We start from the raw sequence: 230,686 nt of genomic DNA, 5'->3' as shown, positions 1-230,686 counted from the left end.
CGTGTGGGGCGACGGACACGTTCGAGACTGACACCCCTCGCAGTACCGGCCAGACCCGATCATCAGGAGCTGTGACATGGACCGTGCCCTACCGACGACACCCCCGCTGTTCGCCAGCGTGGACGACGTCCAGAGGCGACTGGCCGAGACGGGCTATCTGGCCGACAAGGCCACCGCCACCTCGGTGTTTCTCGCCGATCGCCTCGGCAAGCCGCTGCTGATCGAAGGTCCGGCCGGAGTCGGCAAGACCGAACTGGCCCGTGCCGTCGCGCAGACGACCGGGGCCGAACTGGTGCGGCTGCAGTGCTACGAGGGTGTCGACGAGGCCCGCGCGCTGTACGAGTGGAACCACGCCAAGCAGATCCTGCGCATCCAGTCCGGTACCGCTGCCGATTGGGACTCGACCAAGCTGGATGTCTTCTCCGAGGAGTTCCTGCTGGCGCGGCCGCTTCTGCAGGCGATTCGCCGTACCGATCCCACGGTTCTGCTCATCGACGAGACCGACAAGGCCGACGTCGAGATCGAAGGACTGCTGCTCGAGGTACTCAGCGACTTCGCGATCACCATTCCCGAGCTCGGCACGATCGTGGCCGAGCGGACGCCGTTCGTGGTGCTCACCTCCAACGCCACTCGTGAACTGTCCGAGGCCCTGAAGCGTCGCTGCTTGTTCCTGCATCTCGATTTTCCCGATGCCGACCTCGAGCGTCGGATTCTCGCCAGCAGGGTTCCCGAACTGCCCGAGGCCATCGCCGAGCAGATGATCAAGACCGTGCGGGTACTGCGCGCGATGCAGCTCAAGAAGTTGCCCTCGGTGGCCGAGACCATCGACTGGGGACGCACTCTGTTGGCGCTCGGTATGGACACCCTCGACGACGATGCGGTTCGCTCCACTCTCGGTGTGGTGCTCAAGCATCAGTCGGACCAGGTCCGCGCGGCAGCCGAACTGCGGCTCAACTGACATGCAGGCCCCACACGGAATTCCCGGTCACCTCGTCGGTTTCGTCGACGCGTTGCGTCGGCGTGGAATTTCGGTCGGGCCGTCGGAGACGGTCGATGCCGGACGCGTCCTGTCGGTTCTCGACCTGCTCGATCGGGAGGCCGTGCGCGAGGGACTGGCCTGTGCACTGCTGCGTCGCCCGACGCATCGCGGAGTGTTCGACGCCCTGTTCGACCTGTGGTTTCCGGTGGCATCGGGCACCAGGGACTCGGGGCAGATCGATACCGCGTTGCCTCGAACCGATGCCGGCGACGTCGACATCGATGCCCTCCGCGAGCTGCTGGTGGATCTGCTCTCGGACGATTCGGCCGAGGCCGCGGAGTTGACCCAGATGCTGGCGGCGCAGATGGTCGAGGAACTCGGACAGTACAAGTCCTCCAATGGGCCCTCGTTCTCGGCGTATCAAGCCCTGCGCGACGTTGCGCCGGAAACTTTGCTCCGCAAGATCCTCGACGGTCTGCTCGGGCGCAGCGAAAACGCACCCGATCGGCCCACCGACGACTACGAGTCCGAGGTGGCCAAACGCACTGCAGCGCAACGTATCGCAGACCTACGCAAGATGGTCGAGAGTGAGACGAGGCGTCGGTCGGCAGAAAAGCTCGGCCGTGAGCGGGTAGCGAGCTACGGGGTGCCCAAGCTCGCGGAGGAAGTCGATTTCCTGCGGGCCTCGGACACCGAGATGGCGGCGCTGCGACGCAACGTCACCCCTCTTGCCCGGTTGTTGGCGTCGCGACTTGCTGTGCGGCGCAGTCGAAGCAGGCACGGCTCCATCGATCTGCGTCGCACGTTGCGCAAGTCGATGTCCACCGGCGGCATCCCGATCGATCTGGTCGAGCGCAAGCCCCGGCGAGCACGCCCCGAACTGGTTGTGCTGTGCGATGTCTCGGGATCGGTGGCAGGATTCAGCAATTTCACTCTGCTGTTGGTGCATGCATTGCGAGAGCAGTTCTCGCGCGTGCGCATCTTTGCGTTCATCGACTCCACCGACGAGGTGACGCAATTCTTCGATTCCGGTTCCGATCTCGGAGCCGCGATGAGCCGCATCATCCGCGAATCCGATCTCGTGACGTACGACGGACACTCGGACTACGGCCAGGCACTGACGACGTTCGACGAGAAGTACGCGCACGCGGTCACCAGTCGCAGTTCGGTGCTGATTCTCGGTGACGCTCGTACCAACTACCGCGAGCCGAAGCTACCGGCGTTGGCGCACATCGTGTCGGTGGCCAAGCATGCGTACTGGCTCAATCCCGAACCGAAATCGCAGTGGGGTTCCGGCGATTCGGCGGCCAAGGTGTACTCCGACGTGATCGCGATGCACGAGTGTCGATCGGCCCAGCAGCTCGCCACCGTTGTCTCGCGTCTGCTGCCGGTGTGAGGCGTGTGACGCCCAGCGGCACGCCGGACGTAGAATCGACGGTTGTGCAGCGCGAATCCGATCCCGGCGAGAACACCGGTGGACAGTCCGTCCGCCGTTTGGGCGTGATGGGCGGCACCTTCGACCCGATTCATCACGGGCACCTCGTCGCAGCCAGCGAAGTGGCGAACAAATTCGCTCTCGACGAGGTCATCTTCGTCCCCACCGGGAACCCGTGGCAGAAGGAAGGCAAGTCGGTCAGCCCGGCAGAGGATCGCTACCTGATGACCGTCATCGCGACGGCGTCCAATCCGCGATTCTCGGTCAGCCGGGTTGACGTCGATCGGGAGAAGTCGACCTACACCGTCGACACCCTGCGCGATCTGCGATCGCAGCATCCCAATGCCGAGCTGTTCTTCATCACCGGCGCGGACGCGCTCGAGTCGATCCTCACGTGGCAGAACTGGGAGGAGCTGTTCGAGCTCGCCAAGTTCGTCGGTGTCTCGCGTCCCGGGTTCGAGCTCGGCGTCGAACATCTCGCCAACCACCTTCGATCGTTGCCCGCGGACACTCTCACATTGATGGAAATCCCTGCACTCGCGATATCGTCGACGGACTGTCGACTTCGAGCCGGTGAGAATCGGCCGGTCTGGTACCTCGTACCGGACGGCGTCGTGCAATACATCTCGAAGAGGAATCTCTACAGACCACGAGGCGCCCAGCGTCTCGACGGATCCGTCACCATGTCGGAACCAGCGCCCCAGAAGAAGCAACCGGCAGGGTCGGTCACCAGCGCAATGACCGAGAACCCGAGCCATACGAGTGGGAGTACACCGAAGTGACTGCAACAGCCGAAGCCGCCGAGATGGCGCGGATCGCCGCGCTCGCAGCCGACGACAAACTGGCCGGCGACGTGGTGATTCTCGACGTCTCCGATCAGCTCTACATCACCGATTGCTTCGTCATCGCCTCCGCACCCAACGAGCGTCAGGTCAACGCGATCGTCGAGAACATCGAGGATCAGCTGCGTGAGGCCGGACACAAGCCGGTTCGCCGCGAGGGCACCAGAGAAGGCCGTTGGGCGCTGCTGGACTACTCCGACATCGTGGTGCACGTCCAGCACAACGAAGAGCGCAACTTCTACGCACTCGAGCGGTTGTGGAAGGACTGCCCGACCATCGAGGTTCCCGGTCTCGGCCGGCATCCGGCTCCGGAATCGGAGCAATGATCAGACGGCTCATCCTGCTTCGGCACGGTCAGACGGAATACAACGCCACCGACCGCATGCAGGGTCAGCTCGACACCGATCTCTCCGAGCTCGGCCGCAGCCAGGCGAAGACGGCCGCCGCCGAGCTGGCGATACGTGAGCCGATCAAGATCGTCTCCTCGGATCTGCGGCGCGCGCTGGACACCGCGAACGCGCTCGGAGACGCAGCCGGTGTGGCGGTGTCGGTGGACGAGCGTCTGCGCGAGACCCATCTCGGTCAGTGGCAGGGACTCACCCACACCGAGGTCGACGACATCGCCCCCGGTGCACGACCGGCCTGGCGCGCCGACGCCACCATCGCTCCACCCGGTGGCGAGAGCCGCATCGACGTCGCCCGACGCAGCGTGCCGCTGGTTCGTGAACTCGCGGCAGGTGTTCCCGAATGGGGTGCCGACGGCAGCGAGCGACCGCTCGTCCTCGTCGCACACGGCGGTCTGATCGCGGCGCTGACCGCCGCGCTGCTCGATCTGCCGACCGATCGCTGGCCGGTGCTCGGAGGCCTTGCGAACACCAGCTGGGTTCAGCTCGGTGCGCACGGACCGGGCGAGAACCCGTCCTGGCGACTGGACGTGTGGAACGCCTCGGCGAAGGTGGCCGGTGACGTCCTCTGAGCCGGCGGCGCGGCCCGCGCTGCTCGTGCTCGCGGACTCGTTGAGCTACTACGGACCCGAGGGTGGACTGCCCGTCGACGACCCGCGCCTGTGGCCCAATCTCGTTGCAGCGGAACTGGGTTGGACGGTGGAGTTGGTTGCGCGCATCGGCTGGACGAGTCGGGACGCGTGGTGGGCTCTGACCCAGGATCCGCGAGTGTGGGCAGCGATTCCCCGTGCCGGTGCCGTCGTGTTCGGAATCGGCGGCATGGATTCACTTCCGTCACCGTTGCCGACTGCGCTCCGGGAGCAGATCAGATACGTCCGACCGCCAGCCCTTCGGCGCGTGGTCCGCGCGGGATATCAAGCGGTGCAACCTGTTCTGTCGCATCTCGGGTGGCCCGTGGCGCTGCCGCCGCGGCTCAGCGTCGAGTATCTGGAACAGGCCCGCGCGGCACTGGCGTACGTACGTCCCGAACTTCCCGTCATCGGTACCTATCCGTCGGTGCACCGCTGCGATGCCTACGGCAAGGTGCACTCGGGTCGTGAACCGGCCGTACGCGCGCTGCGTGCGTGGAGTGCGGACAGGAACGTCCCCATGGTCGACCTCGCCGACGCCGTACGACCGAACATCGAGTCCGAGAACGCGAACCCCGACGGCATCCACTGGGGATGGGACGCCCACATCGCGGTTGCCGAGGCGATGCTCGAGGTGCTGCGACCCGTCGCCGCCCGATCGGTGACCGAATCGCCGTGACCGTAGCCGTCGTCACCGACTCCTCGTCCTGCCTGCCGGCCGCACTCGCCGCCGAGCGAGGCATCGCTCTGGTACCACTGCACGTGCTGGTCGACGGAATCGACCACCGCGAGGGCATCGACGACATTCCCGAGCAGTCCACCTCGGGCAAGCCGGTGACCACCGCGGGGGCCTCACCGGGTGAGCTGACCGAGGTCTATGCCGCGGCGCTCGAACGCAGTCGAGGTGCCGGTGTGGTGGCACTGCACATCTCGCGGGGACTGTCGAGCACATGGGAAGCCGCGCGACAGGCCGCGGATCACGTGGGGTCGGCCATCCGAGTCGTCGATTCCGCCTCGGCCGGAATGGGGTTGGGATTCGCGGTGCTGGCTGCGGCCGCCACGGCAGCGGGGGGAGCGGAACTGGACGAGGTGTATCACGCCGCCGTCGCTGCGTCGACGACCTCGAGATGCTTCATCGTCGTCGATCGACTCGACCACCTGCGACGTGGCGGCCGAATCGGTGCCGCCGCTGCCCTGCTCGGCACCGCGCTGGCCATGAAGCCGGTACTGCACATCAGCGACGGCAAGCTCGTGTTGCGGGAGAAGGCTCGGACCTCGTCCAAGGCGCTGAACAAGCTGTTCGATGCCGCCGTCGCTGCCGCGGCCGAGATCGGTGACGAATCGGGGGTTGCGCTCGCAGTGCACCACATGCAGTGCCCGGAGCGAGCCGAGGACGTAGCCGCGATGCTGACATCCCGAATTCCGCACTCGACCAGCATCGATGTGTACCCCTTCGGTGCCGTCCTCGGTGCCCACGTCGGCCCCGGCGCGGTCGGTGTCGTCGTGGCTCCTGGACGCCGATAGGCGGGTGGGCCCCCGGTTCATCCACAGCCTCAGGGTTTCTGCACAGGGCAATTCGTGGCCTGCGGCTTTCGACGATCGAGCCCGATAGCGCCCACTAGCGTCCTCCCGTATGGGCGGCAACGACGATCGGGCGCACACGGTGGCGCGATTGAACTCCGTGCGCAGACAACACGATTCCGCCCGCGATCGCGTCGTGCCCGAGGACCCGCGACCCGACACCGGGTCCATCGAACCGGATTGGCTGCTGCCGCAGGCACAACGAGCAGACACCCCGTGGTCGGCCCTGCTGCCGTCACGGTGGCGATCTGCCCGCGTGAACCCAGGGAAACAGGGGGCGCTGGCCATGGCGGCGGCCGGGGTTTTCGTGGTGCTGGTCGCGGGATTCGCCGTGGTTCGAGACGCACCGACGCCCGCACCGGCACCACCGCTCGCTGTGGTCGCGACCGACACGGTGGATACCGATGGCACGGTGGATGCCGGTGACGCGGTCGATCCTGTGCCGAGCGGCGAGGCCGAACTCGTGGTGAGTGTCGTCGGGCTCGTGACGCGGCCCGGATTGGTTCGGCTGCAACCGGGTTCGCGAGTCGCCGACGCGCTGGCCGCGGCAGGCGGCGCAGTCGACGGTGCCGACCTGCTGGCGCTCAACATGGCCGCGCGAGTCGCCGACGGTGATCAGATCGTCGTCGGAGTCGTGCCGCCCGAGGCAGCTCCACCGGTCAGCAGTACGACATCCGAGATCGGCGCATCGACAGACGGTAGCGGCGTACCGGCCGGGGTCGGAGGTTCCACGCCCGGCGGGACTGTGGACCTCAACGCCGCGACCGTCGCAGAACTGGACGCATTACCCGGGGTCGGGCCGGTCACCGCGACCTCGATCGTGAGTTGGCGAGAGACCAACGGCCGCTTCGCAACCGTGGATCAGTTGGCCGAGGTGGACGGGATCGGGCCCGGCAGACTGGCAAAGATCCGCGACCTGGTGCACGTCGGATGACCACCGGTGCCGCGTCCACCGACGCGCCGCAGACCGAGGATCGCCTGCCGTTCGATGTGCGCCTGGTTCCGGCCGCCGCGGTGTGTTGGTCGATCACCGCGGTCGGCATTCTCGGAGGCCCCGGTGCTGCCCTGGCCGCTACCGCGTCGGCGGTTTCGATGGTGCTGCTCGTCGCAGTGGCACTGCACGGGTTGTCGATCCGGCGCGCCTGGCCGGGTCCGAGTTGGTCGGGTGCGGCCGCGGTGATCGTGCTGGCGCTGTGTTTCGGTGGAGCCATCTGGCTCCAGATGCGCTCGCTGGCCGATCATCCCGTGGCTGCGGCGGCCGAGAACCGAGCCTGGATCACCGCGTCGGTGCAGCTGGAGGAAGACCCACGACGGCTGACGGCTCCCGGACCCGCGACGGTGATGGTGAAGGCAGAGATGACGAGAGTCGACGTGGGCGGCGAGGCATTGCACGTCGGTGGACGGGTGTCGATCATCGCACCGGAGTCGAGTTGGTCGGCATTGCTGCCGGGCCAGGTGGTCACCGTGCGGGGCAGGCTCGGTGAGCCGATTCGGCCGGACATGACCGCGGCCGTGATCCGTACGTCGGGTCCGCCCGTCACCGTGAACGAGCCAGGGACGATCTCTGCGGCAGCCGGCACCTTCCGGTCGAACTTGGCTGCGGTGGCGCAGAATTCGATGCCACCGGATCGTGCGGGTCTGCTACCCGGTCTGGTGGTCGGCGATGTGTCGCGGCTGGACGAGACGGTATCGGACAATTTTCGGGCTGCCGGCCTCACGCACTTGACGGCCGTGTCCGGAGCGAACTTCTCGATTCTGATCGGTGCTGTTCTGTTGGTGTTGCGAGGTATCGGAATCGGGCCCCGTGCAACGGTGGCGGTGGCGTTCGTCGTACTCGTGGCGTTCGTGATCGTGGCCCGGCCGTCGCCGAGTGTGCTGCGCGCGGCAGTGATGGGGTCGATCGGCTTGGTGGCGTTGGTCACCGGCCGACGGAGGCAGGCGGTACCGGCGCTGTGCGGCGCGGTGTTGGGGCTGCTCGGGTGGTGGCCGAGGCTGGCGGTGGACGTCGGATTCGTGCTGTCGGTGTTCGCCACCGCCGGGCTGGTACTCGTCGCTCCGATCTGGGTCGACTGGCTTCGGGCTCGCGGCTGGCCCAGGGCGGCAGCGGAAGTGGTGGCGGTCGCCGCGGCTGCGCACGCGGTGACGGCACCGGTGGTCGCGGCCATGGCGGGAACGGTCAGCGTGGTGGGAGTGGCAGCGAACGTGTTGGTGGCACCGGTCGTCGCTCCGATCACCGTGGTGGGCTTTCTGACGGCAGTGACCGCCACCGTCAGCACCTCGCTCGCGGAGCTGATCGCGCAGTTGGTGTCGGCGCCGCTGTGGTGGCTGATCGCGGTGGCAGAGAAGGCTGCGTCGGTGCCGGTTGCGGGCGTCGTGGTCCCCGACGGCGTCGTGGGCGCAGCACTGGCAGCGTTCTCGACGGCCGCGCTGCTGACGGCGTTGCGTTTCACCGTGTTTCGGTGGCTGGCCGCGGCGGTGGCGATGGCTGCACTCGCGATGTGGACGGCGCACGTTCTGTGGTGACCGCTCGGACCCCGAGCGGATGCTCGCAGTGTCGGTCGCACATGGCACGATCATGGTCGTGACTTCGAGTGTGGCTCCACTGCATCTGGTCCTCGGCGACGAGGAACTTCTGATGGATCGCGCGGTAGCCGCGATCGTGGCCCAGGTGCGTGCGAATGCTGCGATTCCGGGAGAGGACCTGCCGGTCACACGGTTGCGCACCGGTGATGCCAGTGCCCCGGAACTCGCCGAACTGCTGAGCCCGTCGCTGTTCGCCGAGGACCGTGTTCTCGTGCTCGAGGCCGCGGCCGAGGCAGGCAAGGACGCTGCTGCGCTGGTACTCGACGCCGCCACCGATCCGCCCGAGGGCGCTGTGGTCGTGGTCATGCACTCCGGCGGCGGCCGGGCCAAGGCGATGGTCGGCGCGCTGCAGAAATGCGGCGCACAGGTGCACGAGTGCGCCAAGCTCACCAAGCCTGCCGAACGCATCGACTTCGTGCGCGGAGAGTTCCGTACCGCCGACGTCCGGGTGAGCGGCGACGTGATCGAAGCGGTTGTCGAGTCCGTGGGCAACGAACTGCGCGAATTGGCATCGGCCTGTTCGCAGTTGGTCTCCGATACCGGGGGCAAGGTCGACCTCGCCGCGGTGCGTCGGTACTACTCCGGCAAGGCCGAGGTCTCCGGATTCGACGTCGCGGACAAAGCGGTGATCGGAGACCGAGCCGGCGCGCTCGAGGCTCTGCGCTGGGCGATGCACCGGGGCGTGGCGCACGTGTTGCTCGCCGATGCGTTGGCCGATGCCGTCCGGACCATTGCGCTGGTGGGTTCGGCCGGCCGCGGCGACCCGTTCCGCATGGCAGGGGAGTTGGGTATGCCGCCGTGGAAGATCAAGAAGGCGCAGGGCCAGGCGCGTGGGTGGAACGGCCGATCCATCGCCCAGGCGCTGCGCGTGGTGGCGCAACTGAACGCCGACGTCAAAGGTCAAGCAGCGGACGCGGACTACGCGGTGGAGAAGGTGGTGGCCGAGGTCGCCTCACTGGGCAGATAGCGTCGACAGCTCGCAGAGCGCACCGAAACACCCAACGCACGACAAGCCGAGCGCACGAAAAAGCCCGCCGCATCCTGGTCGGATGCAGCGGGCTCGATCGAGCTCAGTGTTGTATCAGAGCTTGTTGACTGCGAGAGCCAGTGCCGACTTCTTGTTGGCTGCCTGGTTCTTGTGGATGACGCCCTTGCTGGCGGCCTTGTCGAGCTTGCGGCCTGCATCGAGAAGAATCTCGGAAGCCTTGTCCTTGTCGCCCGCAGCCTGTGCCTCGCGGAACGAGCGGATGACGGTACGAAGGGAGGACTTCACCGACTGGTTGCGCAGGCGTGCACGCTCGTTGGTGAGAATCCGCTTCTTCTGGGACTTGATATTGGCCACGCGTAAAATCCTTGTCGTCTTCGTCGGTATTCCGGTCAGGGCGATCCATGCTGGAATGCCCGAAGTCTGCTGCTGAGCGTTGGAGCCCTGCGCCGAAGATCGAGAATACCAGTACGGTCGGCCAGAACCCAATCCGGACCGGGGTGACGATGCGTTTCAAGAAATTAACGCTTCTACCGCGCCTAACTCCTGTCTCTGTAGCAACATGGCCAGAATGAGTCCGCGATCGGCAACGCATGCCACCACCAAGGCCAAAGCGACCAAAACCAAGTCAGCGGATCGTGACGAACCCGAAGCCGACGGAGTGTTCGGCGGGTATTCCGACGTCGGAAAGTACAGTCTCGCGTTCGACGAGATGTTCGACGCCGACGGGCGCACCCGAACTCCGTACAAAGGCATCCACACCGCACTCGCCCCGGCGAACGCGGTGGACCTGGACGCGAGATCCGACGCGTTGGGACGAGCCTTCATCGACCAGGGCATCACGTTCTCGCTGTCCGGCCAGGAACGTCCCTTCCCGCTCGATCAGGTGCCCCGCGTCATCGCCGCAGGGGAGTGGTCCCGTCTCGAGCGCGGCATCAAGCAGCGCGTCAAAGCGCTCGAGATGTTTCTCGCCGACATCTACGGCGACCAGGAGATCCTGCGCGACGGAGTGGTACCCAAGCGGCTGGTGACCTCCTGCGAGCACTTCCACCGGGAGGCGGTCGGCATAACGCCGCCCAACGGTGTGCGTATCCACGTCGCGGGCATCGACCTCATTCGTGACGCGCAGGGCACGTTCCGCGTCCTCGAGGACAATCTGCGGTCACCGTCGGGCGTGTCCTACGTCATGGAGAACCGTCGCACCATGGCCCGGGTGTTCCCCGACCTGTTCGCCAGCCACCGCGTCCGCGCCGTCGGCGATTACGCCTCGCATCTGCTGCGGGCACTGCGCGCATCGGCTGCCCTCAACGAGGCCGACCCGACCGTGGTGGTTCTCACTCCGGGCGTCGCCAACTCGGCGTACTTCGAGCACTCGTTGCTCGCCCGGCTCATGGGCGTCGAGCTCGTCGAAGGACGCGACCTGTTCTGCCGAGACAACATCGTCTACATGCGCACCACCGAGGGCGAGCGTCAGGTCGACGTCATCTATCGACGTATCGACGACGACTACCTCGACCCCATGCAGTTCCGTCCCGACTCCGTGCTCGGAGTGGCAGGACTGGTCAATGCCGCTCGCGCAGGCAACGTCGTGATCTCGAGTGCCGTCGGAAACGGCGTCGGCGACGACAAGCTCGTCTACACCTACGTACCGACGATCATCGATTACTACATGGGTGAGAAACCTCTGTTGGCCAACGTCGACACGTTCCGGTGCTGGCTCGACGACGAGTGCGAGGAAGTCCTCGACCGCATCGACGAACTGGTCATCAAGCCGGTGGAAGGCTCGGGCGGCTACGGCATCGTCTTCGGGCCCGACGCCTCGCCGAAGGAACTCGCGACCATCAGCAAGAAGGTCCGCGCAGATCCGCGCGGTTGGATCGCCCAGCCCGTCGTGCAGCTCTCGACGGTGCCGACCAAGATCGGCGATCGATTGGTACCCCGCCACGTCGACCTGCGGCCGTTCGCCGTCAACGACGGCGACGACGTCTGGGTGCTGCCCGGCGGCCTGACCCGAGTCGCGTTGCCGGAGGGATCTCTGGTGGTCAACTCGAGCCAGGGCGGCGGCAGCAAGGACACCTGGGTGCTCGCCACCCGAACCTCTCAGGAGGAGCAGGAGCTTGCCGGCGAGGAGATCGTCAGCGTGCCCCCGGAGTCGCCGATGGCCGAACAGGGCCCGGAGCTGACGATGGACCAGCAGATGAATCAGCAACAGCAGCAACAACAGCAGCAGGCAACGAACTCGGACTCGAACGGCGGTGGACAGTAAATGCTCGCGCGCAACGCAGAGTCGCTCTACTGGATCGGACGGTACGTCGAGAGAGCGGACGACACGGCCCGCATTCTCGACGTCACCGTCCACCAGCTTCTCGAGGACGCCACGGTCGATCCCGACCACACTTCGCGAGTGTTGTTGCGAGTGCTCGGGTTCAAGCACGAGCCGGACGTCTCGCTCGACGTGTGGTCGCTCACCGAGGTCGTCGCCTTCAGCCGCGACGGATTGGGTTCGATCGTGGACTCGCTGTCGAGCGCGCGTGAGAACGCCCGTGGTGCACGAGAAGTCACGTCCAGCGAGATGTGGGAGTGCCTCAACACCACGTACAACGGGCTCAACGAGCGCATCAGGGCGTCCAAGCGCACCGGCCCGGCCGAGTTCTTCAGCTACATCGAGGAGCGCGCAGCGATGTTCGCCGGTCTCGCGGACTCCACCCTCAGTCACGACGACGGCTATCGCTTCCTCCTGCTCGGTCGCTCGGTCGAGCGCATCGACATGATCGTTCGGTTGTTGCTCTCGCGAGCCGGTGACCGGCCGTCGTCGCCGGCTTGGGTCACCGTGCTGCGCTCCGCCGGTGCTCACGACACCTACTTGCGCACGTACCGCGGCGCGCTCGACGCCCAGCGAGTTCTCGAATTCATGTTGCTGGACAGGCTCTTTCCGCGATCGGTGTTCTACGCACTCAACGAGGCGGAACGTTCGCTCGATCAGCTCGACCATCAACCCAACAGTCGAGTCGGTGCGCGCGCCGAAGCGCAGCGCCTCCTCGGCCGCGCTCGCAGCGAACTCGAATTCCTCCGTCCCGGTGAGATTCTCGACGATCTGCAGGAGCGCCTGCTCTCGCTGCAGGAAACGTGCCGTGAACTCGGTGACGCAATTTCCAAGCAGTATTTCCACGCTGCTCCGTGGGTTGCGTGGACGGACGCCGGCTCGGGAACATTCGAAGATCAATTGGAAGGTGAACTGTGAGCTGGCGTATGCGTGTCGTGCACACCACGGGCTATCAGTACGACGCACCGGTGACGTCGTCGTACAACGAGGCTCGGTTGACGCCGCGAAGTGACAACCGGCAGAACGTGATTCTGAACCGAGTCGAGACCAACCCGGTGACGCGTTCCTACCGCTACACCGACTACTGGGGCACCGCGGTGACCGCGTTCGACCTGCACGCACCGCACACCGAGCTCGAGGTCACCGGATCGTCGGTGGTCGAGACCGACCCCTTCGTCTACCCGGACGAGAACGCCTCATGGGAGGAACTCGCGAGCGACCAGGTGATCGACCGCTTCAACGAGGTCCTCGACAACACCGAGTACGTGCCGAAGAACAGGCAACTGGCGTCGGTGGCGAAGAAGCTGTCCAAGGGGCTACCGCCGCAGGAATCGGTCGTGGAGATCTCCAACTGGGTCAACCAGGAGATGTCCTACGTGCCGGGAACCACCGGCGTGCACACCTCGGCCGTCGAAGCGTGGTCGGAGAAGAAGGGCGTCTGCCAGGACTACGCCCACCTGACGTTGCTGATGCTGCGCAGCGTCGGCATCCCGAGCCGGTACGTCTCGGGGTACCTGCACCCGAAGAAGCAGGCTGCGATCGGTGCGACGGTGGAGGGCCAGAGCCACGCGTGGATCGAGGCCTGGACCGGTGCGTGGTGGGGCTACGACCCGACCAACGCCATCGCCGTCAACGAGCAGCACGTCTCGGTCGGACTCGGCCGCGACTACGCCGACGTGCCACCGCTCAAGGGCATCTTCTCGGGCGGCGGTTCGACGGCTCTCGACGTGGTCGTGGAAATCACCCGGTTGGCGTGATCCCGGTGCGTTGTGCGTTCCTCCGCGGGGCGCACAACGCACACATCAGTTCCAGCCGAAGTCACGTCGCAATCTGTTTGCGACGGAATCGAATTGGGGCTTGCTCAGAATCGCACCCTCGCGTCGAATACCGTCCTCGGGCACGTCGAGCACTCGATCCAGACGAATCCAGCTCGGTCGGCCCTCGGCGTCCCAGGACCCGGACCCGATCGACTGCCAATCACGGTCTCCGTCGCGGCTGCTCTGGCTCGACAACATCAGGCCGAGCAGATCGTTGCCCTCGCGTCCGATGACCAACACCGGGCGGTCCTTGCCCTGGCTCGCGTCTTCCTCGTAGGTGACCCAGGTCCAGACGATCTCACCGGGGTCGGCCTTGCCGTCCAGGTCGGGGGAGTACTCGATGGTGCGGGCGCGTTGCGCCGTTGGCCTGGTCTGCGATGCCACCGGACGCCCCGGACGAGGTGCAGGCGCGGACGTGCGCGTGGCCGTTCCGCTGATCGCGTCCTTGCCCTTCTGCAGGGCACCGGACTTCTGCAGTTGACGCAGCAGCCGAGGGCCCTCGCGCATCGCGATCTTGCTCAGTTCCCTGCCGAATCTGCTCCAGTTGCCAGCCATGCGGCGAGTGTAGCGATGCAGACTCTGCTGCTCATCGCCCGAACCGCGGGGACGTGAACACCCGAGTCGGACAGCCGGGGACGGCGCACCGTTCTCGGCGTGGGACGATAGGGAAACCCGTTCGCTCATTTCGAACACGCCAGCCGAAGGATACGAGTGCCCAGCTTCGCCGACACGACGTTCACCGATCCGTCCAGGATCAGGAACTTCTGCATCATCGCCCACATCGACCACGGCAAGTCGACGCTGGCCGACCGGATGTTGCAGCTGACGGGCGTCGTCGACGACCGGTCGATGCGCGCGCAGTACCTGGACCGGATGGACATCGAGCGCGAGCGCGGCATCACCATCAAGGCGCAGAACGTCCGGCTGCCCTGGGTCGTCGACGGCGAAGAATTCGTCCTGCACCTCATCGACACGCCCGGCCACGTCGACTTCACCTACGAGGTGTCGCGCGCGCTCGAGGCCTGTGAGGGAGCGGTGCTGCTCGTCGACGCGGCGCAGGGCATCGAGGCGCAGACGCTCGCGAACCTGTACCTCGCTCTCGACAAAGAGCTCACCATCATTCCGGTCCTCAACAAGATCGACCTGCCCGCGGCCGACCCGGACCGCTATGCCGCCGAGATCGCCCACATCATCGGGTGCGAGGCGGACGACGTGCTGCGCGTGTCGGGCAAGACGGGCGTCGGTGTCGAGGAGTTGCTCAACGAGGTCGTCAAGCTGGTTCCGGCCCCGGTCGGCAACCCGGACGGGCCTGCCCGCGCGATGATCTTCGACTCGGTCTACGACACCTACCGCGGCGTCGTCACCTACGTCCGCGTCGTCGACGGTGCACTCAATCCGCGCGAGAAGGTCACGATGATGTCAACCGGCTCGACACACGAGTTGCTCGAGGTCGGCATCGTCTCACCCGATCCGAAGGCGACCAAGGGCCTCGGCGTCGGCGAAGTGGGCTACCTCATCACCGGCGTGAAGGACGTCCGCCAGTCCAAGGTCGGCGATACCGTCACGACCTTCCGCAAGGGTGCGACCGAGCCGCTGACCGGCTACCGCGAACCCCGTCCGATGGTGTACTCGGGCCTCTACCCGCTCGACGGCTCGGACTACCCCGACCTGCGTGACGCTCTCGAGAAGCTGCAACTCAACGACGCGGCCCTGACCTACGAGCCGGAAACTTCGGTTGCTCTCGGCTTCGGCTTCCGCTGCGGCTTCCTCGGTCTGCTGCACATGGAGATCACCCGCGAACGGCTCGAGCGAGAGTTCAACCTGGACCTGATCTCGACTTCGCCGAACGTGGTCTACCGCGTCGAGATGGAAGACGGTGCCGAGCACATCGTCACCAACCCGTCGTACTGGCCCGAGGGCAAGGCGCGGGAAGTGTTCGAGCCGATGGTCAAGTGCACCATCATCTCGCCCAGCGAGTTCATCGGTTCCATCATGGAACTGTGCCAGGGACGACGTGGAGAACTCGGCGGCATGGACTACCTGTCCGAGACCCGAGTCGAGCTGCGCTACACCATCCCGATGGCCGAGATCATCTTCGACTTCTTCGACATCCTGAAGTCCCGAACGCGTGGATACGCCAGCCTCGACTACGAGGAGATCGGCGAACAGAGCGGTGCGCTGGTCAAGGTCGACATCCTGTTGCAGGGGGAGGCCGTCGACGCGTTCTCGGCGATCGTGCACAAGGACGCTGCCGCGGCCTACGGCAACAAGATGACGACCAAGCTCAAGGAACTCATTCCGCGGCAGCAGTTCGAGGTGCCGATTCAGGCCGCCATCGGCTCTCGCATCATCGCCCGCGAGAACATCCGCGCGATCCGCAAGGACGTGCTGGCCAAGTGCTACGGCGGCGACATCAGCCGTAAGCGCAAGCTGCTCGAGAAGCAGAAAGAAGGCAAGAAGCGGATGAAGACGATCGGTCGCGTCGAGGTGCCGCAGGAAGCCTTCGTCGCCGCACTGTCCTCGGAATCTTCCTCGGACAAGCCGAAGAAGTAGGCAGCTCCTGGTTGCCGGCAGCAACCTCACACCCTTTCTGCCGACTGCGCGCCCCCGCTCGTATCGAAGCAGGGGTGCGCAGTTGTCAGTAGGGGCGCGCGGTCCCCACCGAACTCCGGCGTGAAGTGCGGGCGAGTACATTTCGAACCTGTGACGACGCCGATTCTGAAGCAGTTGCGTGTTCCCGTTGTCGGTGCGCCGATGGCCGGCGGCCCGAGTACTCCCGAACTCGCGCGCGCCGTATCGGAGGCGGGTGGGCTCGGCATGATCGCCGGTGCGTTGCTGACGCCCGAAGCCTTTGCGGCGCAGATCGATTCGGTGCGCGGTCTGCTGTTCGGTGTCAATCTCTTCCTGCCCGAGGAGCCATCGGGTGCGGATGTGGAGTCCTATGCCGAGCATCTGGCGTCCTGGTTCGAGCGTTTCGACGCGGAGCCGGGAGAGCTGGTCCGACGCGACGACTTCTACTCCGAGAAGTTCGCGTGGCTGCTCGCGCACCCGGTACCCCTGGTGTCGAGTACGTTCGCGACGTTCGACGCGGACGAGGTCGCCCAGTTGCACGCCGTCGGGACCGAGGTGTGGGCCACCGTCGCCACCGCGTCGGACGCTTCGGTGGCCACCGCCAATGGCGTCGATGCGCTGGTGGTGCAGGGACCCGAAGCGGGCGGGCATCGAGGCACATTCGACGGCTCGGCCCCCGACGAGCCGCTGACCGAACTGCTGACCGCGGTGCGGGAGATCTCCGATCTACCGCGAATCGCTGCGGGCGGACTGATGGATGGCAACGACATTGCGCCACTGCTCGATTCGGGTGCCGCGCATGCCGCTCAGCTCGGAACCGCGTTTCTGAACACACCCGAGGCGGGCACCAAGCCGGTGCACCGAGAGCAACTGACGGTCGCTCCCGACACCGCGGTGACCAAGGCGTTCTCCGGCCGCCCCGCGCGGGGGCTGGTGAACGAGTTCATGCGCGAGAATTCCGAGGCGGCACCACTGGCGTATCCCGATCTGCACTATCTGACCGCGCCGATGCGTGCGAAGGCCGCGGCGGCGGGCGATCCGTCGGGACTGTCGATGTGGGCAGGCACCGGTTTTCGCCGTGCGAAGGCGAAGCCCGCGGCCGAGCTGATCGCCGAATGGGCGAGGCAACTCGGCCGCTGAGCCCTCCCGCTCAGGGGTTGGAGTGGGCGGGCTGGAAGTGCCCTGCCACCTGAGCTTCCTCGGCGCGGATGACGTGCACCACCGCATTGATCAGTGCGAGGTGGGTGAACGCCTGCGGGAAGTTGCCGAGATGACGGCCGGTGCGATGGTCGATCTCCTCCGCGTAGAGCTTGAGTGGGCTCGCGTACCCCAGCAGACGCTCGCAGAGGTGTTTGGCGCGAGGGAGCTCGCCGATCTCGACGAGCGCGGATACGAGCCAGAAGGAGCAGATCGTGAACGTCCCCTCCTCGCCCGCCAGACCGTCGTCGGTGGTGTCGGTTCGGTAGCGCAGAACCAGGCCGTCCTCGGTCAACTCGTCGGCGATGGCGAGCACCGTCGCACGGATGCGTTCGTCCTCGGCGGGCAGGAACCGAAGCAGCGGTGCCAGCAGCAGTGACGCATCCAGCGACGGGTCACCGTAGCGCTGAGTGAGGACACCACGAGAATCGGTGCCGTTCTCGAGAATGTCCGCCTTGATCTCGTCGGCGATCTCGTTCCACTTGGCCGAGTACTCCGTCTCGCCGTGGATGTCGGCGAGCTTGGCCCCTCGGTCGAGCGCAACCCAGCACATGAGCTTCGACGAGGTGAAGTGCTGCGGTTCACCGCGCACCTCCCAGATGCCACGATCGGGCTTGCGCCAGTTGGCGATCGCCTCCTCCACCTGGCGCTTGAGCAGGGGCCACAGGAATTCGGGGACGTGCTCGCGCGACTTGACATGCAGGTACACCGAATCGAGCATCGTGCCCCAGATGTCGTGCTGCTCTTGGTCGTAGGCTCCGTTGCCGATACGTACCGGACGTGCGCCGTCGTATCCGGACAGGTGCGGCAGCTCGCTCTCGTCGAGCGTCTTCTCGCCGCCGATGCCGTACATGACCTGGAGGGGATTGACTTCGCCGTCCGCCGTTGTCGCCACATCCGACATGAAGGCGAAGAAGTCGTTGGCCTCACGGTCGAGTCCGAGTGTGTACAGGCCCCACAGCGCGAACGTCGAATCACGTACCCACGTGTAGCGGTAGTCCCAGTTACGTTCTCCACCGGGGGTTTCCGGAAGCGATGTGGTCGACGCAGCCAGCAGGGCACCGGTGGGGGCGTAGGTCAGACCCTTGAGTGTCAGGGCGCTGCGCTGCAGGTAGCCCCGCCACGGGTGATCGGGGAATCGGCCGATCGTGATCCACTGCCGCCAGCATTCGGACGTGCGCCACATCTTGTCCGCGGCTTCCTCGAACGTCTGCGGCGCAGGCAGATCGGACCACGACAGAGCAACGAAGACGTTGTCGCCCTCCGTCATTCGGGTGCGGGCGCGGGCCTCGCGTCCTTCGATGCCGATGCGGAGATTGGTGGTCAGCTTCAACGTGGGCTGATCACCGCCCGCACTGGCCTCGCAGGTGGCGGTGGTCTCCTCGTACACCTTGCCGGTGTACTCCCACTTCGCCGGCGCGCGGTGGTAGTCGAAGGCCGGCTCGCAGCTCATCTCGAGTTCGACCGTTCCGCTGACGCACTTGATGGTGCGCAGCAGGATGTGTTCGGCGTCCCAGTCGCTCGGTGCGCGCTTGTGAGTACGAGAGCGTTGATCGGTGTTGTGCCACGGTCCCATGACGAGTGCATCGCGCACCACGAGCCAACCGGTTTCGGTCTGCCACGTCGTCTCGACGATCAGGCCACCCGGCAGGTATCGCCGCGCTGCGGGCACCGATTGACCGTACGGCCCGACCCGGAAGTGGCCCGCGCTGCGATCGAGGACCGCGCCGAAGATACTGGGGGAGTCAGGGCGAGGCACGCACATCCACTCGACCGATCCGTTGCGAGCGATCAGGCAGGTCGTCTCGCAGTCCGAGAGGAACGCGTAGTCGTCGATCGGCGGAAAGGCACTTCGATAGGACGTCAGGGTGGACACCGGTGCGTCGGTGCTGCCCAACGCTCCCTGAACCTCGACCCCGCCCAGACCTGGATGCCCCGACCCCATGGCGGGCTCGTCGGCCACCGGGGGCACTGGCGAAACATCTTCGTATGCCGTCATGGCGTAATCATCGACCGATCCACGGCATGCGTCCACTGCTGGTCGTCGGTCGGCGTGGCGTGGGAGCGGAACGAGCTGGTTTAAGCTGCGAGGGTGGAATCGATCGCACGCTGGTGGGACGGCGTCGAACTGTGGGTGACGGGTTTGCCGTTCGTGCCACAGTCGGTAGTCGTGCTGCTGGTCATCGTGCCTACCGCGTTCCTGCTGGCGCGTGTGTTCGATCGCGTGCTCGCGGTGGTTCTGCACCTGCTCGGGCGTGATGCACGGGCTGCTCGCGACGCGGAGCTGACGGGTGCGGCCACCACTACGACGAAGGATGGACAGTAATGCCTCGGTCTCGGGTCACGTTGGCGCTCATCGCGCTCTTGGTGCTGGTTGTCATCGCCTGGTTGCTGACTCGATAGCCGATTAGAGTCGGTCCGGAACCTCTGCTAGATTTCTGACCGTGTCGTCTGCCGCCGAGTACCGCGTCCGCCATCAGTTGGCGTTGATTGCTGTCGGCATGCTGGCAGTCGCCGATATCGACTGTTGTTGATTCTTCCCTTCGTCGAATCGGTTCCGTCGATCCGTTGCCCACTCGCGTACCTGTCGCGGTCGGGCGGTTCACGACGTACTTTCTGCCGTCCACGGTGATCCCGCGCTGACACTCCGCTGCGGTGTGCTCCGGTTCGATTTGGGGAATATCGACTCCTGCCCAGCTCGTACTCACTGCACACCATCATGAAAGGCCTTCTCTCGATGAGGCACAGCTCTCGCTACCTACTGACCACGTTCGCGGCCGTGGGAACCCTTCTCCTCACTGCATGCGGCGGTGGATCGAGTGACGTCGTCGGCGGTGAGCCGGACACCGCCAGCGGTCCCGCATTGACTCTCGTAGGTTACGCCGTCCCCAAGAACGGTTGGGACGCAATCGGTCCGGCGTTCGCAGCCACCGAAGACGGCGAGGGCACGGCGATCAATGCCGATTACGGCGCATCGGGTAATCAGTCGCGCAAGGTGGCCGACGGCGCACCAGCCGATATCGTCAACTTCTCGGTAGAACCCGACATCACCCGTCTGGTGCAGGCGGGCAAGGTCGACGAAGACTGGAACCAGAATGCTTACGGCGGAGTGCCGTTCGGCTCCGTGGTGACCATCGTCGTGCGCGAGGGCAACCCGAAGAACATCCGTACCTGGGACGATCTGATCAAGCCGGACGTTCAGGTGATCAGCCCCAGCCCGCTCAGCTCGGGCTCGGCCAAGTGGAACCTGCTCGCCCCGTACGCGGCGAAGAGCAACGGCGGCCAGGACAGGCAGGCCGGACTCGATTTCGTTCGCACCCTCGTCGCCGATCACTTCCCGGTTCAGCCCGAATCCGGCCGCGCCGCAACCGAAGCCTTCCTGCAGGGCCAGGGTGATGCGTTGCTCAGCTACGAAAACGAGGCGCTGCTGATCGAGGAGCAGGGGCAGAACGTGGAGCACGTGGACGTTCCCGTCACGTTCCGCATCGACAACCCCGTTGCCGTGATCAACGACAGCGCCAATCTCGATCGCGCCAATGCTCTGAACGACTTCGTCTACACCGACGAGGGCCAGAAGATCTGGGCGGAGGCCGGCTTCCGCCCGACGAACCCGGACATCGCGTCGGAGTACTCGGAGAAGTTCTTCACCCCCGAAAAGCTGTACACGATCGGTGATCTCGGTGGCTGGACCCAGGTGGACGCAGACCTGTTCGGAGACAACGGTGCCATCGCCACGATCTACCAAGACAGCACTCGGTAGAGATGTCCGTATCGAACAGTGACCGAGCGCCGTCGGAATCGGGTGCCCCGCCCCGCACGACACCTCGATTTCGTGCTGGGCGGGAAGGTCGGAAATTCCGTGGCCCGGGATCGGTCGGTCCGCTCGGCCTCGGCGTCGCGGTGTTGTGGCTCAGCGTCATCGTGCTGCTTCCCTTGGCGGCGTTGACGGTTCAGTCCTTCGACGACGGTCTCACCGGCTTCTGGAACGCGGTCACCGAGCAACGCGCCCTGGCCACCTTCAAGGTGACGCTGCAGGTGTCGGTGGCCGCGGCCGTGGTCAATCTGTTTCTCGGCACCCTCATCGCGTGGGTGCTGGTGCGGGACGAGTTCCCCGGCAAGCGATTCGTCAACGCACTGATCGATCTGCCGTTCGCGTTGCCCACCATCGTGGCCAGCCTGGTTCTGCTGTCGCTGTACGGGCCGGCGAGTCCGATCGGGTTGGTGTTCAACGCCACCAAGCCCGCGGTGATCGTCGCGCTGCTGTTCGTCACGTTGCCGTTCGTGGTGCGAGCGGTGCAACCGGTGCTGATCGAACTCGACAAGGATGTCGAGGAGGCGGCAGCGTCGCTCGGCGCGAACAATTGGACCATCTTCCGCCGCATCGTCCTGCCGGTACTGCTGCCGGCGATCCTCAGCGGCGGAGGCCTCGCATTCGCGCGCGCCATCGGCGAATTCGGGTCGGTGGTGCTCATCGGAGGCAACATTCCCAACGACACGCAGGTGGCGTCGCAGTACATCCGTGAGCTCATCGAGTACGACCGCCCCACCGACGCGGCGGCGATCTCCGTGGTGCTGCTGGCCATCGCGTTCGCAGTGTTGTTCGTGCTTCGCGTGGTGGGCAATCGCCTGGCCCGACGTGAGGAGCAGATCTCGTGAAAATCGGTCTGCCGATCAAGCTGACGCTGCGCACCGTAGCTCTGCTGTACCTCGCCGTTCTGGTGCTCTTTCCGCTCGGCACCATCCTGTTTCGCACGTTCGAGGACGGCGTCGTCACGTTCTGGGAGCAGATCACCACCCCGGCCGCGCAGTCGGCACTGCAGCTGTCGTTGTTGATCGTCGCCATAGTGGTTCCGATCAATATCGTGTTCGGTGTGGTCACCGCTCTGGCTCTCGTGCGGGGACGGTTCCGAGGCAAGGGCGTCCTGGAAGCGATCGTCGATCTGCCGTTCGCGGTGTCGCCCATCATCACCGGCGTCGCGCTGATCCTGCTGTGGGGTGCCAACGGATGGTTCGGCGGAATCGAAAGCCTCGGCTTCAAGGTCATCTTCGCGCTTCCCGGCATGGTCATCGCGACGATCTTCGTCACCCTTCCGTTCGTCGTGCGCGAGGTCGAACCCGTGCTCTACGAAATCGGTGAGGAGCAGGAGGAGGCCGCCTCGACGCTCGGAGCATCGTCGTGGCAGACGTTCTGGCGCATCACTCTTCCGGCGATCCGGTGGGGCCTGACGTACGGCGTCGTACTCACCGTCGCACGTTCGCTCGGCGAGTTCGGTGCGGTGATCATGGTCTCGACCAATCTGCCCGGCATCTCCCAAACACTCACGCTGCTGGTCAATTCCCGGTACGAGGACTTCAACCAACAGGGCGCGTACGCCGCGTCCACACTGCTCATGGCGATTGCCGTCGTCGTGCTGCTGTTGATGACGGCCCTCGACAAGAAGAGGACGAAACAATGACCGAGACATCCCCCGAGATCGAGATCTCCGTCGTCGGCGCCAACAAGCACTACGGCGACTTCGCAGCGCTCGACGATGTCAGCATCGACATTCCCAAGGGATCGCTGACGGCGCTGCTCGGGCCCAGTGGATCGGGCAAGTCCACGCTGCTGCGCTCCATCGCCGGGCTCGAACAACTCGATTCCGGCCGGGTGGTTCTCGCCGGCGAGGATGTGACGTGGGTGAGTCCGCAGCGCCGTGAAATCGGATTCGTCTTCCAGCACTACGCCGCGTTCAAGCACCTCACGGTGCGAGACAACGTCGCCTTCGGCCTGCAGATTCGCAAGCGGCCCAAGGCCGAGATCGCCAAGAAGGTCGACGAGTTGCTCGAGATCGTCGGTCTCGCCGGGTTCCAGAGTCGCTACCCGGCGCAGCTGTCCGGTGGCCAGCGACAGCGCATGGCGTTGGCCCGCGCACTCGCGGTCGACCCGCAGGTGCTGCTGCTCGACGAGCCATTCGGCGCGCTCGACGCCAAGGTGCGTGCCGATCTGCGGACGTGGCTGCGTCGACTGCACGACGAGGTCCACGTCACCACCGTGCTGGTGACCCACGATCAGGAGGAGGCGCTCGACGTCGCCGACCGGATCGCGGTGCTCAACAAGGGCCGCATCGAACAGGTCGGCAGCCCGGAGGATCTCTACGATCGCCCGGCCAACAACTTCGTGATGTCGTTCCTGGGTCAGGTCGCCAAGCTGAACGGCCTTCTGGTGCGGCCGCACGACATTCGCGTCGGGCGCGATCCGTCGTTGGCGCAGGCCCAGGCCAGCGGGACGGCCGAATCGGCCGGTGTGACGCGTGCCGTCGTCGAGCGGGTGGTGCACCTCGGCTTCGAGGTGAAGGTCGAGCTGAAGAGTGCGGCCACCGGGGAACTGTTCGCCGCGCAGATCACTCGCGGCGACAGTGAGGCACTCGGACTGCGCGAGGGTGAGACCGTCTACGTACGAGCGACCCGCGTGCCCACGATCGCCGACGCCACCGAGTCGCGTGCGACGGTGGAGTCGTAGCGCCGCGAGGCCAGTTCGGCCACGGCCGGGTGCGCGCCGATGACCTCGGCGTGCACCACGTTCGGTAGGCCTGCCACCGACGCTTCGATCCTGTCGGTGAGCAGTCCCGGGGCCAGGAACCAGGGTGCAACGACGATGCGGTCGGCTCCCAGTGCGCGCAGCTGTTCGATCGCGTCGGTGGCGGACGGGGAGACCGATGTGGCGAAGCAGGTCACGGCTCCGGCCCAGTGCGTTCCGGCGAGCAGCTTCTGCGCGATCAAACGGGTGCGTTGATTCGCCGGTGCCACCGAGGAACCGACGGCTGCCAGGGCGATGCCGACCGTCGAATCGGAGACTGTGACACCGGTATCGGCGATCCGATCACGGACTGCCTCGACGAGGAGTCGGTCGTCTCCCAGAACGTCGGCCTGCCTGATCGATACGAGCGGGTGTCGCGTCCTCGCTGCGTCCAACAGCTCGGGCAGATCGACTTTCGCGTGGAACGCTCTGCCCAGCAACATCGGAACGGCGACGATGGTTTCGTGTCCGGCAGTGGCCAGGTCGTCGACCACCTGATCGACGCGGGGTTCGGAAAGATCGAGAAACGCGACGCGCACGTCCAGGTCCGGTCGCCGCCGACGCAGGACGTCGACGGCGCGGTGGACCGCTGCGCTCGAGCGCGGGTCACGGCTGCCGTGGGCAACCGCGATCAGTGCGCTCACGCCGGAACTGCCGACCCCAGCTCGACGGCAGCCAGAGCATTGCCCACGAGCCCGGCAGCCAACGTGTTGCCACCGGCCGGATCGATCAGCAGGAAGCTGCCCGTGTGCCGGTTGACGGCGTAGTCGTCGGCCACGATGGGCTCGGCGACGCGCACGGAGATTCGGCCGATCTCGTTGAGTTCCAACGACTCCGGGCCTTCCTGTGCGGTGAGCTCCTGCTCGTCGAACCGCTCGATCAGTGTCCCGACGATGGCCTGGGTGGTGCGAGTGCCGTGCTTGAGCAACAGGCGAGCACCCGGGCGAAGCGGCTTCTCGGCGAGCCAGCACACAGTGGCCTCGAAGTCACCGATCGGCTCGGGTGCGTCCTGCGGTGATGCGATGGTGTCGCCGCGGGAGACGTCGACGTCGTCGGCGAGGACGAGGGTGACGCTGCGTCCGGCATGAGCGGTACGCAATTCGCCGTCGGCGGTGTCGATGCGCTCGACGGTCGTTCGGGTGCCGGAGGGCAGGATGACGACCTCGTCGCCGACGTCGACGGAGCCCGCCGCGACCTGGCCGGCATATCCTCGATAGTCCGGGAATTCCGCTGTGCGAGGCCGGATCACGTACTGCACGGGGAACCGCAGACCGACCCGGTGCGGTTCGGCGTCGACCGGAACCGACTCGAGGTGCTCGATGAGGGTGGGTCCGTCGTAGTACGGGGTCTTGTCGGACTTCACTGCGACGTTGTCACCGTGCAGTGCGGACACCGGGATCTCGATGACGTCCTCGCTCGACCACCCGAGGGAGGAGGTCAGCGAGTTGAACTCGGCGGAGATCTCGGCGAACACCGTTGCCGGGTCCTCGACCAGATCGATCTTGTTGACCGCGAGTACCAGGCGCGGAACGCCGAGCAGAGCGAGAACCGCTGCGTGCCTGCGAGTCTGAGTGATGACACCCTTGCGTGCATCGACCAGCAGGATGACGAGCTGAGCCGTCGACGCGCCGGAGACGGTGTTGCGGGTGTACTGCACGTGGCCGGGGGTATCGGCCAGTACGAACGAGCGGTGCGGCGTCGCGAAGTAGCGGTATGCGACGTCGATGGTGATGCCCTGTTCACGCTCGGCGCGCAGGCCGTCGACCAGTAGCGACAGGTCCGGTGTGGCCAGTCCCTTGTCCACCGAAGCCCGAGTGACGGCATCGATCTGGTCTGCCAGAACCGATTTTGTGTCGTACAACAGCCGTCCGACGAGGGTCGACTTGCCGTCGTCGACGCTACCTGCGGTGGCGAGGCGAAGAAGTTGCGTTCCTGTGCTGCTCATCAGAAGTATCCTTCTCGTTTGCGATCTTCCATGGCAGCCTCGGAGACGCGGTCGTCGCCGCGGGTGGCTCCGCGTTCGGTCAGTCGTGACGCTGCGACCTCGGCGAGGATCGCCTGGTTGTCGGCGGCCTCGGACAACACGGCACCGGTGGTGGATCCGTCGCCGACGGTGCGGTAGCGCACCGAGAGAGTCTGCAGCTCTTCGTTCTCGGCCGGCCCGCCCCACACTCCGGGCGTCATCCACATGCCGTCGCGCTGGTAGACAGGGCGCTGGTGGGCGTAGTAGATGCTGGCCAGTTCCACGTCGTCACGGGCGATGTAGCGCCAGATGTCGAGTTCGGTGAAGTTGCTGAGCGGGAACACTCGCACCTGCTCGCCGGGAGAGTGCTTGCCGTTGTACAGGTTCCACAGTTCGGGGCGCTGCTTCTTGGGCTCCCACTGCCCGAATGCGTTGCGCAGCGAGAAGATTCGTTCCTTGGCGCGGGCGCGTTCCTCGTCGCGTCGGGCACCGCCGAACACGGCATCGAACCGGTTCTCGGAGATCGCGTCGAGGAGGGGCACGGTCTGCAGCGGGTTGCGGATGCCGTCGGGGCGCTCGGTGAGACGACCGTCGGCGAGGTACTCCTCGACGCTGGCCACGTGCAGGCGCAGGTTGTACTTGGCGACCACGTGATCGCGGAAGTCCAGCACCTCCTGCAGGTTGTGGCCGGTGTCGACGTGGAGCAGTGCGAACGGCAGGGGAGCGGGCCAGAACGCCTTGATCGCCAGGTGCAGCAGGACGGTCGAGTCTTTGCCGCCGGAGAACAGGATGACGGGGCGCTCGAACTCGCCCGCCACCTCGCGGAAGATGTGGATGGCCTCGGATTCGAGTGCGTCGAGAGTGTCGAACCGATCTGCGTCGAGATGGGTTCGACCGACGGTGGCCGAGGTGAGGTCGAGTGTCATGAGGCGTGCAACCCACATTCGGTCTTGGCCTTGCCGGCCCAACGACCGCTACGCGGGTCGGCTCCGGGGGCAGGTTTGACGGTGCACGGTGCGCACCCGATGGACGGATAGCCCTCGTCGACGAGGGGATTGACCAGAATCGAATGTTCGTCGATGTAGGCCTGCATCTGCTCGTCCGACCACGGTGCGATCGGGTTGATCTTGACCAGGCCGAAGGCGTCGTCGAACGAGATCAGCGGGGCGTTGGCACGGGTGGGTGCTTCGACTCGCCGGATGCCGGTGACCCAGGCGCTGTAGTTCGCCAGTTCCTTCTTCAAGGGTGCGACCTTGCGCATCGCGCAGCACCGGTTGGGCTCGCGGGCGAACAGGTCCTTGCCCTCGATCGAATCCTGTTCGGCAACGGTCTTCTCGGCGCGGGCGTTGACCACGTGCACGCCGTAGACGGCCTCGACGGCGTCGCGCGTTCCGATGGTCTCGGCGAAGTGGTAGCCGGTGTCGAGGAACAGCACGTCCACACCGGGATGGACCTGTGCAGCGAGGTGCACGAGAACCCCGTCCTGCATGTTGGAGGCAACGATGAAGTCGTTACCGAAGTTGTCCTCGGCCCACTGCAACAGCTCCAGTGGGCTCGCCCCGTCGAGTTCGCGGGCACCGCGCTCGGCGATGTCCTTCAATTGCTCCACCGTCAAATTCAGCCTGGTACTCATCGCAAATCCGCCTCGTCTGCTCGCACGGCCCACTGAGCGAACCGTTCGCCGTCCTCGCGGTGCTTGTCGAAATTGCGCACCACTCTGTCGATGTAATCTCCCAGCTCGGAGCTGTTGACCTTGTGCTGGCGCAACTTTCGGCCGAACGCACTGTCCAGACCGAGGCTGCCTCCGAGATGAACCTGGAAACCTTCGATCTGATTCCCGTCTCCGTCGTCGACCAACTGACCCTTGAAACCGATGTCAGCGATCTGCGACCGCGCGCACGAGTTGGGGCAGCCGTTGATGTTGATCGTGATCGGAACGTCGAGTCGACTGTTGATGTCGGACAGGCGCTCTTCGAGCTCCGGTACGAGAACCTGTGAACGCTTGCGGGTTTCGGCGAACGAGAGCTTGCAGAACTCGATGCCGCTGCACGCCATCAGGTTCTTGCGCCAGTGCGAGGGTCGGGCGGGTAGGCCCAGCGCATCGAGATCGGAGATCAGCTGTTCGAGCGTCTCGTCCGGAACGTCGAGGACGATCAGCTTCTGGTACGGCGTGAATCGCACACGATCCGACCCGGCCTTCTCGGCGGCGTCGGCGACGGCGGCGAGGACGGTGCCCGAGACGCGGCCCGCGATGGGTGCCACGCCGACGGCGTTGAGGCCGTTCTTGAGTTTCTGGATCCCGACGTGATCACGGGGCCGAGCGGGCTTCTCGGGAGCCGGGCCGTCGATGAGCTTGCGGTGCAGGTACTCGTCCTCGAGGACCTGGCGGAACTTCTCGATACCCCAGTCCTTGATGAGGAACTTCAGGCGCGCCTTGGTGCGAAGCCGGCGGTAGCCGTAGTCGCGGAAGATCGAGACGACACCTTCCCAGACGTCGGGAACGTCCTCGAGCGGAACCCAGACGCCGACGCGCTGCGCGAGCATGGGGTTGGTGGACAGCCCGCCGCCGACCCACAGATCCAGTCCGGGGCCGTGCTCGGGATGGTTCACCCCGACGAAGGCGCAGTCGTTGATCTCGTGCACCACGTCCTGCAGGCCCGAGATCGCCGTCTTGAACTTGCGCGGCAGGTTCGAGTACTCGGGCTTGCCGATGTAGCGCTCGACGATCTCGTCGATGGCGGAGGTGGGGTCGAGGATCTCGTCGACGGCCTCGCCTGCGAGCGGGGAACCGAGCACCACGCGGGGGCAATCGCCGCACGCTTCGGTGGTCTTCAGGCCAACTGCTTCGATCCGACGCCAGATCTCCGGGACGTTCTCCACCTCGATCCAGTGGAACTGCACGTTCTCCCGATCGGAGAGGTCGGCGGTGTCGCGGCCGAAGTCCTGGGAGATCTGCGCCAGAGTGCGTAGCTGCTCGAGATTCAACGCTCCCGCGTCGCAGCGGATGCGCATCATGAAGTACTTGGCCTCGAGCAGATCGATGTTGTCGTCACCGGTGAAGGTGCCGTCGTAGCCCTGCTCGCGCTGGGTGTAAAGGCCCCACCAGCGGAAACGGCCACGAAGATCGCCCTTGTCGATGCTGTCGAAACCCTGCTTGGAGTAGATGTTCTCGATGCGGGCTCGTACGTTGAGCGGGTTGTCGTCCTTCTTGGACTGCTCGTTGGCGTTCAGTGGCTCCCGGTACCCCAGTGCCCACTGCCCCTCGGCTCGGCGCTTGGTCGGCCGCGGCGTGCGCTCCCGTGGTGCAACGGGGGCAGCGTCGGTGGTCGCGTCGCTGGTCGACGACATGCATTGCTCCTGCATCTTTGTGCTGGCCGGAACCCGGAAGTCGCGCAGACATTCACGCTGTCTACGACAGTGGGAAACCGGTGGATCGAATGGACGTGCTCGAAGGAGGGCTGGTCAGCAGCCGGTCGTGTGTCGACACGACGCGCTGCAGACACGGCCGAGATCGACATGGCGGCGCGCCACGAGTCGAATTCCTGAGTCGGTCACGGGAGCCATTGTGCCACGTCATCGCGGCGACGGACGACCGCGGCGGCTATTTACCCCGATTTCGAGGTAAATAGGCTGGCAGGACGAGTGGGATCGGGTGGGCCTGAACTCTGGGAGACTGGAGGGCGTGAATACCGTCGTACCCGTCCCGTCCACCTTCGAGCTGCCGGTCGAGGCATTCGACGGGGTGGGGGACCGCGCGTTCGGCATCTACGTGCACGTGCCGTTCTGCGCCACGCGGTGCGGGTACTGCGACTTCAACACCTACACGGCGGGAGAACTGGGCACATCGGCATCGCCGCAGTCCTGGTTGGAGGGCCTGCGACGGGAGTTGGACACCGCTGCAGGGCTGATTCAGGCGGGCACGGGTCGCGTTCCGACGGCAGACACCGTCTTCGTCGGCGGTGGCACGCCGTCATTGCTCGGGGGCGACGGTTTGGCCGACGTCCTGGATGCGGTCCGGTCCAGTTTCGGTCTGACCGACGGTGGCGAGGTGACCACGGAGTCCAACCCGGAATCGACGTCGCCGGAGTTCTTCGACCGGCTCCGCGGCTCGGGTTTCACTCGAATCTCGCTCGGAATGCAGTCCGCCGCACCACATGTGCTCGCCGTGCTCGATCGCACGCACACGCCGGGTCGTGCGGTCGCCGCGGCCAAGGAAGCACGTGCGGCGGGATTCGAGCACGTCAATCTGGATCTCATCTACGGCACCCCGGGTGAGCGTGACGGTGACCTGGATCAGTCTCTCGCCGCGGTGCTCGACGCCGGTGTCGACCACGTCTCGGCGTACGCACTGATCGTCGAGGACGGCACCGCGATGGCCCGTAAGGTTCGCCGAGGTGAGCTGCCTGCCCCCGACGACGACGTACTGGCGAGCCGCTACGAGCGCATCGACACGGCGTTGAACGCTGCGGGCCTGTCCTGGTACGAGGTGTCCAACTGGGCCACCGACGCCGCAGCGCAGTGCCGCCACAACATCGGCTACTGGGACGGCGGCGACTGGTGGGGCGCGGGACCGGGTGCACACAGTCACATCGGAGGTACGCGGTTCTGGAACGTCAAGCACCCGGCCGCGTATGCCGATCGCCTCGCCGCAGGTCACCTACCGGTGCTGGGCAGCGAACTGCTCAGCGCCGAGGACCGACACCTGGAGGAGCTGATGTTGACCGTGCGGCTCCGCTCGGGAGTGCCGAAAACTCTGCTGGGGCCTGCCGAGCGCGCCGCTGCCGAGCAAACCGTCGCGGACGGGTTGATGGTGGCCCGGGGTGACCGTCTCGTGCTGACCGACCGAGGCAGACTGCTGGCCGACGCGGTGGTGCGCACCATCGCAGCCGCCTGAGAAACCTGGCTCAGGCTCCGAGGGCGTCGTAGTCGAACACCCTGGCGTGCAACACAGTTCGATTTCTCAGTGCCGCACGCACAGCGCGGTGCAAGCCGTCCTCGAGATAGATGACGCCGCGGAACTGCACCGCGTGGGGAAACAGATCGCCGTAGAAGGTGGAGTCCTCGGACAACAACCTGTCCAACTCGAGCACCTTGGTGGTGGTGACGATCTCGTCCAGGCGGAGCTGGCGCGGCGGGATCCTCGACCAGTCTCGGATGGACAGACCGTGCTCGGGGTACGGCTTTCCGTCACGAACACCTTTGAAGATCATCGCTAGCCTCGAGCCGCTGGACCGAATCGAAAGAACGTTTCCACTCGGACCACAGTAAGGCCTTGCACGAGCATGCGTTCGCCGGCTACTAGACTCGAGCGACGATTGGAAACGAGAACGGAGGTGGGCACCGATGTCGAGCACCGACGACAGACGGTTCGAGGTTCTACGAGCGATCGTGGCGGACTACGTGTCCACCCAGGAACCCGTCGGTTCACGTGCCCTGGTCGAGCGCCACAACCTGGGAGTGTCCAGTGCAACGGTGCGCAACGACATGGCCGTGCTCGAGGCCGAGGGCTACATCGCCCAGCCGCACACCAGTTCCGGCCGGGTGCCTACCGACAAGGGCTACCGGCAGTTCGTCGACCGGATAGCCGACGTCAAGCCGCTGTCGGCGGCCGAACGTCGCGCCATCCTGGAGTTCCTCGAGAACGGCGTCGACCTGGACGACGTGTTGCGACGCGGTGTCCGGTTGTTGGCTCAGCTGACCCGTCAGGTAGCCGTGGTGCAGTACCCCACGCTGTCGGCGTCCTCGGTTCGTCACCTTGAAGTGGTGGCGCTCACTCCGGCCCGGCTGCTGCTGGTGCTCATCACCGACTCCGGGCGGGTCGATCAGCGCATCGTCGAACTCGGTGACGTGATCGACGACGAGAATCTGGCTCAGCTTCGGCGTCTTCTCGGTGGTGCGCTGGAGGGCAAGCGGCTGGCGGCGGCGTCGGCTGCGGTGGCCGAACTGGCCGAGAACGCTCCACCCGCGCTGCGCGACGCGATGATTCGTTCGGCAACGGTGCTGGTGGAATCACTCGTCGAGCATCCCGAGGAACGCCTGGTACTCGGCGGGACGGCGAACCTGACGCGCAACGCCGCGGATTTCGCAGGCGACGCAGGGTTTCCCGGATCGCTCAGGGCGGTACTCGAGGCGCTGGAAGAGCAAGTGGTCGTCCTCAAGCTCCTCGCCGTGACGCAGGACACTCGCACCGTCACGGTGCGGATCGGCGAGGAGACGCAGGTCGAGGAGATGCGCGGAACATCGGTGATTTCCACCGGGTACGGGTCGGCTGGCATGGTCCTCGGAGGAATGGGTGTTCTCGGGCCGACCCGAATGGACTACCCAGGAACAATTGCGTCGGTCGCCGCGGTTGCCAGGTACATCGGCGAGGTCCTGGCCGAGCGCTGAGACGAGCGAGAACCGATCGAACGCCGGCAGCGGGGGCACGGGCGGCCGGCACACAGCTTCATCGAACGAGATTCATCTTCTAGGACGAAAGAGACGACGTGGCACGGGATTATTACGGGACTTTGGGCGTCGGCCAGCAGGCGACGGACCAGGAGATCAAGCGCGCCTACCGCAAGCTGGCGCGAGAACTGCACCCGGACGTCAACCCGGACGAGGCTGCGCAGGCTCGGTTCAAGGACATCTCCACCGCATACGAGGTGCTCTCCGATCCGGAGAAGCGTCGCATCGTCGACCTCGGCGGCGACCCGCTGCAGCAGGGCGGCGGAGGCGGCGGTGGCGGATTCGGTGGAGCCGGATTCGGCGGTGGCCTGGGAGATGTGTTCGAGGCGTTCTTCGGCGGCGGCGCGGGCGGATCCCAGCGCGGGCCCAAGGGCCGCGTGCAGCCGGGAGCGGACTCGCTGCTGCGGACCAAGCTCACCCTCGACGAGTGCGCCACGGGCGTGACCAAGCACATCACCGTCGACACGGCGATCCTCTGCGACCTGTGCACGGGCTCGGGCACCAACGGTGACTCGAAGCCGGTCCGCTGCGACACCTGCGGCGGTGCCGGTGAAGTGCAGTCGGTACAGCGCTCGTTCCTCGGCCAGGTCATGACCAGCCGCCCGTGCCCCACCTGCCGCGGCGCAGGCGAGACCATCCCCGACCCCTGCCGCAAGTGCGGCGGTGACGGTCGCGTCCGGTCGCGTCGCGACATCTCGGTCAAGGTGCCGGTCGGCGTGAGCAACGGCATGCGGATCCGACTGGCCTCTCAGGGTGAGGTCGGTCCGGGCGGCGGACCCGCGGGAGACCTGTACGTGGAGATCGTCGAACAGCAGCACGAGGTGTTCGTACGCGACGGTGACGACCTGCACTGCACCGTCCGTGTCCCGATGGTCGACGCGGCACTCGGCACCTCGGTCAACATCGACGCGATCATCGACGGACCAACCGAGATCTCCATCGAGCAAGGCACACAACCGAATTCGACGACGGTGCTACGCGGTCACGGCATGCCCAAGCTGCGGTCCGGCATTCGCGGCGACCTGCACGCCCACCTCGAGGTCATCGTGCCGACCAAGCTCGACAGCAAGCAGACCCACCTGCTCGAACAGCTCAGGTCGATGCGCGACCGCGACTCGGCGGAGGTCGTCACCACCGGTTCGGCGCACAGCGGCGGCCTGTTCTCGCGGTTGCGGGAAGCCTTCAGCGGTCGCTGATCGATGGCCCCCACGGTCTTCTACCTCTCGCCCCTGCCGAACGTCGGGGAGCTCGCCGTGCTGGACGGCAAGGAAGGGCACCATGCCGCGACGGTACGACGCATCCGCGTCGGCGAGCGGGTGCTGCTCGGTGACGGAGCCGGCGGCCTGGCCGACACGGTCGTCGCCGCAGCCGAGAAGAACCGACTGGAACTGACCGTGCAAGCGCGCAGCGAGATGCCGCGTCCCACCCCGATGGTGACGCTGGTGCAGGCATTGCCGAAGGCGGATCGATCGGAACTCGCCGTCGAGCTGGCCACCGAAGCGGGCGTCGATGCCGTCGTGCCGTGGCAGTCCGCGCGATGCGTCGCACGGTGGGAGGGCCCGAAGGCATCCAAGGGTGTCGCGAAGTGGCGGAGCACCGCGGCCGAAGCCGCCAAGCAGTCGCGTCGGGCATACATCCCCGAGGTCTCCGAGTTGCACGATTCGCGCGAGGTGAACGCCTTCGTGCGCGGTGTCGTGGAGCGCGGTGGAATCGTCGCCGTGCTGCACGAGGCAGCCACCTCGGCGTTCCGGGACCTGCCGTTCGACGCGGTGCCCGAGGTCGCGATCGTCGTCGGACCCGAGGGAGGGCTCGACGACCGAGAGGTGACCGCGCTGACCGAAGCAGGCGCAACCCCGGTCGTGCTGGGCCCGACGGTGCTGCGGACCTCGACGGCAGGAGCGGTGGCCCTCGGCGCACTGGGGGTTCTGACCTCACGGTGGGCACAGTTGCCGCCCGACTTCCAGAACGCATGAGCGCTCGGATCAAGATCGCCTACGGCGATCACCCGGAGCAGTTCGGCCACCTCTACCTGCCGGCCGAACCCGTCGACGACACGACCCCGGTGGTCGTGGTGGTGCACGGCGGATTCTGGAGCGGACAGTACGGATCCAATCTGGGCACCCAGTTCGCCCGCGCAGTCGCCGGAGCCGGAGCGGTGGCGTGGAACATCGAGTACCGCCGCGTCGGCGCAGGCGGCCATTGGCCGGAGATGCAGTCCGACGTGACCGCGGCACTCGACGTGGTCGCCGGGGAACTGCAGCAGCACGCCCCGGTGGGAATCGACGACGTACGTGTCATCGGGCACTCCGCAGGCGGGCACCTGGCCGTGTGGCTCGGCGGCGAGACCGGCACCGAGGTCCGCCCGTCGCGCATCGTCTCGCAGGCCGGCGTTCTCGATCTCGAACCTCGAGGTGCGTCGGGCCGCACCAACCCGGCGGTCGAGGCGCTGTTGCAAGCCCGGTACGAGGACGATCCCGACCTGTACCGCTCGGCCTCACCGGCTGCACGTGTACCCATCGGCATCCCGACGATCGCCCTGCACGGATCAGAGGACGTCCAGGTCCCCGCGGCGCAGAGCGAGAGGTACGTCGCGCTGGCGCGCGCTGCCGGAGACGACGCGCGGCTGACGATCGTGCCGGGGGAAGACCACTTCGCTTTCCTGAATCCCGATTCCCGGTGCTGGGCGCTCTCACTCGACGCGGTGCTCGGTGCCACCAGCGAGTAATGGGAATGCGCATCGTTGCTGCGGCGTTAAACTCGATCCATACCAAGTGCACGTCCGAGAAGCCGACACCAGAGAGCAGGCCATAGCCACCACGTGAGTGAACACAGCGAATTTCCCGCCGAGCGTGACGTTCGGTCCACCCTGGAACTCGCCCCCGAAGCGGTGATGCCACTGCTGGGACAGTCCGACGAGAACCTGCGGGCGCTCGAGCAGATGCTGACGGCAGACATCCACGTACGAGGAAACGCCGTGACGCTCACCGGAAAAGTGGCCGATGTGGCCCTCGCCGAACGGGTGATCTCCGAGTTGGCCGCGCTGGCCAAGCGCGCTCAGCCACTGACTCCCGATGCGGTGCGCCGATCGATCGCCATGCTCACGGAGGGCGTCGCCGATTCGCCGGCCGAGGTGCTGAGCCTGGACATCCTCTCGCGCCGCGGCAAGACGATCCGGCCCAAGACGCTGAACCAGAAGCGGTACGTGGATGCGATCGACGCCAACACCATCGTGTTCGGCATCGGCCCCGCCGGTACCGGCAAGACGTACCTGGCGATGGCGAAGGCCGTGCAGGCACTGCAGACCAAGCAGGTCAGCCGCATCATCCTGACGCGTCCGGCAGTGGAGGCGGGGGAGCGGCTGGGATTCCTCCCCGGAACCCTGCACGAGAAGATCGACCCGTACCTGCGGCCGTTGCACGATGCGTTGCACGACATGATGGACGACGAAGCGATTCCCAAGCTGATGCAGGCCGGGGTCATCGAAGTCGCCCCGCTCGCCTACATGCGTGGCCGCACGCTCAACGATGCATTCATCATTCTCGACGAGGCACAGAACACCACCGCCGAGCAGATGAAGATGTTCCTGACGCGACTCGGATTCGGATCGAAGATCGTCGTCACAGGCGACGTCACCCAGGTCGACCTTCCCGGAGGCGCGCGATCCGGATTGCGTGCGGCGTCGGAGATCCTCACCGACGTCGACGACATACACTTCGCGCAGCTCACCAGCAGCGACGTGGTGCGACACCGATTGGTCTCGGAGATCGTCGACGCGTACGAGCGGTTCGAGTCGACATCGGAAGGCGTCATTCCCAATCGGGCGCAACGCCGAACCGGTGGACCGCGTTCGGCGAGAAGATGATTCAGGCGTACGGACCGACAGATGCAGGCAACGAGAGCGTGGGTAGTGGCTAGATGAGTATCGAAGTGTCCAACGAGTCGGGGATGGACATCTCCGAACCCGAGCTGGTCTCGGTCGCACGGTTCGCGATCGCCGGCATGGACGTGCATCCCGCCGCGGAACTGTCGATGGTGCTGGTGGATTCGGCCACGATGGCAGATCTGCACATGCGGTGGATGGATCTGCCCGGCCCCACCGACGTGATGTCGTTTCCGATGGACGAGCTGGAGCCGGGCGGTCGTCCCGATGCGCCCGAGCCCGGACCGGCGATGCTCGGCGACATCGTGCTGTGCCCGTCGTTCGCCGCGGATCAGGCTGCCGCAGCGGGGCATTCGCTCGAACACGAGCTGGCGTTGCTGACCGTGCACGGTGTACTGCACCTGCTCGGCTACGACCACGCCGAGCCGGACGAAGAGAAGGAAATGTTCGAGCTGCAGAACCGGCTGCTGGCCGAGTGGTACGAGGACGCCAGGCGCGCGGAACAGGCTGCCGAACAGGCCGCTCGCGATGCCCGGCTCCTCGGCAAGGCCGGTTTCGTCGACGGACTCGATCGATGATCTGCGTCGTCGAACAGGTGGAAGTGTGGGGTCGTAGCGCGTGAGCAGTGCTGCTGCGCTCATCGTGTTCGCTGTCCTTCTCGTGCCTCTCGGAGGCCTGTTCGCCGCCGTCGACTCCGCGCTGAACACGGTGTCACGGGCGCGAATCGACGACATGGTCAAGGACGAGCGCCCCGGTGCCGCAGGCCTCGTCGTGGTGGTCGGCGACCGCCCGCGGTACGTCAATCTGATGGTGCTGCTGCGCATCCTGTGCGAAATCGGCGGCACCGTGTTGCTCGCGGGTGGCCTGACGCAGCTGATCGACTCCACCACGGCACTGGTCATCAGCGCGGTGGCCATGGTGTTGGTCAGTTACGTCGTGATCGGTGTCGGTCCGAGAACCCTCGGTCGGCAGAACGCGTATTCGATCGCGTTGGCGGCTGCGTTGCCGTTGCGTGCACTCGGGTGGCTCCTCGGACCGATCAGCCGCCTGCTCATCCTCATCGGTAACGCCATCACCCCCGGTAAAGGATTTCGCAACGGCCCCTTCGCTTCCGAGATCGAACTCCGAGAACTGGTGGACATGGCCCGCGAGCGCGGCGTCGTGGCCGACGACGAACGGCGGATGATCCAATCGGTGTTCGAGCTGGGGGACACCTCCGCTCGTGAGGTCATGGTCCCGCGCCCCGAGATGGTGTGGATCGAGTCCGACAAATCGGCAGGACAGGCCACCTCGTTGGCCGTGCGCAGCGGCCACTCCCGCATCCCGGTGATCGGCGAGAACGTGGACGACGTGGTGGGCGTCGTGTACCTCAAAGACCTTGTGCAGCAGACGTATTACTCCACCGACGGTGGCCGGGGAGTGCAGGTGTCCGAACTGATGCGTCCGGCCGTCTTCGTTCCCGATTCCAAGGCACTCGACAGTCTGCTCGCCGAGATGCAGCGCGATCGCAACCACATGGCCCTGCTCGTCGACGAGTACGGAGGCATCGCAGGGCTGGTGACCATCGAGGACGTGATCGAGGAGATCGTCGGCGAGATCGCCGACGAATACGACTCCGACGAGGTTGCGCCCATCGAGGAACTCGAGGACGGACGGTATCGGCTGTCCTCGCGGCTGCCGCTCGAGGACCTCGGCGAGATCTTCGGCATCGACATCGAATCCGAGGAAGTCGACACCGTCGGCGGACTCCTCGGCTACGAACTGGGCCGAGTACCGTTGCCCGGTTCGCAGGTGATCACCCACGGGCTCCTGCTGCGCGGAGAAGGTGGAGCCGACCCCAAGGGGCGCGTCCGGATTGCCACGGTCCTGGTCGAGAAGCTCGAGCCGGACGAAGAAACCACCGAGGACGACGACTCGTCGGACGTCACTCGCCAACACTGAAATCTGGAGGTGCTCTTGTGTCCGAGCAGAACAACGGTGAGTTCCGATCCGGATTCGTCTGTTTCGTGGGCCGACCCAACACCGGCAAATCCACGCTGACCAATGCGTTGGTGGGATCGAAGATCGCCATCACGTCCTCGCGTCCCCAGACGACGCGGCATACCATTCGCGGCATCGTGCACCGGGAGCACGCCCAGCTGATCCTGGTCGACACCCCGGGACTGCACCGACCGAGAACGCTGCTGGGTCAACGTCTCAACGACCTGGTGCAGGACACCTACTCCGAGGTCGACGTCATCGGACTCTGCATCCCCGCGGACGAGAAGATCGGGCCCGGCGACCGGTGGATTCTCGAACAGGTGCGGCACATCGCGCCCAAGACGACGCTCATCGGCATCGTGACCAAAATCGACAAGGTCAAGAAGGAACGCGTCGTACAGCAGCTGATGTCGCTGTCGAAGCTGCTCGGTGAGAATTCGCACGTCATCCCGGTGTCGGCCGAATCGGGCGAGCAGATCGAGAAGCTCGTCGACCTGTTGGCCTCCGAACTGCCGCAGGGCCCGGCGTTCTACCCCGACGGAGAACTCACCGACGAGCCCGAGGAAATCCTGATGGCCGAACTCATCCGTGAGGCCGCGCTCGAAGGCGTCCGCGACGAGCTGCCACACTCGCTGGCCGTCGTCATCGACGAGGTCACCCCCCGCGAGGGTCACGACAACATGCTCGACGTGCACGCCATCATGTACGTGGAGCGATCGAGCCAGAAGGCGATCATCATCGGCAAGGGTGGTTCGCGACTCAAAGAGGTCGGCACGGCGTCGCGACTGCAGATCGAGAAGCTGCTCGGCACCAGGATCTACCTGGACCTGCACGTCAAAATCGCGAAGGACTGGCAGACCGACCCGAAGCAGATGGGCAAGCTCGGATTCTGACCGAAGCGGCTTCGCCGCACGTGCGCGGCTGGACCCACCGGTCGTTCCGCAGGCTGCACTCCTGTCTCGTAGTGGGCTACGAAGTTTCGCTCACCTGGGTCCACCAGGGATCGGGGCGCTTGCGGTGCCACTGCAGCACGTTCTCGAGTTGAGCGGCGACCGAAACCAGTAGCGGCTCGGAGGATTCGTGGCCCATCAGTTGCAGGCCTATGGGCAGACCGGCGGCGGTGAATCCTGCGGGCACGTTGACGCTCGGCCAGCCCAGTACGTTCCACGGCCAGGTGTAGGGACAGTGCTCGGTGATGACCCGATCGGTGTCGGCGTTGGAGATGCCGTCGATGGCCTCGATTCGAGGCGGCGGGGTGGCCGTCGTGGGGGCGAGCACGATGTCGTACTCGTCGAAGAACCGGCCGATACGACGCCCGATGCGCGGCTCGGCAGCGCGTGCTGCGCGCAGCGGCGCTCCGGCGAGAGCCCGGCCGCTCTTGGCATTGGCTCGGGTCCTCGGGTCGGCGAGAGACGGATCCGGCAGACGGTCCACCCAGGCCGCCACACCGGCCAGTGAGCGGGGTAAGAAGTTGAGCCCCAACAGCATTCCGTAGGCGGGGTCATCGACGACCACTCGATGTCCGAGCAGTCGCAGCACCGCGGCCATCTCGTACGCGGCAGCCGCGATCTGGGGGTCCAGTGGGGCGGGCGTCGGGATGAAGGGCTTACGCAGGCTGAGCGCGATGCGCAGCGAGCCGGGGTTGCGTCCGACGGCATCGGAGACGGTCAGCGGTATCGGACGATGCAGATCCCCGTCGTGACTACCCGAGACCACGTCGAGGAGCAGTGCCGCGTCGGCCACGGTGCGCGCGAGCGGGCCGATGACGGTGATGCCGTTGAACGCCTCGGGCTCCGGCCACGACGATATGCGTCCGCGCTGCGGCTTGATCCCCACGAGATTCGTCCACGAGGCCGGAATTCGCACCGAGCCGGCACCGTCGGAACCCAAAGCGGCAGAGATCAATTCGGCGGCCACCGCGGCAGAGCTGCCACCCGAGGAGCCGCCGGGAGTGCGTTCGCGGTCCCATGGATTGCGGGTGTGTCCGAAGGTGCCGCCGGTGAACGGCCACTGGCCGAGTTCCGGGCTGTTGGTCTTTCCGACGATGACCGCTCCGGCCGCACGCAGTCTGCGCACCACCTCCGAATCCGCGGTGGCAGGCGGAAAGTCGCCCGCGCAACCGAAGGCGGTCGGTTCCCCGGTGACGTCCACGTCGTCCTTGACGGCAATCGGAACGCCGAGCAGGGGAGCGGTGGTGCCCGCGGCGCGCAGCCGATCCGCTTCGGCTGCCTCGGCGAGGGCGGCATCGCGGCGCACGAGGCGGAACGCATTGAGCGTGGGTTGGCTCTTGTCGATCCGATCGAGTGATTCGGTGACCGCCTGTACCGAGGTGATGCGACCCGACGCGAGAGCGGCGGCCTGGGCAACGAGAGTCGACCGATGAAAATCCACGCCTGCACAGTATCGACTTCTCGTCAGCGCGGGAACGGTCACCGCCGCTGCGCGCGTGGGACACTGGAACACGTGAGGCCATACCGTGACAACGCAGTCGTCCTGCGCCAGCACAAGCTGGGTGAGGCCGATCGCATCGTCACGTTGTTGACCAGGGAGAACGGGATCGTACGGGCCGTCGCCAAAGGGGTTCGCCGCACCAAATCCAAATTCGGTGCGCGGCTCGAGCCGTTTGCGCACATCGACGTCCTGCTCTATCCGGGACGCAATCTCGACATCGTCACCCAGGTGCACACGGTCGACGCGTTCGGCGGAGACATCGTTGCCGACTACGGTCGCTACACCACCGGTTGTGCGGTTCTCGAAACTGCCGAACGGCTGGCAGGTGAGGAGCATGCGCCCGCGCAGCGGCTGCATCAGTTGACCGTCGGTGCATTGCGCGCCCTCGCGCAGCACGTCCGGCCTCCCGAGCTGGTGCTCGACGCGTATCTGCTGCGCGCGATGGGTTTCGCCGGATGGGCTCCCGCACTGACCGACTGCGCGCGGTGCGCAGCTGTAGGGCCACATCGAGCTTTCCACGTCGCTGCCGGTGGAGCCGTGTGTGTGCATTGCCGACCGCCGGGCTCGGCGACGCCGTCGACCGGGGTTCTCGATCTCATGGTTGCGCTCGAGCGGGGGGAGTGGGACTACACCGTCACCACCTCCGATACCGTCCGCAAGCAGGCCAGTGGACTGGTGGCGGCGCATCTGCAATGGCATCTGGAACGACAGTTGCGCACTCTTCCGCTCATCGAGCGCTCGCACCCGCACCAGGTGCCGCTGGCCCAACCTGACTCCGTGTTCGCCGACACCGTCGGGCAGGATGGGGACCGTGATTCGACGACGCGAGCCGCAACCCCGGCCTGACGAACGGCCGCCGGTGCGCCCGCCGGACCCGCATCCCTCGGGCGCGCGGCCTCCGATCCTCCAGCCGGAACTGATTCCTCGTCACGTCGCTCTGGTCATGGACGGCAACGGCCGATGGGCACAGGATCGTGGTCTGCCGCGCACTGCGGGGCACGAGCAGGGCGAAGCGGTGCTGATGGATGCCGTGTGCGGCTGCATCGAGATCGGTGTGCAGTGGTTGTCCGCGTACGCATTCTCGACGGAGAACTGGAAGCGCAGTCCCGACGAGGTCAAGTTCCTGATGGGCTTCAATCGCGACGTCATTCGTCGTCGACGCGACGAGATGAACGAGATGGGCGTCCGGGTTCGCTGGGCCGGCCGTCGACCGAGGTTGTGGGGCAGTGTCATCAAGGAACTCGAAGTTGCCGAGGAGTTGACGAAACGCAATACCGTGATGACGTTGACGATGTGCGTCAACTACGGTGGCCGAGCCGAGATTGCCGATGCCACAAGGGAAATCGCTCGACAGGTGGCCGCGGGCAAGCTGAACCCCGAGAAGATCACCGAGGCGACCGTCGCGAAATACCTCGACGAAGCGGACATGCCCGACGTGGATCTGTTTCTGCGTCCCTCGGGGGAGCAGCGGACGTCGAACTTCCTGCTGTGGCAGTCCGCCTATGCGGAGTTCGTGTTCCAGAAGAAGCTCTTCCCGGATTTCGACCGCCGGGATCTGTGGGAGGCGTGTATCGAATACGCCTCGCGCGACCGACGATTCGGTGGGGTCAAGTATGAGTGACACTGCGAACGGCACGCCGGACGAGGGGCTTTCGTTGCAAGCCCGTGCCCAGCTCGCGCTCTCGCAGTTCGCGACGGTGACACTCGGCGACGAGGGCTCGCTCGGTTTCGACTATGCGGGCGCTCTGTGCTCGCTTCGTGCCGTTCGACTCTCGCCCGAGCTCGAGGTGCTCTCGCTCACCGCGGTGCTGGCGTGGGACCGGCCGCTGAAGCCCGCTCTGCACAAGAAAGTTGCCGACCGCAATGCGGATTCGCAGTTCGGCGCGATCTCGGTCAACACCCACGACAAGCTCGCGGATGTACTGCTGCGCTACACCTTTCCCGCGAACGGCCTGGACGACGAGGCGATGTTGACGATGCTCATTCTGGTGCTCGCCGGAGTGGAAAAGGCGCGTGAGGGCCTACTGCCCTGATCAGTCAGTTAAGGTTTGCCTGTACTTACTTCTAGTAGAGGCGGATGCGATGACTGTGCGGTTGACCCGAATGCTCACGGCGGTGGCGGCGGTGATCGCTCTCGGTGTGGCTGTGACGGCCTGTTCGACTGCCGACACCGGCGACACGGCGACGCAGTCGTCGGACGGTGCATTCCCGGTCGTCATCGATCACATCTACGGCAGCACGACCATCGCCGAGAAGCCCACCCGCATCGTCACGCTCGGGGTGTCCGACGCCGATGCCGTCATCGCGCTGGGCACCGTTCCCGTCGGGAACACCGGGTACACGTTCTACGAGACCGGACTGGGTCCCTGGACCGACGAATTGGTGGGTGACGCGCCGCTGACGCTGCTGGGCTCGGAGTCCGAGCCGAACTTCGAGCTGATCGCTTCTCTGGCACCGGATCTCATCACCGGACTCAATGCGGGTTTCGACGAGGCGACCTACGACAGGCTCAGCGGCATCGCGCCGACGGTCGCCCGACCTGCAGGATCGGCTGCCTATGCCGTCGATCGTGAGGTGGCCACCGACACCATCGCTCGCGCGATGGGTGAGCGCGACCGCGGTGAGGAGTTGAACGCGCAGACCGACGACGCGCTCGAGCAGGCTCGAAACGAACACCCCGAGTTCGCAGGCAAGACGGCAGCAGTGGTGCTTCCGTACGACGGCCAGTTCGGCGCATACCTGCCCGGTGATGCCCGCGGCACATTCGTCACCTCGCTGGGCTTCGAGGTCCCGGAAGCGATCCGCGCCGAGGACGACGGCACCAACTTCTTCGTTCCGGTCTCGGCCGAGAACATATCCATGCTCGACGCGGACCTGGTGCTCTATCTCGGTACGAGTGCCGACATCGACGTGGTGGCGGAGAACCCGATCTTCGGAACGCTCGATGCCGCACGGCGCGATGCGATCGTTCCGCTGTCCACCGATCAGCGTGGAGCGATCACGTACAACTCGGTGCTGTCGATTCCGTTCGCCATCGACGCGTTGGTACCTCGGGTGGCCGAGGCCGTCGCCTGAGCGGGCTCAGCGACCGGCAGCGCTGCATTGACTGCAGGTGCCGAAGATCTCGATCGTGTGGCTCACGTCGCTGAAGCCGTTGGATTCGGCGACACTCTGCGACCACTTCTCGACGGTGGGGCCTTCCACCTCGACGGTGAAACCGCACGAGCGGCACACCAGGTGATGGTGATGTCCGGAGGAGCACCGCCGGTAGACCGACTCGCCGTTGTCGGTGCGCAGTACGTCGACCGTCCCGGCGTCGGCCAAGGTCTGCAAGGTGCGATACACCGTGGTGAGGCCGATGCCCTCACCGCGCTTGCGCAATTCGTCGTGCAGATCCTGTGCGGACTTGAACTCCTCGATGGTGTCGAGCAGATCCGAGATCGCACTGCGCTGCTTGGTGGCCCGCACGCCGACGACGACGGGTCGTCTGGGTGCGGCGGTATCGGTGGACTTTTCGGTCACAGGTTCCGGCCTTCCTCGGCGTGGGCCACGGCGTCGACGACGATGTGGGAGAGGTGATCGTCGACCAACCGGTACAGGACCTCGCGTCCGTTGCGTTCTCCGCGCACCACACCCGCTGCCTTGAGTACCCGAAGGTGCTGGCTGATCAGCGGTTGCGTGACACCGAGGGCGACGACGAGTTCGTGGACGCACCGCTCGGACTCGCGCAGCTGCAGCACGATGGCGATGCGCACCGGAGCCGCCAGTGCCCGCAGGATGTCACCCGCCGCGGTCAGAGTCTCCTTCGGCGGGATGTGAGCCGGGGGAGCGGCGGTGAACGGATCGCCGGAGTGCAACGGGTGCTCCGGGTCCTGCCTGTGGGTCGAGCTTGCTTCCACTGTCGAGTCCGTGGACACGGTTGCGGCTCCTTCGATTGCCGGGTCGTTGCCGGCGGACTCTCCCTGCACGAGCGACGTCATGGCACCAGGTTAGTGCAGTAGTTGTTATTGCAAATCGTATTCATTGTGATATGCACAGGTGTGCATGTCAACTTCCGCACTCGACCGCTGTTCGGTTTCGCCCGCCGAGCCAGATAGTCTGATCAGGGCGAAAACCGCCCACGTCACCTCTTACACGATGTAACCGAAGATGGAGAGCTCCGCCAGTGGCACCCAAGTCCAAAGTCGAAACCGTCGCCAACCTCGCCAAGCGCAGAGGCCTCGTCTACCCGTGCGGCGAGATCTACGGCGGTACCAAGTCGGCCTGGGACTACGGCCCGCTGGGCGTCGAGCTCAAGGAGAACATCAAGAAGCAGTGGTGGCGCAACATGATCACCAGCCGCGACGACACCGTCGGGCTGGACTCCTCGGTGATCCTGCCCCGGCAGGTATGGGAGGCGTCGGGCCACGTCGAGACGTTCTCCGACCCGCTGGTGGAATCGCTGCACACGCACAAGCGGTACCGCGCCGATCACCTCATCGAGGCCTACGAGGAGAAGCACGGCCACCCGCCGGAGAACGGCCTGGCCGACATCCGCGACCCCGAAACCGGCGAACCCGGCTCCTGGACCGAACCGCGTGCATTCTCGGGCCTGCTCAAGACCTTCCTCGGCCCGGTCGACAACGAAGAGGGCCTGCACTACCTGCGGCCCGAGACCGCACAGGGCATCTTCGTCAACTTCGCCAACGTGCTGACCACCTCACGCAAGAAGCCGCCGTTCGGCATCGGCCAGATCGGCAAGAGCTTCCGCAACGAGATCACTCCCGGAAACTTCATCTTCCGCACCCGTGAGTTCGAGCAGATGGAGATGGAATTCTTCGTCAAGCCGGGCGAGGACGACGAGTGGCATCAGTATTGGATCGACTACCGCATGAAGTGGTACACCGATCTCGGTATCGATCCGGAGAACCTGCGGCTCTACGAGCACGCCAAGGAAAAGCTGTCGCACTACTCCAAGCGGACCGTCGACATCGAGTACAAGTTCGGTTTCCAGGGCAGTGCGTGGGGCGAGCTCGAGGGCGTGGCAAACCGCACCGATTACGACCTCTCGGTGCACTCGAAGGCGTCCGGCCAGGACCTGAGCTACTACGAGCAGGCGACCGACACCCGCTACACCCCGTACGTCATCGAGCCGGCCGCAGGTCTGACGCGCTCGCTGATGGCATTCCTCGTCGACGCGTACACCGAGGACGAGGCCCCCAACGCCAAGGGCGGCGTCGACAAGCGCGTCGTGCTCAAGCTCGACCGTCGTCTGGCCCCGGTGAAGGTCGCGGTGCTCCCGCTCTCGCGCAACGCGGACCTGACGCCCAAGGCCAAAGATCTTGCGCAGCAACTGCGCCAGTACTGGAACGTCGAGTTCGACGATGCCGGAGCCATCGGTCGTCGTTACCGTCGTCAGGACGAGATCGGTACGCCGTTCTGCATCACCGTCGACTTCGACACGCTCGACGATCATGCCGTCACCATCCGTGAACGCGACACGATGGCGCAGGAGCGGGTGGCGCTCGATCAGGTCGAGGGCTACATCGCCTCCCGTTTGATCGGCGCGTAAGAACCTCACTCACCCGACAGGGCCCGATCTCGCAATGAGATCGGGCCCTGTCGGCTGTCGAGGGGTGGGTCAGAAGCGGCCGCCACCGCCACCGAATCCGCCGCCACCGCCGCCACCGCCGCCTCCGCCGAAGCCCCCGCCGCCACCGAATCCGCCACCGAAGCCTCCGCCACCCCCGCCGCCGCGGAGCACACTGTTGATCAGGATGCCGCCGAGCACCGCGCCGGCGATGTTGCCTCCGCTGCTACCGCCGCGAGGGCCGTGACGATTCTCCCAGTTCTGTACATCGGCCTGGGCGATCTGCGATGCGCGCGAGGCCAATTGGCTGGCGGCGTGAGCATGCTTGAGGGCTTCGTCGGGGTTCTCCTGGCCCAGCTGCCGCGCCGCGCCGAGGTGGCGTTCGGCCTCGGACAGGCGCGTTCTGGCGTCGGCACCCACTCCGCCGCGACGGGTCGAGATGTAGTCCGCGGCTGCGGTGATCTGCGCCTGAGCGGCCGCGATATCGCGATCCAGACGGGCTCGCAGTTGGTCCTCGGCAGCCTTCTCCGCCGACGCCTCGTCGACGATCTTCTCGAGTTCGGCATCGGCTTCGGCGAGGGCGGTGTAGCTGCCGAGTGGATCAGAGGATTGGGCGGTCTCGGCGTTCTGCAACGCCGTCTGCGCGGCAGTCATGGCCGACTGCAGTTCGGCTCCACCGTGTTCGGCCAAACCACGTGCCTGCTCGATGTCGCGGCGAACGTCCGCGATGGCGTCGGGCAGGGTGGCGATGGCATGCCTGATGTCGTCCCGGGCATGGTCGACGCCGTCGAGGAGGGTCTTGGCCTGGTCGACGGCCCGTTCGGCGGTTCGAATCGCGGTGACCGCAGGCCCCTGCTTTCCGGGCGGGAGTGCTGCAGCCTTGCGGCCGGCTTCGATGTTGTCCTCGGCCAGGGCCATCCGGTCCTTGGCCATCGTGACGTTGTCCGCGATGGACCTCAGTGCCGTCTCGGAGAATTCCGAATGCAGTCGATCGAGCAGACTTTCGGATTGCGGAATCCTCACCGTCAACCCGATGATCGCCTGGGTCAGTTCGTCGAGGTGTGACCCGGCATTCATCACCAGATCGCGGAAGCCGTCGAATTCCTCCACCCGCGAATCGAGTTCGCGATCGGCCTGACCACAGGAGGAGATGATCTCGACGAGCATCGCGCGCCGCTGATCGGGAGTTTCCGGAATGGCGTCGTCGAGTCGTTGACGGATCTCGAAGGCGGACGCGAGAGCCTTCTTGGCGTTGTCGTGGGCGGCGATGAACGGTGCGGCCGCAGAATCTCCGAACTCTCCACGTGCGAGGTTCAATTCCTCTTCGCTGGCGCGTACGGCATTGTCGGTCTCGACGAGAATTTCCTTGGCCCGGGTGTCGAGGACGTCGATGGGGAAGGCAGCCAGTGCGGCCGGGTCGCTCGGGTCGATCTTCGCCACGGCCTCGACCTCGGCGGCGACGCGGGCCTTCTTGCGCCGTGAGGAGTAGACGACGGCTCCGCCGCCGGCCACGGCCAGTGCGCCGACGCCGATCAGCAGTGGTGCCGACGAGCCGCCGCTGCCGCTCGAGGCGTACGCGTCGCCGAGTGCACCGGCTGCCGCAATGGCCGCCCCGGACCAATCTTCTTCGCGCAGTGCAGGTTCGACGTCGTCGACACGGATCGAATCTTGCTCGGAGGTGGTGATCTGAGACAGCCCGGTGTTCACAGCGAGGTAGTACGAACGGTCCACGGTCGCCACGGCGAGCAGAACGTCGCGCTCACCGAGGTCACTTCTGGCGTACGTCTGCTCGGCCCAGTTCGCCGCCGACAGGTTGTCGAAGTCCGCGACGTAGGTGACCCACAATCGAAGCTGGCTGCTGCCGTAGAGGTCGTCGATCGAGGTCTGCACCTCGGCGAGTGCATCGGGGTCGAGTGCCTGGACGTTGTCGGTGATCTGCGTGGCCAGCCGCGAGGGAGCCTCGGCGGATGCAACCCCTGGCGCGAGCAGGACCGCGGCGAACAGGGTCAGGGCACCCACGGCGGCGAGACGACGAAATCGATGGACCGAGCTTCGGACGGCTGACTTTCGAACGACTGTGGCGCTGCTGTGCCGCCGGTGCTGGACTGCCATGCGCTGAAATCTACCGGCTGGGCGGCGAGGAGATCGAGCAGGTCGACGTGGATGCATGACAGTTGTCACCTCGCAATCGTGACGCTCGAACGAGGTTCACGCTGTGCGATCGCAGCAGAGTGATTCCCATGACCACAACGAAGGCAGTCGAACTGCGAAACGTCACCAAGACCTACGGCTCGGTCCGGGCGGTCGACGGGCTCAGCCTGTCCATCGAACCGGGCGAAGTCGTCGCATTTCTCGGACCGAACGGAGCGGGAAAGACGACCACCATCGACATGATGCTCGGCCTGGCCACACCCACCACCGGGTCGGTGTCGGTGTTCGGGGGAACACCCGCCGACGCGATCGCCCAGGGCCGCATCTCGGCCGTCATGCAGACCGGTGGTCTGCTTCGCGATCTGACCGTCCGCGAAACCGTCGAGCTGACGTCCGCACTGTTCGCCCGCACACGGTCGGTCGAGGAAGTTCTCACCCGGGCAGGCATCGCCGACATCGGAGATCGCCGAGTGGCCAAATGCTCGGGCGGGCAGCAGCAGCGACTGCGATTCGCGCTCGCACTGCTGCCCGACCCGGATCTGCTGGTCCTGGACGAGCCGACCACCGGAATGGACGTCGAGGGTCGTCGTGACTTCTGGAACGCCATTCGGCAGGACGCCAGCACCGGCCGAACAGTGCTGTTCGCAACGCACTACCTCGACGAGGCCGATGCCTACGCCGACAGAATCGTCCTGGTGCGGCACGGCAAGATCGTCGCCGACGGCAGCGCCGCCGAGGTCAAGAATCTCGCGGCGGGACGCACGGTCACCGCCACTCTGCCCGGTGTCGACCGGTCCACGTTGCTCGCTCTTCCCGGAGTCGACCGGGTCGAGACGCGGGGGGACCGGGTGATCGTGCACGGACGTGACTCCGACGCCGTGGCCCGATACCTGCTCAACGATGCGCACGCGACCGATCTGGAAATCGTCTCGCGCAACCTCGAGGACGCATTCCTCGCCCTGACCACCGATTCAGACAACGACACAGCCGAAAACGACCTCGCCGGGAGCATCCGATGACCACGACCACGCCGTCCACGACCACCCGCACACCTACCAGAGCTGTTGCCTGGGGCGGATTCTCGCCCACCTTCCTCCGACTCGAGATCCGCAGGCTCTTCCGGAACAAGCGAACTCTGATCTTCACCTTGGTGATGCCGCCGGTGTTCTTCGTCATCTTCGGCACGCAGTCCGACTACAGGACCAACTACCCTTTCGCGCACGGAAACGTCACCGGCTACATCGCCATCAGCATGGCCGTCTACGGCGCGATGCTCGCCACCACCAGTGGGGGAGCGATGGTCTCGGTCGAACGAGCTCAGGGGTGGAGCCGACAGTTGCGGTTGACCCCGCTCGCGCCGGTCGCCTACATCGTCACCAAGGTCCTCGTGGCCATGACGATGGGTGCAGCCTCGATCGTCGTGGTGTTCGTCGTCGCGAAGTTCCTCGGGGCGGACATGCCGATCTGGGTGTGGATCGTCAGCGGTCTGATCGGCTGGATCGGCTCGGCGGTGTTCGCCGCATTCGGACTGTTCATGGGCTACCTGCTGCCGTCGGAGAACGTGATGCAGATCCTCGGACCCGTGCTCGCGTTCCTGGCGTTGGCGGGTGGACTCTTCGTTCCCCTCGGTGACAGCGGCTGGTTCCCGATGCTGGCCCAGTTCACCCCGCTCTACGGGCTGGCCACCGTATCCCGGGCCGCGTTCGCCGGGACCGAAACCGGAACGTTGCTGGTCGCCGTGATCAATCTGGTGGTCTGGGCGACGATCTTCATCGCAGGCGCGGCGATGCTGTTCCGGAGAGACACCAAGCGTGCGTGAGACCGAAACCGCTGATCGTGTCGCCCACAGGGATACCGTGGGCGACATGACCACGTTCACCGCCGACCTGCCGGAGGGGCGGGTCTGGCGATACGGCTGGATGTTCGGAGCCATCTGGCTGATCTACCTGATCTATCCGTTGAACGAGATTCTCGCTCTGCCTTCGGTGGCGGAACGGGTCGCCGGGATCGTTGCGATCGTCGCTTTCGGCGTGGTGTTCACGACCACGTTCTGGCGGTTCCGCAACGGCCACCGCCGAGGGCATCCACTGCCCACGTCGCAGGCATGGATCGCGCTCGGGGTGATGGTGGCGTTGACGTTCGCGATGAGTGCGCTGATCGACACCACCGGTTTCGGCGCGACCGTGTACATCGCGGTCCTGGCGATGATGACGTTGCCGGTCCGGCAGGCGTGGGCGTTGGTGGCTGTGATGGTGCTGATCGTCGAACTGGCACCGCGCCTGATCTCGTCCTGGGAGCCCGACACCTTCTTCGCATTCCAGCTGCTGATCAGCGCGGCCGCGGCATGGGGAATCACTCAGGTCTTCCAGCGCAATCACGAATTGGCCGTGGCCAGGCAACAATTGGCAGACCTGGCGATCGTGGCCGAGCGCGAGCGTATGAGCCGCGACGTGCACGACATCCTCGGCCATTCGCTGACCGTCATCACCGTCAAGAGCGAACTGGCCGGCAGGCTCATCGAGATCGACCCCGCCCGAGCGGCCGTCGAGATCGCCGAGCTGGAAACCCTTGCCCGGCAAGCGCTTGCCGATGTGCGCAGTACCGTCGGAGGCATGCGCCAGGTCGACATCGGATCCGAGTTGGCCAGTGCACAAACGGCATTGACGGCAGCGGGGATCGATGCAGACCTTCCCGGCGACGCCGACGTGGTGCCACTGCGACACCGTGAACTGTTCGGTTGGGTGATCCGGGAAGCGGTGACCAATGTGGTCCGACACTCGCGCGCACGACAGTGCCGAGTGACGCTGACGGCGTCGAGCATCTCCGTCGTCGACGACGGAGTGGGACCGGCTGAAAATCAGTCCGGCGGCAACGGTCTGCGTGGTCTGGGCGAACGAGTGGCTGCCGCGGGTGGTGCACTGACCATCGCCCGGGTGCCGACCGGTGGGTTCAGGGTGGAGGTACACGGTGAATAGGACGCAGGCGCAATGACCATCACACTGTTGCTGGCCGACGATCAGGCTCTGGTGCGGGGTGCACTGGCAGCTCTGCTGGGGCTCGAGCACGATCTCGACGTCGTCGCCGAGGTGGGACGCGGGGACGAGGTCGCCGCTGCCGTTCTCGAACATCGACCCGACGTCGTCCTGCTCGACGTGGAGATGCCCGGCAAGAACGGGATCGAGGTCACCGCCGAACTGGCGCTGGTCGCCCCGCAGTCGAGAGTGCTGATCGTCACCACGTTCGGGCGACCCGGTTACCTGCGACGCGCCATCGATGCGGGTGCGTCGGGTTTCGTGGTCAAGGACACCCCCGCCAAGCAGCTGGCCGACGCCGTTCGGCGCGTGCACATGGGGCTTCGCGTGGTGGATCCGACGCTGGCGACCGAAACCCTCACCGACGGCGTCTCTCCACTGACGGCCCGCGAGCAGGAGGTTCTCCGCGCGGCTGCCAGGGGTGGGACGGCAGGGTCCATCGCTGCTCAGGTCCATCTCTCGGAGGGAACGGTACGCAACCATCTGTCGTCGGCGATCGGGAAGACCGGCACCAGCACCCGGGCAGAGGCGGTCCGGGTGGCCGAGGATCGAGGGTGGCTGTAGGTCGTTCGGGGCGCGCCGTGACCATGCCGACGAGCAGGCCTGGCAAACTCGAGGGGTGAATTCAACTCTCGACCGAGATTCGTACGGCGACCCGTACGACGATCGGTATGCCCCGGACCCCGGTCCCGAGCGCCTGGGCTTCTTCGGAACGCTCGGACGCTGGACCGGTCGGCTGGTCGCGGGAGTGGTGCTGATGTCGTTGGTGCTGGTCGCGGGAACAGCAGTGCGGGTATGGCAGGTGGCGCGCATCGACGACTATTCCAAGGCGGACGCCATCGTGGTGCTCGGTGCTGCGCAGTACAGCGGCACACCCTCGACGGTGTTCGAGGCGCGACTGTCCCAGGCCGCGTCGCTGTACGAACAGGGAATCGCCCCCGAGATCGTCACCGTCGGCGGCAAGCAGGAGGGCGACCTGTTCACCGAGGCCGCGTCGGGCCGCAACTATCTGATCGATCAGGGAGTTCCCGCCGATGCCATCGTTGCCGTGGAGACCGGCTCGGACACCCTCGAGAGCATCGAGGCCGTGAGCAACACGCTCCGTGACGAGGGCAAGTCGTCGGTGGTGCTGGTCAGCGATCCGTGGCATTCACTACGCACCCGAACCATGGCGCGCGACGCAGGACTCGACGCCTGGACCTCGCCGACGCGTACCGGTCCCGCCGTCTACACCAGAGAATCCCAGGCGCACGGGATCGCCAGGGAGACAGGCGCTCTGCTGTGGTATCAGCTGACTCACTTCACCGCGGACTTCTCCTACACGGCAGGCCAGTAGATGACCGGCACATACTCCGCTCACGACGTCGAACGATTCGTCAGCGAACCTCCCAAGACCGCAGGACTGCGGGCCGGGGCGGACAACGCCTCGCATCGAAGCGCCTTCGCGCGCGATCGAGCCCGCGTGTTGCACTGCGCCGCACTGCGCAGACTCGCGGACAAGACCCAGGTCACCGGACCGCGAGACGGAGACACCCCGCGCACGCGGTTGACGCACTCGCTCGAAGTTGCGCAGATCGGCCGCAGCATCGCCGAGGGTCTCGGCAGCGATCCCGATCTGGTGGACCTCGCCGGGCTGGCGCACGACATCGGCCATCCGCCGTACGGACACAACGGTGAACGCGCACTCGACGAAGTGGCCCAGGACTGCGGCGGTTTCGAGGGCAACGCGCAGAACCTGCGCATTCTCACCGGACTCGAGCCGAAGATCCTCGACGCCGACGGCCGCAGCGCAGGACTCAACCTGACCCGAGCCTCGCTCGATGCCGCCACGAAATACCCGTGGATCCGGCCGGCCCCCGGCGCGAAATTCGGTGCCTACGACGACGACTCCGCCATTCTCGGCTGGGTGCGTGACGGCGCTCCGGACAAGCACAAGTGCCTCGAAGCGCAGAGCATGGACTGGTCGGACGACGTGGCGTACTCGGTGCACGACGTCGAGGACGGCGTGATCGACGCTCGAATCGACCTACGGGCGCTGTCCGATCCGATCGAGCGACGCGCCCTCGCCGAACTCGGCGTCTCGGAATTTCGCGGACTCGATGTCGACGAACTGATCGAGGCCGCGGATCGCCTGTCGAGGATGCCCGTCGTGGTCGCGGTCGGACGCTACGACGGAACTCTCGCCGCATCGGTGGCGCTCAAGCACATGACCAGTGAACTCGTCGGCCGCTTCGCCACCGCCGCCATCGAGGGCACACACGAGAAGTACGGCACCGCGCCGTTGAGTCGCTACGATGCCGATCTGGTGGTGCCGTCGATCGTCGGCTCGGAGGTTGCGCTGCTCAAGACCATGGCCCTGCGGTACGTGATGTCCGACGCAGGCCACAAGGTCAGGCAGGAGCGTCAGCGCGACCGCATCCACCGCGTCGCCGAGTGGTTGATGCGCTCGGCTCCGGGCGAGCTGGACCCCATCCTGGTGCCCGCCTGGCAGCGGGCCGACAGCGATGCCGAACGGACCCGAGTGGTGGTCGACCAGATCGCGTCGTACACCGAAAGTCGACTCGAACTGATCGACAAGCGTTCGCTCGGAGCTCAGGCCAGCTGGGGCTGACCGTTCCGCGACCGAATGTGGGTAGGTCGGGATCGGGACTAGACTGCCCTTCGTGGCCGGCCGAATTCCTGAACGCGACATCGCCGCCATTCGCGAACGCACACGGATCGAAGACATAGTCGGCGACTACGTCTCTCTCAAGCGCGCGGGCGGCGACTCCATGAAGGGGTTGTGTCCCTTCCACGACGAGAAGTCTCCGTCGTTCCACGTCCGACCCAACCACGGTCACTATCACTGCTTCGGCTGCGGCGAAGGAGGTGACGCCTACTCCTTCCTCCAGAAGATCGAGCACATCTCCTTCGTCGAGGCCGTCGAGCAATTGGCCGATCGGTTGAACTACTCGATCTCCTACGAGGGCGGAGGGCCGTCGGTTCAACGTGACCGCGGCACCCGAGCACGCCTGATCGCCGCGAACGCTGCTGCGCAGGAGTTCTACGCGGGCAGGCTCAGTGGTCCCGACGCCCAGACCGCGCGGGACTACCTCACCGAACGCAACTTCGACGGGCACGCCGCCCTGGCTTACGGCTGCGGATACGCGCCCGACGGCTGGGACACCCTCACCAAGCACCTGCTCGGCAAGGGCTTCGAGGCCAAGGAAATAGTCGACGCAGGGTTGGCGACACCCGGCAAGCGAGGGACGCCGATCGACCGCTTCCGGCGACGGCTGGTGTGGCCCATTCGCAGTCAGAGCGGCGACGTGATCGGCTTCGGAGCGCGCAAACTGTTCGACGACGACACGATGCCGGGCAAGTACATCAACACCCCGGAAACCATGCTGTACAAGAAGTCTCAGGTGTTGTTCGGCCTCGATCTGGCGCGCAAGGAGATCGCGAAGTCGCATCAGGCCGTCATCGTCGAGGGCTACACCGACGTCATGGCGATGCACCTGGCAGGCGTCAAGACTGCGGTGGCATCCTGCGGAACCGCTTTCGGTGAGGATCACCTGGCGATGCTGCGGCGACTGATGATGGACGACAGCTACTTTCGCGGCGAAGTGATCTACACCTTCGACGGAGACGAGGCCGGCCAGGCCGCCGCGATGAAGGCATTCGAGGGTGATCAGAAGATCGCCGGTCAGACGTTCGTCGCCGTCGCGCCGGACGGAATGGACCCGTGCGACCTTCGTTTGAAGTCCGGCGACAACGCCGTGCGCGATCTCGTGGCCAGGCGCACCCCGATGTTCGCCTTCGTGGTCAAATCGCTGCTACGAGAACATGATCTGGACACGCCCGAGGGTCGCGTCGAAGCATTGAAGCGAACCGTCCCCGTGGTCGCCCGCATCAAGGACGCGTCGCTCCGGGACGAGTATGCGCGGCAGTTGGCCGGCTGGACCGGCTGGGACGACACCGCGATGGTGCTCGCCCGCGTGCGCGACGAGGCGAAGAAGGGTGCCCGAGGCGACACCAACGGCAAGCGCGTCCCGTTCGAGAAGCGTCAGGCAGCTCCCGTGGAGGCCCCCACCGGACCTCCGCGTCCCAATCCCACGGATCCTTCTCTGTGGCCGCAACGGGAAGCCCTCAAGGCGGTACTGCAGATGCCTGCGATGGCAGGCACGGTGTTCGATTCGCTCCCGCCGGAGAGCTTCCATCACCCGGCGTACTCGGCCGTGCGCGACGCAGTGGCCGCTGCCGGCGGCACCGCTGCAGGCTTGGGCGGAGGGGAGTGGGTCGACGCCGTGGCCAAACAGGCCAAGGACGCCGTTGTCGTGTCGTTGGTCACCGAGCTGGCCGTCGATCCGATGCGCGTGGCCGACGACGCTCTCACCCGCTACATCTCGGGCGTACTCGCACGGCTCCAGGAAGTGTGGGTCGGCCAACAGGTGGCCGAACTCAAATCGAAACTGCAGCGCATGTCACCGGTGGAGAAGCCCGACGACTACAACGCGTTGTTCGGCGACCTCATCGCCCTCGAGCAGTACCGCCGCAGTCTGCTCGAGCTCGCCGTCGGAAGTGTGGCCGAGGTCGGTTAGCGCCGCAGCTGATCGCGGGGAACGAAGACCTGGGTCTCGTCGTCGATCGGCTTCATCGGTTCCAGTCGCGGCTGGGTGTTCAGGGAATCGGACAGCTTCTGGCGGCCGACCTCGATCGCCTTCTTGGTGGCCGGGCTCGACGCGACGGCGCTCGCAGTCTTGCGAATCTGCTCGTACCGGCCACGTCCTGCCTTGGCACCGAGTACATACGCAGCTCCAGCCGCCAGTACCAAACGAATCATCAGTAGGTCCTTCCATAGAGCGTGCGGCTGTTCTTCCATCTTGCCCGACGAACCTCGAGCAGGGCGATTTGGTACTCGGCAGGGGGTGTGCGCTATTGTTTCCAACGGCTCGCACGAGAGTGTGACGCCGCGAGGTAATCCCCCATAGCTCAATTGGCAGAGCATTCGACTGTTAATCGAAGGGTTCCTGGTTCGAGTCCAGGTGGGGGAGCGCAGTCCCCGTCCGGTTCTCCGGGCGGGGATTTTTGCTGTCGTGGGTGGGCCATCTGGGCCTCCTGCTCGGCCCGTGAACGTACCGGACATGTGGTACCGAGAGTTCGAGTTAGTTAACAGATCGTGACCGTTATTTCTGTATATCGAATGAATGAATCCCGTCGACCGATGTCAGTTTTGTCGGTCGTCCGCGACATACTGAACGAGCGATCCCGGTGGCTCAACAGTGCTATAAAAAGCCGGGTCGGTCGGTTTTAAGGGGCTTCATGAGTTTGAGTTACGCAGCAACCGTTCCACGTCACCTGGTGCATCGGCGGTCACCGGGCGACGTTCTGTTGACCGATTACGAGACCGTCGACGGCACCCATCGGGCGGCGGTTCAGTTCCCCACATCGCATCGCATGTTCGCGCCGGTCCGCCGAACCCACGACTCGTTGATGGTGGCGGAGGCTCTGCGCCAAGCGATCAGCCTCTTCTGTCACGTCAACCACGGCGTGCCACTCGACCACGTGGTGTTCATCGAGCACTCTCGTTTCGAGATCCTGGACCCGCTGTCGGTCGACGACATCGACGATTCGCTTGTCGCAGAGTCGATCACGACCGACGTGAAGTTCGAGAACGAGTCGCTGGACAACATGAAGCTCTCGGCCCGACTCCTGAACGGCACTCACCTCGTCGCGTCGGGGACAGCGTCCGTCCGGACCATCGGACCCGAGGTGTATTCGCAGTTTCGGAAGTCGACCATTGCCGACCCCCACTTCCGTTTTCTGCCGGCCGGAACCGAGGTGGTCCAGCCGTCCTCCGTCGGACGTCTCGATCCGTCCGACGTGGTGCTGGCGCGGCACACATCCGACGGGACCATCGTCGTCGCGCCGGATCCGCGCAACCTGGCGATGTTCGACCATTCGGTCGAGTACCTACCGGGCGTCACGATGCTCGAGGCGGCTCGTCAGGCGCTGCGCTTGGCCACCGGAACACCGGCATTGGATTTCACCTCGTGCGAAGTGAGGTTCATGGGATTCGCCGAGTGGACCAACCCGTGCTCGGTGATCGTAGACACGGACTCCACCGACGGCGTCTTCCGCATTCAGTTCGAGCACGACGGCGTGGTGCTGTCGGCGATGTCCGTCACGGCGACATCCGAACCGTGGTTGGCTCCTACCGATCGCTCCAGTCGATAAGGGCGTCCTCGGCAACTGCCATCACCCGCGGGAGGCGTCGGCGGGGCACCACCGCGGGCAGCAACATCTGCCACATCTCGGTCAGCCTCTGCTGTAGATCGGCGCGTCCGGTCAGCATCTCCGACACCGTCTGCACGCCGGTGAACGAAGCAACGATGTAGCGGCCGAGCGTGAGCGCGTCCATACCGTCGACGATGTCGCCCTCGGCCTGAGCGCGTGCGGCCAGATCGCCCATCTTGCCGACCCATTCCTCGAACGCCTGCGCATTGGGGCTGCCCACGATGGCCGACTCCAGCGTCAACCGCATACCTCCGCGGGCAATCGACTCGGTCTGCAGTTGGCGTCCCAACTCCTTGCTCACCAGGATCAAGGCGTCCAACGCTTTCGGCGTTTGCTCGATTATGAGGGTGCTCGCACTCGCCGCCATGGCCAGTTGCGCGTCGATCACGGCCTGCGCCAGATCTTCCTTGGACGAAAAATGGAAATACATCGCGCCTTTGCTGACCCCGGCATGGGCGATGATGGTGCTCAAACTTGCTGTGCCGTAACCGAACTTCTCGAAACTGGCGGCGGCCCCTTGGAGTACGGCCTGCCTGGTGGACGCTGCACGCTCCTGCATCGGTAGACAATAACTGTTACCTGGGTTCGTGGCACGGCGTGCAGCAACAATGACGATTCACTTGTAGTCGGTATCGGAACCCGCAGGGCGAACGTCGCGGGTTTGATCGAGGCGGCCTTGGAGGTAGGTCTCGATCCATTCGAAGGACTTCGAGCCCAGCGGAAGCCGCAGCGGGGGAGTGTCCGAAGAAATCGCGGCAATGACGGCATCGACACCGCGGCGTGGGTCGCCGGGCTGATGGCCGTGGGTGGCTTCGAAGGCGGTTCGAGCCGGTCCGATCAGGGCTGCGTAATCGTCGAGAGGGGTTCCCCATCGCATCGACCGTCCACTTGCGTCGGTGCGGAACGGGCCAGGTTCGACGATGGTGACACCGATACCGAGATGACGCACCTCCGCGGCGAGAGCCTCCGAGAAGCCTTCGAGCGCGAATTTGCCACCCGCATATGCGGTCCCGCCCGGACCGGGTACCACGCCGACGACCGAGGACATCTGCACGATGTGGCCGCTGCGGCGCGCCCGCATCGAAGGCAACACCGCCCGGGTGACGGCCAGTGGGCCGAAGAAGTTGACCTCCAGGTTATGGCGAAAGTCGGGTTCGTCGATCTCCTCGAACGCTCCGAGCAGGCCGAAACCGGCATTGTTGACCAGGATATCGATGCGCCCGAATCGGTCGAGCGCACAGGCCACGGTGGAGTCGATCGACTCCTGATCGGTCACGTCGAGCCGTGCGTGAAGTAAACGATCGCTTTCGGGCCCCTCGAGATCGGCGACGCTACGGGCCGTGGACATCACCCGATCGCCCGCCTCGAGAGCGCCACGAACGAATTCGCGACCGAATCCCGAGCTGGCCCCGGTGATCAACCAGACCCTGTCCGATCCTGCCGTGTCCATGTCGCCTACTTCCCGTAGATGTGTGGTCGTGAGCCGCGATAACGGTAGTGACGACAAATGACGGAGGGCAACCGAATTGATGGCACGCTGAGGCCATGGTCAATACGAGTGCAGGGATCCTGTTGTATCGCGTCGGTGTCGACGGTCCGGATGTCCTGATCGCTCACCCCGGCGGACCGTTCTGGGCTCGCAAGGACGAGGGAGCCTGGTCGATCGTCAAAGGCCTGATCACCGACGGTGAAGACCCCTGGACGGCGGCGCAGCGGGAATTTCGTGAGGAAGTCGGGTTCGACGTCCCTGCTGGGGAACCGGTCGAACTCGGCACCGTCACACAGCGCGGCGGAAAGATCGTCACCGCGTTCGGCGTCGAGGCCGATCTGGATGTCTCGAATGCGGTGAGCAACACATTCGAGATGGAATGGCCCCCGAAATCCGGCCTCATGAAGTCGTTTCCCGAGGTCGACCGCATCGAGTGGTTTCCGCTGGCCCAGGCGAGAACCAAGCTGCTCGCCTCGCAGCACCCCTTTCTGGACGCGCTGGAGGCTGTACTCGCGACACCGTAGTTTCGGCGTGGGTTCCCAGGGTATCCACCGGCCGGAAATGACGAGGGTCGCGGATGCAGGGTGGGAAATTGATGATGACGCCTACGGGTACGGCAGGCGCGGCTGCTCACGCGGAGACTGCTCTCGTGGAGACCGTGTGGGGCAGCCGAATAGTGGCGTCGGCGTTCGTGGTCTTGGCCACAGGACTGTCGTGGGTCTTCGTCGCAACGGCAATGATCGGACAGTGACCGAGGATCGGTCGGACGATACTGCTCGGCGACAACGACGAAGGACGACACAGTGACCGACGGAATTGCCTCTGCAACTCCACCAGCGACAGAGGTGCCAGCACGCGCCTGGAAAGCGCTCGTGGTTCTGCTGCTCGGCATGTTCATGGCTTTGCTGGACACCACCATCGTCAACGTGGCACTACCGACGATCAGCACCACGTTGGACGCGTCGGAATCGGTTCTGTCGTGGATCATCTCGGGGTACGCACTCGCCTTCGGATTGGCTCTCATCCCGGCAGGCAAGGTGGGCGACCGGATCGGCCACAAATGGGTCTTCTTCACCGGGCTCGCCCTCTTCACTCTCGCGAGTTTCGCGTGTGGGCTGGCTCAGGACGATCTGCAATTGGTCGTCGCGCGAGTCGTTCAGGGCTTGGCGGGCGGCATGTTCGTTCCGGCAGTCACCGCGTTCATTCAGCTGTTGTTCCCAGGACCGGTGCGGGGCAAGGCATTCGCCATCATGGGTGCGGTCATCGGAGTGTCGACTGCGCTCGGACCGATCGTCGGCGGCCTGATCATCCAGGCTTTCGGCGACGAGAACGGCTGGCGACTCGTCTTCTGGGTCAACCTGCCGATCGGAATCGTCGGTCTCGTCGCGGCGGCGGTGCTGCTCCCGAACAAGACCGATTCCGAGCCGACGGCCCGCCCCGGAATCGACTGGCTCGGGCTGGTCCTCATCTCGGCTGGTCTGATCGCACTGCTCGTTCCGCTGATCGAGGGCCAGGAATTGGGCTGGCCCATGTGGACCTACCTGACGATCGCCGCAGGCCTCGGGCTCATCGCGCTGTTCGGCTGGTGGGAAGTGATTCGGAGCGGCCGCGGACAGAATCCGTTGGTGCCACCTCGGTTGTTCACCCGTCCGGCGTTCACCGGAGGTGTGATCCTCGCGCTCGTCTACTTCGCCGCCTTCACGAGCATTTTCTTCACCATCTCGCTGCTGTGGCAGACCGGACTGGGCAACACGGCTCTGGCATCGGGACTGGTGTCCATACCGTTCGCGATCGGCAGCATCATTGCCGCCTCGCAGAGCAACAGGCTGACGATCCGTCTCGGTCGCACCGTTCTGATACTCGGGGCCTCGCTCGTCTCGATCGGGCTGATCTGGCTGTGGATCATCCTTGCGACCAGCTCTGCCGACACGATCTCGCACTGGACTCTGTTGGTGCCTCTGTTCATCGCGGGTCTGGGCAACGGCGCGTTCATCGCACCCAACGCGCAGTTCATCGTCGCAACCGTCGATCGAGACGACGCGGGAGCCGCGAGCGGGGTCATCTCCACCATGCAGCGCGTCGGCTCGGCGATCGGTATCGCCGTGATCGGCAGTGTGCTGTTCGGATCTCTGACCATCACCGGCCCCGATACCGTCGGCTCCGGTTTTCTGCACGGCGCGGCCATGGCGATGGCCGTGAGTGCCGCGTTCAGTCTCGTGGCACTGGCGTTGGTGTTCGCGCTCCCCAAGAAGGTCCAGAGTGCGCACTGAGCGCACCGCTCAGGACTTCAAGCCCTTGCTGTGCCGATCGACCACGGTTGCTGCGAGGTCGGCGATCTTGACGTTCAGGTCCTGAGAAGACTTACGCAACAGGGCGAACGCCTCGTCGCCGGACACATCGTGCAGAGCCATGATCAGGCCGATAGCCTTGCCGATCTCACGGTTGCTCTCGAGTCCGTCACGCAGAGTCGACGCCTCCTGACCGTTCATGACCGCAGCGACGGCGACGGCCGTGAACGCCGTCAGAATGATCGCCTTGCTCGCGCTGTCGGCGTCGAACACACCCGGCTCGTCGGTGAACAGGTTGAGCGCGCCCACCTTCTGATCGTCCACCTTCAGGCGAAATCCCATGGCCCCTCGTACCGGCGTGCGGTTCAACACACCGCGGGCCATCGCGGGCCACTGCGTCGGTGTTCGGAAGTCGGCCTCGAGCTGCGCCGCCTCGCTGGTGATCGCGTCCAGACACGGGCCTTCGCCGGTGGCGCGCTCGATATCGTCGATGACACGAGCGATGTCGTCGGAGGCCGCGACGGTAACGGGCTTTCCGTGGCGCATCAGCATCAGGCTGGCGTGATCGCAGTGGGGAACGATCAGCACGGCAGCGTTGCAGATCGCGGTATAGATCTCCTCTGCGCTGCTGCCTCGGTAAACGATGTCGGCCAATGCCGCGAACACGGTGGCCGGGTCGGTCGCCGGGCCGTCAGTGGAGCCTGCAGGAACGGCTGGAGGTCCGCTCAGCTGCGAATCGTCGTTCATTGTTTACTTCCGTCCAGTGTGTGAGCATCGAGTGACCGGGACTCGAGGTGCATCAACCGTACCGTCACCGGATGGGGTGCCCGATAGGACGGGTCCCGGCAGTAACCTCGACTCGTGAGCAATGCACAAGACTCCACCGGTTTCGAGTACGGCCACGACGGTCCGAAGTCGATCGTGGTCGGGGTCGACGGTTCCGACTCTTCCTGGCGCGCCGCCGCCTATGCGGCAGGACTGGCTCGTAGACAGCGGTCGCTGCTGGTATTGGTGTACGTCCAACCCATTGCGACGTCGTCGTGGGGCCAGGCCGGCATCTCACTCGTCGAAACCGGTCAGCAGATCGCCGACGAGCTACTCGACTACGTCCGAACCTCTGCTGCACGATTCGGGGATCGGGAGCACGTGCGATGGGAATTCCGCACCGCGCAGGGTGACCCGTACAACGGGCTGATAGCCGTGGCAGAACAATTGCGCACCGACGCGGTCGTAGTGGGGGCGTCCGAGACTGCGGGCCACCGCATCGCCGGTTCGGTGGCGGTGCGGTTGGTCAAAGCAGGCCGCTGGCCGGTGACCGTGGTGCCCTGAACGATCCGAAATCGAGCCTGTCTGCCGTCGGCCCTGTAAAAATAGGCAGTCACCTCGTCGGATGCGAGGCGCACGTGGTGCCGTTCTCGAGGATCCGAGGAGTTCCATGGCCGGGCTGTCGCGTCGACAATTCATCGCTCGAGTAGGGGCGCTCGCCGCAGCCTGGGGAATTGCACCCCACGTGCTGGGTCAGGCACTCGTTGCGCACGCCCAGCCTGTGGAAGCGGGAGGGACCGGAACGCTCGCGCAGACGATCCTGCGGACCTCGACCGGGCCGGGGCAGTACCGCGTGCTAGCTGCCGGTCCGGGGGAGCCCTACGTTGCTCGGCTGGACGTTCTCGGGCGTGCGCCGAGTCCGTCGAGAGTGCAGGCGCGCCGGTCGCTGCTCTACCTCGGACACCTCTCGGACATGCACGTCATCGACGCGCAGTCGCCCGGACGCATCGAGCCGATGATCGTCTCCGACCACGCCGCATGGGGCTCTGCGTTCCATCCGCAGGATCCGCTGACCGTGCACGTCACCGCGGCGATGGTGAAGGCGTTCGCGGACGCGCGGATCAGCCCGGTCACCGGCGCACCGATGGGGGCGGCCGTGGTCACCGGGGACAGCGCCGATATGCATTCTCATCTCGAACTGCGCTGGTACATAGACGTTCTCGACGGTGTTCCGGTTCGGCCGACGAGCGGGGCCGCGAACGTCTTCGAGGGTGTTCAGGCCTGGCCGGAGGCGCAGTGGGCCTATCGGCCCGGTGATCCGTCGGGAGGGTCGTTCGGCGACTACGGATTCCCGACGCTTCCCGACCTCCTCGACCAGGCGATGTCGGGCACCGTCGAATCGGTGGGGCTACCGGTTCCGTGGTACTCGGTGTACGGCAACCACGACACCCTGTTGCTCGGGACATTCGATCTGTCCTCGCAACTGCATGCGCTCGCCGTCGGGGGTCGTAAGGCGTACACGCTCGAGGCGACGGCCACCTCGGCACTCGCCGGCTACGCGTCGACGTCCAGTCCGCTACAGCGAATGGTCGACGCACTCGGCGTCGGATCCGGTGCGCGACCGGGGTTCCGCGCGGTGTCCGCCGACCCGGCTCGATACCTGTTCGAGCAACGCGAGTTCATGGCGGAGCACTTCGAGACCACCCCGACGCCGGGTCCGATCGGTCACGGCTTCACCCAACACAACCTCGACTCCGGCGAAACGTGGTGGACGGCAGACCCCACCCCGAATATTCGAACGTTCGGTCTCGACACCTGCAACGCCGTCGCCGGTCCCGACGGTGCGGTGCCCGAGAATCAATTCAATTGGCTCACACAGCAATTGGAGCGGGCGCAGGCCGAGAACAAGCTCGTGCTGATCTACACGCACCACAACAGCCTCACACTGGAGAACCGAGCACAGCGTCCGGGGCAATCGGTGAAGCTCTACGGCGCAGACGAATTCGTCGATCTGCTGCTCAAGTATCCGGTGGTGATCGGTTGGCTCAACGGCCACACCCACCAGAACCAGATTTTGGCGCACTCACGAGACGGACGCGGATTCTGGGAGATCACCACCGCGTCGTGCATCGATTTCCCGCAGCAGCAACAAGTGGTCGAGATCGTCGACAACCGGGACGGAACCCTGTCCCTGTTCACCACAGTTCTCGATCACGCATCTCCGGTCACGCCCGGAAACAGCGGAAGCTACCTGGATCTGGCGTCCCGTAGCCGAGAGTTGGCGGCCAACGACTGGGCCGAGAATCCGCTGATGCGAAGGGGTTCGCGTCTGGACCGCAACACCGAACTGCTCCTTCCGGCTCCGTTCGACCTGGGCACCATCACCGACGCCGCGCTCGAGCAGCAACACCTGGACGAACACGCACGACTGATCGCCTACGAGACGAGGCAAGGCCGATGAACGGATTTCGTAGGAAGATCATTGCCGTGTCCGCGGTGGTGGCCTGCGCGGGATGTTCGCAGACCGCTGCGCTCGCCCCGGTCGGCGGTGCCGAGCTCGGTGACCTCCGCTACGCAGTGAACGACGTCTTGTTCGAGAAGAGAATAGAGATCCTGGTCGCACCGGTGTGCTCGGGCACCGGAGCCGACATCGAATGTGCCGGGGAGACAACCGACAACGAGGCGATCACCGGTTCGGCCACCTCGGACGACGCGAGCACCGTCGAGGTCAAGGTCGGTACGGAGGTCCTCTACTCCGGGTCGGTGCAGGACGTGCTCGATCGCAATTCGACGGTCGGTGCACCGTGAGGGGGAGTGTGGTTCTCGCTGCCGTGCTGGTCGTGTCGGCACTGATCCAGGCGCTGACCGTGCTGGGGGATCCGGTTCCGACATCGTCCCTCGGTTTCGCGGGGCTGGTTGCGGCCTCCGCCGCGGCAGTGGTGATCGCACTGTGGATCACTGCATCGACGGCCCTCGACATGGCGGACGGCAACTCATCCGGTGCACTGAGTCGGGCCTGGCGACGGCCGCGGGTCCTGGTGTGGTGCGTGGTGCTGACACTGGTGGCCGTTGTGCTCGCGGCCCTCTTTCCGCTGCTCCCGGTCATCGTGATTCTGGTTGCGCTGCTGATACTTCCGGCCGTGGTCGACGGCGAGCGAAATCCGTTCGTGGCTGCACTGCGTACGGTCCGACGGTCTCCGGGGCGTTGCGCAGTTGCAGCGGTCGTCACGATCCTGGCCTATGTTCTCGCATGGGGCGTGGCGCTGGTATTGGGCTTCTTCGTCACCGGGGTCTTCGCGGCATTCGTGACGTGGCTGTGGTTCGGGGCGAATGCTGCTGTGCTGCTGGTGTATTGGTCGCGGTTGTACTGCCGGGCGGTCCGCTACGAGGTGGAATCCGACGTTGCCGAGCGGCGGTAACCGTCGGGTGAGACGCCTATGACACATTCGAGTGCCACCGACAGAGCTCTGTGCAGCACTCGAGCTGCCCGATTGCCGAGCTCATCGTTCTCGCACGCGATGTGCTTTGTTCCGATACATCGCGGTATCGGCCCGATGAATGAGCGTCGCGGCCGAATCGGCGGGTCGTCGCCTTGCCTCACCGATGCTTATCGATACACGCTGATGCCCATCGATTCCAATCGGGTGCGTTGCTGCCTCTGCGGCCGCTGCGATGTAGTCGTGTAAATAACGCTGTTCGTCGAATTGCCAGACGAAGCCTCGGTGAGTCCACACGGATGGGCGGGAAGCGATCAGGAACTCATCACCTGCATACCGGCAGACGACTCTGTCGTCGTGCGACAGGGCGTGAAGTCGGTCGGCGATCGCGGACAGGACTGCATCTCCGGCGGCATGGCCGTAGCCGTCGTTGACCTGCTTGAAGTGATCGACATCGGCAAACATCACCATCACTTCGTCGCCGGCTGCAAGCCAATCGTCGATGAGCGAGACCGCCACGTTGCGACGGTAGAGCCCGGTCAGGTCGTCGCGTTCTGCGCGCTCTCGCCACGTTCGTGCCTCACTGACAATAGGATTCGCGAGATCAAGGGCAACGACGATGAGAGGGACGCCGTCGATCACCGCGAGTCCGGTGTGCGTCCAGCACGACACCGACACATCGTCGTCTTGGTGGAGCCGTCGCATCGCGGAGACCGGCGGCTGCGACGATTCCCCTGTTCGAGCGAAGTTGGCCAGTAGATCCTCTGATACGGCCCGGATCGGGGCATGCTCCGTTGGGTGCACGAAAGCAAAGACATCGCGGGTGTCGCTGTATGTGCGGGACAGGTTCGCTGACATTCGGCACGCGGTGTTGACGGCCAGGATGTGAAAACTGGTGTCGTGAACGAGCGCGGGAAGTGGGATAGCGGCGACGATCTGCTGCGCGGTAGCGATCCGTGGCACATCCTCGCTTCCACGTGCCTCCACCTTGCCCAGGGTAAACCGACGGGAATTCCCGCGAACAAAATACTACCGGTCAGTAAGCAACGCCACACACGGCAAGAACATGTCTCCCAAGACGCGGGCTCGTCGGGTGCGCCGAAATACGGTCTACATCGCCACTCTGAACAACAGAGTCCGAGACGTGCGTCAGGGGACAGAGACCGATACGGCACGATTGCGGGTTCTGAGGCTCGCCGACCTGACTGGCATGCCAACCGGTGTGGGGCGGGCGGGGCTCGAACCCGCGACCAATGGATTATGAGTCCACGGCTCTAACCGACTGAGCTACCGCCCCATGCCCGTACCAGGTACGAGCCTGCAGAATCGTACAGAATCCCGTCGCCTCGACGGTTCATCGGGGCGCTATTTCGCCCTCACCTGCACCGGAACGCCGTTCAGAATCGCATTGGCAGAGACGGCGTCGACGCGGCCAGGGTCGGTGATGTCGTTGACACTGGGGCCGGTCACCGTCGTGGCAACGGACAGCTCCACGCCGGGGCGCTGATGCCCGAAGCCGTGCGGCATGCTCACCACACCCGGCATCATCTTCTCCGACGCCGCCACCTCGATGTCGACGGTCCCGGCGGCGGAGGTCACCGATACCATCGCCCCGTCCTCGATGCCGCGGTGTTCCAGGTCGTCCGGGTGAGCCAGAAGCTGATGTCGCGCTTTGCCTTTGGTGAGCCGGGCGGTGTTGTGCATCCAGGAGTTGTTGCTGCGCAGGTGTCGACGACCTATCAGCAACAGTTCATCGTCGGTCGGAACGGCGCTCGAATGCATCAGGTCCACCAATGCGGGGAGTTCGGTCACAACGATGTCCTGAATCAGCTGTACCCGCTTGTCCCGAGTCTTCAGCTTCTGCGGGAAGCCCGGACGCAACGGTCCGAGATCGACACCGTGTGGGTTGGCTCGAAGCTTTTTGAGCGACAAGCCTTTTCGTTGACTGCGGAGCAGGATGTCCAGGGTGCGGGCGGGGGACAGGCGCAGGCGTGCCTCGCTGATCACGCTCTTCGGAGTCAATCGTGACTTCACTCGACCGACCGTCGAACCGGCCATCCGGCTCTTGTAGCGGAGCGACAGATCCCGGAAGATCTCCCAATCATGCTTTGCCCCAGCCTTCTTGGGAAGGACGGCCGGCATGTACTTGGCGGTGTTGTGGACCGCGAAGGAGTTGAAGATCAGATCGTAGTGGTCGCGTTCGAGAGACATCGTCGGCGGCAGAATCACGTGTGCATGACGCGAGGTCTCGTTGATGTAGAAGTCGAACGACACCATGAAATCGAGACCTGCGAACGCATCGTTCAAGGTGGTGCCACCGGGCATTGACAACACCGGATTGCCGGACAGGACCGCCATCGCGCGGATCTGGTCCTTGCCCTCGGTGGTGATCTCGTCCACGAGCGTCGAGCAGGGGTATTCGCCTGCGAACTCGGGCAGGTTGCGAACTCGACTGCGCCACTTGTCGAAATGGCCGCGGCCGACAATGCCCTGCTTGATCAGATCGATCGCGGGATCGGTCACCATGGCACCGCCGGGGCGGTCGAGGTTGCCGGTGATGATGTTGAGTACCTGGATCGCCCATTGGCAGACGGTGCCGAACTGCTGCGTCGAGACCCCCATTCGGCCGTATGCCACCGCGGACTTCGCCGAGGCGAAGTCACGTGCCAGGGCCGAGATGTCTTCCGCGGCAATCCCCACGATCGGGGCAGCGGATTCGGGGGTGAATTCGGCGACGAGGTCTGCGAGGCGATCGGCCCCGTCGATGTAGTCGGCCACCCGCACGGTGCCGTCGGCGACGATGACGTGGATCATCGCGAGCAGTAGAAGTGCATCGGTGCCGGGACGCACGAAGAAGTGCGTGTCGGCGATGTCGGCGGTCTCGGTCTTGCGCGGATCGACCACGACCAGGCGTCCGCCCCGTTTACGCAGTGCACGTGCTCGTTTGGCGAAATCGGGGACGGTCATCATGGAGCCGTTCGACGCCATCGGATTGCCGCCGAGTACGAGAAAGAAGTCGGTGCGATCGATGTCGGGGATAGGCAGCAGCAGTTGATGCCCGTACAGCAGGTGATCGACGAGCTGATGCGGGAGCTGATCCAGGGAGGTCGCGGAGTATCGATTGCGCGTCCGCAGGAGCGAAGTGAAGGGAATGCCGTGGGTCATCGCACCCATCGAATGCACGTTGGGGTTGCCCTGATAGATACCGACCGCATTGCGCCCGTACTTCTCACGCGTCGAGATCAGACCGTCGATCACGAGGTCGTATGCCTCGTCCCAGCCGATCTTCTCCCACTTCTCACCCACACGTTTGACCGGTGTGGTGAGTCGATCGCTATCGGCGTGCAGGTCGATCAGAGACAGAGCCTTCGGGCAGATGTGACCGCGCGAGAGCGGGTCCTTCTCGTCACCGCGGATCGACAACACCGCATCGTTCTCCACCGTGAACTCAAGCCCACAGATCGCTTCGCACAGATTGCACGAGCCATACACAACCGACATCGCATTCCTCCCACTCATGTGCTGCGAGCGTAGCCCGGCGGGGGACCGGGGCACCGTCATCGACAGACAATTAGGCTCGTGGATCGTGACCACCCTCGATCTCACGTCCTCCTGGCCCGTCGACCATGTCAGTGCAGCAGTCGTCACCGACTCCGGAGTTCGTGAGGAGGTCGGCGACACCGATCGCGTCTACGAGCTGGCCTCGGTCACCAAACTGCTCAGTGCATACGCCGTTCTCGTTGCCGTCGAGGAAGGTGCGGTGGAGCTCGATCAACCCGCCGGGCCGGAAGGGGCGACGGTGCGTCACCTGCTGGCACACGCGTCGGGACTGGCGTTCGGCGACCGCACCGTCCAGGCACCGGCCGGCACCAAGCGGATCTACTCGAGCGCCGGGTTCGAGGTGCTGGCCGAACTGATCGAAACCGAAGCAGGCATCGCCTTCCCGGACTACCTCGACGAGGCCGTGTGCCGGCCACTGCACATGACGAACACCGCGCTACCGGGATCGGCAGGCCACGGTGCCAGCTCCACCCTGGCGGACCTGAAGAAGTTCGCTGCCGAGTTGTTGGAACCTACGCTCCTGGCGTCGCAGACCCTCTCGTCGGCGACGGCCGTGCAGTTCCCCGGCCTCAACGGAATCGTGCCCGGGTACGGATCACACAGGCCGTGCGATTGGGGACTCGGGTTCGAGCTACGCGGTGAGAAGACCCCGCACTGGACCGGAAGCACCAACTCGTCGTCGACGTTCGGTCACTTCGGTCAGGCCGGAACGTTCCTGTGGGTGGACCCGGCCGTGCGGACGGCATGCGTGGTGTTGACCGACCGGGCCTTCGGAGACTGGGCGAAACCGCTGTGGCCCGAACTGTCCGACGCCGTCCTTGCAGGGTGAATACCGACCGTTCACAGATTGCACTGGCGCAACAGGGGTAACTCGGGGCACACTAGTACACATACGTGTTGATTCACTGCAGCCAGCCGAAGCATGTCGAGGTCGTTGGGGAAGACGTCCCTCGTCGAAGCTGGAGGTAGTGCAATGCGTGGATCGAATCAATTCGCAGAAGCGACGTCGGGTGTCGTGTACATCCACTCGTCGCCCGCTGCGTTGTGCCCGCATGTCGAATGGGCGTTGACCGACGCCCTCGATTGCCGTGCGAATTTGAAGTGGTCTGCGCAGCCGGCCTCCGACGGGCAGCTGCGCGCCACCACCGACTGGATCGGCCCGGTCGGCACCGGAGCGACCCTGGCCGGCATCCTGCGCTCGTGGCAGATGCTGCGCTTCGAGGTGACCGAAGACCCCAGCGAAGGCGTCGACGGCGAACGGTTCTCGCACGTACCCGGTCTCGGCCTGTGGCGCGGATCGACGAGCGCGAACGGTGACGTGGTCCTCGGCGAGATGCGACTGCGCGCCCTCATGGAGAACAACCAGGGCAACCTCACTGCAGCCGTGGAACACGCTCTCGGCTCGGACTGGGACGCCGCCCTCGAGCCGTACCGCACCGGTGGTGCCGGAGCCGAAGTGACGTGGTTGAGCCGCAACGTCGGCTAGTGGTGAGAGTTGCTGGGGGTTCGGTGTCGCGGTAGTTTCGCGGGCGTGCCTGGGGTAGGCATGTGGGAACGACCGTGGAGTGGTGAGTTCGATGTTGTCGACCGGAAAAGTGATTCGATTCGACGAATTCAAGGGGTACGGATTCGTAGCGCCGGACGAGGGCGGCGAGGACGTGTTCATTCACGTCAACGATCTGGATTTCGACAAAAGGCTGCTGGCACCGGGGGTTCGCGTCGAGTACGTCGCCGTCGACGGCGACCGAGGACTCAAGGCAACCCAGGTACAGATAATCGACGGCCCCGCATCGACCGCGCTGGTGACCCGACACAAGCCCGACGTGCCGTACCACCACACCGTGCCGGTGACCGACCATCAGAACCTCGAAGACGTCATCTGCGACGTGCTGTCCGAAGCGGACTTCACAGCCGAGGTCACCGAGGCATTACTGACGGCCAACGGAACCGTGACGGCAGCGCAGATCCTCGACATCCGATCAGCGATGCTGCGACTGGCTCACGACCACAAGTGGATCGAGAACTGACCGACGCGTAGCCCCTTCATCCCGCCCTGGAGCCCGTTCGGTTCCGGATGAATGTGGCTTTGTTGCACTCAGAGCGCTTCGGGTCGCATTGCTCCACACCGTGAATGGACCATTGCATACGTCTGGGCGCTGCAAGGGTCCATTCACGCGGCCGGGGTAGGGCGGGCGAACAACCGGGGCGGGGTGCCGGGGTCATGGCCGCAGGCGCAGCCGAGCGATCAGAGCGGAATGTTCTTGTGGTTGCCGCGCGCAGCAGGCGCGGCCGCGAGGGCCTTGGCGACGGTGCTGCGGGTCTTGCTCGGCTCGATGACCTCGTCGACGACACCGATGGCCACGGCACGCTCGACGCCACCGGCGATGCTTTCGTGCTCGACGGTGAGGCGATCGTGCAGTGCCTCACGCTCCTCCTCGGGAGCAGCTGCGAGTGCCTTCTTGTGCAGGATGCCGACGGCGGCCTTCGCGCCCATCACGGCGACCTCGGAGCCGGGCCAGGCGTAGACGGCGGTGGCACCGAGTGCGCGAGCGTTCATTGCGATGTATGCGCCGCCGTAGATCTTGCGGGTCACGAGGGTCACGCGGGGGACCGTGGCTTCGGCGAAGGCGTGCAGCAGCTTTGCTCCGCGGCGAACGACGCCTTCCCATTCCATGCTGACGCCGGGGAGATATCCGGGAACGTCGACGACCACGATGAGCGGGATGCCGAAAGCGTCGCAGAGCCGCACGAATCGCGCTGCTTTCTCGGCACTTTCGGAGTTGAGGCAGCCGCCGAGTCGAATCGGGTTGTTGGCGATGACACCGACGGTGCGGCCGCTGATACGGCCGAGGCCGATGACTATGCTGCGGGCCCAGCCGCCCTGGAACTCCTCGAAGGTCGATTCTCCTTCGACGTTGTCCAGCAGTTCGTGCACGATCGGGTGGACGTCGTATGCGCGACGGTTGGATTCGGGCATCAGAGCCCGGAGGTCGGTGTCACCGTGCTCGGCAGCGGCGATGTCGAAGTCGCCCTGCTCGCAGAACATGGACACCAGACGGCGGGCGCGAGTGAACGCGTCCATCTCGCTGTCGGCGACGATGTGGCACACGCCGGACTTCTTGTGGTGGGTGTCGGGGCCGCCGAGCGAGGCCATGTCGACCTGCTCACCGGTGACGCTGCGGACGACGTCGGGGCCGGTGACGAACACGCGTCCCTCGGGAGCCATGATGACGACGTCGGTCAACGCAGGACCGTAGGCGGCGCCGCCGGCTGCGAAGCCGAGGACGACGGAAACTTGGGGGACGAGGCCGGATGCTCGAACCATGGCCTCGAAGACGAGTCCGACGGCGTGGAGAGCTTCGACGCCCTCGGCGAGGCGAGCGCCTCCGGAGTGCCAGACGCCGACGATCGGAGCGCGCTGCTCGATGGCCGTGTCGATGGCGGCGACGATGTGCTTGCAGCCGTCGACGCCCATGGCTCCGCCCATGACTGTGGCGTCGGAGCAGTAGGCGATGGTGTGGACGCCGTCGATCTCACCGGATGCTGCGAGGATGCCGGATTTGTCCCGATCATGCAGCGGCACAGTGGTTCCGGCGTCGAACAGATTCTCGAGGCGCGCGAGTGGATCGCGGGGGTCTGTGGAGGTACCGGATCGTGTGACAGGGGCCAGAATGGTCATCGCTTGTCCTTCTTCAGGGCCCCTGAGGGGGCGAGGCCCGAACCGGAACCGTTCCCTGGGAACGGCCCCGGTCCGGATCATGCACTGCGAGAGCGAGATTGGCTGAGTCGACGAAGCGACTCAGTGCATCAAGCCTTTCCGAAGGCGAGCGCTACGTTGTGCCCACCGAATCCGAACGAGTTGTTGATCGCGTAATCGATCTGTCCGACGCGGGGCTCGCCCTTGACGACGTCGAGATCGATCTCGGGATCCTGGTTCTCCAAATTCAGTGTGGGAGGGATGATTCCCTCACGCACTGCCAGCACCGTCAGTACCGACTCGAGAGCGCCGACGGCACCGATCGAGTGGCCCAGAGCGGATTTCGGTGCGTACACCGCTGCGTGATTTCCGACGGCCTTGTTGATCGCCAGCGCCTCGGCGGTGTCTCCGATGGGAGTTGCCGTTGCGTGGGCGTTCACGTGGGTGATGTCGGACTTCTGCAGGCCTGCGGTCTCGATGGCGCGCTGCATCGCACGCGCGGCACCCTTGCCCTCCGGATCGGGGGCCACCAGGTGGAACCCGTCGGAGGTGATTCCGGCACCGAGCAGGCGGGCGTGAATCGTTGCGCCGCGAGCCTTGGCGTGCTCTTCGGTCTCGATGACCATGAGCGCACCCGCTTCACCGAAGACGAAGCCGTCACGGTCCTTGTCGAACGGACGTGACGCACCCTTCGGGTTGTCGTTGTTGGTGCTCATCGCCCGCATCATGGAGAAGCTGGCGATCGGAACCGCGTCGATGTAGCCCTCGACGCCGCCGGTGACGACCATGTCCGCGTCGCCCATCACGATCATCCGCCACGCGTGTGCGATGGCTTCCGATCCCGAGGAGCAGGCGGAAACGGGAGTGATGACACCGGCCTGTGCTTTGAGCTCGAGTCCGACGACCGCTGCGGGGCCGTTCGGCATGACCATCTGAACGGCGAGCGGAGACACCTTGCGGTAGCCGCCTGCCTTCATCTTGTCGTTGGCGTCGATCAGAGAATCGCCGCCACCGAGGCCGGTACCGATCGACACACCGAGGCGAAGGGGATCGACGTCGGGAGTTCCGGCGTTCTTCCAGACCTCGCGGCCGAGGACCGTCGACAGTTGCTCGACATAGCTCAGGCGACGAATCTCGACCCGCGAGAGCAGGCTCTGCGGGTTCACCGCGAGGTGTCCGCCGATCCGCACGGGCAGGTCGTACTCGGCGACGAAATCGTCTTCGAGCTTCGCAATTCCGCTGTCGCCGTTCAGCAGACCCTTCCACGTGGCATCGACGTCACCCGCGAGTGACGTGGTCGCAGCGAGGCTGGTGACGACGACACTGGGGAAGCGTCCGTTGGCGGTGGATGGGTTGGTCATGGGCCCTGTCACTCGCTCGCGGAGTCGTCGAGCTTGGCCTTGATAGCTTCTGCGGCTTCGGGGTTCTCCGCTTCGAGCTTCTGGATGTAGTTGACGGCGTCGCCGACGGTGCGCAGACCCGCGAGGTCCTCGTCGGGGATCTTCACGCCGTACTTGTCCTCGGTCTGCACTGCGATCTCGACCATGGAGAGCGAGTCGATGTCGAGGTCGTCCACGAAGGACTTCTCGATGGTCACCTCGGACGGTTCGATGCCCGTGACCTCCTCGATGATCTCTGCAAGTCCGGCGATGAGGTCTTCCTGGCTGGCCACTGTTGTGGCTCCCTTCTCTTCTGTGTAGAACGCCGAAGTCATGTGCTTCGAGACGCGATTGTGCATTTCTGCCACTCGGGGAGTGGAAGTGCTGTCCGCAGTGCTGTGACGGCGGAGTGTGTGGGGCGAGCTAACCGAGATCGGCCATTGCGGAGATGTCCGCCGGTGTCTTCAGGCCGAGGTTGGCAACGCCGCGCAGTTCGCGTTTGGCGATGCCGACCAGTGCGCCTGCCGGGGGCAGTTCCACAAGTCCGGTGACCTGCGCGGTGCGCAAGTAGGCAGTGCACAGGTCCCACCGCACGGGGCGAGTGACCTGGGCAGCAAGCTTGTTCAGTGCGTCGGCACCCGAGGCGACCGGCTGACCGTCCGAGTTGGACAGCAATGTCCGTGTCGGCTCCGACGGGGTGATCGCGGCAGCGGCTGCGGCAACGGTATCGCCTGCAGACGCCATGTACTTGGTGTGGAACGCGCCTGCGACCGGCAGTGCGCGAACCCGGGCCTTCTCGGGCGCGCTCTCGGCCAACTCGGCAAGTTTGGTGAGCAGGCCGGCTGCGACGATTTGACCTGCAGCGTTGACGTTGGCCGGCGCGAGGTCGAGTTCTTCGAGTCGGGCCAGGACGGCAGCTTCGTCTCCGCCGAGCACGGCGGACATGCCGGTCGGTTCGAGTGCGCACGCCGTGGCCATTGCTGCGCCCCGGACGGCGGCGAGTGACACCGCGTCGTCGGAGGAGATGACGCCGGCGATGGCAGCGGCGGCGAGTTCGCCCACCGAGTGTCCGGCGACGACGGCGTCCTCGGGGAACAGGCCGCGCGATGCGATCTCCTCGAACGCGAGCAAGGCCGATGCCACGACCAGGGGCTGGGTCACAGCGGTGTCGGTGATCTCCTCGGCGGTGGCGGTGGTGCCGAGGCGGACGAGGTCGAGACCGGAGGCCTTCGACCACAATGCGAGTCGGTCTGCCGCACCTGGCAATTCGAGCCAAGGCAACAGCATGCCGGGAGTCTGGGAGCCCTGACCGGGCGCAAGCAACGCAATCACAGGGTTAAGAGAACACTGTCGGGTGCCTGATGAGTGATGTCGCGCTCGATGAACTCTCGACAAGCAATTTGTGGGAACCCTACAAATTGCCTCGTGGGGACTCGCTATCGCCGGAGGGTGGTCCGGCGTTACGTAACCACTTCTCCGAATGTGACCTGTGTGACATATGGGGCAGGATGCTGCGGTTCGTGATGCGTTCGAGCCAACCTACCTACCGTTGCCGCGACCCTGAGCACGTACGCGTCGCGCGGGTGAGTGGGGTCGCGACCGGTGACCTCTGCGATGCGCTTGAGCCGATACCGGACGGTATTTGGATGAACAAACAGCTGCCGTGCGCAGGTTTCCACGGCTCCGCCACAGTCGAGATACGCATCGAGGGTGTCGGCCAGTCCCGAACCCGCCGCCGCCAACGGAACGACCACGTGCTCGTTCAATGCCGATATCGCTGCACCGTCGTTGAGCAGTGCGCGTTCGGGCAACAACTCGCCTGCGTGCACCGGACGCGGCGCACCTCGCCAGCCGGCGACGGCCTGCATCCCGGCGAAGGCTTCCACCGCGCTCGAGTGCGCCGCGCCCAGGGTGCGAGTGGTCGGGCCGATGACGACGGGCCCGTCGGAGAAGTTCTGCAACATGTCCTCGATGAACACGTGGTGGGCCGGCGTGTCCTCGATCTGGCCGCTGACCACCATCACCAGTCGAGTGCCTTGCACCACGGCCAGTGCCGCTCGGCCGTGCTTCTGCGCCACGGCGTGCACTGTTCCGACCACCGAGACGCCGCGATCGTCCGGGGGAGTGCCGACCAACACCGTCGCGGGGGCCGTGGCGTCCCAGTTCAGCGTGGCGGCACGCGAGAGCATGTCGGAGCCGGTGTCGCCGCGAACAACGGCATCGACCACGAGAGCTTCGAGGCGGGTGTCCCAGGCTCCGCGCGACTCGGCTGCGCTGGCGTAGACGGAGGCGGCCGCGAAACCGAGCTCGCGCCCGTACCGCAATACGGCCTCGGTCAGGGCCACCAACTGCTGATCGTTGCGAGCCAGCGCCGGAAGCCACTGCTCGAAGAACTCCATCGCCACCCGGACCATGTCGACGGTCTGGCGCAGAGTGAGGCGTCGAGCAAGGTCTTGGGGGATGACCTGGAATGCGTCGAGGCTGAAGCGGATATCGCTGTTGGGGTTCTTCAGCCATTCGAGAAAGTTGTCGACGGCTGTCTGAATCAACAACTGCACGCTCGCGCGTTGGGCCGCATCGAGATCACCGAAGAACGGCAGCTGGCCCTGCATCGTGGTGACGGCTTCGGTCGAGAGTCGGCCGGAGAACTGCTTGACGCGGCGCAGCAGGGCGTCGGGCAGGGGATCGCGCTTCTGGCGTGAGGGAGCCAGTGAGGCGACCGGAAGATGCACTTCGTTGTCCGAGGTCAACGACTCACGCAACGCCTCACGATAGGCGTCGCGTCGGGACACATCGCGTGTGGAGGCACTGTCCGGTGAACCGGGCTTCGCATCGGACATAAGGAGAACCTACGCCCGACCCCCGCCCACCTCGCGCTGGACGTGCCGCGCGAGGTGGAACGGGGGTCGGGTGATCAGGGTCGAACCTACGCCGAACCGGTATCGGCGAACGACGTCGGCGCAGCGGTGACGTCGTCGATCTTGTACTTGTCCGCAGCTTCGATTGCCTTGGACTTGTCGATCTCACCGGATGCCGCGAGAGCGGACAACGTGGCGACGACGATCGACTCGGCGTCGACGTTGAACACACGGCGCGCCGCCGGACGGGTATCGGAGAACCCGAAACCGTCCGTGCCGAGGGTGACGTAATCGCCCGGAACCCACTGACGGATCTGATCCGGAACGGCGCGCATCCAATCAGAGGACGCGATGACCGGGCCGTTGGCGTCGGCCAGAGCCGAGGTGACGAACGGAACGCGCTTGTCGGCACCCGGATTGCGCAGGGACTCCTTCTCGGCCTCGACACCGTCGCGGCGCAGTTCGCCCCACGAGGTCACCGACCAGACGGCCGAACGAACGCCCCACTCCTCGAACAGCAGCTCACGTGCCTTACGGGCCGACACGATGCCGACGCCGGACGCCAGCAGCTGCGCCTCGGGTCCGTCGCCTTCCTGCGGCTCGGCGAACCGGTAGATGCCCTTGAGCAGACCCTCGACGTCGAGGTTCTCCGGCTCGGCCGGCTGTACGTACGGCTCGTTGTAGAGGGTGATGTAGTAGAAGATGTTCTCTCCGCCGAAGCCCTCGACACCTTCGGTCCCGCCGTACATCCGTCGCAGACCGTCCTTGACGATGTGCGCGATCTCGTACGAGAACGCCGGGTCGTAGGCCACGGCCGCCGGGTTGGTCGACGCCAACAGCAGCGAATGACCGTCGGCGTGCTGCAGACCCTCACCGGTGAGCGTGGTGCGACCTGCGGTGGCACCGAGCACGAATCCGCGAGCCATCTGGTCTGCTGCCGCCCAGAGACCGTCGCCGGTGCGCTGGAAGCCGAACATCGAGTAGAAGATGTACAGCGGGATCATGACCTCGCCGTGCGTGGAGTACGAGGTACCGACAGCGGTGAACGACGACGTCGAACCGGCCTCGTTGATGCCCTCGTGCAGGATCTGGCCGACCGAGCTCTCCTTGTAGGCGAGCATCAGCTCCGAGTCCACCGAGGTGTAGAGCTGGCCGTTGCGGTTGTAGATCTTCAGAGACGGGAACCACGAGTCCATACCGAAGGTGCGGGCCTCGTCGGGGATGATCGGCACGATTCGGTGGCCGATCTCCTTGTCTCGCAACAACTCCTTCATGACGCGCACGAGTGCCATGGTGGTGGCGACTTCCTGCTTGCCGGAGCCCTTGCGGAGCGTCTTGTACGTGTCGTCGCCCGGCTGCGGCAGCGGCTTGACGTCCACTCGCCGCTCGGGGACGAATCCGCCGAGCTTGTTGCGACGATCGAGCATGTACTGGATCTCGGGAGCGTCCGCACCGGGGTGGTAGTACGGCGGCATGTACGGATCCTTCTCGAGCTCCTCGTCGGAGATCGGGATGTGCTGGAGATCGCGGAACGTCTTGAGATCGTCGAGCGTGAGCTTCTTCATCTGGTGCGTGGCGTTACGGCCCTCGAAGTGCTTGCCGAGGGTGTAGCCCTTGATGGTGTGCGCCAGGATGACCGTCGGCTGGCCCTTGTGCGACATCGCGGCCGCGTAGGCAGCGTGCACCTTGCGGTAGTCGTGGCCGCCGCGCTTGAGGTTCCAGATCTCGTCGTCCGACAGGTCCTTGACGAGTTCCTTGGTGCGCGGATCGCGGCCGAAGAAGTGATCGCGGACGTAGCTGCCGTCGTTGGCCTTGTAGGTCTGGAAGTCGCCGTCGGGCGTGGTGTTCATGAGGTTCACCAGTGCGCCGTCGCGGTCCTTGTGCAGCAGCGAGTCCCACTCGCGGCCCCAGACGACCTTGATGACGTTCCAGCCTGCTCCGCGGAAGAACGACTCCAGTTCCTGGATGATCTTGCCGTTGCCGCGGACCGGGCCGTCGAGGCGCTGCAGGTTGCAGTTGACGACGAACGTGAGGTTGTCGAGGCCCTCGGTGGCGGCCACGTGTGCGAGTCCACGCGATTCCGGCTCGTCCATCTCGCCGTCGCCGAGGTACGCCCACACGTGCTGATCGGTGGTGTCCTTGATGCCGCGGTCGTTGAGGTAGTGATTGAAGCGGGCCTGGTAGATGGCGTTCATCGGGCCGAGACCCATCGATACCGTCGGGAACTCCCAGAAGTCCTGCATCAGACGCGGGTGCGGGTACGACGGCAGTCCGCCGCCCTCGTTCACGTGACTGGCCTCCTGACGGAAGCCGTCCATGCGCTCGGCCGGGATGCGGCCCTCGAGGAAGGCGCGGGCGTAGATGCCGGGGGAGGCGTGACCCTGGATGAAGATGTGGTCGCCGCCGCCCGGGTGGTCCTTGCCGCGGAAGAAGTGGTTGAAGCCGACCTCGTACAGCGCAGCCGACGAGGCGTACGTGGAGATGTGTCCGCCGACGCCGACGCCGGGACGCTGCGCGCGGTGCACCATGATGGCCGCGTTCCAGCGGATCCAGGCGCGGTAGCGGCGTTCCATCGACTCGTCGCCGGGGAACCACGGCTCGTTCTCGGTGGGAATGGTGTTGACGTAATCCGTCGACGTCAGCGACGGCAGCGCGACGCGGCGCTCGCCGGCGCGCTCGAGCAACCTGAGCATCAGGTAGCGAGCGCGGTTGGGGCCGGACCTCTCCAACAGGCCGTCGAACGATTCGATCCATTCGTTGGTCTCGTCGTTGTCGATATCGGGCAGGTACGACGCGACACCCTCGCGGATGACGCGGACCCGGCCATCAGAGCCCTTCTTGCCTGCAGACGATGTGTTCTGCCGTTCGCCGCTGTTCACTTCGGACAACGTGTGCACTCCTCAATGTGGCGGACGCTCGGTGTGGCGCCCGGTCCCGGTAGCTCGCCCCTGTGACGGCGATCTACTTTCCTCGTTCTCGTGATTCCTCCCAATCCTGCTACATCTTCTCGGTTCTGGTAGTACAGAGGTCCGATACCCACCAGTAGAAATTTATGTACGCAATTTCGGCGCGGTCAGCTTGCGCGAACGGCTTCGACCCTGTTCGCTTTGTCTACTGCACCCACAATTCAAGGAGGTCACCACCGTGGTCGCCGCGGCGGACGCTCAGAACTACGCTCAGAAACTTGGCATCACTCGCGACATGGTCGTACAGGAGCTGGGCTGGGACGAGGACACCGACGATGATCTGCGCGCCGACGTAGAAGATGCGATCGGTGGCGAGACCCTCGACGAGGATTCCGACGAGGTGATCGACGTTGTACTGCTGTGGTGGCGCGACGGAGACGGTGACCTGGTCGATGCACTCATGGATGCGATCGGTCCGCTCTCGGACGATGGCATCGTGTGGGTCCTCAGCCCCAAGACCGGCATGTCCGGTCACGTCGAACCCAGTGAGATTGCCGAGTCCGCCCCGACCGCAGGATTGACGCAGACCTCTGCGGCAAACCTCGGTGACTGGATCGGAAGTCGATTGGTTCAGCCCAAAACCCCTGCCACCAAGCGGTAGGCCGATGCTCGACACAGGAAGACGGTTCTAGATGCCGATCGAGGTTGGCGCGGTTGCGCCCGACTTCACCCTCAAAGACCAGAACAACCAACTGGTGACTTTGTCGTCGTACAGGAACGTGAAAAACGTTCTGCTCGTGTTCTATCCACTGGCCTTCACCGGCACGTGCCAGGGCGAGCTGTGCAAAGTACGCGACGAGCTACCGACCTTCGAGAACGACGAGACTGCCATCCTGGCAATCTCGGTCGGTCCGCCTCCGACCCACAAGATCTGGGCTGCAGAACAGGGTTACACCTTTCCGCTGCTCTCGGACTTCTGGCCGCACGGCGAGGTTGCTCAGGCCTACGGAGTCTTCAACGACACAGCAGGATTCGCCAATCGCGGAACCTTCGTGGTCGACAAATCCGGAATCATCAGGTTCGCCGAAATGAACGGACCCGGCGAGGCACGCGACAGTTCTTCGTGGGCCGAGGCTCTCGCACAGGTGAGCTGACCTGCGGAATTGTAGTTAGAGATCAGACACGATAAATTTCTCCAAGCGTTCCGGTGGCCCGGGGTTGTCCCCAGGCCACCGGTACTCGGGCGTATAGCTCAGCGGTAGAGCTCTGGTTTTACACACCAGCGGTCGGGGGTTCGAACCCCTCTGCGCCCACCGTTATTTACGCAGTTCAGCAGCGTGACGACCTACTCACGTTGGTCTGAACAACCCCCGGCGGCATGCCGCGACCGTGCCGAATGCCGAGTCTCCCACTCTCATCGAAAATAGAGAAACCGCGTGCGCTACGGTCCACGCGTGGGAACTGAAGACGACCCCTTTGCGGGGATGACGAGCGCTGAACGGAAGCGTGCGCATGAGCGCATAATTTTGGAGTTCGTATATCGGCCCGACGACTTCGACGAAATCGATGAGCGGGAGCGTCCTGACTTTGCGCTGCGGTCAAACACGGACACGGAACCGATCGGTGTCGAGATCACGCAGATGTTCCCGGACGGATCCCACGCTCGGGTGCATATGATGCCGGGTTACTTGGAGTCGCTATGGAAGGGGGCGCGCCACCGGCACCGAGATGATGTTGATCGCCTGCAGTCCACCACAGTGAAGGTGACCGACAAGGACGGAAACGTCAAGCATGAGAACCTGCCAGTCGTGCTTGTCGAGCATCCCCCCACGCGGTCTGATTTCCACACTGTCCTAGCTGAAACCATCGAGGGAAAGTCGGGACTGCACTACGACTACACAGAGTTTCAGCACATCAACCTCATCGTCCTCGACTGGTTCCGACTTGATTTCAACGCGCAGAGATACTCAGCATCTTTGCTGTTGAACGATCGCGTGCGCGATGCACTTCGCACTACACCGTTCCGTGAGGTTCACCTGCTCACCTACGACACCGGCCCGGTCAGGGCCGACGATTCGTCATCGTCGGAAGACATCCGGGTTGAACCAGTTCTCAAGCGGGTGCCGCTGAAAGAACTTCTGCTTGTGGACCGGTTCTATTGCGCGTGCGCCGGAATCCACGAGATTCTCAGCGAAACCGAACGCGATGACGCTGCGGACTACTTGAATCGTGTCGCGTGTGAATTCGTGACTCGCCGCCTCGGGATCGGCAGGATCGTTAGCGAGCGCGGGGGCCCACACGTTCAATTCGGCGCAGCGGCCGTCACGCTGACTGCGGATGCCAAGTTCGAGATCCTGGAGTACTTAGAGCATTCGTATGGCGACGCTGAGCCGATAGAAATTTTGGAGCGCCTCACAGCAGAACAAGAAGAGAGGCTTGTGCAGCGTCTGCGCGAGGGTGCCTTCGAGCCGGGGCTCGCCTACGAGACCCACGATCCCCCCTCGCGATCTCGTAGGACTCGTGCCGATCTCGTAGATGAAGCTTAGGTCCACCCATTTCATCGTTCGGCGGTAGTGGCGGTCTCGCCGAACAGGGACGCACCCGCAGCAGTGAGCACGACGGTGCCATGGCGTGTTGGCGTCCATCTACGAGCGCGTCGCCATTCCGCAGGAGAACGAGTTCAGGGTGCGTCAAGCGTAGGATCGGTGCTTCATGTAGGGCTGAAGCAGTAGCGAAGGTGATGATGTACGAGCACGCGTTTCCGAAGGCGAAAGAGATCTTCAGCGCCGAAGAGCCGAAATATCTATATCACTACACGAATGCGAACGCATTCATAAGTATCTGTGACAAACGTCAGCTCTGGTCGGGTAGACCTGACCAGATGAATGACTTCAAAGAGCAATTGCACGCAATCGAGGAGATCTCTCGTCTGGTCTCGACGGCTCATCGCAAAGCTGGCAACGCCGGAGATGCTGTACTGCAGAACTTCTGCGAAAGAGTTTCACAAGAGCTCGACATCGAGAGGCTTAGACCCAAGATGCCTCAGTTTGTCATATCACTCAGCAGAGATGGTGACTTATTGTCGCAGTGGCGCGCTTACTGTCCACGTAGCGGAGGGTACTCTCTCGCGATTCCGTTTGATGTGCTTAAGGGTCTGGCTGATTTGCAAGAATTCCATCTAAGCCGGTGTCTTTACGACCCCGATGAGGTCGATGAAGTTCTCAGTGAGGTGCTGTATAGCTATTACGAGACGTACCAGGATGAGTACAGCAAGGCTGCAAACTACGACGTGGCTTACGTCGCCGTCCGCGACTCGATGTTGGATATGTTCGCGTTCTATTCGACATTCATTAAGCATGAAGGTTTCAGTGAGGAAAATGAGTGGAGACTGGCTCTCCTGAAGCGGGCGGACTTCGACATGGATAGGATGCGCGTTGTTGGTGGCGAGGACGGTATCAGAGCCTTCTATACACTCGACCTCGACCATGACAACTTCCCCTCGGCTGTTCCACGGGCTTTCGGTTTCCATGCAATCATCGGACCCAACGTTCGACCTGCGGCGGCTCGGTATCCAGCAGAAGTTGCGTTTGAAAAATTAGTTGGTGAGGGTAACGCGGCGGTCTTCAACACCAGCACGACGTATCGATAACGGCTTGAGTTTATGCGGCAATAACTTTCTATTCTTATATTAAGTTTTAACAACCATAGAGCTGCATAACTTCATACATGGAAAAAAGGCACACCAATTGGGTGTCGCCCCGCAGCAGTATTGCTAGGCAAGAACAAATCCATCATCACACACCTCAACGACACGCTTCAGGCGTTCGACGGTGTGAACACCATTAACTGCGTCAGGACCTCAACCTCGTCATCGTGTTCATCACCCACGAATTGGATACCGTGCTGCGAGCCGCTGATTCGTTGGCCAGGCTCGATGACGGCCGCATCGTAAAATGGGGGAAGCTGGTCGATCTGCTGACCGACCGGACGTCGGCGCTCGGCAACGAGCTGCGCCCCAAGCGTGACGACGCACAGGCTGCAGCCGGCGACGTGCAATGGAACGTGACATACGATTCGCCCGATGTTCCGCAGGACTGGATCGGGCGACTGGGCCAGGATCTGGGCGCACCGGTCGCGCTGTTGGAACCCTCCGTGCAGGTACTGGCCGGAGTGGCTGTCGGCAGCGGAGACTGCCCCGAGTTCAGTTGAATGTCGGGGTTAAGTGGTTCAGGCCGCGCGTGTGGTCTGGTTGGTTGTCTCAAACTCGATAGAGGTGAGTTTGCCGAGGCGTCGTTGGCGGCGTTCGCGGTGATTGGTCTTCTCGATCCAGGTCACGATCGCCAGCCGTAGTTGTTCGCGGGTCGACCACCGCTGGCGATCGAGGACGTTCGTCTGCACGAGTGCGAAGAACGACTCCATCGCAGCGTTGTCACCGAACGCCCCGACCCGCCCCATGGAACCTCGTAATCCATTGCGCAACAACGCATATACGAACTTCCTGGATCGGAGCTGGCTACCGCGATCCGAGCGAGCGATCGTCCCCACCGAACCTCTTTTGCGCCACAGCATTGTCCAACGCGGACACCGCCAACGAGGCCTTCATCCTGGAGTCGATCGAGTAGCCGACGATCCTGTTCGACCACACGTCCTTCATGGCGCAGGGAGGCTACTTTCCTTCGTCTGTCAGGTGTTCGGTGATGCCGGTCAGCCACAGCTCATCAGCGGACTGTGCGGTTATCTGCCGATACACGAGGTCGTCGTGGATCGGCTTTCCTGCTTAGGCCGCGCCTTTTAAAAACACGGACCAGATGTGTTCTTGTGAGCACAACCGTGTAACGCGGTTCTCGCTCGCGGTGATGCCGTTGTCGGGCAACTCGTCGGCGATGAAGCGGTATCTGAATACTGGTTCGTCCGCACGGATGGAACGGCGCTGTGACGGGGACTCCTTCGGCAGCAAGGTCGAGGACCAGCGGGTACATCATTTTGGGAGGATGTCTCGACTCAGATAGGCGGCGGCTCGCCGCAGAACATCGTTTTCCTGCTCAAGTAGGCGGTTGCGCTTCCTGGGTCCCATAGCCCAGCGGACTCGTCACCGGAGTTTAGCCGGCCGTCACGGGCAACGCCATCTTCACGATCGGAATCTTCATCCAGCGATGTAGGCAACGTTCGGAGATTCCGAAGTCCTTCGCGATCTGGCGCAGCGGGGCCTCGCCTTTTCGTGCGACGGTGATGACGTCGCGGCGGGACTCCTCGGGAATTGCTTTCGGCATGGTGAATATCCTTCAACCGGGAGAAGCGATCCTCACGGATCAGATGTCAACTGAACCGGGGGCTGTCCCCAGCACCAAGAGTCAATCGAAGTGGGGCAGTCCCTTATGTTCTACCGCTGGTTATTTGCGTTGATTTCTATCCAATTGGCGATGTCTGGTGGTTCTGTTACCGAAAAATACGTTGGATGTTATGAAGTTCGTCGAAAGCACGTCTACAGGAAGAGTGACAAGAAGGATTACCAGGCTAACTATGGCGATCCTGCAGTATTCTCGAAGTTGTTGCTCCTGCGTGATCCATGCAAACGATGTCTGTCCAAATGGTGCATAGCAACGGTATGGAGGTTTTCTCCGCTGTGCCGCAACAGTTCTGACGCGACCGTGTCAGTATCTCCTGTATCCCGCCGGGGACGCCGTGGAACAACGGACACATCGAATCCTTGAACAACCGCCTACGGCTGGGATGCCTGAACCGTAACCACTGGACGAGCCTGCTCGAAGAGCGGGTCGTGATCGGCGATTTGAAGGAAAACCACAACAACCGACATCGGCACATATCATTGGGCTACTTCAACCCGGCCGAGTACGCATCCTCGATGCACCCAGGCGCACCAACCCGTGTGCTGCGAGATCGACTGACAACAATCAGACCGTGGCTCTAGACCGCGGTGGTCCGACTATCGGGGACCTGCCGGGGTGGGCAAGACTGTCACGAACACAACTGTCGCGACATCGATAATCCCGGCTGGAACTGGGATTAGGTCACTCTCTCGAAACGGGCGGTTCTTCACGCCCGGAAGAAGGTTTGATTTCGAAGGCGATGGCCAGGTATCCATCCCAGCCGCATCAAGCTTGACCTTCAAAGTAACAGCCAATGGCGCTTCCATCGCGAGGGCCACAGCTGCTGCAGGCTTGTTTGCAGGGAGCCATACGAATCAAGGCTGGCGGATGGAGGTCAATATTCAGTACGTGACAGCGGGTGCCTCAGGCAAGCTCGTTGCAAACCGCATGTTCAACCGCAACTCGAACGGAAACGTATACTCAATCGCTCAGTTCGTCTCCGAGAATGGCCTGACGCTCGATCTCACTCAAGCTAACGTAACTTTAGATATCCTCGCACGGTGCGACTCAAGTTCGACTTCGCGCAGCATCACGACGAACGTGTTTCCTTCTCTTGTCTCTTCTTAACTGATCAGCGCGACGAGCACTAATGTTGACGCTAACTAAATATACTCCGATCTATGAGCTAAATTTGGGATGTTTCGGTTCGACCGCCGCGGTTTGGCCTATCATCCGGTCACCTGCTAGTCCCCGCCAGCTCGGAGGTCTTGATGATAGTTGTAGGTTTCCCGATCGTTCCCGCGCTTGCTGGAGCAAATAAGGACGTCGTCCTATCAGATGCCATAAATGGTCGTTGGAAGCTTGCCGAGCTGCAGGAGGAGGGTGAAGCGCCTAATGCGATTGCGTATCAGGATTGTAAGACGCTGGATGAAGCTCAGATCGCACTCGCTCGTCTTGGCGACGGACTGGACCACTTTATTATAGACCGCGGCTCCGTCGAGACTGGGCCCCGGATAATCGAACTGATTTCTAATCAGGATGCTATTGATCTACAAAAATCTAGCACACAAAGTATCCTAGATTTGATTGGAGGGCAAGGAGGTGGCGAAGCAGTAGAAGGGGGTCCTGATGCAGCAGGGGATGATGGAAAGGTGCCCCCTGCAAAGTCGTCGTCCGATTCCGACGTTCAAATACTTCGCACCCTACTTAGTGCCATTGGCACGCCTAAGAGGGCGGAGGCTGCTCGGAACCACTTAATTGCTATGGAGATGGCCGACTTGGCGGCGAGTCACTGGAAGTTGGGGACAGATGGCAAATTACTCGCCGCTCTTGGTTCCGCACCGGATGATGATGTCAGAAAAATATCCATTGATGTACTGCGCTCAAGGAATGGTTTAATGACGAAAGCTGCACTTGAGAAGGAGAATGGGCGTGAGGCTATAAAGCTGCTTCAGCAGATGCACTTGACCAACTTCATAGGTAAGCAGGTGGAGCTTTTCGGTGAGGTTATCAACCAGCGAAAGCAGTGGACTGGCTTGGCAAAATTTGCGCCAGTGCTTCTCGTGCTATCTCTGGTCGCATCCGTCGCCGGCTCAGTTGCTGCCTTCATCCTGACTGGGGACGGCCACCTGAACGGTTATCAGCTGCCACTCATTCTGTTTGTTCTGGCTCTGGTCGCGATTTCGCCTTCTGCCTTGCTTCTACTTGAAAGGCCACTCAAAGGACTCGACAGCTGGTCTCCGGGGGGGAAGGTTGAAGAGGACGCAAATGAGGCTGACTCCAAAACCCCAGAAGAACCAGCGGCGAGTGAGTCCAAGGTCGAATCCTCGAAAGAGGTGGAAACGGTATCCCGCTTGGAGATCAAGATCGTCAGTGATTAGTTAGCTATATATGCACTACGTGACCAATTTCTATCAAGCAGAACTAAATGCCGCTGACAAAATGAAGACGTAGGGCTACGTTTACGTCGACGCCACGACTTGCGGTGCTCATGGTGGGTCGACGTTCGCTCTTCCCGTGCGCTCACGCAAGTGAAGTGGTGAGGTGGCGCAGCAGGCCGACCACATCTGAAACGGTTGTATGGCGTACGGGGGACTGACGCAACGAAGACCCTGATGTTCTTAGTTGCGTCGACATACAGCAAGGGCGCCGTCGAGTACGCGAACCCGGTGGGAATGGCTCTGCTTACATCGACCCGTTGGGGGATATGAGGGCTGTCAACGAAGCTGCAAGGGTTGTCATCCGAACGGATGAGTCCGCGAAGGTTTCAGTTGTGCAATCGATTCGGTACCAGCTGAGTAGCGATGCGATGTTTCTCCTTCTGCTCGGTCTCGGCCTCGTCGTACTAGCGAGTGTCCTGTTCTGGCTCATCCTTGATATGTCGTAGGTCAGCTCTACGCTCTAGTTTACTGGTGGTCGAGGCGAGGGAGTCGGGTCAATGGGTAGGTCACGTCGAAGTAAGAAGCCTGAACCGCCGAGGCCGAGGCTCGCGCCCGAGCAGTACTCCGAACTGAACGCGACGTTCTACACCGGTGAACCGTCCGAATACCTGATGATGCGAATCGAATCGCTCTCGTTGATGGTGGCGAGTGTAGCGGCCCTCGCTCCTGCGTTTGCAGAAAACCGGCGCGTTGGCGTCGCGGATTTCGGTCCGATGAGTCCCCCCGATGAGCAGGCGAGACGGCGGTACATCCAGTCTGAGGCTGTCATCATCCTGCATCACTCGGCAGAGACGTTGCTGCGGATGTTTCTCGCGCACGTCGGCTACGAGCAATGCCCGTGGTTAGGTATCGCCTCATCCCGCACACCTCGCGAGTTTAAAGACAAGTGTATCGAGATCACGAAAGCGGGAGTGAAGCGCGATGACGTTGCCCGCATCTTCATTGGTGGAACCGACCCGCGAGACGCTGGAATACGTGTCACGGATGAAGAATTCGAGGAATCAGTCGAAGCCTTGACTCGCTTACTATACTTCTGCGCCACGCGGTTCCTAGATGAATCCTTCCTGTACAACGCCGCGAAGCACGGACTGGCGACGGTCCACCTAGATGACAGCACAAAGTTCGTGTTTGACAACGGGTCGTTAGAGGGGCCTGTCACATTTAGTTCGGGTGCGATGCTGACCTACCTTCACAAGCAGGAGAAGCCTGGTGCCACCTCAGGGCCGGAATGGTTCGTCAGTGCTACGGGGTCGCTACCTGACCAGGGTCTCGCGGTTGCCGTACTGATCCAACGCGCGGTGGGATCTCTTTGGGATGTGGCGCGACGTCGGTACACGGGTGCTTCTGGCAGCATCACGATCTTCAGTACAAAGGTGTTGATCGACGCGATATATGCCGCCGTAAACGAATCCCTCAACGTCGTGCGCACAATCTCGTTCGAGCTACCTAAGCGAGCTGAAGACGGTTCAATCAGTGAAGTAAAAATTAACTTTGACGGTCAGGACCTTTATAAGGATTTCGATCACTCTGTCGATGAGTTCAGGGCAGCGTTCATGAAGCGAGTCGAACTTCCTAAGCGGCAACGTGACATGAAGCCGTTGATAGTGAGCCGACGGAATCTCTTACCGTTCTCTCCTGAAGGGAGTTCACGTGTTTAGCTTTCAGGAGTCGGCATGTAAAGATCGGGGACAACATCAAGAACTCGTCGCCGCGTTCAAGGACCCGCGGTGCAGGAATTCCTGGCTACCGACCCGCGAGTGAAGGACATCCTGTTACCCCTGCAGTAGCGGCATCCTGCGCCTGACGGTTCAGGACATGACCGTCGGGCGCAGCCGTGGTGTTACGTTCGACCCGCACCCGATGGCACCGACACGAGGCGGACGATGTGACCCGGTACGAAGCACTGACAGAACTGCTCGACGAGAGGTACTCGTGCCGGCAGTTTCTGCCGAAGCAGGTCTCCCGCGAGGTACTCGAACAGCTACTGTCAGCCGCGCGACGGACTCCCTCCTGGTCCAACACCCAGTCGTGGCAGATCATCGTGACCGAAGGCGATGCCACCCGGAAGTTCTCCGACGCATTGGTGGAGCACGTGGCGTCCGGTGTGCCGCAACCGGACTTCCCGTTTCCGGCCAACTACAACGCCCTGCACCGAGCGCGGAGACGTGAATGTGGCGGCGCGTTGTACGAAAGCATCGGCGTGGTCAAGTCCGACACCGAGGCGACGACGCGTCAGTTCATCCGCAACTACGAGCTGTTCGACGCCCCACATGCGGCCATCATCACCACCGACGCCGATCTGGGCGTGTACGGGGCGGTCGATTGCGGGTTGTATCTCCAAACCTTCCTGCTTGCCGCCCAGAGTCTCGGTCTCGGAGCCATCGCTCAGGCAGCGCTCGCCGCGTACTCGCCGTTTCTGCACGAGTGGTTCGACATCCCTGACACCCGAAAAGTGGTGGCCGGCATCTCCTTCGGCTACCCGGACGAGACACATCCGATCAACGGATTCCGTACCAGCCGAGCGCCTCTGGACGAGACGGTGAGATTCGTCAGCAGCTAGGGAGCGAGCTGCGGCCCGAACTTCGTCTCGATCTCGGCGAAGTACGCGTCGGCCAATGCGACGAACTGCTTCTCGTCGAGCGCGATTCGATCGCCGACGGCGTATCCGAGAATGCTTTTGGCAGGATCGAGATTTATGGTCGGATCGCTGGTCATGATGTCGTCGGACGTCGTCATCGACGCGGCCAGGACTCGGACCTCGTTGAGTGGATTACCGTTCTTCTTCTCCTGGCCGCGCATGCGGTGCAGGAAGTACACCTCCAGCGTCAGGACGAGATTGTTGAAGAAGGCGACGTCGAATACCTCGTCCACGGCAGTTGTCGTCGTTCGATTCGACGCAACCGCACGGTATGCGGCGAGCTGAGAATCGAGGCGCGCACGGCAGGCGTCGATGTATTCGCGGGAGTACGACTTCACGGACAGCACGCGGGCGATCTTAATCCGGCTCGTGGTCTGACGCTGGGCAAACGTCAGTGCGAGAGGCGTCGAACCAGTTCCCTGCCCACATCGGTTCCCGAACGCCAGGCGCTCTCCACCCGGGGCACTCCGGATTCGCACCATTGATCGCCCGCCAGTCCGACGAAGCGTCCGTCCTGCTGCTGAAGCGCGAAGTTGGAATCGTGTTGCGCCGCAGGCTTGGCGAAGGTCCACCGATGAGCGTGAGTCCAGGTGGGTTGCGCGGTGACGACGGACAATTCGCGTAGCGCGTCGAGAACCGGGGCGATCGCACCGTCGGGGTTGTCCAGATGCTGCTGCGCGCGCCCCGACGTCGTGTGCACCACCAGAACCGGTGCGCCGTCGCCGCGCCGAGCACCGTCGTCGACGACGAAGTCGATATCGGGATGGTCGTTGACGAATGCTGCGTCCCGGAAGGGAATGTCGAGCCCTTCGAACCCGCATGCGACCGCGATGACGGGGACGTAATCGACGGCATCGGGGACGGCGGTCAGTCGCGTCGCCTGCGGATCCGGCATCGCCACCACGACGTGGCCGTCGGGAAGGTCGGTCAACTCGGTGGAATATTGGATGTCGAAGCCGTCGAGCATGTTTCGCACCAAGGATCGAAGCCCGTTGGGGGTTGCCCAGCGAACCGGGCCGGTGGTCGTGCACGGAACGGTTTCGGGTTTGAGGATGCCGAACGTGTTTGCCCACTGACGTGCCAGGCCCCTGGACTCCCAGTCGACGACCACCGTCGAGAATTCCTGATCTCGGACGGTGAAGTAGCCCGCCCCCAGATCGACGCGACGGCCGTGCAACTCCGGCGAGGACATCCGCCCACCCGGAGCTCGGCCTCGGTCGACGATGCGGAACGGCACGTCTGCGTCGCGAAGAACCCGCGCGCAGGCCGCACCGGCTATGCCCGCACCGACGATGGTGACCGGATCGGTGATGCTGCCCGCTTCGGAGTTCATCGGTCCAGTATGCCCGGATTTGCGCCAATATCTCTGTACCACCGGCTGTCTGGACATATCGGTCACCCGCTGCGTCCGCGTTCACTTTGTGTTCGACTACAGGGATGGCCATTACGGAGAAGCCGGACACCGGCGAGAACGGACTCGGTACCAGCCTGAAACCACGGCACGTGACGATGATTTCGATAGCCGGAGTCATCGGCGCGGGATTGTTCGTGGGTTCGGCCAACGCCATCGCGACGGCAGGCCCGGCAGTGCTGCTGGCGTACCTGTTCGCGGGCACGCTCGTGATCTTGGTGATGCGCATGCTGGGCGAGATGGCAACGGCCAATCCCGATACCGGCTCGTTCTCCACGTATGCCACACGCGCGCTCGGGCATTGGGCCGGATTCTCGGTCGGGTGGCTCTACTGGTGGTTCTGGGTGCTGGTGATCCCGGTCGAAGCCACCGCGGCTGCTTCCATTCTCACCAACTGGCTCGGCGGAGCCCAGTGGATGTGGGCACTGCTCATCGTCATCGCCCTCACCGCGACCAACCTGATCAGCGTCGGCAACTACGGCGAGTTCGAGTTCTGGTTTGCCCTGGTGAAGGTCGTGGCCATCATCGCGTTCATCGGCCTCGGGATCGCGGCGATCTTCGGGTTGCTACCCGACTCGGAAGTCAGTGGTGTGGACCAACTCTGGGCCTCGGGTGGCTTCATGCCGCTGGGCTTCGGCGCGGTGATCGCGGCCATGCTGACGACGATGTTCTCGTTCATGGGCTCGGAGATCGTCACCATCGCTGCTGCCGAATCGAAGGACCCTGCCAAGGGAATAACCCGCGCCACGAACTCTGTCATCTGGCGAATCTCGATCTTCTACTTCGGTTCCATATTCGTCATCGTCGCGTTGGTGCCGTGGAACGAACTGGATCCCAACACGGGGTCGTATCAGTTCGTCCTGTCCAAGATGGGGATCCCGCACGCCGAGACCATCATGGACATCGTCATTCTGACTGCGGTTGCCTCGTGCCTCAATTCGGCGCTCTACACCGCGTCGCGCATGCTGTATTCGCTCGGCGATCGAGGCGACGCACCCAGGGCGGTCAAGAAGATCACCACGAACGGTGTGCCGTGGGTTGCGGTGATCGCCTCGATGGTGCTCGGGTTCCTCGCGGTGGTCGGTAACTACATCCTGCCCGAGAAACTCTTCACCTACCTGCTGGCGACCACCGGTGCCGTCGCGCTGTTCGTCTACCTCGCCATCGCCAGCAGTCAGCTGGTGTTGCGGCGTCACCTCGACCGCGACGGCGAACGCCCTGCGGTTCGGATGTGGCTGTACCCGTGGTTGACCTATCTTGCCATCGGATTCATCGTGTTCGTCCTGGTGATGATGGTGGTGCGGCCGGAACAGCGGTCGTCGATCCTGCTCTCGGCCATCCTGGCGGCAGTGACCGTGATCGGAGGAATCGTGGTTCAACGCCGAAATGCGCGGCGCGACAGTGTCGCCGCCCGCGCATCGGAGTGAGTCCTACTGGACTCCCGCGTACACCTGCTGGTACAGATCGACGATCTGCTCGGCCGTCGGCACGATCGGATTGTTGCCTGGGCTGCCCGACGCGAGCGCCTGCTCGGCCATCAGCGGCAACAGCCCGTCCCACTTCGCCTTGTCGATACCGAAGGTCTCCGGCGTCGGAACCTCCACCTCACGGCACAGTGTGACGATGGCGTCCTGCAACTTGCCACCGGCAAGCTGATCCGAGTCGCTTTCCGACGCCGCGCCCAGTGCGCGTGCGCAGTCGGCGTAACGCGACTGGGCCCCGTCGATCGAGAATGCCGTGACGGCAGGCAACAGCATCGCGTTGGAAAGCCCGTGCGCCACATGGAAATGCGCGCCGATCGGTCGACTCATACCGTGCACCAAACAGACGCTGGCATTGGAGAACGCCATTCCCGCCTGCGTCGAGGCATGCATCATCGCCTTGCGCGCCTGCCGGTCGTCGCCGTCCCGATAGGCCCGCAGCAACGACGTCCCGATCGTGCGAATCGCACTGAGCGCCAAACCGTCGGAAATGGGGTTGGCCTTCTTGCTGACATACGCCTCGATGGCGTGGGTGAGTGCATCGACACCGGTATCGGCCGTCAAGCGCGCCGGCATCGACATCGTCAACTCGAAGTCGATGATCGAGGCGATCGGCAGGAACGACAGGCCGGGGCACAACATCTTCTCGTCCGAGGCGACATCGGTGATGATGGTGAACTGAGTTGCCTCCGAACCACTTCCGGCCGTGGTGGGAATGGCGATGATGGGCAGAGCCGGGCCTGTCGACAGCACGGGAGCCTTGAAGTCCCGCATCGTGCCGCCCTGCACCGCGAGAATGGCCAGTGCCTTGGCCGTGTCCATCGGACTGCCGCCGCCGAACCCGATGATCGAATCGGCCGAATGTTGCTGCACCGCGTCGAGTCCCGCGACCAACGAATCGGTCGTCGGATCCGGAACGGTGCCGGAGAACAAAGCCGGCGTCTTGCCGGCTTCGGTCATGATCTTCATCAAACGATCCGCCGAGCCGTTACCGGCCATGAACGCATCGGTGACGAGCAACGGCCGTGACACGTCGAGATCGGTCAGCACCGTCCCCAGCTCTTCGACGGCACCGCCGCCCAGCTTGAGGAACCGAGGAAACGAGATGTTGGCAACCATGGTGTGCTCCTTCGCTAGCTGTCTTGGGGGGCTCAGCTGTTTTCAGGGAAGCCGAGGTTGATGCCGCCGTGGCTGGGATCGAGCCAGCGACTGGTGACGGCTTTGCCGCGGGTGAAGAAGTGGACACCCTCGGTGCCGTGGGCGTGGCTGTCACCGAAGAGGGAGTTCTTCCAGCCACCGAAGCTGTAGTACGCCATGGGAACCGGGATGGGGACGTTGATGCCGACCATGCCGACCTCGACCTCGTTCTGGAAGCGGCGTGCCGCCCCACCGTCGTTGGTGAAGATGGCAGTGCCGTTGCCGTAGGGATTGTCGTTGATCAGCCGAAGCGCGTCGTCGTAGGTCTCGACGCGAACTACCGACAGGACGGGTCCGAAGATCTCGTCGGTGTAGATGCTCATGTCGGGAGTCACGTGGTCGATGAGGGTGGGGCCGAGCCAGAATCCGTCGGTGCCACCGTCGGGCTGGACGGTGCGGCCGTCGACGACAAGGGTGGCGCCGGCGGCTTCGCCTGCATCGACGTACGAGGCGACCTTGTCACGGTGGGCCTTGGTGACGAGCGGTCCCATGTCTGCCCCGCGGGTGCCGTCGCCGGTGACCAACGGTGTGGTGCGCTCGGCGATCTTCGCGACGAGTTCGTCGGCGATGTTCCCGACGGCGACGAGGGCGGAGATGGCCATGCACCGTTCGCCTGCGGAGCCGAAGCCCGCGTTGACCATGGCGTCGGCGGCGAGGTCGAGATCTGCATCGGGGAGGACGACGGCGTGGTTCTTGGCACCGCCGAGGGCCTGGACGCGCTTTCCGTGGGCGGTGCCGGTGGAGTACACGTACTGGGCGATGGGGGTCGAGCCGACGAAGGAGATCGACTTGATCTTCTTGTTCTCGAGGAGCTCGTCGACGGCCACCTTGTCGCCCTGCAGCACGTTGAACACGCCGTCGGGCAGTCCCGCCTCGGCCCACAGTTTCGCCAACCAGATGCTGGCACTCGGATCCTTCTCGGAGGGTTTGAGGACGACGGTGTTACCTGCCGCGATGGCGATGGGGAAGAACCACATCGGGACCATGGCGGGGAAGTTGAAGGGCGAGATGATGCCGACCGGTCCGAGCGGTTGACGGATCGAGTAGACGTCGACCCCGGTCGACGCGTTCTCGGTGTATCCGCCCTTGAGTAGATGCGCCATGCCGCAGGCGAATTCGACGACCTCCTGGCCGCGGCCGATCTCACCCAGAGCGTCGGAGAGAACCTTGCCGTGTTCGGCGGTGATGATGGCGGCGAGCTCGTTCTTCTTCGCGTTCAACAGCTCTCGGAACGAGAACAGGATGGAGGTGCGCTTGGCGAGGGAGGTGTCGCGCCACGCCGGAAATGCGGCCGCCGCGGCGTCGATGACCGCGCGGGCGTCCCCGGTGTCGGCCAGGCTGAGCGTGCCGGTGACCTCGCCGGTGGCGGGGTTGGTGACCGGGGCGGTCCGGTCGGAGGTTCCGGAATAAGTCTTTCCATCGAGCCAGTGCGCAATGACGTCGGTCAACGTTCGATCCTTCCATCGGTGTGTCTCGAGTCTCACTTGTACAGATGCACATGTCAAAGGCCAAAACCGCAGATCGCTGTGCAGAAATGCACACCGGCGATAGTCTCGGCGGGTGTTCAATGCAGACCATCTCCGCTACTTCCTCGAAGTGTCGAGGACCGGGCGTTTGACCGACGCCTCGCACACTCTCGGTGTGGACCACACCACCGTCGGTCGGCGCATCACGGCGCTCGAGAAATCGGCCGGGCAGCGCCTGTTCGACAGAACGCCGTCGGGTTGGCGACTGACCGAGGCGGGTCGACGCCTCGTCGCGTATGCCGAGACCGTCGAATCGACACTGATCGCGGCGTTCGAGGACCAGACCTCCGATACCGGTTCGCTGCGAGGGACCGTGCGCATCGCAGCGCCGGACGGTTTCGGAGCGTTCGTGCTGACACCGAAACTGGGCGTGCTCAGAGACAAGCACCCTGATCTCGACATCGAACTGGTCACCGCCACCGAACACAACTCGTTGGCTACCAGGGAGTTCGACATCGCAATCACGTTGGAGCGGCCGTCGCCGAGGTTCGTCGTGACTCGCAGGTTGGCGACGTACTCCCTCGAGCTCTACGCTTCCGCCGAGTATCTCGCCGCGATGTCGCCGATCCGGACCGTCGACGATCTGCGTGAACACACGCTGATCTCGTACGTGGACGCGCTGCTCGATGTGGCACCGCTGCGCATCCTGGATGCGATCTTGCCGGAGGGCCGCGCGCAGATTCAGACCAACAACATCACCGGGCAGTGGATCGCGGCGAGATCCGGTGTGGGGATTGCGCCTCTGCCCAGCTATATCGGAGAGCCGGACGAGGCCCTCACGTCGGTGCTGCCCGGCGTCGTCTCGGTCGAGCGGACGTATTGGACGGTGGTGCCGCGAGAGCTGACCGGTCTCGCGCGGGTGAAGGCCGTCGACGAATTTCTCCGGTCGGTCGTGACAGACGAACAGCATCTGTTTCCTGTGCCGCAGTAACGACGGGACAAACGCACATCCCGAGAGTGTCGGTGGCCGTTGACATTTGGGCGTTCGGATGAGACGCGCGTCTCGTGACCACGGACACACGTGACGCCGACCTCAAAGGCGTGGGAATCGCCTTACTCGCGGGTAACAATCTGTTACGCCCGCATCCGCTCGGCGGATCCACACGAGATTCTGGGGGAATCATGACGATGTTCGTAATGGCAGCAGTCGGCTTCGTAGGAATGGCAATCGCCTTGCTCAACGACGGAAGCGACATCGATTTTCGCAACCGTCAACTGGCAGGTGCCTACCGTCACCGCTGGGCCTGACACTCCGGTGTCCTGACTCCGGTGTGCGGTTGGCAAGATTCGTGGGATGTGGACACACCCCCGAGCGATCGGCTTACTGGTCGGCTACGGCCTCGATCGAGTGTTCGCAGACCCGCAACGCTGGCACCCGGTTGCAGGATTCGGCACCACGGCACTGCGCGTCGAACACGCCCTCTACCGCGACAGTCGAGCCTCGGGCGTGGTCCATGCGGTCGCGCTGATCGGCTCGGTGACCGCACTCGGCATCGCGTCGAGTCGCATGGCCGGTCGTGTGGGTGCACCTGCTGAGGTGGCCTTGGTTGCGGCCGCTACCTGGGCCGCGCTCGGAGGCACGTCCCTGTCGAAGGTGGGCCGGCAGATGGCCGACCACCTCGACGAAGACGACCTCGAGAGCGCGCGCGCACTGCTGCCTTCACTGTGCGGTCGAGATCCGGAACCACTCGACTCCGACGGTCTCGCACGCGCCGCACTGGAGTCCATCGCGGAGAACACCTCCGATGCGACGGTCGGCGTGCTGGTGTGGGGAGCACTGGCCGGGGTACCGGGAATTCTGGCCTATCGAGCGAGCAACACGCTCGACGCGATGGTCGGCTACCGGTCTCCGAAGTATCTGCGCTTCGGTTGGGCCGCAGCGCGAATCGACGACGTTCTGAACCTGCTACCGGCTCGCGTCACCGGCGTGGCGACGGTTGTCGCAGCTCCCTCGGTGCAGGGTTCGCCCGCCCGAGCCCTGAGGATGTGGCGACGCGACGCCGCCCAGCACCCCAGCCCCAACGCAGGTGTTGCGGAGGCGTCGGCTGCCGGGGCACTCGGGCTGCAGCTCGGCGGTAGAACGCAGTACCGACACGGCGTCGAGATCAGGCCGACACTCGGTGACGGACCCGCGCCGACCGCACGTGATCTTCGTCGATCGGTCGCACTGTCGAGCCGAGTGCAAGAACTGTCCGCTGTCGCGTCAGCGATTCTTGCCGTAGCGATCGGCCAGGCGAGGATCCGACGGCGTCGTCGGGCGTGACCCCGCGCGTGCCCTGGCTCGCTTCTCGCGGCGCGTGGGCAGCGTGAATTCTTCTTCCTCGTCGGGACCGGCCTCGTCCACGGGCTCGGTATCCGGCTCGCCGGACATCGCGTCCGCGAGTTGTGCACGTGCATTGCGGCGTTCCCGTATCTCCGCCCGAGCGAAATACGCCAGACCCAGCGGTGCCATGATGCCGAACGCCAGCCACTGCAGACCGTAGGACAGATAGGGGCCCGCGTCGGTCTGTGGCAGTTCGATCAAGCCGAGACCGCCCGGCTGAGCGTCGTCGAGCTGCAGGTATCCGTCGATGGCGTCGACTCCGACCGCTGCGCCGATCTGTTCCGGGTTGATGTTGTAGACCTGCAGCCGACCGTCGTCCTCGACGGGCTCGCGCGAAGTGCCCTCGGCTTGACGTACCCGTGCGTTCAGCGTCACCTCACCGGTGGGGGCTGCCTCGAACTCGGGCGCTCTGGTTCCCTCCACCGGCAGCACGTACCCACGATTGACCAGCACGGTGGGCCCGCCGTCGATGACGAACGGGGTGATGACCTCGTATGCGGGCTGATCACGGATGCTGCGCAGCCGCACCAGGACGTCGGAATCTGCGACGTAGGACCCGGGTGCGATGACCCGACGCCACTCGTCCTCGGCCGGAAAGCCGTTGGCTGTGAGAACGTCCGAGATCGGGACCGGATCCGCGTCGATTGATCGGGTGATCAGATCGTTGCGCTCGGAGGTCGAGGTGTTCTTCCCCAACTGCCACGGAGCGAGCACGCTGAAGCACAGGAACGCGAAGGCCAGCACCACCGCAGCCAGCACCAACCACTTGGGTCGCAGCAAGAACGCTAACTTGTCCACTCCACCACGGTAGCCGGGTCAGCGTGGGAGCCGAGACCGTGTCCAGTCCAGCAAGCCGGGAACGGCACCTTCGATCTGCTCGCGCACCTCGGTGAACGCCGAATCGGACGAGTAGTACGGATCGGCCACCGACGAGTCGTCGGCATCGGGGTCGAACGACCGCAGCAACGCGATACGATCTGCCGGAGCACCGAGCTGCAGCAGGGCGCGCGCGTGCCCGGTATCGAGAGCGACGATCAGATCTGCCGCCAGATGATCCGGCCCGACCTGCGCCGCCGCGTGCTCGCTGTCGTATCCGTGGGCATCGAGCTCGGCGACGGTTCGGGGATCTGCGCCGTCGCCCACATGCCAACCACCGGTCCCGGCGCTCGAGACACGCACCGCCTCGCTCAGACCGGCGTCGCGCAGATGACCAGCGAAGACCTTCTCGGCCATCGGCGATCGACAGATATTGCCGGTGCACACGAATGTCACGTGCAGTGGCTCGGTCATCGCACGGCCGCCGTGTTCTGCTCCAGCACGGTGGCCAGTTCGTCCATGCTCGACGCGGTGAACGCGGCGTCGTCGCTCTCGCCGTCGACGCCGTAGCCCCACTCCACGTACACCGTGGGAATGCCGAATCGAGCGGCACCGTGCACGTCGTGGTCACGATCACCGATCATGATCACCCCGGCCGTGCCGCCCTCGGCGTGTTCGATCGGTTCGATGCCGAGATTGGTCAGCGAGTGCGCGATCACATCGGACTTCGCCCGTCGGGTGCCGTCGTTGCTGGCACCGCCGATGAACTCGAAGTACCGCGACAGGCCGAAGTGGTCCAGAATCCGAACGGCGAATCGCTCCGACTTCGACGTCGCCACACCGAGGCGGACGCCGCGATCCTGCAATCGCGTCAGCACCGACTCGATACCGTCGAACGCGGTGTTCTCGGCCCAGCCCCGCTCGTCGTAGCGCTCGAAATAAGCCGCCAGTGCACGCTGCGCCGCATCCTCGTCCAGGCCGAGGCCGCGCAACGTGTCGATCAGGGGTGGTCCGACGACCATCGACAGCTGTTCCTCGGTCGGTTCGGGAGCGTCCACCGACGCCAATGCGTGGCGAAAACCGGCATGAATTCCCGGTGCGGAATCGGTCAACGTCCCGTCGAGATCGAACAGGACAACGGACGCGGGAGCATCGGCAGACATGGTCGAAGCCTATCGGTGCGGGCTGTTCGGTGACGGCGCGGCTACGCTCGTCGCGATGTCCGACACAGCTGCCGATCCCGATGCGCTACTCCGTCACCACGGAGACGTCGAGGTCGATTCCGGATTCGTCGACTTCGCCGTCAACGTGCGGGGCGACGGTCCGCCGGCCTGGCTTCGCGATCGGCTGAGTGCGGCACTGAGTTCGTTGGGTTCGTATCCTTCTCTGGCTGCGGAGAAGGCCGCGCGCGAGCAGGTTGCCGCACACCACGGCCGCTCACCGGACGAGGTGTTGCTGCTCAGCGGTGGTGCCGAGGGTTTCTCGATGCTGCCGCGCCTCGAGCCGAAGCTGGCGGCCACGATCCACCCGTCGTTCACCGAGCCCGACTGGGTGCTCGAGCAGGCGGGCATCCCGGTGCACCGAGTGATCCTGCCCCCGCCGTTCGAGCTCGATCCGACGCTCGTGCCCGACGCCGCCGACATGGTGATCCTCGGCAACCCGACCAACCCCACATCGGTTCTGCACCCACGCGAGGCGGTGCTGAGTCTGCGTGGATCCGGCCGCACACTGGTGATCGACGAGGCCTTCGCCGACGCCGTCCTCGGGGCGGGGGAATCGGTGGCGTCACAGAGCCTGGACGACGTGCTGGTTCTGCGGAGCCTGACGAAGACGTGGGCGCTGGCGGGATTGCGATGCGGATACGCACTAGGCCACCCCGATGTCCTCGCGCGACTGCAGCACGGCCGCGCACACTGGCCCCTGGGAAGTCTGCAAATCGAAGCGATCCGCGCCTGCACCGAACCGTTCGCCGTCGATCGAGCACGCGCCGAATCCGAGCGCATCCACCGTGACCGCATCGCGATGACCCAGCGACTCGAGGCTCTTGGCCTCTTTGTCGCAGGCCCGGCCCGGGGGCCGTTTCTGTTGGTGCGCGTCCAGGATGCCGATTTGGTTCGAGAACGCCTGCGCACCATGGGTATCGCGGTGCGGCGCGCAGACACGTTCCCAGGGCTCGACCGTCACTACCTGCGCGTCGCGGTACGGGACTCGCAGCAGATCGACATACTGGTGGACGCGTTGAACACCGTTCTGTGAGGAGAGCAGCGAACATGGCAGTGACACTGGCAGACGTCATCGAGGTACTCGACGACGCGTACCCACCCCGTCTGGCGGAGAGCTGGGACTCGGTCGGCCTGGTGTGTGGAGATCCCGAAGCTGTTGTGCAGCAGGTTGTCTACACGGTCGACGTCACCGATGCAGTGGTCGACGACGCCATCGCCTGGGGTGCCGATGTCATCGTCGCCCACCATCCCTTACTGCTCAAAGGCGTCGACACCGTCGCGGCCGACACCGCGAAGGGATCGGTGATCCACCGCCTGATCAAAGCCGACTGCGCGCTGTTCACCGCCCACACCAACGCCGACTCCGCCGATCCCGGCGTCTCCGACGCACTCGCATCCGCGCTCGGGGTGATCGACACCCGGCCCCTCGACCCCATTCCTTCTCCCGCACAAGACAAGTGGGTGGTCTTCGTGCCGACCGCCGACTCGGCCGCGGTGCGACAGGCCCTGTTCGACGCCGGAGCCGGGCAGATCGGCGATTACAGCGAAGCGAGCTGGCAGAGTGCGGGTCTCGGCCAATTCCGTCCGGGCCCGAACGCACACCCGACGCTCGGTGTTCTGGGAGAGGTGCACACCGAGGCGGAGGATCGCATCGAAGTTGTTGCCCCCAAAGGTCTACGTGCTCAGGTGCTTTCGGCGATGCGTCGGGCACACCCGTACGAGGAGCCCGCGTTCGACGTCTTCGAATCCGCGGCTCTGCCGTCGTGCACCGGCCTGGGCCGCATCGGAAAGCTGCCGAATCCGATGACACTGGGCGAATTCACCGAGGTCGTCCGCGAGGCGTTGCCCACTACGACGTGGGGAGTACGCGCTGCAGGAAATCCTGAGGCCACGGTCTCGGTGGTTGCGATGTGCGGGGGAGCGGGTGACTCCTTCTTGGCGACGGTGGCGCGCACCGACGCCGATGTGTACGTCACCTCGGATCTGCGCCACCACCCTGTCGACGAGCACCTGCGCGCAGGCGGGCCCGCGGTGATCGACACCGCGCACTGGGCCTCGGAGTTCCCTTGGTGCGAACAGGCGCGCAGCATCGTCGACGCCGCGTTCGGTGACACGGACGGGTGGCGCAGCCGGGTCACCGACGTGCGTACGGACCCGTGGACGCTGTGACCGGCTGCGGGGCAGGAGTGGAGCCTGCAGAAACGACCCCGATGGCTTGTATCCTGCGCTCGCACTGACGTAGAGCCGGTAGGGTGATCGGAACCAACTTCCATAGTCGCAGGAGTCATCAAGCGTGAACGTCGATCCCAAAGTCCAGGCCTCGCTGCTCGAATTGGCCGGTGTGGATACCGAACTCTCGCAGATCGCCCACCGCCGCAAGAGCCTCCCCGAGCAGCAGGAGGTCGACAAGCTCGAGACCGAGCGCACCACCCGCAAGGACGCCGCGGTGACGGTGCAGATCTCGATGGACGACCTCGATCGGGACATCCGCAAACTCGAAGGCGAGGTCGACGCGGTTCGGCAACGCGAGGCCCGCGACAAGAAGATGCTCGAGAGCGGCACCATCGCGCCGAAGCAGATGACCGAGCTGCAGCACGAACTCGGCAGCCTCGAACGTCGTCAGGGCATCCTCGAGGAGGAACTGCTCGAGGTCATGGAGCAGCGTGAGGCCAGCGAACGGGACTACGAGCACGCCGGTGCGCAGCTCACGCAGATCGAGGACGAATTGGTAGACGCCGGCCGCCGCCGCGACGACGCCGTCGCAGACCTCGACGTCGCCGAGAATCGCAGCGCCGAGCGACGCGAATCGTTGGTCTCGGGATTGCCCGCGGATCTGCTTGCGCTCTACGAGAAGCAGCGCGCGCTCACCGGCCGCGGTGCGGCGTTGCTGCAGGCTCGCCGCTGTGGGGCATGCCGAATCGAGCTCGATCGCAACGAGATCGCCAGCATCGCCAACAAGCCGGCCGATGCGTTGATTCGCTGCTCCGAATGCAACGCAATCCTGGTGCGCACCAAGGAATCCGGAATTTGAGCCAGGTATCGAGGGTCGTCGCCGAGGCCGACGGTGGATCGCGCGGGAACCCCGGCCCGGCCGGGTACGGCGCAGTGGTGTTCAGCGCCGATCGTTCGCAGGTTCTCGCCGAGCGTCGGGCATCGCTGGGCGTCGCCACCAACAATGTCGCCGAGTACAACGGCCTGATCGCGGCTCTGAGCGCGGCACGCGATGTCGGGGCTCGTGAGGTTGCCGTCCGGATGGACTCCAAACTGGTCGTCGAACAGATGTCCGGGCGCTGGAAAGTGAAGCATCCGGACATGATTCCGCTTCAGCGAAAGGCGGCCGACCTGGCTCGCGGCTTCGATTCCGTCACCTACGAGTGGATTCCGCGTGCGCAGAACTCGCACGCGGATGCGCTGGCCAACGAGGCGATGGACGCCGCGGCCGAGGGTGTGGACCTGACGGAATTGCCCGATGCCGAGCCGGTTGCGAAGAAGACCGAGTCGCCCGGCTGGACCGGTGCCATGGGAGAACCCACCCGACTGCTGCTGTTGCGCCATGGACAGACCCCGATGTCGGTCGACCGCCGGTATTCCGGTCGTGGCAATCCGGATCTGACCGAACTGGGTCGACGTCAAGCAGATTCTGCCGCAACGGTTCTCGGCTCACGAACAGATATCGACGCCATCGTGGCCTCGCCACTGGCGCGCGCGCAACAGACCGCCTCGGCGACAGCCGACCGCCTGGGATTGCCCGTCACCACCGTCGACGGTCTCATCGAGACCGACTTCGGTGACTGGGAAGGACTGACGTTCACCGAGGCCATGGAACGTCACCCCGAGGGCCACAAGGCGTGGCGCGGAGACACCTCCGTCGCACCGCCGAACGGGGAGAGCTTCGACGCCGTGCGCGCGCGTATCGAAGCGACCCGCGACCAGTTGCTCACCGAGTACGCCGGAAAAACCCTGCTGGTGGTCACCCATGTCACGCCGATCAAGATGCTGCTTCAACTCGCACTCGACGTCGGCCCGTCGCTGCTTTATCGACTGCACCTCGACCTGGCGTCGCTGAGCATCGCCGAGTTCTACCCCGACGGCGGGGCTTCGGTGCGATTGGTGAACGACACCTCGCACCTGGGACGACTGACCTGAGCTTTTCGGAGCATCGACGGAGGACGCGGTTCGCATGTCCGAGAACAGTATTCGCGAGCCTGCGGCGGCGCGCTGGATTGTCCTGGCATCGATCGCGTCGGCCGTTGCCGGTCTGGCAGTCGCGTTCGGGTGGCGGTACGGGGTGACGCGGACGTGGATCGATGCGGATTCACCACCGCCTGTGGCTTCGGGTGACACTGGGTACTTCCGCGTGTACGACTGGGTGCAATACGTGTCGGGTCCGCCGTGGTGGCCGGTTACGTGGGTCGCGCCGATTGCCGCTCTTGTGATCGGCACCGTCGTGTCGGTCGCTGTCGAATGGTTCCGTCTCCGCCGAAAGACCGGTCGGCTGACGCTTGTGGTGGCCCCACTCGTGGCGGGAAGCATCGTCGGCGCAGGGGCAGCATGGTGGGCACGAAGCCAACCTCCCGAAATCCGCATCAGGATGGTCACGGATCCCTCTTTCGACGACCTCGGGCCGACCGGCGCTGCGCGTCTGGACATCTACGGCGGTCCGCCGTTGTTCGACACCGTGCAGGCGGGGCTGCTGTTGCCGGTGATGGGAGCGGTGATCGGCGCCGCAGTGTTCGGTGTGGGCCTGACGGTCTCGACACTCCGCACACGACGCTTGACCTGACTCCGCGCCGATTGTCGAGCAGGTCCGCCGACGGCCTTACCCGGCAGGTGTCGGGACTCGCCTGTTCGGTTCACGAGCCGCATGGCAAGGGTCAGATCTGCAGCGCAAGCCACAGGCCCGCGACGGCACCGACGATGGTCAGCGGCGTCGTGATGATGCCCAACACCGTGAAGGTGCGCAGATCTGCCGGGTCGTCGTTGGCCGATGCGACGCGTCGCCACAGCATGATTGCCAGCGACCCGACGTAGGTCAGGTTGGGCCCGAGATTCACGCCGATCACCATCGCCAACAACAGCGCCGGGGGAGCGTCGGCTCCGAACGCTGCCAGGAGCAGCAGCGTGGCGGGCAGGTTGTTGACGATGTTCGACGCCACCGCCGCAATGGCCGCCGCGGCCAGGAGCGACGTGAAGGTGGTGTCGGACGGCAGGATTCGCGTCAGCCAGTCGCCGATCGGTCCCGTCGTCACGCCGAGGACGACGATGCCGAGTAGGAAAACGAAGCCACAGAACGGCAGATCGGCACCGCGCAGAATTGCGCGTGGCGTGGTGCGCCGACCTCGAAGTGCCGGGATCGCAAGCGCAATCGATCCCACCGCGGCCACCCAGAACGGTTCGACGTCGAACAGCCCTGCCACCGCGAAGCCGACAAGTGTCGCGGCGAGGATTGCGAGCGTGGTACGCGGTGCGGGGACGTCGTCGGCGCTTTGCTGGGTCGTGCTCTCCGGTGGTGGGGCGGTGCGGGTCAGATCCTTGCGGAAGAAGATCAGGAATACCGCCAACTCGATGGCCACCGCAAAAATCCAGGGCAGCGCCATCACTGCGGTGAAGTGCAGGAAGGTCAGTCCGGTCGCGGCGAAGGCAAGGAGGTTGGTCAGGTTCGACACGGGTAGCAGCGTCGACGCCGAATTGGACAGGTGCGCAGTGGCGTAACTGTGTGGACGCGGCGACATCCCCAGGATGCGCGCAGCACCGATGATGGCCGGCGTCAGCAGCACCACGGTGGCGTCGAGGCTCAGTACAGCCGTGGTCGATGCGGCTGCTGCGAACACGAGTGCCAATAGTCTGCGGGGGCTGCCCTTCGCGCCTCGTCGCAGCTTCGCCGCAATCCAGGTGAACACGCCGAGCGCGTCCGAGAGATGCGCCAGGATCAGAATGAATGCCAGAAACACCACGGTCGGAGCGAGTTCGAGCACCTGCTCGCGTGCGGCGTCGAGGCTGACGAGGCCGACGAGAAGAACGACCGCCGCAGCCGGAAGTGCGGCCACGATCTCGGGCAGACCGCGGGGTCGCACGATCGCAAAAACGAGTACAGCAGCGACCAATGCCGCGGCGAGAACGGTCACGCGAGAATCTTCACGAGCGTGCGCACATTTCGCGTGGTGGTCGTGGCCTTGTACTTGGCTTTCGCCGTGGCTTTCCCGAACGTGCTGTCGGTGGTGCTGCCCTTGCACACCTCCCAGTACAGCACGCTGTTCCCCTCGGCGATCCTTTCGAGCTCGGGGTCGAGTTCGTCTGCAAGAGCGGACAATTCGGTCAAATGGCTATCATCGCTACCGAACACCACATAAGGATGCCAGCCTTCTCGTTCGGCGTCGAACGGGTAGGACTCGACGATCGCCCGAAGTGTCGGCACGTCCAGTACGACAACCCAGGCCTGGTAGCTGAACGCCTTGGCCAGCGTGTTCTCCACTTGTGCCTTCACCGAGGCGGCAGTCAGCGGAGAGCCGAGCAGGACATTGCCGGTCGCCAGAACGGTCCGAACATCGGTGAAGCCGGCCGATGTCAGAGCCACGCGGAGATCGGCCATCTTGATGTTGATGCCACCGACGTTGATGCCGCGCAGCAACACGACCCATTCGCTCATGGGAGGAACTGTAGTTCGGTTACCGGCGGGCGAGGAGCGCCGAGTAGAGTACGCAACCGCGAACGAGTTGGCCGGACGGCTGCGGCTCGGAGGACCGGCGAACGAGTGTCGTCGCGCTTCGAGCCGAGGAAAGTCCGGACTCCACAGAGCAGGGCGGTTGTTAACGGCAACCCGAGGTGACTCGCGGGACAGTGCCACAGAAAACAGACCGCCTGCGGATCGGTTCTTCGGAATCGAACTGCAGGTCAGGGTGAAACGGTGCGGTAAGAGCGCACCAGCATCCCAGGTGACTGGGATGGCTAGGTAAACCCCGCCCGGAGCAAGGTCGAAGGCTGCACCACGAAAGTGGTGCAGCTGCGCAGGTGCTCGAGGGCTGCTCGCCCGAGCCTGCGGGTGGACTGCTCGAGGTACCCGGCAACGGTGTGCCCAGATGGATGGTCGTCGACGTCGAACCTGCGAAAGCAGGAACGGCAGACAGGATCCGGCTTACAGGCCGACTCGTTCGCACTCACAATTTCTTCCGCAGTTCTCCTACGCCGTCGCTCCATGGGGCACACTGGAAGTCATGACCGACGACGACACCTCCTGGTACTACGACATCAGCACCAAGCAGGTCGTACAGGGCAAGCAGACCAACGCCCTCGACCGTATGGGCCCGTATCCGGACAAGGCCACCGCGGAGCAGGCGCTGAAGATTGCTGCGGCGCGCAACAAGGCCGCCGATTCCGAAGACGACTGGAACAACTGACGGTGCTGCTCACCCGGCTGAGGGCCCCGGGCTTCGACTTCGAGGCCATCAGATCCGAGTTCGCACTGACCGAAGCGTTCGACGAGGACGTGATGCGCGAGGCGGTCGAAGCCCGAGACCTGCACGCCGACAGCAGAATCGACCGAACCGACATCCCGTTCGTCACCATCGACCCGCCCGGCTCGAAGGACCTCGACCAAGCCGTACACATCGAGAAGACGTCCAACGGGCTGGTGGTGCACTACGCGATCGCCGACGTGGGCGCACTGGTGACGCCCGGGGGAGCGCTCGACGCCGAAACTCGTCGACGCGGCCAGACGTTCTACCTGCCCGACGGATCCGTGCCGTTGCATCCACGAGAGCTGTCCGAAGGCTCGGGCAGCCTGCTCGAGGGGCAGACTCGCTGCGCCGCGCTGTGGACCATCGAACTCGACGACGTCGGCGAGGCGGCCGCGTGGACTGTCACCCGCGCGCTCGTTCGATCGACCGCCCGTCTCGACTACGCCGGAGTGCAGGCCGACGTGGACGCGGGGACACCGCACCCGTCCATCGCAGCGCTGGCCGAATTCGGGGCCCAGCGCGCAGCTGCAGCCAGACGGCGCGGAGCCGTCGACATCACCCTGCCCGAGCAGGAGGTGGTGCCCGACGGGCAGGGCTGGCGCATCGTCCTGCAACCACGCACTGCAGTCGACGGGTGGAATGCCGAAGTATCGTTGCTGACGGGAATGTGCGCCGCCAGGATCATGCTCGATGCCGGAATCGGCATCGTCCGCACCCTACCGCCTGCCTCGTCCGAATCGGTGGACACACTGAAGAAGACCGCACAAGCACTCGGAATCGACTGGCCCGCAGGCGCATCCGCCGGGGCAGTGCTGGCCGGTTTACCCACCGACGAGCCGTCGACGCTGGCGATGATGACTCAGGCGACCGGCCTGTTGCGCGGTGCGGATTACCTCGCATTCGACCGCACAACGAACCCGTTGGACACCGGTACATCGGTCGAGCATTCGGGAATCGGCGCGCCGTACGCGCACGTGACGGCACCACTGCGCCGGTTGTCCGATCGCTTCGCCACCGAGGTGTGCCTGGCCGTCGTGGCAGGAGCGCCGGTACCGGACTGGGCGGCGCAGGCATTGCCGGAGTTGCCCGCCATCATGCGCGGATCGGATTCCGCGGCCTCGAAGGTGGACCGCGCCTGCATCGACCTCACCGAAGCGCACGTATTGAAAGACCGAGTGGGCGAGCAATTCTCGGCGGTCGTGCTGCGCGGTGCCGAGGGCAAGCGCGACGCCGAGGTGTTGGTGTCACAGCCGATCGTTCTCGGAAAGTGCGACGGAGAACCGCCCGCGGGGGAGTCGGTGAAGGTCCGGTTGACCCGGGCCGACACCGACTCGCGCACAGTCCGATTCGACTACCCGGCCGTCACTGCCTGAAACGATCCGTTGCTTCGACGAGGTGATGCACGATGCCGGGCTCGGCTGCAGAATGGCCGGCATCGTCGACGATCACCAGATCTGCTGAGGGCCAGGCCTTGTGCAGCGCCCACGCGCTCGTTGCCGGGCACACGACGTCGTAGCGGCCCTGCACGATGACGCCAGGAATACCGTCGAGCAGAGGGGCGTCACGTAGCAATTGGTTCTCTTCGAGAAAGCAATTGTTGCGAAAGTAGTGGTTTTCGATACCGGCGAATGCCAGGGCGAACCGCGGGTCCGAGTTGTCTTGCACTGCATCCGATTTCGGCAGCAGGTAACTCGTCGCCGCCTCCCAGGTGGACCACGCCACCGCAGCTCGGGTTGCGGCCTCGCGGTCGTCGGACATCAACTGCCGGTGATATGCCTCGACGAGATCGCCGTCGCGCTCGTCCTCCGGGATGGGTTCGAGAAACTTCTCCCACAGATCGGGGAAGATGTGGCCCGCCCCGCCGCCGTAGTACCAGTCGATCTCCGACGGCCGCACCAGAAATATCCCCCGCAGTACCAGCCCCCGCACGCGATCGCGATGCGACTGCGTGTACGCCAGTGACAGCGTCGAGCCCCACGATCCGCCGAACACCAACCACGTGTCGATGTTCAGGTGCGCCCGGAGCTTTTCCATGTCCGAGATCAGCCGGTCGGTGGTGTTGACCGACAGATCGCCGCCGTCGGCGATGTGCGGGGTCGACTGCCCGCAGCCCCGCTGATCGAACAACACGATTCGGTACGTCTGCGGGTCGAAATACCTGCGCTGCAATGGATTGGTGGCCCCGCCCGGACCGCCGTGTACGAACACCACGGGTGAGCCGTCTGGATTGCCGGAGACTTCCCAGTAGATCTGTTGGCCGTCACCGACGTCGAGGTGTCCGGTATCGACGGGCGCGATCTCGGGGTAGAGGGTCCGCATCCTAGAAGCCCACCAGACCGGACGCGAGGTCCGGAATGTCGAGCGAACGGATGGCCTCGTCCCGCACGTCCGAGCACGTTTCCGTCGTGATCTCGTCGACGATCGCTCGGTTCTGCACCACCTGCAGGTTGATGACGCCGCTCTGCGCCGCCCAGGTCTGCACCAGGATGTTCAGCCCGCCGCGGCCCAGGGTGGGCCCCTGAACGCGCCAGTTGGACAGCTGCGCCTCGAGATCGGTGCACAGCTGCTGCTTCTGGGCATCGGTGATCACCGCGTCCGCAGGCGGCGTGGTGACCGTGGTGGTCGGAGCAATCGTCGTGGTGGACGACGAACCGGTGTTGGTGGTGTCGGTACTGCATGCCCCCAACACGGCGAGAAGCGCAGCCGCGCTTGCTACTGCGACTGCGCTTCTTCCTGCGATGGACGTCGTACCCCGTCTGATTGTCATGGCCCCGAGTGTGCCACCCGAACCTGGACGAGGCGAGGACGATCAGTAGCTGTGTTCGGGCCCGGGGAAGACTCCCGATCGCACCTCGGACAAGTACGTGGTTGCCGCGGTCCGTAGTGAATCGCCGACGTCGGCGAACTTCTTCACGAATTTCGCGGTCTTGCCGTTGGTGTATCCGGCCATGTCCTGCCACACCAGAACCTGCGCGTCGCATTCGTTGCCCGCACCGATGCCGACCGTCGGAATGGTCAGCTTGCGGGTGACCTGGCCGGCGATGTCGGCGGGAACCATCTCCATGACGACGGCAAACGCACCCGCCTCCTGGACTGCGATGGCGTCGGCCACCAGCTGCTCGGAGGCGTCTCCGCGACCCTGGACGCGGAAGCCACCCAACGTGTTGACGCTCTGCGGGGTGAAGCCGACGTGGGCCATCACCGGGATGCCCGCGGCCGTGATCGCGGCGATCTGAGCGGCCACGCGCTCACCGCCTTCGAGCTTGACTGCGCCCGCGAGCCCTTCCTTCATGAACCGAACTGCGGTTTCGAGGGCCTGCTGCGGCGAGGCCTCGTACGTGCCGAAGGGCAGATCTGCGACGACGAGGGCGTGCGGTGCGCCGCGGACCACTCCGCGGACCAGCGGGAGAAGCTCGTCGACGGTGATCGGCACGGTGGTGTCGTAGCCGTAGACGACGTTCGCTGCCGAATCACCGACGAGGAGAACAGGTACGCCTGCTTCTTCGAAGATGCGGGCGCTGGAGTAGTCGTAGGCGGTGAGCGTTCCCCAGCGCTCACCCTCGGCCTTCATCTGCAGAAGGTGGTGGGTGCGGGTCTTGCGGGTCAGAGCGGTGGAGGGTGCTTCCTGAGCAGACCCGCCGTACACAGCAGTTTCGGACATCTTTGTCCCTTTCTGGTCCTCGAGGCCCGCTCGGCGGGTCCCCGGGATGGGGTGTGATGACGTGGGCAAGTCTGCCACTGCGCGTGACCTGCCGGAGCGCTACCGGCAGTGCAATTCGTCACACCCCGCCGTGTGCCGCGTAGTCCCGCCAGCCGTTGGTGATCGGCATGCGGCGGTCACGTCCGAACGCACGAGAGGTGACCTTGGTGCCGATCGGATACTGACGCCGCTTGTACTCCGACGCGTCGACCTTGCGCAGGATGTCCGCGACCACCGCGGCATCGAAACCGGCCGCCACGATGTCCTCGAGGCCCTGGTCGTGGTCGACGTACCTGAACAGGATGGCGTCGAGCTCGTCGTAGTCGGGCAACGAGTCGGTGTCGAGTTGCCCCGGCCTGAGCTCGGCGGACGGCGGCTTGTCGATGCTCGACTCGGGGATCGGAGGGATGTCCCCGCGGTCGGCAGCGGACTTGTTCCGCCACCGCGCCAGCTCCCACACGAGCGACTTCGGCACGTCCTTGATCGGCGCGAAGCCGCCGACGGCATCCCCGTAGATCGTCGAATAGCCAACGGCCAGTTCGGATTTGTTTCCTGTGGCCAACACCAGGTGACCGAAGCTGTTCGACAGTGCCATCAACACCATGCCTCGGCAGCGGGCCTGAATGTTCTCCTCCGCGAGCCCGGTCAGATGCAGCTGGTCGACGTAGCAGGCGACCATGTCGGCAATCGGCTCGACGCGGAAGTGGATACCGGTGCGCGACGCGAAGTCCTCCGCGTCGGTGCGGGAGTGAGTCGACGAGTACGTCGAGGGCATCGACACTGCGTGTACCGCATCGCTACCGAGAGCGTCGACGGCGATGGCCGCGACCACCGCCGAATCGATACCGCCGGACAACCCGAGGGCCACCGAACGGAAGCCGTTCTTGTGCACGTAGTCCCGCAATCCGGTCACCAGTGCGCCCCACACCTGTTCCTCGGTGCCGACGATCTCTGCGAGGGACGGTTCGGCTCGCTGCCAGCCGGTGACCGCCACGTCGGGAAGCGTCACGCGGTCGATGGACCAGCCCGGTACCTCGGCGGCATCCGGATGTGGTGCCGCCGGGGCATCGATGTCGACGACGAGGAGATGCTCGACGAATTGGGGGGAGCGGCCCCAGGTGGAACCGTCCGGGCCGACGACGAAACTCGCTCCGTCGAACACCAACTCGTCCTGGCCGCCGACGACGTTGACGTAGGCGATCGGAGCGCCGATCTCGGTGGCCCTCCGCCGGGCGATGGAGCGACGCACCTCGTCCTTGCCCTGCTCGAAGGGGCTGGCATTGAGGCAGAGCAGCATGTCCACACCGGCCGCGGCGTAGGCGGGAACGGACCCGCCCGGTTGCCAGATGTCCTCGCAGACAACGACACCGAGCCGCAGGCCGTTGATCGTCGTGATGCTCAGGCCGGATCCCGGCGCGAAGTAGCGGGCCTCGTCGAACACTCGGTAGGTGGGGAGCGAATGCTTGTCGTATCGAGTCGTCACCCGTCCGTCGGCGATCACTGCCGCGCTGTTCCGCGAGCCCTCGGCGTCGCGATCGAGGTAGCCGACCACGACGATGCGATCGCCGCACCCGGCACTGTCCAGGGCGGTCGCCAACTCGGTGAGAGCGCGAGCCGACGCGGCGGCGAACGACGGTCGCAGAGCCAGATCCTCGACGGGGTATCCCGTCAGCGCCATCTCGGGAAACACCACCACGTTGGCACCGTCGTGGGCTGCGCGGACCGTCCACTCGACGATCGCTGCGGAGTTCGCGGCGAGATCGCCGACGACGGAATTGATCTGGGCGAGGGCGAGTCGAAGTGCCTGCACTGCGCCCACGCTAGTGCTCGGACGACGTCCCCGCCCGGCAGCGCGAGCGGAGCGCTCGAAAGACCTGGCACGATCGTGCCATGAGAACGCGCACCAGGAGCACGGCCGTGGCACTGTCCACGGTCGCCGTGTTGGCCGTCGGCTGCTCCACGTCCGAGCCGACGGCCACACCCGAGAACTCCGCAGCGCCCGACAGTTCCCCATCGTCATCCGCCGTCGGCCCGATCCCCTCGGGCCTCGAAGCGTTCTACACCCAGACGCTGGAGTGGGAATCCTGCGACCGGTACAACACCGACGGCAGCGAACTCGGAAGTGCCGTCGAATGCGCGATGGTGACCGTGCCGTTGGACTACGCCGACCCCGAGGGCAGGACCATCGAGGTCGCCATCTCGCGGACGAAGGCGACGGGCGAGAAGATCGGATCGGTACTGATGAACCCGGGCGGTCCCGGCTCGTCGGGGCTCTACCTCGCCGGGCAGGCCGAGGGCACCGCCGTCGCCGATCGATTCGACCGCATCGGCTTCGACCCACGTGGCATCGGAGCGTCCGAGCCGGAAGTGCGGTGCCTGACGTCCGAGGAGGTCGACCAGGAGCGTCGCGAACCCGATGTGGACGTCAGCCCCGAAGGCATCGCGGCGACCGAGGCCGAACATCGGGACTACGCCGCTCAGTGCGTCGAGCGGACCGGGGCGGATGTGCTCGAGCATGTGGGTACCCGCGAAGTGGTGCGCGACATGGACGTCATCCGTGCGGTTCTCGGCGACGAGAAGATGACCTACATCGGCTACTCCTACGGCACCCGGATCGGGACCGCCTATGCCGAGGAATTCCCGTCCAACGTGCGCGCGATGGTGCTCGACGGTGCGCTCGATCCGGATCAGTCACCCGTCGACGAGGCCGTCGCCCAGGGTGCGGCGTTCCAGACCGCGTTCGATCAGTTCGCCGCGGACTGCGCACAGACCGAGACCTGCCCGCTCGGAACCGATCCGGCGCAGGCCGTCGAGCAGTTCCGGTCGCTGGTGGAACCGCTGATCGACCGGCCGGCCGAGACGACCGACCCCCGCGGGCTCAGCTACGACGACGCGATCACCGGCGCCCAGCAGGCGCTGTACTCGCAGCAGCTGTGGCGTTTGCTGCGAGCCGGCCTGAACGAACTGCGCGACGGCAGAGGCGACACACTGCTCCGGCTCGCCGATACCTACTCGGGCCGGCTCGAGGACGGCAGCTACACCAACATCGACGACGCGTTCAACGCCGTTCGTTGCGTCGACGGCCCGCCGACCACCGATCGCGCAGCGGCCGACGAGGCAGACGCCAGGTTCCGCGCCGCCGCGCCGTACCTGGACGACGGCCGAGCGACGGGCAACGCGCCGCTCGACCTGTGCGCCTTCTGGCCGGTGCCGAACACGAGCGATCCGCACATCGTCGACGTCGAGGGACTGCCGACGCTGGTGGTGGTCTCGACGACCGACGATCCGGCCACGCCGTATCAAGCAGGTGTGGAGTTGGCCGGTCAGTTGCGCGGCGATCTGGTGACGTACGAGGGCACCCAGCACACGGTCGCGTTCTCGGGCGTCGAGTGCATCGACGAGCCGTTGGTGAACTACCTCGTCGATCTGGTGCCGCCGGAGGACGGATTGCGGTGCTGACGTGCTACCTCACCACCTGGGAAGTGCGCTGAGAGTTTCACGAAGTGAGACCGAATTCACGATGTAACACAGATTTAACTCCGTTTGCTTACTCTCGCGTTCATGGATCGTCAAAAGGAATTCGTGCTCCGGACCCTCGAAGAGCGCGATATTCGTTTCGTCCGCCTCTGGTTCACCGACGTCCTCGGGTACCTCAAGTCGGTGGCCATCGCCCCCGCCGAGCTCGAAGGGGCATTCGACGAGGGAATCGGTTTCGACGGTAGCGCCATCGAAGGATTCGCCCGCGTGTCCGAGGCCGACACCGTGGCCAAGCCCGATCCGTCGACGTTCCAGATTCTGCCCTGGTCCACCAGCAAGGGTCACCAGCACTCTGCTCGGATGTTCTGCGACATCGCCATGCCCGACGGTTCGCCGTCCTGGGCGGACTCACGCCACGTGCTGCGTCGTCAGTTGAGCAAGGCCGCGGACCTCGGATTCAGCTGCTACGTGCACCCCGAGATCGAATTCTTCCTGCTCAAGGACGCCCCGCAGGACGGTTCACCGCCGACCCCGGCCGACAACGGCGGCTACTTCGACCAGGCCGTGCACGACTCGGCCCCCAACTTCCGCAGGCACGCCATCGATGCGCTCGAGTCGATGGGAATCTCGGTCGAGTTCAGCCACCACGAGGCCGCACCGGGCCAGCAGGAGATCGACCTCCGCTACGCCGACGCACTGTCGATGGCCGACAACATCATGACCTTCCGCTACGTGGTCAAAGAGGTCGCCATCGAAGAGGGCGTGCGCGCGACGTTCATGCCCAAGCCGTTCAGCGATCAGGCCGGCTCGGCGATGCACACGCACATGAGCCTGTTCGAGGGCGATGCCAACGCCTTCCACAACCCGGACGACCCGATGCAGCTCTCGGAGACCGGCAAGTCGTTCATCGCCGGCATCCTCGAACACGCCAACGAGATCAGCGCCGTCACCAACCAATGGGTCAACTCCTACAAGCGACTCGTGCGCGGTGGCGAGGCACCGACGGCGGCGTCGTGGGGACCGGCGAACCGCTCGGCGCTGATCCGCGTGCCGATGTACACCCCGAACAAGGCATCCTCGCGTCGCGTCGAGATCCGCAGCCCCGATTCGGCCTGCAACCCGTACCTTGCCTTCGCGGTGCTGCTCGCGGCCGGTCTTCGCGGAATCGAGAAGGGCTACACCCTGCCGCCCGAGGCCGAGGAAGACGTGTGGGCACTGACCTCCGCGGAGCGTCGCGCCATGGGGTACAAGGAACTGCCGGGCAACCTCGATCAGGCACTGAACGCAATGGAAGGCTCCGAACTGGTCGCCGAAGCACTGGGCGAGCACGTCTTCGACTTCTTCCTCCGCAACAAGCGTCGCGAGTGGGAGGAATACCGGAGCCACGTCACGCCCTACGAGCTGAAGGCCTACCTGGGTCTTTGACAGCACGGCGTTTAACAGCACGGCGTCGTCATGGGCTACGTTCTAGTCGATCGTGAATGGTAGTTCCGATGCCGGCGCGGGCACCCTCGCGTCGCATTACTGACGACGGGGTAAAACTGTGGCACGCCGAGGTGGGTTCTAGATGGTGCGTCCTCCGACTTCCAGATCCGTCGTACCCGGACCGGGCCGACTCGGACTGGTCGAAGAAACTGCGCCGTCCGATCTGCGCACCCTCGGATGGACCGATGAGGACAGCCTCGAGCTGCTCTGGTCGCTCTCGCGTGCCCCCAATGCCGATCTCGCGCTCCGTACCCTGGTGCGGTTGTACGAGTCGCTCGGTGCCGGTTGGTCGGAGTTCGACACTGCGCTGCGCACGGACAAGGGCTTCCGTGGGCGAATCCTCGGACTCGTGGGCGCATCGAGTGCGCTCGCCGATCACCTCGTGGCCGACGACAGCACCTGGCGTTTGCTGCTGACCAAGGAAGGTCAGGGCACCGGGGTCTCGGCGAAGATCGAACTCCCCAGCAAGGCGACATTGGTCGCGGAACTCCTCGAGGTGGTCGGGGCCGAGCCCGAGACCGGACCCAATGCCGCGCCCGACCTGTACCGGGCGTCGATCACCGGCCCGCCCGCCGTGATCGCTCTGCGCAAGAAGTACCGCGACCAGATCATGGTGCTGGCGGCGTACGACCTCGCCGCGACCGTCGAGAACGAGCCCGTCCTGCCGTACACGGTGGTCGGATCGCAGCTCTCCGACATGGCCGATGCAGCTCTCACCGCGGCACTTGCCGTCGCCGTGGCCACCGTGTGCCCGGACGCCCCGTGTCCGACACGTCTGGCCGTCGTCGCGATGGGCAAATGCGGTGCGCGCGAACTCAATTACGTCTCCGACGTCGACGTCGTGTTCGTCGCCGAGCCCGCCGACTCGCAGGCGAGCCGCATCGCCGGTGAGATGATGCGCATCGGATCCTCGGCCTTCTTCGAGGTCGACGCGGCACTGCGTCCCGAGGGCAAGCGCGGCGAGCTGGTCCGCACCCTGGACTCACACGTGGCCTACTACAAGCGCTGGGCCAAGACCTGGGAGTTCCAGGCGTTGCTCAAAGCCCGCCCCATGACCGGCGACATCGCGCTCGGCAACGATTACGTCGACGCGGTCAACCCGATGGTGTGGCTGGCCAGCCAGCGTGAGGACTTCGTACCCGAGGTGCGCGCCATGCGGCGTCGAGTCGAGGAGATGGTGCCGCCGGAGCTCCGCGAGCGCGAGATCAAACTCGGACGCGGAAGCCTCAGGGACGTCGAATTCGCCGTCCAGCTCCTGCAATTGGTGCACGGTCGAACCGACGAGTCGCTGCGCGTACTCGGCACCACCGACGCACTGACCGCTCTCACCGAGGGCGGCTACGTCGGCCGCGACGACGCTGCGAACCTGACGGCCTCCTACGAGTTTCTTCGGCTGATCGAGCACCGCCTGCAGCTGCAGCGAATGCGTCGCACACACACCCTGCCTCCGCAGGACGACGAGGAAGCCCTTCGGTGGCTGGCCCGTTCGGCGCACATGCGACCGGACGGCAACCGCGACTCCCTCGGGGTGCTGAACGCCGAGATCAAGCGCAACGCACAACGCATCAGGCGGTTGCACGCCAAGCTCTTCTACCGACCGCTGCTGGACTCGGTGGTCAAGTTCGACTCGGAGACAGTGCGATTGACTCCCGACGCCGCGACGCGTCAGCTCGCAGCGCTCGGCTACGCCACCCCGCAGAACGCGCTGGGTCATCTGCGCGCGCTCGTCGGTTCCGGTACCCGCCGCGGTCAGATCCAGGCCGTGTTGCTGCCGACCCTGCTCGAATGGCTTGCCGACACACCCGATCCCGACGCCGGACTGCTCAACTACCGCAGGCTGTCGGAATCGGCGGGGGAGCAGACGTGGTTCCTGCGTGTGCTGCGCGACGAGGGCGCAGTGGCGCAGCGGCTCATGATCGTGCTCGGCTCCTCGGCCTACGTACCGGATTTGCTGATCAAAGCCCCCGAGGTCATTCGGTTGTTCGCCGACGGACCCACCGGCCCTCGCCTGCTCGATGTCGAACCGGAGGAGACTTACCGCGCGATCCTGTCGTCCTCGGCACGCTACGAGGACCCGGTGCGAGCGATCAACGCCGCCAGGGCATTACGACGCCACGAACTGGCGCGGGTGGCCTCGGCAGACATTCTGGGCATGCTGGACGTGCCTCAGGTGTGCCGCGCGCTGTCCTCGGTCTGGGCCGCAGTCATCAACGCGGCGCTTGCCGCTGCAGTGCGAGCCAGCGAGAAGGAGCGAGGGGAGCCGGCTCCGGCAACTCTCGCCGTCATCGGTATGGGACGCCTCGGCGGCGGTGAGCTCGGCTACGGCAGCGACGCAGACGTGCTGTTCGTCTGTGAACCGGTGGCCGGCGTCGACGAGACCGTGGCGGTCAAGTGGGCCAACACCATTGCCGACCGCATCCGTAAATTGCTCGGCGCGCCCAGTACCGATCCGCCACTCGAGGTCGACACCGGTCTGCGGCCGGAAGGCCGCAACGGCCCGGTGGTGCGCACTCTGGCGTCCTACGCCGCGTACTACTCGCAGTGGGCTCAGGCCTGGGAGGTGCAGGCTCTGCTGCGCGCACACCAGGTGGCCGGCGATCAGGATCTCGGCATCCGGTTCCTGCTGATGGCCGACAAGGTGCGCTACCCCGAGGGCGGTGTGTCCGCCGATGCGGTCCGCGAGATTCGACGCATCAAGGCGCGCATCGACTCCGAGCGGCTGCCCAAGGGGGCCGACCCCTCCACCCACACCAAGCTCGGACGTGGGGGACTGGCAGACATCGAGTGGACCGTTCAGCTGATCCAGCTCAGATACGCGCACAAGGTCCTGACGCTGCACAACACCTCGACCCTGCAGTCACTCGACGCCATCGGTGCGGCCGAGCTCATGAGCGAAACCGACGTCGAACTGCTCAGGGAAGCCTGGATCCTGGCGACGAAGGCACGCAACGCGCTGGTGCTGGTCCGCGGCAAGCCCACCGATCAGCTGCCGCGACCGGGAGCTGTGCTTTCCGCAGTAGCGCAGGTGGCAGGCTGGGAGAACGGCGACGCCGGAGCATTCCTCGACAACTACCTGCGCGTGACGCGTCGAGCAAAGGCAGTGGTGGAGCGGACGTTCGGCGGAAGCTAGTCCCCGTCTCTAGTCACTTCCGATGGTGACGAAGCCCTGCGCAACCATCCAGTCCCGTGCAACATCGGCTGGATCGCGGCCGTCGATGTCGACCTGCTTGTTCAATTCGGAGATGGCCTCGTTGGTCAGCGCGTCCGAGATCGGAGCGGTCACCTCGGCGATCTCGGGATACCGGTCGGCGATCTCCTGACGGATGATGACCGTGGCGTTGTAACGCGGGAAGAACGACTTGTCGTCTTCGAGCACAGTCAAGTTCAGGCCTTTGATGCGACCGTCGGTGGTGAACACCTCACCGAAGCTGCACTGGCCACCCTCGGCCGTGGCCTGGTAGATGACACCGGTCTGCAGGATCTGCACGGGCAGCGTGCTCGCGTCGAATCCGTAGGTAGCGGCGAGCCCCGGTAGACCGTCTTGCCGACTGTTGAACTCGGTCTCCACGCACAACGCCGCCGCAGCGGGATCTCGGTTCACCAGAGCGGCATAGTCGGACAGCGTGCGCACCCCGGTCGCCTGCGCCACCTGCTGGTTCATCGCCAGCGCATACGTGTTGTCCATCGGGGCAGGATTGACCCAATCGATGCCGTTGGCCTTGTCGGCATCGCGTACGGCCTCGAACTGCTCGGTGGCGTCGGGAATGGGAGTTTCGTTGCCCAGGAAGTTGATCCAGCCGGTGCCCGTGTATTCGTAGGCGACGTCGACCTGGCCGCTCTGCATGGCCAGTCGCACGCTCTGCGAGCCGGCGATGTTGGTGAGGTCGCGAACGTCGGCACCGGCCGCGCTCAAGGCGAACTCGAGGATGTAACCGAGAATGATCTGCTCGGTGAAGTCCTTGGATCCGACGGTCAACTGCGCTCCCTCGAGGCCCGGGAGCGGGGTGATGCTGCCCGGTTCGACCGACAACGGCATTGCTCCGCCCGATTGCAAGCCGCATCCGGTCAATGCCATGGTCGCAGCCGCACACAGGGCCACGAGTCGTCGAGTGCTGCGCCGCATCAGCGGAGTCCTTTCGGTCCGAGAAATGCCTCGGCGAGAGCGCCGAGCCAATCGACCAGCAGCGCCAGAGCGACCGCGAGGACTGCTCCGACCACAAGGATGATCGGTTGGTTGAGTTTGTAGCCGGTGTCGATCAACACTCCGAGTCCGCCGGCACCGACGAGGAAGCTCAGGGTCGCCGTACCCACGGCCAGCACCAATGAGGTGCGCAGACCGGCAAGAATGAACGGCACCGCCAGGGGGAACTCGATGCGGCGCAGGATGCCCATGTTGGACATTCCCTGACCGCGAGCGGCGTCGATGTAGTTCGGATCCACTGTCTGGAAGCCCAGCATGGTGTTGCGCAGAACCGGGAGGAGTGAGTAGAACGCGATGGGCAGAACGCCCGCGGTGAAGCCCGTCCACCCGGTGGCCAGAAAGAGCAGCACCAGCAGACCGACCGCGGGCGCGGCCTGGCCGATATTGGCGATGCCGATGAACAGCGGAGCCAGCTTTCGATACCGGGGCCGCGTCAACAGGATTCCCAGCGGGACCGCTATGACGAGAACGAGGGCAGTGACGACGATCGTGATCGCGACGTGCTCTCGAACGGCGGTGAAGATGCTGCCGGCGTTCAACGTGCCGGACTGTGTGGCGGTGAGGTCTCGGGTGAAGGTGTACACCAACAGAACGGCCACGATGGCGAAGATGACCACGGGCTGAATCAGCAGCCTCAGACGTTCGGCCCGTTTGGCGGCTCGCGCGGTGTCCTTCGTGTCGTCGCCGGTATCGGCAAGAGTCGTCACGACGGAGTCCCCACGTCGGTGCGCGGCTCGTCGTGGTCGTTCGCGTGTTGGGACCGCAGCGACTTGACGGTATCGATCAGTACGTCGATCGTCACGGTGCCGACGTACTCGCCGCGGTTGCCGGTCACGGTGGCCGTCGCGTTGCCCTCGGACAGCAGAGCTTCCAGCGCGTCCTGGAGGGTGGATTGTGTCGAGACCATCTCACCCATCGGCACACCGACGTCGCGCAGGCTCCCGACTCCGACGAGGTGGCGTCGATCGGTCCACCGAAGCGGGCGCTTGCGCGAGTCGAGGATGATTCCCCATGCCTCGGGATCGGAGCCGAGAGCGGTGTTCATCATGTCCACCGAATCGTCCTCGCCGAAGACAGGGACGTCGGACAGTTCGATGTCGCGTACCCGCATCAAGGTCAATTGCTTCAATGCCGCTCCGGCACCGACGAAACCGGCCACGGTGTCGTCTGCGGGATTGGCGAGAACGGCCTCCGGAGTGTCGTACTGGAGGATGGTCGATTGGTTGCCCAGAACGGCGATTCGGTCGCCGAGCTTGACGGCCTCGTCGAAGTCGTGGGTCACGAACACGATGGTCTTGCCCAGTTCGGCCTGCAGTCGCATCAACTCGTCCTGCAGCAGTCCGCGGGTGATCGGATCGACCGCGCCGAAGGGCTCGTCCATCAACAGCACCGGGGGATCGGCGGCAAGAGCGCGGGCGACGCCGACACGCTGCTGCTGGCCACCCGAGAGCTGACGCGGATAGCGCTCGCGGTAGACCGCCGGATCGAGCCCGACGAGATCGAGCATCTCGTCGGTGCGATCGTTGATGCGTTTCTTGTCCCACCCGATGAGTCCGGGCACCATTCCGACGTTCTGCGCGATCGTCATGTGCGGAAACAGCCCGGCCTGCTGGATGGAGTAGCCGATGGTTCGGCGCAACTCGTTGGGGTCGATCGAGAGTGCGTCCTTGCCACCGATGGTGATGCGGCCCGACGTCGGCTCGATCAGCCGGTTGATCATGCGCATCGTCGTCGTCTTGCCGCAACCCGAGGGCCCGACCAGTACGACGACCTCGCCGGCCGGAATCGTCATGGACACGTTGTCCACGGCCGCGAGCTTCTGCCCCGGGTAGCTCTTGGTGACGTTCTCGAGCACGATTTCCGCGCCGGAGACGTTCGATGTACGGGTCGAGTCACTCACGGATACCCCTCGAGGTGGTCAATTTGCCGATCAACACGTAGATCCCGTCCAGGATCAACGCCAGCAGGACGATCAGGACAGTGCCGGTGAGGGCCTGCGGTAGCGCTGTGGGGCTACCGACGCGAGCGAGCCCGGAGAAGAGCAGATTGCCCAAACCCGGTCCCTTGGCATACGCGGCGATGGCGAGAATTCCCATGGCCATCTGGGTGCTGATTCGCATTCCGGTGAGAATGGATGGCCAGGCGAGCGGAATTTCGATGCGCCGAAGCACCAGGGTGCGGCTCATGCCGATCCCGCGAGCGGCGTCGGCGACGGCCGGATCCACGGCCGCCAGGCCCACCACGGTGTTGCGGATGATCGGCAGCAGGGAATAGAGGACCAACGCAGTCACCGTGGGTCGAACGCCCAAGCCCATGATGGGGATGAGGACACCCAGCAGAGCGAACGAGGGGATGGTCAGGATCGTGCTCGCGAGGGCCGTCGCGATCGCCGACCCGGCCGGGCTGCGATAGACGAGAACTCCGATCGCGACACCGATGATCGTCGCGATGACCACGCACTGTACGACGGCCGAGACGTGCAGATAGGAGTCGATCGCCAACTGTCTTCGTCGTCCGACGATGAAATCCCACAGTGCATCCATGCAGTTGTCGTCCTCTGTTCGCCGATAGCGGATAAATGCCTTTACCCCGCGTACCAACTATCAAACGCCGACCGGTCCGGATTTTTTGCCGATCGGCAAGAGAATTCGCCGATGGAGAACGCGAAAACGCCCGGCCGAAAAGATTCGGCCGGGCGCTTCAGCGTGAAATCGGGTCGATCACACGTCGTAGTACAGGGAGAACTCGTACGGGTGCGGACGCAGGTTCACCGGAGCGATTTCCTGCTCACGCTTGAGCGAGATCCAGGTCTCGATCAGGTCGGTGGTGAACACGCCACCCTCGGTGAGGTAGTCGTGATCGGCCTCGAGACGGTCGATGACCGCGTTCAGCGAGGTCGGTGCCTGAGGAATGTTCTTGGCTTCCTCGGGCGGCAATTCGTAGAGATCCTTGTCGACCGGTGCCATCGGCTCGATCTTGTTCTTGATTCCGTCCAGACCGGCCATCATCTGAGCGGCGAAGTTCAGGTACGGGTTACCCGAGGAGTCCGGCGCACGGAACTCGAGGCGCTTGGCCTTCGGGTTGTTGCCGGTGATCGGGATACGAACCGCGGCGGAGCGGTTGCGCTGGCTGTAGACCAAGTTGATGGGGGCTTCGTAGCCCGGCACCAGACGGTGGTACGAGTTGATCGTCGGGTTGGTGAACGCCAACAGCGACGGTGCGTGGTGCAGGATGCCGCCGATGTAGTGGCGCGCGAGATCCGACAGTCCGGCGTATCCGGCCTCGTCGTGGAAGAGAGGCTTGCCGTCCTTCCACAGCGACTGGTGCACGTGCATACCTGAGCCGTTGTCGCCGAACAGCGGCTTCGGCATGAACGTTGCCGACTTGCCGTTCTGCCATGCGGTGTTCTTGACGATGTACTTGAACAGCTGCAGGTCGTCCGCCGCACGAAGCAGCGTGTTGAACTTGTAGTTGATCTCCTGCTGGCCGCCGGTGCCGACCTCGTGGTGCGCACGCTCGAGCTCGAAGCCCGCGTTCTGCAGGTTGGTCGAGATCTGGTCGCGCAGGTCGACGTAGTGGTCGTACGGAGCGACGGGGAAGTAGCCACCCTTGAACCGCACCTTGTAACCGAGGTTCGGGCTGCCGTCGGCCTCGGTCTCGGCTCCGGTGTTCCACCAACCCGAGGACGAATCGACCTCGTAGAACGCACCGTTCGCCTGCGAATCGAAGCGCACGGAATCGAAGATGTAGAACTCGGCCTCGGCACCGAAGTACGCGGTGTCGGCGATACCGGTGCTGGCCAGGTACTCCTCGGCCTTGCGTGCAACGTTGCGCGGGTCGCGGCTGTAGGCCTCACGCGTGAACGGATCGTGAACGAAGAAGTCGATGTTCAGCGTCTTGGCATTGCGGAAGGGATCGACCTGAGCGGTGGCGTAGTCCGGAAGCAGAATCATGTCGGACTCGTGGATCGACTGGAAGCCGCGGACGGACGAACCGTCGAACGCGAGGCCGTCCTCGAGCGTGTCTGCCGTGAACGCCTTGGCGGCGATCGAGAAGTGCTGCTGTGCACCCGGCAAATCCGTGAACCGGATGTCGACGTATTCGATTCCTTCATCTGCGATGAACTTGATGACCTCTTGGGCCGTGGAAAACGCCACGCTTTTGCTCCTTTGTTGAGTCCGTCAGCCTGACGGTATGGACTTGGTGTTGCCCGCCCGTCAAGCTCGTGTTTCGCCCGTGTTACGCGTCCTGGCTCACGACTGGCAGGGACAACAGTACGTCCAGGTGTTTTCCCGTGTGCCCGACCGCGCCTATCCTGGAAATCATGGCACGAATGACAGGGTCCTGGTTGTCCGGACCGGCCTCCGCGAACCCACGTCAACCCCAGAACTTCCGCGGGGAGGAGCTGGGCCTACCGCAGCAGGGTGTCGGCGCGTTGGCAGGTACCGGACGCAGAGTCCTCGCGTTGCTGCTCGATTGGACGATGGCCACCGGCGTGGCATCGCTCATTCTCGGTGGATACACCACGAGCGGATTGATCTCGACGATCGTGCTGGCCGTGTGGTTCGGCGTCGGACTGGTGAGCGTCTCGCTGTTCTCGTTCACCCCGGGGCAATTCATCGTCGGTGTTCAGGTGGCACGCATCGACGCACCCGCGCGGGTCGGCTTCGTCCGCGCGCTGGTTCGGCAGCTGATTCTGCTGTTCGTCGTCCCGGCCGTCGTCACTGACATGGACGGCCGAGGAATGCACGACCGCGCAACGGGAACAGCCCTGCTGCGGACCCGCTGAGGGGTCTGCGCACCAGGGCTGTCCGAGTGGTCGTGAGTGGCTAGCGGCGCTTCATCGTCCGCTGAACGCCCTTCATCTTGGCTCCGCCGGGAATGGGTCCCTTCGGCATCGCCGGGCCACCCTTGGTGCCCAGAGCCGAGAGTCGCGACTCGATGGTGTCCATGCGCTTGCCGTCGATGTTCTTCGGCAACTTCGACAGGTACTTCTGCAGACCCGAGAGCGGGATCTGGTTCTCCTCGTTTCCGACGATGATGTCGTAGATCGGAGTGTCGCCCACCAAGCGGGCGGTCTTCTTCTTCTCCTGAGCCAACAGCGATTTCACGCGATGCGGTGCACCCTCGGCCACGAGAATGACACCGGGCTTGCCGATGACACGGTGCACGGCGTCGAGATGGGTGGTTCCGGCGATCGCGTTGGTCACCCGCCACGACCCCTGCAGGTTGTCCAGGGCCCACGCGGCCGCGCCGGCCTGACCGTCGGCCTTCTTGTACACCGACTTCTGCACACGGCGACCGAAGATGATGAACGCAACCAGGACACCCAGGAGAAGTCCGATGGGGAGCAGGAACCACTCGAAACCGAAGGCCAAGCCGATGAGGAACCCGAGGAGCCCGAGCCCGACCACCGACCCGATCATCAGCGGAAGGAGAGCCTTGTCGTCCTTGCGCTGCATCTGAAACGCCTGCCAGAGCTGCTTGCGCCGTTCCCTCGATGCCTGCTTGCGCGCCGCCTTGGCAGCCGCCTTTGCTTCCTTGCTGGGCTTTGCTGCTTTGCCAGCCTTACTGCCGTTCGCCATACCTCACAGGATACGTCCTGTGCCGGCGCTCACGTGCACCGCGCCGGGTTGGCAGAAACGATCAGCGAGCCGCCAGACGCGCCATCAGCGAACTGGCCTCCTGAGAGGCTTCGCCACCGTCGGTCAGGTGACTCATGCTCTCGGGAAGTTCACGGCCGTGATGAGCCATGGCCTGCGCGTAGAGGCGTCCGGCGCGGTAGGAGGAGCGGACCAGCGGCCCGGCCAGCACACCGGCGAACCCGACCTCGGTCGCGTAATCGGAGTGCTCGACGAACTCCTCCGGCTTGACCCAACGTTCGACCGGATGGTGGCGCGGCGACGGGCGCAGGTACTGGGTAATGGTCAGGATGTCGCAACCGGCCTCGTGCAGGTCGCGAATGGCTTCCTGCACCTCTTCCGGAGTCTCGCCCATGCCGAGGATCAGATTGGACTTGGTGACCAGACCGTCGTCGCGGGCTGCGGTGATGACGTCCATCGACCGCTGGTACCGGAAGGCGGGGCGGATGCGCTTGAAGATGCGCGGCACCGTCTCGACGTTGTGAGCGAGGACCTCGGGGCGTGAGGAGAAGACCTCGGCCAGCTGATCGGGCTTGGCATTGAAATCGGGGATGAGCAATTCGACGCCGGTGTTCGGATTGAGCTTCTTGATGTACCGAACCGTCTCGGCGTACAGCCACGCGCCGCCGTCCTCGAGATCGTCCCGAGCGACGCCGGTGATCGTCGAGTAGCGCAGACCCATGGCCTGCACGCTCTCGGCCACCCGACGCGGCTCGTCTCGATCGAGATCCTCCGGTTTGCCGGTGTCGATCTGGCAGAAATCGCAACGGCGGGTGCATTGCTCACCGCCGATGAGGAAGGTCGCTTCGCGATCTTCCCAGCATTCGTAGATATTGGGGCAGCCGGCTTCCTCGCACACCGTGTGCAGACCCTCGCGCTTCACAAGACCCTTGAGCTCGGTGTATTCCGGGCCCATCTTGGCTTTGGTCTTGATCCAGTTGGGTTTGCGTTCGATGGGGGTCTCCGCGTTTCGGATCTCGAGGCGGAGCAGCTTGCGTCCTTCTGGGGCCACAGTCACAGCATCGATGCTACGCGCCGAAGCGAACCGTCGTGAACTGCGGGTTGATCGACGCGTCCGCGACCGGCGGATGCTCGATCTCGTGGTCCTGAACGGGCATCGACCCGTCCAGCGCGGCCAGAACCGCCTCGGTGACAGCAGCGGTGACCTCGCCGATGGTGACATCTCGGTCCAACTCCAGCGACAGCGACGTCACACCGGCATCGGCGATGCCACACGGCACGATCGCATCGAAACCGGTCATGGCCGCATTGCAGTTCAGCGAGAAGCCGTGCAAGGTGACCCCGCGTTGCACGCGGACCCCGATCGCGGCGATCTTGCGTTCGGGGAGCCACGTTCCGTCGCGGGGCTCGGCGGCGAGCCACACACCGGATCTACCGTCGACGCGCCCGCAGGTGATGCCGTAGGCGGACACGACCGATATCAGAGCTTCCTCGATTCGGCGCACGTACCGGACGACGTCGATGGGCTGCGCCAGCTTGACTATGGGATACCCCACCAGTTGGCCGGGGCCGTGCCAGGTGATCTTGCCGCCACGATCGACTTCGACGACGGGCGTACCGTCGCGCGGCATGTCTTCCTCGGAGGTACGCCTGCCCGCCGTGTACACGGACGGATGCTCGAGCAGTAGCAGCGTGTCGGAGCCGACGCCGTCCGCCCGGGCACCGGCCAGCTCGCGCTGCAGTGCCCAGGCCTCGGTGTATTCGACGGTGCCCAACTCTCGCACCACGACCGGCTCGGTGCTCGCGCGTGCCGACACTGCGGCCGGCGAAGAGTTCGCATCACTCATGAATCGGAACGGTACGCCGCGTCACGAGCCGACGGCCACCCGCAGTGCTTCCCCGATGGTGTTGTGCTCGAAGGTGTAGCCCGCGTCCTCCAGAGCCTTCGGAATAGCCCGTGGCCCGGTCAGAATCGCTTCCTCGGCGAACTCACCGATCACGGCCTTCAACGCGAAGCCGGGCACGACCCATGGGGCCGGTCGATGTACCGCTCGCGACATCGCACTGTTGAACTGGGCGTTGGTCACCGGAGTGGGGCCCACCATGTTGACCGGACCACGCAGTGCGTCGTTCTCGATGCCGTGCACGACGGCCCCGATCTCGTCTTCCAACGAAATCCACGGGAAGTACTGACGGCCGCTGCCCAACCGCCCACCGAGGGCGAACAGGTACAGCGGTCGAAGCTTGCCCAGCATGCCGCCGCGCTGCGACAGCACCACACCGCTGCGCAGCAGGATCGTTCGGACGCCGGCCTCCGACGCCTTCGACGTCGCGTTCTCCCAATCGCGACAGACCTCGGCCAGAAATCCCTCGCCGACGGGGGCGCTCTCGTCGACCACTCGGTCGCCGGTGTCGCCGTAGTAATTGACGCCACTGGCATTGACCAAGGTGGGGACCCCGGCGTCGGCGGCAGCTGCAGCGAGTACCTCGGTCGGGGCGATGCGACTGTCTCGCACCAACTGCTTGTAGGCACCGGACCATCTCTTGTCGCCGATACCGACGCCGCAGAGGTTGACGATGGCGTCGGCACCGTCGAGCGTGGCCGCGTCGATGCTCCCGCGCGACGGATCCCACTGGGACTCGTCCGGTCCGGCAGGCGTGCGCCGAACGAGCCGGGTGACGTCGTGGCTACGACCTCGTAGTGCTGCGACGAGAGCGGTGCCGATCAATCCTGATGAACCTGCAATGACTACGCGCATGTGAACGAAAGCCTCCTTGACGCAAACGGGGCATCATTCGCGAACGAATGATGCCCCGGATGCACGGTTCGTGCCCCTCTTTTCGAGACTCCGATGCGAATGTTTCGCGCTCTCACCAGAATACGTGAGCGACGCGATTCGCCGGTTGTCTACAGGCCGAGATCGGCCTCGAACGACGCGACTTCGAGACGCTGCTTGATCGTCGTGAGGAAGCGTCCCGCATCGGCCCCGTCCACCAGACGGTGGTCGTAGGTGAGCGGCAGGTAGCACATCGAGCGAACACCGATCGACTCGTTGCCCGAGTCGTCCTTGACGACGACAGGACGCTTGACGATCGCACCCGTGCCCAGCATGGCCGCCTGCGGCGGAACCAGGATCGGGGTGTCGAACAGCGCGCCCTGGCTGCCGATGTTGGTGATGGTGAACGTGCCACCGGACAGCTCGTCGGGCTTGAGTCCACCCGAGCGTGCACGGGTGGCGATGTCGTTGATCGCCCGAGCCAGTCCGGCGAGCGACAGGTCGCCTGCATTGTGGATGACGGGGGAGAGCAGACCCTGCTCGGTGTCCACGGCGATACCGAGGTGGACATCGGCGTGGTACGTGATCTCCTTGGCGTCCTCGTTGATGCTCGCGTTGACGTTGGGGTGCGCCTTGAGAGCCTCCACGACGGCCTTCGCGAAGAACGGCAGGTACGTCAGGTTGACGCCCTCGTTCTCGGCGAACTTCGCCTTCGCCTTGGTACGCAGACCGGCGATCTTCGTCACGTCGACCTCGAAGGTCTGCGTCAGCTGCGCAGAAGTCTGCAGCGACTCACGCGTCTTCTTCGCGGTGATCTGACGAATTCGGTTGATCTTCTGCGTGGTTCCGCGAAGATGCGCGAGCTCCGGGCGAACACCAGCGGTGGCCGGGGCAGCGGGCTTCGATGCGGCGGCAGGCGCAGCCTCGGCGGCCGGGGCGGCCGGGGCGGCCGGAGCCTTCTTGGCCTCGGCTGCGGCCAGCACATCCTGCTTGCGGATGCGGCCGCCGACACCGGTGCCCTTCACAGTCGACAGATCGACGTCGTTGTCCGACGCCAGCTTGCGGACCAGGGGGGTGACGTACGGGCTGGAATCACCCGACGGTGCCGACTCCTTGGCGGGAGCGGCCTTGGGAGCCTCCTGCTTTGGCTCGGGCTTCGACTCGGCCTTGGGAGCTTCCTTCTTGGGGGCTTCCTGCTTCGGCTCGGGCTTCGGCTCTTCCTTCGGCTCCTCGGCCTTCGGAGCCTCGGGCTCCGGGGTGGCCTCGGGCTCGGGAGCCTTCTCGGCAGGGCTTCCCGATCCGATGACGGCGAGCTGGCCACCGACGGCGACCGTGTCGTCTTCCTCGGCGGAGATCTCGAGCAGAGTTCCGGCGACCGGAGACGGGATCTCGGTGTCGACCTTGTCGGTGGACACCTCGAGCAGCGGCTCGTCGACAGCAACCTCGTCACCGACGGCCTTGAGCCATCGGGTCACGGTGCCTTCGGTGACGGACTCGCCCAACTCGGGCATCGTCACCGGCGTGCCGGATCCGGACGATGCACTCGCTGCGGGTGCCTCCTCCTCGGCCTGAGGCTCGGGCTCGGCTGCGGGAGTGGGCTCCTCGGCAGCTTCCTCGGGTGCCGACTCCTCGGCGGGCGCGGCGTCCTCGGCCGGTGCATCGGACGAGGGTGCCTCGTCCGCGTCACCGATCTGGGCGAGCTCGCCACCGATCTCGACGGTGTCGTCTTCCTGAGCGACGATCTTGGTCAGAACACCGGCTGCAGGCGACGGGATCTCGGTATCGACCTTGTCCGTGGAGACTTCGAGCAATGGCTCGTCGACTTCGACGGTGTCGCCTTCTTGTTTGAGCCACCTCGTGACAGTTCCCTCGGTGACGCTCTCACCAAGAGCTGGCATCTGGACGGAGAAGGCCATGTCTGTTGACTCCTCGACAGTTGTGTGCGGGTGATGTAGTACGACGACTTGTGGTCGCAGACCATTGTGCTGGCGGAACAGGGTTCATGGACGAGAGTTGCGTGATTCGGTTCGACGGAGGCGCCGATGCACAAGGCACCGATCGAGCGTGTACGGCTCGACTCAGCGCCCACGTAGACACTCCCTCTCGGCAATTCACTTACTCACTTCACGAGCCTTGGTTCACTATCAAGAGAGCTGAACCCTCTAATGTCATCCTTCCATTGTTATCGCCTCTCCGTTCCCCTAGGGCGTACAACACGCCTGGCAAACTGGCGGGTAACAACATTCCGGCACCAGAACCGGTGATCCATCGGCCGTACGAAAAGGATGTTCTCGTGGGATTGTTCGATCGACTCAAGCGAAGCGGCGGGGCCGCGAAACGGGCTCCGGAGGGGTCGGTTGCCCAGTACCTGGCCGATTGGACCGACGCGCGAATCGGTGTCGAGGCCTACGTCGAGCCGAAGACGACGGTCACCCCGCTGACCGTCGTGCTGATCGCGAACGACGGCGAATGGACCCGTCGGCCGCTCGATGAAAAATATGCACGAAAGATCGGACCCGACCTGAAGATTCCGGTCTACGACGTGCGCAAGACCGGTTACCCCCAGCGCATGCGCGATCACGACGCCCGCCAGAAGGTCATCAGAAAGCGCGAACAGCAGCAGCGCGACCTCTGACCTCGCCCGTGCGTGCGGACGCCGATCCGCACGCACGGACTTCTGCGATCAGCCGTTCTCGGCGATGTCCTCGAGGACCGCGAACATCGTCCGCACCGGAACGCCGGTACCGCCCTTGCCGGTGTAACCGAAGGGTCCACCGGTGTTGTACGCCGGGCCCGCGACGTCGATGTGAGCCCATTCGACGCCGTCGGCGACGAATTCCTTCAAGAACAGAGCGGCAGCGAGCATTCCCCCGGCGCGGCCGTTGGTGACGTTCGCCAGATCGGCCACCTTGGAATCGAGTTCGCGTCGGATCTCCTTCGGCAACGGCATCGCCCAAGCGTTTTCGCCGATGGCCTGAGAGATCTCGGCGACGCGGTCGCGGAAGTCCTCGGTGCCCATGACTCCCGGCGTTCGATTGCCGAGCGCGACCACCTGAGCACCGGTCAGTGTCGCGGTGTCGATGAGGTAGTCCGGATCGTCCTCGCAGGCACGCACGATCGCGTCGGCCAACACCAAGCGGCCTTCGGCGTCGGTGTTGATGACCTCGACCGTGATGCCGCCGTACTGGGTCAGCACATCGCCCGGACGCTGCGCGGTACCCGACGGCATGTTCTCGGCCATCGGCACCGTCGCGATGACATCGAGTGGCAGATCGACCTTCGCGGCCAGGATCACCGTCGCGATGACCGCAGCGGCACCGCCCATGTCCGAGGTCATGTTCTCCATGCCCGCAGCGGGTTTGATGGAGATGCCGCCGGTGTCGAACGTGATGCCCTTACCCACCAGGGCGACCTTCTTCGCGCCACGCTTACCGCCCGAGTGCGTCAGGCGAACCAGTCGCGGCAGACGCGAGGAACCCTTGCCGACGCCGTGAATGCCGCCGTAGCCGTCCTTCTCCAGCGTCTTGTCGTCCATGATCTCGACTTTCAGGCCCGCAGCCGTACCGAGGGCCTTGGCCTGCGCCGCGAACTCCTCCGGGTAGAGGTGGCTGGGCGGGGTGTTGACGAAATCGCGTGCCACAGCGACGGATTCGGCAATGGCGAGCGAGCGTGCCAGCTCGTTCTTGGCTTCCTTGGAGCGGGTGTCGGGAACCAGCAGCTCGACGCGGGTCAGTGGAAGCGCATCGGACTTCGGTGCCGACAACGCCGACTTGAACTCGGTGAACTGATACGCGCCGAGAAAGAAGCCTTCCGCGGCCGCGCCGAGATCGAGTGCCGACAACGTCGTCGCAACAGTGTCGACCCCCTTGAGCGCGCGAGCTGCGGTACCGGCCGACTGCCGGATCCGCTCGCTGTCGATGTCGGCTGCGCTGCCGAGGCCGACCGCCAGCACGCTGTCCACGGACAGGCCGGACGGTGCCGGAATGCGCACGAGCTCGTCGGCCTTTCCGGTGGCACCGACGGACTCGAAGGCGTCGAGCAACGCAGCGGCGACGGCGTCGTCGGAAATGTCGTCGGTGATGGCGAGTTCGAGGCCGTCGTCACTGGTGCTCAGCGCGACGACGAGAACGTCGACTTTCTTGCCGAGCTTGCCCGCGAGGACCAGGTCGGGTCCGAGAGTGCGGGAAGGCGTCGAGGGTGAAGGCACGTGGCTGCTCCTGTAGGGGTTGACGTGTACGTACCTCGATCCTAATGACGACGCGTCGAAGGACGCAGTCGGTCTGCCGGGCCCGCGACGGCCGCGATGTGAGCTAGCGTGACCGCCATGACCGACACCGAGCTGATCGAGGGACCACTTCATGCCGTGCACACCGAATTGGGCGCGACATTCGCACCTTTCGGCGGCTGGGCCATGCCGGTGTCGTACGCCGGAGTCGTCGTCGAGCACACGGCGGTGCGAGAGACCGTGGGCCTGTTCGATGTCGGGCATCTCGGCAAGGCGGCGGTGACCGGGCCCGGAGCCGCTGCGTTCGTGAACTCCGTGCTCACCAACGATCTGAATCGAATCGAACCGGGCAAGGCGCAATACACCCTGTGCTGCACCGAATCCGGCGGTGTCGTCGACGACCTGATCGCGTACTACGTCTCGGACGAGAACGTCTTTCTGGTGCCGAACGCAGCCAACACGGCGGCCGTCGTCGCAGCCATGGCCGAGCAGGCACCCGAAGGGGTGTCGGTGGTGAACCAGCACCGCGAATTCGGAGTGTTGGCCGTGCAGGGACCGAAGTCGACCGAAATCCTGCAGGAACTCGGCCTGCCGACCGAGATGGACTACATGGCATTCGAGGACGCCACCTGGAATTCGGTGGCGGTTCGCGTCTGCCGGACCGGATACACCGGCGAACACGGCTACGAGCTCGTTCCCCCCGCAGGAGATGTGGAACCGCTCTTCCGAGCACTCCTGGCTGCCGTGCGATCGCGCGGAGGGCAGGTGTGCGGGCTCGGTGCACGCGACACGTTGCGTACCGAGATGGGATACCCGTTGCACGGACACGAACTGGCACTGGACATCTCGCCACTCGAGGCGCGCTGCGGTTGGGCGATCGGGTGGAAGAAGGACGCGTTCTGGGGCAAGGAAGCCCTGTCCGCCGAGAAGGCGAGTGGACCGGCGCGAGTGCTGCGCGGACTGAAGGCCCTCGACCGCGGTGTCCTGCGCCCAGGTCTCACCGTGCGGGTGTCGGGTAAGGACATCGGGACGACGACCTCCGGAACGTTCTCGCCGTCGCTCAAGATCGGAATCGCCCTGGCCCTGCTCGACGCGGAAGCCGCTCCGGAGGTGGGCACGGAGGTCGAGGTCGACGTTCGTGGGCGAGCGTTGCGCTGCGAAGTGGTCGCGCCGCCGTTCGTCGCAGCGAAGACCAGGTGACCGCGCGAGGGCGCAGCGACCTTGACGATAGTATCTCCGGCATGACAGGTGTTTCCGAGTTCGCGTACGTGCAGCATCCCTCTCCCGCCACTCCGGTGGAGCGCGACGCGGTGCTCGCTGCACCCGGTTTCGGAAAGCACTTCACCGACCACATGGTGTACATCGACTACACCCGTGACGGTGGTTGGCACGATGCGACGATCGCGCCCTACGGACCGATCGAGCTCGACCCCGCCGCGATGGTGCTGCACTACGGCCAGGCCATCTTCGAAGGACTCAAGATCTACCGTCAGCCCAACGGCGACCTCTCGACCTTCCGGGTTCAGTCCAATGCCGAGCGCTTTCGCTCCTCCGCCCGCCGCCTGGCGATGCCGGAGTTACCGGACGAGCTGTTCATCGGATCGATCGAGAAGCTTCTCGAATTCGACCACGAGTGGGTCCCCGCAGCAGGCGGCGAAGACGCGCTGTACGTCCGGCCGTACATGTTCTCCACCGAGGCCGGGCTGGGCGTGCGCCCCGCCGACTCTTACCGCTACATGTTGATCGCCTCGCCCGCGGGCGCGTACTTCCCCCGAGGCGTCAAGCCGGTGAGCGTCTGGCTGTCCACCGAATACGTCAGGGCGGCACCGGGCGGCACCGGTGCGGCGAAGTTCGCCGGCAACTACGCCGCGTCGCTTCTGGCGCAGGCGCAGGCCAGCGACGAGGGATGCGATCAGGTGGTGTGGCTCGACGCCACCGAGCGCCGCTACGTCGAGGAAATGGGCGGCATGAACCTGTTCTTCGTCTTCGGCTCGGGCTCCGACGCACGCCTGGTGACCCCGTCGCTGTCCGGATCGCTTCTGCCCGGCATCACCCGCGACTCGCTGCTGGCCCTGGCGACCGACGCAGGCATCCCCGTCGAAGAGCGGCGGATCTCCACCGAGGAGTGGCGCAAGGGTGCCGACTCCGGTGAGATCACCGAGGTGTTCGCCTGCGGCACAGCAGCCGTCATCACACCGGTGGGCAGCGTCAAGTCCACCGAGGGAACGTTCGAGATCGCAGGCGGCGAGCCCGGCGAGATCACGCTCGCATTGCGCGACACGCTCACCGGCATTCAGCGCGGAACATTCGCCGATACGCACGGCTGGATGACCACGCTCCGCTAGCTCCCCAGCAGCAGGCCGACCGCGGCGAGCGCTGTGGTGGTCTCGATTCCGGCTCCGAGCACGTCGCCGGAGAGCCCGCCGAAGCGTCGGACGCAGTGGCGAGTGAGGATGACCGCGACGGCGAGTGCGGCGATCACCACCAGCGATCCCTGCCACGGTCGGTCGGGTCGAATGTACGCGGCCATGGCCGTTGCCACGCCTACCCACAACGCCACGACTGCGGTCGACTGAGTGCCTGCCACCAGCGCGCCGAAGCCGCTCGGTGCCGCCGCGTCGATCCCTCGGCGGCACGCGAGCACCACCGACACCCGTGCGATCACCGAGACGCACACGATGGCCCACCACATGTGCAACTGCGCGAGCTGGCCCAGGCTTGCGGCCTGAATCGCGAGAACGAGGGCGATGGCCGCAACGCCGAACGGCCCGGCACTGCCGGACTTCATGACTTCTCGCGCGCGCTCGGGCGGTCCGTAACAGCCCAGTCCGTCTGCGGTGTCGGCCAAGCCGTCGAGGTGCATACCCCGAGTGAGCAGTGCCGAGGCACCGACGGCGATCAGTCCGCCGAGCAGCGGCGACAGCCCGGCCGCGATCGACACCCACAACAGCGCGGCGGAGATGCCACCGAGGGTGAGGCCGACGAGCGGAGCAGAAGCGATCGCGCGCCCGGCGGAGTGCCTGTCGACGTCCTCGGGGCCGCGCACGGGCAGCACCGTCAGCCAGGAGAACGCGAGCGTCATTCCACCGGCGCGCCTGCTCACGGTCAGCGATTTTCGATACTGCTGTGAGCTTCGCTGTCGCCGGTGCTGTCGCCGGTGCTGACGCCGGCGTCGGCGAAAGTCGCCATCGAATTCAGGGTGCCGACACCCGCACGAACCAGAGACAGTGCCGCCAGCGCACCCGAGCCCTCGCCGAGGCGCATCTCGAGCTCCACGAGCGGTTCGAGACGCAGGTGCCGCAACGCAAGCGAATGCGCAGGCTCGGCCGAACGATGCCCGGCAACCCACCAGCTGCGGGCCCCGGCTGCCGCGTCCTCGGCCACCAGCGCGGCCGCGGTCACCACGAGGCCGTCCAGAATCACGGGGGTTCGCCGATGCGCGGCCTGGGCGAGAAAGCCGGCGAGAGCCGCGATGTCGGCACCGCCCGCGACCCGCAGCAGGTCGGTGGGATTCTTCGCGACCGGTCGAGCTCTACGCATCGCATCCCGGATCGCTGCGGTCTTCCTGATCCACCCCGCATCGTCGATTCCAGTGCCGCGGCCGACAGCGGCAACCGGCTCGGTGTCGGTCAGGGTTGCGATCAATACCGTTGCAGGAGTTGTGTTTCCGATGCCCATATCGCCTGCGATGAGAAGATCTGCGCCGGCGTCCACTTCTTCGTCGGCGATGGCGGCTCCGGCGGCTATCGCGGCCCGAACCTCGTCCTCGGTGAGTGCATCCTCGCGGTCGATGGATCCGCTGGACCGTCGAATCTTGAACGCGGACACAGAAGAATCCGTATCGGCGTCGACCGCGATGTCGACAACCCGAACCGCGGCACCGGCGATATCGGCGAGTACGTTGACCGCGGCACCGCCTGCGCGGATGTTCTCGACCATCTGGGCCGTCACTTCGGGAGGGTAGGCAGAAACCCCGTGCGCAGCGACGCCGTGATCACCGGCGAAGACGACGACTCGCACTCGTTCGAGAGACCGCGGCGGGCAGGCGTCCTGGCAGGCCGCGATCCATTCACCGAGTGCCTCGAGGCGACCGAGGCTTCCGGCAGGCTTGGTCAATTCCCGTTGCCGGTCCGCCGCAGCCGATCGAGCCGAGTCCGACGGAGCCGTCACCGGACGAAACGGCGACGCCGAATCCTCTTCCGAAAGAATTGTCACACTGTGCCTTTCGCGGTTGTGGAGTCCGCCGGAGGTTCCTTGAGGGTCAGCGCGAGTCCCGCGACGACGAGCAGAACCCTGTCACACACCGTCGCGAGCCGAGAATTGAGCAAGCCCAGCTCGTCTCGGAAGAGGCGACCGGAACGGGACTCGGGCACCACGGACAGGCCGACCTCGGGGCTGACGAGAACGAGGGGGGACGCGCAGTCCGCGACCGCCCCGACCAGGTTGTCGACAGCCGGTGCGATGGTGCCGCGGGGGAGCTCCCAGGCCTGTGCGTCGTCGAGCATTCCCGTCAGCCACGTTCCGAGATCGTCGACGACCGTGGTGCCGTCCCACTGCTGCGAGACGACACCGGCCAGTGACGTGACGGTCTCGACGGTGGACCACTGTTCCGGTCTCGACGCGCGATGACGCTCGATACGGCGCTCCCAGTCCTCGTCGGTAGCGTCCCGCCTCCCGGTGGCGAGGTAGCGAACCGGCTCGAGAACGGCGAGCGATTCGGCGTGCCCGGACTTGCCGGATCTGGCTCCACCGAGCACGAGGGTTCGTCTCGGTACTCCCACCGACGTCAGACGGCCTCGCCGGCGCTGACTCGCGGCTTGGGGGCGCGCATCTTGCGGATCTGGGACGCGCGAACGAAGGCGTACCACCCGATCTTGAAACCGCCGTCGGTGGTCTCGGGGAACCGCACCCGGATCTTGTTGTTGATCATCTTGCCGAGGTAGACGCCCTCACCGACCATGAAGAGCATCATCACGAACATGCCGAGGGTGACGTACTGCTGCACCTGAGGCTGCAGGAACAACGCGAAGATCAAAATCAGCGCGAGTGGCATGAACAGGCCGACGAGATTGCGTCGCGCGTCGACGATGTCGCGCACGTATGCGCGGACCGGACCCTTGTCGCGGGGGAGCAGGTACTTGTCATCGCCCGCGAGCATGCGTGCGCGTCGTTCGGCTGCGGCGGCGCGTCGCTCGTTGGAGGCGGCCTTGCGATCTTCCTTGCTGCCCTTGTTCGCCTTGCGACGCTCGCGTGCCTCTTTGCTCGTGAGCGGAGCAGGAGCAACGGGTCCGCGACGCCGCGCCTCGGCGTCACGACGCTTGGGGGTCGGCCGGCCTTTGCCGAGGGACACCGCAGAGGTCGCGTCGCTCCCGGCCGTCGTCGACTCGGATTCGTTCGAGTCGTTTCCGTCCGAATTGTCAGAGTTTCCACGGCGTAGCAGCTTCACGCACCCAGAGTATGGGATGGCCCGTCGGTATCGAACACCGGCCAGGTCAGCGGCGAAACAGCGGATGCCGTTCCGGCGCGGCAGCCCTAGACTTTCGATGATGCGAGTGATGATTGCGCCGGATTCGTTCGGAGACACCCTGACTGCCGCGGCCGCGGCCGACGCCATCGCCAGGGGATGGGCCTCGGTTCGTGAGACCGACGAACTCGAACTCGCGCCCCAATCCGACGGGGGCCCCGGCTTCGTCGAGGTCTTGGCCGCGCGCATCGGCACCGTGCAGTTCGCGGGCGTGGACGGGCCCCTCGGCAACCCGGTGCGAGCCCACTGGCTGCTCGACGGTACGGCGGCGTACATCGAATCGGCGCAGGCCTGCGGACTGCATCTGCTCGACGGCCCGCCCACCCCACTGTCCGCACTGAAGGCGAGCAGTTACGGCGTCGGTCAGCTGCTCGGTGCCGCCCTGGACAGCGGGGCTCGAACAATTTTCGTCGGACTCGGCGGAAGCAGCTGCAGCGACGGAGGCCGCGCGATGATTCGTGCGCTCGGTGGTCTCGGATCGGCAGTCGCGCGGTTGTCGGACATCGACCTCGTCGCCGCGTCGGACGTGGAGAATCCGCTGCTGGGCGAGGCCGGTGCCGCCCGAGTGTTCGGCCCACAGAAAGGTGCCGACGCAGACACCGTCTCCCGGCTGGAGGAATCGAACACCGATTGGGCCGCAGTGCTCTCGGCCGCGGGCTACGACGTCGCAGATCGACCCGGTGCCGGAGCCGCAGGCGGTCTGGGCGCGGCCCTGTTCGCACTCGGCGGCAGGCAGCTCCCCGGGGCCGTGGTGGTGGCCGAACGAACCGGGCAACAGGAACTGTTGGACTCCGTCGACCTGGTGGTGACCGGCGAGGGCAAATTCGACTCGCAATCGCTGCGAGGCAAGCTGGTGACCAGAATCGCTGCCGCGGGCGGCGCGACCGGTATCGACACGATCGTCCTCGCGGGGCAGGTCACATTGTCCGAGGACCAGCTGGAATCGGCGGGTATCTCGGCCGCGCACTCGATCAGTGAGTTCGCAGGATCGGTCGACCTGGCGATGTCCGATGCGGCCAACCAGCTCGAACGACTGGCCGCGCGCGTCGCTGCCGACATGGCCGACACTGCTGGGCAACCGAGGCGGCGAGCGTGAGGAATAGAGCCACCGGGAGTACGGTTGAGTAGTTCACGGGTTTGTACGACTGATAGGGAGAGCCCATGACCGTCTCGAACGAAACCACAACGGCCGAAACCACAGCGCACAAGGTCACCATGACGGAGACCGCGTCTACCAAGGCCAAGGCGTTGCTGGATCAAGAAGGCCGCGACGACCTCGCGCTGCGCATCGCTGTGCAGCCAGGTGGTTGTGCAGGACTGCGCTACCAGCTCTTCTTCGACGACCGAAGCCTCGACGGCGACCTCGCGGTCGACTTCAACGGCGTCACCCTCGCAGTGGACCGGATGAGCGCCCCGTACGTGGAGGGTGCATCCATCGACTTCGTGGACACGATCGAGAAGCAGGGCTTCACGATCGACAACCCGAACGCCACGGGATCGTGCGCGTGCGGCGACTCGTTCAACTGAGCTGACTCGTACTCGACTGTGACCGATACACGCATGCGTGTATCGGTCACAGTCGTGTCTGCCCATCAGCTCCCCAGTATTTACGAACCGAAAGGCCCTCCTTCGTGACTCTCGCGGTATCCGGCTCGATAGCGACCGACCATCTGATGCGATTCTCCGGACGGTTCGCCGAGCAGATCGTCGCCGACCAGCTCTCGAACATCTCGTTGAGCTTCCTGGTGGACGATCTGGTCATCCGCAAGGGAGGCGTCGGCGGAAACATCGCGTACGCACTGGGAGTTCTCGGCGGTGCGCCTCTGCTCGTCGGAGCTGTGGGACCGGACTTCGCCGAATACCGGACCTGGCTCGAAGAGCACGGAGTCGACTGCAGTGGTGTGAGCGTGTCCGCCACCGCCCACACTGCCCGCTTCGTCTGCACCACGGACGAGGACATGGCGCAGATCGCGTCGTTCTACCCCGGCGCGATGAGCGAGGCCCGTGATATCTCCATCGAGGCACTCGCGGCGCAGCACGAGATGGACCTGGTTCTGATCGGTGCCAACGACCCCGACGCCATGACGGCGCACACCGCCCAGTGCCGTGCGGCCGGCATCCCGTTCGCGGCCGACCCGTCGCAGCAGCTCGCCCGGCTCGACGCCGCGCAGGCGACCGACTTGATCGACGGTGCTGCGTACCTGTTCACCAACGAGTACGAATGGGCGCTCCTCAAGCAGAAGACCGGCATGTCCGACGCAGACATCGCTGCGAAGGTGGATCTGCGTGTCACCACCCTCGGTAAGCGCGGCGTCGACATCGTCGCCAAGGGCGGCGAACAGACCCACATCGGTGTCGTGCCCGAGACGAGCAAGGTCGACCCGACCGGCGTCGGCGACGGCTTCCGAGCAGGTTTCCTCACCGCGCACATGGCCGGAGCCAGTATCGAACGTGCAGCGCAACTCGGTTCGCTCGTGGCCGTGCTGGTACTCGAGACCACCGGCACTCAGGAATGGGAGCTCAACCGCGACGACGCGATCAAGCGTCTGAGCGCGGCCTACGGTGCCGAAGCCGGCGAGGAGATCGGGGCACTGCTCCCCGTGTGATCGAGCTCGTTCGTTTGCCCACCGGATCAATGTGGCTTTGTTGCACTCCGAGCGACCGAAAGTCGCATTGATCCGCCGGGGACGGTCGGCCAGGTCAGATGTTGACCGGGTACTCCGGTTCGGCGATCTGCGGCACGATGCGCTTCTCCACGAAGATTCCGTGCCACACCATGAAGATCAGCAGCGTCCACAGTCGACGGCTGTGATCGGACTTGCCGGCTCGGTGGTCGTCGAGCATCGTAACGACGGCGGCCTTGTTCAGCAGGTGATCGGTCTGCGAATCGGCGATCTGTTTGTGCGCCCAGTCGAAGAGTTCCGGGCCGCGTAGCCAATGGCGCAGTGGCACCGGGAATCCCAGCTTGGCGCGGTGCAGTACATGGCTGGGAACGATTCCCTCGAGCGCCTGACGCAGAGCGTACTTGGTGGTGCTCTTGGTGATCTTCTGCTCGAGCGGGAGCTTCTCGGCGACTTTGTGGACCTCGGAGTCCAGGAACGGGACTCGCAACTCGAGTGAGTTCGCCATGGTGATCTTGTCGGCCTTGACCAGAATGTCGCCGCGCAACCAGGTGAACAGATCCAGGTGCTGCATGCGAGCCACCGGATCCCATCCCTGCGACTGCGCGTAGATCGGCGCGGTGACGTCCTGATGGGTCCACTCGGATCGGAACTCGCGCAACACCGAGCGCAACTGCGCGTCGTTGAAGCTGCGAGCGTTGCCGTAGTACCGCTCTTCGAGAGTCATCGATCCACGGTTGAGCAGGCTCTTGCCGCGAGTGCCCTCTGGGATTCGCTCGCTCAACGAGCCCGCCGCACGTCGAAGGAAGGAGGGAAGCGACTCGAACGGCTTCAACGACAGCGGTTCGCGATAAATGGTGTAGCCGCCGAACAACTCGTCCGCACCTTCACCGGAGAGCACCACCTTCACGTGCTTGCGTGCTTCCTTGGCGACGAAGTACAGCGGCACCAACGCGGGGTCGGCCACAGGATCGTCCAGGTACCAGACGATCTCGGGGATGGATGCCGCGAACTCTTCGGGCCCGACGACCTTCACGATGTGCCGGGCACCGATTGCGGCCGCCGACTCCGCAGCCACGTCGACCTCGGAGTAGCCCTCGCGCTCGAATCCGGTGGTGAACGTGATCAGGTCGGGATTGTGACGAATCGCCAGAGCCGCGATGGCCGTCGAATCGATGCCGCCGGAGAGAAACGAGCCCACGGTGACGTCGGCGCGCATGTGTTTGGCCACCGAGTCCTCCAGTGCCTCGGCGATCTCCTGGTACCGCGCCTTCTCGCTGCCGGGTGCGAAGGGCTGCACCGGAAACTTCGGAGTGAAATAGCGGGTGACCTTCGGCGGCGTACCGGGGGACAGGGTGGCGTAGCAACCGGATTCGAGGCGACGAACGCCTGCGTGCAGGGTTTCCGGCTCGGGGACGTACTGCAGCACTGTGTAGTGCTCGATGGCACGCGGATCGAGATCGGTGTCGACGCCGAGCAGCTCCATCAGCTCGAGCACGCTCTTCTTCTCACTACCGAACGCGGTGCCGCCCGGACCGGTGGCCAGGAACAGCGGCTTGATGCCGAAGGGGTCGCGGGCGATGAACATCTCACGGGTCTCGGTGTCCCAGACCGCGAACGCGAACATGCCTCGCAGTCGCTGTACGGCAGCAGGGCCCCAGTAATGGAAGGCCGCGACGATCGATTCGCTGTCACCCTCGGTGGTGAACTCGGCACCGTGGTCGCGTGTCAGTTCGGCGCGCAGTTCCAGATAGTTGTAGATCTCGCCGTTGAAGACGAGCGCGTACCGGTTCGGCGACTCGGGCGGACCCCACCGCATCGGCTGATGGGAGTGTTCGATGTCGATGAAGGACAACCGATTGAAGCCGTAGACGACGTCGTCGTCGTGCCAGGTGCCACCGGGCTCGTCCGGGCCGCGGTGTCGCATGCAGTGGGTCGCCGACGCGACGAGTTCGACTCCGGCGGCGGTCGTTCCGTGAGACGTGAGTACTCCGAGCAGTCCACACACGGCGTCTGCTACCTCTTCTCGCAGTTGGGGACAGTGCAGGGGTCCAGGTCTCCGCGAGTGTCGTCAGCGGGACTGTAGATCAGGATCCGAGTATGCCGCAGACACGCTCGAACGTAGGTAACGACCCAAGGGTGGTTCTCCGTCGGCTTTGGTCTACGCTGCGTAGTACTCGGGCATCTCCATGTGGAAGCCCTTATTCTTCAGTGGTGGGCAATCAGGAAGGCGTGAACGTGGCGCAGAGTCGGATCCTTCGGCGAGCGGGGCTGACAGCATTTCTCGGTGTAGCCGCGTTGATGCTGTCGGGCTGTTCCATCAGCAGCGACAACGTACTCAATTTCGGTTTCGCCTCGGGCGTCACCCCTCAGGGGCGACGCATCGGCGATCTGTGGACGTGGTCGGTCATTGCAGCCCTGGTCATGGGCATCATCGTGTGGGTTCTCATCTTCTGGGTGGTGCTGTTCCACCGTAAGAAGAAGAGCTCACCGGAGTTCCCCCGCCAGACGGCGTACAACGTTCCGCTCGAGCTGTTCTACACGGCCGTTCCGTTCGTGATCATCGCCGTGCTGTTCTACTTCACCGTCGTGGTGCAGAACTACGTAGACGAGAAGCAGGCCGATCCCGACGTCCAGGTCGATGTCACGGCGTACCAGTGGAACTGGAAGTTCGGATACCGGACCATCGACCTCAAGGACGGTGCCGCCAAGTACGAGGGCACCGACGAGGAAGAGCAGGCCGCCGCCGAAGCCGCCGCTACCCCGGGCGAAGGTGCCGAGGGCAGCGAGGACGGCGAGTTCGTTCCGGGACCGATCAACGGAGCATCCACGCAGGACCTGTCGTACCTGCACTACAACAAGATCGAAACGGTCGGCTCCAGCGAAGAGATCCCGGTTCTGGTTCTGCCGACCGGCAAGCGCATCGAGTTCGTGCTCGCGTCCTCGGACGTCATCCACGGATTCTGGGTTCCGGAATTCCTGTTCAAGCGCGACGTTCTCCCGAACCCCGAGGAGAACCACTCCGACAACGTCTTCCAGATCAGCGAAATCGAACGCGAAGGCTCCTTCGTCGGACGGTGCACCGAAATGTGTGGCACCTTCCACTCGATGATGAACTTCGAGGTTCGTGCCGTCTCTCCGGAGCGGTTCGAGCAGTACATCGAACTTCGCAAGCCCCTGTCCGAAGGCGGAGAAGCGCTGACCAACGCGCAGGCACTCGAAGCCATCGGCGAGAGCCCCCTCGCAACGAGCACCGCGCCGTTCTCTACCGACCGCACCCTCCGAACTGCCGCTGTCGCTGAAGGCAACTGACCAAGGAAGCATGCTGATATGAAAATCGAAGCCAAGATCTTCGAAATCCTCACGGTCTTCTTCCTCCTGGTCGGCATCGTGTACACGTTGTTCACGGGCCTGAGCCGCACAGGAGTGGAATGGGCCGGAGTCACCGCGATCTTCCTGTCGGTGGGTCTGACACTGATCATCGGTACCTACTTCAGGTTCGTCGCCCGACGCCTCGACACGCGCCCCGAGGACTTCGACGACGCCGAGGTGAGTGACGGTGCAGGCGACTTGGGCTTCTTCAGCCCCGGCAGCTTCTGGCCGATCGTGCTGGCAGCCTTCGCTGCCGTCACTGCCATCGGCTTCGCCTTCTTCCAGCCGTGGCTGATCGCGCTTGGCGTCTTCTGCGTCATCGCCGCGGCCGCAGGTTTGGTCTTCGAGTACCACGTCGGTGCCGAGCGCCACTGACTCCACCAGATACACCCGAAAAGGGCCCCGGTCGTTCTCACGAACGACCGGGGCCCTTTTTCTGTTGTCCCGCTGCACAGGCCGGACGGGATGGTCGGCACGGCGCTGTGAGGTTCGCGGTGAGGTGAACGGGGGCAGGTGAACCAGGGGGACAGTCAGGAGACGTCGGCCTCGGAGTGGGGCCGAACGGAACCGGACGTCGAATCGGCCAGCGAATCGAGAGAGATGTTCAGTGCACCGCACAATGCGGCGACGGTGAAGAACGCCGGCGTCGGAATTCGGCCGGTCTCGATCTTCCGCAGAGTCTCGACCGAGATGCCGGCAGTATCGGCGACGTCGGTCATGGTCCTGCCACCACGGGCATGACGAAGAGCAGAGCCGAGCCTGGCACCTCGGGCGAGTTCGCCGGGGGTGAGGGGAATACGGACCATGAGACCGATAGTAATACCGGTCGACGCGAACCCCTGAGCCGAGAACGGCAGAGAAACGGAGTGGTCGACCGCTGGTGGGGGAGGGGAGGGGCTCACAGCTCCTTGCCGATCGCCGAGCCGTCCCGCCCCGGAGGGGTCAGCGCAGAGTCGAGCCCGGATGGTGTTCGCAGACAAGAAAAGAGGGCGACACCGTTGCCGGTGTCGCCCTCTTTTCGGACTCTGTCAGATGTCAGCGTTCTCTGTCGTTGTCACTTCGACCCGAAGCAATAGCAGTGTCCTCGTCCGAGTGGAGTCCATTGCCGTTGCCGTTCGAGTGGCCGTTGCCATTTGCATGGCCGTTACCGTTCGAGTGGCCGTTGCCATTTGCATGGCCGTTACCGTTCGAGTGACCGTTGCCGTGAATGCCCGCCTGGTAGTTGCGGAGCATCGTGAGCTGCTCGTGTTCACCCTTGTGATGGGCGTCTTCGAGAGCCTTGCTCTGTGCCACCGGATCCGGACTGAACAGCGATCCCGAGCCGGGCTTTCCGGCCGAGCCGAGCTTGTTCATCTTCTTGGGCACGGGTGCGCCCTGGTAATCGAGGGGGATCGGGTGTCCGTGATCATCGACCGGTCCGAGCGGCTGGTGGATTTCCACGTACTGGCCGTGCGGGAGTCGCTTGATGATTCCGGTTTCGATGCCGTGCTCGAGAACTGCCCGGTCGCTGCGCTGCAGGCCGATGCAGAATCGGTATGCGATGAAGTACGCGAGCGGAGGCATGGTGAGAATTCCGATACGACCGATCCATGTCATCGCGTTGAGCGAGATGTCGAACTTGTACGCGATGAGGTCGTTGATGCACGAGAGCGTGAGGATCACGTAGAACGTGAGAGCCATCGCGCCGATCGCGGTACGCACCGGAACGTCGCGGGGACGCTGCAGCAGGTTGTGATGCGCAGTGTCTCCGGTGAGACGCTTCTCGATCCACGGGTAGGCGATCATCACGGTGAAGACGAGACCCATGATCACGGCCACCCAGAACACTGCTGGGATCGTGTAACGCCCGGCGATGTATATCTCCCAGGCAGGCCACAGTCGCGCCATACCGTCGGTCCACATCAGATAGAAGTCCGGCTGAACACCTGCCGACACTTGCGACGGGTTGTACGGTCCGAGATTCCAGATCGGGTTGATCTGGAGCAGACCACCCATTGCTGCCAGCACACCGAAGGTGACGGCGAAGAAGGCACCGGACTTGACTGCGAAGACCGGGAGAATACGAACGCCGACGACGTTCTGCTCCGTGCGGCCCGGTCCGGGGAACTGGGTGTGCTTCTGGTACCAGACCAGGGCCAGGTGAGCTGCGATCAGCGCCAAAATGATGGCCGGTAGAAGAAGAACGTGAGCGACGTACAGGCGCGGGATGATGATCGTGCCGGGGAAGTCGCCGTCGAAGATGAGCCAGTGCATCCACGTACCGATGATCGGGATGCTCATCGTGATGCCACCGAGAGCGGCGCGGAGGCCGGTGCCGGAGAGCAGATCGTCGGGGAGCGAGTAGCCGAAGAAGCCCTCGAACATCGCGAGGATGAGCAGCAGGCAACCGATGACCCAGTTGGCCTCACGCGGGCGACGGAACGCACCGGTGAAGAAGATGCGCATCATGTGCACGATGATCGAGGCCGCGAACATCAGGGCGGCCCAGTGGTGAATCTGCCGCATGAACAGACCGCCACGAACCTCGAACGTGATGTCGAGAGCGGTGGCGTATGCCCTGGACATCGTCACACCGTTGAGCGGGGTGTAGGCACCGTCGTACACGACCTCGCTGAGCGAAGGATCGAAGAACAGGGTGAGGAACACTCCCGAGATCAGCAGAATGACGAAGCTGTACAACGCGATCTCACCGAGCAGGAACGACCAGTGCGTGGGAAAGACCTTGTTGATCTGGCGTCGCAGTCCAGGTGCCAGGTGATAGCGACTGTCTACGCCGTCGGCCTGCTTGGCGGCGAGGTTTTGCAATGTACTCATGAGTCACGCTCCGGACGACGTTCCCAGAAGGCGGGTCCCAGCGCTTCGGTGAAATCTCCCGAAGCGACGAGGAATCCCTCTTCGTTGACAGTGATGGGAAGTTGGGGCAGCGCACGCGCAGCCGGTCCGAAGATCGGCTTGCCGTACTCGAGCGCGTTGAACTGCGACTGGTGGCAAGGGCACAGAATTCGGTTGGTCTGCTGCTCGTACAACGATGTCGGGCAACCCAGGTGCGTGCAGATCTTGGAGTAGGCGAAGTAATCGCCGTAATTGAAGCTTTCCTGGCCCTTGCGCTTGATGACGGTGCTGGCAGCGTCCGGGCGAAGTCGGATGAGCATGACCGAGTTGCGAACACCTCGCAGAGACACGAGCAGGTCGTGCTCGCTCTCGCGGTCCGCTTCGCGGAACGGGAAGACGGTCTCCATGGCACCAGCGTCCAAGTCCTCGGGCCGAACGAGAACGACATCTTCCGGTCGCCCGGTGTCTCGTCGGAGGTAGATGGTCTCTCCATCGTAGCGAGGAGTCCAGCCGGATACCCACAACGGCGAATCTTCGCCCTTTGCCCACGGATTCTTGATCAGGCCGCCGAGGGGGAGCAGCGCCATGACACCGAGTGCGCCACCGCCGAAGACCAGCGATCGCTTGATCACCTTGCGACGACCGATGGTCGACGTGTCGAGGGAATCACCCAGCTCCGCGACGAGCGTCTTGCGGTCCGTCTCCGACGAACCCCCGTCGTGACGGTCCTGGATGGAGACTTCTTCGGGAATGAACTTCTTGGTGAACTGCACCGCGCCGATACCGACCGCAAGGATCGCCAAGCCCATCGTTGCGCCGATGAGCGGGGTGTACAGCGAGTAGGCGATGTAGTTCTCTTCGCCGATACCGGCGTACTGCCACGGCCAGAACAGGTAGACACCGATGAACGCGACTGCGGCGAGGCCGGCGATCGAGAACCAGATGGCGACGCTGCGCTCGGCACGCTTCTCGGCGCGAGTACCTTCCACAGCCCAACGGTTGCGCCGGAAAGCGACGTCGACACCGTCGAGGTTGGTACCCAGTTTGACCAGGTCGTCGCGACTGAGCGCAGCGAGTTCCTCGTCGGTGTACTTCTTGTCCGCGTTCACGCCTTCGGCACCGGGTGCATCCTTGCGTCCGGCTTCGTCGTCGTTGTTCGCGTCCTTACGGCCGGAATCGCCGTCGGTCATGATCTAGCTCCGATCCACAAAGTTGCTCCGACGACGGCGATGATGCCGACCGTCCAGATAGCGATCATCTCGGTACCGGGACCGAATCCGCCGATGCTCCAACCGCCTGCGGGCAGCGTCTCGGTGGACGACTTGATGTAGGCGATGATGTCGGACTTCTCTTCCAGCGTCAGCTGGCGATCGGAGAACTTCGGCATGTTCTGCGGACCGGTGACCATCGCGGTGTAGATCTCCTGCTCGTTCGCGGGTCCGAGCGGGGGTGCGAACTTGCCCGAGGAGAGAGCTCCGCCGAGGCCGGTGAAGTTGTGGCAGGAGGCGCAGTTGAGACGGAACAACTCGCTTCCTCGTCCGATGTCGTCGCCGCGCAGCGACTCCTGAGCGATCTCGCCGTTCTCGTCGAGGAGGACCGTCGGTCCGCCGCCGTTGGCCTGGATGTAGGCACCGAGGGCGTCGATCTGCTTGTCGTCGAACTTCGGTGGCTTGCGGATCGCCTGTGCCTCGTTGCGAACGGCAGGCATACGGCCACTCGACACCTGGAAGTACACGGCTGCTTCGCCGACGCCGATGAGGCTCGGTCCGCGATCCTGAACACCCTGCAGGTTTGCACCGTGGCACGTGACGCAGGACGTGTCGTAGAGCTGCTTGCCCTCGCGGATCAGCGCTGCCGAATCGGTATCGGCGGTCGCGACCTGCGGAGCCGGCGTCAGAGCCGAGGCGAGGAATCCTGCGCTCAGAAGGCCCATCATCAGAACGAGCGCACCGGTGATGCGTCGGCGCGTCTTACGCTGCCGTCTCGTCTTGGAGGCGGCGTTGTCGTCGGATGCTGCTGGGGGAGATGAACTCATCTTCTATCCCTTGTCGTGTCGGGACGGACCGAACGTCGGGGGCTGAATCCGTTCGCTCGTTATCTTTGGCGTGCTGACTGTCACTAGCGGATGAAGTAGATCGTTGCGAAGAGGGCAATCCAGACGATGTCGACGAAGTGCCAGTAGTACGAAACGACGATGGCGGCGGTGGCCTGCGCGGGCGTGAACTTGCTGACCAGCGTTCGGGTGATCAGGAAGACGAAGGCGATGAGTCCGCCGATTACGTGCAGTCCGTGGAAGCCGGTCGTGATGTAGAAGACCGAGCCGTACACGCTGCTCGAGATCGTCGTGCCCTCGTGGACCATGTGGTAGTACTCGTACGCCTGGCCGGCCACGAAGAACGTGCCCATCACCAGCGTGATGATGTACCAGCGGCGTAGTCCGAAGACGTCACCTCGCTCGGCGGCGAACACACCCAGCTGGCAGGTGAACGACGATGCGATCAGCACCGCAGTCACCGGCACAGCGAGAGCGAGGTTCAGCTCCGTCGGCTCCGGCGGCCAGATTCCATTCGCTTGGGCGCGTGCGACGAAGTACATCGCAAACAGCCCGGCGAAGAACATGAGTTCACTCGACAGCCACACGATCGTGCCGACGCTGACCATATTGGGACGGTTCAGCGAGTGCACGCGTTGGGTGATTGCCGATCCTTGAGTCCCTACAGCGCTCGTCACAAAGAGAAGTATGACCCGTCGTAGTACGGAAGGCATATCCGGGTCCGCTCTTGGCGCGTCGCGTCGTAACGAATCCGGGTGCGTCCTTGTTCCCGTGCTGGTCAGAGCCCCTGTACGGGCCGGTAGGGTCCAGTCGTGCAAGGCTGGCCTCATGGCAAAGCGCACCGAGGGTGGATGGTTTCGGAGACTGTTCTCGCGATCGACCGCAGAACGTCTCGACCCCACCCGCGACGACCTCGTGACAGTGGCGAGTTGCTTCGACGATGCACAGGCATGTTCGGCCGTGCTCGACGAAGCAGCGAGGACCCAGCCGGTGTGGACGGAATCGGCGGAGGTGGTCCTCCGGCATCATCTGGTGCTGCCCTCTCACCAAGTCGAGGACGCCGCGGCGGTCGCGGCTCAGGACGACTACGAAGTGGGCCCGGCCGCCGAACTGCCGGAGAGCACCGGCTACCGCCCTCGGGTCGACGACGGCGTGCCTCTTGTTCTGCAACGTGTTCAGGTTCTCGACGCCTTGCACTGCTCACAGGAGCGTTCTCGCATGGCGGGCCTCGCCCAGCGACGAGGGGGAGCCGTACTCGGCTGGGACGCATTGCAGCCCGCGCAGCCCGACGCAGCCTCTGGCTAAGCTTCCACGGCACCGAGTGCATCGACGGCAGAAGGGCACGGCAGAACCACCATGACCGCAGCGATCAGCGACGAACAGCCTCGTACCTGGCGTCGAATTCTCGGCGCGTTGACGACGCACACCGACCTGTCCAGCGCCGACACCGGCTGGGCTATGGACGAGATCATGGCCGACAATGCGAGCGCCGCTCAGATCGCTGCCTTCGGGGTCGCACTCAGGATGAAAGGGCCGACTCCGGCCGAGGTGAGCGGTCTGGCCGAGTCCATGCTCGCGCATGCGGTGCTGGTGGATACCGACACCGACGCCGTCGACGTCGTGGGCACCGGAGGTGACGGGGCAGACACTGTCAACATCTCCACGATGGCCGCCATCGTCGTGGCCGCCAGCGGGGTGCGAGTGGTCAAGCACGGCAACCGCGCAGCGTCGTCCAAGAGCGGCACGACCGATGTGCTCGAAGCGCTGGGTGTACGGGTGACCCTGGGAGCCGACGCCGTCGCGGCGAGCGTCGAACAGGTCGGTATCGGATTCTGCTTCGCGCCGATCCATCACCCTGCACTGCGCTTCGCGGCGGCACCGCGCAAAGAGATCGGCATCCCGACGGTGTTCAACGTGCTGGGGCCGCTGACCAACCCGGGCCGCCCACGCGCAGGCCTGATCGGTTGCGCGTTCGAGAGTCTGGCTCCCGTGATGGCCGACGTGTTCGCCGGACGCGGGAGCTCGGTCCTGGTCGTCCGCGGCGACGACGGGCTGGACGAGATCACCCTGTCCACCACCACGACCGTGCACGTGGTGTCCGGTGGTTCGGTGACCGTCGAGTCGATCGACCCCCTCGACTACGGCATCGCCCGAGCGCCCATCGAAGCTCTGAAAGGTGGAGACGCAGAATTCAACGCGGCCGTGGCGCACCGCGTGTTCGCCGGTGAACGCGGTCCCGTGCGCGACGCAGTACTGCTCAACGCCGCCGCAGCAATGGCAGCGCACCACGGCGTGTCCGACGACCTCCATACCCGAATCGAAGCCGGATTGGCCACTGCCGCAAGGACAGTCGATTCGGGCGCCGCAGCGCGGCTACTCGCCGACTGGGGTCGATGCACCACAGAACTCGCCGACTGACACCTCGACGGCTGCCAGAGCGCGCCTACTCGCCTATCGAGAACCCTGCATCGACATCGGCACTCGAATAGGACTGGAACGCAATGTGAGTGGTGGTGCTGCGCACACCCCGCACCCGATTGATGTGCTTGGTGATCACCTCTGCGATCGAAGCATGATCGCGAACCTTGACGATGGCGATCAAGTCGACATCGCCGGCACATGAATAGACCTCCGACACCCCCTCGACATCGGCAACGGCCTGCGCCGCCTCCGGAATCGAGTCGGCCTCGGCGTCGATCAAGACGATGGCATTGATCATCTGTGCTCCTCCAGCATCTCGAGCTCGGTGTCCGACGCGAGCTACCCCCAGACCCTAGTTGCTGCCGTGCCCCGCGAGCCGTTCCGGAGGCTCCACTCCTGCTCTGGCTGCTTCTCGCGCCGTCCGACACCACGACTCCCACGAACCCGCCGACCGTGCCGGGCTGCAGTACCCACTGCTCGTGCGCACGATCCTGACTCCGTCCGTGCGCAGCCAGGCCGCGATCAGTGCGACCTCTTCCGGCGGCGCGCCGCGAAGCGGTGTCGTATCGGGCAGCACCGTCTCGGCCGACGCAGTGATGGCGTCGACAACGGGCATCGGATGCACTCCGCGCGGCGCGACGGCAGCGCCGGCCAGACGGCCGAAGCGCACCACGATCAACTCCCACCCGCCGTCCGCCGTTCGCTTCGCCGCAACGAGTTCGGCAATGGCGGCCACTGCGGCCGATCGGTGCATCCTGCGCAGTGCATCGACGGTGATCGCGATTCGATCGCGCAGACGGGCAGCCGTCTCGTACAGCTCCTTGTCCGCGAGTTCGGCGACGCGGCGGCGCATGGAAAACAGAACGGCGTCGTCCTGACCGCACACGAGCGCGAGAAACTGCGTCGGGGCATCCGAGTACTCGTCGGCCGTCAAGGGGCCGGACAGTGCCGCAGGGCAGCCTCCGACGTCGGTTGCCGGGCACTGGTCACCGTGTCGGACCGAGCGAGCCAGACGGCGAGTGCAGGTTCGTAGGCGGCAGAACTCCGCGACGAGCGCAGCGGCCTCGGCGGCGTCGCCGCGAACCGAGAACGGTCCGAGACTGTTCGGTGCCGGTGTGCGAACGATCGACAGGCGAGGGAACGCCTCGTCGGTCAGGGTGATCCACCACCCCTTCCTGGGAAACTTCGAGCGGCGGTTGTACGGCGGGATGTGCGCCGAGAGCAGTCGTAACTCGCGGACCCCGGCCTCGAGCGCGTGCGCACACTCGACGTGGTCGACGCGAGTGGCCAGTGCGACCATCTCCTTCATCCGGCCTCTGGTCTCCGAGCCGGTGAAATAGTTGCGCACGCGTCGCTTGAGGTTGTTGGACGTACCGACGTACAGCACCTCGTCGGACGGGCCGCGGAACAGATAGACGCCGGGCGTACCCGGAAGATGAGCGGCCAGCCCGCGTTTGGCGCGCTGGCCGGCCGACACCGCGGGTAGGTAGTCGACCAACTCGGCGTAGCTGTGGACCCCCTGATTGCCCACCCGTTCGATGAGGCCGTGCAGAACGTCGACGGTCGCCCGGGCGTCGTCGAGCGCGCGGTGGGTGGGCCTGGTGCCGGATCGGAACAGTGTCGAGAGCGCGGACAGCTTCACCGACGGTGCCTCGTCGCGCGTCAGAACTCGACGAGCCAGCTTGACCGTGCACAGCACCTGAAACCGTGGCCACGCGATGTCGAGACGACTGGCGGCGGCTTTGAGGAATCCCGTGTCGAAGCCGGCGTTGTGCGCCACCAGCACCGAACCACGGGCGAATTCGAGGAAACCGGGAAGAACCCGTTCGATGCGCGGTGCGCCGATGAGCATCGCCGATGTGATGCCGGTCAGCTCCACGATGTACGGCGGGATGGATCTGCCCGGGTCGATCAGGGTGGCGAACTCGCCGAGAATTTCGCCGCCTCGAACCTTGACTGCCCCGATTTCGGTGATGGCCTCGGTGTCCGCGCTACCGCCGGTGGTCTCGAGGTCGACGACGACGAACGTGGTCTCGTGCAGCGGGGTATCGAGTTCGTCGAACGTCAGCTGGATGGGCAGGCTCACCGAGACGACGTTAGGGCCGACCTCCGACAAGAACGCGCATCGCGCCGTCGAACGTCGTCGTGTCACGAAACCTGTCGGTGCCCGACGTTATCTTTCGCTTCATCGGCCGATCGGGCCGCCGGAAACCGCAAAGAGACAAGGATCACAATGATCATCGACTGCAGTGACTGCCTGGTCCGTGACATCGCCTGCGCGGACTGCGTCGTGACGGTGCTTCTGGGGGCTCCGGGGATGCCGTCGAGATCGGACGGGCGGTGGGTCGGGCCGCCGTCTCGTATCACTCTCGAGCAGGAAGAACTCGGTGCCATGGGTGTGCTCGCCGATGTCGGTCTCGTGCCCACTCTCAAGCTCGTGGTGAACGACGACGACACCGCCGAGGTTCCGTTGTTATCGACTCGTGACACACCGGGGGATCAGCGCGCCGGCTAGCGAGAATCGAGCCGAATCCGCTCGCCTCGGCGAGTTGGGGTCGACACGGGGGTATGCCATTTCGTAACCTTCCTGAGACCTTGCGGAGTCTCGCCAGTCCAAACCGGAGTGGCGTCGCAAGTCACCGCCTAATCGTTCACTCGCGAGAGTGTTCGTACCGGGAACCCGATATCTACTGGGGTGAATCCCGCTGAGCCACCACACGGTGGCCGGTGGGTAGGGCTGCTCTTCCCAGCCCGAACCCGTCAGCTAACTCGGTCGGCGGACGATAGGAAGAAACGGAGCACCATCTTTCGTGGCGTCACATCTTTCCAACCGATCATTGCGGCGAGTCCTCGTAGCCGGAGCGCTCACGGCAGGCGTGGTCATCCTTCCCGCTGCACCCGCAATGGCGGCCCCCCTCACCATTCCCGGCGTCGGAACCTTCGAGATTCCTGACATCCCGGGCCTCCCTCCCCTCAACATTCCGGGTGTGCCTGCACCGGGTGCGCCGTTGGCGCCCCAGGTCACGCCTGCAGCGAAGGCCGTTCAGGCCGCCGAGTCCAAGATCGGAGCACCGTACGTCTACGGCGCTTCGGGTCCGGATTCGTTCGACTGCTCGGGTCTGATTCAGTGGGCCTACAAGCAGGCCGGCGTCAGCCTGCCTCGTACGAGCTACGACCAGGCCGCCGCGGGCACTCCGGTCTCGCGTGACAGCCTGGTCCCCGGCGATGTCGTCTCGTTCTACGGCGGCTCGCACTCGGGCATGTACATCGGCAACGGCAACGTTGTGCACGCATCCACCTCCGGTGTTCCGGTCAAGGTCGCGCCCGTCGACTCGATGCCGTTCGACGGTGCTCGCCGTTACTGAGCCGAGTAGCAGACGCTCGTTGTGAATCGACCGACAGGGTCGAGCCGTGAATCGGCTCGGCCCTGTTCTCGTATCCGGTCACGGGCTGCGCGACACGCCGGTCCGGTGGACAGGGAAGCATCCAGTTCGTAATCTGATCGAGACCTGGTCGATGTTTACTTTGTGACCTGTCACCTAGAATCCCCATCGATTTCGGGCCGTGTTCACGTCCGCGCCCGCATGAGCATGGGTATGGTTCGTTTTCGGTCTACTTTTCCAACCGTTGTCTCGGTCGAGGCAACACGTGTGAGGACGGAGAGTCGCTTTCCGTGGCGATATCGAGATCTACCCGCGCGTTACGGCTGACCCGTAACTCGGTGGTTGCTGTCGCACTGACCGCATGCATGGCCGTGGTGCCGATGACGACGGCGAGCGCGCAGCCGGGGTTCGACTCGGCATCCGACGCGCAGACCGAGCTCGCCGAGCTTTCCCGCCAGTCCGAGCAGACCAACGAAGCTCTGCACAACGCTCAGATCGATCTCGACGCCAAGAACCAACAGCAACTCGACGCACAGGTCGTCGTCGACCGGAGCCGTGCCGCCCTGGACGCAGCGCAGGCGCAGTTGGCGCAGCTCAAACCGGCCATGGACAAGGTCGCCAACGTCAACTACCAGGGTGCCAGGACCAATCGACTGTTCGCCGTCATGGTCAGTGATTCGCCACAGCAGTTGCTCGACCAGATGTCGGCACTGGACGTGATCTCTGCGGAGACCGCCGACCAGGTCGCTCGATTCAAGCAGGCGAGCTCGGATGCAGTGACGGCCGAGCAGGCCGCAACGACGGCCGCCGACCAGGCACGCGTCGCCGCCGAACAGGCCAAGGCCGTCAGCGACGACCTTCAGGCCAAGCAGAGTGAGCTGCAAGGTCAGATAGCCGAGGTCATGGCCGCCTACAGTGCGCTCTCGTCCTCGGAGCAACTGGCACTGGCCGGTTCGGCCCTGCCCGACGGTTTCGACCCCTCGACGATTCTGCAGAACCTGACGCCGGGATCGGGGGCCAGCGCGTTGCAGGCCGGCCTGACGCAGATCGGCAAGCCGTACGTCTGGGGCGCAACCGGCCCGGACGGCTTCGACTGCTCCGGTTTGGTCGTGTGGGCGTACAAGCAGGTGGGCAAGACGTTGCCGCGGTCGAGTCAGGCGCAGGCAGCAGGCGGAACTCCGGTCGATCAGAAGGATCTGCAGCCGGGTGACGTCGTTCTGTTCTACCCGGACATCTCACACGTCGGCATCTACGCCGGAAACGGTAACGTGCTGCATGCCTCCACCTTCGGTGTTCCCGTGAAGGTTCAGTCGATGGCATCGTTCCCGTACTACGGGGCGCGTCGATACTGAGGTGTGCCTCGACGATCGACGAACACCTGCATGAGCGGCTCGAACCGGCGCTCCGGATTGCGTGTTCTCGCCCGATCGCCGCGAACGCGGCTGCTCGCCGTCGTGACCGTCGTGATCGTGGCCGCCTCGGTCGTCCTGATTCACCGATTCGACAGCCCGTCCAGCGCAGGGACCGCCGACACGACGGTCGCACAGGCCCCCCCGACCTACGATCAACAGCGCCGCGCCGATGTGACCGTTCTCCTGGACCAGTGGGCTCGTGCGGTTCGATCAGGCGATCTCGATGCGCTGCGGGATTCGATGGATCCGCAGGCCGACCCCGACTTCGTGGAGGCGCAGGTGCGCCGGGCGGCAGTGGTACCGGGCATTCCCTTCTCCGAGTTCGACTACGACCTGGGTGACGAGCCCGAAACTCCGGTGCCGCCGTCGATCGCCGAGGCGCTGGATGCCACCGATGTCTGGGCACCCTCGGTGTATCTGCGGTATGCGGTCACCGGGCCGGACGCATCGCCGACGCGTCGGCCGGTCTCACTGGTAGTGGCCGAGCGGGACGGTCGATGGCGGCTGGTCGACGACGCGGACCTGACCGAATACCGACGCCACACCTGGCGTGGGCCGTGGGATTTCGGGCCTCTGACCGTTCGCTCGGTGCCCACCGCAGCCGGGACATCGGTGGTCATGGGACATCCGGACCGCGAGCAGTTCGTTGAGAGCCTTGCCGCCGAACTCCCGTCGTCAACCGCGGCCGTCACCGATTTCTGGGGAGACGACTGGGCGCGAGACGGGCTGGTGTTCGTCGCCTCCTCCACGGAGGAGTTCGCCGAACTGACCGGGTCCGAGCCGTCCACCGACGTGGCGGCAGTGACGGTCTCCGACGCGGTGGCGGGCGACGGCTCCCGTCCGACGGGTCAGCGGGTGGTGTTCGGTCCCGACGCCGCGACGCGATTGACGCCCTTCACCGTGCGCTCGGTTCTGCGACACGAGTTGACCCATGTGGCGGCGAGGGCGAAGACGTCCGAGGGTACGGAAATGTGGGTGTCGGAAGGGTTCGCCGACTATTCCGGGTACCGCGATTCCGGTGCCGCGTTCGTGCAACTCGCCCCCACTCTCGCGGCGATCGTGGCGGCGGGTGGGCCGCCGACGGTGCTGCCGAAGGACGAGGATTTCAGCGCCGGCGGTGCCAGATCGAGTGTGGCCTACGAATCGGCGTGGTCGGTGTTCGCATTCGTGGCAGATCGGTTCGGGGAGTCGACGTTGCGCGCTCTGTACGAGGCGCTCGCGTCCGGAAGCTCCACCGATTCTGCCTTCGCATCGGTGCTCGAGTCGACCCGCGCGCAATTCGTCGCCTCGTGGGGCGACTGGGTGGCTCTCCAGGCCCGCTGAGACGGGGCGCTACGGTTGACGCCATGCGTCGTACTCTGCTCGTGACGAACGACTTTCCTCCTCGCCCGGGTGGTATTCAGTCCTATCTCCACAGCTTCGCCTCGCAGCTGCCGGCCGACGAGCTGGTCGTGTACGCACCTCGGTGGCGCGGCGACTCACACGAGAAGTTCGATGCCAGGCAGCCTTTCGAGGTGATCAGGCATCCGACGACACTGATGTTGCCGACTCCGCTCGTGGCGCGTCGTGCGGCTCGAATCCTGAAGTCGCAAGGCTGCGATTCGGTGTGGTTCGGTGCGTCGGCTCCGTTGGCGGTGATGTCGTCGTACCTGCGTAAGGCCGGTGCCGAGCGCATCGTGGCGAGTACTCACGGTCACGAGGTCGGTTGGTCGATGGTGCCGGGCGGGCGGGCGACCCTGCGCACGATCGGCGAGAACACCGACGTGGTGACCTACGTCAGCAAATACACCCGGGGGCGCTTCAGCTCGGCGTTCGGTCGGTCTGCCGCCCTCGAGCATCTGCCGCCGGGGGTCGATACCGATCGCTTCGTGCCCGACGACGCCGCGCGAGCAGAACTTCGCGCGCGCTACGGCCTCGGAGATCGCCCCACCGTTCTGTGCCTGTCCCGGCTCGTTCCGCGCAAGGGCCAGGATTTCCTGATCCGCGCACTCCCGGGGATCCGCCGGGCCGTCGACGGAGCGGTTCTGGTGATCGTCGGCGGCGGGCCCTACGAGAAGACTCTGCGCGAGCTCGTTCGATCCACAGGGATGGAGCAACACGTGGTGTTCACCGGCACTGTGCCGTCGGCGGAGCTCGCCGCCCACCACACCATCGCCGACGTGTTCGCGATGCCGAGCCGAACCCGAGGCGCCGGCCTCGACGTCGAAGGCCTCGGCATCGTCTACCTCGAAGCTTCGTCCTGCGGTGTACCCGTTGTCGCAGGCATGTCCGGGGGTGCGCCGGAAGCGGTGCAGCACAACAAGACCGGCCTCGTCGTCGACGGGACGTCGGTCTCGGACATCACAGACGCGATCGTGAGAATCCTCTCCGATCGCACGCTGGCCACACAGATGGGCAACGCCGGCCGCGCATGGGTGGACGCGGAATGGCGCTGGGACGTGCTGACCGAGAAACTGCGGTCGCTGATCTGACGTTCGTCACCGCGACGCGGTGCACCTACCGGGCGTAGATCGACTCGATCTCGTCGGCGTAGGCGGCGGTGATGACGTTGCGCTTGAGCTTCATGGTGGGAGTCAGCTCGCCGTTCTCCTCCGAGAAGTCGTGGGGGAGAATCCGGTACTTCTTGATCGACTCTGCATGCGAGACGGACTTGTTCGCGTCGGCGACAGCTGCGTCGATCTCCGCGACGAGTTCGGGGTCGGTCTGCAGATCCGCCGCGGTGGCGTCGGCGGCTTTGCCGTGGGAGGACTTCCAGCGGTCGAACGCATCCGGGTCCAGGGTGATGAGCGCGCCGATGAACGGCTTCTGATCGCCTACGACCACTGCCTGGCTGATCAGCGCGCCCGCCCGCAACTGGTCTTCGAGTCCGGCCGGTGAGACGTTCTTGCCGCCTGCGGTGACGATCAGTTCCTTCTTGCGGCCCGAGATCGTGATGTAACCGTCGTCGTCGACGGAACCGAGATCACCGGTGCGGAACCAGCCGTCGTCCAGTGACTCGGCGGTCGCGACCTCGTTGCGCCAATAGCCGTCGAACACGACCGGTCCGCGGAGTTGAATCTCTCCGTCCTCGGCGATACGCACGGTGTTACCGGGCAATGGGCGTCCGACGCTGCCCACGCGTTGGAATCCGATGGTGTTGACCGCGAACGCCGCGGTGGTTTCGGTCAGCCCGTAGCCCTCGTAGATCGTCACGCCGATGCCCCGGTAGAAATGGCCGAGACGGGAACCGAGGGGCGCTCCGCCGGAGATCGCGAGTTCACACTTGCCGCCGAGTGCTGCCCGCAGTTTGCCGTAGACCAACTTGTCGAACAGGGTGTGCTTGGCGCGCAACACGATTCCCGGTCCGCCGGTGTCCTGCGCTTCGCTCCACGCCACTGCGCATTCGGTCGCGAGGTCGAAGATTTTTCCCTTGCCGTCGGCGTGCGCCTTCTGCTTGGCGGTGTTGAAGACCTTCTCGAACACTCGCGGAACCGAGAGGATGAAGTCCGGTTGGAAGGTACCGAACGTCGCGACGAGGTTCGGGATGTCGTTGGTGTGGCCGAGCGTGACTCCGGCATCGAACGAGGCGATGCTCACTGCGCGGGCGAGGACATGCGCGAGCGGAAGGAACATCAGGGTGCTGCGGCCCTGCCTCATCAGTGATTTCAGCGAGGTCTCGCGAATGCCGAGTGATTCGGCGAGCAGGTTGGCGTGGGTGAGTTGGACGCCCTTGGGGCGACCGGTGGTTCCCGATGTGTAGATCAAGGTGGCCGGGTCGGACGAGGCGAGTGCGGAAACACGTTGGTGTACCTGATCTTCGGTGATCTCGGATCCGCCGTCGGTCAACGCCTGCACGGCGTCGGACCCGGCGGGGTTCTCGATCACGAATGTCTGCCGCACCGACGGTGCAGCTGCCACAACGGTTTTCGTCTCCTGCACGTGTGCATCGTTCTCGAGGATCAGCAGGACCGGCTCGGCGTCTTCGAGGATCCATTCCACCTGCCCGGCGGAGGAGGTCTCGTAGATCGGCACCGTCACACCGCCCGCGGCCCAGATCGCGTAGTCGAGGACCGACCACTCGAATCGCGTCGACGACATCAGAGCGACCCGATCGCCCTGCTCGATGCCGGCGGCGATCAGGCCCTGTGCCACTCCCACCACCAGTTGCTCGAACTCGGCGGCGGTGACGTCGAGCCACTGCCCATCGACCTGGCGGCGAAATACTGTCGCGTTCGGTGAGTTACGGGCGCGGACGAAGACGGTGTCGACAGCCGAGTCGGTGTCCGCGATGTCGTATTTTGCGGCGACGGTGAACTCGCGCACGGGATTACCTCCGGATAGAACGGGGAGAACGAAAGTCGATAGCTCGGCTTCACAGATACTCTAGACCCGGGTTCGGGGCGTTCCAATACACCCGGAGTGGAGCCTGCAGGAACGACGCATAAAGACTGGAGTGGAGCCTGCAGGAACGACCCGCACAGAGGGGACGCGCACGGCCGGGGACGCGATATGTGAAGCTCTGTCGATGAGCAGTATTCAAGTTGCGGATCAGACGTTCGTGGCCGCCTCCGGCGAGCGGGTGGCCCAGGCGTTCGCGTCGCCCGCTCGGTGGCGTCGATGGTGGCCCGATCTGAACCTGACCATCACGGAGGACCGGGGTGAGAAGGGGATCCGCTGGGCCGTGCGCGGCGGTGTGGTCGGAACGATGGAACTGTGGCTCGAGCCTGCGCTCGACGGTGTGATCGTGCATTACTTCCTGCATGCCGAACCCGCTGCGGACTCGGACGTGGCTGCGCACCAGCACGCTCGGCGGGTGGCCGGACGTGCGATGACGTTCGAACTCAAACGAGAGCTCGAGGCCGGTCGGTCTGCAGGTGAGGCACCCCACCACGTAGCGTCGACTCCGGCTCGTGAATGAACCGCGCGGTACGGTCGGCCGGTTCGCGTTGTGCGTCGGCGGATCGATCGTGTGAGATAGGCCTGCGCGAGTTCGACGGCACCGAAGCGAACCGAGCTGATCGAAGTACCCGAGCAGATCGAAGTACCCGAGAGGAAGCGGACCAGTAGTCATGGCGGAGAAAACCCAGAGGTCGATCGTCGTCGAAGCCCCACCGAGCCGGGTCATGGACGTCATCGCCGATTTCGACGCGTACCCCACGTGGGTGTCGGCCGCGAAATCCGTCGAGGTCCTCGAAGTCGACGAGGACGGTCGCGGCAAGCGCGTCAAGTTCGTGCTCGACGCAGGAATGGTGAAGGACACCTACGAGCTCGAGTACGACTGGGCCGCCGACGGCAATTCGGTCTCGTGGAACCTCGTATCCGGTGAGATGCAGAAGTCGCAGAACGGCTCGTACACGTTGAAGGAGACCGGCAGCGGCACGGACGTGACGTACGAGCTCACCGTCGATCTGAACATCCCGATGATCGGTCTGTTCAAGCGCAAAGCAGAAAAGGTCATCACCGATACCGCGCTCAAGGAATTGAAGAAGCGGGTCGAAGGCTGAGCGAAGCTCGCACCGAAGCCCGCACCACGGTGTTGCTGTTCCTCGGCAAAGGTGGCGCGGGTAAGACGACGCTGGCGGCTGCGTCGGGTCTGCGCCTGGCCCAGGCCGGTGAGCGGGTACTGATCGCGTCCGTCGACCAGGCGCACTCTCTCGCCGACGCATTCGCGGAGGACGCCGAGGTCGAGGACCCGTCCGGTGTTCGTTCGATCGCGCCCGGCCTCGACATCGTCGAGATCGACACGTTGGCGTTGCTCGAAGCGCGGTACCGGGGGCTGGGCTCGCTGATGGCCGTGGCGTCCGCGGGACACGAGCACGGGGTGAGCTTCGGGGCGATCGAACCGGAGGAGCTGCTCGGCCTACCCGGAGTCGAAGAGCTGCTCGGTATGCACGAGATCGGCCGCCTCGCCGACGAGAACCGCTGGGACACAGTGATAGTCGACCTTCCCGCATCGGCGGATGCCCTGCGCACGCTGCAGCTGCCCGATACCGTCGCCGCGTACGTGGAGCGAATCTGGCCGCTGCATGCTCGAATGGTCTCCGGCACCGGTTCCGATGTACGTCTGACCCTCGTGGTGGCGATGATCGAGCGAATCCTCGCGCAGGTCGACTCCGTCCGGTCGCTGATCACCGACTCCGCCCGTACGGGGGCGACCGTGGTCGTCACTGCCGAACAGCTCTCCATCGTCGACGCGGAAAGAACGCTGTCGGCAGCTGCTCTGCTCGGGATCAGAATCGATCGTGTTCTGGTCAACAGAATTCTGCCGAAGCTCAATGCGGCGTCGATCGGTCTGGTGGGCGCTCATCCGGCGGTGTTCTGGTTCGAGAGGTGGCGGGCGGCGCAGCTCGACGCGGTCGCCGAGCTGCGTCGACGCGTCGGTACGGTACCGGTCGTGGAGGTGGAGCACGCTCCCGGTGAACCGGTAGGGTTGGGGCCCTTGCAAGATGTGGCCGATCGCCTCGAACCGGACTCCCTCGAACGGCGCGCGCCGGGCTGGGGTGAGCAGCCTTCGGTTGTGCTCGAGTCGGGTAGCGGACTCGAATCCGTGTACGCGATGAGAATGCTTCTGCCGGTGGTGGATTCGACGACCTTGGGCCTGGGGCGAGTGGAGGACGACTTGATAGTGAGTGCCGACGGGAGGCGACGGCGCATCAAACTGGCGTCGGTGCTGCGTCGGTGCGTCGCCGACTCCGCCGAACTCGACGGACCGTGCCTGGTGGTGCGTTTTCGTCCGAACCCCGACGTGTGGCCACTGTGACTCCTACTACGACCCTGACGGCCGGGGTGTGTCGATGACCTCGGACCATTCCGAGCTGGGGGCGGATCTGCTGGCTCTGGCGGAGACCGTGCTGACGCGACTCGAGCCCATCCTGCGCCGGGTCGCCGAGACGCAGCAGGATCGTGACCGACAGGGATGCAGTTGGTGCCCGGTCTGCGCACTCGCGGCCCTGGTTCGCGGGGAGCGCCACGACCTCGTCGAGCTCGTTGCCTCCGAGAGCGCCGTGGTGATCGCGCTGTTGCGTCAACTGCTCGCCGATCACACGACCTCCGGGGCTGCGCACTCCGCGGCTCAGGCCCCGACCACCCCGCCGCCGACCGGGACCGCGGCCGAATCCGGGCCAGGCAGCGCCGACACCCCCGCGGACCCGGCGGAGGTCGCGGACGTGTCGATCGACACCGAACTGCAGGATGACCGCCCCGCGTCGTTCGTTCCGATTACCGTTCGAGTGAAGAATTCGCGTTCGGACGAGCAGGACCGTCCGTGAGCGGAGCGACTCGGATGCAGGCCGTGTGGGGGACGGCCGAGGAAGGCATGAACGAATGAAGCGGCACCACCAGCGGCTGACGGTAGGCATCGACGTCGGCGGGACGAGCCTGCGCGCGTCCGTTGTCGACGAGGACGGACAGGTGCTCGACTCGACGGCCGCTCCCACTCCGCACACTGCTCGCGCGCTCGAACGTGGTCTCGACCGTGCCGTGCAGGAACTGGCCGGGCGACACGACATCGCGGCCGTCGGGCTGGCCGTCGCCGGGTTCATCGACTCCGATCGCACGACGGTTCTCTTCGCCCCGCATCTGCCGTGGGTGAACACCCCTGTGGCGACGGAGATGAGCATGCGCATCGGTCTGCCGGTCCTGCTCGAGCACGACGCCAATTCAGCGGCGTGGGCCGAGTATCGCTTCGGTGCCGCGTCCGGTGGTCGCAACGTGGTGATGGTGGCCATCGGTACCGGCATCGGTGCTGCGCTGCTGATCGACGGCAGGATCTATCGGGGCAGCCACGGGGTGGCACCGGAACTCGGTCACATCCAGGTCGTGCCGGACGGCCGGGCATGCCCCTGCGGCAAGCGCGGGTGCTGGGAGCGGTACTGCAGCGGCACCGCTCTGGTGGACACCGCAGTCGAGTTGCTGGCGGCGGACCCGGCGTCCTCGACGACCCTTGCCCGTGAGGTGTTCCTCGACCCGGGGTCTCTGACCGGCCGCCGCATCGCCAGCGCCGCGCACGAGGGTGACTCGATCGCCCGACGCACCATGGAAGACTTCGCGCAGTGGCTCGGCGTCGGGCTCTCGATGGTCAGCGACGTGTACGACCCCGATCTGATCGTGTTGGCCGGTGGCGTGGCGACGTCGTCGAGTCAGTTCCTGGCCCGCGCGACCGACAAGTACGCCGAGCTGGTGACCGGTGCGGGGCATCGACCTCTCGCGCGCATTCGCAGTACTCAACTCGGTGAGGCAGCGGGCATGATCGGGGCCGCGGAGTTGGCCCGAGCGCAGTTCGTCACCGGGGTTCGCTGACCGTTCTCCGCTTGCTTCCTGTGACCTCTGTCCCGGGTTCGGAGATGATGTGGCTGGTGTCATAAACCGTGGGTACAGTTCACTACGCGGCACGGTTCGAGGATGCACGGCCGCAGTCGATTCGCTCCAGGGCGAGGCGGCACCAAACGATTTCCCGACCATCATCAGGGAGCATGTCAATGTGGTACTGGCTGGTTAAGTACATTTTCGTCGGCCCCCTTCTCATCGCCCTGGGTCGGCCCACGATCGAGGGTGCCGAGAACATCCCGACGGAGGGTCCGGTCATTCTGGCCAGCAACCACAAGGCCGTTCTCGATTCTTTCTATCTCCCGCTCAAGACGCCCAGGCGCATCACCTTCCTCGCCAAGAGCGAGTACTTCACCGGACCGGGCCTCAAAGGTGCGTTCCAGAAGTGGTTCTTCACCGCGGTCGGACAGGTGCCGATCGATCGCACCGGAGCCGACGCGGCGCAGGACGCTCTCAACGCAGGCGTGCGCGTGATCGAAGCAGGCAAGGTTCTCGGTATCTACCCCGAGGGCACGCGGTCACCCGACGCGCGGCTGTACAAGGGCAAGACCGGGATGGCGCGTCTGGCATTGCAGACCGGAGTCCAGGTGATTCCGGTTGCGATGATCGGTACCGAGAAGATGAACCCGATCGGTTCGCGCGTGTGGCGTCCGGCGAAGGTCACCATCCGGATCGGAAAGCCCATCGACTTCTCGCGCTTCGAGGGTATGGCAGGCAATCGTTTCGTCGAGCGTGCCGTCACCGACGAGGTGATGTACGACCTGATGTTGCTCTCCGGTCAGGAGTACGTGGACGTGTACGCCGCGTCTCTGAAGAAGGCTGCACCCGAAGCGGAGTCGGCTCCGACCGCGCAGCGTATCCCCGATTCCAAGGCCAGCTGAAGCTGCCGGCTCCCTGCGCGATCAGACTGCGGAGCGGGTGTCGGCTGTCGAATCGGTTCGGTCGGTCCACCCGATCGCGGCCAGCGCGACGATCGACGCGAGCGCCCACCACACGTAGCCCGAGGCCGCGAACTGATCCACGAGCGGCCAGCCGAGACCGCTCCACCGGCCCTCGCCGAGCTTCCAGTGCGGCGGGTAGAGCATCAACGCCAGCCCGACGGCCACCAGAGTCGCCAGCAGCGCGCTGCGGCGGCGGTAGCCGAGGACGGCGAGCACCACGGTGAACGGGATGGCCCACACCCAGTGGTGTGACCAGGAGACCGGCGAGACCAGCAGACCGAACATGGCGTTGATCGTCAGCGCGAGCGCAGTCTGGCCCGCGGAGAACGCTTTTCGCATGGCCACCGCCGCAATGGCGAGTACCACCACCGACAACGCGAGCCACAGGATCGACCGGGGCAATTCGTCCAACCCGAGCCGCGCGAGCACTCCGGTGATCGACTGGTTGGGCGGGTAGGCCGGGCCGCCGATTCGGTCGGAATCGACGATCGTCTCGGTCCAGTACTTCACCGAGTCCGACCACGTCAGCGCGAATCCGATCGCGGTGAACACCGCAAAACTCAGCACCGACACCACTGCTGCTCGAAAGTCCTTGCGCAACAAGAAGAACAGTACGAACACCGCGGGTGTGAGTTTGACGGCGGCCACCAGACCGATCAGCACACCTCGGGGCCACGGCGTCTTCTTCGGCAGGCAGTCCAGTGCAACGAACGCCATCAACACGATGTTGATCTGCCCGTAGTTCAGCGTCGAGGTGACCGGCTCGAGCAGCAGCACGGACACGGCGAACACCGCTCCGGCAGACCACCACACGAGCGTGCGGGGACGCAGGCCGAGCGAGGTGAGGGTCACCACGACGGTCACCAGCAGCAAGAGCATCGACAGCACGGTGACCGCGATCGAGGCGGCGTACAGCGACACCGACGACAGCGGGCTGAAGATCGCCGCGGCGATCGGGGGATAGGTGAACGGCAGCGTCGTGCCGGTCGCGATCGGGGGCAGCTGACCGTAGAGATCGCCACCCTCGGCGAACACCTGACCGCCGAGTCGATACACGTCCAGATCGAGTCGGTAGTGCTCACCGATCGTCCGCAGACCAGGAAAGCCGTTGAGATGGAACAGCACACCGACGACGGCACCGATCAGGACCAGGACCCTGCTCGACGCCACCGCCCAACTCGGCCACCGGCGTCGCGTCGGCGCGGCGGGCTCCGGTGCTTCGGCGACCGGACGGTTGGTGTCGGGCGAGGTCACAACGTTCCCTTTCAGGGCTGTTCGGATCGGGGCTACCGGTACGTGGGGGGCGTGTTCAGGACGCGCTAGGGTGAGCCGCGTGCGCTACTTCTACGACACAGAGTTCATCGAGGATGGTCGCACAATCGAGTTGGTCTCGATCGGTGTGGTGTCTGAGGACGGTCGCGAGTTCTATGCGGTGTCCTCCGAGTTCGACCCCGAGCGCGCCGGCCGCTGGGTTCGACGCAACGTGCTTCCCAAGTTGCCACCGTACTCGTCGCCGCTGTGGATGAGCCGGTCGCGAATCCGGGACGAACTGCTCGAATTTCTCGTTCCGCACTACGGTGCCGAGGTCGAACTGTGGGCGTGGGTTGCGGCGTACGACCATGTGGCGCTCTGCCAGCTGTGGGGCTCGATGACCGAGTTGCCGCGTTCGCTGCCGCGGTTCACTCGTGAGCTGCGCCAGCACTGGGAGGATCGCGGCAGTCCCGAGCTGCCGTCGGTGCCGGACGACGCGCACGACGCCCTTGCCGACGCGCGGCACAATCTGGCGAAGTTCCAGGCGATCGAGGAGTACTCGTACCGCGGGTGAACACCCGTTGTCCTGCGGCTTCGGCGGTGCGAATATCCTGTAGCGGTGAACTGGACTGTCGACGTACCCATCGATCGCTTGCCCGACCTGCCGCCGTTGTCACCGACGCTGCGCTCTCGATTGGACGATGCGTTGGCCAAGCCGGCTGCGCAGCAACCGCAGTGGGATCCCGAGCATGCTGCCGACATGCGCAAGGTGCTCGAGAGCGTTCCGCCGATCACCGTCGCCGGTGAGGTGGAGGCGTTGTCGGACAAGCTCGCCGCCGTCGCCCGCGGTGAGGCCTTCCTGCTGCAGGGTGGCGATTGCGCCGAGACGTTCGTCGACAACACCGAGCCGCACATCAAGGGCAACATCCGCACGCTGCTGCAGATGGCGGTGGTGCTCACCTACGGCGCGAGCATGCCGGTGGTCAAGGTCGCCCGTATCGCCGGGCAGTACGCCAAGCCGCGTTCGTCGAACATCGACGCGCTCGGTCTGCAGTCCTACCGCGGCGACATGATCAACTCCCTCGTCGCCGACGAGAGCGTCCGCGGCCACGATCCGTCGCGACTCGTGCGCGCCTACGCCAATGCAAGCGCAGCGATGAACCTGGTCCGCGCACTCACCGGTGCGGGCATGGCGGATCTGCACAAGGTGCACGACTGGAACCGCGAGTTCGTCGCCCAGTCGCCCGCCGGTGCCCGCTACGAGGCGCTCGCGGGGGAGATCGATCGCGGACTGCGCTTCATGGATGCCTGCGGCGTCTCGGACCCCAACCTGCACACCGCGCAGATCTTCGCCAGCCACGAAGCACTCGTGCTCGATTACGAGCGTGCGATGCTGCGCCTGGACAACACCGACGATCACCCCAAGCTGTACGACCTGTCCGCGCACTTCCTGTGGATCGGCGACCGCACCCGCCAGCTCGACGGGGCGCACATCGCGCTGGCCGAGCTGATCTCCAACCCGATCGGTCTCAAGATCGGGCCCACGACCACGCCCGAGATGGCCGTCGAGTACGTCGAGCGCCTCGATCCCACCAACAAGCCGGGGCGTCTGACGCTGATCTCACGCATGGGCAACGGCAAGGTGCGCGACATCCTGCCCGCCATCATCGAGAAGGTTCAGGCCACCGGCCATCAGGTCATCTGGCAGTGCGACCCGATGCACGGCAACACCCACGAGGCGTCGACCGGCTACAAGACGCGGCACTTCGACCGCATCGTCGACGAGGTGCAGGGATTCTTCGAGGTGCACAACGGCCTCGGAACGCATCCGGGCGGAATTCACGTCGAACTGACCGGCGACAACGTCACCGAGTGCCTCGGCGGTGCCCAGGACATCTCGGATCTCGACCTCGCCGGTCGGTACGAGACCGCCTGCGACCCGCGGCTGAACACGCAGCAGAGCATCGAACTGGCATTCCTCGTCGCCGAGATGCTTCGCGACTGATCTGCCTGCCTCGAATCAGGGCAGTGAGACGACCATGACCTCGGAGCCCGGTTCCACCCGAGAACCGGCTCCGGGGCTCTGGGTGATGACCAGAGACCCGTCGGTGTCCACCACCTGACGGACGTCGATCGTCAGGCCCAACGTCTCGAGGGTGGTCCGGGCCGAGCCGACCGACCGGCCGAGCAGCGACGGCACGGCGACGGCGTTGGACACCTCGAGCACCGCGGTGGACCCGGATCGCACCGTCTGCCCGGCTTCCGGCGTCGTCCCGATTGCCTTGCCGCCGTCGGTGTCCTCGTCGAAGGTCTCTCGAACCTCGCCGACGGTGATGCCGACCGACTCCAACGTCGTTCTGGCCTGGTCGACGCTCTGCCCACGTACGTCGGGTACCTCGACCGGCGGTGCGCCTTTGCTGCGTAGTACCGTCACCGAGCTCCCGGTGGTCAGGACGGTGCCGGGCGGTGGGTCGAGTGCTGCGACCCCGCCGATCGGTGCGGAGGTGCTGAAGGCTTCGCCGCCGTCCACCGGTGTGAAAGTCCGGTCTCGCAATTGTTGTTCCATGTCTGCGACGGATGCGTCCGTGTCGATGGACGGAACAGTGGGGCGCCCCAGTGATACCAGGAGAAACACCGTGTCGCCCTTGGCAATTCGCGATCCGCCGGTGGGATCGGTGCCGATGAGAAGATCTGTGTCCACCGAGTCGGAGTAGGTTCCGCGCACCGTGGCCTCGAGGCCGGCAGCTTCCACGGCGCTGGTGGCACCGGTGGTGTCGAGCCCGTCAACCATCGGGACGGCGGTGTAACGACCCGAGCCCATCCACCAACCGCCGAAACCGACCAACACAGCGAGCAGGGCGACGACGAGAAGCCAGATGACGATCGCCCGGCGCGAGCGTTGGCGATCGGCGTCGAAGTCGGGGAACTCGTACTGCCGTCGGCCGGTGGGTGGTGGCCCGGCGGGCGGCGCCTCGAACGGTTCCTGGCGGTCGCCGACGCCCCGGGACGTGGGCGAGGTGACCACTCGGGTGTGTTGCACCCCGTCTTGCGGTGGCGGTGATGGGGAGTCCTGGACCACCTGGGTGCGAGCGGACGGCGGACGGTTGCCTGCCACAGTCGTCGGGGCTCCCGCCGCGGCCGAGCTCAGATGCTCCGCCGAGCGCTTGGGCGCGGGCACTCGGTACTCGGGCAGCGCGAGCGCCGACGCGGCAGCGCGCAAGGCGCGGGCCATGTCGTCGGCGTTGCGGTACCGGTGTTCCGGGGCGCGGACGGTGGCGCGTTGGACCACTTCGTCGAACTGCGGGGGAACGCCTGCGATGAGGGTGGAGGGGAGCGGTACGTCGTTGTCGATGCGCTGGTAGGCGATGGACAGCGAGGTGTCGCCGGTGAACGGTGTGCGTCCGGTCAGCAGCTCGAACAACACGACACCGACCCCGTAGACGTCGCTGCTCGCGGATGCGGAGCCGGTGGTGACCTGCTCGGGAGACAGGTACGCGGCCGTGCCCAGAATCACACTGCTCGACGTGACGGTGGAGGCTGCGATGGCCCGGACGAGGCCGAAGTCGGCGATCTTCACGTCGCCGTCGTCGCTGATCAGGATGTTCTCGGGCTTGATGTCTCGGTGTACCAGACCGGCTCGGTGGGCGACTGCGAGTGCTTCGAGAACCGGCCGGATGACGGCCGCTGCAGCGTGCGGGGGCATCGGCCCACGCTCGCGCAGTAGTTCACGCAGAGTGCCGCCCTCGACGAGTTCCATGACGAGGAAGGCGTGTTCGCCGTCGCGCCCGTGGTCGTAGACGGCGACCAGGCCGGGGTGACTGAGCCTGGCCACGGCCCTCGCCTCGAACTCGAAGCGCTGCACGAACTGCGGGTCCTCGGCGAACTTCGGGTCCATGATCTTCACCGCTACGGGGCGGTCGAGTCTGGTGTCGAGTCCGCGGTAGACCGTCGACATACCGCCGCGCGCGATCGGTGCGTCTATTCGGTATCGACGATCGAGCATCGAACCCGGTATCACCGAACCTCCCCTCGTCGTCCACTCGTCCTCCGGCTCGGTCGCCGGACGCTGAAGACGATCGTATCGGTGCCGAGGATGCCGACCGACGATCGTGGCTTGTGTCTTCGGTCCTGTGGGGCCTGCTGCACAGGAGTGGAGCCTGCGGAACGACCCGGCTGTCACGCTTTTGAAGTCTGGACGCCGGACCCGATAACGTTACCTGCGTGAGTGCCATTCCCTATGCCGACGACGTGCTCGATCCGTCGGAGTCCGTGCTGCAGTTCGCCGATGTCGCGAAGATCCTCGACGTCCCCAAGACCCGCGTCGAACAGCTCGTCCGAGATCGCCAGTTGCTCGCCCTGAAGCGTTCACGCGTGCCCGTCGTACCGGAGCAGTTCCTCGATTCGAGCAAGGGCACCATCGTCAAGGGGCTCCCCGGTCTATTGGCCGTGCTGCACGACGGCGGCTACGAGGACGAGGAGATCCTGCGGTGGCTGTTCACCGAGGACGAGAGCCTGCCGGGTGCACCCGTCGCCGCTCTGCACGGTGACCTGATGCGCGAAGTGATCAGGCGCGCACAGGCGATGGCCTTCTAGCGAACCGTCGCGCGCTTGAAGCCGGTGACGGCGAACTGCGGCAGCGCTATGCGCGCTCGGGTCCACTGCGGCACCGTCGCGCGTTGGGAGAGCACGCGGTAGCCCTGCGACTCGACCTCTTCGAGTATGCGGCCGTACAGGATGGACGCCGTGCGCATCGACGGCCGCACTCGCGGATCCAGCATCTCGATGCCTGCATCGGACGTGCGGTAGATCGAGCGGGTGACGGCGATCAGGTGGGCGAGGGCGCGGGTGACCCTGGCGTCGACGCTGCCCGTGGTGCGGCACCACCGAAGAAGTTCCTCGTCGACGCCGAACGCCGCGAGCTCGTCGGTGGGCAGATAGATGCGGTCGCGATCGAGGTCCTCACCCATGTCTCGGATGAAGTTGGTGAGCTGGAACGCCTCGCCCAGGGCTGCGGCGGGGGGCTCGGCCTCGGACCGCTCGACGACGGTTCCCAGGATGGGCAGCATCTGCAGTCCGATGACCGCAGCGGAGCCGTACATGTACTCGCGCAACTGCTCCATCGTGCGGTAGCGCGAGACGAACATCGGACTCCCCGGAATGTCCATGCGCATCGAGTGCATGAACGCGAAGAAATAGTCGTGCGGAATGTCGTAGCGCGCCACGGTGTCGCACAACGCGCTCAATACCTGATCGGACACGCTGTCGGACAACGGTTTTCCCGCCAAGGCGTCGCGCACCCGGGATTCGATCACGTCGAGTTCGACGATGCGACGGGCGTTGAGCTCGTCCGATCCCACGGCGATGTCGGTGCCCTCCAGGTCGACGATGTCGTCGACCATTCGGGCGAACCCGTACAGCGCGTGCACGCCGGCGCGCTTGTCGGTGGGGAGCAGGCGAGTGGCGAGGAAGTACGTCTTGCCGTGCTGGGCGTTGAGTTCGCGACAGATACGGTACGCCCCGTGCAGCTCCGGATCGATTCCGTCCAGTTCTTTCATGACGCGGGCCTTCATGACGTGGATTCGTCTCCGGTCGGTTCCGTTGCTGGGGTCTTGGGCGCGTTCGGCACGGCACGGTGTTCCCTGGATCGGTCCGATCGTAAACGCAGCGGATCGACGCGCGTCAGAGCCAGAGCTGCGACGACGGCGGCGAAGACAGCCAGTGCGACGTGTCCGAACGTGTACAGGCCGATCGATCCGTCGGGTTGGAAGACGAGCATGAGCCACGTCGACAGACCCGTCAGGATCATCAGGGTCGTGCGCGAGAGTGCGAAGCCGGCGGCGATGGCCAGTGGCCACGAGTAGTACCAGGGCAGAGCTGCGGGGGAGAGGACCACGGTGGCGACCAGGGCGATCAGGATGCCCTTGACCGCATCGCGTTCGGATCGGCGGCCCAACCACCAGGCCACCGCCAGTACGACCACCAGTGCGATCGCGCACAGCAGACGGGTGACATCGAGAACGGGTCCGAGGCGGAGATCGAGGAACCATGACGTGCTGACGGTTACCAGGTGCGCCAGGATCGTGGGCAGCGAGAGCCAGTTGATGATCTTGGCCGATCCGGAAAGAGCGGTCAGCCAACCGATTCCGACTCCGGCGATCACCGATGCCACGGCGAACACGGCGACGAAGACAGCTGCTCCGATGCCCGCGGTCTTGACGAACGCCAGGCCCGGCGACATCGGAGTTCGACCCTCCGCCCGCGCCTTCTCCCGCAGATGGAGCATCCAGATCCACACCAGGAACGGCAGTGCCAGGCCTGCTGTGGCCTTGATCGCCACCGCGATCGCGACCAGCGCGATGCCGCCCACGTGTCGATGCTCGAGCGTCAGCACGATCCCCGCGGTCATCAGGCCCACCATGAGCAATTCGTTGTGCACTCCGCCGATCAGGTGGATCAGGACCAGAGGGTTGAGGACGGCGAGCCACACCGCGGTGGTCGCTCGGCCGCCGAGGTGCTTCGCCAGCCGCGGAACCGCCCACATCATCAGTGCCAGACCGGGCAGCATCGTCAGGCGCAGCAGCATGGTTCCGGCGATGACGTTGTCACCGGTAAGACTGGTGATTCCGCGACCGAGCAGCAGGAACAACGGGCCGTACGGCGCAGTGGTGGTGGTCCAGACATTACTGACGTTGTCGAGCAGGACTCCTGGATTGGCAACGGGTCCAACGGCATACGGGTCGAATCCGTCGCGGAGCAGTGCGCCCTGCGCCAGGTACGAGTACGCGTCGCGGCTGAACATCGGCACCGACAGCAGCAGCGGTGCGGTCCATGCCGGGACGATCCAGCGCAGTTCACCCACCGTGGTGCGGCCGTGCAGGGTCGCGCGCCCGAGCCGAACCCAGGCGGTGATCATCAGCAGTACGCCGACCCAGACGATGATGGTCGACAGTACGAATCCGTGGCCGAATCGCAGCCACGACAGGTGCATCTCCTCGAGCAACGGATCGCGTCGGCGCACACTGCCCGCGCCGAACCCGCCGAACACGATGCAGACGGCACCGACCACGCCGAGTATCGCGGCCTTGCCCTCGGGGCTGCGCAGAAAGTTGCCCGTTGCGGTCAGTCTGGACGGTCGTCGCGAAGCCGAGGGCGGGGGGCCGTCCGACGATCGATCCTCGGAGGTGGAGTGCGACGAGATCGAAGACATTGCCGCCTGCTCCTCCTCTGCAACGAGTTGTGGGTCGAGATCTGCACGCCGGCCGATGTTTCGCGCCGATCACCGAACGATCATGGTCGCAGCAATGAGCGCGACCGGCAAACGATCGCGCTCAGCTTAGTTGGTCGACGCAGCGAATCGAACGAACCTACCGTCCCGTGCGCCCCGTCACCCGCTCCGCGGCGAGCTTTCCCGACACGAGAACCGTGGGAACCCCCACTCCGGGCGTCGTACCCGAGCCGGCGAGAACCACGTTCTCGAGCCCGGCGACCATGTTCTTGCGTCGGAACGGCCCGGTCTGCCGAAACACGTGCGCGGACGAGAACGGAGAACCCTCGATCATGCCCTTCTGCGCCCAGGTCTCGGGTGTGTCGATGTGGTCGAGCGTGAATCCGTCGAGCAGGCCCTTGTAGCCGCGAGCTTCGAGAGTCGTCAGGATCTCACGGAGGTACGGCTGCGCCAGCTCGCCCCACGGCAGCGGAGCGCTGTCGAGGTTGGGGCACGGCGCGAGGATGGACACCGGCTCGCTGCGGACTCCGCCGCGCACCACTTCGAGATCGGCATCGCTCACCGACGGTCGGGTGATGAGCAGGGACGGATCGGCCATCAAGGACCCCTTGCCCGCCTTTGCGGTGATGCGGCGGAAGGTCTCGGCCCATTCGTCGCCGAAGTCGATGGTGTGATGTGCGCGGGCGGGCCACGTCGCCGTCAGCTCGACAGGAACGGTTCCGTGCGCGACGACCGCCGACGGCGAGACCACGCCGTATCCGTTCCGGCGGCCCTTCTTCGACACCGACGCCCGGTCGAGGAGTCGATCGACGACGGGTAGGTCTGCGGTGAGAACGAGTGCGTCGCAGGCGATTCGACTGCCGGCGGCGGTGACCACGGAGTCGGCACGACCTCGGTCGACGGTGATGTCGACGATCTCGGTGCCGAGTTCGAGCGTGCCGCCCGCGGTGACGAAAGCGTCGGCCATGGCCCTGGCGATGGCCGCCATGCCGCCTTCGGGGAAGAACACCCCGAGGGAGGTGTCCATGTGCGCGATGGCTCCGTAGACCGCGAGGGCCTTCTGGGGTGCCATGCCTGCGTAGAGCGCCTGGAACGTGAACACGCGGCGCAGGCGGGTGTCCTTCAGGAACTTGTCGACGCGTGGCCCGAGGCGGCCGAAGCCGCCCAGTTTCGTCAGCGTCGCGGTGTCGGAGATCGCCGCTTTCGATCCCACGAGATCGAGCGGTGAATCGAAGTTCGAGTCGATGAATCGATCGAACTCGGCATCGAAGATGTCGGCGAGCCAGCGCCGCAGTTCGCGGTATCCCTGTGCCTCGGCCGGCCCGCAGGTGCGTTCGACCTCGGCCGCCATGGCCTCGGGGTCGGAGTAGACGTCGATGGACGTGCCGTCGGCGTAGCGCGTGTGATAAGACGGCGAGAGCGTGGTCAGCCGAATCGGCGGCGTGGTCGACTCGAAGTCGGCACCCACGGCGGCGAGCGCCTCGAGCACCAGGTTCGGCATCGTCAGCACGCTCGCGCCGTTGTCGATGTCGTACAGGTGAGATCCGTCGGCGTCCGATACCGGGTACACCCCGACGCGCCCGCCGACCGTCTCGTCGCGCTCGACGACGGTGACTTTCCTGCCTGCTCCCAGCAGATGCAGACCGGCGGCCAGGCCTGCCAATCCGGCTCCCACGACGACGACGGTGTCGGTGGGGCCGGAGACCGTGCGGATCGAAGACATGACGCTCTCTTTCAGTACTGCCGTTGGATGGCGGCGGTTGCCATGGCGCGCAGGTGCGCGGCAGCGACCGGTTCGATCGAACTGTTGTCGAGGGCTGCGACGGCCCGGGTCCCGAGCTCGTCGATCTGCTTCTCGACCGCGTCCACCGCGCCGAGTTCGACGAGGATGGAACGGATGTCGGCCACTTCGTTCGCGTCGAGTTCGGTTCCGAGGCTGGCCCTGATCGTGGCTGCACGATCCGGCCGGGTCTCGTCTGCTTTCTGCAGTGCCAGCGCGATCAGTACGGTGCGCTTGCCCTCGGTGATGTCGTCGCCCGACGGTTTGCCGGTCACGTCGGGATCGCCGAACACCCCGAGGAGGTCGTCGCGCAGTTGGAACGCGATTCCGATGTCCGCACCGAAGTTGCGGTAGGCCGAGATCAGGTTCTCGTCGGCATCGGCGAGGGCTGCGCCGAGATGCAGTGGTCGCTCGACGGTGTAGGCCGCGGTCTTGTAGCGGTTGACGCGCATCGCGGCCTCGACGCTCTCGTCGGTGCCTGCCTCGGCTTCGATGTCGAGCAACTGGCCGCCGAGAACCTCCGTGCGCATCGCCGACCACACCGGCTGCGCTCGCCGCGCGGCGTCGGCGTCGATGCCCGACTCGCGCAGGAGATCGTCGGCCCAGCACAGAGCGAGATCGCCGACGAGGATCGCTGCCGATTCACCGAAGTGGTCCGCGCTGCCGGACCAGCCCGCGTCCCGGTGCCGTTGGGCGAAGCCGACGTGCACGGTCGGGAAGCCGCGTCGTGTGTTGGACGAGTCGATGATGTCGTCGTGGATCAGGGCGCAGGCCTGGATCAGTTCGAGTGCCGAGCACGCTCGCAGCACTGCGTCCGCGCGGGCACCGGTCGATTCACCGCCTGCACCGAGCCACGCGGTCCAGGCGAACGCAGGGCGCATGCGCTTGCCGCCACGAAGCACGAACGCCTCGAGATCGGCAACCGCAGCGGGGTAGCCGCCGCCGACGGTGTCGACGACATCTCGGCGTGAGGTGAAGAACTCGGCGAGCGTCGCGTCGACCGCCGTACGCATCGCCTTCGGGTCGTGCGCGGCGGCGGGGGTGTCGACTACGGGCGAAGAAAAGTCTCCGGACAGGACGATCCTCCAAGGTTGCTGTGGATTGCGTGATCTGATTCCCACAGTAATGGCCGTGGAAACCCTGGACCGACGCGCAGCGAACATCTTTCGTCAGGGAGGCCCGACGGGCTTCGGTGGGGCGCAACCTATGATCTTCGGGTGAGCGAAGATTCCGTCAGGGGGCGGTCGAGTCGAGGATTCGTGACGAGAACGCCGTCCATCGTCGACCGACTACGGACAGAACCCGAGGCCAGGATCCCGTTCTCGGTGGAGTTCTCGCCTCCACGAGACGCGGCCGCCGAAGCCAGGCTGTGGCGGGCGGTTCGCGAGTTCGAGCAACTCCAGCCCGCGTTCGTGTCGATGACCTACGGCGCAGGCGGCTCCACCCGGGATCGGACGGTGCGCGTCACCGGGCAGATCGCAGAGGAGACCACCCTTCTTCCTGTGGCGCATCTCACTGCCGTCTCGCACAGTGTGGACGAGCTGCGATCCATGGTCGGGTCGTACGCGGACCGCGGTATCACCAACATTCTCGTACTGCGTGGAGATCCCCCCGGAGATCCGCTCGGCGACTGGGAGAAGCACCCGGACGGCGTCGAGTACGCGGAGGAGCTCGTCCGGCTGGTGCGCGATCTCGGCGACTTCCACGTCGGCGTGGCGTCGTTCCCCGAAGGACACCACCGCGCCGGCGACCTCGAGCAGGACACCCGATGCCTGGTCGGCAAGTTGCGGGCAGGGGCGGAGTACTCGATCACCCAGATGTTCTTCGATGTGGACGACTACCTGCGCCTACGAGATCGCGTGTCTGCGTTCGATGCCGAGCAGGGTGCCAAGCCGATCATTCCCGAGATCATGCCCATCACGTCGCTTCGGTCGGTTCGCCGGATGCTCGAGCTCTCGGGCACGACGCTCCCGTCGCACCTGGACAAGAAATTCACGCGCGCAGCGGGTTCCGGTCCCGAGGAGGACCGCGCCGCCGTCCGGGAGGTGGGCATCGAACTCGCGACGAACATCGGCGAGCGCTTGATTTCCGAGGGCGCGCCCGGACTGCACTTCATCACTCTGAACTTCGCGCGCGCAACGCGTGAGGTGCTCAGCAACCTGGGGCTTGCGGCCGCGCGAGTGTGAAACGGCTCAGGTGTGCGGGGCGGGCATCGGGCGCGACTTCCACGACAGCGCGCCGCGACGCCTGCGCACGTGGGATTCCGCGACGAGTCCGACGAAGGCGAGAATCGACACCGGGTGCAGTGCGGCATCGACGGCGTCGCCCACCCCGAACCGCGATCCCATCTCGCGCCGCCGTGCGGCCAGCCGCGACCCTGCCCCCGCGAGGTAGCCGGCCACGCCGAGGCGACGCGAAGAACCCGAGCCGGTGAGCGCGGTGATCGCGGGCAGCACGTACACGGCGGTCAGTGCCAGGGCCGCCGCAGTCGAACCGGTGGGTCCACCGAACTCGTTCCACAGCCACCTGCTGTAGCCCGACCGCAACTCCGCTGCCGATCGGTACATCCGGCATCGCACGAACCCCGCACCCGACGCCACCGCCGTCGAGAATCCCCGTCGACGCAGGGCGCGTGCCAGATCCAGGTCCTCGGTTGCGCTCGCCGCGACGCAGCCGTGTCCCCCGATGGCGCGATAGGCGGAGGCGTCGAAAGCCATGAACTGCCCGCAGGCGACCGCCATCGACGGTGCGAGCGTCGCGTTGCCCAGAGGTACGGGAAGCGTGGACATCCACGACCACGCGAGCAGGGGCTGGACGAGTCGCTCGACGGTGCTCTCGGCCAGTTGTTCCGGCCACGGACACAGCAGGGAGGCACCGCGCCGTCGCAGCATCCGGGCCGCTGCCGCCACGGCCTCCGGTTCCAGGCGCACATCGGCATCGACGAACACGATCAACGACGCCATCGGGTCGTCCTCGTCGGCCAGTCTCGCGAGCTCGGCGCACGCGGCGGCCTTGCCGGTCCAGCCGGCCGGGGGAGCGACACCGGAGGTCACGACGCGAATCCTCGGATCACCGCAGGCAGCCGCGCGGGCAGCGGACGCCGTTCCGTCGGTCGAGTCGTCGTCGAGGACGATGACTCGCAGATCCGTGCACGATCGTTGCCGCGTGAGATCGCCGATCAGCGCAGGCAGCGTCGCGACCTCGTTGCGGGCGGGAATGCAGACGACAACGCGCTCGGTGACGTCCTGCTCCGGGGAGCGCAGGCTCGGCATGAACCGAGAGTTGAACACCGACACCGCGGCCGACGCCGTCGCGAGGACGCTTGCGGTTGCCGTCGTTCGCTCGAGCAGGCGGTCTCTCACACAGACGTTCTGTCGGTCGAGTTCCCGGACTCGGTTCCGCGCGACCCGCGGCCCCGCAGCGGTGGGTTGCGCGATACCCAGGCCATGGCCCCGACGATGGCGGCGACGCCGACGGTCACGCCGCCCACGATGCCGGCCCAGCCTGCGAAGCTTCGGGTGTTGGGATCGGGATAGTTGACCTCGGCGCGCACCGAGGTGACCTCGCCTGCAGGCAACTTCCACGAGATCGAGTTGTCGCTCTCGCGGGTGCCGTTGGTGGTGCCGATGCGGGCCGGGAACGCGATGGTGAACTGGACGTCCGAGCCCTGGACCGGAACGGAGGACAGATCGGCGTTGCCTGCCAGAGTGACGGTGTCACCCGAGCGCTGCAGTGTCAGCTGGAACGATCCGGCCGCATTCTGGAAGATCGAGCCGAGGGTCTGCACGTCGCCGAACGAGAGATCGTCGAAGATGGCCTGCGACCCGACGTATCCGTCCTGGTCGTACGGCTCGACGCGAACCTTGTCCTCGATCGAGGAGGGAACCACCAGTTCCGGGCCGGTGTCGGAGTCCGATGTCGGCACACTGGCCGCCACGATCTGACCTGCGACACGGTCGTTCGCAGACACGCCCATCGTGACCTGCACGCGCAGGCAACCGGCCAGCATGGGCGCGACCAGCAGCGCCAGTGCGACCACCGAGAGAACACGGCGGCGGTGGGTTCGATGAGGTGTTCGCGATGTCGACTGCACAGCGACATCGTGCCAGGGCATCGAGGTGATGTCAGTCGGCAGGGGTTGTCAGCGAGGCGTGTCGGGTGTTCCTGGACAGACGGGCATTCCACAACAGCGGTATGCCGACGACGCCCATGACGACGAACCCGTACACCGCCGAGTAGCGGAGCTCCGGACCGTCGAGGAACACCGCGTGTGCGAGCGCCGACCCGAGCCACGTCCACAGGAACAACCCGATGGGCACTGCGTCGTCGGACGGCCGTGGGCGACCTACGGCGCGGTCGAGCAATTCCATCACCGCAGCCATCAGCGTGGCCACCAACAGCCAGCCGAGATAGTTGGTCAGCGGAATCGACGGCACTCCCGGCAGCCCGACGGAACCGGCGGTCCAGGTCCACTGTCCGTCGGTGACCATCTGTGGATCGAGGTAGAGGTCCCAGCCGACCATCCCCACTGCCACCGCCGCGATTCGGAGTGCGGTGGCGCGCGCCTGCGTCGCGTCGAGACGGCCGACGACGAAGGTCACCGCGCACCAGATCGGGTAGAACCCGGCCGTCCAGGCCAGGGGAACCACGACAGGTACCTCGAACAGGCTCGGACCCAAGCGATCCTGCGCGTAGAAGTATTCGCCGAACGGGATTCCGGTGGCCGTGCCGACGAGTTCGGATGCGAATCCGGTTCCCGCGGTCACGACGACGAGGATGGTGGCCCACACGACGCCGCGGTTCAGCGCCGCGTGCAGAATCGACGCGAGCGCGAGCAGGGCCACCACCGCCACCGTCACTGTGTCCCTGGTCGATCCCGACACCAGTGGGTAGACGATCTGGCAGCCGACGGCAGCGGCCGCCACGACGATCGGAACGACCTTCATTCCCGTTTCCTTCCGAAGAACGTGCGACGGCGGGCTGCGCGGGCGTCGGCGATCGCGATTCGCGCGGCCGACCGACCACTGGCCGCGGTGACCCCTCCGCCGGGGTGGGTCGATGCGCCGGTGAGATAGAGCCCGTCGGCACCGGGGACCCGATGCCCGGCCAGTTGAGGATGCGGTCGCCACATCATCATCTGGTCCAACGACATGTCCAGGTGCATGATGTTGCCTCCGACCAGACCGAGCTCACGTTCGATGTCCGGCGGCGATTGAACGAACCGATCCAACACGGATTCGGCGAAACCGGGCGCGTACCGGTCCAGTTCGGCCACGATCCGATCCGCCTCGAACTCGGCCAACGAGCGCTCGCCCGGGACGCCCGATCGCCACTGTCTGCCGTCGGCGAGGGTGTGGGGATGCCACTGCGACCACAGTGAGATCTGGTGCTGTCCCGGCGGCGCGATGGTGGGATCGAGTGCGCTGAAGGACATTCCCAGTACGGCCGGGGTGGGCGGCAGGTCGCCGGCCAGCGCGTGCCCGTGCGCCAACCGCAACTGGCTGCGGTCGCGTACCAGCAGCGCCAGACCGTGGGTGCCGTCCTCGATTCGGTCGGCGCTCGGGTACGTCGGTAGGGCGTCGGTGGCCAGTCTGACCGCAGTACCGATCCCGGGCCCTACCCGAATCGTGCTGCGCCACCGCGCGATCTGCGCCGAGTCGTGTCCGCCGACCTCGAGAAGGCCGAGGGTGGTCACGATGTGGCAACCGGCCACGACGATGCGGCTGTCGATCTCCCGTCCCGACGCGGTCCTGGTGGTCCAGCCGTTCGGGCGGCGTACGAGCGAGGTCACGGCGTCGCCGAGCGTCAGTTCGGCACCGTCGCGCTGCAGCCGCGCGATCATCGCCTCGGTCAGTGCGCCGCTTCCGCCGACGGCGCGGCCCGGCGGAAGGGTGTGCATGAGGGCAGCGAAGCCGACCATCGGTGCGGTACCAGGCTCGGACATCGGCGGACCCGACTGTGCGCCGAACCAGGCGAGCGCGGCCTTGAGCCGTTCGCTCGAGAACATCTCGTCCAGCAGGGAATCGCCGGTGGCGAGGAATTCCCGCGAGAGCATGCTGCCGCCGTCGGGCGCACCGAGGCCCCAGAAGGATCGGAGCAGTTTCGGACCGGTGGGTGGCCCACCGAATGCACGCATGGTGCGTTCGCTGCGGGGACCCCAGACGGATACGAAGCTGCGGTAGGCACGCGCGTCGGCCGCGCCGCAGGCGGCGGCGATGGAGTCGCAGGTTCGGTCCAGGTTGCGGTGGAAGACGATGCCGCGTTCGTCGGTGCCGACGGCTCCCGGCGCGAACGCCCAGGGGTCGCAGTCGATGTAGCGCAGTCCGAACTCGGCGAGTCCGAGCTCCTCGACGATGCCGGTGTGCCGAATCATGATGTGCGCCGACGAACCACGGTCGACCCGGTGGCCGGGAAAGCGTTCCACCGTCGAGACCGCGCCACCGGCGACGGAGTCGCGCTCGAGAACCTCGACCGACATGCCGGCATCGGTCAGGTAACAGGCGGAGGTCAGGGCATTGTGGCCGGAGCCCACCACCACAGCATCGATCACATCTTCAGGCTACTGGCCCGTCGAGAGGCAACCGGCGGCCCAGGACTGCGAAGGGGCGTCGGTCGCCGGCGAAGGTGAAGTCGCGTAGTACGTCCGCGAAGCCGAGCCGCCGGTACAGCCGCCAGGCTCGGTTGTCCTCTTCGGCTACTTCCGGTGTGGACAACATCACCCTGTCGGCGGAGACGCCGTCCAACAGTCGGCTGCACAGTCGCCCGCCGAGGCCGTGCCCCTGAGCACTCGGGAGGACGTGCAACTCGGTGAGCTCGAAGTAGTTCTCGAGCGTGGCTTCGACGCTCTGCGGGGAGTGCCCCGTGCGCCGCAATCCGTCACGTACCTGTTGATGCCACCACTGGTGCGCGGCACCGTGATAGCCGTATGCGACGGCCACCAGCGAATCGGCCTGTGTCGGATCGGTGTCGGGGAGCAGTGCACCGACCGCTCGCCAGCCCGGCCGGTGCAGGTGTTCGCTCCACATCGGGGCTCGGCTCTGTTCGGTTCCGCGCGGATAGCCCATGGCCTCCACGTAGATGGACAGTGCCTCGAACAGCCGCTGGCGGAATTCCGGGGGCGTCAGATCGACCAGGTACGGCGTTGTCCGCGCATCGGTGACGACTGTTCTCAACCTTTCTTCGGCAACTTGTCGGTGGGCACGGCTATATTGAATGTGTCGAACGGGTGTTCGACAATCGGGGCCGAGTGCGCCGGTGGCTTCGGCTCGGATCTTCGAGTCGGATTCTCCGGAGTTCGACTGTAAGGCTTCGCCACGGTTCCGGCCGCGCCAGGTGCGCGCCGGAGATTCGAACTGGAGGTGTTCGAGTATGACGATCACGAAGGCATTCGATGCCGGAGTGCGGTCGCCGGTGTCGCGTCAGGCTCAGATTCTGCTGGGCCGAGCCGATGCTCTGCTGTCCGAGTCCATCGGGGAGAGCGATGCCGGAGATCGATTTCTCGGCAGCTACGCCGCCGCACTGAAAGGCGCGGCAGCTGTGCTGGCGTCGTTGCCGAATTCGATCGGAGCGCGTCCTCGTTCGCGCAGTGCGTGGGTGTTGATGGCAAAGGCGGCACCGGATCTCGCCGTCTGGGCCGACTATTTCGCGTCCTTCTCCGCCACCAGGGCTGCGGTCGAGGCCGGCGCGTCGAGCACGATCGCAGATCTCGATGCCGACGATTTCCATCGCCACGTCGGTCGTTTTCTGAACTCGGTCGAGGATCGACTCGGCGGGCAGGCTCGATTCGCGTCCGTCGACCCCATGACGGCACCCTTGTCGGCGTAGCGCACCGAGCTGGACGTCAGGTGACAATCGCCACGTCATACGGTGTTCGCCCAAGGTTTTCGGGACGTGCGTCTCGAAAACTTCGGTGTTTCTCAGGAACACATCGACCGAGTAGGTGGTAAGCGGCCGATTCAGCTCGTATCATCGACAGCAGGTAGCCGCCAAGGTCAGCTTCCCGTCGTTTCGGAACCGAAATGACCTTCAATATCTGTGCAGGGGGAGGTACCGTGCCACTCTCCGAGCACGAGCAGCGCATGCTCGACCAAATCGAGAGCGCTCTCTACGCCGAGGATCCCAAATTCGCGTCTCATGTGAGGGGCGGTCGCGTACGCGCGGCGTCGAGCAGGAGGCGCTTTCAGGCTGCCGCGCTGTTCGTAGTGGGACTCGTGTTGCTCGTCGCCGGTGTTGCATTGTCGACGAACAGTCTGGGTTTTCTCGTCGTCAGTCTCATCGGCTTTTTGTTCATGTTCGGTGCCGGGGCACTGTTCCTGTTCGGCGGTTCCAACAAGGGAGCCGCGGCGTCGCAGGACGAAGGCAGTACAGCCAATGATGCTGCCGAAACGTCCGGGCGTAGTACCGGGCAGAAATCGAAGGGTGGTCGCAAAGGCGGCAGCTTCACCTCTCGTATGGAAGATCGGTTCCGTAAGAGGTTCGAGCAGGACTGAGGTTCCGCGAACCGACCCGTACCGGCTCGTCTCCACAACTTCACGCGTCAACGTAGAACAGCATCTCACCTTCGGGTGAGGTGCTGTTGTCGTTTCTGCCCTCGAACAGTCGCCGCCCGATCGACTGCAGCCCTCCGCTCCGCGTAGAGGGCCGGCTCGACTGTTCCGCGCACGGGAGTTCCGGGGTGCCTCCCCGACGTCCCCCACTTTCACCCACGTTCCCCACTTTTCCCCACACAAGCCCCACTGGAGGGTCGAGATCGACCGTCGCCCACCACTGCCGGTGTCGAGCCGCTGGTCAGGCCCCTTCGTTGCCGGACCGGTGGGCCATACTCTCCGAATCCACGCCTCGGCGTGGCCCGCGGCCTCGCTGAAGGCGGAGTCGATCTTCTGCCTCTTGACCTGCACAGACAGTGACTTCTCCAAAGTTTTCCGGCCGTGAATGGTTCGAAGTGGGGGAGAGTGGGGTAAAGTGGTCCGCAGCGGAGAGTCGAGGCTGGAGGTGGCGAGTGTTTCTCGGTACCTACACGCCGAAGCTCGACGACAAGGGTCGACTCACGTTGCCGGCCAAGTTTCGGGACGCGCTTGCAGGAGGGGTCATGGTGAGCAAGGGGCAGGATTTCAGCCTCGCTGTCTACACCGCGGCCGACTTCGCGGAGCGCTCTCGGAAGCTGACGGCGGCTTCTCGTGCCAACCCCAAAGCCCGTGCCTACGTTCGCCAGTTCTTTTCGGGAACCGACGAACAGCGGCCGGACGGACAGGGTCGCATCACCATCAGTCCCGAGCATCGCCGCTATGCGGGGCTCGAACGAAACTGCGTGGTGATCGGTTCGATGGACTTCATCGAGATCTGGAACGACGAAGCGTGGGCGCGCTACTCCGCTGAGAACGAGCAGGATTTCTCCGACGCTTTCGACGAATCCCTCGGAGGGATCTTGTAGCCCGACCAGGTCGCCTGCGAGTGCAGCGAGGCCTCTGCCCGATCAGAACCCTGACGTTCTTCCCCAACGCCAGGTTTCGCAGATCAGGACCCTGACGTTCTTCCCCAACGCCAGGTTCCCTATCGGACAGGGACCTCGATGCATTCGCATCGGCTTCGGTGGGCGACCCGCACGGCCCGGACCCGGGCGAGAAGTACGTACGCGCGACCGGGAGGAACCATGACGGAGGGCACCGGACCGGACGAGAGCGACTCGTCCGTCGACCGAACCCAACGTCGATCCACAGGCCCGGTCCACGTTCCGGTTCGTCTCGAACGAGCCGACGAATTACTGGGACCGGCACTCGATTCCACCGGCGGTACCCGAGTCATGATCGACGCGACACTCGGACTCGGCGGTCACGCCGAGCACTTCCTACGGACCTATCCGCACCTGCATCTCATCGGACTCGACCGGGATCCTGACGCGCTCGAGTTGGCCGGAGCCCGATTGGCTCCGTTCGCCGATCGAATCACGTTGGTGCACACGACCTACGACGGCATCGCCGAAGCGCTCGACGAGGCCGGACTGCCTGCGGTCGACTCCGTTCACGCCATCCTGTTCGATCTCGGAGTCTCATCCATGCAGTTGGACGAGTCCGACCGCGGATTCGCGTACTCCATCGACGCCCCACTGGACATGCGAATGAATCCGACCGTGGGAATCACCGCCGCGGACGTCCTCAACACGTACTCGCACGGCGACATCGCACGGGTCCTGAGCACCTACGGCGAGGAACGGTTCGCCGGCAAGATCGCCTCCGCTGTACTACGTCGCCGAGAGCACACGCCCTTCACCACCAGCGGCCCGTTGGTCGAATTGCTCTATGCCGCAATTCCGGCCGCAACGCGGCGCACCGGCGGACACCCGGCCAAGCGCACCTTCCAGGCCCTGCGTATCGAGGTCAACGGCGAACTGGAGTCGTTGAAGGCGGCGGTACCTGCCGGGCTCGACGCGTTGGCTGTCGGCGGTCGGGTGGTCTTCATGTCGTATCAGTCGCTCGAAGACCGAGTTGTCAAGCAGGAGTTGGCACCTCGAATCAAGTCGCGCAGTCCCGAGGGGCTGCCGGTCGAGCTACCCGGAATGGGTCCGGAGTTCCGGCTCCTGACCAGAGGTGCCGAGCGTGCCTCGGATGCAGAAATCGACGTCAACCCACGTTCGGCTCCGGTGAGATTGCGCGCCGCCGAACGGATTGCAAGGAGAGCGGAATGACGGTTCCAGACACAACCGTTGGAACACAACGCAATCGGGTTCCGGCCCCGCGGCGCAGGGGCGTTCCGCAGGCCCCACTCTCGCGACCTGAACGTACGGGCAAGGGCGGTGGACGATCCGGTGCTGCGCTGCGCGCATACGAGCGCAGACAGCAGCGCGCGTCGATCCACACCTCGGACTCTGCGCATGGTTCCGGAGCCGGTGCGCGGCCCTCGCTGAACGGAAGCGCTATTGCCGCGCGAATTCCGTTCGTCGCCTTGATCATCGGCCTGCTCGCCATCGGTCTCGGTCTGACGTTGCTCCTGAGCACTCGGTCCGCCGGCGACTCCTACGATCTCAGCGCCGCCAAGGCCGTCAACGCCGAACTGGCTCAGCAGCGGGCGTCGCTGCAGCGTGATGTGGAGTTGGCGGAGTCGGCTCCGGAATTGGCGCGCAAGGCTGCCGAGCTCGGAATGGTCCCGGCGAAGAACTCCGCGCGTCTGATCGTCGCGCCGGACGGCGGGGTCCAGGTCGTCGGTACCCCGGCTCCGGCGGACGGAGCACCGGTGGCACCGCTGGATCCGGTGTCGCCGGCGGCCGCAGGCGAGGGCACCGTCGCGAATCCGAGCACGCAGTCACCGCAGCTGCAGACGCCGAGAAGCGCGTCGCAGCCGAATCGGACGTCGGGCACGATCGACACCCGCGCCGCCACGCCGAATTCGAGCAATGGAGCTGGAAACACCGCGCTTGCTGAACAATTGGTTCCCATGAGCATCCCCTCGCTCGAAACACCTGCGGTCGAGGCCCCCGAGCCCACCGGCGAAGCATCGGGTGACGGGCAGTGACCAGGCCTTCGCCTGCTCCGCGCCGCCGGCCACCGAGCCGAAAGCGTCTCGACTCCTCCACCTTTCGGTTTCGCCACGGCACCGGCCGCGTTCTGATGTATCTGGCGCTGGCCGTCGCGGCGGCACAGTTGCTGTGGATTCAGGGATTCGATGCGCCGAGGTTGTCGGCCGAGTCGGCGTCGCAACGCACCACCACTCTCGTCGATCCGGCGATGCGTGGATCCATCCTGGACCGCAACGGCAATCCGATCGCCTTCACGATGGAAGCCAAAGCATTGACGTTCCAACCGGTTCGGGTGCGCAAGGAACTCGACGAGGCCCGGGCGAAGGACCCGACCGAGCCGGAGACCGAGCAGTACCTCGAGGACATCGCCGCCCGCATCCACAGCTACCTCGGTGATGTGATCAGCGAGAAGGATCTGCTTGCAAAGCTGAAGAGCAACGACGAATTCACCTACCTCGCACGCGGAGTGGACGCCACAGTGGCGTCGAAGATCAGCAAGGATTTCAAGCAGGTCGGACTCGAGCGTCAGGACATCCGTGAGTACCCGGGCGGATCGCTGGCCGGAAACATCGTCGGTGCCACCGGATGGGACGGACACGGTCTGCTCGGTCTGGAGGATGCGCTCGACGCCACCCTGGCCGGAACCGACGGTTCGCAGACCTACGACCGCGGATCCGACGGTGCCGTCATCCCCGGAAGCTGGCGGGACAAGCAGCCTGCCGTCAACGGTTCGACCGTCGAACTGACCATCGACGCAGATCTGCAGTACTACGTGCAGCAGCAGGTGCAGTTGGCGAAAGACCTTTCGGGAGCGAAGAACGCCTCGGCGTACGTGCAGGATTCGCACACCGGCGAGGTGCTCGCCATGTCGAACGACAACACCTTCAACCCCGGCATCGGAGTCGGCAACAACGAGCGCACCAAGGAAATGGGCAACCTGCCCGTCACCACGCCGTTCGAGCCCGGTTCGGTGAACAAGATCATCACCGCGGCCGCAGCCATCGAGTACGGACTCACCACGCCCGACGAGGTGCTTCAGGTGCCGGGCAGCATCTTCATGTCCGGTGTGTCGGTCAAGGATGCGTGGGACCACGGCGTCGCGCCGTACACGACGACCGGCGTGTTCGGTAAGTCGTCCAACGTCGGCACGCTGATGCTGGCGCAGCGCGTCGGTGAGGATCGCTATGCGGACATGCTCACCAGGTTCGGTCTCGGCCAACGCAGCGATGTCGGTCTGCCCGGCGAGAGCGCGGGCAACGTACCGAGCCGCGATCAGTGGTCGGGCGGTACGTTCGCCAACCTTCCCATCGGACAGGGACTGTCCATGACGCTGCTGCAGATGACCGGGATGTATCAGGCCATCGCCAACGACGGGGTTCGCATCCCGCCGCGGATCGTCGAAGCGACGGTGGACGCCAACGGTCAGCGAACCGAGACCCAGCAGCCCGACGGCGTGTACGTGGTCAGTCCCGATACCGCGAAGACGGTCCGCAACATGTTCCGATCCGTCACCCAGGACGACACCGGAAACCAGCGCGGTACCGGAGTTGCCGCGGGGGTGGAGGGTTACCAGATCAGTGGCAAGACGGGTACGGCTCAGCAGGTCGACCCCGAGTGCAAGTGCTACTCGAACTCGAACTACTGGATCACTTTCGCCGGCATCGCGCCCGCCGACGATCCCCGCTACGTGATCGGGATCATGCTCGACGCCCCGACCCGCAGCGCCGACGGTTCGGGCGGCCAGTCGGCTGCACCGCTGTTCCACAACATCGCCAGCTGGATGCTGCAGCGGGACAGCGTGCCGATGTCGGCCGACCCCGGACCCAAGCTGGTTCTGCAGGCGGACTGAGATCCCGACCCGCCGGTCCGCGAGTCGGGGCGGCGCCATCATGATCCCGGACGCCGGTAATCTGACACATCGGCTCGGGCGTGTTCGTTCGGCTGCCGCCACGGCGTGATCGAGCCGTGGCAGGCGCGCGGCCGGCAGTAGAGAGGAAGGGAGCAGGAGTGACTGTGTCATCGGATTCACAACCGGCTCCGGGTTCACGTCCGGCGCATCCACCGCACACCGAAGTCCGGGAGGTGGCGTCCGCGGTCGGTGCAACGATCGGCGAGGGCGACCCCGCCGGTGTGAGTGTCACCGGTATCGATCTGCGCGCACAGTCCGTTCTTCCCGGTGATCTTTTCGCAGCACTGCCCGGATCGTCACGACACGGTGCCGAGTTCGTTGCCGACGCAGTAGAGCGTGGTGCGGTGGCGGTGTTCACCGACCCGGCCGGACTCGAGATCGTGCGGGGAGCCCTCGCAGGTACGGATCGACAGGTTCCGGTACTCGTGCACGATCGTCCGCGCCAGGTGTTGGGGGCTGTCTCCGCTCTGGTCTACGGCAACCCGTCGTCGAAGATGACCGTCATCGGCATCACCGGTACGTCGGGCAAGACGACGACGTCCTATCTGCTCGAAGCCGGCCTGACCGCAGCCGGTCGTCGGTGCGGTTTGATCGGCACCATCGAGACACGGGTTCTGGGCCGACATGTACCGAGCGCGCTCACCACGCCCGAGGCTCCGCAATTGCATGCGCTCTTCGCCGTCATGGTCGAGGAGGGCGTCGACACGGTGGTGATGGAAGTGTCCTCGCACGCGTTGTCACTCGGCCGGGTCGACGGCACGCGCTTCGCGATCGGCGCGTTCACCAATCTTTCGCAGGACCACCTCGATTTTCACGATTCTCTCGAGGACTACTTCTCGGCCAAGAGTCGCCTGTTCGCGGCCGACTCGGCTGTTCGTGCCGACACCGCCGTCGTCTGTGTCGACGACGCGTGGGGCGTGCGGATGGCAGACATCGCTCGATCGGCCGGGTCGACCGTGGTGACCGCGTCGACCGGTACCGATTCGCAGTGGACGGTCTCGGACTGGGCCAAGCACGACGACGGAACGCAGTCGTTCACCGTCGCCGATCCGCAGGGCGGGTCGCTGCCGGTCTCGGTCCGGTTGCCGGGGCGCTACAACGTCGCGAACACCGTGCTGGCCCTGGCGACCTGCGCGGCGGCCGGGGCCGATGTGAGCAGCGCCGTGGGCGGGGTCGCGACGGTCGACGTGCCGGGTCGCGTGCAGCGGATCGATCGTGGGCAGAACTTTCTGGCGGTGGTCGACTACGCACACAAACCTGCAGCCGTCGAGGCCGTGCTGGCGACGCTGCGCGAATCCTCGCGCGGACGGATCGCGGTTGTTCTCGGAGCAGGTGGCGACCGCGATACCGCGAAGCGTCCCCTGATGGGTGCCGCCGGAGCGCGCGGTGCCGAGCTGTTGGTGGTGACCGACGACAACCCGCGCAGCGAGGATCCGGCCACCATCCGGCAGGCCGTCGAGGACGGCGCGCTGTCGGTGCCGGACGAGGCCCGCGGTGAAGTACGGAACGTGGCAGGCCGCGCAGCGGCGATCGAACAGGCCGTGGCGTGGGCCCGCGAAGGGGATGTTGTGTTGATCGCAGGTAAAGGGCACGAAACCGGCCAAGAGATAGCGGGCGTGAAGTATCCGTTCGACGACCGAGTGATACTCGCCTCGGCCATCGATGCGCGCCGGGTCGGCACGAGCGCGGGCGTACGGTGATCCCGTTCTCGATCGACCGCATCGCCGAGATCGTCGGAGGCACGGTGCACGACGTGCCGGATCCGACGGTCGTGGTGCCGGGACCGGTGGAGTTCGACTCCCGCAAGGTGACCCCCGGCAGTATCTTTCTCGCCCTTCCCGGAGCCAAGGTGGACGGTCACGACCACGCCGTCGACGCGGTTGCCGCAGGTGCAGCGCTGGTGCTGGCCGCGCGTCCGGTGGGCGTACCGGCCGTGGTCGTGCGTCCGGTTCCGCACGACAGTCGCGCGATGGCACTCGAGAACGACCCGGACGGCTCCGGTGCGGCGGTGTTGACCGCCCTCGGCGCTCTGGCCAGGGCGTCGGTGGTCGAGTTGACCGCCGAGCACGGCCTGACGGTCGTCGGCGTGACGGGATCTTCGGGGAAGACCTCCACCAAGGATCTGATCTCTGCAGTACTCGAGCCCCTGGGTTCGGTGGTGGCACCGCCCGGATCGTTCAACAACGAACTGGGACATCCCTGGACGGCGCTGCGAACGGATGCCGAGACCGACTTCCTCTGTCTGGAGTTGTCCGCTCGAGGAATCGGCCACATCGCCGAACTCGCCACGCTCGCCCCGCCCCGGATCGGGGTGGTCCTCAACGTCGGAACCGCGCATCTGGGCGAGTTCGGCTCGCGCGCGGCGATCGCACTGGCGAAGGGCGAACTGGTCGAAGCACTGCCCAGTGCTGCCGACGGGGGAGTGGCGATTCTCAACATCGACGACCGGCTTGTCGCCGAAATGGCAACGCGCACAACGGCATCCGTCGTCACAGTGGGACGGAATGCAGATGCCGACATCAGAGCACTCGACGTGCTGGTCGACACCGACGCCAGAGCATCGTTCATGCTCGAATGTGCAGCCGGCTCGGTACCGATCACCCTGGCGGTGCACGGTGAGCATCAGGTCGGCAACGCTCTCGCAGCAGCGGCCGTCGCACTCGAGTGCGGAGCGACGCTGACGCAGGTTGCCGAGGCGCTCGGGGCCGCCGCACCGACGTCGATCAGGCGGATGGACGTCCGCACCCGAGCCGACGGCGTCACCGTCGTCAACGATTCGTACAACGCCAACCCCGATTCGATGCGCGCCGCACTCAAAGCACTGGTGTCGATGTCGCGTCGCGACGACGGGCCGAAGCGCCGCAGCTGGGCGGTGCTGGGGGAGATGGGCGAACTGGGTTCGGACTCGGTGGTCGAGCACGACGCGATCGGCCGCCTCGCCGTCCGACTCGACGTCGATCGCCTGATCATCGTCGACTCCGGCCGTCCCACTCGGGCTTTGCACCAGGGTGCGGTCATGGAGGGTTCGTGGGGCGAGGAATCGATGCTGGTGCCCGACCGTGAAACGGCGATCGACGTACTGCACGAGGAGGTGCGTCCCGGCGATATCGTGCTGGTGAAGGCCTCGCAATCCGGTGCGATGTGGACCGTCGCAGACGCCCTGCTGGCCGATGCGTCGAGCGCCACCGCGGAGGGTGAGCAGTGAGGCAGATCCTGTTCGCCGGAGGTATCGCACTCGCGGTCGCCATCCTGCTGACCCCGGTGCTGATCAAGACCTTCTCGAAACAAGGCTTCGGCCAGGAGATTCGAGTGGAGGGCCCGGCGAGTCACCAGTCCAAGCGGGGCACCCCGACAATGGGCGGCGTCGCAATTCTGGTCGGGATCTGGGCCGGCTACTGGGGCTCGCACCTGATCGGGATCGGCTACGACGCGGACGGTCCGTCGGCCTCTGCCCTGCTCGTTCTCGGCCTGACCACGGTGCTCGGTCTGGTCGGCTTTCTCGACGACTTCATCAAGATCCGCAAACAGCGCAACCTGGGTCTGAACGCCACCGGCAAGTACGTCGGTCAGATAACGGCTGCCGTGCTGTTCGCGATCCTGGTGTTGCAGTTCCGCAGCGAGAGCGGGCTCACCCCGGGCAGCACTCAACTGTCGTACGTTCGCGACATCGCCACCTGGTCGATGTCCGCGGTGGTCTTCGTGTTCTTCGTCTGCCTGCTCGTGATCGCGTGGTCCAACTCGGTCAACCTCACCGACGGACTCGACGGCCTCGCAGCCGGGTCGATGACGCTGGTGCTCGGTGCCTACACCGTCATCACCTTCTGGCAGTACCGCCAGGCGTGCGCAGGCCCCGCCGGGCCTGCCCCCGGCTGCTACGACGTTCGAGATCCCCTCGACCTGGCCCTGGTCTGCGCCTCGGCCGCCGGTGCCTGCATCGGCTTCCTGTGGTGGAACGCCGCGCCGGCCAAGATCTTCATGGGCGACACCGGATCCCTTGCCCTCGGCGGTCTGATCGCAGGCCTGTCGGTGGTGACCAAGACCGAGCTGATCATGGTGGTCATCGGTGCGCTGTTCGTCGCCGAGGCCGCATCGGTCGTCATCCAGGTCGCGGTGTTCCGATCCAGTCGCCGACGCGTGTTCCGCATGGCACCGTTCCATCATCACTTCGAGTTGGCCGGATGGGCCGAGACGACGGTGATCATCCGGTTCTGGTTGTTGGCCGCCATCGCGTCGGCCGTCGGACTCGCTCTGTTCTACAGCGAGTATCTCGCTGCTGTCGGCGGATAGGGCATGGACGAATCTGTGCACGACTCTCGGACCGACATGACCTGGTTGCGTGGCAGTTCGGTGCTGGTGACCGGAGCCCGAATCTCGGGACTCGCCGTCGTGCAACCACTGCTCGATCTCGGTGCCGTCGTCACGGTCACCGACTCGAATCGCGCCGCGCTGGACGAGGCGTCGCACTCCGGTGCTGCGGTGGTGCTGCAGGACGACCTGCTCGCCGATCCCGCGACGCTCGCATCGTTCTCGCTCGTCGTCACCAGCCCGGGGTTTCGACCCGACTCTCCGGTGTTGGCAGCCGCCACGAAACAGGGCATTCCGGTGTGGGGCGACGTCGAGTTGTCCTGGCACGTGGACCGGGCCGAGCTGTACGGACCCCGAACTCGCTGGCTGGTGGTCACCGGCACCAACGGAAAGACGACCACCACCTCGATGCTGGCGTCGATACTCGACGCCGCAGGCATCGCGTCGGTGGCCTGCGGCAACATCGGACTCCCCATCGCCGACGCCTTGCGCCGTACCCCGCATCCGAGCGTGCTCGCCGTCGAGCTGTCGTCGTTCCAGTTGTTCTGGGCTCCGTCGGTGCGTCCGGCGGCAGGAGTGGTGCTCAACATCGCCGAGGATCATCTCGATTGGCACGGCGGCATGGACGGGTACGTCCAGGCCAAGGCTCGTGCGCTGAACGGCGACGTCGCGGTGGTCGGTCTCGACGACTCCAGGGCGGCGGGCTTGTCGTCCGGGTCTGCGGCGTCGACCGTCGTCGGTTTCCGGTTGGGTGAGCCGGCCTCGGGTGAGCTGGGTGTGCGAGCAGGGATGCTTGTCGACAACGCGTTCGGCGAGAACGTCGATCTCCTCGCTGCGAACGACGTGGAGCCGAGCGGCCCGTCCGGCGTTCTCGATGCGCTCGCGGCAGGCGCGCTGGCTCGTTCGATCGGGGTGCAGGCAGGCGCGGTTCGGTTGGGGCTGCAGACCTACCGGGTGGGACCGCATCGGGCAGCGGTGGTGCGTGAGCTCGGCGGGGTGACGTTCATCGACGATTCCAAGGCCACGAACCCGCACGCCGCTCGCTCCTCGATCTCGGCGCACGATCGCGTCGTGTGGATCGCGGGTGGGCTGTTGAAGGGTGCGGTGATCGACGATCTGGTGGTCGAGATCGCCGACCGGCTCGTGGCTGCGGTCGTTCTCGGGCGCGATGGGATGCAGATCGCAGAGGCTTTGGCGCGACACGCGCCCGATGTTCCGGTCGTCAGGCTCCCTTCGGGAGACGATGCTGGTGTGACTCATGGTGCTGAAGATGCTGATGCGGTGATGCGGGCGGCCGTGGTCCATGCGGCCGAACTCGCCGCGCCGGGGGATACGGTCCTGCTGGCCCCGGCTGCCGCGTCACTGGACATGTTCGTCGACTACGGCCACCGCGGCCGCAGCTTCGCCGAGTCGGTCCAGCGCCTCGATGCCACCGACATCGGATCGCCGCGATCGTGACCGCCGCCGGGCAACCGCCGCGTCCACCTCGCCGCACCACCGCTCCGCGCACCCGAATCGGCCTGTGGTTCGGCAGGCCGCTCGCGTCCTTCCACCTCATCGTCACGATCGCAGTCCTGCTCACCGTGTTGGGCCTGGTGATGGTGCTGTCGGCCTCGTCAGCCGAATCCTTCGCAGCCGACGAGTCCGGGTACGCGCTCTTCACCCAGCAGCTGATCGGTGTCGCGTTGGGTGTCGTCGCGTTCTACGTCGCTCTCCGGCTGCCGGTTAGGTACCTCAGGAAGCTCTCGTTTCCGCTTTTCCTGGTCTCGATCACCATGCTGATGCTGGTGCTGATTCCCGGTATCGGTGCCGAACGCCAAGGTGCGCGCCGTTGGTTCGACTTCGGCGTCGTGTCCTTCCAGCCGTCCGAGCTCGCCAAGGTGGCACTGGTTCTGTGGGGCGCGCACCTGTTGGCCTCGCGCCGCAGCGAACACGGCAACATCAAGTCGCTGCTGGTGCCGCTGCTGCCTGCGGGTCTGCTGATGTGTCTGCTCGTCGTGCTCCAGCCGAACCTGAGTACCGCCATCGCCCTCGGCATCATCCTGGTGGCGCTGCTGTGGTTCGCCGGCCTCAACGCTCGGTTGTTCGGTGCGGTGCTGATGACCGGTCTGGCGCTGGCAACCGTGCTCGCGTTCACCGCCGGTTACCGGTCCAACCGCGTCAAGGCCTGGCTCAATCCGGGCGAGGACACCCAGGGCCTGTCGTACCAGTCCACCCAGGCGAAATACTCACTGGCCGACGGCGGAATGTTCGGGCGCGGGCTCGGGCAGAGCCGGGCGAAGTGGAGTTACCTGCCCAACGCGCACAACGACTTCATCTTCGCCATCATCGGCGAGGAACTCGGGATGATCGGCTGCCTGGCAGTCATCGGATTGTTCGGCCTCTTCGTCTACACCGGCCTGCGGATCGCCATGCGTTCGGTCGATCCTTTCCTGCGTCTGCTGACCGCCGGTGCCACGTGCTGGGTGTTCGGTCAGGCCATGATCAACATCGGCTACGTCGTCGGGCTGCTGCCGGTGACCGGTCTGCAGCTGCCGCTGGTGTCCTACGGTGGTACCTCGACTGCGATCACGCTGCTGATGTTCGGCATCATCGCGAGCGCCGCCCGGCACGAACCGGAGGCGATCGCAGCCCTGCACGCGGGGCAGGAGGGCCGCATCGCGCGAGCTCTGAAGCTGCCGCTGCCCGCCGTGTTCTCGCCCAAACGAGCTGCGATGGCGCGCTCGAAGTCCACTCGCCCCACGCTGGCGGCGCAGGATCGAAAGCGCCTCGAGTCCCGTAAGGGCCAGGGCAAGGACGGACGTACAGCGAGGGCTGCCGAGCCCGGGCGTGCTCGCACGCGAGTCTCCAGCTCACGGACCGACACGATGTCGCCCAGATCGACCGCGTATCGGGGCGAGTCACCCCGCGGCAACCCCCGTCGGAGCGAGCCCGTCCGGCGAGAGCCCGCTGCAGGATCGCGATCGGCATACCGTCCGCGGCCGGAACCACAACCCGGTCGCCCTCCCGTCCGCTCGGGTGAGCGAGGATATCGACGGTGAAGCAGACATCTCGACCGATTTCCGTAGTGGTTGCCGGGGGCGGAACGGCCGGGCACATCGAGCCTGCGCTCGCTGTGGCCGACGCCCTGCGTGTTCTCGACCCGACCGTCACCGTCACCGCTCTCGGCAGCAGCCGTGGTTTGGAGACGACGCTCGTCCCGGCACGCGGGTACGCACTCGAACTCATTCCTCCGGTTCCGCTGCCCCGCAAGCCCACCGTCGACCTGCTCAAGTTGCCGCTGCGCGTCGTGCGATCGGTGCGTCGCACCCGAGAGATATTCGCGACCGTCGAGGCGGACGTGCTGGTCGGATTCGGCGGCTATGTCGCGTTGCCGGCCTATCTTGCTGCCCGCGGTCGGCTGTTCGGCCGTGGCGGCCGAATACCGGTGGTCATCCACGAGGCCAACGCGCGAGCGGGCATCGCCAACAAGGTCGGTGCCCGATCCGCCGAGCGGGTGCTCGCCGCGGTCGCGGGCTCGGGGATCGCCGCGCGCGGTGCTGCCGACGCGGATGTGATCGGAATTCCCGTGCGTCCCACCATCACCGGACTCGACCGGGCTGCCGTCCGCGCGGAGGCTCGCGCGCACTTCGGCCTGCCCGAGAGCGGCCCGGTGCTGTTGGTGTTCGGCGGCTCGCAGGGGGCACGATCGCTCAACGACGCGGTGTCCGGGGCCTCGGCGGCCCTCGCCGGTGCCGGTATCACGGTTCTGCACGCGCACGGTCCGAAGAACTCGCTCGACGTCGAGCAACGCAACCCGGACGCGCCGTACGTCGCGCTGCCGTACATCGACCGGATGGATCTGGCGTACGCGGCCGCGGACCTGGCGATATGCCGGTCCGGGGCCATGACGGTCGCCGAGGTGTCCGCGACCGGTCTGCCTGCTGTCTACGTGCCCCTGCCGCACGGTAACGGCGAACAGGAACTCAACGCCCGTCCTGTGGTCGACGCCGGAGGTGGCATCCTGGTATCCGATGCGACACTGACCGAGCAGTACGTGAGCGAGACGGTGGTCGCGCTGCTGGCCGACACCGAGAGAATTGCCACCATGTCTCGTGCCGCCGCCGGTGCCGGGCACAAGGGCGCAGCAGCTGCCGTCGCGCAGATCGTGCTCGACACCGCGCACGCGGCGCGGCGCTGAGCTGGGCGGCGTCGGGCATGAGAAGAGAACGAGGGAGACGTCCGCGTGACAACTGAGGGTGCGATGTCGGATCTGCCGACAGAGCTCGAACGAGTACACATGGTGGGCATCGGTGGTGCCGGAATGTCCGGCATCGCGCGGATCCTGCTGGCTCGTGGGGGACAGGTGTCGGGTTCGGATGCCAAGGAATCGCGCGGGGTGCTCGCACTGCGTGCACGCGGTGCCCAGGTCCGCATCGGTCACGACGCGAGCGCGCTGGACATGATCGACGGCGGACCCACCGTGGTGGTGACGACCCACGCCGCGATTCCCAAGACCAATCCCGAGCTGGTCGAAGCTCGTGAACGCGGAATCCCGGTGGTGCTGCGTCCTGCCGTGCTGTCTTCTCTCATGCAGGGATACCGCACGTTGTTGGTCTCGGGTACGCACGGCAAGACGTCGACGACCTCGATGCTGGTGGTCGCCCTCCAGCACTGCGGGTTCGATCCGTCGTTCGCCGTCGGGGGAGAGCTCAACGAGGCCGGGACCAACGCTCATCACGGCAGCGGCGACGTGTTCGTGGCCGAGGCGGACGAGAGTGACGGCTCGCTGCTGCAGTACACGGCCAACGTCATCATCGTGACCAATATCGAGGCCGATCATCTGGACCACTTCGGCACCACCGAGGCCTACGTTCAGGTGTTCGACGATTTCGCTGCGCTGCTCGGTCCCGGTGGTGTGCTCGTGGCCTGCATGGACGATCCGGGTTCGGCGGCGCTCGCTCGACGTGTGGTCGAGCGCAACCTTCCCGGAGTGAAGGTGCTCGGTTACGGGTCATCGGATGTCGACGCCGGTCCGGTCGAGATGGCCGTTCGATTGCTGGCGTGGGAGCCCGAGGACATCGGAGGTGTCGCGCAGCTGCAGATCGCAGGCGAGGACGCGGCGCGAACCGTACGGCTCGGCGTCCCGGGACGGCACACTGCACTCAACGCGCTGGCGGCGTTCGTCGCGGCGCGTCAGGTCGGTGCCGGAGTCGAGGAATTGCTGGCCGGGCTCACCGGTTTCGGCGGAGTGCATCGGCGCTTCCAGTTCACCGGGCGTGAGCACGGTGTCCGCGTGTTCGACGACTACGCGCATCACCCCACCGAGGTGCGGGCGGTGTTGACTGCCGCGCAGGCTCTGGTGGCGGGTCAGGACCGTCCGGGTCTCGAGCAGGGCCGCGTCGTCGTCGTGTTCCAGCCGCACCTGTACTCGCGGACCGCGACGTTCGCCGAGGAGTTCGGTGCCGCGCTGTCGTTGGCCGACGAGATCGTCGTGCTCGACGTGTACGGCGCTCGCGAGGAACCGTTGCCGGGTGTGACGGGAGCGTTGGTTGCCGCTTCTGTGACCAAGCCGGTGAACTATCAGCCGGATCTGTCGTTGGTGGCCAAGCAGGTCGCCCATCTGAGTGTGCCAGGCGATGTCGTCATCACCATGGGTGCCGGCGACGTGACCATGCTCGGTAATCCGATTCTCGATGCGCTTCGCTCGAAGACCGATTTCGGTGCTGCGACCGGCCGCGGGGCACCGAAGGATCGGCCGTCGACGTGACCCGCCGCTCCGATCGAGTCCGTTCTTCGAGGTCGGGAACAGCTGCAGGAGAGGGTGATTCGCCGTCCGCGGTCACCGACAAGCAGGCGCGTGCGCTGGCGCGTGAAGAAGAGCGCGCCCGAGTGAAGCGGTCGCGACGCAAGGCCCTGCTCATCGCGCTGGCCGTGGTGGTCGTCGTGGTGGGATCGGCTGCGCTGGTGTACTTCACACCGCTGTTGTCCGTTCGCACCATTGCGGTCGCAGGGTCATCGTCGGTGTCCGAGCAGGAGATCCTCGATCGGCTCGACGTACCCGTCGGCCTTCCGCTGGTTCGGGTCGACACGGCGGCCGCGGCGCAGCGGGTGGCGACGATTCCGGCGCTGGCGACGGTTCGTGTGCAACGGAAGTACCCGTCCACCGTGCAGGTGACGGTGGAGGAGCGGGTTCCGGTGGCGTTCTTCGATTCTCCGGACGGCCCCCATCTCCTCGACTCCACCGGCGTCGATTTCGCGATCGCGCCGCCACCGCCCGGGGTGGTGCGTCTGGTGACCGACAACCCGGTGTTCGGTGATCCGGTGACGAAAGATGCACTGGCGGTTCTCGATACGTTGCCACCGCTGCTGCGCGATCAGACGGGCGAGCTGCGGGCGAGCACGCTGTCCGACATCTCGATTCTGCTGCTCGACGGGCGCACCGTGGTGTGGGGCAGCAAGGACGACTCGCAGCGCAAGGCCGCGGTGGCGATTGCTTTGCTGTCCCAGCCCGGCCAGATCTTCGACGTGTCGAGTCCGGATCTGCCCACCACCAAATAGTTTCGACGCATCGACGGGAATTTCTCGCGCGGCGTCGGCGCGCCTAATGGCGATAGTCGTCGGCGATGAATAGCGTTTCGACCAGTTCAGTACTTGACATAACTCTAAGCCTGTGGTTTAGGTTGAGGGTTTTCCACATTTCACGCAACAATCCACGGAAGGCGAGAGCCCATGACGCCCCCGCACAACTACCTCGCCGTAATCAAGGTCGTCGGCATCGGCGGCGGCGGCGTGAACGCGGTCAACCGCATGATCGAACAGGGACTCAAGGGAGTCGAGTTCATCGCGGTCAACACCGACGCTCAGGCCTTGCTGATGAGTGACGCAGACGTCAAGCTCGACGTGGGTCGCGAACTGACCCGCGGACTCGGCGCAGGTGCCGATCCCGAGGTCGGCCGTCGCGCAGCGGACGATCACAAGGACGAGATCGAAGAGGTACTCAAGGGTGCCGACATGGTGTTCGTCACCGCAGGCGAGGGCGGCGGGACCGGCACCGGTGGTGCTCCCGTCGTCGCCAACATCGCTCGCAAGCTCGGTGCACTGACCGTCGGTGTCGTCACCCGCCCGTTCTCGTTCGAGGGCAAGCGGCGCGGTGGACAGGCCGACACGGGCATACAGCAGCTCCGTGAGTCCTGCGACACGCTCATCGTCATCCCCAACGATCGACTGCTCCAGCTCGGCGACGCCGCAGTGAGCCTCATGGACGCGTTCCGCAGCGCCGACGAGGTCCTCCTCAACGGTGTCCAGGGCATCACGGACCTGATCACCACTCCCGGCCTGATCAACGTCGACTTCGCGGACGTCAAGGGCGTCATGTCCGGCGCAGGCAGTGCGCTCATGGGCATCGGATCCTCACGCGGTGAGGGTCGAGCCATCAAGGCAGCCGAATCGGCGATCAACTCGCCGCTGCTCGAAGCCTCGATGGAAGGTGCACGCGGAGTGCTGCTCTCCATCGCCGGTGGATCCGACCTGGGTCTGTTCGAGATCAACGAGGCCGCCTCGCTGGTGCAGGAAGCCGCACACATCGACGCCAACATCATCTTCGGCACCGTGATCGACGACTCGCTCGGCGACGAGGTCCGCGTGACCGTCATCGCTGCAGGCTTCGACGGCGGAACTCCGACGCGACGTCCGGTGGAAGCGGCCACTTCCACACGTGGCCCGATCGGCTCGGCTCGCTCGGGCGAGGTGTCATCGCGGTCGAGCGACAGTTCCGACGGTGCTGTGTTCCGCGACCCGGTCGGCGCACCGAGTGGTAGCAGTCTTCCGCCGCTGAACTCCTCGAGCTCGTCCAATCGCGAATCGTCGAGCCGCGAATCCGCAGCCGGTTACGGCCGCGACTCGGCCGGCCAGGGCCGCGAGTCCGTCGGTTCCGGCCGTCGCGTGCCGATCGCCGAGGACGAGGGCGAAGACGAAGTCGATGTGCCGTCCTTCATGCGGCGGTGAGTGACACCGCATCCGCCGGCCCGTTTCGTGTCCGACGCGTCTCCACGACGCGGGCGGGGGGCGTCTCGGCACCGCCGTTCGACACGTTCAATCTCGGCGATCACGTCGGTGACGACCCCGCTGCGGTGGAGGCCAACCGTCGACGCCTCGGCGATCGATTGGGTATGGGACGCGAACGGCTCGTCTTCATGGAGCAGGTCCACGGACGCACTGTCACGGTGGTCGACGGTCCGGTGTCCGAGCCGCTACCGATGACCGATGCGTTGGTGACGACGCAACGTGATCTCGGTTTGGTGGTGTTGACTGCCGACTGCGTGCCGGTCCTGCTCTCCGACGAGGAGGCCGGAGTGATCGCCGCCGTGCACGCGGGACGGGTCGGAGCCCGCATCGGCATCGTTCCTCGCGTGTTGGCCGCCATGATCGAGCTCGGTGCGGTGCCGGCGCGCATCGGCGCATTTCTGGGTCCGGCCGCGAGCGGCCGCCAGTACGAGGTGCCAGCGTCCATGCGAGCGGACGTCGACAAGCATCTTCCCGGCAGCGCGACGACGACCGTCCGCCACACCCCTGGGCTCGACATTCCCGCCGGCATCCGGGCTCAACTGCTCGCCGCGGGAGTGTCCGCGGTGGCTCAGGATCCGCGATGCACCATCGAGGACCGGACGTTGTTCAGTCATCGTCGCGAAGGGTCGACCGGCCGAATCGCCAGTGTCGTCTGGATGGACAGCACATCCCCAGAGGGTCGGCCCGAATCGGCCGATCGGTGAACGGGCAGAGAAGGTTGTCATGAGCGAACTCAGCGGCAGCGCGTCCGGCACGGACCGGGCGCGAGAGATCGAGACGGCGTTGACGTCGGTGCGGGAGCGGTTGCATCGCGCCTGCGTCGACGCGGGCCGGACGCCCGCCGATGTGGCTCTGCTTCCGGTGACCAAGTTCTTCCCCGCCTCGGACGTGCGGATCCTGTACGACCTCGGGTGCCGCGACTTCGGAGAGTCCCGGGAGCAGGACGCGTCGCCCAAGGTCGCCGAGACGGCCGACGACTTCGGCGGCGATCCGCCCCGGTGGCACATGATCGGACACCTGCAGCGAAACAAGGCGAAGTCGGTGGCCGCGTGGGCGCACTCCATCCATTCCGTGGACAGTGCGCGGTTGGTGACTGCGCTGTCGAAGGCGACGACGGCGGCACTGGACGAGGGGGTGCGTCGGACCGAACTCGACGTGATCGTTCAGGTCAGTCTCGACGGGGACGTGCATCGCGGAGGCGTCGAACGCGACGAACTGCACGAGCTCGCGGACGCGGTAGCGACCGCGTCCGGGTTGCGTCTGGCGGGGTTGATGGCGGTGCCGCCGCTCGACGCCGATCCGGACGCCGCATTCGCCGACCTCGAGAGCCTGCACGGTCGACTTCTCGTGGATCATCCCGGAGCGCTCGAGCTGTCCGCGGGCATGACCGGAGACCTGGAAGCTGCTGTGCGGCACGGATCGACGTGCGTGCGTGTCGGTACCGCAATACTCGGCGCGCGGCCGATAGCCTCGCAATAACAGTCCATGGATCACATCAGTCACAACAGACACTTGCGAACCTGGAGATGGACAGTAGACACACCGCCACGGAAGGCAGAACGATGAGCACCCTGCACAAGTTCAAGGCGTACTTCGGCATGGTTCCGCTCGCCGACTACGAGGACGACTACCTCGACGATCCGGACACGCGACGCAGCTCCCGTGGTGGTCGCGACAGCTACGACGACATCGACGAGCGTGACTTCGTGAAGCCGTCCTTCGGTGGATCGCGGCACGCGCAGGTCGAGGACGACTACGACGATTACGAGGCACCCCGTCCGGCGGCCACGCTGGCACCGATCGGTGGACGAGGACGCGGCGCGGCACCGACCACGCGCGGTGCGGCAACAAGGGGAGCGCTTGCCATGGACACTCGGATGGACGTCCGCGCGGAGACCCGACGCAGCCCGATCGTCGACGACGGCGGCCCGCTCTCGAAGATCACCACGCTGCGACCGCGTGATTACAGCGAGGCCCGCACCATCGGTGAGCGCTTCCGCGACGGCACTCCGGTCATCATGGACCTGGTCGAGATGAGCAACGCCGACGCCAAGCGGCTGGTCGATTTCGCTGCCGGGCTCGCCTTCGCACTGCGCGGTTCCTTCGACAAGGTGGCGACGAAGGTCTTCCTGCTCTCGCCTGCCGACGTCGACGTTTCGCCGCAGGAGCGCAGGCGGATCGCCGAGACCGGTTTCTACAGCCAGCAGTGAGACATTTGCTGTTCGGGGCGGTAGTTCAGGGCTGTGACCAGCGCGCTTTGCTCAGCCCGGCGAAGTCAGGCAGAGTATAGCCGTGATCGTGTTCACGGTGATCAACATCGTATTGTTTCTTTTTTGGCTCCTTCTCATCGGTCGAATCATCGTCGAGTTCATCAGGACTTTCGCGAGAGATTGGCAACCGACCGGGTTGGTCGTCATCGTGCTCGAGGCGATCTTCACGGTCACAGACCCCCCGGTGAAGTTCCTCCGGAAGATAATTCCGCCGCTCAACCTCGGTGGAGTGCGACTGGACCTGTCCATCATGGTCCTGCTGTTCGTCGTCTTCATCGCGTGGAATGTCACCAGTGGTCTCGCGGCCTGAGGCCGCAGATGAAATGTTAGAACGCGGGACCCAGCGCATGCTGCGTGTCCTGTGTGACAGAATGGACGCCAGTTACAGTTTGATTGTTCTGCACTCGCGCGGAATGGCATATAACTGAATGCTTGCTCTACCGCCCCAAGACGCGTGAAGGGATCCTTCCATGCCGCTGACTCCAGCTGATGTGCACAATGTCGCGTTCAGCAAGCCGCCCATCGGTAAGCGCGGTTACAACGAAGACGAGGTCGACGCTTTTCTCGACCTCGTCGAGCAAGAGTTGTCGCGACTGATCGAAGAGAACGCCGACCTACGCCAGCGGGTCGGTGAGCTCGATCAGGAGCTTGCGGATGCCAAGAGCGCTTCGCGGCAGAACCCGCAACCGGCTCAGGTCGCGGCACCGAAGGCCGAGCCACAGCGCCCGGTGGATCCCCCCAAGCCACCGCCCGTGGTGCAGCAGCCCGCGCCGGTCGCGCCCGTTGCAGCAGCTCCGCAGCAGAGCGGCGACTCCAACATGCAGGCCGCCAAGATTCTGGGCCTCGCTCAGGAGATGGCCGATCGTCTCACCGGTGATGCCAAGTCGGAGTCCGAGCAGCTGCTCGGTAACGCGCGCACCAACGCCGAGCGTCTGGTGTCGGATGCACGCACGCGTTCCGAGTCGATGATGTCCGAGGCTCGTCAGAAGTCCGAGTCGTTGCTGTCCGACGCTCAGACCCGGTCCGAGACCCAGCTGCGTCAGGCCAAGGAGAAGGCCGACGCACTGCAGGCCGACGCCGAGCGCAAGCACACCGAGATCATGGCGACGATCAACCAGCAGCGTTCGGTGCTCGAAGGTCGTATCGAGCAGCTCAAGACGTTCGAGCGCGAGTACCGGGTTCGCCTCAAGTCGTACCTCGAATCGCAGCTCGAAGAGCTCGAGAACCGTTCCTCGGCGCTGCCGGTGGACAACGGGCAGGACAATTTCAACCAGGACAACCAGTCGTCGGGGTACAGCCAGTCGTACGCCAAGGGCAACTGACGCACCACCGATCTCCGACGCTGTCGATCGCGGCAGCGTCGGATCAGGTTGTCGCGTGGAGTGGTGAGCGAGGAATCGGTGTGTTGGTCCTGACTCTCGGCGCGGCAGCGATCGGCTTCGGCTTTCTGGTTCTCGCCCTGATGACGGGGTCCGTTGTCTGGGCGTGGGCCTGCATCGTCGTTTGTATCGTGGGTGCAGTGCTTCTGCTGGTCGGAGCGCTCACGGGCCGACGGCCCCCGCCCGAGCTCGACAGGTAGCATCACGACCGAGGTAGTCAGATTTCACGGCGTCGATCCGGCCATCACCGGGGAGCTTTCGGAAGAACGACGTCGTAACGAAGCGCCCAGGTGTTTCGGAACGGCGTTCAGTAGAACCGAACGGGTGAGCCCGTCACAGCTCATCTGGAGTGGCGCGCTCCGACGGCTCGGTCGTCGAGAGAGTGCAAGCGGGGTGGTACCGCGGTATCGGGTGAACGGATCGCCCGGATGTCGTCCCCGTGCCAACTTTGCGTCGCGTCTCGCGCGCGGCCGGCACGGAGGAGACACGTCATGACAGATGCAACCGCACGCCCCAACTCGGGGTCGTATCCGTTGGTGGACCTGGCCGAGGGCCGATCGGGCAGCGTCCCGTTCCCGGACCTCGAGCGCATGGTTCTGCACGAGTGGGCCGAGGACGGCACCTTCCGAGCCAGCATCGACAATCGCGCAGATGCCGAGGAGTTCGTCTTCTACGACGGCCCGCCCTTCGCGAACGGTCTGCCGCACTACGGCCACCTGCTCACCGGCTACGTCAAAGACCTCGTCCCGCGGTTCCAGACGATGCGGGGCAAGAAGGTCGAGCGTCGCTTCGGTTGGGACTGCCACGGTCTGCCCGCAGAGCTGGAAGCGGAGAAGCAGCTCGGCATCAAGGACAAGTCCGAGATCGACGAGATGGGCCTGGCGAAGTTCAACGCCTACTGCAAGCAGTCGGTACTCCAGTACACCGACGAGTGGCGGGACTACGTCACCCGGCAGGCGCGGTGGGTCGACTTCGACAACGACTACAAGACCCTCGACGTCGACTTCATGGAGTCGGTCATGTGGGCGTTCAAGACGTTGCACGACAAGGGCCTGATCTACCAGGGATACCGGGTTCTGCCGTACAGCTGGTATGAGCAGACGCCCCTGTCCAATCAGGAGACCCGCCTGGACGACGCCTACAAGATGCGTCAAGATCCGGCGGTCACCGTCACGATGCCGTTGACGGCTCCGGGCTCGCCCCTGGACGGTGCGAACGCGCTGATCTGGACCACCACGCCCTGGACCCTGCCGTCGAACCTGGCGATCGCGGTGCATCCCGAGGTGCAGTACGTGCAGGTGCGAGGAACCGACGGTGCGCGTTACGTGCTTGCCGCGCTGCGACTCTCGCACTATGCGAAGGAACTGGGAGAGGAGCCGGAGGTGCTCTCGGAGCACACCGGTGCCGAGTTGGTCGGACTGTCCTACACCCCTCCCTACGACTTCTTCCTCGGTCACGAGAACTCGCATCGGGTGCTCGAGGCCGACTACGTCACCACCGATTCGGGAACCGGAATCGTCCACCTCGCACCGGCTTTCGGTGAGGAGGACATGGACGTCGCCACCGCGAACGGAATCGAGGTGGTGCAACCGCTCGACGCAGGCGGCAAGTTCACCTCGCTGGTGCCGCCGTACGAGGGCCTGATGGTGTTCGACGCCAACCCGGTGATCATCAAGGATCTCAAGGCCTCGGGTCGGTTGCTGCGGCACGAGACCATCGAGCACTCGTACCCGCACAGCTGGCGTAGTGGTCAGCCGCTGATCTACATGGCGGTACCGTCGTGGTTCGTCGCGGTCACCAAGTTCCGTGATCGCATGGTCGAGCTGAACCAGGAGATCACCTGGGTTCCCGAGCACATCAAGGACGGTCAGTTCGGCAAGTGGCTCGAAGGTGCACGCGACTGGAACATCAGCCGAAACCGGTACTGGGGCAGCCCGATTCCGGCATGGACATCCGACGACCCGGCGTACCCGCGCCTGGACGTCTACGGCAGCCTGGACGAGCTCGAGCGTGACTTCGGCGTGCGACCGACCGATCTGCACCGGCCCTACATCGACGAGTTGACCCGGCCCAACCCGGACGATCCGACCGGCAAGTCGACGATGCGTCGCGTCCCCGAGGTGTTGGACTGCTGGTTCGAGTCCGGCTCGATGCCGTATGCGCAGGTGCACTTTCCGTTCGAGAACGAGGAGTGGTTCTCCACGCACAACCCGGGCGATTTCATCGTCGAGTACAACGGACAGACGCGAGGCTGGTTCTACACCCTGCACGTGCTGGCAACCGCACTGTTCGATCGCCCGGCGTTCAAGACCGTTGCCGCACACGGCATCGTGCTCGGTGACGACGGCCTGAAGATGAGCAAGTCCAAGGGCAACTACCCGGACGTCAAGGAGGTCTTCGACCGCGACGGCTCCGACGCCATGCGGTGGTTCCTGATGTCCTCACCGATCCTGCGCGGCGGCAACCTCATCGTCACCGAGCAGGGCATCCGCGAAGGCGTTCGCCAGGCGTTGCTGCCGATCTGGAATGCGTGGAGCTTCCTGCAGCTCTACGCCTCGAAGCCCGGGCAGTGGCGAACCGATTCGCCGAACGTGCTCGATCGCTACGTGTTGGCCAAGCTGTCGGCCACCCGCGATGCGATCACCGATGCGCTCGAGGGCAACGACATCGCCGGTGCCTGCGACGAGCTGCGCACGTTCTGCGATGCACTGACCAATTGGTATGTGCGACGCTCGCGTTCGCGGTTCTGGAGCGAGGACGCCGACGCCATCGACACCCTGCACACCGTGCTGGAGGTGCTCACTCGCATCGCCGCCCCACTGCTGCCGTTGATCAGCGAGGTGGTGTGGCGTGGATTGACCGGTGGCCGCTCGGTGCACCTGACCGACTGGCCCGAGGCGGGCGAACTGCCGTCGGATCCCGAACTGGTCGAGAGCATGGACGAGGTCCGCACCGTGTGCTCCACGGTGCTCGGTCTGCGCAAGGCCCAGAACCTGCGCGTGCGGTTGCCGTTGCCCGAGGTGACGGTCGCAGCCGCCGATGCGGAGCGGCTGCGTCCGTTCGTCGACATCATCTCCGACGAGGTCAACGTCAAGAAGGTCGATCTGACCGAAGACGTTGCTGTACACGGAAAGTTCGAGCTCGTCGTCAATGCCCGTGCTGCGGGGCCGCGTATCGGCAAGGACGTCCAGACGGTCATCAAGGCCGTCAAAGCAGGCGATTGGTCCGAGGACGCAGACGGTGTGGTGAGCGCCGCAGGCATCGCGTTGCTGCCGGAGGAGTACACGCGCAAACTCGTTGCCGCCGAGCCCGAATCGACGGCACCGTTGCCCGGAAACGCCGGACTGGTCGTGCTGGATTCGGCCGTCACCGAGGAGCTCGAAGCAGAGGGCTGGGCCAAGGACCGCATTCGCGAACTGCAGGACGCGCGTCGCAATCACGGATTCGACGTCTCGGACCGCATCGACATCGTCATCGAGGTCCCCGAGCATCGGCAGGCGTGGCTCGACACCCATCGTGATCTGATCGCCGGCGAGGTGCTCGCGCTGTCGCTGGTCGACGGTCGCGTCGGGGACGACGGCAGCGATCTCGGTGAGGGAGTGCGGGCCGCGATCACCAAGTCGTCATGATCGACGGCGACGTGTCGGTTCACGCCGTCCGTGAGCTTCTCGCCGAAGCTCACGGCGGCGTCGTGCCCATCGTCGCCGCGGGCCACCCGGTTCTGCGGTCCAGGGCTGCACCGTACGCCGGGCAGCTCGACTCCGAAACGTTCGCGGAGTTGATCGAGGTGATGCGTGCGACCATGCACGACGCGCCCGGTGTCGGTTTGGCCGCACCGCAGATCGGCATCCCGCTGCAGATCGCAGTGATCGAGGATCGCTACGACGTCGGAGCGGATGTCGCCCGGGTACGGGAGCGCACGCCGCTTCCGTTCCGCGTATTGGTCAATCCCCGGTACACCCCGATCGGACCCCGGACTGCCGCCTTCTACGAGGGATGCCTCAGTGTTCCCGGGTATCAGGCCGTCGTGACGCGAGCGGCCGAGGTGCGGCTCGAGTGCACCGACGAGACCGGGCGCGAGATCGACGAGGTGGTTCGTGGCTGGCCGGCCAGGATCGTGGCGCACGAGACCGATCATCTCCACGGCACTCTGTACATCGACACCGCGCACACTCGATCGTTGACGACGAGTGAGATGTACGGCGAGCTGTGGTCGGATCCCACACCCGAACGCGCCGCGCACGCTCTCGGATTCGCCACCGACGACCGTCGTTGACGACCGTGCCCGATACCGCCGACCACACCCTGCGGAGTCGTCGCTGGGTGCTGCACCTGGACATGGACGCGTTCTTCGCCTCCGCCGAACAGCTGACGCGCCCCACGTTGCGGGGCCGCCCGGTTCTCGTCGGTGGTGCGGGCGGGCGCGGAGTGGTGGCCGGTTGCAGCTACCGGGCCCGTGCGTTCGGTGCGCGCTCGGCCATGCCGATGCATCAGGCTCGCCGACTCGTGGGCGCCGGGGCCGTGGTGTTGCCGCCGCGGTTCGTTCTCTACTCGGAGCTGAGCCGTCGCGCCTTCGAGGCACTGCGGGGACCCATGCCCGTCCTCGAACAACTCTCGATCGACGAGGCGTTCGGCGAGCCGCTCGAACTGGCCGGAGCGACGGTTCACGAGGTCGAGCAGTTCTGCGCCGACCTGCGCGCACTGATCCTCGCCGAGACCGGGCTGGTCGCCTCGATCGGTGCCGGGTCAGGAAAACAGATCGCCAAGATCGCGTCGGGACTGGCCAAGCCCGACGGCATCACCGTCGTTGCTCCGGGAATCCAGGCCGAGCTGATGGCGGCCCTTCCGGTGCGGAAACTGTGGGGGATCGGACCGGTGGCCGGAGAGCGCTTGCGGCGCTTGGGCATCGACACCATCGGCAAGTTCGTGGCCACACCCGAGTCCGAGGTGGCGTCGATCCTGGGGGCCACGATGGGACCGAGCCTGCATCAGCTGGCACGCGGAATCGACAACCGCGTCGTGGCCGAGCGAGCCGAGGCCAAACAGGTCAGCGCCGAGACGACGTTCGCACAGGATCTGATCTCTCTCGCTCAGCTTCGCCCGGCCATCGAGTCCATCGTCGACTCGACACATCGACGATTGCTGAAGGACGGTCGGGGTGCCAGGACGGTGGTGCTCAAACTGCGCAAATCCGACATGAGCATCATCACTCGATCGGCTACGTTGCCGTACGCCACGGTGGACAAGCAGACCATCGTGGCCACGGCGCAGCGACTTGCCGTCGATCCGGTCGAGGTCGGTCCGATCCGGCTGGTCGGGGTCGGATTGGCCGGGCTGTCGGCCGTCCGGCAGGGTTCGTTGTTTCCCGAACTGGAGTACGAGCCGGTCGCCGATGCGACCGAGGAGTCGCCCGCCCCGATCGAGGCCGCCGCCGACGTCGTCGTCCCGGAAGGCCCCCGGTGGCAACCGGGTATGGACGTGCGGCATCCCGACTTCGGTCACGGCTGGGTGCAGGGGGCCGGTCACTCGGTGGTGACCGTCCGATTCGAGACCCGCACCACCGGGCCGGGAATCGCGCGAACCTTCGCCGAATCGGACGAGAACCTGGTCGTTGCCGACGTTCTCGACAGCCTGAAGTGAGTTGTGGCCTGGCTGAGGAAACTCTGTGAGGTTTCACAGGTATGCCGATCGCGTTGTGACTCGGGCGTGTCGAGCTGACATAGTGGACCAGGTCCGAGACGACCCCATTCCAGACGACCGACGAGTCACAGAACGATCGAGATGTGACTCAGAGTGAAAAGGACAAGCACTTGAAGCTTCGCAACACCCGACGGGCAATGGTTGCCGGCATCGCCATCGCCGCAGCGCTCACCATGACCGCCTGCAGTTCCGACGGCGGTGACGAGCCGACCGCGACCACGACGGCGGTCACCACCTCTGCGGCTGCCGCTCCCGACGCCGGTGCGTACCCGCCGGCACCCACGGTCGAGGAGCTGAACACTCAGCTCATGCGTGGACTCGATCCCAACGTTCCGGTCGAGGAGAAGGCCGCCTTGATCCAGGGCGCGTCCGAGGATCCGGATCTGATCAACCAGGTCGCCGCCGCTGCCGTGGCCAACAACGCCCAGATCGAGATCACCAGCATCGACGATCTCGGCACCGGTGTTCTCAATGCCGGCATCACGATCACGCTCAACGGCCAGGCCAACCCCGGCACCTTCCAGTTCGTCCCCGAGGACGGCGTGTGGAAGCTCTCCAAGGAGAACGCCTGCGGCATCGTCTCGCTCGCGCAGCTGACCAGCCCGGCGTGCCCCGCACCCTGAGTCCTGCCGATCGTCTCTGACCGACAAGAAACTGCCGGTGACATGTCCCCTCGGGGATGCGTCACCGGCAGTTTTTCGTGGGCCGACCGCCCGGTTCACATGCTCGGTGTCACCGATCGAATGCGCTCGACCGCCGCCTCGGCGACAGTGGTGACGGTCTCGGGCTCGAGGCCACTCTGATCGGAGACGACGATCTGGACGACCGTCGAATCGACAACGGCCACCACCACGTCGGAGATCAAGGTGAACCCTTCGCTGCTGGTGGTCAGGCGTACCGAGGCCGATGCGTCACCGACCGACGACTGCTCCCGGCCTGCCAACGCATAGTCGACGCTCACCCCGTCCGCATCCGTGCCACCGAACGTCGTGCACCCCGCCCACGCCTGTTGAATCGCCGTGAAGGCCTCGGCCGTGCCCGTATCGGAGTAGCTCGCCGCGTCCTCGTCGATCGACGAGAAATTCGGTCCCGAGAAGCGCGCGACTGCGTTCGACGCCGCCCCGCCCCGCTGCTCCGAGATCGGGGCCAGGACCGCGGCGCATTCGGCCGGGTCGGTGCCGGACCTGTCGGGGGAGTCGTACTCGGGGGCCGGGTCGAGCCCCAAATCCTGGACCGGGTCGGGAATCGAGGAGAACCCGTCCGGGAGGTCGCCGAGACCCAACATCGCTGCGGCCAGGACGCCGGAGTCGGTGATGGGGGCACCGAGCAGAGGGTCGGGCGCGGCGACGGAACTGGGTGCGACTGCAGGGGTCGGGGCCGGCTCGTCTGCGCTGCACCCGGCCCCGGCGACAGCGACGAGTGACAGCGCCGCCAGCAGCTGCGTCGTGGTCCGCGCCGTCATCGGGCAGCCCAGGTGATCGAGTCTCCGACGGTTTGGCGCAGCACCGTCGTGCTGTCGGGGTCGGTGTACATCTGATCGCCACCTGCGGTGATCGACCCGCCGACGGGGAGCGGTCGAGTCAGATCCATCTCGAGCGTTCCCGAGCCGGTGAAGGTGTACGTCGCGATGTTCAGTGTGCCGGCGTTGTCGGGCAGGTTCCATGTCGTCGATTCGGGCGTCTGGGTGATCGTCACGTCCAGGGTCGCTCGGTCACCGTCGAGCGCTCGCAACGTGACCGTGGTGCGCTGGTTCAACGTGATGCCGCTCAGTACCTGCTGATCGACGGTCCACACCGCGCCCACTCCCACCTCGGCATCGGGGAAGTCGATGGAGCGGTACACCGCGGCGTTCAACGATCGCTCGATCGCCGCGCGAGCGATATCGAGCGCGGCGTCGGCGGGGGTGATGTGCAGCGCGGTGATCGCCCCCGAGTCGGTGGTTGCCAGCCGCGCGGTCGAGCCCTCGGAGGCGGAGAGCGCGTCGGTCAGTCCCTCGTCGGGTGACGTCGCAGCTCCGATGGTCAGCTCGACCGATCGGGTCGCGCCGGTCGCAGCGTCGTCGTCCGGCACGGTATCGGACGTCGACGCGGACAGTGGCACGGTCAGTTCGGGACTGGAGAAGTCCTGCGGAGCACCGTTGTCGATCTGCTGCGAGACGGTGGAGGTGGTGGTGAGGTCGACGTTCTGCTCGTCCGAATCGGAGGTGTCGAAAGCCAGCACGCGCCGCGGCTCGGCACCGGGGTCGACGACCGTGGTGGTCGTCGGTGTCACGGCGATCGTCACCTCGTTCGAGGACGCGGCCTGCTCGGAAGTGGGCTCGGTGTCGGCGTCGGTGCTGGAACATCCGGCGACGAGAGCCACTGCACAGCAGACAGCGAGAAAACCGGAGCGGACGGTGCGGTTTCGATCGATCGTCTTCACGGGCACCAGGCTACTGACACCGCCCGCGGTGATCGGTGGTGCGCGGCACGGATGAGGACCCGCCGCCGTCCATGCGCCATGATGGACAGGTGAGTGAAGACCGCGCCGACGATCCACCAGCCGAGACGAGTAGTGTTCCGGCACCGAACGAGACCGCGGACTCGCAGGTGACCGAGACCGACAGCGCCGGGAATCTACTTCCGAAGCCGCTGCGGACGCGGTTGCTGATCGCGATCGCGGCCGTGATTCTTCTGTTCGATCTCGTCACCAAGATTCTGGTCGTCCACTACGTCAAGCCCGGCAGCCCGATCTCGATCGTCGGAGACGTCGTGACGTTGCGGCTCGTCCGCAACCCCGGTGCGGCGTTCTCGATGGCCACCGGGATGACCTGGTTGCTCACGGTCGTGGCCGTCGCGGTCGTCATCGGAGTGATCAAGATCGGTCGAACGCTGCGATCGCCGTGGTGGGCACTGGGATTGGGTCTGGTTCTCGGCGGCGCACTCGGCAACCTGATCGACCGTTTCTTCCGTGCACCGGGGCCGTTCCAGGGACACGTCGTCGACTTCGTGTCGGTGGGTTGGTGGCCGGTGTTCAACGTGGCCGACTCGTCCATCGTCTGTGGCGCGATCCTGCTCGTCGTGCTGAGCCTGTTCGGGTTCGAGCCGAACGGCGAACGGGTCACCAAGTCGAGGTCCGACGCCGCAGGCGAGGCCGACAAGTGAGGGAATCGCGCTCGATGCCGGTGCCCGACGGCCTGGACGGAATGAGGGTGGACGCCGGTCTCGCTCGGCTGCTCGGGCTCTCGCGAACCGTCGCCGCGACTCTGGCCGAGGAGGGCTCGGTTCTGGTCGATCACGGTGCCGTCGGCAAGTCCGACCGACTGGCCGCCGGTTCGTGGCTCGAAGTGACGTTGCCCGAGCCTGCCCGTGAGTTGACGATCGAGGCGGAGCCGGTCGAGGGGATGGAAATCCTCTACGCCGACGACGACATCGTGGCCGTGGACAAGCCGGTCGGGGTCGCCGCGCACGCCAGTGTCGGCTGGACCGGCCCCACCGTCATCGGTGGTCTCGCGGCCGCCGGTTTCCGTATTTCGACCTCCGGTGCGCACGAGCGGCAGGGCATCGTCCATCGCCTCGACGTCGGCACGTCGGGGGTCATGGTGGTCGCCACGTCCGAGCGGGCGTACACCGTGCTCAAGCGGGCGTTCAAGGCGCGGACCATCGACAAGCGCTACCACGCACTGGTGCAGGGCCACCCGGATCCGAGCAGCGGAACGATCGATGCTCCGATCGGTCGACACGGAAGCAACGACTGGAAGTTCGCCGTCCGCGCCGACGGCAAGCCCAGCGTCACCCACTACGACACGGTCGAGGCGTTCCAGGCCGCGAGCCTGCTGGACGTGCACTTGGAAACCGGTCGCACGCACCAGATTCGGGTGCACTTCTCGGCTCTGCGGCACCCGTGCTGCGGCGATCTGACCTACGGAGCCGATCCACGGCTGGCCGAACGGTTGGGTCTGGAACGGCAGTGGCTGCACGCACGCTCGCTCGGCTTCGCGCATCCCTCCGACGGCCGCTGGGTCGAGATCGAGAGCAAGTATCCGGCCGACCTCGAGCACGCACTAGAGGTGCTTCGGAAGGCGTGATGCGCAGCAGGGGAGTCTCCGGAGTGCTCGTCGGCGTCGTTGTCGCTGCACTCGTGATCGGGGCGCTCGCCGTGATAGGGCACCTGAATCCGGTCCGACAATTGGGCGTGAGCACCGACCGGCTCGGCCCGGACAGCGGCGAGCCGGTGGCCGATTACCTCGCCCGCGCCGAGGCGAGCCTGCGCAGCGACACCACCGAACCTCGATGGGGCTCGGTGTCGTTCGATCGCGAACTCACCGCCGAACAGGCCTATGCCGTCGCCGACGGGGTCCGGATCTCGCAGGTGCTGCTCCGTGTTCCGCTCGATCGCGTGCAGACTCCGATACTCACCGTGGGCGTTCCGGGCAGTGAACGCTCGGTACTGAATTCCACCGCGCATGCAGCAGGCCTCGCGGCGGCAGCGTTCGGGGCGGGGGACCGGCAGGCCCGGATCGCCGCGGTGTCGCAGCGGCGTCTGCTCGACGGGTGCGCGTGTGTGGTGACCGTGGTGGTGCGCGGGACTTCTTCCGAGCTGACCGAGCTGGCCGGCCGTCCCGATGTGCGAGCGGTGCAGGCGCTTCCGCCGGACGCAGTGTCCGGCAAATTCGCGGTCGAGCCGCTCCTGCCGGAGTACGGCGACGTCGTCGAGCCGCTTCCGGACGACGGCCCCGTGCCGACCGAATGAGACGATTTCTCGTCGCATCCGTCACACCTGTCACGTCCTCCCAGGACACACCGGCAGCGTGAAAAATCTGTCGGTTCGACCGCTTAGAGTGAGTACGTTCGCGGCTCGTATCTTCGCCGACGCACGACCTTCAGGAGAGAACCTTCGTGGCCGATTCGTTCGTTCATCTGCACAACCACACCGAATATTCGATGCTCGACGGTGCCGCCAAGATCGGGGCGATGTTCGCCGAGGCGGCGCGGTTGGAGATGACGGCAGTCGGCATGACCGACCACGGAAACATGTACGGGGCCAGCGAGTTCTACAACGAGGCCAAGAAGGCCGGAATCAAGCCGATCATCGGCATCGAGGCGTACATCGCCCCCGAGTCCCGGTTCAACAAGAAGCGCGTGCTGTGGGGTGACCGCAGCCAGAAGTCCGACGACGTCTCCGGTAGCGGTGCGTACACGCACATGACGATGGTCGCCGAGAACGCCACCGGAGTCCGCAACCTGTTCAAGCTGTCCTCCCTCGCCTCCATCGAGGGGCAGCTGGGCAAGTGGGCCCGCATGGACGAGGAGATCATCGCTTCTCACGCCGAGGGCATCATCGCCACCACCGGCTGCCCGTCGGGGGAGGTGCAGACGCGGCTGAGGCTCGGCCAGGATCGCGAGGCGCTCGAGGCCGCCGCCAAGTGGCGCGAGATCTGGGGCCCCGAGAACTTCTTTCTCGAACTGATGGATCACGGCCTGTCCATCGAGCGTCGCGTCCGCGAAGGCCTGCTCGACATCGGCAAGAAGCTGTCGATCCCGCCGCTGGCCACCAACGACTGCCACTACGTCACCAAGGACGCCGCCGAGAACCACGAGGCGTTGCTGTGCATCCAGACCGGCAAGACGCTCAGCGACCCCACTCGCTTCAAGTTCGACGGTGACGGCTACTACCTCAAGTCCGCCGCCGAGATGCGCGAGCTCTGGGACGATCAGGTGCCCGGTGCCTGCGACAGCACCCTGCTCATCGCCGAGCGTGTGCAGCCCTACGACGAGGTGTGGGCGCATCGTGACCGGATGCCGATCTTCCCCGTGCCCGAGGGTCACACGCAGGGCACCTGGTTGCGCCACGAGGTCATGACCGGGCTGGAGCGTCGGTTCCCCGACGGTCCCGGCGAGGATTACCTCGCGCGCGCGGAGTACGAGATCAAGGTCATTCTCGAGATGGGCTTCCCGGCCTACTTCCTCGTCGTCGGCGACCTGATCAACCACGCCAAGGCCGTCGGCATCCGCGTCGGGCCCGGTCGAGGATCCGCTGCCGGATCGTTGGTCGCGTACGCCATGGGCATCACCAACATCGACCCACTGCCGCACGGTCTGCTGTTCGAGCGATTCCTCAACCCCGAGCGTGTGTCGATGCCCGATATCGATATCGACTTCGACGATCGTCGCCGCGGTGAGATGGTCCGCTACGCCACCGAGAAGTGGGGCAGCGATCGAGTGGCACAGGTGATCACGTTCGGCACCATCAAGACCAAGGCCGCCATCAAGGACTCCGCACGCGTGCAGTTCGGCCAGCCGGGCTTCGGAATCGCCGATCAGATCACCAAGGCACTTCCGCCGCCCATCATGGCCAAGGACATCTCCGTGGCGGGCATCACCGACCCCGCACACGAGCGCTACAAGGAAGCCGTCGAGGTCAGGGCGCTGATCGACTCCAACCCCGACGTCGCGACCATCTACAAGACGGCCAAGGGACTCGAGGGCCTGATCCGCAACGCAGGCGTGCACGCCTGCGCGGTCATCATGTCCTCCGAGCCGCTCACCGACGCCATTCCGGTGTGGAAGCGCGCGCAGGACGGCGCGATCATCACCGGCTGGGACTATCCGTCGTGCGAGGCCATCGGCCTGCTCAAGATGGACTTCCTGGGTCTGCGCAACCTCACCGTCATCGGTGACGCCATCGACAACATCAAGGCCAACCGCGGCATCGACATCGACCTCGACGCACTCCCGCTCGACGACCCGGCGACCTTCGACTTGCTCTCTCGCGGAGACACTCTCGGCGTCTTCCAGCTCGACGGCAGCGCCATGCGCGATCTGCTCCGCCGTATGCAGCCCACCGGCTTCGAGGACATCGTCGCCGTCCTGGCCCTGTATCGGCCGGGTCCGATGGGCATGAACTCGCACAACGATTACGCCGACCGCAAGAACGGTAGGCAAGAGGTCAAGCCGATTCACCCGGAGCTCGAAGAGCCGCTCAAGGTGATTCTCGGCGAGACGTACGGCCTGGTGGTCTACCAGGAGCAGATCATGCAGCTGGCGCAGAAGGTGGCCGGCTACACCCTCGGCCAGGCCGACCTGCTGCGTCGCGCCATGGGCAAGAAGAAGCTCTCCGAGCTGGAGAAGGCCTACGCCGGATTCCGACAGGGCATGTTGGACAACGACTTCTCCGAGGCGGCCATCAAGGCGCTGTGGGACACCGTGCTGCCCTTCGCCGGTTACGCGTTCAACAAGTCGCACTCCGCGGGCTACGGCCTGGTGTCGTACTGGACGGCATACCTCAAGGCGAACTACCCGGCCGAGTACATGGCCGGCCTGCTCACCAGCGTCGGCGACGACAAGGACAAGGCCGCGATCTATCTCGCCGACTGCCGCAAGCTCGGTATCACCGTGCTGCCGCCCGACGTCAACGAATCCGAGCTGAACTTCGCGTCGGTGGGCAAGGACATCCGGTTCGGTCTCGGCGCCGTCCGCAACGTCGGTACCAATGTGGTCGCGTCGATCATCAGGGCGCGATCGGAGAAGTCCAAGTACACCGACTTCTCCGACTACCTCGGCAAGATCGACGCTATCGCGTGCAGCAAGAAGGTCACCGAATCCCTCATCAAGGCAGGTGCTTTCGACTCGCTCGATCATCCCCGCAAGGGGTTGATGCTCATTCACGCCGACGCGATCGACGCGGTGATGGGCACCAAGAAGGCCGAGGCGATCGGTCAGTTCGACCTGTTCGGCGGCGAGGATGCCGACGAGTCCATCTCCGCCGTGTTCAACGTGCGGGTGCCGGACGAGGAATGGGAGTCCAAGCATCGGCTCGCCCTCGAACGCGAGATGCTCGGCCTCTACGTCTCGGGACACCCGCTCCTGGGCGTCGAGCACATGCTGGCCGCGAAGTCCGACTGCAACATCCCCACCATCCTCGAGGGCGACATCAAGGACGGCACACAGGTCACCGTCGGCGGCATTCTGGCTTCGGTGAACCGTCGGATCAACAAGAACGGCCTGACGTGGGCTTCGGCTCAGCTCGAGGACCTGGCCGGCGGTATCGAGGTGCTGTTCTTCCCGCAGGCGTACTCGGTGTTCGGTGCCGATGTCACCGAGGACTCGGTGGTGCTCGTCAAGGGGCGCGTGTCGGTGCGCGACGATCGAATCTCGTTGATCGCCAACGATCTTGCGGTACCCGATCTGTCCGCGATCGGCATCGACAAGCCGCTCGCGGTGAGTCTGCCGACTCGGTTGTGCACGGCGGACAAGGTCGGTGCCCTCAAGCGGGTGCTGTCGAGCCACCCGGGAACCTCGGATGTGCACCTGCGGTTGGTCAGTGGCGACAAGATCACCACGATGAAGCTGGACGACAGTCTGCGCGTCACGCCGACATCGGCGTTGATGGGGGACCTGAAAGCGCTACTCGGCCCGGGCTGCCTGACGGGCTGACGCCGGTCCGGTCGAACCCAGCTCGGTCAGGCGCAGCGTCCACCAGGCGACGACGGCGACCGCTGCGCCGGCCAGCACTGCTGGGTGCAGGGAGCCGGCGACGAGGAGGGTCGCGGCGAACACGATGAATCCGAGTGCGAGGGCTTCGAGCTTGTAGACGGGCCACGCGATGCCTGCCACCTCCGCAGTACGCAGGGCCGGAGCGGGTCGACGGCTCACCGGGGTGCTCGTGTAGGTCATCGCGTTCTCCTCTGGTCCACCGGCAGGTTCGGGTGTCCGCTGCAAGAAGTTCAGACTATACCCGCCAAAGATTCGGCTCACCGAACTTGGGATCCGGACCTGGCAATGTTGCCGATCTCGTGGCGTCTCGTCGCCTCGAGGTGTTGACTGAAAGTCATGCCATTGACAGGAGAATACGAACCGAGTTCATCCGACTGGGCCCGTAAGCAGGCCGAGCTGTACGAGAACTCCGGCGGAACCGAAGGCACGACGATGAACGGGATGCCGGTAGTGCTGTTGACCACGAAGGGCAACAAGAGCGGAAAGCTGCGCAAGTCACCGTTGATGAAGGTCGAACACGACGGTGAGTACGCCATCGTCGCCTCCCTCGGCGGCGCTCCGAAGCACCCGGTCTGGTACCACAACGTCAAGGCCGAGCCGCTCGTCGAGCTGCAGGACGGTCCCGAGAAGCACGACTACATCGCCCGCGAGGTGACCGGCGACGAGAAGGCCGTCTGGTGGGAGCGCTCGGTCGCGGCGTACCCGGATTACGCGGAGTACCAGAAGAAGACCGACCGCGAGATACCTGTGCTCGTTCTCTCCCGCGCCTGAGACGCCGTCGGACCGGTCGTGGAGCGGTCCCGGATGGGCAACCGTTCCACGCTGGTGGCAGCATGTCCTGGTGTCTTCATCCCCTGAACTCGCCTCCCAGCACTCATCGTCGGTAGCTGTCACCGCTGCCGACATCGATGCCGCTGCGGTGCGAATTTCTTCGGTGGTGGCCGCGACACCGCTGCAGCTGTGCGAGCGGCTGTCCGCGGCGACGGGCGCGAAGGTCTACCTCAAGCGCGAGGACCTGCAGATCGTGCGGTCGTACAAGATTCGCGGCGCATACAACCTGATGGACCAGCTGACGGACGCCGAGCGCGCTGTGGGCGTGGTGACGGCGAGCGCCGGGAACCACGCGCAGGGCGTCGCCTTCGCATGCCGCACGATGCAGGTCCGCGGTCGCATCTACGTCCCGGCCAACACCCCCAAACAGAAGCGTGACCGCATTCGGGTGCACGGCGGCGAGTTCGTCGATCTCATCGTCATCGGCGACACGTTCGATGCTGCGGCAGCTGCCGCAGCCGAGGATGTGGCTCGTACCGGTGCCACCATGGTGCCGCCGTTCGACGATCCACGGACCGTCGCCGGCCAGGGCACCATTGCCGCCGAAATAGTCGACCAGCTCGGTGGCGCGCCGGATGTCGTCGTCATGCCCGTCGGCGGCGGCGGATGCATCGCGGGCATCTCGAGCTACCTGCGCGAGCGAGCACCGCAGACCTCGCTGGTGGGCGTCGAGCCGTCCGGGGCCGCGTCGATGACCGCCGCGCTGATCGCCGGCGGTCCGGTCACGCTCGCCGACATCGATCCGTTCGTCGACGGAGCTGCCGTCCGCCGCATCGGCGACGTGCCGTACGCAGCGTTGCAGTCGCTGGGTGCCACGGTGGTGTCCCATGCTTCGTTGCCGCTGATCACCGCGCCGGTGTTCGACAGTTCCGGACCCGGTGCATTCCTGATCACCCAGATCGACGAGGGCGCGGTGTGTACCGCAATGCTCGAGCTGTACCAGAACGAGGGCGTCATCGCCGAGCCGGCGGGCGCGTTGGCCGTTGCAGCGCTCGAGCATCTCGACATCGCGCCGGGAAGCACCGTCGTGTGCTTGGTGTCCGGCGGCAACAACGACGTCTCTCGCTACGGCGAGATCCTCGAGCGATCGCTCGTTCACCTGGGCCTCAAGCATTACTTTCTCGTGGACTTCCCGCAGGAGCCAGGCGCACTACGTCGCTTCCTCGACGAGGTGCTCGGGCCCGAGGACGACATCACCCTGTTCGAGTACGTCAAGCGCAACAACCGGGAGACAGGTGCTGCGCTCGTCGGCATTCAACTCGGTGCGGCGGACGGCCTCTCCGCCCTCCTCGAGCGCATGAGGTCCTCGCACCTGCAGGTGGAGCAGCTCGAGCCGGGGTCTCCGGTGTACCGCTACTTGACCTGAGTCAGCGACCGAGCAGGCGGTCGACGACGCGTTTGTGCAGTTCGGGATCCACTGCAGGCAGGTCGAGCAGGGCACCGAGGTAAATCCCGTCGCCGACGAGCCGAATGATTTCGGCCTGCACGGGATCGTCGATTTCGGTGCGCAGACCCTCGTCCCACAGTCGCATCATGTCGACGACGGCTTCCTGAACCTCGTCGGAATTGCCGTCCACGCTCCGCAAGGCGGCCAGTGTCGAGCGATAGAGAGCGATCTCCTTCTCCGAGATCGAATCCGGCGGCTGCAGGTACCACTCGGCCACGGACGTCCCGCCTGCCGCGGCGTGAGCGCGTTGCTCGTCCGCCTGAGCACCGAGTCGGCGCACCATTGCCGCCACCAGGGCATCCTTGGTCTTGAAGTGGTACAGCAGTCCGCCTTTGGAGACGCCTGCGGCGGCGGCGACGCTGTCGAGGGTCACTTTGGTCATGCCGTGTTCGATCAGCATCGATTCGAGTGCGTCGAGTATTCGGTCGCGGGTGTCCGATGACATGAAATTCACTTTACCGGCTGGACGGTTCGCGGTACTCTCGATCACTGTACCGGCTGGACGGTCGGTACTCGTAGGCGCTTCGGGCCGTCTTCACGGTCACCGGGCGCAGAACGTAGGAGAAGCAGTGAGTGACGTGCGCACCGGCTCGGTGCACGAGGCGACCGGAGCATTCGAGCATCGAGCCACCCCGAAGGACTGGCTGGGTCTGGTGGTTCTGGCCTTCGCGGTGTTGCTCATCGCTGTGGACGGCACGGTCCTCGATCTGGCCCTGCCCTTCATCAGTTCGGATCTGGCACCGACCAGCAACCAGTTGCTGTGGATCATCGACGTCTACTCGTTCGTCCTGGCAGGCCTGCTCATCACCATGGGCACGCTCGGAGATCGGATCGGTCGTCGCCGATTGCTACTGATCGGTGCCGCGGGTTTCGGTATCGCCTCGCTCGTCGCCGCTGTCTCGACCAGCGCCGAGATGCTCATCGCCGCGCGGGTGCTCCAGGGCATCTCCGGCGCGACGCTGATGCCTGCGACCCTCGGCTTGATCAGGACCATCTTCCTGAACCCGCGTCAGCGCGTCGCCGCGATCGGAGTGTGGGGCGCGATGGCCGGTGGCGGTGCCGCCGCGGGTCCACTCGTGGGCGGCTGGCTGCTCGAGCATTACTGGTGGGGATCGGTGTTCCTCATCAACATCCCCGTGATGATCGTGCTCATCGCTCTCGGGCCGCTGGTCATCCCCGAGTCCAAGGATCCGAACCCGGGGCGCTTCGACCTGACGAGCTCGGCACTGTCGATGCTCGCCATCGTCCCCGTGGTGTTCGCGGTGAAAGAGACTGCGGCACACGGATTCGACGTGGTCTACCTGCTCTCCGCGGTGGTCGGCGTCATCGCGGGGTTCGTGTTCGTCCGTCGGCAGCGGAGACTCGCGGCCCCGATGATCGACCTGCGACTGTTCGCCAACCGGGCGTTCTCGACGGGCGTGGCCACGAACTTCCTGTCGGTGTTCGCGCTCGCCGGAGTGTTGTTCTTCGGCTCGCAGTACCTGCAGCTCGTGCTCGGCAACAGTCCACTCGAAGCCGGACTGTTACTGCTGCCCGGCACCGCCGCCAGTATCGTCACCTCGCTGCTGGTCGCGGTCCTGGTTCGGTACTTCAGCGCGGGGACGGTGCTCGGTGTGGCGATGTTCGTGGCGGCTGCGGGCGCAGGCATCCTGGTCGGCTTGGCCACGGACAGTGGTCCGGCGCTGTTCATCGCCGGGTTCGTGCTGGTGGGAGCCGGCGTGGGTGTCGCGCTGACGCTGACCTCCGAACTGGTGGTCAGTGCGGTCGAACCCGAAAGAGCGGGAGCTGCCTCGGCGGTGTCGGAGACCGCGTACGAGCTGGGTATCGCATTGGGTGTCGCTGTACTCGGCACCGTGGTCATGGCCATCTTCCGTCGCGGAATCGACGTCACCCAGCTGACCCCCGAGCTCGGAGCCAAGGCAGGCGAAACACTCGGCGGCGCGGACGCGGTGGCTCGTGAGTTGCCGGACTCGGTGGCGACGGTTCTGCTCGATTCCGCACATGCTGCGTTCGTGTCGGGCATGCATGTCGCGGCCGTCGCCACCGCTGTGGTGCTGGCGGTCACCGCCGTGTTCGTCCTGGTCAATCTGCGCAGGCGTCAGGACTCCAGCACGACGACGCAGTGACCGGGAACCGTGGTGGCAGAGCCGGTGTCGGTCGAGGTCGTCGGCTCCCACTCGAGCAGTGTCGAGCCGCCGACCGGCACCGTCACCGCGGATTCGGACAGGTTGCACACCACGCTGATGCGGCCGCGGCGAACGACGATCCACTGCGCGTCCTCGTCGTAGTCCACCTTCACGTGGTCGAGCCACGGATCGGTCAGTTCGGTGCGGTCACGGCGCAGTCGCAGTAGATCGCGATAGACGGCCAGCAGTCGCGCATGATCGCCGTCGCCCAGCTCCGACCAGTTCAGCTTCGACCGCGTGAACGTCTCGGGGTCCTGCGGATCGGGGATATCGCTCTTGTCCCAACCGTGCTCGGCGAACTCCGCCTTGCGCCCTTCTGCGGTGGCCTTGCCCAGCTCGGGCTCGGGGTGCGAAGTGAAGAACTGGAACGGCGTCGACGCTCCCCATTCCTCGCCCATGAAGAGCATCGGAGTGTAGGGCGAGGTCAGCACCAGGGCGGCCTTGATGGCGAGCTGGCCGGGGGAGAGGTAGAAGCCCGGTCGGTCGCCGATCGCGCGGTTGCCCACCTGGTCGTGTGTGGTCGTGTAGGTCACCAGTGAGCTGGCCGGGATGCGCCGGGTGTCCAATGGTCGACCGTGGATGCGACCGCGGAAACTCGAGTACGTTCCGGCGTGAAAGAAGCCCTGCCGCAACGTGTTCGCCAGCCCTTGCAGTGAACCGAAATCGCCGTAGTAGCCCTGCCGCTCACCGGAGACCGCGGCGTGGATCGCATGGTGGATGTCGTCGTCCCACTGGGCGTCCAGTCCGTAACCGCCGCCCGACCGAGCGGTGATCAGCATCGGATCGTTGAGATCGCTCTCCGCGATCAGGGTCAGCGGCCGACCCAGATGTGCCGAGAGACTGCGAGTTTCGATCGACAGCTGTTCGAGCAGGTGCACCGCAGTGTGGTCGACGATCGCGTGCACCGCGTCCAGTCGCAGCGCGTCGATGTGGAACTCGGAGAACCAACGCAGTGCGTTGTCGAGGGCGTAGCGCCGCACTTCGCCCGAATTGGCCTCGGCGTAGTTGATCGCCTGGCCCCAGCTGTTGGCACCCTCGGTCATGTACGGGCCGAAGCGGTCCAGGTAGTTACCGGACGGTCCGAGATGGTTGTAGACCACGTCCAGAACGACGCCGATGCCGCGGCCGTGGCAGGCATCGACCAAGCGCTGCAACCCTTCCGGGCCACCGTATGCCTCGTGCACGGTGTACCAGAGAACGCCGTCGTAGCCCCAGTTGTGCTCGCCGTTGAACCCGTTGACCGGCATGATCTCGACGAACGTGACGCCGAGATCGACCAGATGGTCGAGCTTGTCGATCGCCGCGTCGAACGTGCCCTCGTCGGTGAACGTGCCGATGTGCAGCTCGTAGATCGACGAGCCGGGCAGTTGCCGTCCGGTCCAGGCCGCGTCGGTCCACAGCGTCGGATCGATTTCGAAGACCTGGGACAACTCGTGTACCCCGTCGGGCTGCCGAGGCGACCGCGGATCCGGGAGCGCCTTGTCTGCGTCGTCGAGAAGGAAGCCGTATCGACTCGTCGGGCTGCTTTCGACGTCCGCGTGCCACCACCCGTTCGACGAGCGCTGCATCGGATGTACCGTGTCGTCGAGCTGGAGGCGGACCGTCTCCGGGGTCGGTGCCCAGACCTGGAACCGACGAGTCGCTACGGGTGCTGTCGGTGCTGCCGGAGAAATCACTGGGGAACCGTTCCTTCGTTGTTGCGCACCAGAAGTGCGACCGGGAGCGAGGCGAACACCTCGCCGACCGACACGGTGCCGGTGTGTTCGACGTCGGTGATGCGGTCGCGCCAGCGGCCGTCGGGCAGGGTCACGGTGGTTTCGCCCCAGCCCTGCTCGGACAAGCCGAGCGAGAATCTCGTGGCGAGCGCGATCACGTCGGAGTTTCCGGGAACCGGTCCACGTGCGAATCCGACGAGGTGCTGCGCTGCCGATCCGTCCGCGACGATGGGTGTGTAGGTTCCGCCGACGAAACTCTCGGGCCGCTCGCGGCGCACGTGCAGCGCGGAGCGAACGACGGCGAGCTTGGCGGCACCGGTATCGATCGAGGGCGCGGTGCTCGACGCTGCGAGCATCGATCGACGGACCGAGTAGTCGACGGGCCTGCGGTTGTCGGGGTCGACGAGCGAGTCCTCCCACAGCTCGGTGCCCTGATACACGTCGGGGATGCCGGGCCCGGCCAGGTTCAGCAGTTTCTGACCCAGTGCGTCGGAATGCCCATGCGGAGCGAGCTTTTCGACGAGCATCGACATCGAGCGAGCGACGGCCCCGTCGAAGATCGTGTCGAGCCAACTGTGTACCGCGGACTCGAATTCCTCGTCCGGGTCGGTCCACGTCGTGCGAAGGGCGGCCTCGCGGATTGCCTTCTCGGCGTAGGCGTGGACGCGTTCACGCAACGAGGACGTGACCACTCCGTCGGTCGGCCAGACTCCGAACAGGTTCTGCCACAGGAACATTCCGGTCGTACCGTCCGGGCTGGGAGCCAGCTCTTCCCAGTCGGTGATGCAGCGGGCCCACAGTTCGGGAGTCTGCGACAGTACGCCGATGCGGGCCCGCACGTCCTCGCCTCGCTTGGTGTCGTGGGTCGACAGTGTGGTCATCGCCGCCGGCCAGCGCTTCGCGCGGTCTGCATTGGTGAGATGGAAGAACTCTGTGCTGCAACCGAATCGGCTGGGATCGCCGCCGACCTCCTGCAACGAGATGAGCCGGTTCGCACGGTAGAACAGGCAGTCCTCGACGCCCTTGGCGGTGACGGCACCGCACACCTGATCGAAGCGCACCGGCGATTCGGCACCGCCGATGAGAGCTGTCGTCAACGCGCCGAGGCCGGCCGCCAGTTCGGGCTGCTCCTCGCCGATCTCCGCGATCACGCCGGGCAGTACGCGAGCGAGCGGCGCGTAGTCGGTCCTGTACACGGGGACGGCCGCGACGACGGCGACGATCGCGTCGATGACGGACTCGAGATCGACGGTGGTGCCGGACTCGCGCACGACGGCCCTCGCGAGGCGTCGCACCTCCGGGGACAGGTCGCCGCGGGCGACACCGGTCTTGAGGTCGAGTTCGGTCTCGTGCAGCGTCTCGCTGTCGTAGGCGATGCCCGAACGAACCTGGGACAACGCGGTGAGCGCGTGCACTCCCTCGGGATCGACGAACACTCCGCCGACCGCGGCCAGGGCGTCGTATCCGGTCGTACCGTCGACGGGGAGCGATTCGTCGAGCGGTTCCCCGTCGGCCAGAATCTTCTCGATGACCAGCCACCGGTCCGGGCCGAGAAGCCCGCGTAGTTCGGTGAGATAGCCGGCGGGGTCGGCCAGCCCGTCGGGATGGTCGACGCGAAGTCCGTCGATCAGACCGTCCTCGATCCAACTTGCCACCTGACGATGGGAGTCGGTGAAGACGTCGAGGTCCTCCTGCCGGATCCCGGCCAGACCGTTCACCGAGAAGAACCGTCGGTACCCGATCAGCCCGTCGGACCAGCTCACCAGTCGGTACGACTGACGGTCGTGCACGGCCTGCGCGTCGCCGCTGTCGGTGCCGTCGGCGATGGGGAAGCGGTGCTCGTAGAACGCGAGCAGAGGCTGATCCTCGGAGCGGTCGACAGTCAACTCGCCGACGTCGTTCGCGCTACCGAGGACGGGGATGGCGATCTTGCCGTCGACGCCGTTGTCGGCTCCGAAGTCGATGTCGAAGTACGTCGCGTACTCGGAGTCGCGACCGCGGCGCAGTACGTCCCACCACCATCCGTTCTGCCGCGGATCCTCCACTCCGACGTGGTTGGGCACGATGTCGACGATGATCCCCATGCCCAGTTCGGCGGCACGAGAATGCAACTGCGTCAATGCTTCTCGGCCGCCCAGCGCAGCAGAGACCGTCGAGGTATCGGTGACGTCGTAACCGTGCGTCGATCCGTCCGTTGCCGTCAGGATCGGCGACAGATAGAGGTGGGTGACCCCGAGGTCGTGCAGGTAGTCGACCACCTCGGAGGCGTCGGCCAGGGTGAAGGCATCGCCCCGCAGTTGTAACCGGTATGTACTGGTGGGCAGCGGCATGTGTCAGGCAGTCTTTCGTAGAACGAGCAGGGAACGAGCGGTGACCTCCACCGGTGTACCCGCTTCGATCGATTTCTCACTTGCCCCGGTTCGCGACGCGGTGTTCAGCGCCACCGTCCATTCCTTGGCGTAGTTTCCGTCCGGGGTCACGAACTCGATGGTCTCGTGATGTGCGTTGAAGCACAACAGGAACGAGTCGTCGATGACGCGCTCGCCGCGCTGGTTCGGCTCCGGGATTCCGTCACCGTTGAGGAACACCGTCAGCGACTTGCCGAATCCGCTGTCCCAGTCCTCCGGCGTCATCTCCTCGCCCGCGGGGGTGAGCCAGGCGATGTCTCGGGCCTGCTCGCCGGTTCGAATGGGGCGGCCCTCGAAGAACCGTCGACGCCGGAACACCGGGTGGTCGGCGCGCAGCGCAATGGCGTTGCGCGTGAACTCGATCAGTTCGGCGTTCTTCTCGGCCAACGACCAGTCCATCCAGGCCAGTTCGGAGTCCTGGCAGTACACGTTGTTGTTGCCCTGCTGTGTGCGCGCCATCTCGTCGCCGTGGGCGATCATCGGCGTGCCCTGGCTGAGCAGCAACGTCGCCATGATGTTGCGGATCTGCCGGGCACGCAGGTCCAGGATCTCCGGATCGTCGGTCGGGCCCTCAACGCCGCAGTTCCACGAGCGGTTGTGGCTCTCGCCGTCGTTGTTGTCTTCGCCGTTGGCTTCGTTGTGCTTGTCGTTGTACGACACCAGATCGTTGAGGGTGAACCCGTCGTGCGCGATGACGAAGTTGATGCTGGCACCGGGGCGACGGCCGGTGGCCTCGTACAGGTCCGAGGATCCGGTCAGTCTCGACGCGAACTCGCCCAGCGTGGCCGGCTCGCCCCGCCAGTAGTCGCGCACGGTGTCGCGGTACTTGCCGTTCCACTCCGTCCACAGGCCGGGGAAGTTGCCGACCTGGTAGCCGCCTTCGCCGACGTCCCAGGGCTCGGCGATCAGCTTCACCTGGCTGACGACCGGATCCTGTTGCACCAGATCGAAGAATGCGCTCAGGCGATCGACGTCGTGCAGTTCGCGAGCCAGGGTGGACGCGAGGTCGAATCGGAATCCGTCCACGTGCATCTCGGTGACCCAGTAGCGCAGTGAGTCCATGATGAGCTGCAGGGTGTGCGGGTGTCGCGCGTTGAGGCTGTTGCCGGTACCGGTGTAGTCCATGTAGTGCTCGAGGTCGCCGTCGACGAGCCGGTAGTACGCGGCGTTGTCGATGCCGCGGAAGCTGATCGTCGGGCCCATGTGGTTGCCCTCGGCGGTGTGGTTGTAGACCACGTCGAGGATCACCTCGATGCCGGCAGCGTGGAACGAACGAACCATGGCCTTGAACTCGGTGACCGCGGCACCGGGAGACTGCAGAGAAGAGTACTCCGCGTGCGGAGCGAGGAAGCCGAATGTGTTGTAGCCCCAGTAGTTTCGCAACCCCTTGTCCAGCAGAACCTGATCCTGCATGAACTGGTGCACCGGCATCAGCTCGATGGCCGTGACACCGAGGTGGTTGAGGTGGTCGATGATCACCGGATGCGCCAGGCCCGCATAGGTGCCGCGTTCGGCTTCGGGGATGTCGGGATGGTTGATCGTCATGCCCTTGACGTGGGCCTCGTAGATCACCGTCTCGTGATACGGGCGCTTCGGGGCGCGATCGGCCTGCCAGTCGAAGAAGGGGTTGATCACGACGGTGGTCATCGTGTGTCCGAGCGAATCGTGCTGGGGGAAGTCGTTGTTCGGCACGTCGTCGTGCGCGATGGGGGCTTCCTCGATGATCTCGTCGTCGGGATCGGCGAGATCGGTGGCGTCCTCGAACGGGGTCTCGGCGTCGAGTGAATCCGTGGTCTCCTCGACGATCCGTACCTCGGCCTCGGCCTCGGGTTCGGGCTCGGGAGCCGGCGCGTCCATGTTGTACGAGAACAGCGATCGGTCGCCGTCGAACGATCCCTCGAACGCCTTGCCGTACGGATCCACGAGCAGCTTGCTCGGATCACAGCGATGCCCGGCCGCCGGATCCCACGGGCCGTGAACGCGATAGCCGTAGCGCTGACCCGGTACCACCGTGGGCAGATATGCGTGCCAGACGTAGCCGTCGGACTCCTC

215 protein-coding genes, 3 tRNA genes, 1 other RNA gene, 1 pseudogene and 1 riboswitch (2 of these 221 only partly in view) are annotated in these 230,686 nt (G+C 65.2%); of the genes and pseudogenes, 138 read left to right on the top strand and 82 right to left on the bottom strand.

The features are described 5' to 3' along the window. The 11 genes from CH251_RS08970 to holA form a co-directional block, all read left to right on the top strand. Positions 1–31, top strand: partial view of a glutamate-5-semialdehyde dehydrogenase gene (locus CH251_RS08970; protein WP_094612804.1) — the 3' end only. 1,247 nt of this gene lie to the left of the window's left edge; the window shows 31 of its 1,278 coding nt (coding positions 1,248–1,278); its start codon lies beyond the left edge, outside the window; its stop codon occupies positions 29–31. Between the two features lie 45 nt (positions 32–76). Further along, positions 77–958 carry a MoxR family ATPase gene (locus CH251_RS08965; protein ID WP_037193103.1) on the top strand — a complete coding sequence of 294 codons (882 nt, stop codon included), beginning with the start codon at positions 77–79 and terminating at the stop codon, positions 956–958. 1 nt (position 959) lies between these two features. Continuing rightward, entirely contained in the window at positions 960–2,375 is a 1,416-nt protein-coding gene (locus tag CH251_RS08960; RefSeq protein WP_094612803.1) for a VWA domain-containing protein, read from the top strand. A 107-nt stretch (positions 2,376–2,482) separates the two neighbouring features. Continuing rightward, positions 2,483–3,196 carry a nicotinate-nucleotide adenylyltransferase gene (gene nadD / locus CH251_RS08955; RefSeq protein ID WP_045194641.1) on the top strand — a complete coding sequence of 238 codons (714 nt, stop codon included), beginning with the start codon at positions 2,483–2,485 and terminating at the stop codon, positions 3,194–3,196. Next, positions 3,193–3,582 carry a ribosome silencing factor gene (gene rsfS, locus CH251_RS08950; RefSeq protein WP_094612801.1) on the top strand — a complete coding sequence of 130 codons (390 nt, stop codon included), beginning with the start codon at positions 3,193–3,195 and terminating at the stop codon, positions 3,580–3,582. The genes nadD and rsfS overlap by 4 nt, the downstream gene beginning before the upstream one ends. Beyond that, positions 3,579–4,232 (top strand): histidine phosphatase family protein, encoded by a 654-nt coding sequence (locus tag CH251_RS08945; RefSeq protein ID WP_094612800.1) that lies wholly within the window; start codon positions 3,579–3,581, stop codon positions 4,230–4,232. The genes rsfS and CH251_RS08945 overlap by 4 nt, the downstream gene beginning before the upstream one ends. Continuing rightward, complete coding sequence (octT, locus tag CH251_RS08940) at positions 4,219–4,968, top strand: diglucosylglycerate octanoyltransferase (protein ID WP_094612799.1); 750 nt, start codon at positions 4,219–4,221, stop codon at positions 4,966–4,968. The genes CH251_RS08945 and octT overlap by 14 nt, the downstream gene beginning before the upstream one ends. Further along, positions 4,965–5,813, top strand: coding sequence for a DegV family protein (locus tag CH251_RS08935; protein ID WP_094612798.1), 849 nt, complete (start codon positions 4,965–4,967; stop codon positions 5,811–5,813). Before octT ends, CH251_RS08935 begins: the two co-directional genes overlap by 4 nt. Before the next feature lie 109 nt (positions 5,814–5,922). Further along, complete coding sequence (locus tag CH251_RS08930) at positions 5,923–6,804, top strand: ComEA family DNA-binding protein (RefSeq protein WP_094612797.1); 882 nt, start codon at positions 5,923–5,925, stop codon at positions 6,802–6,804. Further along, positions 6,801–8,393, top strand: a complete 1,593-nt coding sequence (locus CH251_RS08925) for a ComEC/Rec2 family competence protein (protein WP_094612796.1) — start codon at positions 6,801–6,803, stop codon at positions 8,391–8,393. The genes CH251_RS08930 and CH251_RS08925 overlap by 4 nt, the downstream gene beginning before the upstream one ends. A 58-nt stretch (positions 8,394–8,451) precedes the next feature. Continuing rightward, complete coding sequence (gene holA, locus CH251_RS08920) at positions 8,452–9,420, top strand: DNA polymerase III subunit delta (protein WP_373454928.1); 969 nt, start codon at positions 8,452–8,454, stop codon at positions 9,418–9,420. A 114-nt stretch (positions 9,421–9,534) separates the two neighbouring features. Here the strand turns inward: holA and rpsT are convergent, their stop codons facing one another. Beyond that, a complete protein-coding gene (gene rpsT, locus CH251_RS08915) occupies positions 9,535–9,795 on the bottom strand; it encodes a 30S ribosomal protein S20 (protein WP_027497522.1) in 261 nt (86 codons plus the stop codon). A 355-nt stretch (positions 9,796–10,150) separates the two neighbouring features. On the opposite strand from rpsT, the gene CH251_RS08910 reads away from it, so the two are divergent. Genes CH251_RS08910 through CH251_RS08900 form a run of 3 tightly spaced genes read left to right on the top strand, consistent with a single transcriptional unit; the run spans position 10,151 to position 13,518 of the window. Beyond that, positions 10,151–11,704, top strand: a complete 1,554-nt coding sequence (locus tag CH251_RS08910; RefSeq protein ID WP_256978934.1) for a circularly permuted type 2 ATP-grasp protein — start codon at positions 10,151–10,153, stop codon at positions 11,702–11,704. Further along, complete coding sequence (locus tag CH251_RS08905) at positions 11,705–12,679, top strand: alpha-E domain-containing protein (protein ID WP_032394562.1); 975 nt, start codon at positions 11,705–11,707, stop codon at positions 12,677–12,679. 8 nt (positions 12,680–12,687) lie between these two features. Then, entirely contained in the window at positions 12,688–13,518 is an 831-nt protein-coding gene (locus CH251_RS08900) for a transglutaminase family protein (RefSeq protein ID WP_094612794.1), read from the top strand. Between the two features lie 45 nt (positions 13,519–13,563). Here CH251_RS08900 and CH251_RS08895 read toward each other — a convergent pair whose 3' ends face one another. Next, positions 13,564–14,133 (bottom strand): type II toxin-antitoxin system PemK/MazF family toxin, encoded by a 570-nt coding sequence (locus CH251_RS08895; protein ID WP_094612950.1) that lies wholly within the window; start codon positions 14,131–14,133, stop codon positions 13,564–13,566. A 150-nt stretch (positions 14,134–14,283) separates the two neighbouring features. Here CH251_RS08895 and lepA point away from each other — a divergent pair, with 150 nt between their 5' ends. Together lepA and CH251_RS08885 are read left to right on the top strand one after the other, a co-directional pair. Then, positions 14,284–16,131 carry a translation elongation factor 4 gene (lepA, locus tag CH251_RS08890; protein ID WP_045194648.1) on the top strand — a complete coding sequence of 616 codons (1,848 nt, stop codon included), beginning with the start codon at positions 14,284–14,286 and terminating at the stop codon, positions 16,129–16,131. 150 nt (positions 16,132–16,281) lie between these two features. Next, complete coding sequence (locus CH251_RS08885) at positions 16,282–17,289, top strand: nitronate monooxygenase (RefSeq protein ID WP_094612793.1); 1,008 nt, start codon at positions 16,282–16,284, stop codon at positions 17,287–17,289. 10 nt (positions 17,290–17,299) lie between these two features. Here CH251_RS08885 and CH251_RS08880 read toward each other — a convergent pair whose 3' ends face one another. Then, positions 17,300–19,291: a glycoside hydrolase family 15 protein gene (locus tag CH251_RS08880; protein ID WP_373454934.1), complete on the bottom strand. Its 1,992-nt coding sequence runs from the start codon at positions 19,289–19,291 to the stop codon at positions 17,300–17,302. 147 nt (positions 19,292–19,438) lie between these two features. On the opposite strand from CH251_RS08880, the gene CH251_RS08875 reads away from it, so the two are divergent. The 6 genes from CH251_RS08875 to CH251_RS08850 all read left to right on the top strand — a co-directional run bounded on the left by CH251_RS08875 (position 19,439) and on the right by CH251_RS08850 (position 23,845). Beyond that, entirely contained in the window at positions 19,439–19,672 is a 234-nt protein-coding gene (locus CH251_RS08875) for a hypothetical protein (protein ID WP_094612791.1), read from the top strand. Positions 19,673–19,790: 118 nt separating this feature from the next. Next, positions 19,791–19,880, top strand: a complete 90-nt coding sequence (locus tag CH251_RS28235; protein WP_310180897.1) for an Ms4533A family Cys-rich leader peptide — start codon at positions 19,791–19,793, stop codon at positions 19,878–19,880. Between the two features lie 203 nt (positions 19,881–20,083). After that, positions 20,084–21,106, top strand: a complete 1,023-nt coding sequence (locus CH251_RS08865; protein WP_094612949.1) for a sulfate ABC transporter substrate-binding protein — start codon at positions 20,084–20,086, stop codon at positions 21,104–21,106. A 2-nt stretch (positions 21,107–21,108) separates the two neighbouring features. Then, positions 21,109–22,002: a sulfate ABC transporter permease subunit CysT gene (gene cysT / locus CH251_RS08860; protein ID WP_256978916.1), complete on the top strand. Its 894-nt coding sequence runs from the start codon at positions 21,109–21,111 to the stop codon at positions 22,000–22,002. After that, complete coding sequence (gene cysW, locus CH251_RS08855) at positions 21,999–22,802, top strand: sulfate ABC transporter permease subunit CysW (protein WP_094612789.1); 804 nt, start codon at positions 21,999–22,001, stop codon at positions 22,800–22,802. The genes cysT and cysW overlap by 4 nt, the downstream gene beginning before the upstream one ends. Then, positions 22,799–23,845 carry a sulfate/molybdate ABC transporter ATP-binding protein gene (locus CH251_RS08850; protein WP_094612788.1) on the top strand — a complete coding sequence of 349 codons (1,047 nt, stop codon included), beginning with the start codon at positions 22,799–22,801 and terminating at the stop codon, positions 23,843–23,845. The genes cysW and CH251_RS08850 overlap by 4 nt, the downstream gene beginning before the upstream one ends. Here CH251_RS08850 and CH251_RS08845 read toward each other — a convergent pair. Genes CH251_RS08845 through CH251_RS08825 form a run of 5 tightly spaced genes read right to left on the bottom strand, consistent with a single transcriptional unit; the run spans position 23,776 to position 29,213 of the window. Beyond that, the gene (locus CH251_RS08845) at positions 23,776–24,546 is read right to left on the bottom strand and encodes a sirohydrochlorin chelatase (RefSeq protein WP_094612787.1); all 771 of its coding nucleotides are present in this window, start codon (positions 24,544–24,546) and stop codon (positions 23,776–23,778) included. The genes CH251_RS08850 and CH251_RS08845 overlap by 70 nt on opposite strands. After that, a complete protein-coding gene (locus CH251_RS08840; RefSeq protein WP_094612786.1) occupies positions 24,543–25,847 on the bottom strand; it encodes a sulfate adenylyltransferase subunit 1 in 1,305 nt (434 codons plus the stop codon). The genes CH251_RS08845 and CH251_RS08840 overlap by 4 nt, the downstream gene beginning before the upstream one ends. Beyond that, on the bottom strand, positions 25,847–26,791 hold the full coding sequence (gene cysD / locus CH251_RS08835) for a sulfate adenylyltransferase subunit CysD (protein WP_037193075.1): 945 nt from the start codon (positions 26,789–26,791) through the stop codon (positions 25,847–25,849). Before cysD ends, CH251_RS08840 begins: the two co-directional genes overlap by 1 nt. Further along, complete coding sequence (locus tag CH251_RS08830) at positions 26,788–27,498, bottom strand: phosphoadenylyl-sulfate reductase (RefSeq protein WP_094612948.1); 711 nt, start codon at positions 27,496–27,498, stop codon at positions 26,788–26,790. Before CH251_RS08830 ends, cysD begins: the two co-directional genes overlap by 4 nt. Beyond that, complete coding sequence (locus tag CH251_RS08825; protein WP_094612785.1) at positions 27,495–29,213, bottom strand: nitrite/sulfite reductase; 1,719 nt, start codon at positions 29,211–29,213, stop codon at positions 27,495–27,497. Before CH251_RS08825 ends, CH251_RS08830 begins: the two co-directional genes overlap by 4 nt. A gap of 334 nt (positions 29,214–29,547) precedes the next feature. Here CH251_RS08825 and hemW point away from each other — a divergent pair, with 334 nt between their 5' ends. Next, positions 29,548–30,759 carry a radical SAM family heme chaperone HemW gene (gene hemW / locus CH251_RS08820; protein ID WP_094612784.1) on the top strand — a complete coding sequence of 404 codons (1,212 nt, stop codon included), beginning with the start codon at positions 29,548–29,550 and terminating at the stop codon, positions 30,757–30,759. A 10-nt stretch (positions 30,760–30,769) separates the two neighbouring features. On the opposite strand, the gene CH251_RS08815 is transcribed toward hemW, so the two are convergent. Then, a complete protein-coding gene (locus tag CH251_RS08815; RefSeq protein WP_008715485.1) occupies positions 30,770–31,075 on the bottom strand; it encodes a type II toxin-antitoxin system VapB family antitoxin in 306 nt (101 codons plus the stop codon). Between the two features lie 133 nt (positions 31,076–31,208). Here CH251_RS08815 and hrcA point away from each other — a divergent pair, with 133 nt between their 5' ends. From hrcA to era, 8 genes are all read left to right on the top strand, one after another. Beyond that, positions 31,209–32,252 (top strand): heat-inducible transcriptional repressor HrcA, encoded by a 1,044-nt coding sequence (hrcA, locus tag CH251_RS08810; RefSeq protein WP_027497502.1) that lies wholly within the window; start codon positions 31,209–31,211, stop codon positions 32,250–32,252. 98 nt (positions 32,253–32,350) lie between these two features. Continuing rightward, positions 32,351–33,508: a molecular chaperone DnaJ gene (gene dnaJ / locus CH251_RS08805; protein WP_094612783.1), complete on the top strand. Its 1,158-nt coding sequence runs from the start codon at positions 32,351–32,353 to the stop codon at positions 33,506–33,508. A 3-nt stretch (positions 33,509–33,511) separates the two neighbouring features. Then, positions 33,512–34,285 (top strand): 16S rRNA (uracil(1498)-N(3))-methyltransferase, encoded by a 774-nt coding sequence (locus CH251_RS08800; RefSeq protein WP_094612782.1) that lies wholly within the window; start codon positions 33,512–33,514, stop codon positions 34,283–34,285. Next, positions 34,282–35,037: a S9 family peptidase gene (locus CH251_RS08795; RefSeq protein WP_094612781.1), complete on the top strand. Its 756-nt coding sequence runs from the start codon at positions 34,282–34,284 to the stop codon at positions 35,035–35,037. Before CH251_RS08800 ends, CH251_RS08795 begins: the two co-directional genes overlap by 4 nt. A gap of 93 nt (positions 35,038–35,130) precedes the next feature. Continuing rightward, entirely contained in the window at positions 35,131–36,174 is a 1,044-nt protein-coding gene (locus CH251_RS08790) for a PhoH family protein (protein ID WP_094612780.1), read from the top strand. A gap of 53 nt (positions 36,175–36,227) precedes the next feature. Beyond that, positions 36,228–36,770: an rRNA maturation RNase YbeY gene (gene ybeY, locus CH251_RS08785; protein ID WP_032394543.1), complete on the top strand. Its 543-nt coding sequence runs from the start codon at positions 36,228–36,230 to the stop codon at positions 36,768–36,770. Positions 36,771–36,810: 40 nt separating this feature from the next. Continuing rightward, positions 36,811–38,133 carry a hemolysin family protein gene (locus tag CH251_RS08780; RefSeq protein WP_094612779.1) on the top strand — a complete coding sequence of 441 codons (1,323 nt, stop codon included), beginning with the start codon at positions 36,811–36,813 and terminating at the stop codon, positions 38,131–38,133. 17 nt (positions 38,134–38,150) lie between these two features. Further along, complete coding sequence (era, locus tag CH251_RS08775) at positions 38,151–39,065, top strand: GTPase Era (protein ID WP_094612778.1); 915 nt, start codon at positions 38,151–38,153, stop codon at positions 39,063–39,065. Positions 39,066–39,141: 76 nt separating this feature from the next. Here the strand turns inward: era and CH251_RS08770 are convergent, their stop codons facing one another. Continuing rightward, a complete protein-coding gene (locus tag CH251_RS08770) occupies positions 39,142–40,563 on the bottom strand; it encodes an amidase (protein WP_094612777.1) in 1,422 nt (473 codons plus the stop codon). Between the two features lie 72 nt (positions 40,564–40,635). On the opposite strand from CH251_RS08770, the gene recO reads away from it, so the two are divergent. Genes recO through CH251_RS08750 form a run of 4 tightly spaced genes read left to right on the top strand, consistent with a single transcriptional unit; the run spans position 40,636 to position 43,698 of the window. Further along, positions 40,636–41,469 (top strand): DNA repair protein RecO, encoded by an 834-nt coding sequence (recO, locus tag CH251_RS08765; protein ID WP_057479918.1) that lies wholly within the window; start codon positions 40,636–40,638, stop codon positions 41,467–41,469. Further along, entirely contained in the window at positions 41,426–42,244 is an 819-nt protein-coding gene (locus CH251_RS08760) for an isoprenyl transferase (RefSeq protein ID WP_094612776.1), read from the top strand. The genes recO and CH251_RS08760 overlap by 44 nt, the downstream gene beginning before the upstream one ends. Further along, positions 42,237–42,656 carry a hypothetical protein gene (locus CH251_RS08755; protein WP_068052323.1) on the top strand — a complete coding sequence of 140 codons (420 nt, stop codon included), beginning with the start codon at positions 42,237–42,239 and terminating at the stop codon, positions 42,654–42,656. Before CH251_RS08760 ends, CH251_RS08755 begins: the two co-directional genes overlap by 8 nt. A gap of 49 nt (positions 42,657–42,705) precedes the next feature. Next, entirely contained in the window at positions 42,706–43,698 is a 993-nt protein-coding gene (locus tag CH251_RS08750; protein WP_094612775.1) for an iron-siderophore ABC transporter substrate-binding protein, read from the top strand. A 6-nt stretch (positions 43,699–43,704) separates the two neighbouring features. On the opposite strand, the gene CH251_RS08745 is transcribed toward CH251_RS08750, so the two are convergent. Then, complete coding sequence (locus CH251_RS08745; protein ID WP_094612774.1) at positions 43,705–44,145, bottom strand: Fur family transcriptional regulator; 441 nt, start codon at positions 44,143–44,145, stop codon at positions 43,705–43,707. Next, complete coding sequence (locus CH251_RS08740; protein ID WP_306436840.1) at positions 44,142–44,603, bottom strand: metalloregulator ArsR/SmtB family transcription factor; 462 nt, start codon at positions 44,601–44,603, stop codon at positions 44,142–44,144. Before CH251_RS08740 ends, CH251_RS08745 begins: the two co-directional genes overlap by 4 nt. A gap of 185 nt (positions 44,604–44,788) precedes the next feature. On the opposite strand from CH251_RS08740, the gene CH251_RS08735 reads away from it, so the two are divergent. Continuing rightward, positions 44,789–46,174: a glycine--tRNA ligase gene (locus CH251_RS08735; RefSeq protein ID WP_032379159.1), complete on the top strand. Its 1,386-nt coding sequence runs from the start codon at positions 44,789–44,791 to the stop codon at positions 46,172–46,174. Between the two features lie 69 nt (positions 46,175–46,243). On the opposite strand, the gene CH251_RS08730 is transcribed toward CH251_RS08735, so the two are convergent. Beyond that, positions 46,244–48,304 (bottom strand): TPM domain-containing protein, encoded by a 2,061-nt coding sequence (locus CH251_RS08730; protein ID WP_256978906.1) that lies wholly within the window; start codon positions 48,302–48,304, stop codon positions 46,244–46,246. A 128-nt stretch (positions 48,305–48,432) separates the two neighbouring features. Between CH251_RS08730 and CH251_RS08725 the strand changes: the two genes are divergently transcribed. From CH251_RS08725 to dnaG, 7 genes are read left to right on the top strand one after another with little or no spacing between them, the layout of a single operon-like run. Next, positions 48,433–49,362, top strand: a complete 930-nt coding sequence (locus tag CH251_RS08725; RefSeq protein ID WP_094612945.1) for an ABC transporter ATP-binding protein — start codon at positions 48,433–48,435, stop codon at positions 49,360–49,362. Next, on the top strand, positions 49,359–50,162 hold the full coding sequence (locus CH251_RS08720) for an ABC transporter permease (RefSeq protein WP_094612773.1): 804 nt from the start codon (positions 49,359–49,361) through the stop codon (positions 50,160–50,162). The genes CH251_RS08725 and CH251_RS08720 overlap by 4 nt, the downstream gene beginning before the upstream one ends. 46 nt (positions 50,163–50,208) lie before the next feature. Then, entirely contained in the window at positions 50,209–51,318 is a 1,110-nt protein-coding gene (locus CH251_RS08715) for a sensor histidine kinase (RefSeq protein WP_094612944.1), read from the top strand. Positions 51,319–51,330: 12 nt separating this feature from the next. After that, the gene (locus CH251_RS08710) at positions 51,331–51,939 is read left to right on the top strand and encodes a response regulator transcription factor (protein WP_094612772.1); all 609 of its coding nucleotides are present in this window, start codon (positions 51,331–51,333) and stop codon (positions 51,937–51,939) included. Positions 51,940–51,994: 55 nt separating this feature from the next. After that, positions 51,995–52,711: a YdcF family protein gene (locus CH251_RS08705; RefSeq protein WP_094612771.1), complete on the top strand. Its 717-nt coding sequence runs from the start codon at positions 51,995–51,997 to the stop codon at positions 52,709–52,711. Continuing rightward, positions 52,712–53,986 carry a deoxyguanosinetriphosphate triphosphohydrolase gene (locus CH251_RS08700; protein ID WP_094612770.1) on the top strand — a complete coding sequence of 425 codons (1,275 nt, stop codon included), beginning with the start codon at positions 52,712–52,714 and terminating at the stop codon, positions 53,984–53,986. Positions 53,987–54,038: 52 nt separating this feature from the next. Further along, the gene (gene dnaG / locus CH251_RS08695; protein ID WP_094612769.1) at positions 54,039–55,955 is read left to right on the top strand and encodes a DNA primase; all 1,917 of its coding nucleotides are present in this window, start codon (positions 54,039–54,041) and stop codon (positions 55,953–55,955) included. On the opposite strand, the gene CH251_RS08690 is transcribed toward dnaG, so the two are convergent. Next, entirely contained in the window at positions 55,952–56,197 is a 246-nt protein-coding gene (locus tag CH251_RS08690) for a hypothetical protein (protein WP_032394749.1), read from the bottom strand. The two genes, dnaG and CH251_RS08690, sit on opposite strands and share 4 nt — an antisense overlap. A gap of 138 nt (positions 56,198–56,335) precedes the next feature. Here CH251_RS08690 and CH251_RS08685 point away from each other — a divergent pair. Beyond that, positions 56,336–56,408, top strand: a tRNA-Asn gene (locus CH251_RS08685). 268 nt (positions 56,409–56,676) lie between these two features. Beyond that, positions 56,677–57,591: an AfsA-related hotdog domain-containing protein gene (locus tag CH251_RS08680; RefSeq protein WP_094612767.1), complete on the top strand. Its 915-nt coding sequence runs from the start codon at positions 56,677–56,679 to the stop codon at positions 57,589–57,591. Here CH251_RS08680 and CH251_RS08675 read toward each other — a convergent pair. Next, positions 57,569–58,210 (bottom strand): ScbR family autoregulator-binding transcription factor, encoded by a 642-nt coding sequence (locus CH251_RS08675; protein WP_094612766.1) that lies wholly within the window; start codon positions 58,208–58,210, stop codon positions 57,569–57,571. The genes CH251_RS08680 and CH251_RS08675 overlap by 23 nt on opposite strands. A gap of 57 nt (positions 58,211–58,267) precedes the next feature. Continuing rightward, entirely contained in the window at positions 58,268–59,101 is an 834-nt protein-coding gene (locus CH251_RS08670) for an oxidoreductase (RefSeq protein ID WP_094612765.1), read from the bottom strand. A 95-nt stretch (positions 59,102–59,196) separates the two neighbouring features. Here CH251_RS08670 and CH251_RS08665 point away from each other — a divergent pair, with 95 nt between their 5' ends. From CH251_RS08665 to CH251_RS08660, 3 genes are all read left to right on the top strand, one after another. Then, positions 59,197–59,664 carry an NUDIX domain-containing protein gene (locus CH251_RS08665; RefSeq protein WP_094612764.1) on the top strand — a complete coding sequence of 156 codons (468 nt, stop codon included), beginning with the start codon at positions 59,197–59,199 and terminating at the stop codon, positions 59,662–59,664. A 71-nt stretch (positions 59,665–59,735) separates the two neighbouring features. Then, on the top strand, positions 59,736–59,891 hold the full coding sequence (locus tag CH251_RS27435) for a hypothetical protein (protein ID WP_179273326.1): 156 nt from the start codon (positions 59,736–59,738) through the stop codon (positions 59,889–59,891). A gap of 52 nt (positions 59,892–59,943) precedes the next feature. Beyond that, the gene (locus tag CH251_RS08660) at positions 59,944–61,410 is read left to right on the top strand and encodes a DHA2 family efflux MFS transporter permease subunit (RefSeq protein WP_094612763.1); all 1,467 of its coding nucleotides are present in this window, start codon (positions 59,944–59,946) and stop codon (positions 61,408–61,410) included. Positions 61,411–61,419: 9 nt separating this feature from the next. Here the strand turns inward: CH251_RS08660 and CH251_RS08655 are convergent, their stop codons facing one another. After that, entirely contained in the window at positions 61,420–62,175 is a 756-nt protein-coding gene (locus tag CH251_RS08655) for a GAF and ANTAR domain-containing protein (protein ID WP_094612762.1), read from the bottom strand. 114 nt (positions 62,176–62,289) lie between these two features. Here CH251_RS08655 and CH251_RS08650 point away from each other — a divergent pair, with 114 nt between their 5' ends. The 4 genes from CH251_RS08650 (at position 62,290) to CH251_RS08635 (ending at position 65,612) form a co-directional block, all read left to right on the top strand. Further along, complete coding sequence (locus CH251_RS08650; RefSeq protein ID WP_094612761.1) at positions 62,290–62,757, top strand: universal stress protein; 468 nt, start codon at positions 62,290–62,292, stop codon at positions 62,755–62,757. A 106-nt stretch (positions 62,758–62,863) separates the two neighbouring features. Continuing rightward, the gene (locus tag CH251_RS08645) at positions 62,864–64,654 is read left to right on the top strand and encodes a TIGR03767 family metallophosphoesterase (RefSeq protein WP_094612760.1); all 1,791 of its coding nucleotides are present in this window, start codon (positions 62,864–62,866) and stop codon (positions 64,652–64,654) included. Continuing rightward, a complete protein-coding gene (locus CH251_RS08640) occupies positions 64,651–65,001 on the top strand; it encodes a hypothetical protein (RefSeq protein WP_094612759.1) in 351 nt (116 codons plus the stop codon). Before CH251_RS08645 ends, CH251_RS08640 begins: the two co-directional genes overlap by 4 nt. Further along, the gene (locus tag CH251_RS08635; RefSeq protein ID WP_143537804.1) at positions 64,998–65,612 is read left to right on the top strand and encodes a hypothetical protein; all 615 of its coding nucleotides are present in this window, start codon (positions 64,998–65,000) and stop codon (positions 65,610–65,612) included. The genes CH251_RS08640 and CH251_RS08635 overlap by 4 nt, the downstream gene beginning before the upstream one ends. A gap of 81 nt (positions 65,613–65,693) precedes the next feature. Here the strand turns inward: CH251_RS08635 and CH251_RS08630 are convergent, their stop codons facing one another. From CH251_RS08630 to CH251_RS08620, 3 genes are all read right to left on the bottom strand, one after another. After that, on the bottom strand, positions 65,694–66,617 hold the full coding sequence (locus tag CH251_RS08630) for a GGDEF domain-containing protein (protein ID WP_094612757.1): 924 nt from the start codon (positions 66,615–66,617) through the stop codon (positions 65,694–65,696). A gap of 236 nt (positions 66,618–66,853) precedes the next feature. Continuing rightward, positions 66,854–66,927 (bottom strand) — tRNA-Ile (locus CH251_RS08625). 68 nt (positions 66,928–66,995) lie between these two features. Beyond that, positions 66,996–69,131 (bottom strand): molybdopterin-dependent oxidoreductase, encoded by a 2,136-nt coding sequence (locus CH251_RS08620; RefSeq protein ID WP_094612756.1) that lies wholly within the window; start codon positions 69,129–69,131, stop codon positions 66,996–66,998. Between the two features lie 85 nt (positions 69,132–69,216). Here CH251_RS08620 and CH251_RS08615 point away from each other — a divergent pair, with 85 nt between their 5' ends. From CH251_RS08615 to CH251_RS08605, 3 genes are all read left to right on the top strand, one after another. Then, positions 69,217–70,020 carry a serine hydrolase gene (locus CH251_RS08615; RefSeq protein ID WP_094612755.1) on the top strand — a complete coding sequence of 268 codons (804 nt, stop codon included), beginning with the start codon at positions 69,217–69,219 and terminating at the stop codon, positions 70,018–70,020. 144 nt (positions 70,021–70,164) lie between these two features. Then, complete coding sequence (locus CH251_RS08610) at positions 70,165–70,677, top strand: DUF3145 domain-containing protein (RefSeq protein ID WP_094612754.1); 513 nt, start codon at positions 70,165–70,167, stop codon at positions 70,675–70,677. A 91-nt stretch (positions 70,678–70,768) separates the two neighbouring features. Then, positions 70,769–71,218: a cold-shock protein gene (locus CH251_RS08605; protein WP_094612753.1), complete on the top strand. Its 450-nt coding sequence runs from the start codon at positions 70,769–70,771 to the stop codon at positions 71,216–71,218. 218 nt (positions 71,219–71,436) lie between these two features. On the opposite strand, the gene CH251_RS08600 is transcribed toward CH251_RS08605, so the two are convergent. The 6 genes from CH251_RS08600 to aceE all read right to left on the bottom strand — a co-directional run bounded on the left by CH251_RS08600 (position 71,437) and on the right by aceE (position 80,013). Next, the gene (locus CH251_RS08600; protein ID WP_094612752.1) at positions 71,437–72,870 is read right to left on the bottom strand and encodes an acyl-CoA carboxylase subunit beta; all 1,434 of its coding nucleotides are present in this window, start codon (positions 72,868–72,870) and stop codon (positions 71,437–71,439) included. 128 nt (positions 72,871–72,998) lie between these two features. After that, on the bottom strand, positions 72,999–74,249 hold the full coding sequence (locus CH251_RS08595) for a KasA/KasB family beta-ketoacyl-ACP synthase (protein WP_032394462.1): 1,251 nt from the start codon (positions 74,247–74,249) through the stop codon (positions 72,999–73,001). 8 nt (positions 74,250–74,257) lie between these two features. Continuing rightward, positions 74,258–74,602 carry a meromycolate extension acyl carrier protein AcpM gene (acpM, locus tag CH251_RS08590; protein ID WP_045199610.1) on the bottom strand — a complete coding sequence of 115 codons (345 nt, stop codon included), beginning with the start codon at positions 74,600–74,602 and terminating at the stop codon, positions 74,258–74,260. Positions 74,603–74,690: 88 nt separating this feature from the next. Continuing rightward, positions 74,691–75,599, bottom strand: coding sequence for an ACP S-malonyltransferase (locus CH251_RS08585; protein WP_094612751.1), 909 nt, complete (start codon positions 75,597–75,599; stop codon positions 74,691–74,693). Positions 75,600–75,727: 128 nt separating this feature from the next. Further along, complete coding sequence (locus CH251_RS08580) at positions 75,728–77,107, bottom strand: CdaR family transcriptional regulator (protein ID WP_256978900.1); 1,380 nt, start codon at positions 77,105–77,107, stop codon at positions 75,728–75,730. An 86-nt stretch (positions 77,108–77,193) separates the two neighbouring features. Continuing rightward, complete coding sequence (aceE, locus tag CH251_RS08575; RefSeq protein ID WP_094612942.1) at positions 77,194–80,013, bottom strand: pyruvate dehydrogenase (acetyl-transferring), homodimeric type; 2,820 nt, start codon at positions 80,011–80,013, stop codon at positions 77,194–77,196. Between the two features lie 256 nt (positions 80,014–80,269). Here aceE and CH251_RS08570 point away from each other — a divergent pair, with 256 nt between their 5' ends. The 6 genes from CH251_RS08570 (at position 80,270) to CH251_RS08545 (ending at position 84,240) form a co-directional block, all read left to right on the top strand. Further along, positions 80,270–80,692 (top strand): DUF3052 domain-containing protein, encoded by a 423-nt coding sequence (locus CH251_RS08570; protein WP_032379129.1) that lies wholly within the window; start codon positions 80,270–80,272, stop codon positions 80,690–80,692. Positions 80,693–80,723: 31 nt separating this feature from the next. Beyond that, positions 80,724–81,185 carry a peroxiredoxin gene (locus CH251_RS08565; protein WP_094612750.1) on the top strand — a complete coding sequence of 154 codons (462 nt, stop codon included), beginning with the start codon at positions 80,724–80,726 and terminating at the stop codon, positions 81,183–81,185. A gap of 87 nt (positions 81,186–81,272) precedes the next feature. Further along, positions 81,273–81,344 (top strand) — tRNA-Val (locus CH251_RS08560). A gap of 141 nt (positions 81,345–81,485) precedes the next feature. Then, complete coding sequence (locus CH251_RS08555; RefSeq protein WP_094612749.1) at positions 81,486–82,577, top strand: hypothetical protein; 1,092 nt, start codon at positions 81,486–81,488, stop codon at positions 82,575–82,577. A gap of 194 nt (positions 82,578–82,771) precedes the next feature. Continuing rightward, positions 82,772–83,680, top strand: coding sequence for a DUF2971 domain-containing protein (locus tag CH251_RS08550; protein ID WP_256978933.1), 909 nt, complete (start codon positions 82,772–82,774; stop codon positions 83,678–83,680). Positions 83,681–83,904: 224 nt separating this feature from the next. Next, complete coding sequence (locus CH251_RS08545) at positions 83,905–84,240, top strand: hypothetical protein (RefSeq protein ID WP_094612747.1); 336 nt, start codon at positions 83,905–83,907, stop codon at positions 84,238–84,240. Between the two features lie 18 nt (positions 84,241–84,258). On the opposite strand, the pseudogene CH251_RS08540 reads toward CH251_RS08545, so the two are convergent. Next, a pseudogene (locus CH251_RS08540) lies at positions 84,259–85,301 on the bottom strand (IS3 family transposase). A 386-nt stretch (positions 85,302–85,687) separates the two neighbouring features. Here CH251_RS08540 and CH251_RS08535 point away from each other — a divergent pair. The 4 genes from CH251_RS08535 (at position 85,688) to CH251_RS08515 (ending at position 90,359) form a co-directional block, all read left to right on the top strand. Then, positions 85,688–85,960 carry an integrase core domain-containing protein gene (locus CH251_RS08535; RefSeq protein ID WP_094612746.1) on the top strand — a complete coding sequence of 91 codons (273 nt, stop codon included), beginning with the start codon at positions 85,688–85,690 and terminating at the stop codon, positions 85,958–85,960. Positions 85,961–86,626: 666 nt separating this feature from the next. Continuing rightward, positions 86,627–87,739, top strand: coding sequence for a hypothetical protein (locus tag CH251_RS27190; RefSeq protein WP_143537805.1), 1,113 nt, complete (start codon positions 86,627–86,629; stop codon positions 87,737–87,739). 557 nt (positions 87,740–88,296) lie between these two features. Next, entirely contained in the window at positions 88,297–89,457 is a 1,161-nt protein-coding gene (locus CH251_RS27430; protein ID WP_179273328.1) for a hypothetical protein, read from the top strand. A gap of 227 nt (positions 89,458–89,684) precedes the next feature. Continuing rightward, complete coding sequence (locus CH251_RS08515) at positions 89,685–90,359, top strand: nitroreductase (RefSeq protein WP_094612743.1); 675 nt, start codon at positions 89,685–89,687, stop codon at positions 90,357–90,359. Here the strand turns inward: CH251_RS08515 and CH251_RS08510 are convergent. Continuing rightward, positions 90,356–90,784 (bottom strand): hypothetical protein, encoded by a 429-nt coding sequence (locus CH251_RS08510; protein WP_094612742.1) that lies wholly within the window; start codon positions 90,782–90,784, stop codon positions 90,356–90,358. The two genes, CH251_RS08515 and CH251_RS08510, sit on opposite strands and share 4 nt — an antisense overlap. A gap of 44 nt (positions 90,785–90,828) precedes the next feature. Continuing rightward, positions 90,829–91,770, bottom strand: coding sequence for an NAD(P)/FAD-dependent oxidoreductase (locus CH251_RS08505; RefSeq protein WP_094612741.1), 942 nt, complete (start codon positions 91,768–91,770; stop codon positions 90,829–90,831). A 104-nt stretch (positions 91,771–91,874) separates the two neighbouring features. Here CH251_RS08505 and CH251_RS08500 point away from each other — a divergent pair, with 104 nt between their 5' ends. Then, complete coding sequence (locus CH251_RS08500; protein ID WP_094612740.1) at positions 91,875–93,275, top strand: amino acid permease; 1,401 nt, start codon at positions 91,875–91,877, stop codon at positions 93,273–93,275. 3 nt (positions 93,276–93,278) lie between these two features. Here the strand turns inward: CH251_RS08500 and CH251_RS08495 are convergent, their stop codons facing one another. Both CH251_RS08495 and CH251_RS08490 read right to left on the bottom strand, forming a co-directional pair. Beyond that, on the bottom strand, positions 93,279–94,448 hold the full coding sequence (locus CH251_RS08495) for an iron-containing alcohol dehydrogenase (RefSeq protein WP_094612739.1): 1,170 nt from the start codon (positions 94,446–94,448) through the stop codon (positions 93,279–93,281). Positions 94,449–94,480: 32 nt separating this feature from the next. Then, positions 94,481–95,974, bottom strand: coding sequence for a CoA-acylating methylmalonate-semialdehyde dehydrogenase (locus tag CH251_RS08490; protein WP_094612941.1), 1,494 nt, complete (start codon positions 95,972–95,974; stop codon positions 94,481–94,483). 112 nt (positions 95,975–96,086) lie between these two features. On the opposite strand from CH251_RS08490, the gene CH251_RS08485 reads away from it, so the two are divergent. The 3 genes from CH251_RS08485 to CH251_RS08475 all read left to right on the top strand — a co-directional run bounded on the left by CH251_RS08485 (position 96,087) and on the right by CH251_RS08475 (position 98,315). Continuing rightward, positions 96,087–96,983: a LysR family transcriptional regulator gene (locus CH251_RS08485; protein ID WP_094612738.1), complete on the top strand. Its 897-nt coding sequence runs from the start codon at positions 96,087–96,089 to the stop codon at positions 96,981–96,983. Positions 96,984–97,174: 191 nt separating this feature from the next. Next, a complete protein-coding gene (locus CH251_RS27825) occupies positions 97,175–97,300 on the top strand; it encodes a hypothetical protein (RefSeq protein ID WP_256978899.1) in 126 nt (41 codons plus the stop codon). Positions 97,301–97,346: 46 nt separating this feature from the next. Beyond that, positions 97,347–98,315, top strand: a complete 969-nt coding sequence (locus CH251_RS08475; protein WP_094612737.1) for a cobalamin biosynthesis protein — start codon at positions 97,347–97,349, stop codon at positions 98,313–98,315. Here the strand turns inward: CH251_RS08475 and CH251_RS08470 are convergent. From CH251_RS08470 to CH251_RS08460, 3 genes are read right to left on the bottom strand one after another with little or no spacing between them, the layout of a single operon-like run. Further along, a complete protein-coding gene (locus tag CH251_RS08470) occupies positions 98,256–99,173 on the bottom strand; it encodes an SURF1 family protein (RefSeq protein ID WP_094612736.1) in 918 nt (305 codons plus the stop codon). The two genes, CH251_RS08475 and CH251_RS08470, sit on opposite strands and share 60 nt — an antisense overlap. A gap of 18 nt (positions 99,174–99,191) precedes the next feature. Further along, on the bottom strand, positions 99,192–99,665 hold the full coding sequence (locus tag CH251_RS08465) for a low molecular weight protein-tyrosine-phosphatase (protein ID WP_179273329.1): 474 nt from the start codon (positions 99,663–99,665) through the stop codon (positions 99,192–99,194). Next, positions 99,662–100,354, bottom strand: a complete 693-nt coding sequence (locus CH251_RS08460; RefSeq protein WP_094612735.1) for an HAD-IA family hydrolase — start codon at positions 100,352–100,354, stop codon at positions 99,662–99,664. The genes CH251_RS08465 and CH251_RS08460 overlap by 4 nt, the downstream gene beginning before the upstream one ends. A 55-nt stretch (positions 100,355–100,409) precedes the next feature. On the opposite strand from CH251_RS08460, the gene cobC reads away from it, so the two are divergent. From cobC to CH251_RS08435, 5 genes are all read left to right on the top strand, one after another. Further along, complete coding sequence (gene cobC, locus CH251_RS08455; protein WP_094612939.1) at positions 100,410–101,447, top strand: Rv2231c family pyridoxal phosphate-dependent protein CobC; 1,038 nt, start codon at positions 100,410–100,412, stop codon at positions 101,445–101,447. Between the two features lie 14 nt (positions 101,448–101,461). Continuing rightward, on the top strand, positions 101,462–102,583 hold the full coding sequence (locus tag CH251_RS08450) for a Nif3-like dinuclear metal center hexameric protein (protein WP_094612938.1): 1,122 nt from the start codon (positions 101,462–101,464) through the stop codon (positions 102,581–102,583). A 124-nt stretch (positions 102,584–102,707) separates the two neighbouring features. After that, complete coding sequence (locus tag CH251_RS08445) at positions 102,708–103,445, top strand: zinc ribbon domain-containing protein (RefSeq protein ID WP_094612734.1); 738 nt, start codon at positions 102,708–102,710, stop codon at positions 103,443–103,445. Further along, positions 103,442–104,560, top strand: a complete 1,119-nt coding sequence (locus tag CH251_RS08440) for a bifunctional RNase H/acid phosphatase (protein ID WP_256978896.1) — start codon at positions 103,442–103,444, stop codon at positions 104,558–104,560. Before CH251_RS08445 ends, CH251_RS08440 begins: the two co-directional genes overlap by 4 nt. Before the next feature lie 34 nt (positions 104,561–104,594). After that, positions 104,595–105,197, top strand: coding sequence for a hypothetical protein (locus CH251_RS08435; RefSeq protein WP_094612732.1), 603 nt, complete (start codon positions 104,595–104,597; stop codon positions 105,195–105,197). A gap of 91 nt (positions 105,198–105,288) precedes the next feature. Here the strand turns inward: CH251_RS08435 and CH251_RS08430 are convergent, their stop codons facing one another. Together CH251_RS08430 and CH251_RS08425 are read right to left on the bottom strand one after the other, a co-directional pair. Continuing rightward, positions 105,289–106,539: an SLC13 family permease gene (locus tag CH251_RS08430; RefSeq protein ID WP_094612731.1), complete on the bottom strand. Its 1,251-nt coding sequence runs from the start codon at positions 106,537–106,539 to the stop codon at positions 105,289–105,291. Next, the gene (locus CH251_RS08425; RefSeq protein WP_094612730.1) at positions 106,536–107,060 is read right to left on the bottom strand and encodes a DUF1697 domain-containing protein; all 525 of its coding nucleotides are present in this window, start codon (positions 107,058–107,060) and stop codon (positions 106,536–106,538) included. The genes CH251_RS08430 and CH251_RS08425 overlap by 4 nt, the downstream gene beginning before the upstream one ends. Positions 107,061–107,123: 63 nt before the next feature. Here CH251_RS08425 and rnpB point away from each other — a divergent pair. From rnpB to CH251_RS08410, 3 genes are all read left to right on the top strand, one after another. Further along, positions 107,124–107,565, top strand: an RNA gene (gene rnpB / locus CH251_RS08420) — RNase P RNA component class A. 60 nt (positions 107,566–107,625) lie between these two features. Continuing rightward, positions 107,626–107,808: a hypothetical protein gene (locus CH251_RS08415; protein WP_094612937.1), complete on the top strand. Its 183-nt coding sequence runs from the start codon at positions 107,626–107,628 to the stop codon at positions 107,806–107,808. A 2-nt stretch (positions 107,809–107,810) separates the two neighbouring features. Then, a complete protein-coding gene (locus CH251_RS08410) occupies positions 107,811–109,241 on the top strand; it encodes an RNB domain-containing ribonuclease (RefSeq protein ID WP_094612729.1) in 1,431 nt (476 codons plus the stop codon). Here CH251_RS08410 and pip read toward each other — a convergent pair. The 4 genes from pip to CH251_RS08390 all read right to left on the bottom strand — a co-directional run bounded on the left by pip (position 109,231) and on the right by CH251_RS08390 (position 113,378). Next, the gene (pip, locus tag CH251_RS08405) at positions 109,231–110,187 is read right to left on the bottom strand and encodes a prolyl aminopeptidase (RefSeq protein ID WP_094612728.1); all 957 of its coding nucleotides are present in this window, start codon (positions 110,185–110,187) and stop codon (positions 109,231–109,233) included. The genes CH251_RS08410 and pip overlap by 11 nt on opposite strands. 1 nt (position 110,188) lies before the next feature. After that, on the bottom strand, positions 110,189–110,635 hold the full coding sequence (locus tag CH251_RS08400; protein WP_179273330.1) for a hypothetical protein: 447 nt from the start codon (positions 110,633–110,635) through the stop codon (positions 110,189–110,191). A gap of 42 nt (positions 110,636–110,677) precedes the next feature. Further along, a complete protein-coding gene (panB, locus tag CH251_RS08395) occupies positions 110,678–111,529 on the bottom strand; it encodes a 3-methyl-2-oxobutanoate hydroxymethyltransferase (protein ID WP_094612727.1) in 852 nt (283 codons plus the stop codon). A gap of 118 nt (positions 111,530–111,647) precedes the next feature. Beyond that, a complete protein-coding gene (locus CH251_RS08390) occupies positions 111,648–113,378 on the bottom strand; it encodes an NAD+ synthase (protein ID WP_094612726.1) in 1,731 nt (576 codons plus the stop codon). 80 nt (positions 113,379–113,458) lie between these two features. Between CH251_RS08390 and CH251_RS08385 the strand changes: the two genes are divergently transcribed. The 3 genes from CH251_RS08385 to CH251_RS08375 all read left to right on the top strand — a co-directional run bounded on the left by CH251_RS08385 (position 113,459) and on the right by CH251_RS08375 (position 119,660). Continuing rightward, positions 113,459–115,027: an alpha/beta hydrolase gene (locus CH251_RS08385; RefSeq protein ID WP_094612725.1), complete on the top strand. Its 1,569-nt coding sequence runs from the start codon at positions 113,459–113,461 to the stop codon at positions 115,025–115,027. A gap of 102 nt (positions 115,028–115,129) precedes the next feature. Continuing rightward, positions 115,130–116,470, top strand: coding sequence for a type I glutamate--ammonia ligase (gene glnA / locus CH251_RS08380; protein ID WP_032379097.1), 1,341 nt, complete (start codon positions 115,130–115,132; stop codon positions 116,468–116,470). 142 nt (positions 116,471–116,612) lie between these two features. Continuing rightward, the gene (locus tag CH251_RS08375) at positions 116,613–119,660 is read left to right on the top strand and encodes a bifunctional [glutamine synthetase] adenylyltransferase/[glutamine synthetase]-adenylyl-L-tyrosine phosphorylase (protein ID WP_094612724.1); all 3,048 of its coding nucleotides are present in this window, start codon (positions 116,613–116,615) and stop codon (positions 119,658–119,660) included. Positions 119,661–119,669: 9 nt separating this feature from the next. Here the strand turns inward: CH251_RS08375 and CH251_RS08370 are convergent, their stop codons facing one another. The 5 genes from CH251_RS08370 to glnA (CH251_RS08350) all read right to left on the bottom strand — a co-directional run bounded on the left by CH251_RS08370 (position 119,670) and on the right by glnA (CH251_RS08350) (position 124,888). Beyond that, the gene (locus CH251_RS08370) at positions 119,670–120,653 is read right to left on the bottom strand and encodes a glycine betaine ABC transporter substrate-binding protein (protein WP_094612723.1); all 984 of its coding nucleotides are present in this window, start codon (positions 120,651–120,653) and stop codon (positions 119,670–119,672) included. Beyond that, entirely contained in the window at positions 120,653–121,438 is a 786-nt protein-coding gene (locus CH251_RS08365; RefSeq protein ID WP_094612722.1) for an ABC transporter permease, read from the bottom strand. The genes CH251_RS08370 and CH251_RS08365 overlap by 1 nt, the downstream gene beginning before the upstream one ends. Further along, a complete protein-coding gene (locus CH251_RS08360; RefSeq protein ID WP_094612721.1) occupies positions 121,435–122,631 on the bottom strand; it encodes an ABC transporter ATP-binding protein in 1,197 nt (398 codons plus the stop codon). Before CH251_RS08360 ends, CH251_RS08365 begins: the two co-directional genes overlap by 4 nt. Next, positions 122,624–123,274: an ABC transporter permease gene (locus CH251_RS08355; protein ID WP_094612720.1), complete on the bottom strand. Its 651-nt coding sequence runs from the start codon at positions 123,272–123,274 to the stop codon at positions 122,624–122,626. Before CH251_RS08355 ends, CH251_RS08360 begins: the two co-directional genes overlap by 8 nt. Positions 123,275–123,451: 177 nt before the next feature. Further along, positions 123,452–124,888: a type I glutamate--ammonia ligase gene (glnA, locus tag CH251_RS08350; RefSeq protein ID WP_032368128.1), complete on the bottom strand. Its 1,437-nt coding sequence runs from the start codon at positions 124,886–124,888 to the stop codon at positions 123,452–123,454. Positions 124,889–125,055: 167 nt separating this feature from the next. Here glnA (CH251_RS08350) and CH251_RS08345 point away from each other — a divergent pair, with 167 nt between their 5' ends. Beyond that, positions 125,056–125,520 (top strand): RDD family protein, encoded by a 465-nt coding sequence (locus CH251_RS08345; protein WP_094612719.1) that lies wholly within the window; start codon positions 125,056–125,058, stop codon positions 125,518–125,520. A 40-nt stretch (positions 125,521–125,560) separates the two neighbouring features. On the opposite strand, the gene CH251_RS08340 is transcribed toward CH251_RS08345, so the two are convergent. From CH251_RS08340 to sucB, 5 genes are all read right to left on the bottom strand, one after another. Beyond that, positions 125,561–126,316 (bottom strand): DUF4191 domain-containing protein, encoded by a 756-nt coding sequence (locus tag CH251_RS08340; protein ID WP_094612718.1) that lies wholly within the window; start codon positions 126,314–126,316, stop codon positions 125,561–125,563. A gap of 61 nt (positions 126,317–126,377) precedes the next feature. Beyond that, positions 126,378–127,391: a lipoyl synthase gene (gene lipA / locus CH251_RS08335; RefSeq protein WP_179273331.1), complete on the bottom strand. Its 1,014-nt coding sequence runs from the start codon at positions 127,389–127,391 to the stop codon at positions 126,378–126,380. A 10-nt stretch (positions 127,392–127,401) separates the two neighbouring features. Continuing rightward, a complete protein-coding gene (gene lipB, locus CH251_RS08330; protein ID WP_094612717.1) occupies positions 127,402–128,181 on the bottom strand; it encodes a lipoyl(octanoyl) transferase LipB in 780 nt (259 codons plus the stop codon). A 21-nt stretch (positions 128,182–128,202) separates the two neighbouring features. Further along, complete coding sequence (locus CH251_RS08325) at positions 128,203–129,093, bottom strand: TIGR01777 family oxidoreductase (RefSeq protein WP_094612716.1); 891 nt, start codon at positions 129,091–129,093, stop codon at positions 128,203–128,205. 149 nt (positions 129,094–129,242) lie between these two features. Then, entirely contained in the window at positions 129,243–131,027 is a 1,785-nt protein-coding gene (gene sucB, locus CH251_RS08320) for a 2-oxoglutarate dehydrogenase, E2 component, dihydrolipoamide succinyltransferase (RefSeq protein WP_094612715.1), read from the bottom strand. A 377-nt stretch (positions 131,028–131,404) separates the two neighbouring features. Between sucB and CH251_RS08315 the strand changes: the two genes are divergently transcribed. Then, entirely contained in the window at positions 131,405–131,746 is a 342-nt protein-coding gene (locus CH251_RS08315; RefSeq protein WP_094612934.1) for an oxidoreductase, read from the top strand. A gap of 48 nt (positions 131,747–131,794) precedes the next feature. Here CH251_RS08315 and CH251_RS08310 read toward each other — a convergent pair whose 3' ends face one another. After that, entirely contained in the window at positions 131,795–133,318 is a 1,524-nt protein-coding gene (locus tag CH251_RS08310) for a leucyl aminopeptidase (RefSeq protein ID WP_094612714.1), read from the bottom strand. Between the two features lie 117 nt (positions 133,319–133,435). On the opposite strand from CH251_RS08310, the gene gcvT reads away from it, so the two are divergent. Then, positions 133,436–134,536 (top strand): glycine cleavage system aminomethyltransferase GcvT, encoded by a 1,101-nt coding sequence (gene gcvT, locus CH251_RS08305; protein ID WP_094612933.1) that lies wholly within the window; start codon positions 133,436–133,438, stop codon positions 134,534–134,536. 41 nt (positions 134,537–134,577) lie between these two features. Continuing rightward, on the top strand, positions 134,578–135,681 hold the full coding sequence (locus CH251_RS08300) for a branched-chain amino acid aminotransferase (protein WP_094612713.1): 1,104 nt from the start codon (positions 134,578–134,580) through the stop codon (positions 135,679–135,681). On the opposite strand, the gene CH251_RS08295 is transcribed toward CH251_RS08300, so the two are convergent. The 4 genes from CH251_RS08295 to CH251_RS08280 are packed head-to-tail and all read right to left on the bottom strand — an operon-like array spanning position 135,678 to position 138,782. Beyond that, a complete protein-coding gene (locus tag CH251_RS08295; protein ID WP_373454927.1) occupies positions 135,678–136,439 on the bottom strand; it encodes an adenosylcobinamide-GDP ribazoletransferase in 762 nt (253 codons plus the stop codon). The genes CH251_RS08300 and CH251_RS08295 overlap by 4 nt on opposite strands. Positions 136,440–136,441: 2 nt before the next feature. Beyond that, complete coding sequence (gene cobT, locus CH251_RS08290; RefSeq protein ID WP_373454933.1) at positions 136,442–137,545, bottom strand: nicotinate-nucleotide--dimethylbenzimidazole phosphoribosyltransferase; 1,104 nt, start codon at positions 137,543–137,545, stop codon at positions 136,442–136,444. Between the two features lie 2 nt (positions 137,546–137,547). Next, entirely contained in the window at positions 137,548–138,117 is a 570-nt protein-coding gene (gene cobU / locus CH251_RS08285; protein ID WP_094612710.1) for a bifunctional adenosylcobinamide kinase/adenosylcobinamide-phosphate guanylyltransferase, read from the bottom strand. A 5-nt stretch (positions 138,118–138,122) separates the two neighbouring features. After that, a complete protein-coding gene (locus CH251_RS08280) occupies positions 138,123–138,782 on the bottom strand; it encodes a DUF3043 domain-containing protein (RefSeq protein WP_094612709.1) in 660 nt (219 codons plus the stop codon). A gap of 100 nt (positions 138,783–138,882) precedes the next feature. On the opposite strand from CH251_RS08280, the gene CH251_RS08275 reads away from it, so the two are divergent. The 3 genes from CH251_RS08275 (at position 138,883) to CH251_RS08265 (ending at position 141,466) form a co-directional block, all read left to right on the top strand. Further along, positions 138,883–139,956 carry a glycerate kinase gene (locus tag CH251_RS08275; RefSeq protein ID WP_094612708.1) on the top strand — a complete coding sequence of 358 codons (1,074 nt, stop codon included), beginning with the start codon at positions 138,883–138,885 and terminating at the stop codon, positions 139,954–139,956. A 65-nt stretch (positions 139,957–140,021) separates the two neighbouring features. Further along, positions 140,022–140,387 carry an iron-sulfur cluster assembly accessory protein gene (locus CH251_RS08270; protein WP_094612707.1) on the top strand — a complete coding sequence of 122 codons (366 nt, stop codon included), beginning with the start codon at positions 140,022–140,024 and terminating at the stop codon, positions 140,385–140,387. Positions 140,388–140,491: 104 nt separating this feature from the next. Beyond that, the gene (locus CH251_RS08265) at positions 140,492–141,466 is read left to right on the top strand and encodes a carbohydrate kinase family protein (protein WP_094612706.1); all 975 of its coding nucleotides are present in this window, start codon (positions 140,492–140,494) and stop codon (positions 141,464–141,466) included. 94 nt (positions 141,467–141,560) lie between these two features. Here CH251_RS08265 and asnB read toward each other — a convergent pair whose 3' ends face one another. Beyond that, positions 141,561–143,489: an asparagine synthase (glutamine-hydrolyzing) gene (gene asnB / locus CH251_RS08260; RefSeq protein WP_094612705.1), complete on the bottom strand. Its 1,929-nt coding sequence runs from the start codon at positions 143,487–143,489 to the stop codon at positions 141,561–141,563. A 224-nt stretch (positions 143,490–143,713) separates the two neighbouring features. On the opposite strand from asnB, the gene CH251_RS08255 reads away from it, so the two are divergent. Both CH251_RS08255 and CH251_RS08250 read left to right on the top strand, forming a co-directional pair. Next, positions 143,714–144,793 carry a cytochrome c oxidase subunit II gene (locus tag CH251_RS08255; protein WP_179273340.1) on the top strand — a complete coding sequence of 360 codons (1,080 nt, stop codon included), beginning with the start codon at positions 143,714–143,716 and terminating at the stop codon, positions 144,791–144,793. An 18-nt stretch (positions 144,794–144,811) separates the two neighbouring features. After that, positions 144,812–145,228, top strand: a complete 417-nt coding sequence (locus CH251_RS08250) for a cytochrome c oxidase subunit 4 (protein ID WP_032394414.1) — start codon at positions 144,812–144,814, stop codon at positions 145,226–145,228. A 155-nt stretch (positions 145,229–145,383) separates the two neighbouring features. On the opposite strand, the gene CH251_RS08245 is transcribed toward CH251_RS08250, so the two are convergent. The 5 genes from CH251_RS08245 to CH251_RS08225 form a co-directional block, all read right to left on the bottom strand. After that, positions 145,384–145,659 (bottom strand): helix-turn-helix domain-containing protein, encoded by a 276-nt coding sequence (locus CH251_RS08245; RefSeq protein WP_094612704.1) that lies wholly within the window; start codon positions 145,657–145,659, stop codon positions 145,384–145,386. A 229-nt stretch (positions 145,660–145,888) separates the two neighbouring features. Beyond that, positions 145,889–147,667, bottom strand: a complete 1,779-nt coding sequence (locus tag CH251_RS08240) for a cytochrome bc complex cytochrome b subunit (RefSeq protein ID WP_094612703.1) — start codon at positions 147,665–147,667, stop codon at positions 145,889–145,891. Next, on the bottom strand, positions 147,664–148,875 hold the full coding sequence (locus tag CH251_RS08235; RefSeq protein WP_256978893.1) for a ubiquinol-cytochrome c reductase iron-sulfur subunit: 1,212 nt from the start codon (positions 148,873–148,875) through the stop codon (positions 147,664–147,666). Before CH251_RS08235 ends, CH251_RS08240 begins: the two co-directional genes overlap by 4 nt. Further along, positions 148,872–149,720 (bottom strand): c-type cytochrome, encoded by an 849-nt coding sequence (locus CH251_RS08230; RefSeq protein WP_094612702.1) that lies wholly within the window; start codon positions 149,718–149,720, stop codon positions 148,872–148,874. Before CH251_RS08230 ends, CH251_RS08235 begins: the two co-directional genes overlap by 4 nt. Positions 149,721–149,803: 83 nt before the next feature. Beyond that, positions 149,804–150,415, bottom strand: coding sequence for a heme-copper oxidase subunit III (locus CH251_RS08225; RefSeq protein ID WP_094612701.1), 612 nt, complete (start codon positions 150,413–150,415; stop codon positions 149,804–149,806). A 151-nt stretch (positions 150,416–150,566) separates the two neighbouring features. On the opposite strand from CH251_RS08225, the gene CH251_RS08220 reads away from it, so the two are divergent. Further along, positions 150,567–151,043, top strand: coding sequence for a hypothetical protein (locus CH251_RS08220; protein ID WP_094612700.1), 477 nt, complete (start codon positions 150,567–150,569; stop codon positions 151,041–151,043). A gap of 51 nt (positions 151,044–151,094) precedes the next feature. Continuing rightward, positions 151,095–152,156, top strand: a complete 1,062-nt coding sequence (gene trpD, locus CH251_RS08215; protein ID WP_094612699.1) for an anthranilate phosphoribosyltransferase — start codon at positions 151,095–151,097, stop codon at positions 152,154–152,156. A 25-nt stretch (positions 152,157–152,181) separates the two neighbouring features. Here trpD and CH251_RS08210 read toward each other — a convergent pair whose 3' ends face one another. Both CH251_RS08210 and CH251_RS08205 read right to left on the bottom strand, forming a co-directional pair. After that, a complete protein-coding gene (locus CH251_RS08210; protein ID WP_094612698.1) occupies positions 152,182–152,457 on the bottom strand; it encodes an Lrp/AsnC family transcriptional regulator in 276 nt (91 codons plus the stop codon). A gap of 54 nt (positions 152,458–152,511) precedes the next feature. Further along, complete coding sequence (locus CH251_RS08205) at positions 152,512–154,245, bottom strand: DEDD exonuclease domain-containing protein (protein ID WP_094612930.1); 1,734 nt, start codon at positions 154,243–154,245, stop codon at positions 152,512–152,514. A gap of 147 nt (positions 154,246–154,392) precedes the next feature. On the opposite strand from CH251_RS08205, the gene CH251_RS08200 reads away from it, so the two are divergent. The 5 genes from CH251_RS08200 (at position 154,393) to CH251_RS08180 (ending at position 159,425) form a co-directional block, all read left to right on the top strand. After that, positions 154,393–154,674 (top strand): hypothetical protein, encoded by a 282-nt coding sequence (locus CH251_RS08200; RefSeq protein WP_094612697.1) that lies wholly within the window; start codon positions 154,393–154,395, stop codon positions 154,672–154,674. 115 nt (positions 154,675–154,789) lie between these two features. After that, positions 154,790–154,951: riboswitch (cyclic di-AMP (ydaO/yuaA leader) on the top strand. An 18-nt stretch (positions 154,952–154,969) separates the two neighbouring features. Further along, on the top strand, positions 154,970–155,524 hold the full coding sequence (locus CH251_RS08195; RefSeq protein WP_179273332.1) for a C40 family peptidase: 555 nt from the start codon (positions 154,970–154,972) through the stop codon (positions 155,522–155,524). Positions 155,525–155,907: 383 nt separating this feature from the next. Continuing rightward, on the top strand, positions 155,908–156,894 hold the full coding sequence (locus tag CH251_RS08190) for a C40 family peptidase (protein WP_218828283.1): 987 nt from the start codon (positions 155,908–155,910) through the stop codon (positions 156,892–156,894). Between the two features lie 30 nt (positions 156,895–156,924). Next, on the top strand, positions 156,925–158,277 hold the full coding sequence (locus tag CH251_RS08185; RefSeq protein ID WP_094612694.1) for a hypothetical protein: 1,353 nt from the start codon (positions 156,925–156,927) through the stop codon (positions 158,275–158,277). A gap of 23 nt (positions 158,278–158,300) precedes the next feature. Beyond that, positions 158,301–159,425, top strand: coding sequence for a glycosyltransferase family 4 protein (locus tag CH251_RS08180; RefSeq protein WP_094612693.1), 1,125 nt, complete (start codon positions 158,301–158,303; stop codon positions 159,423–159,425). 25 nt (positions 159,426–159,450) lie between these two features. Here the strand turns inward: CH251_RS08180 and CH251_RS08175 are convergent, their stop codons facing one another. After that, positions 159,451–161,256 (bottom strand): long-chain fatty acid--CoA ligase, encoded by a 1,806-nt coding sequence (locus CH251_RS08175; protein WP_094612692.1) that lies wholly within the window; start codon positions 161,254–161,256, stop codon positions 159,451–159,453. Positions 161,257–161,458: 202 nt separating this feature from the next. Between CH251_RS08175 and CH251_RS08170 the strand changes: the two genes are divergently transcribed. From CH251_RS08170 to CH251_RS08145, 6 genes are all read left to right on the top strand, one after another. After that, positions 161,459–161,851 carry a polyketide cyclase / dehydrase and lipid transport gene (locus CH251_RS08170; RefSeq protein WP_094612691.1) on the top strand — a complete coding sequence of 131 codons (393 nt, stop codon included), beginning with the start codon at positions 161,459–161,461 and terminating at the stop codon, positions 161,849–161,851. 151 nt (positions 161,852–162,002) lie between these two features. Further along, positions 162,003–162,437, top strand: coding sequence for an SRPBCC family protein (locus CH251_RS08165; RefSeq protein ID WP_094612690.1), 435 nt, complete (start codon positions 162,003–162,005; stop codon positions 162,435–162,437). Positions 162,438–162,466: 29 nt separating this feature from the next. Next, a complete protein-coding gene (locus CH251_RS08160; protein ID WP_094612689.1) occupies positions 162,467–163,693 on the top strand; it encodes an ArsA family ATPase in 1,227 nt (408 codons plus the stop codon). A gap of 34 nt (positions 163,694–163,727) precedes the next feature. Next, a complete protein-coding gene (locus CH251_RS08155; protein WP_094612929.1) occupies positions 163,728–164,201 on the top strand; it encodes a hypothetical protein in 474 nt (157 codons plus the stop codon). A gap of 55 nt (positions 164,202–164,256) precedes the next feature. Then, complete coding sequence (locus CH251_RS08150) at positions 164,257–165,231, top strand: ROK family protein (protein WP_037192841.1); 975 nt, start codon at positions 164,257–164,259, stop codon at positions 165,229–165,231. A gap of 179 nt (positions 165,232–165,410) precedes the next feature. Beyond that, complete coding sequence (locus CH251_RS08145; protein WP_037192839.1) at positions 165,411–166,139, top strand: 1-acyl-sn-glycerol-3-phosphate acyltransferase; 729 nt, start codon at positions 165,411–165,413, stop codon at positions 166,137–166,139. 21 nt (positions 166,140–166,160) lie between these two features. On the opposite strand, the gene CH251_RS08140 is transcribed toward CH251_RS08145, so the two are convergent. After that, the gene (locus CH251_RS08140) at positions 166,161–167,453 is read right to left on the bottom strand and encodes a glycosyltransferase 87 family protein (RefSeq protein WP_094612688.1); all 1,293 of its coding nucleotides are present in this window, start codon (positions 167,451–167,453) and stop codon (positions 166,161–166,163) included. 79 nt (positions 167,454–167,532) lie between these two features. On the opposite strand from CH251_RS08140, the gene CH251_RS08135 reads away from it, so the two are divergent. Together CH251_RS08135 and CH251_RS08130 are read left to right on the top strand one after the other, a co-directional pair. Continuing rightward, positions 167,533–168,024, top strand: coding sequence for a polyadenylate-specific 3'-exoribonuclease AS (locus tag CH251_RS08135; RefSeq protein ID WP_027497365.1), 492 nt, complete (start codon positions 167,533–167,535; stop codon positions 168,022–168,024). 45 nt (positions 168,025–168,069) lie between these two features. After that, a complete protein-coding gene (locus tag CH251_RS08130; RefSeq protein ID WP_032394396.1) occupies positions 168,070–169,455 on the top strand; it encodes a class II 3-deoxy-7-phosphoheptulonate synthase in 1,386 nt (461 codons plus the stop codon). Positions 169,456–169,470: 15 nt separating this feature from the next. On the opposite strand, the gene pknB is transcribed toward CH251_RS08130, so the two are convergent. Next, positions 169,471–171,453: a Stk1 family PASTA domain-containing Ser/Thr kinase gene (gene pknB / locus CH251_RS08125; protein WP_094612687.1), complete on the bottom strand. Its 1,983-nt coding sequence runs from the start codon at positions 171,451–171,453 to the stop codon at positions 169,471–169,473. A gap of 218 nt (positions 171,454–171,671) precedes the next feature. Between pknB and CH251_RS08120 the strand changes: the two genes are divergently transcribed. Next, positions 171,672–172,043, top strand: a complete 372-nt coding sequence (locus tag CH251_RS08120; protein ID WP_032394395.1) for an Rv2175c family DNA-binding protein — start codon at positions 171,672–171,674, stop codon at positions 172,041–172,043. Here CH251_RS08120 and CH251_RS08115 read toward each other — a convergent pair. The 4 genes from CH251_RS08115 to CH251_RS08100 all read right to left on the bottom strand — a co-directional run bounded on the left by CH251_RS08115 (position 172,040) and on the right by CH251_RS08100 (position 177,468). Further along, positions 172,040–173,005, bottom strand: a complete 966-nt coding sequence (locus CH251_RS08115) for a phytoene/squalene synthase family protein (RefSeq protein ID WP_094612928.1) — start codon at positions 173,003–173,005, stop codon at positions 172,040–172,042. The genes CH251_RS08120 and CH251_RS08115 overlap by 4 nt on opposite strands. Positions 173,006–173,016: 11 nt before the next feature. Then, the gene (locus tag CH251_RS08110; RefSeq protein ID WP_094612686.1) at positions 173,017–174,657 is read right to left on the bottom strand and encodes an alpha-(1->6)-mannopyranosyltransferase A; all 1,641 of its coding nucleotides are present in this window, start codon (positions 174,655–174,657) and stop codon (positions 173,017–173,019) included. Between the two features lie 157 nt (positions 174,658–174,814). After that, positions 174,815–176,398, bottom strand: a complete 1,584-nt coding sequence (crtI, locus tag CH251_RS08105; RefSeq protein WP_256978892.1) for a phytoene desaturase family protein — start codon at positions 176,396–176,398, stop codon at positions 174,815–174,817. A gap of 11 nt (positions 176,399–176,409) precedes the next feature. Next, the gene (locus tag CH251_RS08100) at positions 176,410–177,468 is read right to left on the bottom strand and encodes a polyprenyl synthetase family protein (protein WP_094612685.1); all 1,059 of its coding nucleotides are present in this window, start codon (positions 177,466–177,468) and stop codon (positions 176,410–176,412) included. Between the two features lie 246 nt (positions 177,469–177,714). Here CH251_RS08100 and metF point away from each other — a divergent pair, with 246 nt between their 5' ends. After that, positions 177,715–178,641 (top strand): methylenetetrahydrofolate reductase [NAD(P)H], encoded by a 927-nt coding sequence (gene metF / locus CH251_RS08095; protein WP_218828282.1) that lies wholly within the window; start codon positions 177,715–177,717, stop codon positions 178,639–178,641. Between the two features lie 6 nt (positions 178,642–178,647). On the opposite strand, the gene CH251_RS08090 is transcribed toward metF, so the two are convergent. The 5 genes from CH251_RS08090 to CH251_RS08070 are packed head-to-tail and all read right to left on the bottom strand — an operon-like array spanning position 178,648 to position 183,627. Further along, complete coding sequence (locus CH251_RS08090) at positions 178,648–179,817, bottom strand: glycosyltransferase family 2 protein (protein ID WP_256978891.1); 1,170 nt, start codon at positions 179,815–179,817, stop codon at positions 178,648–178,650. Further along, complete coding sequence (locus CH251_RS08085) at positions 179,814–180,569, bottom strand: DUF3153 domain-containing protein (protein ID WP_179273333.1); 756 nt, start codon at positions 180,567–180,569, stop codon at positions 179,814–179,816. Before CH251_RS08085 ends, CH251_RS08090 begins: the two co-directional genes overlap by 4 nt. A 10-nt stretch (positions 180,570–180,579) precedes the next feature. Continuing rightward, complete coding sequence (locus CH251_RS08080) at positions 180,580–181,401, bottom strand: carotenoid biosynthesis protein (protein WP_094612682.1); 822 nt, start codon at positions 181,399–181,401, stop codon at positions 180,580–180,582. After that, complete coding sequence (locus tag CH251_RS08075; protein WP_094612681.1) at positions 181,398–183,005, bottom strand: NAD(P)/FAD-dependent oxidoreductase; 1,608 nt, start codon at positions 183,003–183,005, stop codon at positions 181,398–181,400. The genes CH251_RS08080 and CH251_RS08075 overlap by 4 nt, the downstream gene beginning before the upstream one ends. Before the next feature lie 4 nt (positions 183,006–183,009). Next, complete coding sequence (locus CH251_RS08070) at positions 183,010–183,627, bottom strand: N-acetyltransferase (protein WP_094612680.1); 618 nt, start codon at positions 183,625–183,627, stop codon at positions 183,010–183,012. 196 nt (positions 183,628–183,823) lie between these two features. On the opposite strand from CH251_RS08070, the gene CH251_RS08065 reads away from it, so the two are divergent. From CH251_RS08065 to CH251_RS07950, 25 genes are all read left to right on the top strand, one after another. Beyond that, on the top strand, positions 183,824–184,279 hold the full coding sequence (locus CH251_RS08065; protein ID WP_052049323.1) for an SAV_6107 family HEPN domain-containing protein: 456 nt from the start codon (positions 183,824–183,826) through the stop codon (positions 184,277–184,279). 227 nt (positions 184,280–184,506) lie between these two features. After that, on the top strand, positions 184,507–184,944 hold the full coding sequence (locus CH251_RS08060; protein WP_094612679.1) for a DUF3040 domain-containing protein: 438 nt from the start codon (positions 184,507–184,509) through the stop codon (positions 184,942–184,944). Between the two features lie 509 nt (positions 184,945–185,453). Further along, complete coding sequence (mraZ, locus tag CH251_RS08055) at positions 185,454–185,885, top strand: division/cell wall cluster transcriptional repressor MraZ (RefSeq protein ID WP_027497352.1); 432 nt, start codon at positions 185,454–185,456, stop codon at positions 185,883–185,885. A gap of 219 nt (positions 185,886–186,104) precedes the next feature. Next, a complete protein-coding gene (gene rsmH, locus CH251_RS08050; RefSeq protein ID WP_094612678.1) occupies positions 186,105–187,136 on the top strand; it encodes a 16S rRNA (cytosine(1402)-N(4))-methyltransferase RsmH in 1,032 nt (343 codons plus the stop codon). Beyond that, positions 187,133–187,960, top strand: a complete 828-nt coding sequence (locus tag CH251_RS08045; RefSeq protein WP_256978890.1) for a hypothetical protein — start codon at positions 187,133–187,135, stop codon at positions 187,958–187,960. Before rsmH ends, CH251_RS08045 begins: the two co-directional genes overlap by 4 nt. After that, positions 187,957–189,813 (top strand): penicillin-binding protein 2, encoded by a 1,857-nt coding sequence (locus CH251_RS08040; RefSeq protein ID WP_094612677.1) that lies wholly within the window; start codon positions 187,957–187,959, stop codon positions 189,811–189,813. Before CH251_RS08045 ends, CH251_RS08040 begins: the two co-directional genes overlap by 4 nt. A 158-nt stretch (positions 189,814–189,971) precedes the next feature. After that, entirely contained in the window at positions 189,972–191,573 is a 1,602-nt protein-coding gene (locus tag CH251_RS08035; RefSeq protein WP_094612925.1) for a UDP-N-acetylmuramoyl-L-alanyl-D-glutamate--2,6-diaminopimelate ligase, read from the top strand. Further along, on the top strand, positions 191,570–193,078 hold the full coding sequence (gene murF / locus CH251_RS08030) for a UDP-N-acetylmuramoyl-tripeptide--D-alanyl-D-alanine ligase (RefSeq protein ID WP_094612676.1): 1,509 nt from the start codon (positions 191,570–191,572) through the stop codon (positions 193,076–193,078). Before CH251_RS08035 ends, murF begins: the two co-directional genes overlap by 4 nt. Further along, positions 193,075–194,160: a phospho-N-acetylmuramoyl-pentapeptide-transferase gene (gene mraY / locus CH251_RS08025; protein ID WP_032394385.1), complete on the top strand. Its 1,086-nt coding sequence runs from the start codon at positions 193,075–193,077 to the stop codon at positions 194,158–194,160. The genes murF and mraY overlap by 4 nt, the downstream gene beginning before the upstream one ends. Before the next feature lie 3 nt (positions 194,161–194,163). Further along, entirely contained in the window at positions 194,164–195,636 is a 1,473-nt protein-coding gene (murD, locus tag CH251_RS08020) for a UDP-N-acetylmuramoyl-L-alanine--D-glutamate ligase (RefSeq protein WP_094612675.1), read from the top strand. Further along, positions 195,633–197,219, top strand: a complete 1,587-nt coding sequence (gene ftsW / locus CH251_RS08015) for a putative lipid II flippase FtsW (RefSeq protein ID WP_094612674.1) — start codon at positions 195,633–195,635, stop codon at positions 197,217–197,219. Before murD ends, ftsW begins: the two co-directional genes overlap by 4 nt. Continuing rightward, positions 197,216–198,358 (top strand): undecaprenyldiphospho-muramoylpentapeptide beta-N-acetylglucosaminyltransferase, encoded by a 1,143-nt coding sequence (gene murG, locus CH251_RS08010; protein WP_218828279.1) that lies wholly within the window; start codon positions 197,216–197,218, stop codon positions 198,356–198,358. The genes ftsW and murG overlap by 4 nt, the downstream gene beginning before the upstream one ends. Before the next feature lie 63 nt (positions 198,359–198,421). After that, positions 198,422–199,927 carry a UDP-N-acetylmuramate--L-alanine ligase gene (murC, locus tag CH251_RS08005; RefSeq protein ID WP_094612673.1) on the top strand — a complete coding sequence of 502 codons (1,506 nt, stop codon included), beginning with the start codon at positions 198,422–198,424 and terminating at the stop codon, positions 199,925–199,927. Beyond that, positions 199,924–200,718, top strand: coding sequence for a cell division protein FtsQ/DivIB (locus CH251_RS08000; RefSeq protein WP_094612672.1), 795 nt, complete (start codon positions 199,924–199,926; stop codon positions 200,716–200,718). Before murC ends, CH251_RS08000 begins: the two co-directional genes overlap by 4 nt. Before the next feature lie 171 nt (positions 200,719–200,889). Then, positions 200,890–202,164 (top strand): cell division protein FtsZ, encoded by a 1,275-nt coding sequence (gene ftsZ / locus CH251_RS07995; protein WP_094612671.1) that lies wholly within the window; start codon positions 200,890–200,892, stop codon positions 202,162–202,164. Beyond that, positions 202,161–202,928, top strand: coding sequence for a peptidoglycan editing factor PgeF (gene pgeF, locus CH251_RS07990; RefSeq protein WP_094612670.1), 768 nt, complete (start codon positions 202,161–202,163; stop codon positions 202,926–202,928). The genes ftsZ and pgeF overlap by 4 nt, the downstream gene beginning before the upstream one ends. Positions 202,929–202,947: 19 nt before the next feature. Beyond that, positions 202,948–203,703: a YggS family pyridoxal phosphate-dependent enzyme gene (locus CH251_RS07985; RefSeq protein ID WP_094612669.1), complete on the top strand. Its 756-nt coding sequence runs from the start codon at positions 202,948–202,950 to the stop codon at positions 203,701–203,703. An 83-nt stretch (positions 203,704–203,786) separates the two neighbouring features. Continuing rightward, positions 203,787–204,434 (top strand): cell division protein SepF, encoded by a 648-nt coding sequence (locus tag CH251_RS07980; protein ID WP_094612668.1) that lies wholly within the window; start codon positions 203,787–203,789, stop codon positions 204,432–204,434. Positions 204,435–204,516: 82 nt separating this feature from the next. After that, on the top strand, positions 204,517–204,804 hold the full coding sequence (locus tag CH251_RS07975; protein WP_032394379.1) for a YggT family protein: 288 nt from the start codon (positions 204,517–204,519) through the stop codon (positions 204,802–204,804). A gap of 160 nt (positions 204,805–204,964) precedes the next feature. After that, the gene (locus CH251_RS07970; RefSeq protein ID WP_094612667.1) at positions 204,965–205,816 is read left to right on the top strand and encodes a DivIVA domain-containing protein; all 852 of its coding nucleotides are present in this window, start codon (positions 204,965–204,967) and stop codon (positions 205,814–205,816) included. Positions 205,817–205,896: 80 nt separating this feature from the next. Continuing rightward, positions 205,897–206,073, top strand: a complete 177-nt coding sequence (locus tag CH251_RS27425) for a hypothetical protein (RefSeq protein WP_179273334.1) — start codon at positions 205,897–205,899, stop codon at positions 206,071–206,073. Positions 206,074–206,364: 291 nt separating this feature from the next. Then, positions 206,365–209,502, top strand: a complete 3,138-nt coding sequence (gene ileS / locus CH251_RS07965; protein WP_094612666.1) for an isoleucine--tRNA ligase — start codon at positions 206,365–206,367, stop codon at positions 209,500–209,502. Continuing rightward, complete coding sequence (locus CH251_RS07960; protein ID WP_094612665.1) at positions 209,499–210,149, top strand: peptide deformylase; 651 nt, start codon at positions 209,499–209,501, stop codon at positions 210,147–210,149. The genes ileS and CH251_RS07960 overlap by 4 nt, the downstream gene beginning before the upstream one ends. Before the next feature lie 62 nt (positions 210,150–210,211). Further along, entirely contained in the window at positions 210,212–211,513 is a 1,302-nt protein-coding gene (locus tag CH251_RS07955) for a DNA polymerase IV (protein ID WP_373454932.1), read from the top strand. 197 nt (positions 211,514–211,710) lie between these two features. Next, complete coding sequence (locus tag CH251_RS07950; RefSeq protein ID WP_179273342.1) at positions 211,711–212,196, top strand: hypothetical protein; 486 nt, start codon at positions 211,711–211,713, stop codon at positions 212,194–212,196. A gap of 95 nt (positions 212,197–212,291) precedes the next feature. On the opposite strand, the gene CH251_RS07945 is transcribed toward CH251_RS07950, so the two are convergent. Both CH251_RS07945 and CH251_RS07940 read right to left on the bottom strand, forming a co-directional pair. After that, on the bottom strand, positions 212,292–213,035 hold the full coding sequence (locus tag CH251_RS07945) for a hypothetical protein (RefSeq protein WP_094612664.1): 744 nt from the start codon (positions 213,033–213,035) through the stop codon (positions 212,292–212,294). Next, positions 213,032–213,994, bottom strand: a complete 963-nt coding sequence (locus CH251_RS07940; protein ID WP_256978889.1) for a hypothetical protein — start codon at positions 213,992–213,994, stop codon at positions 213,032–213,034. Before CH251_RS07940 ends, CH251_RS07945 begins: the two co-directional genes overlap by 4 nt. 71 nt (positions 213,995–214,065) lie before the next feature. On the opposite strand from CH251_RS07940, the gene lspA reads away from it, so the two are divergent. The 4 genes from lspA (at position 214,066) to dnaE (ending at position 219,987) form a co-directional block, all read left to right on the top strand. Further along, positions 214,066–214,716: a signal peptidase II gene (gene lspA / locus CH251_RS07935; RefSeq protein WP_373454931.1), complete on the top strand. Its 651-nt coding sequence runs from the start codon at positions 214,066–214,068 to the stop codon at positions 214,714–214,716. Then, positions 214,713–215,639, top strand: coding sequence for an RluA family pseudouridine synthase (locus CH251_RS07930; RefSeq protein WP_032394372.1), 927 nt, complete (start codon positions 214,713–214,715; stop codon positions 215,637–215,639). Before lspA ends, CH251_RS07930 begins: the two co-directional genes overlap by 4 nt. Continuing rightward, complete coding sequence (locus CH251_RS07925) at positions 215,639–216,304, top strand: hypothetical protein (protein ID WP_094612662.1); 666 nt, start codon at positions 215,639–215,641, stop codon at positions 216,302–216,304. The genes CH251_RS07930 and CH251_RS07925 overlap by 1 nt, the downstream gene beginning before the upstream one ends. 146 nt (positions 216,305–216,450) lie before the next feature. Continuing rightward, the gene (dnaE, locus tag CH251_RS07920; protein WP_094612661.1) at positions 216,451–219,987 is read left to right on the top strand and encodes a DNA polymerase III subunit alpha; all 3,537 of its coding nucleotides are present in this window, start codon (positions 216,451–216,453) and stop codon (positions 219,985–219,987) included. On the opposite strand, the gene CH251_RS07915 is transcribed toward dnaE, so the two are convergent. Further along, the gene (locus tag CH251_RS07915) at positions 219,958–220,227 is read right to left on the bottom strand and encodes a hypothetical protein (protein WP_094612660.1); all 270 of its coding nucleotides are present in this window, start codon (positions 220,225–220,227) and stop codon (positions 219,958–219,960) included. The genes dnaE and CH251_RS07915 overlap by 30 nt on opposite strands. Before the next feature lie 156 nt (positions 220,228–220,383). Between CH251_RS07915 and CH251_RS07910 the strand changes: the two genes are divergently transcribed. Next, the gene (locus tag CH251_RS07910; protein ID WP_094612659.1) at positions 220,384–220,818 is read left to right on the top strand and encodes a nitroreductase family deazaflavin-dependent oxidoreductase; all 435 of its coding nucleotides are present in this window, start codon (positions 220,384–220,386) and stop codon (positions 220,816–220,818) included. A gap of 70 nt (positions 220,819–220,888) precedes the next feature. After that, positions 220,889–222,244 carry a threonine ammonia-lyase IlvA gene (gene ilvA, locus CH251_RS07905; RefSeq protein WP_094612658.1) on the top strand — a complete coding sequence of 452 codons (1,356 nt, stop codon included), beginning with the start codon at positions 220,889–220,891 and terminating at the stop codon, positions 222,242–222,244. Between the two features lies 1 nt (position 222,245). On the opposite strand, the gene CH251_RS07900 is transcribed toward ilvA, so the two are convergent. Continuing rightward, positions 222,246–222,770: a TetR/AcrR family transcriptional regulator gene (locus tag CH251_RS07900; RefSeq protein WP_094612920.1), complete on the bottom strand. Its 525-nt coding sequence runs from the start codon at positions 222,768–222,770 to the stop codon at positions 222,246–222,248. A 124-nt stretch (positions 222,771–222,894) separates the two neighbouring features. On the opposite strand from CH251_RS07900, the gene CH251_RS07895 reads away from it, so the two are divergent. Then, on the top strand, positions 222,895–224,451 hold the full coding sequence (locus CH251_RS07895) for an MFS transporter (RefSeq protein WP_179273335.1): 1,557 nt from the start codon (positions 222,895–222,897) through the stop codon (positions 224,449–224,451). Here CH251_RS07895 and treZ read toward each other — a convergent pair. The 3 genes in view from treZ to glgX are tightly spaced (at most 3 nt apart) and all read right to left on the bottom strand, a layout consistent with a single transcriptional unit that may run on beyond the window. Further along, entirely contained in the window at positions 224,424–226,187 is a 1,764-nt protein-coding gene (treZ, locus tag CH251_RS07890; RefSeq protein WP_256978888.1) for a malto-oligosyltrehalose trehalohydrolase, read from the bottom strand. The two genes, CH251_RS07895 and treZ, sit on opposite strands and share 28 nt — an antisense overlap. Beyond that, the gene (treY, locus tag CH251_RS07885) at positions 226,184–228,556 is read right to left on the bottom strand and encodes a malto-oligosyltrehalose synthase (protein WP_094612656.1); all 2,373 of its coding nucleotides are present in this window, start codon (positions 228,554–228,556) and stop codon (positions 226,184–226,186) included. The genes treZ and treY overlap by 4 nt, the downstream gene beginning before the upstream one ends. A gap of 3 nt (positions 228,557–228,559) precedes the next feature. After that, on the bottom strand, positions 228,560–230,686 hold the 3' portion of the coding sequence (gene glgX, locus CH251_RS07880) for a glycogen debranching protein GlgX (protein ID WP_094612655.1). It continues 177 nt past the right edge of the window; 2,127 of the gene's 2,304 nt are visible here — the last part of the coding sequence; its start codon lies beyond the right edge, outside the window; its stop codon occupies positions 228,560–228,562.

The sequence above is a fragment of the Rhodococcus sp. 06-462-5 genome, from assembly GCF_002258315.1.
Classification (GTDB): Bacteria; Actinomycetota; Actinomycetes; order Mycobacteriales; family Mycobacteriaceae; genus Rhodococcoides.
Note: the sequence above shows the minus strand (reverse complement) of the source record. Positions and strands in the feature narration are given on the sequence as shown.

Bases quoted from the DNA above. Each gene is read 5' to 3' on its own strand.
- CH251_RS08965 (WP_037193103.1), top strand. From the start codon at position 77: ATGGACCGTGCCCTACCGACGACACCCCCGCTGTTCGCCAGCGTGGAC.
- CH251_RS08960 (WP_094612803.1), top strand. From the start codon at position 960: ATGCAGGCCCCACACGGAATTCCCGGTCACCTCGTCGGTTTCGTCGAC.
- nadD (WP_045194641.1), top strand. From the start codon at position 2,483: ATGGGCGGCACCTTCGACCCGATTCATCACGGGCACCTCGTCGCAGCC.
- CH251_RS08945 (WP_094612800.1), top strand. From the start codon at position 3,579: ATGATCAGACGGCTCATCCTGCTTCGGCACGGTCAGACGGAATACAAC.
- CH251_RS08930 (WP_094612797.1), top strand. From the start codon at position 5,923: ATGGGCGGCAACGACGATCGGGCGCACACGGTGGCGCGATTGAACTCC.
- CH251_RS08925 (WP_094612796.1), top strand. From the start codon at position 6,801: ATGACCACCGGTGCCGCGTCCACCGACGCGCCGCAGACCGAGGATCGC.
- CH251_RS08910 (WP_256978934.1), top strand. From the start codon at position 10,151: ATGTTCGACGCCGACGGGCGCACCCGAACTCCGTACAAAGGCATCCAC.
- CH251_RS08905 (WP_032394562.1), top strand. From the start codon at position 11,705: ATGCTCGCGCGCAACGCAGAGTCGCTCTACTGGATCGGACGGTACGTC.
- CH251_RS08900 (WP_094612794.1), top strand. From the start codon at position 12,688: ATGCGTGTCGTGCACACCACGGGCTATCAGTACGACGCACCGGTGACG.
- CH251_RS08895 (WP_094612950.1), bottom strand. From the start codon at position 14,133: ATGGCTGGCAACTGGAGCAGATTCGGCAGGGAACTGAGCAAGATCGCG.
- CH251_RS08880 (WP_373454934.1), bottom strand. From the start codon at position 19,291: ATGGGGTCGGGGCATCCAGGTCTGGGCGGGGTCGAGGTTCAGGGAGCG.
- CH251_RS08865 (WP_094612949.1), top strand. From the start codon at position 20,084: ATGAGGCACAGCTCTCGCTACCTACTGACCACGTTCGCGGCCGTGGGA.
- cysT (WP_256978916.1), top strand. From the start codon at position 21,109: ATGTCCGTATCGAACAGTGACCGAGCGCCGTCGGAATCGGGTGCCCCG.
- CH251_RS08850 (WP_094612788.1), top strand. From the start codon at position 22,799: ATGACCGAGACATCCCCCGAGATCGAGATCTCCGTCGTCGGCGCCAAC.
- CH251_RS08840 (WP_094612786.1), bottom strand. From the start codon at position 25,847: ATGAGCAGCACAGGAACGCAACTTCTTCGCCTCGCCACCGCAGGTAGC.
- cysD (WP_037193075.1), bottom strand. From the start codon at position 26,791: ATGACACTCGACCTCACCTCGGCCACCGTCGGTCGAACCCATCTCGAC.
- CH251_RS08830 (WP_094612948.1), bottom strand. From the start codon at position 27,498: ATGAGTACCAGGCTGAATTTGACGGTGGAGCAATTGAAGGACATCGCC.
- CH251_RS08825 (WP_094612785.1), bottom strand. From the start codon at position 29,213: ATGTCGTCGACCAGCGACGCGACCACCGACGCTGCCCCCGTTGCACCA.
- CH251_RS08815 (WP_008715485.1), bottom strand. From the start codon at position 31,075: ATGATCTTCAAAGGTGTTCGTGACGGAAAGCCGTACCCCGAGCACGGT.
- hrcA (WP_027497502.1), top strand. From the start codon at position 31,209: ATGTCGAGCACCGACGACAGACGGTTCGAGGTTCTACGAGCGATCGTG.
- CH251_RS08800 (WP_094612782.1), top strand. From the start codon at position 33,512: ATGGCCCCCACGGTCTTCTACCTCTCGCCCCTGCCGAACGTCGGGGAG.
- CH251_RS08795 (WP_094612781.1), top strand. From the start codon at position 34,282: ATGAGCGCTCGGATCAAGATCGCCTACGGCGATCACCCGGAGCAGTTC.
- ybeY (WP_032394543.1), top strand. From the start codon at position 36,228: ATGAGTATCGAAGTGTCCAACGAGTCGGGGATGGACATCTCCGAACCC.
- CH251_RS08760 (WP_094612776.1), top strand. From the start codon at position 41,426: ATGGGGACCGTGATTCGACGACGCGAGCCGCAACCCCGGCCTGACGAA.
- CH251_RS08755 (WP_068052323.1), top strand. From the start codon at position 42,237: ATGAGTGACACTGCGAACGGCACGCCGGACGAGGGGCTTTCGTTGCAA.
- CH251_RS08750 (WP_094612775.1), top strand. From the start codon at position 42,706: ATGACTGTGCGGTTGACCCGAATGCTCACGGCGGTGGCGGCGGTGATC.
- CH251_RS08740 (WP_306436840.1), bottom strand. From the start codon at position 44,603: ATGACGTCGCTCGTGCAGGGAGAGTCCGCCGGCAACGACCCGGCAATC.
- CH251_RS08730 (WP_256978906.1), bottom strand. From the start codon at position 48,304: ATGGCAGTCCAGCACCGGCGGCACAGCAGCGCCACAGTCGTTCGAAAG.
- CH251_RS08725 (WP_094612945.1), top strand. From the start codon at position 48,433: ATGACCACAACGAAGGCAGTCGAACTGCGAAACGTCACCAAGACCTAC.
- CH251_RS08720 (WP_094612773.1), top strand. From the start codon at position 49,359: ATGACCACGACCACGCCGTCCACGACCACCCGCACACCTACCAGAGCT.
- CH251_RS08715 (WP_094612944.1), top strand. From the start codon at position 50,209: ATGACCACGTTCACCGCCGACCTGCCGGAGGGGCGGGTCTGGCGATAC.
- CH251_RS08710 (WP_094612772.1), top strand. From the start codon at position 51,331: ATGACCATCACACTGTTGCTGGCCGACGATCAGGCTCTGGTGCGGGGT.
- CH251_RS08700 (WP_094612770.1), top strand. From the start codon at position 52,712: ATGACCGGCACATACTCCGCTCACGACGTCGAACGATTCGTCAGCGAA.
- CH251_RS08690 (WP_032394749.1), bottom strand. From the start codon at position 56,197: ATGATTCGTTTGGTACTGGCGGCTGGAGCTGCGTATGTACTCGGTGCC.
- CH251_RS08680 (WP_094612767.1), top strand. From the start codon at position 56,677: ATGAGTTTGAGTTACGCAGCAACCGTTCCACGTCACCTGGTGCATCGG.
- CH251_RS08675 (WP_094612766.1), bottom strand. From the start codon at position 58,210: ATGCAGGAGCGTGCAGCGTCCACCAGGCAGGCCGTACTCCAAGGGGCC.
- CH251_RS08670 (WP_094612765.1), bottom strand. From the start codon at position 59,101: ATGGACACGGCAGGATCGGACAGGGTCTGGTTGATCACCGGGGCCAGC.
- CH251_RS08665 (WP_094612764.1), top strand. From the start codon at position 59,197: ATGGTCAATACGAGTGCAGGGATCCTGTTGTATCGCGTCGGTGTCGAC.
- CH251_RS27435 (WP_179273326.1), top strand. From the start codon at position 59,736: ATGATGACGCCTACGGGTACGGCAGGCGCGGCTGCTCACGCGGAGACT.
- CH251_RS08655 (WP_094612762.1), bottom strand. From the start codon at position 62,175: ATGAACGACGATTCGCAGCTGAGCGGACCTCCAGCCGTTCCTGCAGGC.
- CH251_RS08645 (WP_094612760.1), top strand. From the start codon at position 62,864: ATGGCCGGGCTGTCGCGTCGACAATTCATCGCTCGAGTAGGGGCGCTC.
- CH251_RS08640 (WP_094612759.1), top strand. From the start codon at position 64,651: ATGAACGGATTTCGTAGGAAGATCATTGCCGTGTCCGCGGTGGTGGCC.
- CH251_RS08620 (WP_094612756.1), bottom strand. From the start codon at position 69,131: ATGTCGGTTGTGTATGGCTCGTGCAATCTGTGCGAAGCGATCTGTGGG.
- CH251_RS08610 (WP_094612754.1), top strand. From the start codon at position 70,165: ATGCGTGGATCGAATCAATTCGCAGAAGCGACGTCGGGTGTCGTGTAC.
- CH251_RS08605 (WP_094612753.1), top strand. From the start codon at position 70,769: ATGTTGTCGACCGGAAAAGTGATTCGATTCGACGAATTCAAGGGGTAC.
- CH251_RS08600 (WP_094612752.1), bottom strand. From the start codon at position 72,870: ATGACCATTCTGGCCCCTGTCACACGATCCGGTACCTCCACAGACCCC.
- CH251_RS08595 (WP_032394462.1), bottom strand. From the start codon at position 74,249: ATGACCAACCCATCCACCGCCAACGGACGCTTCCCCAGTGTCGTCGTC.
- acpM (WP_045199610.1), bottom strand. From the start codon at position 74,602: ATGACTTCGGCGTTCTACACAGAAGAGAAGGGAGCCACAACAGTGGCC.
- CH251_RS08580 (WP_256978900.1), bottom strand. From the start codon at position 77,107: ATGTCCGATGCGAAGCCCGGTTCACCGGACAGTGCCTCCACACGCGAT.
- CH251_RS08565 (WP_094612750.1), top strand. From the start codon at position 80,724: ATGCCGATCGAGGTTGGCGCGGTTGCGCCCGACTTCACCCTCAAAGAC.
- CH251_RS08550 (WP_256978933.1), top strand. From the start codon at position 82,772: ATGATGTACGAGCACGCGTTTCCGAAGGCGAAAGAGATCTTCAGCGCC.
- CH251_RS27430 (WP_179273328.1), top strand. From the start codon at position 88,297: ATGGGTAGGTCACGTCGAAGTAAGAAGCCTGAACCGCCGAGGCCGAGG.
- CH251_RS08505 (WP_094612741.1), bottom strand. From the start codon at position 91,770: ATGAACTCCGAAGCGGGCAGCATCACCGATCCGGTCACCATCGTCGGT.
- CH251_RS08500 (WP_094612740.1), top strand. From the start codon at position 91,875: ATGGCCATTACGGAGAAGCCGGACACCGGCGAGAACGGACTCGGTACC.
- CH251_RS08495 (WP_094612739.1), bottom strand. From the start codon at position 94,448: ATGGTTGCCAACATCTCGTTTCCTCGGTTCCTCAAGCTGGGCGGCGGT.
- CH251_RS27825 (WP_256978899.1), top strand. From the start codon at position 97,175: ATGACGATGTTCGTAATGGCAGCAGTCGGCTTCGTAGGAATGGCAATC.
- CH251_RS08475 (WP_094612737.1), top strand. From the start codon at position 97,347: ATGTGGACACACCCCCGAGCGATCGGCTTACTGGTCGGCTACGGCCTC.
- CH251_RS08465 (WP_179273329.1), bottom strand. From the start codon at position 99,665: ATGACCGAGCCACTGCACGTGACATTCGTGTGCACCGGCAATATCTGT.
- CH251_RS08460 (WP_094612735.1), bottom strand. From the start codon at position 100,354: ATGTCTGCCGATGCTCCCGCGTCCGTTGTCCTGTTCGATCTCGACGGG.
- cobC (WP_094612939.1), top strand. From the start codon at position 100,410: ATGTCCGACACAGCTGCCGATCCCGATGCGCTACTCCGTCACCACGGA.
- CH251_RS08450 (WP_094612938.1), top strand. From the start codon at position 101,462: ATGGCAGTGACACTGGCAGACGTCATCGAGGTACTCGACGACGCGTAC.
- CH251_RS08435 (WP_094612732.1), top strand. From the start codon at position 104,595: ATGTCCGAGAACAGTATTCGCGAGCCTGCGGCGGCGCGCTGGATTGTC.
- CH251_RS08425 (WP_094612730.1), bottom strand. From the start codon at position 107,060: ATGAGCGAATGGGTCGTGTTGCTGCGCGGCATCAACGTCGGTGGCATC.
- CH251_RS08415 (WP_094612937.1), top strand. From the start codon at position 107,626: ATGACCGACGACGACACCTCCTGGTACTACGACATCAGCACCAAGCAG.
- pip (WP_094612728.1), bottom strand. From the start codon at position 110,187: ATGCGGACCCTCTACCCCGAGATCGCGCCCGTCGATACCGGACACCTC.
- CH251_RS08400 (WP_179273330.1), bottom strand. From the start codon at position 110,635: ATGACAATCAGACGGGGTACGACGTCCATCGCAGGAAGAAGCGCAGTC.
- panB (WP_094612727.1), bottom strand. From the start codon at position 111,529: ATGTCCGAAACTGCTGTGTACGGCGGGTCTGCTCAGGAAGCACCCTCC.
- CH251_RS08385 (WP_094612725.1), top strand. From the start codon at position 113,459: ATGAGAACGCGCACCAGGAGCACGGCCGTGGCACTGTCCACGGTCGCC.
- glnA (WP_032379097.1), top strand. From the start codon at position 115,130: ATGGATCGTCAAAAGGAATTCGTGCTCCGGACCCTCGAAGAGCGCGAT.
- CH251_RS08375 (WP_094612724.1), top strand. From the start codon at position 116,613: ATGGTGCGTCCTCCGACTTCCAGATCCGTCGTACCCGGACCGGGCCGA.
- CH251_RS08370 (WP_094612723.1), bottom strand. From the start codon at position 120,653: ATGCGGCGCAGCACTCGACGACTCGTGGCCCTGTGTGCGGCTGCGACC.
- CH251_RS08355 (WP_094612720.1), bottom strand. From the start codon at position 123,274: ATGGATGCACTGTGGGATTTCATCGTCGGACGACGAAGACAGTTGGCG.
- CH251_RS08345 (WP_094612719.1), top strand. From the start codon at position 125,056: ATGGCACGAATGACAGGGTCCTGGTTGTCCGGACCGGCCTCCGCGAAC.
- CH251_RS08340 (WP_094612718.1), bottom strand. From the start codon at position 126,316: ATGGCGAACGGCAGTAAGGCTGGCAAAGCAGCAAAGCCCAGCAAGGAA.
- lipB (WP_094612717.1), bottom strand. From the start codon at position 128,181: ATGAGTGATGCGAACTCTTCGCCGGCCGCAGTGTCGGCACGCGCGAGC.
- CH251_RS08325 (WP_094612716.1), bottom strand. From the start codon at position 129,093: ATGCGCGTAGTCATTGCAGGTTCATCAGGATTGATCGGCACCGCTCTC.
- sucB (WP_094612715.1), bottom strand. From the start codon at position 131,027: ATGGCCTTCTCCGTCCAGATGCCAGCTCTTGGTGAGAGCGTCACCGAG.
- gcvT (WP_094612933.1), top strand. From the start codon at position 133,436: ATGACCGACACCGAGCTGATCGAGGGACCACTTCATGCCGTGCACACC.
- CH251_RS08300 (WP_094612713.1), top strand. From the start codon at position 134,578: ATGACAGGTGTTTCCGAGTTCGCGTACGTGCAGCATCCCTCTCCCGCC.
- CH251_RS08275 (WP_094612708.1), top strand. From the start codon at position 138,883: ATGCGAGTGATGATTGCGCCGGATTCGTTCGGAGACACCCTGACTGCC.
- CH251_RS08270 (WP_094612707.1), top strand. From the start codon at position 140,022: ATGACCGTCTCGAACGAAACCACAACGGCCGAAACCACAGCGCACAAG.
- CH251_RS08250 (WP_032394414.1), top strand. From the start codon at position 144,812: ATGAAAATCGAAGCCAAGATCTTCGAAATCCTCACGGTCTTCTTCCTC.
- CH251_RS08245 (WP_094612704.1), bottom strand. From the start codon at position 145,659: ATGGTCCGTATTCCCCTCACCCCCGGCGAACTCGCCCGAGGTGCCAGG.
- CH251_RS08240 (WP_094612703.1), bottom strand. From the start codon at position 147,667: ATGAGTACATTGCAAAACCTCGCCGCCAAGCAGGCCGACGGCGTAGAC.
- CH251_RS08235 (WP_256978893.1), bottom strand. From the start codon at position 148,875: ATGACCGACGGCGATTCCGGCCGTAAGGACGCGAACAACGACGACGAA.
- CH251_RS08230 (WP_094612702.1), bottom strand. From the start codon at position 149,720: ATGAGTTCATCTCCCCCAGCAGCATCCGACGACAACGCCGCCTCCAAG.
- CH251_RS08220 (WP_094612700.1), top strand. From the start codon at position 150,567: ATGGCAAAGCGCACCGAGGGTGGATGGTTTCGGAGACTGTTCTCGCGA.
- trpD (WP_094612699.1), top strand. From the start codon at position 151,095: ATGACCGCAGCGATCAGCGACGAACAGCCTCGTACCTGGCGTCGAATT.
- CH251_RS08210 (WP_094612698.1), bottom strand. From the start codon at position 152,457: ATGATCAATGCCATCGTCTTGATCGACGCCGAGGCCGACTCGATTCCG.
- CH251_RS08200 (WP_094612697.1), top strand. From the start codon at position 154,393: ATGATCATCGACTGCAGTGACTGCCTGGTCCGTGACATCGCCTGCGCG.
- CH251_RS08190 (WP_218828283.1), top strand. From the start codon at position 155,908: ATGGCCGTGGTGCCGATGACGACGGCGAGCGCGCAGCCGGGGTTCGAC.
- CH251_RS08185 (WP_094612694.1), top strand. From the start codon at position 156,925: ATGAGCGGCTCGAACCGGCGCTCCGGATTGCGTGTTCTCGCCCGATCG.
- CH251_RS08180 (WP_094612693.1), top strand. From the start codon at position 158,301: ATGCGTCGTACTCTGCTCGTGACGAACGACTTTCCTCCTCGCCCGGGT.
- CH251_RS08170 (WP_094612691.1), top strand. From the start codon at position 161,459: ATGAGCAGTATTCAAGTTGCGGATCAGACGTTCGTGGCCGCCTCCGGC.
- CH251_RS08165 (WP_094612690.1), top strand. From the start codon at position 162,003: ATGGCGGAGAAAACCCAGAGGTCGATCGTCGTCGAAGCCCCACCGAGC.
- CH251_RS08155 (WP_094612929.1), top strand. From the start codon at position 163,728: ATGACCTCGGACCATTCCGAGCTGGGGGCGGATCTGCTGGCTCTGGCG.
- CH251_RS08150 (WP_037192841.1), top strand. From the start codon at position 164,257: ATGAAGCGGCACCACCAGCGGCTGACGGTAGGCATCGACGTCGGCGGG.
- CH251_RS08145 (WP_037192839.1), top strand. From the start codon at position 165,411: ATGTGGTACTGGCTGGTTAAGTACATTTTCGTCGGCCCCCTTCTCATC.
- pknB (WP_094612687.1), bottom strand. From the start codon at position 171,453: ATGCTCGATCGTCGATACCGAATAGACGCACCGATCGCGCGCGGCGGT.
- CH251_RS08115 (WP_094612928.1), bottom strand. From the start codon at position 173,005: ATGAAAGAACTGGACGGAATCGATCCGGAGCTGCACGGGGCGTACCGT.
- CH251_RS08110 (WP_094612686.1), bottom strand. From the start codon at position 174,657: ATGTCTTCGATCTCGTCGCACTCCACCTCCGAGGATCGATCGTCGGAC.
- crtI (WP_256978892.1), bottom strand. From the start codon at position 176,398: ATGTCTTCGATCCGCACGGTCTCCGGCCCCACCGACACCGTCGTCGTC.
- CH251_RS08100 (WP_094612685.1), bottom strand. From the start codon at position 177,468: ATGCGTACGGCGGTCGACGCGACGCTCGCCGAGTTCTTCACCTCACGC.
- CH251_RS08085 (WP_179273333.1), bottom strand. From the start codon at position 180,569: ATGCCCTGGCACGATGTCGCTGTGCAGTCGACATCGCGAACACCTCAT.
- CH251_RS08080 (WP_094612682.1), bottom strand. From the start codon at position 181,401: ATGAAGGTCGTTCCGATCGTCGTGGCGGCCGCTGCCGTCGGCTGCCAG.
- CH251_RS08065 (WP_052049323.1), top strand. From the start codon at position 183,824: ATGACGATCACGAAGGCATTCGATGCCGGAGTGCGGTCGCCGGTGTCG.
- rsmH (WP_094612678.1), top strand. From the start codon at position 186,105: ATGACGGAGGGCACCGGACCGGACGAGAGCGACTCGTCCGTCGACCGA.
- CH251_RS08045 (WP_256978890.1), top strand. From the start codon at position 187,133: ATGACGGTTCCAGACACAACCGTTGGAACACAACGCAATCGGGTTCCG.
- murD (WP_094612675.1), top strand. From the start codon at position 194,164: ATGGACGAATCTGTGCACGACTCTCGGACCGACATGACCTGGTTGCGT.
- murC (WP_094612673.1), top strand. From the start codon at position 198,422: ATGTCGGATCTGCCGACAGAGCTCGAACGAGTACACATGGTGGGCATC.
- ftsZ (WP_094612671.1), top strand. From the start codon at position 200,890: ATGACGCCCCCGCACAACTACCTCGCCGTAATCAAGGTCGTCGGCATC.
- CH251_RS07985 (WP_094612669.1), top strand. From the start codon at position 202,948: ATGAGCGAACTCAGCGGCAGCGCGTCCGGCACGGACCGGGCGCGAGAG.
- CH251_RS07980 (WP_094612668.1), top strand. From the start codon at position 203,787: ATGAGCACCCTGCACAAGTTCAAGGCGTACTTCGGCATGGTTCCGCTC.
- CH251_RS07970 (WP_094612667.1), top strand. From the start codon at position 204,965: ATGCCGCTGACTCCAGCTGATGTGCACAATGTCGCGTTCAGCAAGCCG.
- ileS (WP_094612666.1), top strand. From the start codon at position 206,365: ATGACAGATGCAACCGCACGCCCCAACTCGGGGTCGTATCCGTTGGTG.
- CH251_RS07960 (WP_094612665.1), top strand. From the start codon at position 209,499: ATGATCGACGGCGACGTGTCGGTTCACGCCGTCCGTGAGCTTCTCGCC.
- CH251_RS07955 (WP_373454932.1), top strand. From the start codon at position 210,212: ATGGACGCGTTCTTCGCCTCCGCCGAACAGCTGACGCGCCCCACGTTG.
- CH251_RS07950 (WP_179273342.1), top strand. From the start codon at position 211,711: ATGGTTGCCGGCATCGCCATCGCCGCAGCGCTCACCATGACCGCCTGC.
- CH251_RS07945 (WP_094612664.1), bottom strand. From the start codon at position 213,035: ATGACGGCGCGGACCACGACGCAGCTGCTGGCGGCGCTGTCACTCGTC.
- lspA (WP_373454931.1), top strand. From the start codon at position 214,066: ATGCGCCATGATGGACAGGTGAGTGAAGACCGCGCCGACGATCCACCA.
- CH251_RS07925 (WP_094612662.1), top strand. From the start codon at position 215,639: ATGCGCAGCAGGGGAGTCTCCGGAGTGCTCGTCGGCGTCGTTGTCGCT.
- CH251_RS07915 (WP_094612660.1), bottom strand. From the start codon at position 220,227: ATGACCTACACGAGCACCCCGGTGAGCCGTCGACCCGCTCCGGCCCTG.
- CH251_RS07910 (WP_094612659.1), top strand. From the start codon at position 220,384: ATGCCATTGACAGGAGAATACGAACCGAGTTCATCCGACTGGGCCCGT.
- CH251_RS07900 (WP_094612920.1), bottom strand. From the start codon at position 222,770: ATGTCATCGGACACCCGCGACCGAATACTCGACGCACTCGAATCGATG.
- treY (WP_094612656.1), bottom strand. From the start codon at position 228,556: ATGCCGCTGCCCACCAGTACATACCGGTTACAACTGCGGGGCGATGCC.